Below are 230,686 nucleotides of genomic sequence, written 5' to 3'. Positions count from 1 at the left end.
TTTCCGGGAAATCTGTGAAGCTTCTCATTCTGTTCGTAGAGTTTCAAAAGGGAACGGCGGTTCTCAGACAGGATGGTGAGCAGCCAGTAAACGCCTGTACTGATGCATATGATCCTTCCCAAAGTGCTTCTGTGATAGGCCAGTGCGTAAATATAGATTCCGGCAAAAACCAGAAGCCCCGCATAGGAAGGGCGCACGAGCATACTCTCCCCGCTGCCTGCCCGCTCAAAAAAGTACAGAAGCACCAGAAAGACTCCGCATACTGTAAATGCGCCCCGCTCCCATATGGTTGAAGCTGAAAAATACAGCACTGCCAGACTTGCGGCGCCTGACACCGCAAATAGAAACAGACTTTTGAAACGGCGCACGATCCAGTATAAAAGCAGTATCGGGATAAACAATAGGAGACTCTTTGTAAACTGAAGGGGCGTGATATCCCCGCCGAAAGACAAAATCATTAAAGCCAGACTGTCAATCAGAAGAAATGTATGAAAGAAACGGTATATCACCAGCAAATCCGGTTTCATCTCGGCACCTCCCAGCGCATTATTTCCATATAGGGTGAGGACGGAAGTTTCCATTCCATATCCTTGTACAGGGTGGAAATCCACATGGCACTGCCTCCGGCTTTTGCAAGGCTTTCCATCCCGGCAAACAGGGGCCTGCCCTGGTTTTTGGAGATGAGAAGGGGGATTCCCCGGCCTTCTGCTAAAAGACGGCACTGCGCGCTTAAAAGTTCAGGGAATTTACCGGCAGGAAGGTCCAGATCCAGTCTGGCCAGGTTCTGGTACAGTTTTACAAGCTGCCCTCTTCCCGTGCCCGGCATCACTGCGATCGGCAGCTTTGTGATGTGGTCTCTGCCGTTGGTGATAAGGCCTGTGGCAACGCCTCTTTTCAAAAGTTGTTCTGCCAGAGAGACCGCCAGGGATATGCCTGCCTCGTGGATTTCCTCGTATTTCCATATGGTTTCATCCTCCACATCCAGGAATATAAGGACCTGGGCGCTGGAGCTGGAATCTAACAGGTTCACCATCATATCCCCTTCTTTTGCGGAGGCTTTCCAGTTAATCTTGTTCATGGGGTCCCCGGGCTGATATTCACGCAGGCCCCGGAAAGAAAAGGGGTCCTCATACATCCGCTGCCGCACCAAAACCTGTCCCATCAGCTTTTTAAAAGGAATCTCCATATTAGACACAGGGGTGGTTCTGGGATACACATACAAATGGGTGGAAAGAGGCACGGTCAGATACAGTTCACGGTTCATGAGCAGGCCTCTTGTGAGGATTTCTGCCTGCCCAATCTCGTAATATCCCCTTTTCTTCGCCAGAAATGGGATTTCCCTCTGGATCTTCTGATAAAAAAGCACGGAAAATATATCTCTTTTATAGGTATAGTCAGAGATGCTGGTATTTTCCTCCTCCTCAAAAAATAGATTTCTATGTACCCGGAACGCTGCCTGCAGCATGGGGAGAAGAAGCCACTTTCTGTTTTCAATGGTCTCTGTCAGATACGCGTGCTCACCCTCATGGACGGGATGATCCTGGAATTTAACATCCACTTCCAGATGCCTGTCCCAATGGTTCCGGTAGAACCATTCCGCCAAAAACTGCAGCAGGACAGCTCCCAGCAAAAGTAAAAAAATTGTCATGGTTTTCTCTTCCACTCCTCCGTGGGTACAGGGACCTGTTCCAGTATCCGTTTGACCGCCTGACTGCCGCTCTCCTCCTGCCCGTATCCAGAGGTCATGACCATCCGGTGCGCGAGTATGGGAACTGCCACGGTTTTTATATCCTCAGGCACCACGTAATCCCTGTTCTGTACATAGGCATAGGCTTTTGCCCCGTTAAATAATGCCAGGGTTCCTCTGGGACTGACACCTGCTATCACATCCCCGGCCGCTCTGGTAGCCTGTACCACCTCCACCAGATAGGATCTCAAATCCGGGTGTACATATACTTTCTTATACGCCTCCCTGGCATTTAACAGTTCCTCCCGTGTGCACACACAGGGAAGTTCCAAAAGTGGCTGCCTGTCCTCAAAACGGTCCAGGATTGCCAGCTCCTCCGCTTTGTCAGGAAGGCCCATGGAAAGGCGCATAAAAAAACGGTCCATCTGTGCTTCCGGAAGCGGAAATGTACCTGTGGTCTCCACCGGATTCTGGGTGGCGATCACGAAAAACGGTTCCTCCAATGTTCTGGTTTCCCCGTCAATGGTAATCTGATGCTCCTCCATACACTCCAGAAGGCTTGACTGGGTTCTGGGTGTAGCCCGGTTGATTTCATCGGCCAGAAGGATGTTGCAGAAGGCCGGACCTTCCTTGAAAAGGAATTCTCCTTCTTTCTGGTTATAATAATTCAGCCCCGTCACGTCTGAGGGCAGCAGATCCGGAGTGAACTGGATCCTGGAGAATTTTCCGTCCATGGAACGTGCCAGGGATTTTGCCATCATGGTCTTGCCTGTTCCCGGCACATCCTCCAAAAGGACATGGCCTCCTGCAGTCAGAGCCGTGAGCAAAAGCTCCAGTACCTTGTCTTTTCCCACAATGACCTGACTGATGTTCCCGCGTATTTTTTCCATACAGTTTTTCTCTTCCATCTCACACCTCTTTCGGCAGACATTCCAGCACGATCAGCTCTCTTGGATTGTTGATCCTAAGAGGCAGCGTATGCTCTCCAAGTCCTGCTCCTGTAATCATGATCTGTTCACTGCCTGTTATCCTCTGTCTTCTGCCCGCTTTTTTGGGCGAAGCGCCGTCTCTTTTCCTGTATTCCCCATATCCGTAGCGGGGAAACAGCCGCAGATCAGGGCTGATAATACTTCCCAAAAAGGGCAGCCGCACAATGCCCCCATGATAATGGCCTGACAGGATCAAATCCGCGCCCCAGGCAAAGTATGCATCCCCATACCTGGGCGTATGCGCCAGCAGGATTTCATATACCTGTTTATCCGGCCCGCCTATCAGTCCTTCAAGCTCCGTTCTGCCCGGTCCCTTGACAGGACCCCTTTCATAATATTCATAGGGCAGATCCAGTCCGGTGACTGCCACGGTTTCACCGTTTATCTTCAGAATCATACGCTCATTTTCCAGATAGGTGACTCCCATCTGTTTTATTTTTTTCTCAAACGCGGAGAACCTGCCACCATAATCCTTTGTAAATAATTTCATCCGCTGCTCGTGATTACCCGGTCCGTACAATACGGGAGCCAGTTTCACGGCCTCGCTCAAAAATGCCGCAGCCGGTTTCAGGGAAGCGTCGGTTTTCCCAAGCACCAAATCCCCGGCGATCAATATGGCATCTGGGGCAAGAGACTTTATTCTGTCAAAGACAGGTTCATTCTTCTTTCCCAACACCACGTTGTGGAGGTCGCTTATCATCACGAATTTCAGCGGATGTCTTTTTATCTTATCTGTTGTAATCTTGTAAGTTGTGGTCACAAATCTCTTCACAAATACTCCCTGCTTTTCTCTCTGTTTTTTTTCTATTTTAACTCAAAAAGAGAAAAAAGAAAAGGCAAGACTATCTGGTTTTTCCGAAAACTTTTTCCTGCTGCTTCATAACTACCCGGTACATGAAAAGCAGCAGCACACCTGCAAATACCCAGGCCACCGGGCTTGCCAGGCAGGCCAGAAGGTAACTCCTGTTTAATCCCGCGGCCAAAGCCACGATACCGCGGCCTAAAAGCTCCGCCACACCTGCCATCATAGGCAGGACACCGTATCCCATCCCCTGTATGCCGTTCCGGTAGACATTTACAATATTCAGGGCAATAAAAAACAGGGATGCACATTTCAGGTAAATATCCACCTGCCCCATCAGTGTCTGCACATCGCTGGACACAAAAAGATAAGTCAGATATTTTCCAAAAAAGGCGGTCAGAAGGCCAAAGACCAGGGAATAGGCCACACCGATCCAGGTTGTCGCCCGAAATCCCCTGCGTATCCTGTCAAGCTTTCCTGCCCCCATATTCTGGGCACAGAAGGTTGCCATAGTAGTCCCAAGTGCCACATAGGCCTGGGTAGCGATCTGCTCCACCTTGCTGGCTGCGGTAAAGGCTGCCACCGCCATGGACCCCAGCATGTTCAGCGCAGACTGTACCATCATGGTTCCAATGGCTGTGATGGAATACTGAAGCGCCATGGGGATGCCGATTCCCACCTGCATTTTCACAATATGGGCGGACAGGCGGAAATCCCCTTTCTCAAGGCGCAGTTCCGGCATTTTCTTTGCTATATACACCAGGCAGAGAATCCCGGAAACCCCCTGGGATATAACCGTGGCGTAGGCTGCTCCGGCGGCTCCCCAGTGAAATACAATGATAAACAAAAGATCCAGCACCACATTCAGCAGTGCCGACAAAATCAGAAAATACAGCGGCACCTGGCTGTTTCCCAGTGCTCTCAGCACACTGGCAAGCAGGTTATATAGCACGGTGGCAAAAATGCCGCCGCAGATGATCATAATATACCTGTATGCGTCACCAAAAATGTCCTCGGGGGTGTGCATAAACTGCAGAAGCCCACGCATTCCCAGCATACTCACCAATGTCATGACAAGGGTGACGATCAGGGACAGCACGGCCGCTGACCCCACAGTCCGCCTCATATTCTTCATGTCTCCCGCACCGTATCTCTGGGCTGTCAGCACGGTGAATCCCGCTGTCAGACCCAGCATAAAACCAATGATCAAAAAGTTAATGGTACCCACGCTCCCCACGGCTGCCAGTGCTTTGGTACCTACGAATTTTCCTACAATGATGGTGTCCACCATACTGTAAAACTGCTGAAAAATATTTCCGATGAATACCGGAATTGTAAATCCTACAATCGCTTTTGCCGGGCTGCCGGCTGTCATATCTTTCTGCATGCCTCTCCTCATTCTCTCTGTAAACAATGTGTCCACCGGCAGACAAAAAAGCGCGGGCGCGGCTTTCCTCTGCCATCAAGTCATTTTTTCACGAAAAAGGAAGGTGCCAGCGGGCACCCTCCGTCTTTTTGTTACCGGGCTATTATAATGCAAACATTTCTATCCTGCAATACCCAAATTTTATTTTTTAGAAAAAAGTTTTGAATACCTTTTTCACATAATCCATATACCCGGCCTTCTCCACCGTCTCGTTAAATAACAGGCTGACACTGCCTATTTTTTTTCCATTCAGATAATAATCCGCAGTCCCTGCCTTGCTGCCTTTCTTTACAGGGGCGTCTGTGCTTTTTTTCAGATTGATCTTCTTCTGTATATGGTCAAGAGCCTCCCCCTTTGTATCCAGATAGCGGAAATCCCCCTCGTAAGATACAGACGTCTTTTCCTGAATGGAACCCTTTACCGGAACCTTTGGCAGGCTGTCTTTATTTTCGTCCACATAAAGACTGCAGGCACCAAAGCCCAGGTTCAGCATTGCCGCTGCGTCCTTAAACCGCACTTTATAGTCAGGCGCTGTCATGACCACGCTTATGAGTGTGATCCCGTTTCTCTCGGCCACCTCGGAGACACAGTATTTTGCCAGACTGGTACTCCCTGTTTTAAGTCCTACACAGCCGTCATAGCTGCGCAGAAGCTTATTTGTATTGGTAAGGCCGAACTCACTGCTTCCCTTTGCTGTATTATGGGTGATATTCTCCATCCAGATGGAGGAGTAATCCAAAATCTTGGGGTATTTTGTCACCAGCTCCCTGGACATGAGGGCCACGTCATATGCCGTGGTATAGTGGTTGGTGGACTCCGTCAGTCCGCAGCAGTCCTCGAAATGCGTGCCTGTCATGTTAAGCCCTGCTGCCCTCTCATTCATACGTTTGACAAACTCCGCCTCACTTCCCGCTATGTGTTCCGCCATGGCCACACTGGCATCGTTACCGGAGGCAATGACAATACATTTTATCATAGTCTCCACAGTCTGCTTCTCGCCCTCCTCCAGATAGACCTGGGAACCGCCCATGGATTTGGCGTAGGCGCTTGTAGTCACTTCATCCTCCATATGTAGGGTGCCCTTGGCGATCTCATCAAATATCAGCACCAGAGTCATAATTTTTGTAATACTGGCTGGGTAGACCTTGGTGTCTTTGTCCTTCTCGTAGATTATGGTTCCTGTGGATGCCTCCATCAGAACCCCATGAGGTGCGGTGATCAAATCCTCCCCCTCCGCGTGCACCGTGACCGGCAGGGCTATATTGACAATAAGGGAAAATAAGACCAGAAAAACAGATGCTTTCCGAAACATACCGCTCTCCCGTAGAAATGCTCTTATAGAATTGTATTACACCGGGATAAAAAATAGAATACGGAAAGCCTGGCTCCATGACATTTTCGTTGCTATATTCAGGAAATCCAGGTATAATTCAGTTTGAATGTCCCTGCTCCCTCCTTAAAAGAAGCGTTGCAGTCATCATATCCATTTGCATTAAGACCGGAACACCATTTTTTAGCCGAAAAAGTAAAGCTGTTTTTTCTGTTTCTTACTGTCCTGCAAGGATCACATTCGGATTCGGGCACTTCACGGTACCCGGACTGCCGAGTCCAGTGCCATAACCCCCATTCCGTCATTTAGGGCGGAATCTCTGCCATAAATCTCCTTTATTATATCCAGATACAAACCTATGTAATCATTCCCCTGTTCCAGAACATGAACTTCCAGCGCACCACTGATCAACAAGGGATAACTCTCCATAACCGAACTGCCTTCTTGAAGTGACAATTGAATATACATTCCGGGTTTTAGTGCATCTGCTTTTATTTCCTGCTTTTTTTGACTATATATTTTGACATTTTTTATTTCTGCTTCCATGAGTCCTTCGTTCACATCTCCCTCGTGTAGCGTTCAAAGCGTCTTTGTATACAATCCTGACAGTAATTACACAGATGATATACTATACCAAATTGAAACGTTGACACAGTGATTTTATAAAATGAAAAGGCTGGGAACTTTCACTCTCAGCCTAAAACGATACAAAATCAATGACATATAATGGATTAAAACCATAATAGCAGGGGCAGCAGGACAGAGACTTGCCCCTTGTACTCCCGTATACATTTCTAATTGAGCTTTCTGCCCTGGTCCAAATTGCTTGATTTCGCCCATATATCCTGTATAAATAATAGTTCCGTTTTCATCTAATACATCAACACTACATCCGATATATTCATTGGCAAGAGGGACGCCCGCAGGCGCCCCTCTTTTTTTAAAATCTGCCGTAGATCAGGGAACGTATTCCCTCCCGCACCTCTCCGAAAGAGGAAGGCAGACTGTCCTTTTTCTTTTCGTATAAAGTATGTAAAAAATCTGCTGTGAACAAGAACAGAATCAGGGACCCTGCCCGGTATCCAACGGAAAACGGATAGCTGTCCACAAAACGTTCCACCCCTTCATGCAGAAACAGAAACAGGCCTAAAGTATAAAATCCCCATGCTATGGTGCTTTCCAGACAGAGAATTCCTTTGTAATTAAAAGGCTTCTCCGAATAATCCCACCACACCTCTCCGAACATGGAAAGCATAAGCCTGGCTGTCAGATACTCAAGCAGTGTGGGAAACACACAGCCCAGTATATATAACAGCAGAAGGTTATCGCAGAACGGTCTCAGCAGAAAAAACACAGATAAAGCCCCCACTCCGTAAATCGGGCAGAACGGCCCTCTTACAAACCCCCTGTTGGTAATCCGCCTGTTGCAGATTGACATGTAGATAGATTCCACGATCCATCCCAGAATGCTGTAAACTAAAAACCACTGGGTGACATGGTAGAGATCTATCCCAAACATACTCTTTGTCCAAATCATAACTAATCTCCCCTTATAATTGGCGCATCTCTTAACATGTGTCTTCATTGTAGGTTTTATGTAACAGTTCAGACAGGTCCGCGCATTCACTGCGCTGACCATACATACGTGTGGCAGCAGTAGGCATCCAGACCATCCCAAAGCGATTTTTAATGGCTGGATGCCTGTAGCAGTTCAGCTGTCTGAACTGTTACGGTTTTATGTGCCCATTCTATCATGGGAGCCCTGGCTTGTAAAGAAAAAAACTAAAGCATGGGTGCAAATAGCCTGAGAATACTCTGTGTCATACGCACAACAATATTCCGGCTGCGGCAGAACTTCATGCAGATTTCCCTGCATTTTGGAAATGTATCCTCCATATCGTCCTTTACCTGCATAACAGCCCGGCTTTTGTACATCCACACTGCACATTCAAAATGCAGATACAGGCTTCTGTAGTCCAGATTAATAGTGCCTACAGATGCGATCTCGTCATCACAGACAAAAGATTTGGAATGGATAAATCCCGGTGTGTACTGAAAAATTCTCACACCTGCCTCCAGAAGCTGTTCATAGTAGGACTGGGTCAGGAGGAACACCATTTTCTTATCAGGGATTCCCGGTGTCACGATCCGCACATCCACGCCCTTTTTGGAAGCCAGGCACAAGGCTGTCATCATCTCATTGTCAATGATCAGATACGGCGTACAGATATACACATACCGTTTTGCCTGGTTGATGATATTCAGGTAAACATTCTCCCCAACGATCTCGTTATCCAGAGGGCTGTCTCCGTAGGGCTGTACAAAACCGTCATTTTCAAATTCTTCCGGATGGTAAATATAAGGTCCGTAAGCCGGCAGATGGCTTCTAGTATGGGTGATCACTGCCCACATCTGCAGAAACATCACGGTCAGGTTCCAGACACCTTCCCCATGCAGCATGACACCGGTATCTTTCCAATGCCCAAACCGCACATCCTCGTTGATATATTCATCCGCCAGATTGATACCGCCTGTGAATCCTGTATGACCGTCAATCACCAGGATCTTTCTGTGGTCCCGGTTGTTGAGGATAATATTCAGCACAGGCCGGACCGGATTAAACGCGGCACATTTAATCCCCTTTTTCTGCAGTTCTTTATAATATCTGTGGGGCAGGGTAGTCACACACCCCATATCGTCATAGATCAGGCGCACATCCACGCCTTCCCTGACCTTCTCCTCCAGGACCTGAAGGATTTCCCGCCACATTCTTCCGTCATGTATGATAAAATATTCCAGAAAGATAAAATGCTCTGCCTTTTTGATCTCCTCCAGCATGTCCACAAACATGGTATCCCCCACCGGGTAATACTTGGTGGTGGTATTCTTGTGGAGAGGAAAACCAGCATAGTCCCTGATATAGGCGGATTGGATGGATACGCCCCGGTCCGTATCCTGAAGCTCTGACCTGGTTCTGGGATCTTCCTTGAAATAATTGCCGATTTCCGTGAGAACTGCCTCAGATTCCCTTGTCATTTTTTTCGCCACACGGGATTCACCGAACAGCAGGTACACAATTGCACCGAAGACAGGGATGACAAGGATCAAAATAGTCCAGGCAAGCTTGTAAGAAGGGTTGATTTTCTTATTGACCAGCCACAGTACCAGGAACAGGCTCAGGATGTTCATAACCCATCCCACCGTGGTGGAAATATTCCTCATCCCCCATGCCAGCGCCACCAGCCATACAAGCTGCAGCAGCACAGCCAGGGCAAATACAAAGATCCGGCTGGATACCAGGTCAATAATCTTTTTCATCTTCTCACCATCCTCTCTTTGCGTTTCTTTGGCTGCAGAGTCGTAAAAAAGCCTCTGGCTTTGTCCAGAGGCTTTTACTGCACATTAATTATATTTACGTTTTCTAGCTGCTTCAGATTTTTTCTTACGACGAACGCTTGGTTTCTCGTAATGCTCTCTTTTACGGATTTCCTGCTGAATGCCTGCTTTTGCACAGCTACGCTTGAAACGACGTAAAGCGCTATCCAAAGTTTCGTTTTCTTTTACGATTACATTTGACATAGTCTCACACCTAACCTCCCTCCAGTTGTAGATTGTGCATAATACAACTGTCTGGGTATTTTTACTGCACATCAAATATTATATCAGATTTTTGCCGTACGTCAACTATTTTGACTTATTTTCTTTAAAAAATTTTATATAAATTTTATTTTAACTGGCCTTCCAGCAATTCTGCCGCTTTTTCCAGGGCTTCCGGCACTTTTTCCGGATTTTTTCCGCCGGCCTGAGCCATGTTCGGACGTCCGCCGCCGCCGCCGCCGACCACTGCTGCCATGCCCTTCACCAGATTTCCTGCATGTGCTCCGCCCTTCATAGCGCTGTCCGTCACCATAGCCAGCAAGTTTACTTTGCCGCTGTTCACGCTGGCAAGAACTACTACACCTTCACCCAGTTTCTCTTTTAACTGGTCGCCTAAGTCGCGAAGCCCGTTCATATCCACATCTGCCACGGATACAGCCAGAAGTTTTGTGCCTTTTATCTCTTTTACCTGGTTCATCACATCACCCACTGCTTCCTGTGCCAGTTTGGCTTTCAGGGATTCGTTCTCACTATGGAGTTCTTTCACCTCTGCCTGCAGATGAGCGATCTTGTCTGCGGCCTCCGCCGGAGTGGTTTTCAAAAGGGACGCGATCTGAGCCAGCTTCTGTTCCATCTCTTTATAGTAACCAAACACACCGTCACCGGTCAGTGCCTCTATACGGCGCACACCGGCTGCAATGCCTGCCTCAGATACGATCTTAAAGGTAGTGATCACACCTGTATTGGATACATGGGTACCGCCGCACAATTCTTTGGAGAAATCTCCCATGGAAACCACGCGCACGCTGTCCCCGTACTTTTCTCCAAAGAGAGCCATTGCTCCTGTCTTCTTGGCATCCTCAATGCTCATAACCTCTGTCACAACAGGAAGTGCTGCCTGGATCTCCTCATTGACCATTGCCTCCACCCGGGCCAGTTCCTCCCGGGTCATAGCCTGGAAATGTGCAAAGTCAAAACGCAGCCTGTCCGGTGTTACCAGAGAACCCTTCTGTTCTACATGGGAGCCGAGAACTGTCTTCAGGGCTTTCTGCAGCAGATGTGTGGCACTGTGGTTCTTACAGGTATCTGCGCGGTCTTTTGCGCTGACTTTCAGTGTCACCACATCACCTGTCTTTAACATACCTTTTGTCAGTCTTCCCACATGGCCCACTTTGCCGCCGCGCAGCTTGATGGTGTCTTCTACAACAAACTGGGCATCCCCCAGAACAATAAGGCCTTTGTCACCTTCCTGTCCGCCCATGGTGGCATAGAAAGGAGTCTCTTCCACGAATACGGTCCCCTTCTCATCCTCTGTCAAAGCCTCCACAATCTCTGTCTCGGTTGTGAGAACTGTGATTTTGGACTGATGGGACAGATTGTCATAACCCACAAACTCTGTGGTGACTTTAGGGTCTATCTCATCGTATACCGTAGCGTCAGCGCCCATATAGTTGGTCACTTCGCGGGCTTTCCTGGCCTTCTCTCTCTGCTCTTCCATAGCGGCCTTGAAACCGGCCTCATCAATAGAGATCTCTTTTTCTTCCAGGATCTCTTTTGTCAGATCCAGAGGGAAGCCATAGGTATCGTATAATTTAAATGCATTCTCACCGGAAAGCTGTGTGCTTCCCGCTGCTTTCATCTCCGCTTCCATCTCTTCCAGAATATGAAGGCCCTGGTCAATGGTCTTGCTGAACTGTTCCTCTTCCTTTGTCAGCACATTGAAGATGAAATCTCTTTTCTCATCCAGCTCCGGATAGCCATCCTTAGAGCCTTCGATCACTGTGCTGCTGAGTTCTGCAAGGAAATTCCCTTTGACGCCCAAAAGACGGCCATGACGGGCAGCACGGCGGATCAGGCGGCGCAGCACGTATCCTCTTCCTTCGTTAGTCGGCATAATACCATCGGAAATCATAAACGTGGCGGAACGGATATGGTCCGTGATCAGACGGATGGAAATATCCACGTTCTCGTCTTTTTTATACTCTGTGTGTGTCAGCTCACAGACTTTATTCCGAAGGGCACAGATAGTATCAATATCAAAGATGGAATCCACGTCCTGCACAGCAACAGCCAGACGCTCCAGGCCCATGCCTGTGTCAATGTTCTTCTGCTGCAGTTCTTCGTAGTGTCCTTCCCCGTCATTTTCAAACTGGGTGAATACATTATTCCACACTTCCATGTAACGGTCGCACTCACAGCCTACCGTACAGCCCGGTTCCTTGCATCCGTACCTCTCGCCTCTGTCATAATATACCTCAGAGCATGGTCCGCAGGGGCCTGCACCGTGCTCCCAGAAGTTGTCCTCTTTTCCGAAACGGAAAATACGGTCAGCCGGAATACCAATTTCCTTATTCCAGATATCATACGCGTCGTCATCGTCAAGATAGACAGAAGGATACAGACGGTCCGCGTCAAGTCCCACAACCTCGGTCAAAAATTCCCAGGACCAGCGGATTGCCTCCTTCTTAAAATAATCTCCAAACGAGAAGTTTCCCAGCATCTCAAAAAAAGTGCCGTGACGGGCAGTCTTACCTACATTTTCAATATCACCGGTACGGATACACTTCTGACAGGTGGTCACCCTTTTTCTGGGCGGCACCTCAGCGCCTGTAAAATATGGCTTCAGCGGCGCCATACCGGAATTGATCAACAATAAACTCTTATCATTATGGGGAACAAGAGAAAAACTCTTCATAGCCAGATGGCCTTTTCCTTCAAAGAACTCCAAAAACATTTTCCGAAGTTCGTTCACTCCGTATTTTTGCACGGTTCATACCTCCTGATGGTTACTATCATAAATTACTGTTTTTAATAATAGCACAGGAATTGTCAGGTTTCAAGAAAGAAAAGCGGGAATTTTGCGGCCTTCCAGGAATGGTTCTGCCAAATTGGTGCGGAAATACTGGATAAGCGGACCCACTGTAAGGGCAATGATGACGGTTGCGATCCCGATCTCCCCACCTGCCAGGATCCCTGCGGTCAGGCAGGTAAGGTCAATGGCGATCCTGCAGTATTTAAATTTTCCGATCTTTCTGTCAGCCATGATGAGAGCAATGGCATCATAGGTGGAAACCCCTAAGTCTGCGGTATAATACATAGCACCCGAAAATGCCAGAAGGAATAGGGCGCCTGTAAGACATATGATTCTGACACTGAGAGCAGGGGTCTCGGAAACACTTTTCAGCGCTGCGAACACCCCATCTGCCACCACGCCGTATATGAGCAGATTTAAAAGCGTGGACACGCCCACCAGACTTTTTTTCATCCTCCAGGCAAATACCAGAAGCAGGGCACATATCACATTGGCTGTGATGGTAAAGCTGGTATAGAATATCCGAGCCAGTCCTGTCAGCAGAACACAGTAAGGGTCAACCCCAAAATCCGCATAACGAAAAATCCCCACACTGACCGCAGTCATAATAATACCTATGAATGCCATGCCTATCCTTTTATTTTTTCTTTCCATTTTCTGATCCTCCGTTTTATTTATTGGAATGTTATCCTTACTGTTCACAGACTAATGTCCACGGTTGCCCAGGGCAGAACTGTGCGCCGCGAAGCGTAATACTGTGCAAAGAGTTACATTTTCAGTATACTGTGAACAGTAATATGTACCAATTTCCGGCATTTTTTATTTTGGAATCATATTGTACTTCTTTCCGGTCTTTAGTATAATGACAAAAAGTATTATTTTCTATCAGGATTACGGCGGATTTTATAACAATATCATCATTTTCAATTTGGAGGCAGGATTCTATGAGATCATCGGTGGTGGCAGAGGATAAAAATTTAAAGGAGCAGATATCCCATGGAAATTACGCATTTCCTGTGGATGTGCACAGTGAATTTTTCCAGTCAGAGGGAATCGGCGCTCCCTCCTACTTTGTCTGTCATTGGCATCCCGAAACGGAGCTGATGATAGTTCTGGACGGTTCCATGCGGTATCAGGTCAATGAGACCATCCATGATATGAAGAAGGGAGAGGGTCTTTTTATCAATTCCAACTGTCTGCATATGGGCACAGCCGTAAGCGGCCAGGCCTCCACTATGCCGCGGCATTGAGCACAGGTGAATGGGGAAGAATCTGTAAACGGCTCCTGCACCAGACGCCCTTTGAGTACCTGAACGCTTACCGCGTGGTTATTGTCTATTCCACAAAACACAAGATGCGGACAGCCTGTGACCAGGAACTTTGAAAACCTTCCATTTTTTGTCACAATTTCATTACTGACGGCTGTAATTGAAAAAGGGAATGTCTGCGCTCTGAGATTCATTGCCCGGACATTCCCCATATAAATAACTATAAGATATACATGTTTCTTAACCACAGCTTTTGTGATCCGGCATCATACTTAACAGCATTTGTAGTAAGCGGCAGCCAACACGATACCGTATCATATTACGGTTTTACACCCCCGGATCCACCAGCAGATCATCCCCATCCGCTGCGCTGGTTGCCAGATAGTCACACCGTTCATTCATTTCGTGTCCGTCATGCCCTTTCACCCAGATAAAAGTAACACGGTGAGGCTCTTTTGCTTTTAACAGCCGCTTCCATAAATCCACATTCTTTACCGGCTCATTTTTCCCCCGTTTCCAGCCCTTTTTCAGCCAGCCGTCAATCCAGTGCTGGTTAAAAGCATCCACCAGATATTTGGAATCTGAGTACAGTTCCACCTCACAGGGTTTTGTCAGTGCCTCCATGCCCACAATAGCTGCCATCAGCTCCATGCGGTTGTTGGTGGTGCGCACGTATCCCTGGGAAAATTCACGCTCATGCAGCGTTCCTTTGGCATCTGTATAGTGGAGGACACAGCCGTATCCTCCCGGTCCGTCCGGGTTGCCCCTGGCAGAACCGTCTGTATATATTTTTACAAGCATATTAATTTCCTACCTTTTTCCAGATTCCGGTGGCCTCAAAATCCGCCACCGCGGCTTCCGATTCTTTTACAATATCCCGGTCATAACCCACCATAGAGAGCAGACGGATGGCATTTCTGGTGGTAACCCTGCCCTTTTTCAGCAGATAGTTAAATTCCACATCATCCTCCTTGACTTCCTCCTCAAAATGATAGTTGGTGTACGCCCCCTCCAGCATATATGAAAGTTCAATATCATGTGTTGCCGCAAAAGGAAGCACATGAGGCTTTTTCAGGTGCGCCAGAATATTGGAAGAAGCCGCAATTCGCTCTATGGTGTTAGTCCCCCGCAGCACCTCGTCAATGATACACAAAAGGGGGGCCTCATCCCCGGATTCCTCCAGGATCCTCTTCAGAGACTTGATCTCCACAATGTAATAGCTCTCCTTGCTCTCCAGGTCATCCCGCAGTGCCATGGAGGTTTGTATCTTAAAAAACGGCGCAGCATATTCCGTGGCCGTACAAGTATATACTGTCTGGGCGAGAATTGCATTCAGTGCCACATTCTTCAAAAATGTGGATTTACCCGAGGCATTGGAACCGGTCACCAGAATACCGCCGGACGCGTCAATACTGTTTGCCACAGGTTCGTGGATCAGCGGATGATAAAGATTCTCCACCTTCATCCGCACACCGCTTCCCTTTTTATATACCGTAAACTCCGGTACACAGTAATAAGGCATGGCCTCCCTGAACGATGCAATGGAAATGCAGGCATCCAGAAGTCCGAATATCTCCAGCATCTCCTCTGCTTCCGCCTTATGCTCCTTCATAGCTTTCATCATGGAGTTAAATTTGATCAGATCAATATGCGTCATCATCCTGATATAATCCAGAATGAAGGACTCCGGACCGCTGGCAAAACCGTCCCGGTCCAGAACCAGATTTGCTCCGTTTTTAAAGCTGGAAAATCCTTTTTTACAGGTATTCAGACGTTTTGTATAACGGAAAAGCGCCTCTATCTTCAGCTTGCTCAGGTCACCTGCGCTGTTAATGAGCTGCATCATACATTTAAACCCGGTCAGGTAAACATGGATGACCTCTTTGTCTTTCAGATACGTGCCCATATTGATACAGGTCACAAGCAGAAATACAAAGACGCCATACCTGGGAACCGCTATAAAGGCAGCTATGGACAGCAGAAAGGCCAGACACATGAGGACCTGCTTCCACGGCTTCCCGGCATCATACTCTTTCGTCACGTGGATGGCCTGATAGACAGACGCTGTGGGCGGCTTTTTGATATGTGTGAGTATTTCCTGGACCTTCTGCCGCTCCTCTTCATGTTCCCGGAAGAACATGTACAGCCGCTCTCTCTCCACAAGCTTTTCCTCATCAAATTCGGGGGTACGCAGAAGATAGTACAGATAATCCTCCCCCGGGGAAGATACGGTCTGGTTCATGAGCATGAACACTCTGTCCATGTCCAGATCGTTCCAGGTAATGTCATCAATGATAAAACGACCGTCTTTTCGCTCCCGGAAATACTCTGCGGTCTGTTCCAGCTTATCCCAGGTATACTCCCGGTCCGGAATCTGTCCCCAGCTTTTTTTGATCTTCTGAAGAAATTCTCTTCGTTTTCTCCTGTTTTCCCGAAACATGGTCACAAATACGACTGCCATAAAAATGACGATCAATCCTGTCCACAAAGTAGTCTCACTCATAGCTGTCCTCCGTTTTCCTTTCACCGGTCATGCATAAAAATATTCCTTTATCAGCTTCAGTGCTGCTTCTATATCCTCTTCTGTATGGGCATCTGACAGGAACATGGCTTCAAACTGGGAAGGTGCCAGATGTACGCCGTGGTTCAGCATATATTTAAAATATGCAGCAAAAGCATCTGTATCCGAAGTTTTTGCAGATGCATAGTCCGTCACCTTCTCTTCTGTAAAGAAAATACATCCAAGAGATGCCACGCTGTTCACCTGATATGGGATATTATTCTCCACGAAAATCCTGCGGATCCCCTCGAACATCATCTCCCCTTTCTGGTACAGCCTTGTATAAATCTCCGGATCCTCAAACAGGATTTGAAGCTGTGCCAGGCCTGCTGCCATGGCAATGGGGTTTCCGCTGAGTGTTCCCGCCTGGTACACCGGACCTGCGGGGGAGATTTTTTCCATGATCTCTTTTCTTCCGCCATAAGCACCCACGGGCATTCCCGCGCCGATGATCTTTCCATAGGTGACAAGGTCCGGTGTCACGCCGTAAAATCCTGCGGCACCGTCAAATTTCAGCCGGAAGCCTGTAATGACTTCATCAAAGATCAGCACTGCCCCGTGCTTATCACACAGCCTCCGGAGTCCCTCCAGAAATCCGTCAGCAGGTGGGACCACACCCATGTTGGCACCCACAGGCTCCACGATCACAGCAGCCACCCGGCCTCTGCTCTCCTCCAGAAGTTCTTCCACACTCCCCAGATCATTATACACAGCGATCATGGTATCCTGTGTGCAGCCCTTGGGCACACCGGCACTGTCCGGCACACCGCTGGTCATGACACCGCTTCCCGCACTCACCAGCATGGCATCTGTGTGGCCATGGTAGCATCCTGCAAACTTAATGATCTTATCCCTGCCGGTAAAACCTCTGGCGGCCCGGAGGGCACTCATCACGGCCTCTGTGCCGGAATTTACCATACGGATCATCTCCACATGGGGGATCCTTTCACAGATAAATTCGGCCATCTCCACCTCTTTGGCGGTGGCACAGCCAAAGCTTAACCCGTTTTCACTGGCCTTGATCACCGCTTCACGGATGGCAGGATGGTTATGTCCTAAGATCATAGGTCCCCAGGAGCCAATGTAATCCGTGTAGGAATTGCCGTCCACATCAAATATTTTACTTCCCACTGCCCCCTGTATAAAACGCGGAGTCTCCCCAATGGCGCCGTAAGCTCTCACAGGGCTGTTTACGCCTCCGGGAATCCGTTTTACGGCGCGCGCAAATAATTCCTCTGATCTTGTCATTATCCGATTCTCCCTTCATCCATAAATCCGGCCAGTTCTTTTGCAAAATAAGTCAGGTAGATATCTGCTCCGGCCCGGTAAGTGCTCACTGCCATCTCACAGATGATGTTTTCCTCATCAATATATCCAAGCTTTGCCGCTGCCTTCACCATAGCATACTCCCCACTGACCGAATAGGCCGCTACAGGCAGATTGATGCTGTTCTTTACCTCATGGATCACATCCAGATAGGAAAGCGCCGGTTTCACCATGATAATATCAGCACCCTCCTGCACATCCAGAAGCGCCTCCTTCAGGCCCTCCCGCTTATTGTGGAAATCCATCTGATAGCTCTTTCTGTCCCCAAAAGAAGGGGCAGAACCCGCTGCTTCCCGGAAAGGACCGTAAAATGCAGAGGCATATTTTACAGCATAGGACATGATGGGGATATCCTTATGCTGATTGGCATCCAGGACTTCACGGATGGCCCGGACTCTGCCGTCCATCATATCTGAAGGGGCAACCATATCAGCCCCCGCCTCCACATGGGATAGGGCCGTCTTAGCCAAAAGTTTAAGGGTTTCATCATTTTCCACATCATGGCCGCACAGTACGCCGCAGTGTCCGTGGGATGTATACTCACACATGCACACATCAGTGAGCAGATACATTTCCGGGAACTGTTTTCTGGCCTCCCGAAGCGCCCTCTGTACAATACCATTCTCTGCGTATGCCTGGCTTCCCACTTCGTCCTTCTCATCCGGGATACCAAAGAACATGACTTTATCCACCCCTGCCTTCCTAAGCCCTTCCAGGGCGTAAGGCAGTCTGTCTATGCTGTATCGGAACTGTCCTTCCATAGAGGGGATTTCCTCCTCCATATTCTCTCCCTCGCGGACAAAAATGGGGTAAATCAGGGAACTCTTATCCATCCTGGTTTCCCGCACCATTCTGCGCAGGGTATCGTTTTTCCGAAGCCTTCTCGGTCTGACTGTCATTTCCATGCTGCTACACTCCTTTTATCCTCTCTTATTGTAATTTTCAATTATTCGTATATTCGTAACGCTCCAGACAGGTCTGTGTATTCATTTGTTCCGTGTTTTCACAGTTACCTGTTGTTTTTCAAGTTTACAACCAAATCCACCACACTGTCAATGGTCGCCTGTTTTGCCATAAATGTCTTCATTCCGTATGCGTCCGCCGCAGCTTTCGTCTGCTTTCCAATGCAGGCAGCCGTCACTTTTGTATAATCAAGGCCTTCTACTGCCTCCGCAAATCCTTTTACGGTAGACGCACTTGTAAAGACAGCACAGTTGATCTCTCCGCTCTCAAAAGCCTTTTTCTCATTGATCATTTCCTGTTTTTCATAAAAGGTATCATAGGTCGGCACATCACAGATCAAAAGCCCTGGCTTTTTCTCCAGCTCCTGGATGATCTCTTTTCCTCCGATCTTTGCTCTCGGAAGAAGAATCTTTTCATTTCCGCTGCAGACTTCACACAGCACTCTTCCCAGGGATTCCCCGTCAAACACCTCAGGCATCAGATCCACAAACAGGCCTCTCTCTTCCAGTGCCTTTTTCGTACCTTTTCCAATGGCAGCGATCTTTGCTCCGCCCAGTTTTCTCACGTCTGTCCCTGCCTTTTTCATCTCCTCAAAAAATACATTCACACCGATAGGGCTTGTAAATGCCAGCCAGTCATAGCTGTCAAGCTGTCCGAATGCGCTGAAAAGCGCGCTCTGGTCTTTAAGCGGTGCTGTTTTGATAGCGGGAAGCTCCAGTACTTCCGCTCCCATCAGGCGCAGCTTTTGAGACATGGTGGAAACCGTCTCTCTGGGCCTTGTGACCAGCACTTTATATCCTGCCAGGGGCAGCTTCTCATACCATCCAAAGGTATCAGCAAGAGAACAAACCTGGCCAACCACAATGATAGCCGGCGTCTCGATCCCCTGGCGTTTTACCTCCTCCTCCAAAGTGGAGACGGTAGCCACGATCCGCTTCTGCCCTGCCGTAGTTCCTTTCTGCAGTATGGCGGCCGGCATCTCACCCGGCATACCTGCCCGCAGCAGGGAATTGCAGATATCAGCAAGTGCCGTGACACCCATGAGGAACACCAGTGTTCCCTTTGTGCGCACCAGTGCTTCAAAATCAATGTCATAGGCCTCCCCCTGCTTTTTATGTCCTGTGATAATATGCAGGGAGGAACAGAAATCCCTGTGTGTCACCGGAATACCGTTATATGCAGGAACGGCCAAAGAGGAGGTGACTCCGGGCACCACTTCATAGGGGATTCCCTCTTTTGTGAGAAGCTCCAGCTCCTCTCCGCCTCTTCCGAAGAGAAATGGGTCTCCGCCCTTTAACCGGACTACCCGGTATCCCTTTTTTGCCTCATCCACAAGTACCTGGTTGATCTGCTCCTGAGGCATAATATGGTGAGACGCACGTTTCCCCACATTGATCAGGCGCACACCAGCCGGAATCTGGGAAAGGACGCCCTGTCCCACAAGGCTGTCATACACAACCACCTGGGCATTTTTCAAAGTTTCCATACCTTTCAGGGTAAAAAGTCCGATATCTCCCGGGCCTGCGCCCACAAGCCAGACCTTTCCCTTACCGTATGCACGGTCTGTCTCCTGTCCACCTGCTGTCATGGATTCCGCTCTGCACTCCTCTCTCAGTTTTCTTGCAAGACGAACGCCCAGTTCCTCTGCCTCAGCCCTGGTCCCTTCCAGACTGCCCTTTTTATATGCACCGGTCTCCTCCTCATAATAGAGGCCGGTAAGCACGATTCTGTCCCGGTCCACCACCGCATGGGCCGCAACCGGTGAGGAACATCCGCCGTCCAGAACTCTTACAAAAGAGCGCTCCGCCAGGGCCGCACAGGTACTGTCCGCATCCCCGTAGCCATCCAGGTAAGAATAGTCTTTCCCTTTTCTGCCCTGTACAGTCAGAATCCCCTGTCCTGCCGCGGGCAGCATCTCCTCCGGCTCAAAATATCTGGATATCCTGTGGGTCAGCCCCAGCCTTTTAAGCCCTGCCGCAGCCAGAACCAGAGCACTGTATTCTCCTCTGTCAAGCTTTCCAAGCCTTGTCTGTACATTCCCCCTGACACTTTTACACTCCATCTCAGGAAACAATTCACCAAGCTGCAGGGTACGCCTGAGACTGGAACAGCCGATGGGCTTTGTCTTATCCAGTTCCGTCGCTCCCTCGGGAAGCACCAGCGCGTCCCTTGGGTCCTCCCTTTTTGAGAAAGCCAGAAGAGGCAGTTCCTCCGGGACTTCCATGGGCATATCCTTCAGACTGTGTACGGAAAGCTGGCTTCTTCCGTCCAGAAGCGCCCGGTCCAGCTCTTTTACAAACAGGCCCTTCCCCCCCACTTTGTCAAGGGTTCTGTCCAAAATAATATCCCCTGTTGTCTTCATAGTGAGAAGCTCAGCTTTCAGTCCTTCATTGTTCTTCTCTATGTAGTCTCTCACCATCTCACTCTGTATTACGGCAAGCCGGCTCTCCCGGCTCCCGATCACTACTGTTTTGCTGCTCATTTCCTACCTCCCGGCGTCTTTAAAAATTCTTCCACCTTTTCCCGCATCTGCCTTGTCTTCTTATGATCTTTTCCCGCTGCGTTGAACCCAATGACCACACCATCGTGGTTTATGATTCCAGGAAAATGAAAATCACATTTGTTTTGGTCACTGGCTGTGTTCACCAGTATGCCCAGACATTTACAGGCACTGTAGATATCTTCATTTACCTTCCTGTCATCTGTGGCCGCCAATGCCAGATCCGCATCATATAAATCTTCCCGTTCGTATTTTTTCTGTTTCCAGACCAGCTCACCGCTTTTTGCAAGCTCCTGGATTTCCGGCTGAACATCGGGGGCGATCACTATCAGTTCCCCCACAAATCCAAGAAGGCTTTTGATCCTTCTGGAAGCTATGTTTCCTCCGCCTATGACCACAGCTTTTTTCTCAGTCAGGTCTGTGTACAGGGGAAACCGTTTTTTCTCAGTCTTCATAAACCTTCTCCAATCCGGCCACACACTCCATGAACAAATCCTGCTCCAGAGAATCCCTCAGCCCGAAGATCATCTTGCCTACCACCTTCCCCGCAGCGGTGTCAATAGCCTTCAGAAGCCTTTCCCTGTCACTGTCCTCCATAGGGGTCTTTTTCAGGATCTTCAGGATCCGCGCATTCAAATCCTCCACAGCCTCTGTCTTGATGTCCTGGATTCTCGGAAATACATCACGACCAGAAAACCAGTCGTAAAACTCTGACATCTGTTCCTTTAAAATAGCCCCTGCCTTCTGCATACTGGCCTGAAGCCTGGGGGATGCAGCGTCGATCTTAAAGCTGTCAATATCATAGAGGGTCACATTCTGAAGTTCTCCCACCTCCTGGTCAATATCTCTCGGCACAGCCAGATCGATCAGGATCACATGATGGGGAACCTCCGCATTTTCAAAAAGTTCTTTTGTTATGGTACAGTTCGGGCTGGCCGTAGCTGACACCACCAGATCACACTTTGGCAGCAGTTCCATCCTGTCCCCATAATTGATACGCTCACATCCCTGGGGAATGGTCACCATACCGCTTCGGTACTGGCGGACCGTCACCGTCACATCCGCGCCTGCCTCTTTCAGTGCCAGAGCCGTCACTTTCCCCATCTCTCCGTTTCCGATGACCATACAGGTCTTGCCCTGGATGGAAAATCCCTGGTTTTCCAGCCTGTCAATTGCCTGATGGATGACAGAGGTATTGGCTCTTGAAAACGCCACTTCTGTTTTCACTTTTTTGGCTGCCGTCACTGCCATCCTGAAAAGCACTTCCAGCACACCGTCCGTACAGTAAGCATCCCTGGATAGTGTCAGCGCATCCTTCACCTGGGTGATGATCTGGTCCTCCGCCAGAATCTGGGATTTTAAACCGCTGGTCAGATAGAACAGGTGCTCCACTGCCTCACTGCCTTCTCTTGTGATGAAAAACTCCCGGTGTTCCTCCTCGCAAACATCTTTTTCCCTGCAAAGAAAACTGTAAAGGGAACCCTCCCAGTCATCCTGCACGCTGGCCCAGATCTCCATCCGGTTGCAGGTAGACAAAATAATACACCCTAAGATATCTTTGTCTTCTTTCAGCCGCTCCATAGCGCTCACCGCATTTTTTCTGGTGAAAGAAAATCTGGCCCTGATATCCACGGATGCTCTGCTGTGGTCAATTCCAATCATGGAAATACTCATAGTTCCTACACTCCATATCTTTCGTTTCCGTTTTTTAGATGCTAAGAAAGCCAGGACATTGCACTGTTTTATACGCACCTTTTGTTTTTTCATATTAGCACAGAATGTTACCAGGTGCAACATCTTGATTTTTTGTCGAATTCAATTGACAAAAAACTTCCAGGGCGATACAATAATCACAGAATTGAGTGTGTACAGGTGTCCGCTACGTCGGAATAATAGGAAAGTTGAGTTAAAAGCTCACACGGTCGCGCCGCTGTGAGGGAAGAGCTGCATTTTATGATGTCACTGGGAAACTGGGAAGGCAAAATGTGGTGATGAGGCCCGAGTCAGAAGACCTGCCTGTCACAAGCGATTTACACAATGGTTACGAACGATGGCCTTGTGTAAGAACAGGCGGTATAGGCGCTTATTAAAATAAGGTCTGCTGTCCGCATTTGTTCTTCTGATGGCCTGTCGGTGTTTTTACCGCCAGGTTTTTTTATACCCATTTGGGCATTATATTACTCAATCAGAAGGAGGAAAAGACAAAATGAGTAAGCAACAGAAAAGAATCATTGTATTGGCAAGCATGTTCGCACTGACCTTTGGTATTGTGCCGAATGTAAGTGCCATGCACATCATGGAAGGTTATCTTCCCGGAGGGTTCTGCATCGCATGGGGTGTGATCTGCGTCCCATTTTTGATCGCAGGTTTTATGTCCATCAAGAAAACCCTGAATGAACACAGAAACCTGATCACCCTGCTGGCTATGTCAGGAGCCTTTGTATTCGTGATCTCATCCCTTAAGATCCCGTCTGTGACAGGAAGCTGTTCCCATATGACAGGAACCGGGCTTGGCGCCATCCTTTTCGGCCCCAGCGCAGTTTCTATTCTGGGAATCATTGTGCTCCTCTTCCAGGCTATCCTGCTGGCCCACGGCGGACTTACCACCCTGGGTGCCAATACTTTTTCTATGGCGATCGCAGGACCTTTTGTATCTTACGGAATTTTCTTTATCTGTAAAAAATGCAAGGTGAACCGATATGTTTCTGTTTTCCTTGCAGCAACCCTGGGCGATTTATTTACATACTGTGTAACTGCCGTACAGATGGCACTGGCTCACCATGCAGACACTACCATCATGGGCGCTATGGGAAAATTCCTGCTGGTGTTCGCACCCACACAGTTACCTCTGGCAATTATCGAAGGCGTCATCACAGTTCTTATCATCATGGGTCTTGAGACCTATGCGAAACCGGAACTCCGTACCATCGGTTTTTTAAAGGAGGCAAAGTAATATGAAAAAAACAGTAATCGGATTATTAGTTGTGATCATTCTAATTGCGTTCATACCGCTCTTTGCTTTAAAGGACGCGGAATTCGGCGGCTCTGACGATGCCGGCAGCCAGGTGGTGGCGGAAGTGGACTCCGGTTTTCAGCCCATCGCAGAACCGATCCTTGAAAAAATACTTGGCCGCGAGCTTCCCGGCGAAGTGGAAAGTCTTTTATTCTGTGTACAGTCTTCCATCGGAGTTGGCATCCTGGCCTTCTTTATGGGACGCTTTGTAGAAAGAAAGAAGCTGGGAAAAGGCCAATGATACTTTGCATCCGGCGAAAGGAGTAACTTATGATAACCATTGATAAGCTTTGTTACAATTCTAAGCTTAGATATGAAAATGCCGGTGAAAAGTTTGCGTTCGCGATGATTACACTTCTTTTCTGTGTAATGAGTCGTTCCATCGTGGTCGCATGCATGGTTTTAGCAGTCACAGGGATTCTCACCGTTTATAAGGGGGGAATCCCTTTTTCCCGCTATATACATTTTATGACTGTGCCGCTGGCTTTCCTGATTCTGAGCACCATTGCCATTGTTCTGAATTTGAAACACGAGCCCCTGGATCTATTTGCTGTTTCTATGGGCAGTTGGTATCTCACAGGGAGCGTGGACGCGCTGCTTTATGCCCTGCAGTTGATTCTGACAGCCCTGTCCGCAGTCTCCTGCCTGTATTTTCTGTCCATGACAACCCCTATACCGGACATTCTGAATGTACTGGGAAAGCTGCACTGCCCCAAACTGATGATTGAGCTGATGCTGCTGATTTACCGTTTTATTTTTGTGCTGCTGGATACTGCCTATTATATTTCCACGTCACAGAACAGCCGCCTGGGAAATAGAAATTACAAGACAAGCTTAAAGTCCTTCGGTGCCCTGGGATCTGTCCTGATGATCCGGGCGGTTAAGCGTTCCAATGCCCTCTACAGCGCCATGGAGGCACGCTGCTATGACGGCACCATCCATGTTTTGAATGAAACCTATCCTCCCAAGAAAAAAGTGATCGTGTGGATCGTTTTATTTGAAATCATTTTATTTTCCATAACTATCTGGAGGAGGTTCTTCGCATGAACAATGACATCATATTAAAAGCAGAGAATTTATTTTTTTCATATGACGACGAGAATTCCCATTCGTTAAATGGTCTCAGCCTGGAAATCAAACGGGGACAGAAGGTTGCTTTCATGGGCTCCAACGGCTCAGGAAAATCCACTTTCTTTCTGTGCTGCAACGGCATACACCGCCCTTCCTCAGGCGCCCTGTATTTTAACGGCGAACCGTTCACCTATGACAAGAAAGGCCTCTTAAAACTGCGGAGCAAAATAGGGATCGTGTTTCAGGACCCTGACAACCAGCTTTTTTCAGCCAGTGTATACCAGGAGATTTCTTTTGGCATCCTCAATCTGGGTGTATCAGAGGAGGAGGCAAAAAAAGAGGTGGAGGAGGTCATCGAGCATCTGGAAATCACACCTTTCCGCCATAAGCCCACCCACTCTTTAAGCGGAGGCCAGAAAAAACAGGTGTCCATAGCTGACATTCTTGTCATGCATCCGGACATTATTATTTTAGATGAACCGGCTGCCGCCCTGGACCCCAAGCATACCACCATGGTGAACCAGATCGTAAACCGTCTGACAGAGGCCGGGATCACAGTCCTCATGGCAACCCATGATGTAAATTATGCCTATGAGTGGGCGGACGAAATTATGCTGTTTCACGAGGGAAAAGTTCTCATGCACGGCACCCCCGCTGATGTGTTCAGCAACAAAGCAGTGCTGGCCCAGACGAACCTGGAAGCGCCTGCCGTGCTGGAACTGTTTGACAGCCTGTGTATGAAAGGTATTTTAAAGCCTGCGCTGCCTGTTCCCAAAAATCTGCAGACCTTAGAGAAATACATAGCAGATGTCAATATCAATACTACACATTACGGAGGAATATCACCAGTGAACATGAAGACAAAGAAAGCGATCCTGGCAGTCAGCTTCGGCACCAGCCATGATGACACCAGAAAGGTTACCATTGATGCCATCGAAGATTCCATGAGACAGGCTTTCCCGGAGTATCCTGTCTATCGGGCATGGACCAGCAAAATGATCATCCGAAAGCTTAAAAACCGGGATAACCTGATCATTCCCACTGTAAAGGAAGCCATGGAGCAGATGATGTCAGACGGCATTACAGATGTACTGGTACAGCCCACTCATGTGATCAATGGCATTGAAAATGACCTGATGAAGGAGGATGCCCTTACCTACCGGGATTCCTTCCATTCGATTTCTTTCGGGGACCCGCTTCTTACCACGGAGGATGACAGCCATAAAGTTATTACTGCTATTGCGGACGAATTCTCTCATATTACAAAGGAACAGGCACTGGTATTCATGGGGCACGGCACGACCCATTTTGCCAACTCCATCTATGCTGCCCTGGATTACACCTTCAAAGATAAAGGATATCCCAACTTCTTTTTGGGCACTGTGGAGGCCTACCCTTCTATGGAGAGTCTGAAAAAAATGCTGAAAGCCTACCAGCCGAAGGAAGTGGTGCTGGCGCCCTTTATGATCGTGGCCGGTGACCACGCCAAAAATGATATGGCGGGGGATGACCCGGAATCCTGGTACAGCCAGTTTAAGGACGAAGGATATGAAGTGAAGGCTGTGTTAAAAGGTCTCGGAGAATACAAGGGCATACGCCGTCTCTTTATTGACCACATCCGTGCAGTTGACAAATAAGAATCACTGCTATACAGGTCTATGTATTCACTGGTCTGGCTGTAAGAAAGCCCCTTTTGGATGACCTTGACAGCAAACAAAAAGCCATGAAACAGAATTATAGCTTTCTGTTTCATGGCTTAATCATTTCTGCCCTGATCTTTTATTCATATAGTTCAATTTCTGAAATACAGTTGTCATTCCATCTGTCTCCCTCAAATCCGCTTTTAATATAAAGGGATACATAAGAGGCCTCCACCGGTTCATCAAAGGAAAGGCAGAACGCCTTCTTTTCATTGGAAAACTCCACATCCTTCTTCTGGGAATCTCCCACACTGATCGTCAGGGACGCCGGTCTGGCATTTGCCTTCCACATGTCCTCACTTCTCCAGTTCCCCAGGTAAAGTACCATGTAGCGCACTTTGTGAGCCTTGTCAAAATCCAGACGGATACCGGTACCCTCCCCCAGTCCGTCTTCCCCCTCCTGCCAGGAGGAAGCAGTATCCCCATCCGCAGCGCTGGCCGCGCTGTAATCATATTTATCGGAGGACTGCTGGGAATTCTGGTCCGTGGAAGCAATGGAGATTTTTTGGAATTTGGAAAAGTCTACGCTGTCCGCATCCACCGGTTTAAAATATTCCTGTTTCTTTTCTTCCTTTTTTTCTTCTTTGGATTTTTCTTCCTTTTTCTCCGCCGCTTTGTCTTTTTCTTCTTTTTCAGCCTCTGCGCCGCTGTTGTGCTTCTCTCCGGTTTCCGTCTCTTTTTTGGCATCCGCTTCCTTATCGGCTGACCCCTGCGTATTTTCAGAATCCTGCCCCTTGGCACCGGCTGTTTTGTCTTCCTGTTCTGCCTTGGCATAGTATGCCTTTTTTTCCTCATCCATCTGCTGCATGGCGTGTACACCCCACAGAATTCCAATGAGAAGGCAGACAATTAGAATACATCCGGATATGAGCCAGACCGGATTTCTCTTCTCCGGTTCTCCCTGCCGCTTTTCTTTTTTCGGCTTGTAGGAGGATTCTTCCCTGGGGTTCTCCTCCTTCTGCAGAAATGTTGGAGGCGTCTCCCTCTCACGCTCCGCCGCTTCTGCATCCGTATCCCCTAACGTATCCTGACTCAACTCCTCCGTCACTGTATCCCCGAGAACAATGCCTTCCCCATCCGTTTCTGTATGGTCTGTCCTTTCAGGTTTCGGAGGTTCTGCCCCTACTTTTTCTTCTTTTGGATCCGCTGCCGCATTTTCAGCTCTCTGTTCTTTAGGATCGCTTTCTTTTGCTGCGGCGGTTTCCTTTTTTATATCCTTCAGTTCTTCATCGCTTTTATAAAACTCCCAGATGTCGTCCTCATCCATGTATTCCTCGAACACCGCTTTTCCGCACTTTGAGCAGAACAGATCGTCGTTGTCCAGTTCATGGCCGCATCTTTCACACTTCATATTATACTTCCCCTTCCTGTTCTTTCCCTTTGTATTGAAGGTCTGTTTCCGTAACTGCTCAACGGTCTGAACAGTTCTCTATTTCCAGTAATCTCTCTCATTATCGATCATATAGAGAAGTGCATTGCAGATACAGGCTGCGATATTGCTGCCGCCTTTTCTTCCCCTTGCTACAATGTAGGGCACCCCTGTCTCCATGATCATTTCCTTAGATTGTACCACATTTACAAAGCCTACCGGAACACCAATTATAAGATATGGGGAAATTTTTTTCTCATTTATCAGTTCGTACAGGCGGACCAGGGCTGTGGGCGCATTGCCGATGGCAAAAATAAGAGGTTTTCCTATAGAGACAGCCTTATCCATACTTGCCACTGCCCGGGTGGATCCCTGACTTTTTGCCGCACAGGCAACATCCTCATCAGACATAAAACAAAAAACCTCCCCGCCGTACTTTTTAAGCGCTTTCTTGTTGATACCCGCTTTTGCCATCTGCGTATCTGTCACAATACAGGCACCGTTTTTAATGGCCTGGACCGCCTGTTCCACTGCATGGTCGGAAAAACAGAGATTATCTGCATAGTCAAAATCTGCACTTGTATGGATGCAGCGTTTTACGATCAGCTCTGTACCGGGCACCAGTATTTTGTCCCCCAGCTCCTCTGTGATAATCTCAAAACTTCTGGTTTCAATCTCTTTTGGTCTTACATTTTCTAATTCTGTCTTCATCTTATCCGCCCTTTCTATATGCCGGCTTCCAGGATTTCATATATCTTTTTCATATCCAGATGTTTTCTCAGCCCATCTGCCAGAATATCATACTGCGTTTCCTTGAATTCTGCAAACTCCACACCTGCCATCTGGCTTACATCCAGGCCTTTTACTTCCCCTATAGCTTCCACTATCTTCTTTGCCACTTCCTCTTTGTCAAAAATACCGTGGACATAGGAACCGTAAACATTTCCCGCATAAGCCCCGTCCTCTTTGGAACTGCCTTTCACGGTATCCGTGATCCTCACAAGGGGTCTGGCCCCTTCCCGCAGGGACGAAATACCCATATGGATTTCATACCCTGCAAGTGACACGCCGGAAAGCCCCTTCAAAGCGCCCTCCACTTCCGGGAAACTGCCCTCCACTCGGGTCCTTGTCTTTGCCCCCTGAAATACCGTATCCATAGGAAGAAGTCCCATGCCCTTTATCTGCCCTCCGGCCTCCACACCGTCAGGGTCCGACAGAGTTTCACCCAGCATCTGGTAACCGCCGCACACACCGAAAATGATCTTTCCCTCTGCTGCCTTCTTTAAAATCGCAGCCTCCAGACCGTTCTGCCGCATCCAGAGAAGGTCTTCCATGGTGTTTTTGGAACCCGGCAGCACGATCATATCCGGATTCTTCAGATCACCCACCGTTTTCACATAACGCACCGATACCCCCGGTATCACTTCCAGGGCATTGAAATCCGTAAAATTGGAGATGCGTGGAATACGGATGACGGCAATATCAATTACATCCACTTCCTGTTTTCCGTCAAAACGTTCGGTTAGGCTGTCCTCATCCTCCACCTCGATATTCAGGTAGGGTGCCACTCCCACTACGGGAATGCCGCTTTTTTCCTCCAGCATTGTGATCCCCGGGTCCAGAATGGTCTTATCTCCCCGGAATTTATTGATGATCATGCCCTTGACGATTTCCCGCTCGTCCTCCTCAAGGAGCATCACCGTGCCGATCAGCTGCGCGAACACACCGCCACGGTCAATATCCCCCACCAGCAGCACCGGTGCTTTCGCCATTTTAGCCATTCCCATATTTACAAGGTCTTCCTGCTTCAGGTTGATTTCCGCAGGACTCCCCGCGCCTTCAATCACTACAATATCATATTCTGATGCCAGTTTTTCATAAGCTTTCTTAACTTCCGGGATCAGGTTCCTTTTATATGCAAAATATTCTCTCGCACTCATGGTTCCCAGAACCTCTCCGTTTACGATCACCTGGCTGCCCGTCTCATTTGTAGGCTTTAACAAAATAGGATTCATGTACACAGACGGCGTAATGCCCGCGGCCTCAGCCTGCATCACCTGGGCGCGGCCCATCTCCAGCCCCTCCTCTGTGATGAAGGAATTAAGCGCCATATTCTGTGACTTAAAAGGCGCCACCTTGTATCCGTCCTGTTTGAAAATACGGCACAGACCTGCCGTCAAAAGACTTTTCCCCGCATTTGACATGGTGCCCTGCACCATAATTGCTTTTGCCATTTCCCGTTACCTGCCTTTCTCTTATGGTATCTGTCTATTCTTGCTGCCTGCCGCCGGTATCTCTCCAAGCACGCGCAGAAGTTTATCATTTTCTTCCCTGAGTCTCACCGCGATCCGGTAATACCCTTTGGAAAGCCCGTAGTAGTTGCTGCAGTCCCGAATTAAAATCCCCTTGTCAAGACAGCTCTTTTGAAGGTTTATCGGCCCTTTAAAAAAAATATAGTTGGCGCTTGAGGCAAACGTCTCATATCCCAGTCGCCCAAGGCCTTCCAAAAGATACGTGCGTTCCCTGTGTATCACGGCCATGGAATGCTCCACATATTCCTTCTCCGAAAGTGCGGCGATGCCGGCCTCCTGAGCCAGAATTGACACATTCCAGGGCTGGGTCACCATCTGCATATTTTCAAGGAGTTCCCTGTTCCCGCACAGCGCGTATCCCAGCCTGACACCGGCCATGGCATATCGTTTTGTAAATGCCTTCAGCAGAAAAAGGCTGTTATACTGCTCTAAAAAAGGTTTCATGGTGTGCGCTTCGGGATGTTCCACAAAGTCAACAAAACACTCATCCAGCATAAGGATACAGCCGCATTCCTGGCAGCGAAGCAGCACTTCTCTCAAAAATGTCTGCTCCATGAGCACACCTGTGGGGTTGTTGGGATTGCAGAGAAAAACCATATCCAAATCCTCTGTGATACGATCCAGAAATTCCCTTCCCACGGAAAATCCACGGCTCTCCTCCAGCACATACCGCTTAATCTCACAGTCTACCGTGGCAAGCGCCTGCTCATATTCCGCAAAGGTCGGGGCAGGAAGCAGCGCCTTTTTTGGCTTCAGCGCCAGTACCAGGGCAAAGATCAAATCCGCCGCACCATTTCCGCAGATAACCTGTTCTGCGGGAACCCCCTCATAATGACTGATGGCATCTCTGAGACGCTCACATTTTACATCCGGATAATGGCAGATCTGCTCCATGGCCCTGGCTACAGCCTGCTTTACAGACTCCGGGGTGCCGAAAGGATTACAGTTTGCGGAAAAATCCGTCACATTTTGATGGCGGTAGACATCACCGCCATGGGTGTGGTAACTTATCATTTATTTTCTCCTTACAGTAATAAAAAGAATCCTGCTCGCAGGATTCCCGCGCCGAAGCGCGGCCGCCTGCGGTCATCTACCTCTTGCGCGAAGTGCGCATCCCGCCCGGATGGCTTTTTGTTATATTAGGAAAGTTCAGATAACTTTCCTAATATAACAAAAAAATGCCCATGCGGATCAGTGCAAAAAGCAGGGTTCCCAGGGCTGCACTTACATACAGAAGGCGGTTTGCCCTTGGAATATCCTGTATCTCCACTTCCCTGACCGCATCTCCGATCGTTGGTTTTTCATATAATTTTCCGAAATAAAACGCATTTCCCGCAAGCTGGATATCCAGCGCACCTGCCATGACTGCCTCTGTCTGGGCAGAATTAGGGCTTGCATGATTGTAGCGGTCCCTCAAAAATATTTTCTTTGCATTTTTCCAGTCAAATCCCGCGCACAGGGAGGCCAGTATCATCAGCCAGGCACTGATCCTGGCCGGTATGTAATTGGCAATATCGTCCAGTCTGGCCGCATACCGTCCAAAATTCAGATATTTGTCATTTTTATATCCCACCATGGAGTCCATGGTATTGATCCCCTTATACAGGAACATAAGGGCAGGACCCCCTATCGCCATGTAAAACAGAGGGGCAATAATTCCATCGGATGTGTTTTCCGCAATAGTTTCCACTGCTGCCTTCGTCACACCTGCTTCAGACAGACTCTTGGTATCTCTTCCCACGATCATGGAAACCGCTGTTCTGGCTCCCGGCAGATCCAATTTTTTCAGTTCCTCATACACCCGCATACTCTCCGCCTTCAGGGATTTCACTGCCAGCATCTGATAACACATAAAGGTCTCCAGCACAATTCCCAGGACCGTATGGATATGATATGCCAGATACAGAAGTAAAAACGGAACCCCTCCGCTTCCGATACAAATCAGCAGTACAAGAAAAAGCCCGGCTGTTCTCTCCCCTTTGGCCGTTTTGGGGAAAATCCGCCTCAGCATTTTTTCCAGCAGCGTGATCCCGTTTCCGATCATGCGGACAGGATGGTACAGCCATCTGGGGTCTCCCAAAAGCAAATCTATCAAAAAGCCCAGTACCAGGGCCAGTGCTGTCCATTTCACCATATCTTGCCAAATCCTTCCTGTGTATATTTTCCGGTCACCTCTACCTTTTGACCCTCTTTCCATTTTTTTTCATCAACCAGTATCTCATAGCCCTGGGCATTCTTTACCTGCCAGTCAAAATAACTTCGGTCTGAGTCAGCAAGGATACTGAGGATACTCATAATGGTTCCGCCGTGCACCACGAAAGCCGCTGTAGAAATCCCGTCCTCCAGACACTGCCCCAGGCAGCGGACAAATCCCTCCACACAACGTTTCCTGAATCCCTCCTGACTTTCCCCCTCCGGAAAAGGCAGGGTTCCGTTACTGTCAATCCATGCCTGGTATCTGGGTTCCCCGGAAAGCTCCTTATAATTCCTGTTCTCAAATATTCCGAAATCGCACTCTTTCAATCGTTCTTCCGTCTCTTTTTCTATTCCCGGAAACAAAATTTCCGCAGTCTGGGTGCACCGGAGCATGGGGCTTACAAAAACCCGCTTTACAGGCGGGTAGGAGAATTTTTCAAGGAGACAGATCCCCTCCCTGCTAAGAGGCTCGTCTGTGCGGGATCCGATGTAACGTCCCAGCTTGTTTCCGGCTGTCATGGAATGGCGGATCAACATGATTTTAAGCATCTTTTATCACCGTCCCGATTCCGCAGGTCACCCGGACAACACGCTTAGCTCTGGCTGCTGTCCTGGTACAGATCCTGCCCACAGCCTCCCGGTATTTCCGGTCAAAGGCATCCACAGGAACTACGCCATAGCCCAATTCATTGGATATAAGCACGATCTCAGGGTTTTTCCCGGACAGTTCCTCCTCCAGATTGGACAAATCCCTGTTCTCCAAAAGCCTGGCACGTATCCACTCATGGAAATGGTACAGGCATCTGGTGGAAAAAATATCCTCATAGGAGGCTTTCGCACCGTCCTTCATATCCTTTTCCTCCAACCCCTGCACTGCCATAGCATATTCTTTTTTACCCTGAAATGCTCCGCCTATAATAAGCTGCATATGCCTTTCCTCCAATCATTTGTTATGTAATGGCTTTACAGATGACGCACGATCACCTCACCGGCCACTGCGAACAGGGCAATGGCAAGTTCACAGATCTGCATATGAAAACCAGCCAGATCCCCCGTGATCCCCCCGAACTGTTTCATGGACATGCGGTAGTAGTACAGGTATTCCAGCGCAGCGCCCAGAACGGCAGAACCGCCGATAACCGGCTGATGAAGGACCATCAGTACTGCTGCTGCCAGAGAGAATAATACGGAAACCACCCTGACCGCATGTTTTTGGGCACCATCTGAAAAAGCTGCCGCAAGCCCCGTATTTTTTGCCATGGGAAAAGACGCGATTGAAAAAGCCCCCATCCCTCTGGAGAGAACAAATCCCAAACACACCACCGGAAGCCCCGCACTCGTCAGCTCACTGTAGACACCAAAATACAGAAGAAAATAGCAGATACCCACAATAATAGCAAAAGCGCCTGCATTGGAATCTTTTAATATTTCCAGTTTCTTCTCCCTGGGCTGATAGGAATTCAGGGCATCCGAGGTATCCAGAAGGCCGTCCAAATGAATGCCGCCGCTTATGGCAACGGGAATCAGAAGCAGAACTATTGTGATAAAAACACGGCTGTCCAGAACTTTTGGGGCATATGCCCCCCAGAGCCAGGAGAGACCCCCGATCACCACGCCGATCAATGGGAAAAAGCACATGACATAGCGCATATTTTCCTTTGTCCATTCACTCTGTGGCATGGGAATCTTGGAATACATGGAAAACGCTATCTTAAAACTGTTCCAAAACTGTCCCGCTTTACTCTGTCTCATCACACATTTCCCCCATCCTGTCATTTTTATCTGTCCTGCTCTTGTATGTGAGGGGCAGGCCATACACGACCTCTGTGACCTGGCAGGCCCGGCGTGCAGTTTCCCGGTTGATCTCACCCAGATATTTCTGGTACTGCCTGGTCTCCTCATCATACTCGATCCCGTCTGAAAAAATCTCATTTGTTACAATCACCAGCTCCGCTGCCTGGGCATCCAGGGAGGCAATACCCTCCAGAACCGCCTTCACCGTACGGCTCCCGGCACCATCTTCCTGAAACATCTCATTGGCTGTCAGGTTGGACAGGCATTCCAGAAGTACACAGGCGCCTTTTGGCACCTGCACGTTTTTAAGCCCTGTGTAACACTCTATTGTTGTAAATTTTTTTTCCGCACGCATACGCCTGTGGCGTTCCACACGCTTCTTGCTCTCCTCATCAAAGGGGTACATGGTAGCTATATAAATCCTGTCGCCATCGCCGAATCCTGTCAGCATATCCTCCGCAAAGGCAGATTTTCCGCTCCCGCTTCCCCCTGTCACCAAAGTTATCATACTTTTGCTCCAACCTCCGGGTACAGTGGCCTGTGAACCGTTACATCGCAGCTTTCCCGCGAATCAATCTAAGGGCACGTAAGCATCCATGCCCATGCCGCCGAAATCGCTCATGCCGTAAAATACCGCTGTGGCAATATCCAGAAGCGGGAAGAACGCCACTGCTCCTGTACCCTCTCCCAGGCACATATCACAGTGAAGACAGGCTTCCTTTCCAAGAGCCTGGAGAAGCAGATGGCCCGCAGGCTCTTTGGATACATGGCTGGCAATCATATATTGTTTTGCAGTGGGACAGATTCCGGCCGCAACCAGTGCACCTGTAGCTGAAATGACACCGTCTATCACCACCGGAATTTTAAGGGCAGCGCCGCCCAAAAACAGTCCGGCAATTGCCGCGATATCAAATCCGCCCACTTTTGCAACCACATCAACCGCATCATTTTTATCCGGTTTGTTTACCTCAACAGCCTTTTTGATGGCATTGATCTTACGGTTCAGTCCCGCACTGGAAAGTCCCGCGCCGCGGCCTGTCATGTTCTCCACAGGCATATCAAGAAGCACAGAAGCCACTGCACTGCTGGTGGTGGTATTTCCGATCCCCATCTCACCGGTGGCGATCACACCATAGCCCTTTTCTTTCAGCATTTCCACCATCTCGATACCCGTCTCCATGGCCCGGATGGCCTGCTGCCTTGTCATGGCAGGCTCCTTTGTCATATTTTTTGTCCCGTAGGCGATCTTGCGGTTTAAGATACTTACCTCTTTTGCCACCCCTACATCTACAGGGAAGATTTCCGCACCAACGGTTTTACACATAATACTGGAGACCGCTTTTGTCTGCAGGAAGTTCTCTGCCACAAGGGCTGTGATCTCCTGTCCGGTCTGGGTCACGCCCTCCTCAACCACGCCATTGTCCGCACACATGGGGACAAGTGCTTTCTTTTCCAGATGGATATCCAGGCATCCCGTGATACCGGTGATCTGTACCAGCAGGTCCTCCAGCTTGCCCAGGCTGTGAAGGGGATGTGCGATACTGTCCCAGCGCTTCCTGCTCTCCTCCATCACTTCCTCATTGACCGGTTCAATCCTTTTTAAAGCCTCTTCCAGTTTCATGTTCCTTTCCTCTCTTCCTCTGTATATTTCTATTTCCTTTATTTTCCTGTTCTTCTGTACTCCAGGCACTTCTCCAGAAACGCCTGCGGCAGCTCGGGATTTCCATAGTAATAAAAATGCGGAAATCCTGCCAGCAGATGTTCGGAAGCGTGCAGGCAGTTCCAGGACCTGCTGCTCATAGGCTTCTCTGCCAGAAAGTCTTCTCCGCAGGAGGTGGAATCAAAGTAATGGAACTCATGGGCCGGACTCTTCCCAATCCTTTTTCCAAAAACGGTTCCCTCCCTCTGGGTGAGTGTCACATACCCGAACCGTCCCAGTTTTTCCGTCCTGTACGCATGGCCCGGTATGATGCCCACACCGTCACATGGATTTTTGTCCATATCCTCCATGGACTCATGGAGGTACATAAATCCCCCGCACTCTGCCAGAACAGGGATCCCTCTCTGATATTCTGCCAGAATGGCCCGGCGGACAGAATAATTATCCTCCAGCTCTTTGCCCAAAAGCTCCGGATACCCGCCGTAAAAGATCAGGCCGCAAAGCCCCTCGGGCAGCCGCTTGTCATGGATAGGAGAAAAATATACGATCTCTGCTCCCATCTGCTCCAAAAGCTTTAGATTGTCCTCATAGACAAAACAAAACGCCTCATCCCTGGCGATTCCGATCCTCACCTTCTCAGGCAGACAAAACGCATAGGCGCTGTCCTCCTTCCATGGTCTTCTGGGTGAGATCTCAGGGGCATTTCCGGCGATCTCAAGGATTTTATCCACACAGAGTGTCTGCTCCAAAATCCCGGCCAGCTTCATAAGCTTTTCCCGGAACCCCTCCACTTCCTCCGGCATTACAAGACCCAGGTGGCGGCTTTCAAGAACACAGTCCTCCACTTTGGGGACATATCCCAGGACAGGTATGGAAAGTTCCTCCTCAATCATTTTTTTCACTCTTGGATACAACATGGCTGTCATCTGGTTCAGGATCACACCTGCGATCCGGCTGTCTTTTTTGTATTCCGCAAATCCCTTTATGTAAGGGAGCACAGATACACTCATACCCCGGCAGTTCACGATCAGGACCGCAGGGGTCCCGGTCACATTCGCCAGTTCGTAGGCGCTGGCTTTGCTGGTGGTTCCGCCCACCCCGTCGTAATACCCCATGACGCCTTCCATGACCGCAATATCCATATCGCAGCTGTTCTTTGCAAGCAGGTACCGCACCACATCTCCGTCTGTAAAAAAGGTGTCCAGGTTCCTGGATTTGGTTCCAATGACTTTTGTATGGAACATGGGATCAATATAGTCAGGTCCGCACTTGAAGGAAGCAGTCCTAAGCCCACGGTTTTTTAAGACCTGCAGGATCCCGCAGGTGAGCAGAGTCTTGCCGCTGCCGCTGGCACCGGCACAAAGAAGTACACGCGGTATTTTCATATCATCTCTCCTATCTGATATCCCCTGTGCAGGAAATAATGGTGATTGGATTTTCCCCCATCATCATATGGTAAGGCCCTGCTTTTCTGGCTCTTCCCACACTGAGCTGCACCACCTCTGTGTCTGTGACCGGCAGTTCCTTCAGACACCGCAGGGCTTCCGCCACACTCTCCAAAGCAATGCAGTTCATCACGATTCTGACACGGGGATTTTTGTGGAGCAAAAGTTCCATGATTGCTTTCATGTTCCCTGATGAACCCCCGATAAACGCATGGGTTGGTGCCTCCAGGCCGCGAAGTACCTCCGGTGCCTCCCCTTCCACAATGATCAGGTTATCTGCCGCAAATTTCATTTTGTTTTTCAGAAGCAGTTCCGCTGCCAGAGATTTCTTCTCAATGGCATATACCCTTCCCTCTGCTGCCCGAAGAGCCATTTCCACAGAGACCGAACCGGTTCCGGCTCCCACATCCCAGCAGACAGAATCTTTTAAAAGACCTAGTTTTGCAAGGGAAACGGTCCGTATTTCCTCTTTTGTCATGGGTACCTTGTCCCTTACAAATTCCTCATCCCGAATCCCATGGGTGGCAGGCATTGGCATATATGTTTCATTTTCCACATACACTACGCTTAGGGCGTCCCCGGTATAAGAGACAAAATCCTCAGGATATCCGGTCAGGATTTTTTCCTGGGCATAGGAGAGCTGTTCCCCTACAAACAGACGCACCCGGCCCATATTGTATTCCTTCAGTTTTTTTGCCAAAGCCGACACACCGTCACTGCTGCCCAGAATGGAGAACACCTTCTCATGGGTACGGATCGCTGCCAGAAGATTTGCCTTTCTTCCATGGGCACTGGTGATAAACGCGTCATCCCAGGATTTCCCGATCTTTCCCATAAAATAAACCAGGGAGGAAATTCCGCAGATGATCTGTACATGATATCCGGAAAGCTTTTCCAGAAGTTTTCTGGCACCGCTGTAAAATCCCACATCCCCGGACAATACCACCGCAATCTTCTCATATTCCGGGTGTTCCTCTATATACCTGCTGATTTTATCACTGTCATACTCTATGCAGACATCCTGCCCCTCAAGGGCTGCTGCCTCCACCATACGTTTGGCGCCAATCACCAGCTCTGCCTTTTCAAGAACCTGCTGCGCCTCCACTGTCATGAGCAATGGGCTTCCCACACCGATCCCCACCAGAGAGATTTCTTTTGGCGGGCAAAGGGCAAACTGACTGCAGAGCATTTTTCTGCACTGGGAAAGGGAAATCCCTTCCTCCAGAAGAGGCCTTCCCACCACCACAGGCACACAGCCTGTCTCCCGGGCCGCATCCAGTTTTTCCTGATATCCTCCGGTTGTGCCCGACATTTTTGTGACCAGGTATTTACAGTCAAGCTGCCCGATCATGGCTCTGTTCATCTCTTTTGAAAAAGGCCCCTGCATACAGATCAGGTTTCTCCCTTCAAATCCGTGTGCCGCACACTGCTCTGCCACATTTGCCAAAGAGAGAACCCTGGCAAACACTCTTTCCTTATATCCCGGAATTACCGTATATTTTGCGATCTCCTTGCTCCCGGTGGTCACCAAAACATTTCCCTTGGTACCCTTCAGATACTCTGCTGCCTCATCCACACTGGACACGTAAACTGCCCGGTCATTCATTCCTCCACCGTCTTTACTGCTGCGAAGAAGCCGTACATAACGGCACCCTGCCTTCTGGCAGGCAGCGCGGATATTCTTTGTCACCTCAGCCGCATAGGGGTGGGTGGCGTCTATGACCGGGTTTGCCTGGATCTCCCCCATAAGCCTTTCCATATCCTCCCTGTGGAGGCGGGTATGGGAGACGGTCATCTGCCCGCTCTTTGGCAGCAGTTCTTCTCCGTATTCCGTGGCTACACAGATATGGGAAGGGATTGAATGGCTGTCCAGAAATTCCGCGATCTTACGTCCTTCCGTGGTGCCGGCAAACACAAGAACCTTACACATTTTTGTAACCTCTGGGCGTCACCATCCTGCCGCCGATCTCCTTTGTCTGGGAATTGCCAACGAAGACTGTGGTAAACATATCCACTGTTGTCTCCCTTAACTCTTTCAGGGTCATGACCTTCATCTCTTCCCCTTCCCTTCCGATATTGCCCACGATTCCGCAGACCGTGTCTTCTGCCTTATATTTCATCATCAGGTCACAGGCTTTCATCAGGTAATCATGGCGTTTTTTGCTGGACGGGTTATACAGGCAGACCACAAAATCCCCGTGTGCCGCATCAGTCAGCCTGCGCTCAATTTTCTCCCATGGTGTCAGCAGGTCGCTTAAGCTGATCAGACAGAAGTCGTGGATCAAGGGCGCACCAAGGACTGCTGCCCCTCCGGTGGCTGCCGTGACACCCGGAATGATGGAAAGCTCCACGTCAGGGTATCCTGTGCCCACCTCATACATAAGGCCTGCCATGCCGTATACACCTGCATCCCCGCTGCAGATCATAGCCACTGTCTTTCCTTTCATGGCCTCCACAAAGGCCATCACACAGCGCTCCACTTCCTTCTTCATGGGCGTTGTGAGAAACTCCTTTCCCGGAAAATGGTCCTTTACCAGGTCCACATACACGGTATATCCAATGATCACATCACTGTTCTTCAGGGCTTCTGCGGCCTCAATCGTCATCTTCTCATAGGCACCCGGACCGATGCCTACCACGTATAATTTATTCAAAATGCACACTCCATTTCCTTCTGGCAAGAGCAACGGTCACGCCGTCCTCCGCATATTTTCTTAAGATCAGCATACTCTTCACACCATCCTGGCTGCTGCCGAGGACTGCACTCCGTTCACAGACATTGTCAACACCTGTGACCTCTTCCACAAATCTTGACTCCGCAAAGGTACCTTCCACCAAAGCCAATTCTTCCTTTGTGTAAGTCACAAAAGGCAGATTTCTGTCCCGGCAGTAACCGATAATGCCCGCCTCCTCTTTTTTCAGATCAATGCTGGCCACCCGCTCCATGGATACAGAGGGGACCAGAAGTTCATCACAGGCTCTTCTAATGACCCGTTCCACCGTTTCTTTTGGGGTATCCTTTCTGCAGCCCACGCCCACGGTCACCACTCTGGGCACCAGATACAGCGTGTGGACAAAGGGATGTTTCTGGTAACTGTTTGTCACATAGATGCCGATTTCCGGCTTCTCTTTTTCCTCATCCAGGAGCACTAGTTCAGAGGGAATGTCCCCTATCCATGGAAAATCGCTGGCAAATCCCACTTCCTTTCCATCCACAAGCGCGGCGGAGATCTCTTTCGCCAAATCCATGTCAGAGATATAGCACCCGTTTTTTCTGGCAAACACATCCACTGCGAACTTTTTATTGATGTCCGTCGCTGTAGTTATGACCGGTGTGGCGTGAAGGATATCGGCGATCTCTTCCGTGAGTTCATTGGCTCCTCCGATATGACCGGAAAGCAGGGAAATGGCAAAACCGCCCTGCTCGTCCACCACAATGACAGCCGGGTCTATTTTCTTGCTGGTCACAAAAGGAGCAATGCTGCGCACAGCGATTCCGCAGGCCCCCACAAACACAATAGCGTCGGAATCCTGGAACCTCCTGCCTGCCCACTCTTTAATGGAGGCATCCACCGGCTTTGCAAACTGCTTCACATTACGGAATGATTTATCATCCACCTCTAGCTGTGACTCGTCCATGACTTTTTTCGTATATTTGCTCTTTGTATATGACTCCACCTCATACCCGCGCTCTTTCATCACCCAGTAGAGCATTTCGCTCAGACGGTATCCCGCACGGCTGAAGCTAATAATGGAAACTTTCATATGGAATCCGTACCCTTTCTGAATTCTGTTGTAAATCCGGGATCATATAATTTGGAACGGGCATACCCGTTGTGCGCCACCACATCGCCGATGATCATAAGTGCGGTCTTGGTGATATGGTTCTCTCTGGCAGTCTCAGCCAGGGTACCCACCGTACAGACAAAGGATTTCTCATCTTCCCAGGTAGCCTTGTATACAATGGCAGCCGGCGTATCCGCAGTATAACCGCCTGCGGTCAGCCGTTTGGAAAGCTCCTCTAAAAGGCCTGTGCTCAGGAATATCACCATAGTTGCATGGTGCGCGGCAAAGGACTCAATGCTCTCTTTTTCCGGCACAGGCGTTCTGCCTGCCATTCTTGTAATGACCACACTCTGAGACACATTCGGCAGGGTATATTCCAGATCCAGGGCTGCTGCAGCCCCGCTAAAGGAGCTTACACCGGGACAGTAGTCATAGGCAATATTCTCTTCATCCAATACATCCATCTGTTCTCTGATGGCACCGTACAGACAGGGATCTCCTGTGTGGAGGCGCACGGTCATTTTCTTCTCACGCTCCGCTCTGCGCATAACCTCCAGCACTTCCTCCAGTGTCATTTTGGCACTGTTGAAAATCTCACAGCCTTCTTTTGCATATTCCAGAAGCTGCGGATTCACCAGGGAACCTGCATAGATGATCACATCTGCTTCCTCCAGAAATTTTTTTCCTCTCAGGGTGATTAAATCCGGGGCACCGCTCCCCGCTCCAACAAAATGTATCATAATGTCTCCTTCTCTTTTGCAATGATCAGGGAATAATAACCGGACTGTTCCGGTATATCCTCTGCACACTCATAAATTTTCTCTGTGGGCATACCACAGTCCTCGATCATAACGGCTGCCTGTCCGCTTTCCAGTATGCTTTCCCGCACCTGTTTCAGTTTCTTTCCTGTCTTCATCAGCACCTTTGTGCCCGGAAGCTTCAGGATATCATCCATGGTGGCCGCATTATACGTGGCCGGGATCACATGAAGAGGCTCCGCCATTTCCACAAGCCCCATGTTCAGTCTGGCCGCCACCGCGCAGAAGGAAGTGATGCCGCTTACGATTTCCGCCTCATATCCGCGCTCCACAATTCTTTTATGTACATAGAGGTAGGTAGAATACACGGTGGGGTCTCCCAGGGTGAGAAAGGCTACGTTTTTTCCCTCTTTCAGCCAGGCCTCCACATCGTCCGCCGCTTTGTCGTGATTTGCCTCCAGAACCTTGGGGTCCTTTGTCATGGGCATGGCAACAGGAATGAGTTTTTTCTCATCCAGGCTGTCATAGGCGCCCTTTACGATTTTATATGCCACACTCTCCTTTACGTTATTACCGGGCACAGCAATCACTTCGCTTTCCCTTATCAGGCGGAGTGCTTTGAGTGTCAGCAGCTCCGGGTCTCCCGGTCCCACCCCTAATCCAAATAATATACCTTTCATCTGTACTATCTCCTTTATCTTTTAGTATCTTGTTGTAACGGTTCAGTACCCTCACAGTTACACGCAAAAATCCATGCAGAACCGCCTTTGGTGATGGGATTTCTGCCTGGCTCACAAAATGCCTTCTTACGGTCAGCGCAGTGAATGCGCAGACCTACTGATCCGTTACGTCTTGTTCTCTCAGAAGTTCCATCAGTTCCCCGGCTTTTTCTGTCTCCCCCAGATAACCGAATTCATTTGAAAAAATAACAGCACCCAGCATCATTCTGTCATATGCACGATGATGCAGATAATAAGAAATCCTGTCTGTTATCTCCTTTATGGTTTCCTGTAGTTTTCCTTCTCTTTCAATAAGCGCCAAAGCCTCATCCGTAGTGACTGTATTTAAAATTTCAAGCGCCGCAGGGGCAGAGATCCCTGCACGTATAGCATTGGAAGCCAAAACCTCCGCTCTGGCATCCGCACAGCGGGAATGGGTGTTCATGATCCCTGCTGCCACTTTAACGAATTTTCCGATATGGGATACAAAAAGAATGCCTTCCACTCCCATAGAAACTGCCATGTCGATTGTCTCACCCACGTAGTTGCTGCATTTCATGGCTTCCTCAAGGGGAAGGTCCATATGCTCCTTCAGATATGCGGAGCCATAATTGCCGGGGGTCACCAAAAGAAAACGGCTGCCGTTTTCCACCCGCTGGCGCATTTCCACTTCTATGGTTTTTATCAGTGCACTTTCACTCATAGGCTCCACAATACCGGAGGTCCCCAAAATAGAGATGCCTCCCTGAATGCCAAGTCTTGGGTTGAAGGTTTTTTTTGCCGCCTCCTCCCCTCCCGGAACGCTTATGATGATTTCCAGGCCGCCCTCATAATCATACTCTGAGCTGACATCCTCCACTGCTTTCAGGATCATACTGCGGGGTACTTTGTTGATTGCCGCATTTCCAACCGGCTGCTCCAGGCCCTTTTTTGTCACACGTCCCACCCCGGGTCCCCCGTCCAGCACGATTCTTGCTTCCCCGGTTTTCCTCACCCTGGAATAAATCTCCAGGCCATCCGTCATATCCGGATCATCTCCCGCATCCTTACGCACGGCGCAGGATACATGATCCTCCCCCTTTTCAATTTGCCCAACCTCCAGATTCAGCAGAATCCCTTTTGGCGTCAAAAAAGGGATCTCCCGGATCTCCTCTCCTGACAAAAGCATCTGGGCTGCAGCTTTAGAAGCCGCGGCTGCACATGTTCCGGTAGTGTAGCCAAAACGCATTTTCTTATTATTCCTGATAATGTAATAGTCTTCCAAACCAGTCTTATGTGTCATATGTACATGTCTCCGAATCGGCCAAAGTCTGCCGCTTTTCCTTCTAAAATAAAAACCGCTGCCAGAAAACTGACAACGGATTCCTTCTCTTTTGGGCTGCAGCAGAATAAAAATGATACACTTATCCTGTTGTCTTGAACTGTCCGGTTGCCGCAGACGTCCCCATCTCCGGCTCCGCACGTATCTGGCTGTACAGTAACGGACTTGCACAGGAATTTCACCTGCTTCCGTAACGTTTCCGGGTCATATAATCACTGTTGTAATTATATAATTTTCCCTAGGAAAAGTCAATGTAAAAAGAAGTTCTGTCAGATGATGATGCAGACCATCCCACCTTTGCTGTCATTGACAATTTTCTGCATGGTATCCTGAAGTTTTACCTGGCTCTCATCACTGATCTGCACCAGCTTGGTGTGAATGCCGTCCTCCACCAGCTGTCCGATGGATTTGCCAAAAATATTGGTCTGCCAGATGCTCTCCTGCCGTTCATCACTGTTCTTGATATATTCGATCAGATCTTTTGCCTGCTCCTCACTACCCACGATGGGTGCGATCTCTGTCTCAATATTGGCCCGTATCATATGGATGGACGGGCTGACTGATTTGATCTTCACGCCGTATTTGCTGCCCTGTTTGATAACCATGGGTTCTTCCAGCCTGATCTCCGATTTATCGGGAGTCACCACACCGTAGCCTTTACCCCTGACAGAGGAGATTGCTTCACGCACCTTCACATATTCTTCCTTCATCTTCGCCAGCTCCTGCATGGTGTGGATCAGCTCATACTCATCTGAAATAGAAACTCCGGTCATTTCGCTTAGAACTGCATAATACCAGTTCTCATCCATATCCACCCGTATCCGCACTTTGCCGGTGGACAGATCCAGGGCTTCCGGTACCAGATTGCGCACATACTGGGACTTGAGGACCATCTTATCCCTGGTGGCATCCTTCACATATTTCATGTTCCCCATAAGTTCCCGGATACAGCTTAGCAGTTCCGCTTTCAGGTAATGGTCTGTGGGAAGGATTTCCACCCATTTCGGAATAAAAAATTCCATCTGCACAATAGGGAACTCATATAACACCTTTTCCATGATCCTTGTCACGTCGTCCCTGCGGAGCTGCTCACAGTTTACACTCAGGACACCTGCCTGGTACTTCTGTTTCAGCTCCTCACACAAAGCAAGTGTCTCCTCCTTGTAGGGCTTCTGGGAATTTACCAGAATCAAAAACGGCTTTCCCGCTTTTTTTAGCTCGGCAACGGTTTTCTCCTCACTCTCTATGTAATTATTCCTGGGAATCTCTCCAAAAGAGCCGTCACATGTGATGACCAGGCCGATGTTGGAGTGTTCCTCGATCACCTTTTTTGTGCCTGTCTCCGCTGCCTGATGGAAAGGTATCTCATAGCCGAACCAGGGCGTCTTCACCATACGCTCCTTGCCGTCCTCCATATTTCCCGCCGCATCGGGCACCATATACCCCACACAGTCAATAAGACGTATTTTCGCAGTCATATCATCGCCGATCTTAATTTTAGCGGCATCTTTTGGAATGAATTTTGGCTCCACGGTGGTGATCAGTTTTCCGGAACCGCTCAAAGGAAGCTGGTCCCTTACCTCTTTCTGTGCTGTCTCTTCCATGTTGGGCAGTGCCGCCAGCTCCATAAAACGGCGGACGAACGTGGACTTTCCCGTCCGTACCGGTCCCACTACCCCTATGTAAATTTCTCCTCTGGTGCGGGCTTGTATGTCTTTATAAATGTTATATGTATCCATGAAAATACCCCCTTATCGTACTGCTAAATTATATGCTCCCGGCCCCTCAGATATTCCCTTTCTTTCAAAAAAACGTTACTATCACAGCCCTGAAAAACGTAGTGTCGTGAATAGGTTACTGTTGGCAGTATATTAAAAACGTAACTCTTTGCGCAGTAACACGCTTCGCGATGCACAGTTCTGCCCTTTAAGGTACAAAATGCAAGGAATTGCATTTAGGCGCTGCTTTTGGAAAACACCTCCCGGAACATTGCCTGTGAACCGTAACGTGAATAGTAACAAAAATGCCAATGCCGAACATTTGTTCTTGACACATTTTTGCCGCTGTGCTATTCTATAATCAGAACATACATTCGGAAGGATTTGATCACTATGTACTTATCATCATCCCTGACTCTGGAAGAAAAACTGAAAATATTATCCGACGCAGCCAAATACGATGTGGCCTGTACCTCCAGCGGCTCTGACCGCCGCGGGGAAAAGGGCAGTCTGGGCAATTCCGTAGCTGCCGGTATCTGCCACAGCTTTGCCTCCGACGGACGCTGTATCTCCCTTTTAAAAATACTATTATCCAATGAGTGCATCTATGACTGCAAATACTGTCTGAACCGCCGTTCCAACGATAAGGTACGCACCACCTTCACCCCGGACGAAATCTGCAGTCTCACCGTGGAATTTTATAAAAGAAACTATATAGAAGGCCTCTTCCTCAGCTCCGGCGTAGTAAAGAATCCCACCTATACTATGGAGCTTATGTACCGGAGCCTTTACCTGCTGCGCACCAAATACCATTTCCGCGGCTATATCCACGCCAAAGCTGTCCCCGGAGCCGCCCCGGAAATCATCGAACAGATAGGCTATCTGGCTGACCGCATGAGTGTCAACATGGAACTTCCCACCAGAGAATCCCTCCAGGCCCTGGCTCCCGGAAAAAGCCATGAAAACATACTAAAGCCTATCAAACAAATTCAGCACGGCATCACAGACTACCGCCTTTCCATCGGCAAGTCTGCCCAGATGGAACGAAGCAGCGCCAACCGCTACCTCCCCAATTCCATCTTCAAAACAAAAAAAGAAACGCAGGACACCATCACCGGCACTTCCCGCTCCGGATCTTTAAACGGTCCTCTGGCCTCTGCCGTTCCGCATTCCGCCACCCCTGCGCCTTCACTACCGTCAGGAAATACGGAAACCACGGTAACCTCCTCCGTCATCCGCCCTTCCGCCTCCCGGAACATGACTACGCCCTCTTCCTTTACGGGAAGTCCGTCCTTCTATTTCCGCCAGGATGCCCCCGCCCTGCCTGCGGCCCAAAGCCGCTCCTTTGTCCCTGCAGGCCAGAGCACCCAGATGATCATCGGCGCCACCCCGGAAAACGACTACCAGCTCTTACAGGTGACCCAATCCCTGTATCAGCAGTTTGATTTAAAACGTGTCTTCTTTTCCGCCTATGTTCCGCTGAACGAAGACTCCAGCCTTCCCTCCCTGGACACAGCCCCGCCCCTCCTAAGAGAACACCGTCTGTACCAGGCAGACTGGCTTCTGCGTTTTTACGGTTTCCATGCAGAGGACCTTTTAGACCCCGGCCGCCCTAACTTCAACATTCTCCTGGACCCCAAATGTGACTGGGCCCTGCGCCACCTGGAGCTGTTTCCCATTGAGATCCAGACTGCATCTTATGAAGACCTGCTGAAAGTCCCCGGCCTGGGCAACAAATCCGCCTATCGGATCGTCCAGGCCCGCCGGACCAACCGTCTGGATTTCCCAGCCCTAAAAAAACTGGGCGTCGTCCTAAAACGCGCCCAATACTTCATCACCTGCAGCGGTAAAATGCTCTACCGCACCCCCATCGAAGAGGACTTCATCACCCGCCAGCTCACCTCCACCGACCAAAAGACCAGCTGGTCCCTGGACCACCCCCAAACCTACCGCCAGCTCTCCCTCTTCGACGACCTGAACCTAACCACCCCCACCCCCGAAGACCCCCTAAAAACCCTAAGCGGCCAATTATAATTCAACCGCCAATACCCAGGGAAACTCGGGTGGGAGAGGCCAGGGGTTTCCCGTCCCCTTTATAAACATTTGAAAGGAGCCCACCCACATGGTAATATTCACCTGCCAAGACACCTTTGAATCCATGATGACCTGCATCTACGACGCCTGGTCCGCCCGTCTGGGCCACAGCAACATAAAACTCCGGACCGAACCCATCTGGTCCCCGGAACTTTTCTGTGACTACCGCCACATAGACCCCGATGAAGAAAAAGTCCAAAAAGTGATCCGTTCCATCCAGCAGAAAATCTCCGAAAAATCCTACCATGACATCTACCGTGCCGCCATGTCCGACCATCCCCACAAGCTGGACATCATCTACCGTTACATGATCCTGGGCTTTGTTTACAAAGAAAAAACTTCCCAGATGCTGGGGGATCCCGCCGTTTCCGCCCTCTTTGAACTAAACCGCAAAGTAGCCAATGAAGCACACCTGTTTCGGGAATTCGTCCGTTTCTCCCGGCTGAAAAACCAGATTCTGCTGTCCATTATTGAACCCAAATGTAATGTTCTAACCATCCTTGCCCCCAACTTTGAAGACCGTATGCCCTCAGAGCACTGGATGATCGTGGACAAAACGCGGATGCTGTCTGTTGTACATCCTGCCGACAGTGACTACTTCCTAACCCCCGTATCACCTGAAGAACTCTCCTACATGGAAGCCTCAAAAGACCGCTTCGACCCATATGTTGGCCTCTGGAAATCCTTTTTTCAGACGATTGGCATCGAACAACGCAAAAATCCCCGCTGCCAGCGCAATATGCTCCCTATCTGGTACCGAAAACATATGCCTGAATTCCAACAATAGAAAGCACCTTTGCTTACGTTCTATTGTTATGGACAGTAATCCCGCTGATGCCTACGAGGCAGGAGGCAATATACCCCTAACTCAGTCTACCCCCTCACAACCGTGCAGTTCCCTTCGTGTCCATGAACCAAAAACCCCCGGAAATCCAATTGAATATGAATTTCCAGGGGTAAAAAACATATGTATTTACTCGTAACTCCTCCGTAAACCTGCGCATTGACTGCACTGACCGCAAGAAAACATTCCGCAGCCACAAAAATCCTATGGCAAAAGGCCATTCTGCAAGGATTTTATATGTGACTGTGAAGGTACGGAACAGTTACTTTTACGCTGTCCTTATGCAAATTTGCGTTTTGCAGCTTCCACTACATGTCCAACCAGAACGGAAGTTGTTACACTTCCAACACCACCCGGAACCGGTGTGATGGCATCTACAACAGGCTCTGCCTTCTCAAAATCAACATCTCCGCAGAGTTTACCTTCTGCATTTACGTTGATTCCAACGTCGATTACGGTCTGACCTGCGCTTAAATAAGTATCATCAATAACGCCGGCACGGCCTGCCGCAACGATAACGATATCTGCCTCTCTTACTACAGAAGGCATATCCACAGTTCTGGTATGGCAGATTGTAACAGTTGCATTTTTCTTGATCAGCATCATAGCTGCCGGTTTACCTACTACCAGGCTTCGTCCCACAACTACTGCTTTTTTACCTGTACAGTCAATTCCGTAATGATCCAGAATCTCCATACATGCCTGGGGTGTACATGGCGGGAAACCTACATTCTTTCCTGTAAATACGCCTGACATGGAGCCATCTGTCATACAGTCAACATCTTTGGCCGGATCCAGTGCGTTTTCAATCACTGACTGATCCAGGTGTTTTGGCAGCGGACGGAATAAGAGAACACCATGAACCTTGTCATCTTTATTCACTTTATCAATGGCTGCCAAAAGCTCATCCTGACTTACATCTGCCGGAAGCAGAATTTTCTCACATGCAACACCCAGTGTTTCACAGCGCTTGGTTGCGCCTCTCTCATAGGAGATATCGCTTTCATTTTCACCCACACGGATAATGCAAAGAGTCGGTTTTACGCCTTTCTCCTCCAGTGCTGCCACATCCGCTTTGATTCTCTCATTTAATGCTGCTGTTACTTCCTTACCCAGTAATCTTTTCGCCATTCTCTATGAATCCTCCTGCATCTTTTTATCATACCCATCCGGGCATACCATAACTTATACCGCATTCGCCTGCGGTATAAGATTTCTCTGAAATGACACTCTGCAATATTTATCTTCCCTTGTGTCATTATAAGACAAAACTATGATACTATTATTTCAGTCTGGAAAGTACACTGTCAAAGGTCTCATCAGCGATTTTTGTATACTTCTCCAACATCGCGTCAGCCTTTTTATTCAGCTCTTCCGCATAAGCTTTATCAGCCATGGATTTTGTGTTGATATATACATTCAGGCTGGCACCTTTCAGCGCTGCTTTGCAGAATGCTGCTCCTACACCTGCATCACTGATGGCCAGTGTGGAACCTTTTGCTGCAAATTCTACGATCACTTCAATGGCTTCACAGCACTTTTCCATTATTTCCATGGGTACAGAGCAGGCGTCTTTCAGAACGATTTCCATCACTCTGGCTTTTTCCGCTTTCTCTTCCTCGGTTGCACGAGGCATACCATAGGCTTTTGACAGGGGTTCAAATACTTCTGCATCTCTCTCAATCAGACGTAAGAAATCTTTCTGCAGAGCATCACATTTCTTCTTCAGCTCCCACATCTCGTCTTCTACTTCTGCGTATTTCTTCTTGCCCACAGTCAGGCTGCCCACCATATTACCCAGGGCTGTTCCCACTGCGGCAACCAGAGCAGATGCTCCGCCGCCGCCCGGAACCGGTGCTTTTGATGCTAATACTTCCACAAATTCATTACATGGTACAGTTGAAAATCCCATCTCTCACATACCTCTCTTTCTTTGATCGCCGGATTTCTCCAGCTTTATATCAACTCCCTTTCGGGAATTATTTTGCGTGGTCAGATACATTTACAGACCCATTTTTCAGCATAGTGCTCTTATTTACCATAGCAGTCAAAGGGCTCTTGTAGAGGAAGAACACCAGCACCGTATTCAGAGTTGCCAGAAGAGGCGTCTGAACCAGTCTCTGGGCATACAAAACAGCCCACGGTGTTCCGTAGTACATATGAAGTCCCAGACATGTAAATCCAAGAGAACCTACGATTCCATGAACTACAATCACTGCAAGTACATGCCAGATTTCCAGTTTCTTTGCATAAAAATGCCGAAACAGTCCCGGCAGCACGCCAGCCAGAACAGCAGTGACAGAAATCATGGGATTTGGCGCATAACCCTGAAGAATCGCCCCAAGGAAATCAGATAAAAAGCCGCAGATTCCCCCAACCAAAGGGCCAAACCAAAAGCCGCAGAGGTATACCGGAGTCTGACCTACGGTAAGCCGAATACTGGTACCAATGGGAATCGCAACTACCCTGGTCAGGATAATACTCATTGCCACCAGAACACCCGTAAATGCCAAAACTTTCACATTATTCACTTTTTTCATCAGATATAAATCCTCCTTCATCTGTTGTCTCCAAGGAACAGCATAACTGTCCCTTCTCGTTGTATACTTATGGCATAGTAGTTTACTACACCAAAGAGAAGAATTCATATCTGTCTTTAATGTAGTAGCGGACGCAATATTACATCGTGGAGCCTTGCGGCTGCCTTCGTTCATGGACAACTTCCCATCCCATGACACTTAACGCGTAATACCTACTCTACTATAACAATCTTATTTAAGACAACTTTTTTTCCAATGCTTTCATCATGTTAATGCTGATATCGCCCACAACCGCCAAATCCTCCGCGGCAAATGAGACGGCAAAATTATCAGAAAATAATATCTGTGCAGAAGGCTGGAATTCGTCATCCCCTTCCCACAAGATAAATTTCACATACAAATTGTCCATAAATTCCAATTCATAGGAACAGTCTCCCTCTGAACATTTTTTTGCTCCCAAGTGCTCCATAATCTTCCGGAACACAGGCAGCTTATTTCCATAGCCAAATGCCAGACGGAACAGGCACCTGCCCTGAAACTGCCGGAAGTATACCTCACCCCAGGGAACATCATGATAGGTCACAAATTTTCCTGATGCTGGTGCTGCACTTCTCTCTGTCAAAAAACGGACAATGAGAATTTTAGCGTTCATGGCTTCCTCCAGAGGATATACTTTGGCCCAATCCTCCACGTGATGAATTTCATAATCCGGAAAAGATACCTGGTATGTACTTCCCATCAATTTCACGGTAAAAAGCCCCTTTTCCTCATCATAAGGAATTCCGGTCCGCCCGCTGATTTCTTTCGGGTCCATCTCTCTGTATGCGTTCAGATAATGCTCATAAGGACGCTGCTCTTTACTGTCCTTTGCGTATTCAAAATTCATCTTTTCACCTCAGTCAGTCTATTTATTCGTGACAATAAAAGTCCCCATCGCGCACTTCTATTCTTCTGTTACAGACGGAAACAAAGACGTATCCGTATGTGGTATAAAACAACATGCTACAAATTCATCCATATAACTGGGTACAGCGGAAAGCTCCAGGTATGTCATATTGGATGCGATTTCATAACACTTCTGCTCTGCTTCTTTTGAAAGGAGCATTGTATATGCACCGGACAGAGAAGAGTTTCCGATATAATGGAATTTCTCCAAAGGAATATCCGGGAACATTCCAATTCTCACGGCATTCTGCATATTGATGCCGCTGCCTATTCCTCCGGCCACATAGACATCATCAATCATGGAAATATCAAAATCAAGGGATAACAGCATGGTACGGATAGCTGAGAAAATAGCACCTTTAGCCCGTATGAAATTATCAATATCCACCTCATTGATCTCCACTTCCTTGACACTGCCCGACTCCTCCTCGAAGGCGAGCACATAGCTGCCCATGCCATACTCATCATGGCGGACACGTTTCCCCTCCCGGATAAACTTTCCTTTCGGATTAATGATACCGGTACGGAATAATTCGCTGATCACATCAATGATACCGGAACCGCAGAGACCGATCGGTTTCTCACCCTGATCCCCTATGACAGAAAAACTGGGTTCCATGGTTTCTGCATCAATGGTACAGGCCTCGATAGCGCCGTCCGTGGCGCGCATACCGCAGCTGATATCCCCGCCTTCAAAGGCAGGCCCTGCAGAGCAGGCACAACTCATCATAAAGTCTGAATTGCCAAATACAAGCTCGCCATTTGTACCTAAATCAATAAACAGGGAAAATTCAGGACGATTCCACAGCATACTGACCAACGTACCTGCTGTGATATCTCCACCCACATAACTTCCAATATTAGGCGCCAGTATAATATGGGCATCCGGATTTACCCTGATTCCAATATCAGAGGCAAAAAGTGAATTTGTTTTATAAAATGTAGGAATATATGGCTCCATACGGATCGGATCCCCATTCATTCCTGTCAGCAGATGGTTCATAGTAGTATTAGACGCAATACACATACGGTAAATATGCAGAGGTCTAAATCCACAGGACCGGCACATCTGCTCAATCATTGGATTGATGGTTTCCTCCACCACTGCACGCTGCAGTTTCACGCTACCACCCGGTTTCATAGATTCAATAATACGATTGATAACATCCGCACCATAACGAATCTGACCATTTCCGGCTGATGCTTTTCCCAGAATCTCACCTGTCTGCATATTGATCAGCAGTGCAGACACCGTAGTTGTACCAATATCAACAGCCAAACCGCCGATGACTACTTTTTCATCTCTGCCATAGACGTCATACACGAAAATATCATCTTCTGTTCTGCGCACAATGCATTTTACATCAAAATGATTCTCACGGAAAACAACAGATATTTTCCTAAGTGCAGAATAAGGCAGACGCACCCTTTCCACACCGGTCTCTCTTTTGATTGCCCGCATCAGACGCTCATTATCCGGCATGGTGTCATCCAGAGACGGTTCATCCATGGTCACATGGATAATATCCAGACTATTTTTCAAGACAATTCCTGCTGCTTCCACATCGGATTTTGCCTGTTCAAATATGGCAATCTCCTCCTTGGAACTCAAATCTGCGACTTTCATCCGGCTTCTGTAAGCGGATGCAATGTCGGGTACCTGTACCTCCACATCACCTGTCAGCTTGCTCACACATGCCAGTCTCCAGCCCTCTGCATACTCTTCATTGGAGATATGGCGGGTCTTTGGAGAATTCATTTCACCTGTCACCAGTTTTACTTTGCATTTACCGCAGGAGGCATTGCCGGAACAGGGGGCATCAATAGCCACATTCGTTTTTCTCGCTACTTCTAAAAGGATTTCTCCTTCCTGGGCGAAAGTTGTGACGTCTTCGCCATTTTCAAACATAAAAGTCACTTTGAACATAGGAATTTAGCCTTTCTGTATATTTTTATCTGCGCCGGCGATAAAAATATCCCCGGCGCTTTTTTTGTTACACGATTCTGCCTGCTATTAAATTTCCAGGTAAGAGTCAGCGTATAATGTGTTGTTTTTGAAAACATCACAGGATTTAATTGTTTCCATCAGTCTTAAATCACATGGATTTACGATAGCGGAGGTTAATCCCTGCATCATGCACATTGCAACCATTGCGGAATCCATGATCGGACGGATATGTTTCGGCATACCGTTAGAGTTATTTGACAGACCGCCTGTGGAATTCAGTCCCATATCGCTGAACATTTTGATCGCTTCCAGAACTTCCATCTGTTTGTCCTGCATTCCTTTTACAACCAGGAATAACGGGTCAAACCACAGGTCTGTAGGCTCCATCCCCAGCATCATACCTCTTTCCAGCATGTTCTGGCAGTGCATCATACGCTCATCGTTGTCTGCTGCAATACCTTCTGCAGAGCAAAGAGCGATTACGATAGCATCATTTGCTGCAGCCAGGTCGATATTCTCGATTCTTCCGCCTGCATCAGCAGAGTTTACAATCGGTTTTCCTTTGCTTCTGTTGTATACAGAGATACCTGCCTCGATTGCTTTTTTGTTGGCAGTATCCAGTGCCAGAGGAACATTGTCGAAGTTGGACTGGATCAGCTGAACCGCCCATTTCATTAAATCTTCTCCGTCGTTCTCAGCCGGTCCGATGTTTACGTCCAAATATGTAGCACCAGCCTCTAACTGCTCTTTTGCGCGTTTTAAGATTGGTTCCGGATCACGCTCTGCCATCGCTTTGCGGATAGACGGGGATATACAGTGAATTCTCTCACCAATTGTAACAAACTTTGCCATAATAGTTCTCCTTTTATATTATTCATTTTGGCTGGACAGAAAGGGGGAGAAAAAGCCTCCTTTCTGTCAGCCTGTATTTCTCATATTATGCAGTCAGGTCTTTTAAGAATTTTACTAACTGAACTGCTTCCAACGGAGCAACGATCACTTCCCAACCCGGAAGTTTTGCTTCGATATCACCCTTTAATACGGCAACTTTACCCGGAATGATCAGTTTTCTGCATTTCACTTTATCTTCTACATTTTCCTGAATATATTTGGATACAGAAGTGGAAGATAATTTGCCTGCAGCCCAAGCGGTCAATACAGAAAGTCCGCCTGCATCACTGATGATCAGGTTACATGGCACACCGGAACGCTCCAGCTCTCCGGATACCACGAAATATGTAAGAGCAAAGTCTACGGTTGTCAGACACAGAGAATTCTCGTCTGCACCATTTAAAGCATAAATACCCGGTTCCACTTTCATTGGTTTCTGCGGGTCTGTAAATACGTTCTGTCTAAGACCGAATAACGGCAGAGCTTCTGCGTACTCAAGCTGCTCCATAACCACAATGGAACCATATTTCATTGTGAACATGGAAGCCAGTGCCTGCTGCAGGTTTCTGTCGCCATGTGCCAGAACTGACAGGTTTACCAGTGTAGGATAACCAAAGGTTCTGTCCTGATCTTTTAAAGCTGCGCGGCGGATCTGTACAGCATTGCCGTAAGCTTCTTTGATGGATTTCGTTCCAACATCCAGAATCAGATTCTTATTGCCTGCTTTTTCCAGAGCTGCAACTGTATCATATAACTCATTCAGGTCAGCACCTGTAACGCCAAGTACAACACCTGCCTCTGTTGCAACTGCGCTCATGTCAGCGTAGTTAGAAGCATCCGCACCGTTTAATACCGGTTTGCCGTCTTTGCAAACAGCCAGAGCTGCTTTTGCAGCTTCGATATCTTTGCAGCCCAGAACTAAAGTTCTTCCAAGAGCTGCTGCTTTCTTTACGATTTCAACGTATCTGTCTTTGTCAGCGCCGTCTTCGTAGTTCACGTAAATCATTTCAACGAACATTCTCTCGCTGATACGCTCGTAGTCTACCTTCGGAATTGCTGCCAGTTTAGCGTCGATCGCAGCATCATCCATACATGTGCACAGGGAAACTGCATATCTTGTTTTGCTTACGAAAGTTTTTTCATGTCTGAATAAAACAGTCTCGCCGCCTAAAGTAAATTCATTGTCACCGCTTCCGACTTTGATCGTCTTCATCGGCGGAGCTGTTGCCTCAGATAACTGAGCCAGAGCATCCTCAGACATATGCGGGCATTTGGAAATTTCCAGAGCACCCTGAGCCACTTTCATGGAGAAAGCCATACATGTTGGGCAGCCGCACTCTTTACAGTTCTTTTTTGGTGTCAGTTTAAAAATTTGAATACCTGATAATCCCATTTGTTTTTATCCTCCTGTTCTACGATTACACTAATTCTTTAATCATTTTTGAGATTGTTGCAACAGATTTGGGATGTCTCAGAATGACAGCGTCAGAACCGGAAGCTAAAACTGCTGCTGCTGTCTGTACTTCCATACTGATACCTCTCTCTTCCAGCGGTCCCCATTCCGGCATATCTTCCTCAGAAGCCATAGCCTCTTTTACTCCCCATGTCTCATCGGCAACCGGAGTGATGATCGGCATCTGTAACATGTTATCATTCTGGGAAAGAGCTGCACCTTTAATACGGTCCATTGTGGATACCACGTACTCAAAACCATAGCCTACTGCTGCAGAACCAACGTTCATTACGATATCCTGAGCTTTTACGCCTAACTGAGTTGTAACAACGTTAAGCTGTTTTGCCAGGTTGATATCCACTGCGGATTCTGCTCCAACCTTCTGATTGTAAGCAAGGCCTGCTGCTGCACCAACTGCTTTGTAATCTTCTTCTCTTGCAGAAAGGACTAAAACATTTTTGCCCTGAAGTGCTTCTGCCACTTTCGGCAGTAATTCAGAATCTTTTTCCACATTCTTGCATCCTTCAACAACTAAAGGACAGGAAACAGCTTCGCCGACTTCTTTGACAACTGCGATCAGTTCATCAATAGATTTGTCTGCGCCGTTCGGATCCCCGCCTTCAAGACGTAAGCATACGAAGTCCGCACCTTCCATTGCTTCCGCTTTTTTTGCGATCTCGGCCATTGTGGCAGCACCTGCATAATATTCCTGGATTCCCGGAACATTGGTAAGTCCCATATCGGAAATTTCCACGCCTACTTTTGGTGCATTTTCCGTGGGAGCATCAAAGGAATAGAAAGGAAATGTACATTCCCCTCCTAATTTGATTGCTTTGTCCCCGCAGCCAATTTCAACTGTGTTTATGTTTGCATTGAATTTCTGTGGTTTTTGATTAAACGGCATTTCTCATTAGCCTCCTTAATATATTTTTTATAAACGGTGAACACGGTAAAACGCGCATTCACCGTTTACATGATACTACAATTAAGCGATTTTGTCTTCCAAAATCTTACATCATTGGATCCAGACCCAGAGCCGGATGTCCTTTTTCTGTTAAGAATGCAACTAATTCTTCCGGATCTGTTGCAATAGTCTCGTCACCAACCATGTCTGTGAAGTTGTCGATACCGTATAATTCTTTTGCTGTATTATTCAGTCTCTCAGCAACAAATTCTTTCAGCTCTTTCGGCATCCAAACGATTCTCTCGATACCGCCCTCTGCCTTCATGAACTTCTTAGAACCGATGAAGTGTTTTCCATGTCCCATGAAGCCTGGTGTCTGCACACCGCCGCCTGTCATGGAAGCCAGTTCCGGGAAGGTCATTCCAAGTGGTGTCATACCTGCATACTCACGGTTTGTAATAACTACACCATTGGAGAATGGCTCGATACCACAGATACACTCAAAGCATCCGCAGCTTGTCATCGGTTTTTCCATGATGGAATACAGAGATACCTCTTCCAGAGCACCCTGGGAGAATTTGCGTACGGCTTCGTTTACGTCCTCGTACTCACCGATTCTCTCATCAATACATTTCTCTTTTGTGATAACCTGGCATGGTCCGTTGGGATCCAGCTCGTTGGTTGCCTTTGCATCCAGCCATGAAACGGCACCGCACAGGCCCAGACGTTCCGGTGTTACCACACATACATGAGACGGGGAGAATGCCTGGCACAGGATACAGCTGTAGTATACTTCTACAGACTCATCTGTCAGGGATTTCAGACGGTCATCACGTTTGTTGAATGTAGGGATTGCCACTTCGTGACGGATTCTCTTACACTCTGCAGGATCTGTGTAGATAACAACTTCACATTTATCAACAACGGCATCAAATTCATTCTTAACAGATGCGTACAGAACCTCACCGATATGTTTCAGGCGGAAGCCTGCATTGAATGCATCCTTGCTGATACGGATACGCTGCATATCACGCTGTCCTGTGTGGTATACACCTTCGATACAGTTGATGTAGTTATGGAATTTACGCTCGATAACCGGCTCAAAGTCAGACTGCATGTTCTTGCCTGCAACTTTTACAACATAAGCAATGCTGTTCTTGCTGCCCAGTTCCATTTCATCTGCTTCCGGTCCGATCACGGTGATCTTGTGGTCTTCGATCTCTGTAGCCTCTGCTGACTGAACCAGCTCTGCACAGTCTACACGGGAACCGTCGAACTCTACCTGCATGTCGCCGCGGCGGATGATCTCACCCTCGAATGCGGATGCAAAAGCAACCGGAATATCAATATTGGTGATCTTGATCTTGATATCGCGTGCTTCCAGGGATGTAGCGTTGAATTTAGCAACATCCGGCTGTAAGATCAAGCTCTTCGGTACTGTGGATACGCCTTCCTGGTTTGTGATAACAGGGAAGCCAAGTGCAATGGCACCTGCACCGCAGGCAACGATCACATCATCCAGAGGAGCAAATGCGTTTACGAATGCCGGTACACGCTCGAAGGTGTACTTCATCAGATTCGCTGCATCTCCGGGTGTTACATTACCAAAGATAAGCGCTGCTCTTAATGCAACGGATACTACATGGATCACACTTGTCACGTCTTTACCCAGAGGGATAACACGTAAGTTTGCACCGGTCTTCATGCCGGCTTCAGCAACCTGGTCGATCACACCGCCAACCAGTGTTACCAGGATACCCTGTGCCTGATAGCTCTTAACCAGGGCAACTGCTTCCTCTTTTGTAGGAGCGCTTCCCAGAATAACAGCAACACCAGGGATATCACCTGTTACAAGGGGTACACCCAGTTCACGGATCACAGCATCTGCCAGATGTCCGTAGCAGGGCTCTGTGTACGGTTCTGCACCGTCAATATATTTCAGAACTTCGATAAACTCTGCGCAGAGAGCAGTTGCAACGCCAGACATAAATACGTCATTTAATCTCAGCTCTCTTGTCATCAAAGTTTTTACAACACCTAAAGCTTCTTTTAATTCTCCTAAAGTTTTAACCTTCACACCTGTCACTGCATAGTAGCACGGTAAGCAGTAAGCGGTGTTCGGGAAGCTGACAGCTTTGTCAGCACCATGCTGTTCGATAGCAGCATTAATAGCGCCTTCTGTTAATCCATAGACAGCGTCATTTCCACTAAATACGGTTTCAAATAATGTCAATGTTCTCTTCCTCCTGACCTTCTCATAATCCTTGCTCGATTATGTGTTTAATGTTTGTAATTTCCTCTTTTACAGTATTGCTGAAGTCGTATGGAGACTTGCCCTGACGGTCCGCGTCCATCACTTCGGTATTATAGTGAATGAATCCCAGCAGATCCTCCTGCGGTATGTGCCCTTTTACAAACGCCTCATCCTCTTCGTTCCGAACCTTATTAGCCACAACACGCACCTGTTTTACGCCCAGGTCCTTTGCCAGCCTTTTCACATTCTTATAGGTCTGCACGCTTCTGGCGCCCGGTTCTATGACCACGATAAACTGGTCCATGGATTCCGTAGTACCCCGGCCGAGGTGCTCTAATCCAGCTTCCATATCCATGATCACTACATCATCCCTGTGAAGCACCAAATTATTGATGATTCTGCGAAGCATAACGTGCTCCGGGCATACACAACCGCCGCCGCCGGTTTCCACAGTACCAAGCACAAGCAGCTTGACTCCGTTCACTTCTTTGGAACATGTATCCGGGATATCGTCCACCTTTGGATTGATCCGGTAGAACTGATTTTCTTCATTAGCTCCGGTACGTTCTTCCACCAGCTTCCGCATCTTTGTTATGGGGATGATAGCATCCAGGGTTTCATCATCAAACCCAAGTGCCAGCCCCAGATTCGCATCCGGATCCACATCCGCAGCAAGCACCTTTCTTCCCTCATCCGCATATAAACGCGCCAGCGTCGCAGCAAAAGTAGTCTTTCCAACGCCGCCTTTTCCTGTCACTGCAATTTTCATGTCATTCACCTTTCCTGATAAAGATTAGATTCCAAGAGCAGCTCTCTTCTCTTCGATTTTTGCGATCATAGCATCGCCCAGTTTTTCAATATCTTTTTCAACTGTAAATGCAGCTTCTACCCATTCTTTTGTTCCGTTGGTCAGGATTTCAACCATTTCACTGGAACCGCAGGCATATGGGTCAACACCTAAGAAGGTATCAATACCGGAACCAATTACATAGTTACCGATAGAAACTGCTTTTTCAGACATCCACTCAGGAGCACATCCAACAACCGGAAGCTGGGAAATATGCAGACCTGCGTCTTTTGCCAGGGTAGCTGCCAGAACCAGCATACGGCTGATATCTACGCAGGAGCCCATGTGCAGTACCGGCGGAATGTCAGCCAGTTCACAAACTCTCTTAAGTCCGGCGCCACAGACATCTTTCGCTCTCTTGTCCATCAGACCTGCTTTTGCAGCTGCCTGTGCAGAACATCCGGAAGCGATGATGATGATATCGTTAGCAACCAGTTTTTTCATAAGTTCAATATGAGCTAAGTCAGGACGAACCCTCGGGTTATTACATCCAACCATTGCGACAGCACCACGGAGAACACCGGAGGTGATACACTCTAATAACGGTTTTGTGGTTCCCAGCTCGTCTACCTGTGAGTTGGTTACGCCGTCCAGAGCCTTAACGATAGCTTCTGTAGAGTATCCGACAGTTGCTTTCTGCTTCAGCTGCGGAATATGTACCAGTTCAGGTTTTCTGTTCTTGAAGTTCTCAATAGCTGTCCTAACGATCAATTTTGCTTTCTCGCCTGCTGTGTGCGCATCGAATCTGATGAATTCAGAATCCGGCATCTGAGCGATCGGAGAAGTCGTGATGAATTTTGTGTGGAAACATTTGCTTAAAGGACCAAGTGCCGGGAAGATACACTGTACGTCTACGACGATCGCTTCACATGCACCTGTCAGAACAACGTTTTCCTGCTGCAGGAAGTTACCGGCCATGGGGATTCCGCGGCGCATTGCAACTTCGTTTGAAGTACAGCACACACCAGATACAGTGATGCCTTTTGCACCCTGCTCTTTTGCGTATGCTATCATTTCCGGATCATCTGCGAATTCACAGATCATCTCAGAAAGACTCGGATCATGTCCATGAACAACGATATTGACATTATCCTCAACCATAACTCCTAAGTTTGCTTCAGTCTCAATCGGCTTCGGAGTTCCAAATAATACATCTGAGAACTCTGTTCCCATCATGGAACCGCCCCATCCATCACTTAAGCCTGCACGGATGGCCTGTTTTACCAGCGCTTCCGGTTTGGAAGAGCATCCCATATGGCTCATATGTAAGGAACAGGAAACCTCGCGGTCGATTGCTCTTGGAGCAAGTTCATTCTTTTCCCACAGTTCCTGCTGTGACTCCGGCGCTCTCTTTAAGAATCTCTGTGTTCCGAATGGTTTACCATACTCCATCAGACCTGTCTCAGCAACTTCGTGTGCCAGATCATAAATATCTTTTCCTTCGGTCTCGATCCCCCACTCTTTTGCGATACGGATCAGTTTATCCGGATCTTTTACCTTATAACAGCCATCAGCTGCAGATTCATATAAGGTATGGCAGATTTCACGGCCATGGTCAGAGTGTGTTGCAGAACCGCCTGCAGTAAATTTCAGGTAGTTACGACCTACAATACCGTGTACATCACATCCGCAGATTCCTCTCGGAGCCTTTTTTGTGATACGGCATGGTCCCATTGTACAGATACGGCAGCAAACGCCTTCTTCACCAAATTTACAATGGGGTGTCTGATTTTTTACGCGGAACTGCCAAGCGTCAGCGCCGACTTTTGCACCTGTTTCCAGGAGACGTGCAGTAGCAGCTTCAAATTCTTCTACTGTGGTTAATTTGAATTCACTCATGAATATCCTCCTTGTTTTCGCCTCTTTTTGCTTTTTTATCCGGGTCCGCTTCCCCGGTTTTTATAACTCCAGCTTGCTCACAATATCCCTGACCGCTGTTCTCACCGGTGAATCTTCCGGGAGCTTCACGATCGGAGTACCGTCGCAGTCGAAGTCATATACAGTTTCATCCTGCGGTACGATTCCCAAAAGGGTGAGGCCTTGTTTCTCAATCTCCTCTTTTGTGCCCGCATTGAGTACCCCGCCCGGTGCACGGTTTATGATCAAACCAACCTGCTTCGGGTGCATGTCACATTCTTTGATCAGTTCCGCGATCCTGCCCACTGCCTGTACACCTCTTCTGGAACAGTCGCTGACCAGAATCGCTGTCTGCATATTGGGAAGAACGCCTCTGCTGATATGCTCCATACCGGCTTCATTGTCCACGATGATATATGGATAATTCTTTTGCAGCTTTGCAAGCTGAGCCTGCAGAAGTCCATTTACGAAGCAGTAGCAGCCTTTCCCCTGGGTACGTCCCATGACAAGCAGGTCATAATCATCATTTTCAATCAATGCATCATCAAACTTGAACTCCATATAATCCGCTTTTGTCATTCCGGCCGGAATGGGATTTTCTTTTGACATCTCCGCACGGGCCACTTCCTCACGGATATCGCCCAGAGTTGCCTCAAGTTCCATACCGAGAACTTCATTTAAGTTTGAATTGGCATCTGCATCTACTGCAAGAATCGGACCCTTGCCTTTTTCAGCCAGATACTGGATGATAAGTCCTGTCAGGGTTGTCTTGCCTACGCCGCCTTTGCCGGCAATTGCAATTACATGTGCCATGAAAAGGGCACCTCCTAAAATATAATTTTAATACGTGTTAAACAAGTGTACGAAGACCGCATCTGTCAATGATTTCAGATACATCTTTCCATTTGTTCAGAGCATACAGATGGATACCATTAACGCCCAGTGCGCGGTATTCATCAATCTGACTGATGGTGTATTCGATACCAGCCTCTTTGAATGCTGCTTTCTTTTCATCAGCAGCGGCGTCAAACGGATCTTTGTCGAACGGGTTCGGGAAAATCCAGTTTTTGGATATGATCTCGCAAAGTTTACGCGGCATTACACAACCATTACGCGAAAGTGCCATATTGATCGTAGCAGCCTGATCCAGAATCGGCATGATGCCCACATCAACCGGCATTGTGATGCCTGCAGTGCGGATTGCATCCAGCCAGCGTTTGAACTGCTCCATATCCCAGCAAAGCTGAGTCATGATGTAGTCAGCACCGTTATCCTGTTTCTGTTTCAGGACAGCGATGTCAGATTCCAGGCTGCGGCAAGTGATATGTCCTTCCGGAGAACCTGCTACAGCGATCTCGATCTTATCGCCGAATTCTTTGCGGACATAAGCCACCAGATCTGTTGCGTAAGCGAAATCCCCACCGGTCCCTGTCCATCCAAACGGAAGGTCACCGCGGAGCGCCAGCATATGATCTACGCCGTTGTCCAGGTAATTCTGAAGCTGCTCTTTGATCCCCTCTGCGGTATTGCCGATACATGTAAAATGCGTTACCGGAATCGTCCCGGCATTCTGGATCATTTTGCACACATCCATGTTCTTACCCACATTGGTTCCGCCCGCACCATATGTACAGGAAATGTACTCCGGCCGGTACTTGCAAAGATGCTCGATGGTTCCCGGAAGATTTTCCATTCCTTTGTCTGTCTTCGGCGGGAACAGCTCAAAAGAAACGAGCATTTTGTTCCTCATTGCCTCAGATAATTTCATAGTTACTACCTCCGCTTTGTTAATTTATTTTTAAGGCCGAAGCCTTAAAACCGTTGTTGATCCAGCAGAAAGTCCTCCAACTTTTCCGCTGCTTTACTGGCAGTCCAGCTTAACAAGACTGTTTCCAAGGTCTACCATCAATATTTTGCCAATAATGGTCCTCTCCTCGCCCATGATGTCCCGTATGATAAGCTTTTCGCCATCCACGTCGATTCTGCTTACATTTCTGCAGATGACTGTGTTGTCATCGCTTCTCTGTACCGTTGCAAGACACATAGCTTACGCCTCCTTCAAATGTTCTTTTACCAGTGTCAGGGCCAGGCCCAGGCGCATATTTCCTTTCTGGAAATCAGCAACGCCTTCTTTAATGGTCTTGGCTGCATCTTCCATTCCAAGCTTTGACAGATTCTCTGCCATCTGGTCAAGCTCCTGTGCGTGATGCTCATTGTGGGAAAGCATATAGTTCAAAAGTGCTGCCACTTCCTCCGTACAATTCCCGCCACATTCGCCCTCTGAACAACTGCTGCAGCCGTGGCTGTGTTCATGGCTGTGACCATGGTCATGCTCATGGTCATGTCCGTGAGGAACCATGTTGCCATTTTCGTCGTTGATTAAATGCATTTTTCCATCCTTTCCCTACTGCTTTTACCCCGTTTGGGCGCAGTAAATGACAATAATTTATCAATAAATTCATTATACATGCTTTCCGGTTTTTTATCAAGTTATTCTTATGTTTTTTTAGAGGTTCAAGAGGTAAAAAACACGGAGCTTCCACCTCTGTTTTTTTCCACTTCGATCCTGCATTCTATACGCTCCTTAAGCTCAGGAACATGGGAAATGATGCCCACCAGGCAGTCTTCCCTGGAAAGGGCCGACAAAGTCTCCACGGCAGACTCCAGGGACTGCTCATCCAGGCTGCCGAACCCCTCGTCGATAAATACGGTCTCCACCCGGATCCCACCTGCAAACTGGCCGATGACCCCGGAGACTCCGAGGGCCAGGCTCAAAGCTGCCTGAAAGCTCTCCCCTCCCGAAAGGGAACGGATGCCCCTGACCTTTCCGGTGTGGTAATCATAGACATCCAGATCCAGGCCAGACCTGGACTGAAGGTTTTCTTTTTCCTCCCGCACAAGCAGCTCATACCTGCCGGAGGACATACGCTCCAGCCGCCTGTTGGCTTCAAGGGCGATCATACGGAAATAGGCAGACTGTACATAACGCTCCAGGGAGATCTTAGGCTTACCCTTCAGCGTGCCGCACGCCGTATCCGAAAGACTCTGAAGCGACAGCCGGCGGTTTTTCGTCCTGCTGCTCTCCTCAAACAATACCTCCAGCTGCCTGCGCACTTCTTTTGTCCTGTCAAGAGCGCTGTACTCCTCCCGAAGCTGCATCCGCACAGTCCTCAGCTGCTGCTCTGCCCTCTGGATCTGCTCCCGCACGTCCTCCTCCGGGCACAGCTTCCTGCCACGCAGAGAAGGAGCCAGGCTTCTGATCCTGATCTGAAGTTCTCTCACATGGTCTTCATAAGCCTGCGTCTCTTTTTCCATACGGGCCATCTCTTCACTGTCCAGACATGCCTCCATAGCTTTTGCCCTGCTTTTGAATTTCTGCTGTTTCACTTCCAGAAGCAGCTTCCCTTCCGCCGCTTTTTGATCCTTTGCAATCTCTGTCACCCGTTTTTCACAAATCTGGATCTCTCTCCCGGCTGCTGCCCGGCGCTGCGCATTCTCCTCCAGGTTTTTTCTGATCGTCTCCACACAGAGAACTCCCGGAGTGCTTTTTGCCTTCTTCTTCTCCAGACGCCCGCCGGCCTCTTTGATCAGGGAAGCTGTTTTTTTACGCATAGCGGCTCCGCTTTTTTTGCCGGAAAGAGCCGCCTCCCTGCGCAGGTGTTCCATTCTGGTCTGCCATTCCTTTCCGTTCTCTGCCAGGGCTGTAAGGGTTTTCTGCAGTTTTGCGGAAGTTTTTTCCTTTTGATCCTCCATTTCCTTCAGTACGGCTTCACTCAACTCCTTTTTCCCGCAGGCAGCTTTTACCGGATGTACTGTGGAGCCGCAGACCGGGCATGGCTTTCCTTCCTCCAGTTTCCTGGCCAGCAGGCCGGCCTGGCTTCTGAAGAATTCTTCCCTGTAACTCTCATAGGCGATTCCCTGTTCTTTCTGTACCGTGATCTGGTTTTCCGCAGACTCAAGCAGCTTTTCCTTCTGCGTTTCCAGTTCCAGGAGTACCTCTGCCTCCCGCTGCCATTTTTCATAAACCAGAAGGCGTTCTGTCAATTCCTGTATCTCTGCCCCAAGCTTTTCTTCCCTTTTGGCTGCTGCCATTTGGACAAGCAGAGCTTTCTTCTCCTGTTCCAGTTCTCTGATCTCTTTTTTTATCTCTCCTGCATGGGCTTCTTCGTCAGCAAGCAAATTCTTTTTCTCTGTGCAGTCATCTGCCAGGGGCTTTATATAAATATTTGCCCTTTTTCCCTCCGAGATCCGCTTCTCCAGCTCCCTGACCTCACCGGCGCGCAGTTTTGTCCCCTCCAGTTCCTTCCTGAGGGCATACAGTGTTTTGAGTTCCCCGTTGTTCTTTTGGATACGCTCCAGATTTTTAAGCGCCCTGTCCTTTTCCTTCTCCAGGCGCTGTTCTTCTTTTCTGCCGCTTTTCTCCCTTTCCCGTGACTGGTGGATGCGGCTGTCCAGGATCTCAAAAATCTCCTCTCTGTCCCTGTCGGCCAGAGGACAGTCAGGATGCAGCGCATCCCAGGATTCCAGAACCTGCCTGCGGCGCTCCTCCCTTAGCTTCTCCTCCTCCCGCTCCTTGATACTCATGTTTTTCAGCCGGTCGGAAATCAGCTTATAGAATTCCGTGTCGAAAACTTTCCTGAAAATTTCGCTCCGCATGTCGCTTTTTGCCAGAAGAAGATTCATAAATTCCCCCTGGGCGATCATGGAAACCTGTTTGAACTGACGGTAGTCAAGCCCCAGAATATCCTGCAGCTTCTGGTTCACTGCCTTCCTTCCTGTCAGCGCACTTTTGTCCGGACACTCCAAAAGTGCTTCATGTTTCCTGTTTAAGTTAAACGTCCTGGTAACCTGATACACTTCTCCTTTGTGGGTAAAAAGCAGACGCACCTTGCTCATAGCTTTTTTCTCCACATAGTCACTGTGAAGATTTTCCGGCTTCCTGACTTCCGTGCTGGCGGCATCATACAGGGCAAAAGTAATGCCGTCAAAAATGGTGGTCTTGCCTGCTCCTGTGTCTCCGCAGACCAAAAACAAACCCGCCTTTTCACACTTTTCAAAAAAGATGAGTGTATTGTCTGCATAAGGCCCAAAAGCCTCCATCTCCAGTTCTACCGGTCTCATGATCCCACCTCTTCCATGCTTTCTATGATGTCTTGAAGCAGTTCCTGTTCCGCATCTGACATGGGAATCCCATTTTGTTTCTCATAAAACTCCCCAAACAAATCCCGAGGCGTTTTTTTCAGACACGTAAGCTTGGCGCTGCCCGAAATGCCCCCTGACCTGCTCCGGCGGTTTTCGACGGCAAATTCCAGCATACCGGGAAATATTTTTCTAAGCCGCTCCATGGGATGCTCCAGAATTTCCTCATCGGTCACCACAACCGACAGGTAATATCCCTCTCTGTATTTTTCATATTTATCTGAAACCAGCGCTTCCATGGTGTCTTTTAAGACCGCCATCCCTGTTTTAGGTTTAAGGGGAAGTTTCCTCACAGACAGCGTTCCTTTGTCCCCTAGCTCTGCCACAGTCACGGATTTTGTCTGTTTCCATTCAGAAAAAGAATATTTCAGGGGAGAACCTGCATACCGTATCTTTACATCCCCGATTTTCTGGGGTCTGTGGATATGTCCAAGCGCCACATAGTCAAACGCTTCAAAAACCGAAGCATCCACCTGGTCCATGCCTCCCAGAGAATGCTGTTCTGAATCCGATATCTCCGGCCTCTCCCCGCCGGCTGTCACAAACTGATGTGCCAGCAGCACATTCCGCTCTTCCTTGTGAAGCTTCGCACCCGGCAGTGCGGTTTTCACGGCCTCCTCATAAGTTTCCGGAATTTCTTCCGCAAAAGGGCGCAGCATGCCGGGCCGCAAAAATGGCAGCATCCACACATGCAGCGGACCGAATTGGTCTGTCAGCATGATGTGCTCTGCGCGGCCTTTAAAAGTACCCGCAATATGGATCCCCTCTTTTTTCAAAATCCCGCTGGCAAACTGAAGCCTCTGGGCTCCGTCATGGTTGCCGCTGATCAAAAATACCTGTATTCCACGGACGGACATTTCTTCCAGGAACCAGTCCAACAGGCCCACCGCCTCCTGGGAGGGAATAGACTTATCATAAATATCACCGCAGAGAAGAACGGCCCCGGGTTTCTCCTCATCCGCCATCCTTAGCACCTGGCTGAGTAAATCTTGCTGTTCTTTCCACAGCGGCTCTCCTAAAAGCTTTCTCCCCAGATGCAGGTCCGCCATATGAAAAAATTTCATTCTATATCCTCCATTGCCATATTTTGTCATTTCGTTGGATTTTAGCTTGCACTTCTTATAATAGTAGCATGGATTTATTAAAAAGTTAATAAATTCGGAGTAAATATTTCACATTTCTATGGTAAACTGTCTAAGTGTTTAAGGTTATAGTTAAAGGAGGGGCTGTTATGTCTTTCAATGAAAAAGTCATTCTGAACGATGGCCGCCAGATGCCGCTGCTGGGTTTAGGCGTCTACAAAGCCGTCGGCGAGAACGAAGTGGAACAGGCGATCGCAGATGCTGCAGATGCCGGCTATCGACTCATTGACACTGCTTCTGTTTATAAAAACGAAGACGGTGTGGGACGCGGGATCAAGGCACTTACCATACCAAGAGAGGAATTATTCGTAACAACGAAAATATGGAACACGGCACAGAGAATCGGCGATGTGGAGGATACCTTCAACAGAAGCCTGGAGCGCCTGGGACTGGATTATGTGGATTTATATCTGATCCACTGGCCGGTACCCGGATGTTACACAGACACCTGGAAGGCTCTGGAAAAACTACAGGCCCAGGGGCGGGTAAAATCCATCGGCGTATCAAATTTTCACGTTCACGACCTGGAAATGTTAAAAAATGTATCTGATGTGATACCTGCTGTCAATCAGGTGGAATTCCATCCCTTGTTCAACCAGCCGGAACTTCTGTCTTACTGCAGAGACAACAAAATTGCGGTACAGGCTTATGCTCCCCTTGCACGGGGCGCATATCTACACAGCCAGCTGCTTCTGGCGATTGGGAGAAAATACCAGAAGACCACCGCCCAAATCGGCCTTCGCTGGGCCATACAGCAGGGAATCTCTGTGATTCCCAAATCCGTGCACAAAGAACGTATCCTGGAAAATGCAGCAATCTTCGATTTTTCCCTGACGCAGGAAGAGATGGAGGCCATTACTGCTATGGACGCACACCAGCGCACTGCCAGTATCCCCGAGGATATGATTCCGTACTATAAGGACTGACTCTTTGGATCAGTCATACATATTGGGCATTCTCCCCAAACAATAAAAAGTATCGCAGGAGTATTTTGATATGATATGCCCCTTGTCAAGTAGACAAGGGGCATATCATTTCTTGCTCAGTGCGGTACTTTTTATTCCTAATCGCTTTGTTCTTTTCTTAATTTCTCCTGAGCGCTTCAATAGGGCTGAGTCTGGCAGCTTTTCTGGCCGGATATACACCGAACAGAATGCCGATTCCCGAAGAAAACAGGGTCGCAATAAGAATTGTGGACGCCTTGATCCCAGGTGCAAACCCCAGGGTAGGTATGGAGCAGACAGCATACGCCAGCAGCACACCGATAATGATTCCAATCACACCGCCAATACAGGCGATAATGGCGGATTCAGCAAGAAACTGCACCATGACAGAGGAGGTTCTGGCTCCCAGGGATTTTCTGATACCAATCTCTCTTGTTCTCTCTGTGACGGACACCAGCATAATATTCATGACACCGATGCCGCCTACCAGCAGGGATATTCCGGCTACCAGGGCAATGAATCCCGTGATCATATTCAGCATGGAGTTGATCTGCTGCATCTGGTCATTGAAGTCTTCCATATCAAAATATGTCTTTCCCTGGCTGTAGTGGCGCTGATTTAATAGCGCAATGGCTTTATTCGCCACATCACCAGTGTCTGCGCTGCCGTCTGTAGTAATATACAGATAACTGGTCTCCGAAGTATCATAGCCGAAGTTCTCCATTGCCGTGTAGGGAATATCTGCAGATATCCTCTTGACATCTCCATAAGCCATGGATACCATATTGCCCATATTCTCCTGCTCTACAATGCCAATAATGGTAAAGTCCGAAGTATTTTGATAGAGACTGAATTCCAGGCTCATTCCCAGAACATCATCTGTGCCAAAAAGGGAAATGGCATCTTTTTTGCTGATCACACAGACTTTATTCCCTGTATCAATATCACTCTGGTTAAAGTATCGTCCGCTCAGCACTTTCCATTTGGAAATTTCCTGCTGTGCGGTACCTCCTCCGGTGACAGACAGATCAAACTGGCCTTTTGAGGACTGGGTAGTCCCTGTATCGGAAAATATGGGTGAAGTTCCGGTAACTCCCGGGATTTCCTGCTCAATAGCCGCAAAATCCTCCGCATTCATGTATTCTTCCCGTTTGATTCCCTCTTCATTGGAATAAATACAAATCTGCCCTCCTGCAATGGAATTCAGCTGCCGGTTCATCTCCCCCTGGAACCCGGAACCGACAGACATAATGGTAATCACAGAGGAAATACCTATAATAATACCCAGCATGGTGAGAAGGGAGCGGCCTTTATTTGCCCTGATATTCTGCAGGGCCATTTTCAAGTATTCTGCTAACTGTGCCATAGGCTACTCCTTTACCGCATCTGCAGTCTGCGCACCGGATGTGCTGCCCGCAGCCGCCTCTTCCACTTTCATGCCCTCCGCTAATCCGTCCGGAAGCTCAGCGATCACGGAATCACCCAGCTTCAGGCCGCTTTTGATCTCTGTGTACTCGGAGGATGAGATTCCGGTCTCAACATCCTGTCTGGCGATCACGCCATCCTTTACTACATAACAGAAGGTACTGTCTTTTCCTGTATTCACAGCGTTGACAGGAACGCTTACAACGCCTTTTGCACTGCCTGTCTCAATGGAAACCTTTGCCTCCACACCCAGGAATATGTTGTCATCCGGGTTATCAATCTTAACTTCTGCCCAGATAACCGGTGCGCCTTTTTCGTTGGTGGTTGCCATTTTACTGATGCGTGAGACAGTTCCCTTGTATGTATGGTCCGCTATGGTGATAGATGCCTTCTGGCCTTCTTTCAGCTTGTCATAATCATATTTTGACACGGTCACGTTCACTGCCACCTCTTCGTTGCTGGCAATAGTGATCAGCTCCATGCCCTGTGAGGCTGCAGAACCCTGTGAGGCGTCGGCCTTGGATACAATACCGGAAAACTCTGCCTGCAGGCCCTGTTTTCCTTTTTCCAAAAGTTCTTCCAGGGACGCCGCTTCCAGCTCAGCAATGTTGTTGGTAGCCTGCATCTGGGCTTTGGCTGCCTCTGTAACCTTCGCTCCATCCGCACTGTTAGCCAGGCTTTTCTGCTCCGCAAGCTCTGACTGCATCTCCGAAAGTTCTGTGGCAGCACTCTCCAGTTCATTCTGCCACTCCACGATCTGTGCGTCGCTTGTGGGATCTTGGGCAGACTGGTTCTCAATCTGGTTGATCTGGAGCTGAGTCACCTCATCACTCTTATCATTCATCTGTGAGTTCAGGTCATCAATGGCCGGATCCATATTTTCCGCCTGAGCATTTAAATCCTTCCATTGTCTTTCCAGATCAGCAGTATCCTGATTATTTTTCTTTGCCTCTGCAATCGCCGCCTTCAGTTCCTCGGCCTGGGCATTTAACTGCTGCTGTTCCGCTTTCTGACCTTCAAGCTCCTGCTGCAGCTTTGTCAAATCCGCCTGAGCCTGGGTCAGGGCAACGCTGGCATCTGTGGTTTCCTGTTTTGCCCAGTCGGTCAGCTCTCTTGTCCTGTCCGCTATGGCAGTCTTCAAAGACGCCACGTATTCCTGATAGCTGTCCACATTGGCCTGGAGTGTGGGGACTTTTCCGGCAGCTTCATTGGCTTTCTGCTGTGTCTCCGCCGCTTTTGCCACACTGTCCTTTGAACCGTTGACCGTGGCACTCACATTTAACTGTGCCTTCTGGTTATCCTGCTCCAGTGTGGATACATCAAACGCAACCAGGGAGTCTCCCGGCTTCACCACTTCCCCCACTTTCAGAGGATACTGGGATATGGTGGCATTGACCGGAGAAAAATAGGTCTTTGTCTTAAGACTTTCCACCGTTCCGCTGGTATCCACATTTGCTGTCAGGTCCTCTTTTGTCACAGCGCTTACCGGTACCTGGGGCAGTGCCTTGGGTGTCAGTTTGGACGCTGCAAAGCTGACAACAATGATCGCCACCACAACGCCGCCGATGATCAGCGGCACTTTTATCTTTTTCTTTCCTGCTTTCACAGTGTCGGGAAGATTTTCCTTATTCTTTCTCAACATGATGTGCTCCTTCCTCATAATGCTCATTTAATCTGTCTGACTCAATTTTTCCATCCATAATACGGATGATACGGCGTGCCTGTGCGGCAATGCCGTCATCGTGGGTGATCAGGATCACTGTTCTGCCCTCATTGTGCAGCTCTTTTAAAATCTGCAGGATTTCCTTGCTGGATGCAGAATCCAGATTACCCGTGGGCTCATCTGCCAGAATCACCGGCGGCCTGGCCGCTATGGCCCTTGCTATGGCAACTCTCTGCTGCTGTCCACCGGACATCTCAGAAGGCTTGTGGTCCATACGGTTCTCCAACCCTACCATTTTAAGGGCCTCCTGGGAAAGCTGTCTTCTCTTCTGTCTGCCAAGACCTCTGTAAATAAGAGGAAGCTCAACATTCTCCAGCGCATTCAGATTGGCGATCAGATTAAACCCCTGAAAGATAAATCCAATCTCCCTGTTGCGGATTTCTGACAGCTGGTTATCTCTCAGGTGAGAGACATCCTGTCCGTGAAGGCAGTAAGACCCTTGTGAGGGCACATCCAGGCAGCCCAGCATATTCATGAGTGTGGATTTGCCCGAACCGGACTGCCCGATGATCGCCACAAATTCCCCCTCATCAATCTGCAGGTCCACATGATCCAGCGCACGCACTTCATTTTCACCCGGATTGTATATTTTGCAGATTCCGGAGAGCTGTATCAGATTCTGCACTGTTTCTTCTCTTTTCATTTCTGTATTGTTTTCCATACACACATCCTCCCCTGCATCTTCCAAATGCAGTGCAATTTTCGATTGTACTACATCATTAGTACAACCATACATCACAAATCTTAAATTGTCAATTTGGAAATCCGAAAACTTTTCTTAACGTTCTCTAAAGAATTCTTTAGAAAGGAAATGAGGGCATACTGCGCCCTCATTTCCAACTGCCGTCCCAGGATTCAATTTTCTTGTCTCTCACCATCAGGTCAGATACTGCTTCCGCCGGAGTCCTGCCTTCGAAAAGCACCCGGTTCACTTGTTCTATGATAGGCATTTCCACTTTGTATTTCTCTGCAAGCTCCCTTCCCGCCTTTGCGGAGAAGACACCTTCCACCACCATATTCACCTCATCCATTGCTTCCTCCATGGAACGCCCCTGCCCCATGAGAAATCCGGCCTTGCGGTTCCGGCTGTGAACACTGGCGCAGGTAACGATCAGATCGCCGATCCCGGAAAGTCCGTAAAAGGTATCCGGGCGCGCTCCCATGGCAATTCCCAGTCTTGCGATCTCTGCCATTCCTCGGGTGATCAGCGCTGCTTTTGTATTATCCCCGTATCCCAGACCATCCGCGGTTCCCGCAGCCAGAGCAATGACATTTTTCAGAGCTCCCCCCAATTCAATACCCAGCATATCCGGGCTGATATACACGCGGAACGCAGGGCTCATAAAAATATTCTGCAGATATTCCGCAGTCTCTTTCCGCTTTGCCCCCACCACGCAGGTTGTGGGCAGATTCCTGCTCACCTCCTCCGCGTGGCTTGGTCCTGAGAGAACACATGCCTGTGAATTGGGGATTTCCTCCTCTATCATATCCGTAAGGGTGGTGAGGGTATGCTCCTCAATCCCCTTTGCTACATTCACAATAAGCTGTCCGTAGCGGATAAAAGGGTTCATCTTTCTTGCGGTAGCCCGGACTGCCACGGAGGGCACGGCCAGGACGATCACATCTTTCCCCTCCAGCGCCTCTTTGAGACTGCTGGTTATACAAATCTCCTCCGGCAGCCTGACACCGGGCAGCTTTGTCTTATGCTCCCTTGTCCTTCGCAGTTCCTCTGCCTGTTCCTCCCTGTGAGACCACAAAACCGTGTCATGTCCGTTGCCGCAAAGCAGCATGGACAGGGCGGTTCCCCAGCTTCCTGCTCCAATCACACTTACTTTTGCCATGCTATCCTCCATAAAATAATCACTTAATGTTTCCCCAGAAAAATCTTATTCTCATTACCGCGGATCAGACGTACAATGTTCTGTCTGTGCCGCCAGAAAGCCAGCGCCATCAAAAGCAGTGCCAGTATGTACATCTCGTGGAGCACTCCCGGGTCCACATCATACCTGCCTATCTGTCCTGATACGATCACCCCCACAGCGAAAAAGAAATATGCCAGCAGAGACCCCAGAGACACATAGTGGCTCAGGAAAAATGCCGTAAAAAACACAACCGCACAGATCAGAAACAACCGCCAGTCAAAAGCCGCCACCAGCCCGACAGAAGCTGCAATCCCCTTCCCACCCTTAAAGCGCAGATAGAAGGGAAAGTTATGTCCCAGTATACATCCTGCGCCGGCATACAGCTCCAGCAGCCGAACCAATTGGGGGTGGCTGCTGCCGAAAAGCAGATAGACCGCCAGGATCGCCAGGGCACATTTCAGACAGTCCCCCAAAAGAGTAACAGCTCCTGCCTTCTTGCCCAGGGTGCGGAGCGCATTCGTTGTCCCCGCATTCCCGCTTCCGTGTTCCCGGATATCAATTCCGTTTTTTCTTCCGTAAATATAAGAGGTCTGGAACAGACCAAACGCATAACCAATCAGCAGACTCACAATTCGTACCAGCATTTGTCATCCTACTCCTTTTCTTTGCGTTCCCTTATGATGAATTTCAGGGATGTTCCCTTAAATCCAAAGGTATCTCTGATTTTATTCTCCAGGTATCTGGTGTAGGAGAAATGCATCAGCTCTTTGTCATTGACAAAAATAACGAAGGTAGGAGGCTTGACCGCCACCTGTGTAATATAAAACAATTTCAGGCGTTTTCCCTTGTCAGAGGGTGGCTGCTGCATAGCCACAGCTTCTGTCATGATTTCATTGAGCACACCTGTCTGGACTCTCAGTGTCTGATTTTCAAGCACCATATCAATGGTCTCAAACAACTTGGGGATTCTCTGTCCTGTCTCAGCGGATATGAAAATGATCTCCGCATAGGGCATGTAGGACAACACTTCCCTTACTTTATCTGTGAACTTGTAAATCGTTTTATCGTTTTTCTCGATGGCATCCCACTTATTCACGGCAATGATGACTCCCTTGCCCCTCTCGTGGGCAATGCCCGCGATCTTGGCGTCCTGCTCAGTCACGCCCTCTGTGGCATCAATCATCATAACAACCACATCCGCCCGCTCCACAGCCGTCACGGTACGGATAATACTGTACCGTTCCAGCTCCTCTTTAATTTTGCTCTTTCTTCTCAGTCCTGCCGTGTCAATGAAAATGTATTCTCTGTCCTTCCATTCCACCCTGGTATCAATGGCATCCCTTGTGGTTCCCGCAATGTCGGATACAATGACACGGGATTCTCCGATCATCTTGTTGATCAGAGAGGATTTTCCTACATTTGGTTTTCCCACCACCGCGATTTTGGGAATCTCTTCCTCATCGCCGTCCACTGCATCCTCATCAAAATACTCCACCACTTTTTCCAGCATATCACCAATGCCCAGCTTTCCTGTAGAGGAGATAGGCACCGGCTCTCCGATACCCAGATTGTAAAATTCGTAGGTATCCATAATAAATTTGTCAAAGTTGTCCACTTTATTTACCACCAAAACCACGGGTTTGCCGCTTCTTCTGAGCATATCTGCCACCTTGGCATCCGAATCCACCAGCCCTTGGCGCACATCGGTGATAAAAATGATCACATCCGCGGTATCAATGGCGATCTGTGCCTGCTCCCGCATCTGTGAAAGGATAATGTCCTTGCTGTCCGGTTCGATACCGCCGGTATCTATCAGGGTAAAGGATTTATCCAGCCAGTTCACATCCGCATATATACGGTCCCTGGTCACGCCCGGCGTATCCTTTACAATGGAGATCTTCTCTCCTGCCAGGGCGTTAAAAAGTGTGGATTTTCCCACATTAGGTCGTCCAACAATTGCTACGATCGGTTTGCTCATACATCTGTCTCCTTCTATGTGCTCTTCCCGCCTCTTTTTCCAGAAGTGCCGACACCAGAGAGGCGCCGTCCTCTTCCACTATTTTAACGGGAGTATTTAACTGTTTTTCCACCTGCTCTACGGTCACATCATCGAGAAACACATTCTCACCGCTTCTGAGCAGATTGCAGGGCAGCAGCAGGTATTCCCCGAGAGGCCTGCCCTGAAGCTGTTCCATGATATCCTGTCCGGTCAAAAGCCCTGACACCGTGATCTTCTCCCCAAAGAAACGGTTCTCCACACAGTAGCCATGGATCTTAACATGGGGATAGCACTTTTCCACCTGGTCCGCGTATCTGCGGATAAAGGGATATGCCAGTTGACCGGTTGCAAAAGATACCTCCAGCTTTCTTTCGTCCCCGGAAAGATTTTTCATGGCCTCCTGCACTTCACTCTCCAGCAGCCGCAGCATTCCCACACCATTATCAAGCTGCAGGTAGCCGTCATAATTTTCTTCAGGGGGCAGTTCTCTTTCGGCAGTCAGATACCACTCATCACTTGCGTGTATAAAATGTAAGCCATATTCTTCATATAACCGTTTCTGCCATGTTTCAATCAGGGAAATGACATTTTGTGCCTCTTCTTTACCAAATGGCTCCAAAGGATACAGGCCATCCCTGTATTTGCTTAATCCTACCGGCACCACAGAGACGCTTTTCAAATGAGGCAGATAGCCTGCCAGCTCCTCAATGCTTCTCTCTAGCTCTTTGCCGTCATTCAGACCTTTACACAGTACGATCTGCCCGTTCATCTCAATTCCAGCCTCATACAGCCTCTGTACCTTTGGGAAAATATCCCCGGCAAAACGGTTGTGGAGCATTTGGCAGCGAAGCTCTGGATTGGTTGTATGGAAAGAAATATTAATGGGTCCCAGATGATAATGGATAATCCTGTCAATATCATGGTCACTCATATTTGTGAGCGTTACATAGTTTCCCTGTAGAAATGACAAACGGGTATCATCATCTTTAAAATAGAGGGTTTCCCTCATACCCGGAGGCATTTGGTCAATAAAACAGAAGACGCATTTATTGCTGCAGGAACGGTAGTCATCCATGAGACTGCTCTCAAATACGATCCCCAGGTCCTCCTCGTACTCCTTTTCCACCTCCAGCTCCCATTCCTCGCCGTCAGCTTTCCGCACAAGAACCTCTATATACTCATCATTCACCAGGTAGTGATAGTCAAAGACATCCTCAATCTCCTGTCCGTTGATCGACAGAAGTTCATCCCCACAAGCCAGTTCCAGCTCCTCGGCAATGCTTCCGGCTTCCACTTCCCGGATGATATGTCTGCATTTTTTCACAATTTCTCCTCATTTCTAAACGGATCATTTTATGCCCGCTATTTATTATCATACCAATAAAGCATAAAAAAAGCAATAATTTCCTTGACGCTGCTCACTTTCGGATGTTATAACTTAATGTGTAATTATATGTCAAAAAAACTCTAACGGAGGTCATTATGGTCAATATCAGTTTACTGGAGAAGTCCATTCCGGTGGCTCCTATTAAAATAGCAGCCCTGGACAGCTGTGGCAGGCTGGCCCAGCAGGTGGATTCCCATCTGGTACAATTCAGAAAGGAATTAGATTCTCACAATCAGTCCGGACTTAATTTCCGCGGTTATACAGCAGATACTTTTTTACTTGACTGCAAGTGTCCGCGCTTTGGCTCAGGTGAAGCGAAGGGCATCATCAATGAATCCGTGCGCGGCACGGACCTCTTTATTATGGTGGATGTGTGCAATCACAGCCTGACTTATAAAGTCAGCGGGCATGTGAACCACATGTCCCCGGATGACCACTACCAGGATTTAAAGCGTATTATCGCCACTGCTACAGGGAAAGCGCACAGGATCAACGTTATCATGCCATTCCTCTACGAAAGCCGTCAGCACAAGAGAAGCAAGAGGGAATCCCTGGACTGTGCTCTGGCTCTGCAGGAACTGGTACAGATGGGTGTATCCAATATCATCACCTTTGACGCCCACGATCCCCGGGTACAGAACTCGATTCCCCTCTCCGGATTTGATAACTTTATGCCCACCTATCAATTCCTGAAGACACTGTGTGCTTCCATTGACGACTTTAAGATCGACAACGAGCACCTGATGATCATCAGCCCGGATGAGGGCGCCATGCAGCGCGCGGTGTACTTCTCCAATATTCTGGGTGTGGATATGGGTATGTTCTACAAACGCCGGGACTACTCTACCGTTATTAACGGCAGGAACCCCATCGTGGCCCATGAATTTTTAGGTGATTCCGTGGAAGGAAAAGACGTGATCGTCATTGATGACATGATCTCCTCGGGGGAAAGCATGCTGGATGTGGCGAAACAGTTAAAGGACAGGAAAGCAAGGCGCGTCATTGTCTGCACCACCTTCGGACTTTTCACCGACGGTCTGGAAAAATTTGATGACTACTTTGAAAAAGAGTATATTTACCGTGTCATCACCACCAACCTGAATTACAGGAATCCGGATCTGCTGAACCGTCCTTACTATCTGGAAGCTGATATGAGTAAATATCTGGCAAGCATTATGGACATTCTGAACCATGACCTGTCCGTAGAAAAGGTTCGCTCTACAACAAAGAAGATCAATAAGCTGCTGAACCGTTTTTCCTAAACATAAAATAATAGAAACCAATCTCCGAAAGTTTGGTATTCTGCCCAAAAAGCACAAAACTCAAAGCTGTACAATGCCCGTCAAACGGTTTTGTACAGCTTTTTTAACCTTTTCCAGGGAACTTAGGGAACTTTTCTCCTGCAATAAAAAATCTCCGTACAAAGCGATTTTAAACGCCTGTACGGAGATTTTAATTAATTCAACTGGTATACTTCCGCATATCCCACACCAAAGGAAAGTGCCTGGTCATGTGTATCATGGTAGATATCCACATTGCCGTAAGGTACACCTCTGTCTTCCACAACATAGACGCCTCCGTTGATCAGAAGCTTTGTTCCAAATGGAATACCGTTCATAGCCACGGTCCTTCCCGCCTGGGGAACCGTACCGCTGGCTGTGTATCCCTGTCCGTGGCAGAGAGCACAGTTACAATAACCTGTCAGTCTGAATCTGCCCAGGTATTTTCCCTGGGAATCGTCTGAGGATGTATCTTCCTGCTCTGTGCTTTCCTGTGAAGCTTCCGTATTGGAAGGAATCTCTTCCTGTACGTCGTCATAATCCCGGGAGGATCCCTCTGAGGCATTCTGCTGTGCAGCCTGCTGTTCTGCGGCTTCCTGCTCTGCCTTTCTTGCTGCTTCCTCCTGGGCTTTCTGCGCTGCAAGCGCTGCTGCCGCTTCCTCATCCTTCTGCTGTTTCATCAGGCTGTCTATCACGGCTTCCTGGGAATTTACTTTCTCCAGCAGCTCTTTTGCTGCGCTCTGCTCACTGTCAATCTGTGAGCTGTATGTATCAATCTGCTTGGATGTATTTCTGACCAGGTCGGATACCTCCGCCTGCTTGTCCATACTTTCCTGCTTCAGTTCTTCAAGCGCTTCCTGCTCTTTTTTCGCACCGGCTTCTTTATTTTCAATTTCCTGCTGTGTCTCCTTGTAGAGGTTCAGCATCTTCCGGTCGTACTTTGTGAGCTGCATAATGTTCTCTGCCTTGTTCAGGAAGTCTGTAAAGTCCTTTGCTTCTGTCAGCATAGTCATGTAGGAATCATTGCCATTCTCATACATGTACTGAATACGAAGCTTCATGCTCTCATACTGCTCTTCCCTGCGGGCTTTCGCATCATTCAGTTCCTCTTCGATCTGTTGTAACTCTGCCTGCTTAGCATCTGACTTTTCCTGTAGATCTGAGAGGTTCTTACTCAGGTCCGTAAGCTGCCGGTTCAACTCCGTAAGGTATCCCTCCAGATCACCTTTTTTGGCTTCCAGAGAGCTGATCTTATCCTGTGAGGCGTTCAAATTACTTTGTGTCTCAGTTTTCTGCTGTTCCGCTTCTGTAATCTTTTTCTGGGTTGCAGACGCGTATACCGGAGTTATGGTAAGACTCGCAATCAGGAATGTCAAAAATAAGCTTGTACATTTTTTATTTCTCATATTCTAAGCTCCTTTTTTCATTACGAACCTAATTATAACACACAGATTACTAAATGCAAAGCTTTTTTACATATTTTGTAACAACTATGTAATATTCACAAAAAAACAACCCTAAAATTTATGCATTAAGTCAATTGATTTCGCGCAATCCGAGGAATGCTCCCAGATTTCCCCTTTTTCCTTTACTGGCCCTGTGGGAAAATAAAAACCGGGGATTACAGCAGGTACAGATTCCCGGATAAGAGATATGAGCGGGAAGGATACCTGCCTCCCGGAAAATCAGCGCATTTGCTGCCCAAAGGTTTAAAAGATATTTGCCATGGCCTTTCTCCTTCAGGATCTTCCCGTGTTCCGAAACCGGAAATGCCTCTTGAAACTGCTCTGCCACATCCCTGCTGACCTCATAGCATTCCTGGCAGATAGAAGGGCCTATGGCAGCCAGGATATCCTCCGGCCTGCACCCATATTCCCTCTGCATTGTCTCCGCCGTCACTTTTCCTATCCTGCCCACAGTTCCCTTCCAACCGGAGTGTGATAAACCAATGACGCGCTTTTCAGGGTCCACAAAATATAACGGGACACAATCCGCATAAAAGGTGGCAAGCACCAGACCCGGAACATTCGTTACAAGTCCGTCCACATCTGTGTAATCCCTGGGGATGGAAATTCCTTTTCCCCTGTCCGCCTCTGTGACCACACGCACATTGGTGGTATGGGTCTGGTCAGAGCAGACGATCTGCTCCGGGGAAAATCCCACAGCAGCAGCAAGCCTTCTGTAATTCTCCCTGACATCTTCCTCACGGTCGCCTCTGGCAAAGCTCAGGTTCATGGATGTACAGTCCCCCCTGCTCACTCCCCCAAGCCTGGTGGAAAATCCATGTACAATTTCCGGAATTTCCTCAAAAACAGGGTATGTCAGGTACCAAACGCCGTTTGTTTTGTGGACATTCATGTGCTCATCTATGCCGGCCTTCCAATTAATTTCCATAGTACCGCCTATGCTGTTTTTCATGTCTTGCTCTCCCTTCTATGTATGGTAAGGAAACGCATCCTTAATAAGCGCAGTGTCATCTGGTGTGATCCCCACCACATCAAATCTGCAGGGTGTTTCCTCTGATAATCCTCTTCTCATAAGATAAAACAGCGCCGTCTGACATATCCGGCGCTGTTTTTTGTTATCCACTGCAAGAAACGGACCACCGCAGTCAGAGCTCTCTCTAAATTTCACCTCAACAAAACAGAGGTATTCCCCGTCCATGGCAATCAAATCAATCTCCCCTCTCTGACAACGGAAATTTTTCTCCAGGATCCGGTATCCATGCCGCTCCAAATACAGTGCAGCGCTCTCTTCATACAGCGTTCCTGTCTCTCTTGTGGATTTTCTCATACCCTTATATCCTCATGCAATAAAATTCCTGATAAAAGTGGCCCGGTGAATGGGAGACGGCCCGTATTTCCTTATGGCCTCTATATGGGAAGCCGCCCCATATCCCTTATGGGAGGCAAATCCGTATTCGGGCATTATTTTGTCGTACTCTCTCATAAGCCTGTCCCTGGTCACTTTTGCAATGATACTGGCAGCGGCAATGGAAATACTTTTTGCATCCCCCTTTATAATAGGAACCTGGGGAATCTCCATACCCGGGATGGTCACTGCGTCATTTAACAAAATCTGGGGGCGGACCGTGAGTTTGGACACTGCCTCCCGCATGGCTTCATAGGTCGCCTGCAGAATATTGATCTCATCAATTCTGGCAGGGCTGGCAAACCCAACACCCACACTGACCGCATTTTCCATGATCACATCATATAATTCCCCGCGTCTTTTCTCTGAAAGCTGTTTGGAATCATTGAGATAAAGGAGTCCGCAGTCCTTGGGAAGAATAACAGCACCGGCAGTCACAGGTCCCGCAAGAGGCCCCCTTCCGGCCTCGTCAATACCGCAGACATAGCCCAGATGCTCATACTGATACTCATAAACCTTCATCTTCTCAGTACGTGCCCGCTCCGCTTCCAGCCTTTCCTGGTACTTCTTCGCCTTCCCGATCAGGGCCTGTACACCTTTCCGCTCATCTTCTATATAGACTGCGCACAGAGCATCCAGCTCTGTCATCGCCGCAGCCTGAAATTCTGCGCGGATTTCCTGAATACTTTTCATCTTTTGTCTCATCCTTTGTCAAACTGTAATGATCCCGCGTGTTTCAGACTTGTTCCAGCGTGATCCTGCCAATCTTGCCGTTTCTAAACTCCTCCAGCAGAATATTGGATGCCTTGCCATAGTCAAGTTCACTGCCCTTCTGCAGGCAGTTTCTGTTTACCGCAATTGCCTCCAGCATTTTCAAACGGTCAACCGACTCTTCCACTTCATAGCGCTCCTTCAAAATACCTTCATAATACTTCTGGAGATATCCCAGCAGTTCCAGGGAAAGCTCCTCCAGATTCAGGATCTCATCCTTGATAGAGCCCACCATAGCAAGCTTAGCCCCCACACTCTGATCCTCAAATTTTGGCCAGAGGATTCCCGGTGTGTCAAGAAGCTCCACATTTTTGTTTATGCGGATCCACTGTTTTCCCTTAGTCACACCCGGCTTGTTTCCTGTTTTTGTACAGGCTTTTCCCGCAAAGGAATTGATAAACGTGGATTTTCCCACATTGGGGATTCCCACAACCATGGCCCTTATGGGGCGGTTTTTAATGCCTCTTCGTCTGTCTCTCTCGATTTTTTCCTTACAGGCCTCCATGATAACAGGGAGCACCTGACGGATGCCTGCTCCGCTTTTGGAATTGGCTTTGACCACACAGAACCCCTGATCCATAAAATACTGGGTCCATTTTTCATTCTGTCTCTCATCCGCCAAATCGGATTTGTTCAGCAGGATCAGCCGGACTTTATTTTTTCCCAGCTCATCAATATCAGGATTCCTGCTGGAAACAGGGATTCTGGCATCCACCACCTCAATGATCAGATCTATCAGCTTTATATTCTCCTGCATCATGCGCTTTGCTTTCGTCATGTGTCCAGGATACCATTGATAATTCATATTTGTTCCTCTCTGTCTGTCAGCTCTTGATAAGACCGAATTTTCCAAACGGGGAAACGCGCAGCCAGATTTTGCCTACAATATATTTCTGCTTCACATTTTCCACCTCTGCAAAACGGCTGTCCTCGCTGTTATTCCGGTTATCGCCAAGAACGAAATATTCATTTTTTCCCAGTGTGACCTGAGTCTCTGCCAGTCCCGGATTGCTGATTTTCGGAAAATCCTTCTTTTCCATATAAGTTTCCCCGTTGATCAGAATCAGTCCGTCCTTTATCTGCACAGTTTCCCCCGGCAGACCGATGATCCGCTTGATATGCATACTGGAATGTTCCTTGGCGTCCTTCTTAAAGGCAATGATATCGCCTCTCTCAGGGTCTCCCAGCTTATACGACACTTTATTGATCAGCACCTTATCCCCGGTAGCCAGGGTAGGTTCCATACCGCCCTCCTGCATGACAATGGTCTGGCAGAAGAAAATGGACACCACTGCAGCCAATACCAGAACCACCGCGATCTCAAATGCCCATATAAGCAGCGGACGCATTTTGCTGTCCTTGGAAAACTCCGGTCCCTTACTTTCTTTTTTCTTCATGGCAGCATCCTCTTATTCATTCAGAAACAGGGACATATACATAAGTATGTGTCCCTGTCTTCTAAAAAACATTATTATTTTACTAATTCTTTTACCTTAGCTGCTTTACCGACACGCTGTCTTAAGTAGTTCAGTTTTGCACGTCTTACTTTACCGCGTCTGATCACTTCCACTCTTTCCACATTAGGGGAATGCAGCGGCCACGTTTTCTCAACGCCGATTCCGTTGGAATTCTTTCTCACTGTAAAGGTCTCACGATTGCTTCCGCCCTGTTTTTTCAGCACAACGCCTTCAAAAATCTGGATTCTCTCGCGGTTACCCTCTTTGATCTTACCGTGTACTCTTACGGTATCTCCCACATTGAACTGCGGAACTTCTGCTTTCATCTGAGCAGCTTCGATGTTTTTAATGATGTCGTTCATGTTTTTTTCTCCTTATACTCTGGATGTTCTTAATGCAGTCAGCAGCAGAGGACCATCTCTTTTTTACAACGAGTATAATTATACTATGCGTACGGGGAGAATGCAAGCGTTTTTTACCATTTTTTGATCCATCGGCGGAATATAATGTAGAAAATGTACCCCAAAGCCGTCCCCAAAACGTTGGTGAGTACATCATCCAACTGTGCGTATCCTCTTCTTGTGAAATATTGACAAAATTCAATCAACAGGCTGGACGCACATCCCATACCCAGAACTTTCCAAAACCGCCTCATCTTTATGGACACTGACGGCAGCAATACGCCAAAGGGGAGGAACAGCAGTACATTTTCCAGGACAAAAGCATCACCCCGGGGGCCGCTGCCCAGCGTTCCAAAAGGTATCCAGTCAATTCCGTCCCTGCTCCCCGGTTCCCTGGATAAAAAAGTAATAAACAAAAGCATACAGAGATACCCTGCAAAGACGGCCGCCGCCAGAAAAAATCCGCGCGGTCTGCCTTTCTTTCCCCGCATTTTTGCCGCCAGCAAACCCATGGTGCCGACTGTCAAAAACGCCGACAATCCCGCAAAAAAATATTTCCCCACATCTGCAATATCTTGAATTACATAGTGTATCAGTTCCGCCGTATATTGTCCCATATCCAAGTGCTCCCATTCTGTCCTTACCGGCAAAGCCTCTCCCATTTCCATACCTATGCGGAAGCGCGGCTTTCCTTATTCCAAAAAAAGCATTCCCTGCCGTGTAAACTGCCGCGGCCTTGGGAATGCTTTCTATTTTACTATACCAGGTATTTCCCATCCAGTACATCTTTCAGGTAAGCACCATACTCATTCTTTTTCAGAACTTCATACGCTTCCATAACTTCTTCCCTGGAAATCCATTTGTTATGGTAAGCGATCTCCTCCAGGCAGGCGATCTTTCTGTGCTGATGGTCTTCCATGGTTTTTACAAAATTAGTTGCCTCCACTAAAGACTCATGTGTCCCTGTATCCAGCCAGGTAAAGCCCTGGCCCAGAAGTTCCACGTTCAGTTCATTCTGCTCCAGATAGATCCTGTTCAAATCTGTGATCTCCAGCTCCCCTCTTGCGGAAGGCTTCAGATTTTTGGCATATTCCACTACTTTATTGTCATAGAAATACAGACCTGTCACGCAGTAGTTGGATTTTGGCTGTGCCGGTTTCTCCTCAATGGAAACAGCCTTGCCGTCACTGTCAAATTCCACGATCCCAAACCGCTCCGGGTCATCCACGTAATAGCCGAATACTGTGGCCCCCTCTGTGCGTGAGGCGGCAGCACACAGTCGCTTTTTCAGGCCGTGTCCGTAGAAAATATTGTCACCCAGGATCATGGCAACGCCGTCATCACCGATAAAATCTTCACCGATGACAAAGGCCTGTGCCAGACCGTCCGGACTTGGCTGCACTGCGTATGACAGTTCCAGGCCGAACTGATGGCCGTCGCTTAATAGCGCCTCAAACCTGGGCGTATCCTCCGGTGTGGAGATGATCAAGATCTCTCGTATCCCCGCCTCCATAAGTACGGACAGGGGGTAATAAATCATGGGCTTGTCATATATTGGCAAAAGCTGTTTTGATGTTACCTTGGTCAGTGGATACAGCCTGGTTCCTGATCCACCTGCTAAAATAATTCCCTTCATAACTGGTACCTCTGTTTCTTCCTGTATTTTAGATTTCCAGTAACTGTTCCATCCCCTCACAGTTACAGGCAAAAATCCATGCAGAATCACTTTTGGCGATGAGATTTTTACCTGGCTGTGAAACACTTACTTACAGTCAGCGCAGGGAATGCGCAGACCTACTGAATCGTTTTGGTTTCCGGCTGCTGCTCTTATGCAGGGCCGGCACAGCATATGTGCTGACCTGAATATGCAGTCACGATCTCCGTTCAAAAAGCATGTGAACCCCGCATTTTTTAGTTTTCTTGAAGCAGTTTCTGCAGCTCTTCCGTCTGCAGATAACGCGCCAATGCATCCTGCCATGCAGGAAGACGGTTAAAGCCGTTTGCCTCCAGCTTATCCTTGCTCATCCGGCTGTTATGGGGCCTTTTTGCCTTTGCCGGAAATTCCTCAGAACTTACAGGATGTACATTTACACGCATCCCTGCCTGACGGAAAATTTCAGACGCGAAATCAAACCAACTGCAAAGTCCTTCATTTGTGGCATGATAGAAACCGTATTTCTCTGTCTCGATCATATCCACAAGGAGGACAGCCAGATCATAGGTATAAGTAGGAGAACCGATCTGGTCTTCCACCACATTGATATCTGTATGTTTCTTCCCCAGATTCAGCATGGTTTTAATGAAGTTCTTGCCGTTCACGCCAAATACCCAGGCGATCCTCACAATGAAAAATTTGTCCACATGGTCCGTAACTGCCACTTCACCTTCATATTTCGTCTGTCCGTACACGTTTAAAGGTTCTCTCTCATCATCCGGTTCCCATGGCCTTGTGCCCTCGCCGTCAAACACATAGTCTGTGCTGATGTACATCATTTTAAGGCCAAGCTCCTGACACACTTTTGCAATGTTTTCAGTGCCGTAGGCATTGACTTTCCGGCAGACTTCTATATTATCCTCCGCTGCATCCACGGCAGTGTAGGCTGCGCAGTGGACAACCGCTTCCACGTCCGCCTCCCCGATCACCTGTCTGCACGCCTGGGGATCTGTGATATCCATCTCCTCAACATCCACTCCGACGCCAATATGGCCTCTCTTAGCCAGCTCATTCATAACGTCATGTCCCAACTGTCCTTTTACACCTGTCACTAAAACTCTCATAACCTTCATCCTTTCTCTTCTCTGCCCCTATTATGCCCGGCAGAGCAAAATTATTTCCTGCAAATAAAAATCCCCGCTTCTTTGGTGATGGAGATACCACCGTTCTTTTGAATCTTCTCCTCCAAAAACTTCTTAAATTCTCTCTGTCTGGGATACAGAAGCTCACTCTGGTTCCCATGACAGGATAAAATATAATCAAGCAGCGGCTCCGGCTTGTCCACCCACAGGCCGTCCTCGTACATTCGTTTCTCCACGGAGGAAAAATAGGGTTCCAGCAGCTTCTGCCCGTTTTCCAGACCGAACAGTTTATACAGGGCCACCTCCGACAAGGAAATCCTGGGATCAAATTCCTGAACCAGTTCCGTGATCTCATGCATATGCCCTGTCCCATAGGTACTGCAGTAGAAAATCCCGTCTTTACTTAATACACGGCTGATCTCCTCCAAAGCCTTTGCCATATTCTGTACATAGAAAAGCACATGATTGGCAACTACCCGCTGAAAGTATCCGTCAGGAAAAGGAAGCTCCTGGCAGTCCAGCACTCGGAAATCAAAATATTTCTTTCTTTCCCTTCCGATATTTGCCGCTGCGTCCCGGACCATTCCTCCTGACGCATCGGAGAGACAGATATATCTGCCTTGAAGCACTGCATCGGGAGCATGTCTCCAGAGCTGGCCATTGCCGCATCCCACCTCCAGAAGATTTTGCACACGATCAAGATCAATCTGCTCATACAGCCATGCAAACCATCCTTTGGGATTGGAGGAATACCGTTCATGCAGAGAAATACGGATATTTAAGTTGGCTCCGTTTTTATACTGCTCCACCAAAGTCTTTTCCATATCCGTCAGATGGATCAGGTTCAGGATTTCGTTCCAGTCTATCTGGTTTGTCTGCTGAACGATCTGCATGGTATTCTGAAGGGCGTGCTCCATCTGGTTCATATTTTCGATTTTCTTCTGCACCAGGTCGATCTGCAGCTTTAGGGACTCCAGAATATCGGAACTGGTGTCATGTATGGTCATATTGGAGATTTCTTTTAAAGAAAATCCCAGATATTTCAGGGAAAGAATTTTCTGGAGCTTTAGAAAATCCTCATCAGAATACATACGGTAGCCTGATTCGTTGACAAAACTGGGTTTTAGCAATCCGTTCTTATCATAATACCGGATGGTCCGGATCGTCACGTGTGCCATCCGTGCAAACTCGCCGGTGGTATAATAGCGCCCCATAAAATCCCTCCCTTCCGCTTTTTTCTATTACGCTGCCCTGACATTTACAGCACCCGGTGCAGCGGCTCCCGGTGAAATACCCTGGGCAATAGCTGTGTATAAAAACTGCTGTTCTTATGACAGACGTTCTTTGTACATCTTGTCAAAATAATTGGAGTATTCACCGCTCAGGATGTGCTTCCACCAGTCTTCATGGTCCAGATACCACTGAATGGTCTGTGCAATTCCTGTATCAAAATTATATTTGGGCTTCCATCCAAGTTCTGTTTCCAGTTTTGTGGGGTCGATGGCATATCTCATGTCATGTCCCGGACGGTCTTTGACATATTTAATCAGACTTTCCGGTTTATTCAGGGCTTTGAGAATTGTCTGAACTACCTGGAGATTAGTCCTCTCATTATGGCCGCCCACGTTGTAAACCTGGCCGACTCTTCCCTTATGGATGATCCGGTCAATGGCTTCACAGTGGTCTTCTACATGCAGCCAGTCTCTTACATTCTCACCGTTTCCGTATACCGGAAGTTCTTCATCCGCCAGTGCACGGCTGATCATCAGCGGGATCAGTTTTTCCGGAAAATGATAGGGTCCATAGTTGTTGGAACATCTGGATATGGTCACCGGTAAACCAAAGGTCCTGTAATAAGCAAGTACAAATAAGTCTGCGCTGGCCTTTGAGGAGGAATACGGACTGGAGGTATGGATCGGTGTCTCCTCTGTGAAGAACAGGTCAGGCCTGTCAAGGGGCAGGTCACCGTAAACTTCATCTGTGGATACCTGATGGTAGCGCTTTACCCCATATTTTCTGGAGGCATCCAGAAGCACCCTTGTTCCCATGACATTGGTCTGGACAAAAATACCCGGGTCTTCAATGGAACGGTCCACATGGCTCTCTGCTGCAAAGTTCACTACAATGTCGAACTTTTCCTTCTCGAACAACTCCATAATAAACGGTTCGTCCGCAATATCGCCTTTGACAAATTTGTAATTCGGTTTATCTTCCACTGGTTTCAAAGTTTCCAGATTACCGGCATAGGTGAGCAGATCCAGATTTACAATTTCGTAGTCCGGGTATTTATTCACCATGTGATGGACAAAGTTTCCTCCGATAAAACCGGCACCGCCTGTTACTAATACTTTCATGTGGTATTCTCCTTTTCTTTTTCTCTGATACTGTTACTATAAGGGGTGACGTAAGGTCACTGTCAAGGGTTTTTTTAGAAAAAAAGGACCCGGGCTTCCGCCCGGGTCTCTAAGCATTATAAATTATGCTTCTCTTCTTTTTTTGTATGTAACAGCCATTCCGGCTACTGCAATAACAGCTACGATACCTGTCCACATCATGACATTTGTTTCGCCTGTCTTAGGAGATGTGGATGCTTTTGCTGCTGCATCTTTGTCAACAACAAATGCTACAGGAGACAGAGATGTGAAGGTAGCTGTGATCGTACCAGCACCAGCTTTTGCTTCTACTTTCTCCCAAGCGCTTCCATTGTAGTGCAGAACTGCAACAGAAGAACCTTCTGTAACACCAGCAACTTCAAATGTGATGGTCACAGGGAAAGTTGTTCCGTCCGGAACAGAGATGTCTTTGACATCTACTACCTGCATTCCTTCTTTGAAGTCTGCGCCGAGAACTTCTTTCAGAGTTTCCTCTTTCTTAACGTTCTCAACCGCTTCCTTGTACTCGTCAGGAACCGCTTTGATTTCTACAGTAACTGCGTTTCCGTCAGCATCTGTAGCGGCCTGAGCCTTGGTTACAACACCTGTAACCTGTACACTTGGCTGTGCGAATACTGCAACGGCTGAGCTAACAGTCATAACAGCAGCGCACACAAAAGCAATAAGTTTCTTCATGATAAAATCCTCCTTTTGTTTCTTCTTGCTTTATTACATTTAACAAGCTTGAAGTTATTATAACACTACTTCCGTAATTTGTAAAACATTTCTATCAATAATTTTTGTAATTTTTCATCATCTAAGTGAAATTTCTCTTATTCTGTCCACCCAGTCCCCTGCCCGGGGATATATTGTGTTCCCATAGTTCCTAAGCACTATATGTTTGGGTTCAGATTATATTTTTTCTTGTTTTTATGTTATTTATATACACCGTCATGAGGAAGGAGAAGCAATATAAAGTCCAACTCTTCACTCCTGTGATAAATTTCAGAAAAATTCTGGTTATTCGGCACCTGAAAAAACCTACAATGATGACCATGTATGTTTTGTTTAAGCGAATCGGTTCTTTGGGAAAAATAAACAAACCCGTAATCCCTTGATGCTCTTGGGATTACGGGTGTCAGGTTATATTACTCTCGTAATTTATAAAACATTTCTATCAATATTTTCTGCAATTCTTCATCATTCACATAAAACTCTTCATGTTCCGCGCCTGCTACCGCTTCTCCGGGAGCATACTGTGTTCCGCTGTCATCAAGCTGATAGCGTGCCAGATCATTGATCTGGTCAGCATTCAGATCCGTCACCAGATAAGGCTTGATCACCGGATAAAATGCCTCATAATAATCTCCCGCTGCGCCGACCCTATTCCTCAGCGATGAAATCAGAGCCGGAATATACTGTACCTGGCGCTGCATACGTCCGTTGTTGCTGCCCTGGACGTCCGTATCCCTGTAGCGAACATATTTCTCGGCCTGTTCCCCTGACAGCTTCACAGTCTCACCTTTTACAAATGCAGGGTCTATGGCAGTATAATCCTCCGGTATCGTGATCTCCACACCGCCCACCGCGTCGTTCATTGTGCTGATCGCGTCAATATTCAATGACACATAGCCATCTATGGGCAGATCAAAAAGCAGTTCCGATACTGTCTTTTTCATGGCCCAGCAGCTGCTCTGCTCCCCATTGCCGTAGGCATACTGGGTGGCAAGCTGTGCATTTACGGAAGTATAATAATTGCCGCTTGCATCATAGATATCTATGTCTGTCATGGAATCCCTGGAAACCTGCAGGATGCGTGCTGTCTGTGACTCTTTATCCAGAGATATGATCATAACACAGTCCGCCTGTCCTGCCACTCCCGGAGTATCCTTTAAGGTAACCGTCTCTTTCTTATCCACACCCATGAATAAAATATTCGTAAGATTTTTATTATACTCATATTTTTTACCATCATAGGTGATGGTATCATCACTGGCCTGGGAAACGGATGCGCCTGTGCTTTTCTTCATATTGTCTGCAACCGTCTTTGCTCTGCTGTTATTTTTCACAACATATACAAGGACTGCCCCAGCCAAAAGCAGAAGGAGGATCACAGAAAATATCACAACCAGTCTCTTTTTTTCTTTACTTTTCATCTATCAGTACCGCCTCTACAAGAAAACGCTGGTCATTATTTCCATTGCAGGTTGACATTGTGATAATTCGGTCAGATGTTGTGACCGGAATATCTGTGTTGATATAGGATGCCATATTTCTCACCTGACTGAGTGAGTCCAAATATGCCTGATATTGTTCATCCTGATCAAAATCAAAGGCTACCATAATGTGCCTGCTGTCATAAGTCACCGCAGCAAAAATCTTATAAGTAAAAATGTGTTCCGGTGTATAAATATACACTTCCGAATGCTCATCCATATAAGCGCTGTCCTTATAATCCTTCAGGCCGCCGAACATAGTGTTGTCTTTCATATTATGTCCGTATATCACTGTATTTTTGTCTGTAAAATCTTGTTTATTCAGGGATTCTGTATAGATAGAACCCGGAAGTCCCTCTTCGCCTTCAATTGTGTGGTCAAGATAATATGCGTCATCCTCGGGCCGCTGTACAATAGGATAATCCACTTCCGTACCGGGAATCTGTATCCACGCATAGATTTCAGGATTCATCTTCTGAAGCTCTGCAAAATCTATGGGAATGTCTACAGGCTCCGGTTCAGGTTCTGCCGCCTGCTCCGGTTCCTGTATCGGTTCTTCTTTGACCTTTGGTTCTTCCGTCTTCTTATTATTTTCTTTCAGCTTATCATAAACTTCCTCTTTTTTCTGCTGGCTTGTATAATAATATACAGCAAAAGCTGCAGCTGCAAGAAATATGAGCAAAAAAACCCAGAATAGTTTACTTCTTTTTTTCTTTTCCATTGTCTGCCTCTTTCAATTTGCGAAGCTCATCCTTCTTCTTATCTTTCCCCTTCACATAAGGAACAATAGCCAATGTGGAAAGTCCCAGATATTTTTCAACATCTTCTTCTGTCTTGATGTTGTCATTGATGATAAACCTCACACTAAGCACTCCGCATACTAGCAGGATACCCAGCAGAATACCGATCGCGGTATTTTTCAAAAGGCTGGGGCTGACCGGCTTTTCTGACACTTCAGCACTCTCCACAGTTGTGGGCGGGTCAGATTTCATAATGGATGCCATCCTGTCTGCCGTCTCCTCGGCAACTGCATTTGCGATGATGCAGGCATCTGCCGGGTTCTCGTCTATGGCCTTAACTTCCAGGATTCGCGTACCGGATTTGTTGACCACTGTAAGTACATCCAGTATCTCTTTTCTGGTAAAGGTTTTGTCTTCTTCTCCTTTGATCCGTTCTATGGCAGCATCAATGACCGGCTTACTGGTGGCGATCACCTCAAAGTCAGCCGTCAGCTCACTGCCGATCTGAATATCTGCCAGAGAGGTTACGCTGGTCGTCTTGTTCAAAATATAAAGCTGAGCTTTTGATTCATACTTAGGCGTGATGAGAAGCGCTGTACCGCCAAGCGCGATTACTCCGCCCATGATCGCACAAATACCAATCAGCCACCATTTACGCAGCAGGATATGGAATAGGGCACCTAAATCAATCTCAATATCGTCATCGTATTCTTTATTATTCATTTTGTTCCTCTTTCATTGCAAAATTTTTCTTACGGTGTCTTGTTGATCTTAATAGTATCCGCCGTATTTATTTCCATAATATCCGCCATACTTCTTGCCATAGTAGCTTCCTGTATGCACATCCACCTTGTTGAGCACAACTCCAAGAAGATTGCTGTTGGCTGCTTTTAGCTGGCCAACCACACCTTTTGCCTCTGCTCTGGAGGAATTGTCTGCCGCCAGTACAAGGATGGAACCATCACACACCTGGGCGATCACCGCTGCGTCGATAACGCTTCCAAGAGGCGGTGTATCTATGATTATGTAAGCAAACGTGTTCTTCAAGCCTGTGAGCAGCTTCTGAAGTCTCTCATTTCCAAGAAGCTCTGTCGGGTTGCTGGGGAAAATTCCGGTTGGAAGCAGGAAAAAATTTCTCTTATTTGTTCCATATACCACATCCCCTAATTCCTCCTGACCGGAAAGATAATGGCTGAGTCCTTTGATGGCTCCTTCAATTCTCAAACGGTGAACCAATACGGATTTTCTCATATCCGCATCAATCAGCAGTGTATTCCTGCCGCTCTCCGCCAGTGCCAGTGCCAGATTATAGGCCACTGTGCTCTTTCCATCATTGGGTGTACAGCTTGTAACTGCGATCACCCGGTTCTCCACACCTGTAAACTCCAGGTTGGTCCTCAAGGTACGGTAAACTTCTCGTTCCCGGCTTGATAATGAAATCTCTCCTTTGATCTCTAACTTATCCACTTATGTATTCTCCTCTGATAATTCTTGACGGATTTATTGTGCTGATCTCTTCCCGGTATGTCTTTCCGATTTTCTTATCTATATAAGAAAGGCAGTCCCTCATCTCCGGACGTCTGTGTGTCACCCCATGGGCATCCGTGCCCAGTACGTGAATGAGTCCATGCCTCATTAATTTCAATAAATACCATCTTGTGCTCCAGCCTGCTTTACCCATGACACTGGAAACATTGACCTGCATGCAGGCTCCCATATTGGCCAGCTCTGCAACCTGTTCTTCCTTCTTCATTCCCTGATAACGCTCAATATGGGCGATCACAGGCATATAACCGGCATACTGTAAATGCTGCACAGCGTGCCGTATATAACGAAATTCCGCATAGACGGGAAATTCTACCAAAACATATTTTGTTTCATTCAAAGTCAGCGCATCGCCTCTTTCAAGGGCATCCACCACTTCCTCGCTGTAAAACAGTTCATTTCCCAGATATATCCTGGACTTTGGATTCATTTCCTTCGCGTATTTGCAGGTACGCAGATAAGCTCCCATTCTTTTCTCCAGGACGGATGCATCCATGTCACAGTTAAAATGTGGTGTAGCAATAATCTCGTCGATGCCGTCCTTAAACGCCATTCGCAGCATCTTGCGTGTTTCGTCCGCATTCTTTGCTCCGTCATCTACACCGGGCAAAATGTGGCAGTGTGTGTCTATTATCAATGATCTTATCCACCTTTACCATAAATTCACCCACCATTATAAAGGAAAGTGCTCTGTTTGTCTACTGGATATTTACCTTTAAAATGGCAGTATTTGACTGATTTCCGTCGCTGTCGACAACAAAATATACAACTTCATAGGTTCCCGGTGTATTGGTATCCACCGGATTCTGCAGCTGGATCTGTCTGAAAAGAGTACTTCTGTCATCTTTATCATCGGTGATATCCTGAATATATGTACTGTAATCAAACTTGCTTCCCACAGGGAGCGTCACCTCATATTGGTTCAGTCTGAACTGGGGACTTCCTGGCGGAAGCTGTGCGATCGCCGCTTCCGCTGCCTCTGCACCGCCTGCGGTATCCTGAGGGGGCTGCTCTGCGGCAGCCGGATCGGCAGGAACATCTGCCGGTACGTCCGCCGGAACATCGCCCTCGCCGGTCCCCTCCCCTTCAGGGGCCGGGGCTTCTGTTCCAGCTTCACTATTTTCCGGATTCTCATCCGTTCCTTCCGGTGCCTGGCCGCTGTCTGCAGGAGCCGGCTCTCCGGAAGCCTGGTAGCTTACCATGATTTTCTTTTTTGCAACGTTGCGGCTGTTATCCATTGCCGTATAGGTAACTTCAGCCTGTGTGCCATCAGAAGTTGGTTTGACCGATTCCACCATAAGTGTATCTGATACATCTCCGTCCTTGTCATCCACTGCTGTGATGCCTTCCAACAGTAGCTTCTTATCCTGCCCCGCCACATAAGTCAGCGTATTGTCCGCAGGGACTTTTATCTCCGGTGCTGTCTTGTCCCGATTAAGTACCAGATATACGGTACCGGCTGTAATTCCGATGCATACTATAATTGCTGCAGCAATTAAACCTTTTTTCATCTTCTTTCCATTCCTCTCATATATATTTAAAATAAGAAAGTGCTGCTCACTTTTTTTCCCAAAAGAGCATTCTAAGGACCGCGCGGTAAATGCACGGGCCTGTTGAGTAGTTATACCATAATTTCTATTCTTTCCCATTTCAAACAACATTATTATATTAACATTACATAAATCATTAATCAATTACTTTTTTTAATTCTTTTGGATTGGCAATGGAGCGGATGTAATTGAGAAGATCCTTCTTATTAAAAACGGCAAGGTCATCGGCGGCTTTTTGTGGCATAATGAGGTAGGATTTTAGCTCTTCAAGGATTTCTGCCATATCAGCATAGCATACCTCTTCGATTCCGGGGTTTTTTATATTGATATCCAGTTGAAGGGGGAGTCTGTAATGGATCACCAGCCAGGTGTTCATGCGGGTGTAATCGCCGTAGTAATAGTCTTCGGAAAAGAAGTCGGCTGGTTTTATTTTTTTATTTGTTTTCTGGATCTCTGCCCAGACGATGTCGTCTTGCTTTGTGGTGCTTCTGCCGTATTTGTCCGTGAAGCGTACAATGCGGGGCATGTACTCGGTGAAAAAACGGTAGTCTGTGTATAGATGAAAAAGATAGCCCCGGACACTGGGGTCGGGGAGAAGACTGCGGTATTTGTCAAGAAATTTGGACAGTATGGGGGATTGGACTATATCCTGTAAGGTGTCGGTGCTCCGGAAATGGGATTGGAATTTGTCTTTTACGGTGTCGGGGAGTAAATTGCCTGCCAGGAAGGCGTTTTTGGCTTTTGGTTGGTTTAGGGGGTGGGTAAATGGCAGCGAATTTAGGAAGAAATTCGCTGCGGTCAGGTGGATGATATAGCCGGGCATGGTTTTTGTTACCTCACTTATGAATTTGTTGTTTTCAGATGAAATGTATTTTATGGTACAAGACTTTCTCTGTTATGGTTTGCAGATATCTGTTACTTTTGCCAGCACTGCCCATACATATGGCGCACCGTACATGTTTAGTGCCTTTGGACCGGTGATTTTGCCGGGATTATTTTTTATTTTTTTATATGCGTTTTCAAAGGTGCTTCTGGTGATGGAGCGTTCTCTGCGGTCGGTGAACATTTCGCCGCCTTTGATGGTATAGGTGAAGGGGAGTAATTTCTTTGTGTAGAAGGTTTCTCCTTGGTGGGATGTGATTACTCCCCATAAATTGTTAAGTGTTATAGTTTCAGTTGGGTTATCCATGTGGCAATCCTTTCTTTACTTTAGATAAAATTGGCTTATGTGGCGTTCTTTATAGTATTTTACTCTTAAATAAAATAAGGTGCAAGAAAAAGATAGTGCCAATACATATATTCATACACTGGGAGGGTGTAAAATAAGTAATCGTCAAATAATAACACGGTAAAGTTTAAAATTACCCCAGCTCTTTGCGAGTTGGAGTAATTCACATACGATTTTGGAGAGATTGGAATTTTCACTCCAAGGTGCCAGTTCGGCTAGCTGTTCGTCGCCCATATTCTGATCCGGCCGACGTTCCAGCAAAAATTTGAGGTATCTGTAAATATTCAGACCGTGTGCTTTTGCCATCTCGAGACGCAGCTGCTTGCGTTTTTCATAATCACCGGGATACTTTTTGTTAATGGAGTCCTCTATGGCAAACAAACGATTGCAGTACCGGATACTGTGCTGCAGGCTGGCTGTAATCATAACAGCCACATATATGACTGGGACTGGGCTTTGCGTCCTTCCTCATTCAGCACCTCTACTCTTGTCTCATCTGCCATTGCAAAGCCGCGCTTCAGCAGTTCCCGGTGGAAGTAATCATACATCCACTGGAAATAGTTCTGTGAGCAGTAGATTATCCAGTTGACAAGGGCGGTACGGCTGATCTGGGCACCATACTGTTTCCAGTCCTTTTCCTGGCGGTAAAGGGTAGCCCGTTGACATACTTCTGGTACATCGTCCACGCAACAGTGGATGCCGAGGCAGGACCTTTCCCTACCAGGGCCGCCGGAACGGGGGACTTTATGATCACAGGTTTTTCTGTATCTCCAAGACCTTCTTTGCGGGAAGGGCATCCATAATTCTGGCTGTAGTATTCGATGACTTTGCATGTGGCCGGAATGAATTCCAGTTCCCGGCGGACATACTCCTCGCCGATCAGGACCATCTGCGTACCGCAGACTGGACAGACCTGTTCTTCTACCGGAAGAGGGATGAATACTTTTTCCACTTTCAGATCTTTAAAGAGATCATCGTGAGCCTTTCGACTACTATTATAAGTTAATCTGAAGATTTAAGAATTCCGGCGGAATATTTGGCGCTTGCTTGGGAATTTCAAGGCACTGCAAAGCCTTGAACTCCTTATGAGTAACAGTATCCTCCTCTGATACCCTGATAGGTGAAAGCTGCTTTACCCAGCCGCTTAAGGTACTCCGATTTACACCATATTCACGTTCCAGTTGTGACATCCTGATGAATTATGCTCTATGTAACAATTTCACCTTGACCTTTTCGAGAATTTCAATCATAAAAGCATTTTTCATCATTAAGTTAACAGCTACATACACAATTGCACCGCACGCCACTTCCACCATAAGGCCAACCATATTGGGCAAGTTTATCTGCATAAGGAGACAAACACACGCAGCCATAATTACAGTGCTTAATAGCCCCTCTGCGAGTGCTTTTCCGTTAATGCTGAACCTCACTTTTTTCTTCATGTAAATAAACTGGATTGTATTTGTTGCAAGCTCACTAAATACTGATGCAATAACAGCACCATTCTGTAAAAGCGGAGGGATCAATGCCGAATTTGTGATAATATTAATTACAGAAGCGGATGCCGCCGCCGGGAGAATAATTTTCTCACTCTTGGTACTATAAACCAACTGATAGCAAAATAAGTCACCGAAGCCTTTAATTAGAATCAACGGACACATCAGCTGAATTGTTAAGGCCGCTGGTCCAAAAGCTTCTCCATACAAAAATTCAACAGTCTGAGAAGCCACCAGTGTCATTCCGACTGCCAACGGAAGCGTCATAAAACACAATATTTGAAATCCCTTGTCCAGCAAACGATAAAACCCACCTCTGTCGTTTTCATAATAGAAACTTAGTCTCGGAAGCAGAGCAGCCGTAACTGCATTTGCCATTGTTAGTACCATATTGACTGTCTTTAGAGCATACGCATAATATCCAACAGATTCATCTGTTGCCATCATATTCAACATGGTCACATCAATTTTGTTATAGATACTCGACAGGAATATAATACATGCAATAAAAAGTACCGGTTTTATGTGCTTTTTAAGATGAATGCCAGAAAACTCAATTCTAACAAACTTTTTTGCATGAATTACATTAAAAATGTAATTTCCACCTGTTGCAAGACTAGAAATCAATGCATAGAGCACATAATCCTGCCGCGTCTTGACAAATAGGAATAACGCTCCCAAAGAAAGTCCCTTTATAAGCAAACTTCTTCCTGTAATGTAGCCGTATTCCTCCAGCCCCTTATACATCCAATCGATATTAAGATAGTTAAAGAACACCGCAAGGCCACATGCGCCATAAAGAGCCCATTCCCCACTAAAGGCTGCATTTGCAAATACGAGGATAAAAAAGCCACCAACTGCTAATGTGGTTGATATGACATTAAGCAGCAAGAGTTCTGTAAATATCTTATTCTTTTCGTGCTCATTTTCTCTTACTTTTGCAAATTCCCGCACACCATAGGATGGCAAACCTAATGCCGCAATCGTCACAAAATATGAAGCGATATTCTGCGCTGAAGATACTTTTCCCACACCAACAGGGAGAAGAATTCGTGATACATATATTGATGTAACAAACGGGAACAAAATATTTACAACTGTATATATAATATTATATATTGAATTTTTAGCTAATGATTTTTGCATCGATATTTTATATGGCACTAGCCATCGTTCCTCCACTAGTAATACAGACTCGCTTGTAGTATCCTTTTTCTACAATCTACAAGCAAGGAATCCGATATGGGTAGATTTATTTAATACTGATTTTATACTCTATCGGGCTTGCCCCCCCCCCGAACGATTTTTAGCTTAACAAGCGTTTCTTTGAGCTTCTGCTTATAGTACACTTTCGGTGCACATTTTGAGATAGCCTTATTAAATCCCTTATTCATATTTGCGAAGAAAATCTTGCGTCCTTCCGGCGCAATGGAAGGATGCCTCAGTTGATGATTGGCTTCTATTGCCCTTTCCACATCAACATCTTTTAATTGCATTCCAGAATTCTGGACAAGATTGATTCCTTTATTGTTTTGGCATATCAACAGTGAAACGCCCTTTCTCTGCTCATAGCTGGGCAGGTCACTTCCCCAGGAATCTCCTATTGTCACATCAGATGTTCTACTCAAGGTGGCATACCTACAAAAGTAGCAATTTTCCGTATAATCTAAGGAAGTCAGAAACGCATAGGTATACATATCCTGAACACCCGATGGTGTTATGGTCTTGTACTCTTGAATCTTGTCGTGCGATGACAATCCAAAATTTGTTTTGTTTCTAAAGCGAATGCTCGTCAGGCTTTTTATATCAATGCCTTTCTCTCTCAACGCAAGATTCAATATCTGCGGGGACGGTGTTCCGTGGCAAATCAAGTCAATCGTATACAAAATCTGTTTTTTTTCTGCTGGCAACATCGCTGTAAAATTTTTCAGTGCCGCCACCTGACAAGGCAGCCCAACAAACAGAACTTTGCTGTCAACTTTTAATTTTTCGGCTACCTTGGTATAAATTCCGATTGGGTTACTCTTTACATACTTTGAACCCACAAAATTGACGATATCCTCAATTTTATTAGTTATGTCAAAGACAAATTCCCCGTTTTTGAATAAACATGCTGCTACATATCCCCCTTCTTCAACGAAATGCTTCATCATTGCAGAGGCCGCTCCACCCGATGAGGAATTCATTCTGATATCTTCCGCAGCCCAGCCTTCCTGCCAACTGATAGGCTCATGCAGTTCCACCTTCTGGTTGTTAGGACATACCCTCTCACAGGCACCACAACTGACACACTTAGCTTCATCGATAACGGCATTATAAGCCGCTAAGCCATCCTTAATTGTGATAGCATTCTTTTTGCATTTACCGAAACATGCCATACAGCCGGTGCAAAAGTTTATTGTACAAACTGTTTTCATCTTTTTATCATCCACACTAACTCCTACTCTTTTGACAAAGTTCCTTACAAAAGTTCTCGAGTTTCTTAACCTCTTCCTTATATGAGATTTTCTCAAAATCCAAGTTTTTCATCAATCTTGCATTGTTGGGGTTTTGAAGCAAATAATCAATCTTTTCTGCGATCTCATTTTCATCTATTGGATCATGGATCACATCGTGTTCCGTAACATCCAGCAATTCCAAAGCGCCTGCCACATTCGTTACCAAAATACTGCAGCCGCACAACAATGCATCAAAAACAGAAAGCGCGAAGGGCTCATAAATCGAATTCAAGACGTACAATTCACTACGCATCATTTCCTTGTAAAGCTGCTCTTGCGGGATTAATCCTTTGAACTCGATGTTATCACTTTTAGGCAAATCATCTGGATGATAAAAGTGACCATAAACGGTTAGAACTTTATTACCATCCAATTTTGCCATTGCTTTTGCAATAGTAATATTATTTTTAAGTTTTCTGTCACCACCTACCGCTACCACACGGCCTTTCTCACGCTTAATGCCATTATGAATCAAATCCACCTTATCTACACCATTATGCAGATAGGCTGTTTTTCCTTTGCAAAAAGGGTATTTTTCCTGAATCATTTCTCCATAACGTTTGGAAACAGGCAAAACCAAATCTACATTATGAAGAATGTACTGCTCCATTTGTAGGCTCCTCAAATCTGCATCCGCATCATTCAAGCCCGATTCGATTTCATAGCAGCCATGCATAATATAAATTGTTTTCTTATTCAGGAACTTGGCTAGTTGAATAGCATACAAGCCAACCTTTGACATTCCCGATACGATAATGACTTTACACCGAAATGTGTTAATTATTGCACTTAAGTATTTTACAAATTTATTTTTACTATCCGAAATGCAAAATTTTGCTGTTAAATTTGCAACAATGCCTTTATTGACATTTGCGGGTCCAGTATTCCCGTCTGTACCTCCAACAAATAAATATTCTATCATTCGTCCCCTCCACCATTTATATATTATCCTTCAGATACTGCCATGTTTTTATCTGTTCATCTTCGATGATGGTCCTAAACTTTCCCTGATTCTTTGAGATCTTATATTTCTCTACCATCTCTGTGATGTTATCCATCAGGTGATCTTGCATTCCAATCTTCTCAACTAAGTCTGCCAACTTATTTCTATTACTCTCCCTAACAAGAACAGCAAATCTACTGGCATATTTTGAAGCAAAAATCGTTCCATGGAATGTATCTGTAATTACAAAGTCGGCATTAGCAAAGATTTTCAAGCACTGAAACGGAGAACAAATGACATAGTCTTTTATCCAAAACTGTGGAGCCCCAATTGCAAGTGGAGTCAACTGATGTTTTTTGCAAAACTCATTGATAGCATCAATTTCATTGGCAGTATGAACCCGATTGTAATATGAATAGACCACGCAGGAACGTTCAGGCATTTTAGGCAAAGTTGCCTGTTTCACCTCTTGATCAAAATCATACACCAAAACAGGATCCAAATTATCGGTTATCTGCTTACCCGTCAGTTTTGCAACAAATTCATGGGTGTTTTTATCTCTCGTAGAAAATGCTGTGACTTTTTCAAAAGACTGTCTGATTCTATCTGCCACTCTGGTGGGCAGTTCTTCATATTTCGTAGAACCGCAGGATGCTGCATAAGTAATTACCTTATCCGCTTCTGGGACATTACCAAATAATTGAGACGTGAAGCCCCATGCACCTGAGTTTAAGCAGTTGAATACTTCATCACTGCCGATAACGCATACATCATATTCAGGACTTCTTTTCTCAATGCCTAGCTGACTTTTACGAAAATCCTCAAAAGCATTGCTCTGTTCGAGGTTTTTCTTTTTTATTTTTAATCGGTTCAATGTGAATCGGTCGATTTTTTTAATTTTACCAATCAGCCCGGTAGTTTCTCTTTCTTCATGGTACTCTTGCTTATAGCCTCTAAGCAATTCATTGTCTTCGTTTCTTTTAGTAATATCAATAAACTCTACTTCATTTCCAAGTTTTTCAATTATTGTCTTCAGCCCAAACGATTGAAGCAAGGACCCCATATTATCAACTCGGTGCATTGACAAAATACATACTTTCACTTTCACAATTCTCCTTCATTCGATATGCTCTTTTTATCATATATTCTTCAAAAAATCGCCCATATTTTCAAATTTCTTTTTATTTTTACTGAATTGCTCTATTGTGTTCTCGTAATTTCCACGAGTTTCATTATGCTTTCCCAGCACTCAGGGATTCCCTGCTGCCACACAGTTGTCTGGGATATCCTTGTTGACCAGAGAATTGGCTCCAATTACCACGCCCCTCCCAATCCGAGAATGTCTCCATAGACACCTTTCAGAACAGACCAATCGAACCCGTGAGTTAAAATCGTAACACCTTCTGTGATTTTTACATTTTTGCCGATTGTAATCAGCCACGGACGTGTGGTATCAATATGAGTTTTTGTTGGAACATATATTGTTGTTTCTTCACCGATCTTCATTCCAAGGCAGCGAAGATATTTGATGTAAGATTCTGATGAAGCCGTTACACCATATATAATTTTTCTAATCTGCGCTCGTATCCTTGCAACCTCCAAAATCTTTACTTTATAATTTTACTTTGCGAACCCACAATGTTCCAAGCTAAAACTGCAAAAATCATATATGCATAATTAGATCTTAGTGTCGAATTATACACTAACAATATTAGACAAACAAGCGGAAAAAATGTTCCAAGCAAGTTCCTATATGTTGTCTTCTTTTGATACTTTGTAATTGCGCTAACCTCTGCAACAACAAAAAATGAAGTGTAAGCTATTGTTCCTAAATATCCAGTTTCAACAAACAAATATCCTAGAGACAACCACGTATAGTGGATATACTCGTGCGCCTTAAAGAATGCACTATTTAAGAAACTCATTGCTGAAGAATAGTCTGCATTTCCGAGCCCAATTCCAATCCACAGTGCATCTTTTCCAGCCCAACTTGTTATGATAGGAGAGAGTTTTGGGAAAACAGAGGTTCTGCCAACATCAAACTGTGATGCATAAACTTCCTGAGTAGAAACTTGATCAAGAATATTATCAATATTCAAGAAATTAGCATATTCCGGGAAAACAGAATACAAAATTTGAACACTGATATAAAACAGCATAATAAAGGCCATTGCCATTATCATTCCTTGCCCTTTTCTTTTTGACATAAGCAAATACCAAACCAGCAAAATTACCGCAACAATAAATAAAAACTTCAGTTCTGATAATGCTGCATTAACTAAAATCAGCAGCAAATATAATATAAACTTTAATAACGATAGTTTTTTATACTCATATCTTGCCATAATAACACACAGCATTATGGATAGATATATCATCAATCCACCATTTCCACCTGCCGCATTTCCGAAAATTCCGCTTAGTCTATCTTGGTTCAATCCTTCCACAATGTACTGAAATGCTATAAGCACCATGTGCACGGGAAAAACGCGCACAACCGTATCTTCCATTTTGTCTACATCTTCAGCATCAAGAAGAATTGCACAAAAAATAAAATACAGAAAAAAACGTCCATAATTTCTTGTGGCCCATATTGCCATTGCAATTGGTACAGGATTGAACATCCAACCAATTATGGCAATTATAGCGAAGTAGAAAATCGGAATATACTCTGTTTGTCTTTTAATTTTTACACAATGCAATTTTTCAGATGACAATCTTGTTATCAATAGTAGAATCAATAAAAAGTCACATATATAATTTACCTGATTAAAACCCAGATAAGATGATATCGCTCCTTGAAAAAGACTAATCCATAAAATCCACTGTAAACAATCTTTATAACGTATTTTTAAGAATCTTCTATTCATCACCATCAACCATTCTTTATGCAAGCTGCTAACACCATTCCAAAGACAGCCAGGCTCCTCTTATTCTTCATGGTGTATATCAATGCTCGCTTCGATTTTGTTTCCTTTTTTAAATCAGTATTTATTATCACTTTATGCAAGTGTTCATCTCGCACAATATTCTGGATTTCCTTGAACTTTTCTCGGGGCTTAGAAGTAGACATAACAATCTGTTTCATGGCAGCTATTGTAAATGAAAAATATGTTAGTCCAATACGAGTTAGCACCTTTTCGTTATATCCATTCTGGATGCACATTTTTATACATTCATCATAATAATGTTTGATTTTCTCATAGCGATCTTTTCTATACATATGGGTTAAAGAATCTTCATTTCTGCAATAATTGTATAATGCCTTCGGAATAAAGCTCATCGTTTTTATTTCAGAAAATAGGTTTACAAGTGAATATACATCCTCTGCTATGATTGTCCTTTCCGAAACAAATCTCCAATGCTTTTTTCTTATCAACACCATTGAAAACAACATAATACACGCACTTAGCATGAAATTCGATTCTGTTGCTGATATCATATCGGGTAGTAAGTCTTCTTGTACTTCCGCTCCACTATAAATCCACTTAGGTGGTTTTGGAACAATAGAATGCCTTACATTTTTGTTTTGATCAACATCCGACAATCCAAATGCCACTACATCGGCATTTGTTTTTTGTGCTTCTGTAACAGCAAATTCAATTGTCTGCAAATCGATATAGTCATCACCATCGAAAAAGCAGATATAATCTCCTTCTGCTTTTTCGATTCCAGTGTTCCTTGCCATTCCTAATCCGGCATTTTTTTTATGTATCACCTTGATTCTTTGGTCTTGATTCTTCCATCCATCACAAATTTCGGGGCAACGATCCGGTGATCCATCATCTACAAGAATTATTTCCAAGTTTTTATATGTTTGGTTTACTACACTTTCCACACACCTATTCAAATATTTTTCAACATTATAAATTGGTATGACCACACTCACTAACTCTGTTTCCATATTTCTCCTCTATATATTTCATCACAGCCTAAATGTAAGATAGTCGATTTATTTAACTACTACATCAAAGCAGGCTTCAACCTCTTCTGCCATATTTCTTTCATTGCAAATTCTTTTCACAAAATCGTACGCATTTTCTTCAATGTCTTTTTTCTTTTCAACCTCATGACAAACTAATTTCATTTTACTTTTCAAATCTTTAACATTTGAAGCCTTGTATACCACTGCAGTACAATTATCTTCTACATAATCCAGAACACTTGGTGCATCAGATACAATTACACATTTTTTCAAAGCCATCTGTTGCAATAACCTCATCTGTCCAAAGGAGAACAGAACCGGCTCTAATGGTAAGATACAAAACTCAGCCCCTCGAACCTGCTCTATAAAATCATTAATTGGCAAATACGGAATCTCTACAACTCCATCTATATCTTCAAAACGCGTTTTTTTCCCACCTATTAGATGTAAATCAAAATCAATTTTACTTTCCCCATAAGCCTTAACTACCGTGTCCCAGTCACATTTATTTTTTCCAGCACACACAATATAGGGTTTGTTGACCGCTATCTGTTCTTCCTCGACTCCAAAGAAATCAAAATCCGCACCATACCTTATAAATTGTGCTTTTTCGACAATCCACGGAAAAAACTTTTCATAGTATGCTCTCTGACTACTCATGTGATGAATCAATCCATCAAGTGATTTACTTGCAAACTGCATCAACTTTAGTGCAAGTCCTGATTCAGATGCACTTGCAAAGGAACCAATGTCGAACACAATATGTTTTGCTTTGGTTTTAAAGAACTTTCTCCATAAACAAACCACCACAGCACTTGGCATTCCATGTGATACAATTAAATCATACTTATTTAACTTAGGAATCGCCTTAAATGCTTGCCAAATATAAAAGTGCAATCTATTCTTTTCAAAATTTTCCAGCCAAGGAAACGAACTTATATCAATCACATCAACTTCTGGATTGTTTTTGAAATATCTATAAAACCAGTAATCCTCGCCCTTAACTTTGTAATCAGGCGGCTGCTTGTTTTCTGGCTTCGTATCACAATATTCTATTTTCCAGTTAACAAGCATCAAAATCTTCATCTGTTCATTTTCTCCTGTGTGAATTAATTGATTTTCTTAATTACTTTTGCTGGACTCCCAACAGCAACAGAATAATCCGGCACGTCCTTAGTCACAACTGAATTAGCTCCAATGACACAGTGCTTTCCAATCTCCACATTTCCAACGATTACCGCATTAATACCAATATATGAGCCATCACCAATAGAAACTTTCTGGCCTTTCTGCACAATTCCTTGATCAATAACAGGAACAACTACATTACGATATTCATGATCGCAATCGGTAATATACACATTTGGTGAGAGAAGAACTTTTTTACCGATTTTCAAAGAGTTTGCAATGGAGATTCTGCAACGCTCCCCAACTTCAGAGCCTTCTCCAATTCTTACTGCCCCCCCCCCTGACCAGATTTGGACATAGGGACGTATTATTACAGAATCATCCAAAGTTATACGCTGTTTCCCTTTTAGGCTGCAATGCTTACCAATATAAACACCACTTCCAGCAGATACTCCAAAAATCCTTACTCGGATTCGACCGAGTGTCACTTTTACACTATCTTTAATTTTCATTTTTCACATTGCCTCTCCAAAGAACTTATTCGGATACAGAAAGAACTCTAGCCACCTTGTTCGTTTCATAATCCATGCCGCAACGACAGGTCCCACAAAACTGATACCCAGTCCTATTACCACATGAACTCCCGCATTCCGCATTCGTAATCCCCACTTTTAAAAGCACGGATCTCAGCGGTGCTGCAAACAGTGTGTGCATCAGGAAGATAGGCATCGTGTACTTTGCGAGAAAGCTCATACCTCTGCTACACTTATCTTCAAAGCCAGCAACCAGCAGAATCACAGCTGTACAAGCCAGCAGTCCCATTGCAAATGAAACTGCCGAGCTGTGGATATCTGTCACATATACGATAACGCTTAGTATCACAAACAGCAGGCCGCATACCATTCCTTGTAGCTTCTTACCTTTTAGCCGAATATCAAATGCACAAATACTTATGCCGAGCACAAACCAGATTTCATTCGAGAGAACTGTAGATACAGCGTAAACGCTGCCCCCCCCCCCATAAAATCAGGAGCTTTTCAACAATCGCAACAACTAATCCAACCACAGCCATCTTGACACTGCCAAAAGTCGGTGTCACAAGGAAAATAAAGAATAACGCATACAGATACCAGTATCGCTGCCTGTTCACTCATTACTTATTCTCCATTTCTTGCAATATCAGCATCCACGATTTCCTCGCCAGTCTTATGTTTCAGCTGCTCCTTAGAAGCCTCACTCAGACCATTGTTGATCACGCAGTTCATATCGCAGGTGCTGCACTTATCCAGTTCTTCCTTGGTAACCTTACCATCGCGATAATCACGGCAGACCTTCAGCTCATACATGCTATACGGATGCTTGGTGAACAGAGCCTTGAACTTGTGGACCAGGACCCAGGCAGCAGGCTTCCAGATATACTTATGCATTGCCGGAGAAACGCTACCTATCATCCAGCAGTCACGGTCACAGCAACGGACCTTTTTGCGGACTTCATCCGCCTGCGGGCTATTCCACAACTCGTCCCAGCTCTGAGCGTTCAGGTTGCCCATGACCTCTTTGTCCTTGGTGCCGTTGCAAGGCATAACATCGCCATACGGATCAATGAAGAAGGTATCAAAGCTCATGTCACAAGGCAAAAAACGTTTCTGGCAATAGATGTAGTTGATCAGACCGTGATTGAAGTACGCACGGAACCACTTCTTTGGGCTGTTGCTGCGGAGCAGTTCATTAACCAAATTTTCTAAGTTCTTAGCAACCATCGGGCGGTCCTGGATGATGTTCTTAGCTTCCACAAAGTAAAAGCTGTTGTGCAGAGAAGCAGTTGCAAATTCCATGCCCATCTCATCAGAGATCTTGTACAGAGGAACTAGATCGGGAGCATTCTTATCCTGTACGGTCATGCCGAAGCCAACGTCCTTCATACCCATTTCACGCAGTTTCTTAAGCGTACCGTAACCACGCTGGTAGCCGTTCTGCAGGCCGCGAATTTCATTGTTGGTCTGTTCCAGCCCCTCAATAGAAATACGGATACCAATCTCTGGGAACTCCTTGCAAAGGTCAATGATACGATTGGTGAAGAAGCCATTGGTGGAAATAACGATTCGATCAGACTTCTTGTACAGCTCACGCACCATGTCCTTCAGGTCGGTGCGGATGAACGGTTCACCACCAGTAATGTTAGTGAAATACATCCTCGGCAGCTTCTGGATGGTTTCAATACTGATTTCCTCTTCCGGTTTGGAAGGTGCTTTATAACGGTTGCACATGGAGCAACGAGCGTTACAGCGGTAAGTGACGATGACCGTACCATTTAACTTCTTTTCTTCAGACATGATAAACTCTCCTTCAATTTAATAACTTTCCAATCGCAGTACCCATTGCGTAAACGCTGAATTTGCTCTCATACTGTTTCCGTTCGGCGGTTGAAATTTTCTTATAATATGTTTCATCTTTCAACGACAAGATTGCATCGGCCAAAGCTTTTTCTGTTTTAGGGATTATCATTCCTGTTTTCCCGGTATCAATATAATCTTTAACCGTATCATTCTCTGTGACAATAACAGGTTTCCCATACATCATCGCTTGAATAATAACCAATTGTCCAGACGAAATGTGTGTATCCTCCAGTGTCACAATTACGGCTCGGCACTTTGCCAGTTCTTCAAAGAACTCATTATCATGACAGCTTGTAAGCACCCTTATGTTACTAGAATTACTTTTTAATGATAACGTATCACAGATAATTTCAAGCTGTTCCTCTCTTCCAGCCCACGCTGCCGTCAGGAATTTATAATCACGATTGCTTCGTCCGGCAGCAAGGTAAAAGTTTCCCGGCTCGCCGATTTCTATTTCCTGTGTCTTATCCTCATATCCTAATGTTTCAAAAACAAATTGTGACTCTGGGACATCAAAGTAATCCACATATCGCTTCTTTTCGTTTTCAGAAAAAACGACAAAAGATTTGATGTACCCAGAAGTCACAATATACCTTATAAATTTGTCGTAAACCTTTCCGATAACTGATTTCTTAGGTTTATAGATAAAGGTCAGCACTACAATTTCTGGTGCATTCTGGATATGGAAAATTCTGAAATAGAATGCCAAAATCAAACCGTAAAACTGCTGCCAAGCTAAAACCTTAATGTAACTTTTATGGTTTTTAGCAATTTTCATTGGAACCAGGAAGTACTTTGTATAACGTATAAGTTTTTGTAAAATTCCTCCGTGGTTTTCGTTGCTTATCGCTTTATATACTCTCCACTTTTTTCCTGTTGTTTTTTCGATTGCCTTATGAAACTCCCAATCATCAGGAGCATTATAGTCAATCAAAATCACATTTTCTTTGCTCATCTCTTTCTCCCCATGACTGCCTTACTGATACACCTTCATAATCTTCTCGTAATACTCATCGACGGTATCAAAGCTAATATTCTTGCAGTTCTCACTGTACTGCTCACACAGCTCCTTATCATCCCAGAGCTTCTGAATCTTCCCCTTCAGGTCCTCTGCGTTACCACTCTCAAACAGCTCACCAGTCTCACCAACCTGAATCAGCTCCGGGATACCACCGATGTCAGCACCCAGTACCGGCGTGCCGTACATCTGGGATTCCATCACTGAGAACGGGCAGTTTTCGTACCACTCAGACGGGTAGATGGAAAAACGTGCTTCCCGGATCAGCCATTCCAGCGCTTCACCCTTCTGGAACCCCACATTCTTAATGTTTACCGCATCGTTCACGTTCTCTTCTAACAGCCCATTACCAGCAAAGACGAACTGGATATCCGGCAGCTCCTTACAGACTTTAATCAGCGTGCCGATGCCCTTCTCTTCGGAGAACCGGCCAAAGTACAGGACATATTCCTTCTTCGAGGTCTCTTTCCACCCCTCCTTGTCGATGAAGTTATGCATCACCACGGTCTTTGTAGCAAACAACGGGTTCGTATCCATCTTTGACTTCATGAACTCGGAGCAGCAGATCATGGTGTCTATGTACTTGTAGGTTCCTTTCAGTTTCCAGAATTCAGCTTCCATTGTGCCTATGATACTCTTAGCCGTGGATCCATGGATGCACTTGCCCTTTGTGCAATTCATGAAATGCCCACCGAGGCACTTTTCGCAGTTCTCATGTTTTACAGGGTTGTTTAGCATGTGGTTCGGGCAGACCAGCTGATAGTCATGAGCCGTGAATACGATCTTACAATCCTTCTCAGTTTCCTGGCGCCACTTCACGATTTCCAGAATTATGGAAGGGGTCAGCTGGTAGTTAAAGTTGTTCAGATGGCAGACATCCGGCTGGAAATCGTCCAGCACCTTGCGTAGCTGCACCCGCGCTTCCTTGCTATAAATCGTCTTGATTGGGTAGGTTAATTTCGCCAGCTTGGAGCCGTCGTGGAAATCCATGTCGCTCGTATAAGCGTTGACCCGGTTACCAACACAGCGGCCTTTATGAACCATACCGAAGTACTGAACCTCATGGCCCATCTTCTGTAAATACTTTCCTAATTTGAATATGTACGTTTCCGAGCCACCATTTTCATGCAAAAATTTATTTATTTTGAGAATACGCATAATTTTTCCTTTTCTGTATTGTGATTTATACTATGTTTCAGCCTCTGTGTTAGGATAAAAACTTATTATGTATTAATGATAACGTCATCTGCTGATACCGATTAGAAGTGAAACAAAAATAGCGGAATTAGAGGCCTTTACTTATGTCCAAGCGCAGTTTTATGTGGTATTACCGCTATTTTATTTATTCTTCAATATGTATATTTCACTCCCTGCATTGGGTTAAAGACATGGTTTACCATCAAGACCTTTATCTGATTTCTCATCATCTTACTTTTATGAATTCAAGTACCTCTGTAATCCCTATCTACAGAATTACTGGACGGAACGGCGTAGCAAACAGTGTGTACATCACAAAAATCGGCATCGAGCAGAAGACCAAATACAAGTATCAAAACTGCAAATCCTTCATATAAGGAATTCATTAATGTAGAAATTGCAAAATCCAATAAAACAATTACTGCAAAAATGGGAGAATCTTCTGAAAACGTTTCTTATTGAAATCCGAAACTGAAATCCGATTTATCATAACCTTCTCATAATTACCGCAGCACATTCCAAATGCCGATACAGTCATAAACAGGAATACAAAATTTGTAAAAGAAGAAATTATCCTTTCGTAAATAAATCCTGACATATAGTAATCATTATTTGCAGCCATAAGCATCATTAGAATTCCAATCGCTGCAATTTTCCTTAAACCATCAATCGCCCCATAATACTTCTTTTCCATAATTCATCCCCGTTCTCACACCTATCTTAAGTTATTTACTTCCTATATAATTCCAATGTTCTATGAACCACATCATTCCAGCTATACTTACTGCAAATAAAGTCAGTTGCTCCATACTTGTACTTCTGTACCAATTTTTCATCATCACAGAGCATCTGTAATTTATCTTTCAAATCAGTAACATTACTTTTTGCAAATGTTACTGCCTTACCTTCAACAACATCTGTACACTCTGGAATATCACTCGTCACACAACAATTCCCATAACTCATAGCCTCCAGAAGGCTCAGTGGCATCCCCTCTAAATCAGAAGGGAGTGTGTATATGTAAGCATTGCTATAAAGCTCTTCCAACAGTTTTCCCTGAACAAATCCGGTGAATATGATTCGCTCATCATGGTCTGCAAGACTTTTTAGTTCATTTGCAAATACATCTGTGTCAGAGGAGCCGCCAGCGATCACCAACTTCTTATCTGTTTCCACTTCCCAGAATGCTTCAATCAGATAGCGCAAACCCTTTTCGGGAACCAGACGTCCCAAAAACAAAATATAGCTGTCTTTTATCAAATTAAACTTCTCAGTAATCAGCTCTGCATCCAAAATCTGTGGCCGGTTAACGCCATTGGGAATAAATATAGTTTCCCGACTGTATGTATCCCAGAAGTAATCCTGTACACCTTTGCTAAGTACAATAATCTCATTCGCATATTTCACAGCGACCTTTTCGCCAGTCATTATGTACCACTTAGCAAACCTACCCCACTTGGCTCTCTGGTGATCCAAACCATGAACAGTGGCAATACACCTCTTTCCAAACAGTTTAGGCAGCCACAGCATGGCGCACGGTCCTTCTGCGTGAAAATGAACCACATCATAACGTCCAAAGGCTACGCACACCGCTGCTGAAACGGATGCAGTCATAGCGGCAAGTCCTCTTTTATTGATTGTTGGCACCGTTTTCAGTTGGATTCCTTTATATTCTTTCAAACTGGATCTGTCGAACTCCTTACCACTTACATGATGTCCGCCTCGGTTGTAGCAGGTGACTTCGTTGCCAAGAGCAACCATCTGCGTGGATAACTCCTCAACCACAACTTCAATACCACCTTCACGGGAGGGAATTCGTTTATATCCCAGCATTGCAACTTTCATCTTTATATTCACCACAACCCGTTTCCTCCAGTATTTTATCTCTTCCTATGTTTTTCTCCATCACTATAAAGTCTTGTTTAACATCCTTATCGCTATACTTCTCTATTTCATAAAGAAATGATGTTTTTATTTAATTTCCACTCAAAATATTCAATTCAAAAAAATTTGCTTAGATAATTATCTTTGTTTCTTTTATATTATTACTTATCTAATTACAAATATTACATAGATCCCTCCCCTCTAAAAACAACCAATACTGTCTTCCACAGCAACTTCATATCCAGTCCCAAACTCCAATCTGTTATATACCCAGTATCCAACTCCACCACTTTCTCAAAATCCGTAATCCCACTTCTCCCACTAACCTGCCACATCCCAGTGATCCCCGGCTTGATCGCCAGTCTCTTCCTATGATGCACCTCATACTTCTCCCACTCATCCACAGTCGGAGGCCTTGTCCCAACCAGGCTCATATCCCCCTTCAGCACGTTCCAGAACTGCGGAAACTCATCCAGTGACGTCTTCCGAATAAAATTCCCAATCCCTTTAATGATCCTGGGATCATCATCCATCTTAAACATCAGTCCATCCTGGATCTTATTCTTCTCCATCAATTCCTTCTTCCGCGCCTCAGCATCCATATACATAGAGCGGAATTTATAAATTTTAAATTTCTTCCCATTCTTCCCAACCCGAATCTGCGAAAAAAACACCGGCCCCGGAGATTTTATCTTAATAATTGGCGCAATAAATACAGTCAGTATCCCTGTCATCAGCACGCCGACCAATCCCCCGGCAATATCCATAGCCCTTTTCAAAAACATATCCCTCGGAGAAGCCATTTTTATACTGCTGGAAAGCACAGTATATCCTGCCATCTTCTCCACGATCTGGTTATTCCCCAGCACTTCCAGCTTAGCCAGCTTCATATGTATCGTCACGCCCATACTGGCGCAGCTCTTTATCATCTCATTCGGTATAACTGTCTCTTCTGAGGGATTAAAAAACACTTCATCCACCCAGTTCTTCTGGATATAAGATACCATGCTGTCCTTATCCGCAACAACAGGAACCCCCAGAATCTTCTTGCCGGTCATCTGCACATCAATAATCGCAATTCCATCCAGGTATAAACTTTCAAAATTATTCCTCAGAATCGTCTTCACAACTTCAGAGGCCACATCCGCAGAGGTCACCAGAAGCAGAGAACGCTTGCCTTCCTGCCTGTCCACCCGCCTCTTAATATTCTGTTTCCATGCCAGCCTTGTGACATAAGACAGCACAATATAAATGCCCCACATGCTGATAAAAATAACCCGTGAATATGTAGATGACTGCTTCACAAAAAACAGATACACCAGCATGATAGCTACAATATAAGTCACATGCTTCAATACTGCCACGAACTCTCTAAAATACCCTCGTCTTAAAATACCGCTGTAGCTTTCATTAAAAAACACAACCACAAAAAAGATAAACAGCAGGATAATCTCCACATCACGATAATTATCATCGGATAACCGAAACATCTTTCCGTTTCTAAAGACATAACTCAGCAGAAATGAAACTTCCATACAGATTAAATCTAAAATGATAAAATCCAAATGCTTTAACCAACTACTTCCGTTTTTCTGATACATAACGAACTCCCAAATCCCTCAATGATTTTGCCGCATTTCTTCAGCATCCAGCAGAATTATTTTACATGATCATCCAAAAACTTTGTACATCTAATCCGGCCTTATAGGAAATGCTGCACACTCCACCCTGTAATAAAACGAAAACAGTCGCTTTCCACAAGGAGCGTCAGCCAATAATCGCTTATTTCATCCTTGGTTCCTGTACATTCTAACGTGTTTGACATATTATGTCAAGCTACGGCTCCATCTTTTCTTGTACATACCTCTTCAGATCAACCAAATAAAATCAAAGTTTCTTTATTCTTCACAATTCCAATAAACAAATTTATTTCTTACGTTTTTCGTCTTTCTATACTTTTTACCATATTTTTTAATCCTCCATTCGTAAAACAGTACAACAAACCATTTTTACTATTTCTATGCCGGAATACCCTTCTGCAATAAAATGCAGGATCAAACCAATTTTCCGGTATTTGACATCACATCCCATAAATACTTATCTTTCGCCGAACCATACGCATAAAAAACAGCACTTTCCGCATCTTACTATCATAACCCCATTAAAAAGTGCCTGTAAAAAAATTACATTTAATTGTTACTTAAATTTTATCTTCTTACAGCAGTAATGAAAACGAACCTAGAGCACATATTTTATCTCCTTGCAGTTCATTTTTAACCATTTTATTTCTGGTATCGTAATCAAAGGGATATTTCCCCATATAAAATATACGGAGGATATAAAGATGAAGAAACTAGATAAACTGAGTATAGGAAAAAGAATACTGCAGCAACGGGAATTACTGGGTTATACCAGGGAGGAGCTGGCGGAAAAGGCGGATATTACGCCCCGCTTCTGCTATGATCTGGAGTTGGGGCAAAAAGGAATGTCCGTGAACACTTTATGTAAACTTAAATCTGCTTTGCACATAAATATCGACTATTTATTGTTTGGTGAACAAAAAAATCTGAATGATTTAGACTCTATCAAAACATTAATAGAAACCTGCCCTCCGGATAAGCTCTCACATTTACTTGATATCATCACCTCATATTTAAAGGCAGTGAACTAAACGCCGCATTCTTATGGATACAGACGAAACCATCTTCTTTCACCGGTTCAAGAAAACTTATTGTAAATATAATTCCGCCTGATTATCTGTCTAATATTCCTATTACTGAATAAACATCCCATATTTGCAATATAATATATATTAGAACATTGTATTCACAAATATCATGAAAAGAAGGGCTGGGTTTATCCTATGATCGTTTTTATAGCTATCGCATTTTTAGTTGGCTCCATGTTCGGTATTCTGTTAATGTGTCTGGTCCAAATCAACCGGCTCCACGGGGACCCGGAACCTGGCAGCAGCCTTACGGAGGACTATTCTGATTCCAAACTGTAAAACTAATGGAAATAAGAGACAAGCTACATCAAAAAGCACTGGATGCAAAGTATAAATACTATGCCTCCAGTGCTTTTGCTGATTCAAAACTCTCTCTTTTAAAAACGCTCTATTTCCCGTCTCTCCATAAAATTGGATTCCAGATATTTCTGAACTTCCCCGCAGTCATAACTCCTTGCATCTGCCGGACATACCTTTGCACATCTCATACAGTTGATACACAAATTTTCATCCACCGCATAAGTCTCTTTATCAATAGCTGCAGCGGGGCATTTCTGTACACATGCCTGACACCCATTGCACTTTTCTGCATCCCAGAGTTTTGCCACAGGTTTCATCTGCTTTGGTTCCGGCTCTGCTTCGCCGGGAAGCTCTATATGTTCACGAAAATCCTCTTCCAGCCGTTTCTTCACTGTAACAGCAAATTTACGGAACTCCCGTATATCTGTCTCATCCGGCCGCCCATTCCCCAGCTTCCCGGAATATATGTGCGGAATGACCGGCGCAATGGCTCCAATACAATAAAAGCCTCTGTCCTCCAGTATTTTCTGCATCTGGGCAAGTGTATTGTCGTAATGCCTGTTTCCGTATGCAGCCATAAGAATACACGGTGTATTCTCTCCGTGCAGATTTCTATACAATTCCTCATGCAATCTCGGCAATTGACCGCCGTATACAGGCGCAGCCGCAAGCAGCAGATCCTTCTCTGTAAAATGGTGTTTCTGTTTTCTCAGCTTTCTTCTGGTCAGATCCAAATACTGTGGATTTTGTGACAGCATACCTGCCAGAATTTCCGCCGCGCCTTTTGTTCCTTCCGTGGGACTGAAATACGCCACAGTCAAAGTCTTGTTTTTCTCCATAAGATCCGGTCTCCTCTCTTTTGTGCGCCTCAGAGACTGCTCCCATCTCCAGGCCTCAATTTTATTATGGTCACCGGTCAGAAGAACCTTTGGCACTTTCTTGTCATGCCAGGTCTCAGGCCGCGTAAAATGAGGATATTCCAGCAGGTTATCCTGCATGGATTCAAACTGGGCGGATTCTTCATTGCTCAAAACTCCCGGTACAAACCGTGAAACAGCGTCGATCATGACCATGGAAGCAAGTTCTCCGCCGGTAAGCACATAATCTCCAATGGAGACATAATCCGTCACGACCTCTTCTAAAACCCGCTCATCTATCCCTTCATAATGACCGCAGAGGAAAATAAGCTCCTCCTCCTGGGCAAAATCTTCCACCATAGTCTGGTTAAATACCTTCCCCTGAGGCGTCAGATAAATGCAGCGGGGCTTCCTGCCCTTTCCCGCTGCCAGCGATTTTTCCGCAACAGAACAGTAGGCCCGGTACACAGGCTCTGCCTGCATCACCATTCCGGCTCCTCCTCCATATGGGTAATCATCCACTCTGTTATGTTTATTATCGGAAAAGTCCCGGATATTCACCGTTTCCAATGAAATACGTTTTTCTTTCATAGCCCGTCCGATTATGCTGGTATCCAGCCCCTGCCGCACCATATCCGGAAATAGGGTCAACACATGAAAATTCATAGCATTCTCCGTTCTGCTGCCGGTTGGCAGCATAAATAGTTACCAGTATATCATTGCAGATATTTTTCATCTGCTCCTCTGCCTGCACACAACCCCATAGCTTCTATACAGCCTGCCAATTGGAGCTTGCCCCACCTGTTACAAGTAAGTCTCCCACCGCCCCTTAAGTCTGTGCGGAATAGGCGAAGCCTGCCTGCCCGGTGCGGTTAAAACGCAGACACTGCCTTTTTCCCCGCCGCAAAACTGATCGGCTGCCTAATCCAGAAGCCCGTCCATCAGATGTATTTCCATCCGGTTCTCCTCAATATCAATATCTAATACACATTCATGGATCGCAGGGATCAGCACCTCTTTCCCTTCCTCCGTCTCCACAATGTAAACATCATTGGCTCCGGTTTCCATTACATCTTTCAGTATGCCAAACTTTTCCCCGTTTTCCAGGTATATGTCAAGTCCCATGAGGTCCGCAATATAATACTCATCCTCCTCCAAAGGAATGGCCTGGTCTCTGGTCACATAGAGGCTTCTGCCTTTGTATTTCTCTATATCATTGATATTGTCAATCCCTTTGAATTTCAGGATTGCATACTGTTTAAAATACTTGACATTCTCAATTTCCAGCTCCATATATTCCCTGCCTGTATCCAGCAATACACTGTCCAGGTCCTCAAATCTATGCACATCATCAGTGGTGGGAAACACCTTAACTTCCCCCCGGATCCCGTGGGTTGTGGTGATCACACCTGCCTGTAATAAGTCTTCCATCATCGAATTCCTTCCTATTATAAAGATATCACGTTATCAAAATAAAGCATCCATACAGCCAGACTCTCACGCCGGACACAGCCAGCTGCGGTCATTTTCCTTTGTAATGAAAAAAAGGGGGCTGGTGCAGTAAAATTTACCGCGACAGCTCCCGCTTACACAGAACGGATAAAATCCGCCGTATTCCTCACCTGCGCCGGACTTCCGCCTTTTGGCGGCCGGTTCAGTTATTGTAAAATATCTACGACTACTTTCTTGTCGCTTTTGGAAGATGCAGCTTTCACTACGGTACGGATTGCCTTGGCAATTCTACCCTGACGGCCGATGACTTTGCCCATGTCTGCCGGAGCCACTTTCAACTCTACCAGAACGGCATTATCCTCTTCTGTTTCCGTTACCGCAACTTCATCCGGATAATCTACAAGAGACTTTGCAATTACTTCTACTAATTCTTTCATCACAAGCTACCTCCCGGAATCCTATTTTTCGATACCAGCTGCTTTGAAGATTTTAGCAACAACTTCTGTAGGCTGTGCACCGCTAGCCAGCCATTTTTTTGCTGCTTCCTCGTCTACTTTGTAAACGCTGGGATCCTGGTTCGGATCGTATGTTCCAATCTCCTCGATGAATTTACCATCTCTCGGGGATCTGGAATCTGCAACGATGATTCTATAGAAAGGAGCTTTTTTCTGTCCCATTCTTCTTAATCTGATTTTTACTGCCATCTCTTTCACCTCCTGGCTTATTTTTCTTCTATATGTTAAAAGGGAAGTTTGAATTTTCCTCTTTTACCACCTTTACCGCCCATGAGTCCGGGCATCTGTTTCATCATTTTCTTGGCCTGTTCAAACTGTTTGACCAGACGGTTGACCTCCGTCATATCCACGCCTGCGCCTTTGGCGATTCTCGCCTTTCTGGATGGGTTCAGGATTTCCGGATGGGAGCGCTCTCTCGGTGTCATGGATAGGATCATGGCTTCTTTTCTTGCCATATCTTTCTCGTCCACCATGCTGTCAATATCTTTTATCTGACTGCCCATACCGGGTATCATATTCAATACGCTGGATATGCCGCCCATGTTCTTCATCTGGTTCATGCTTTCCAGATAGTCGTCAAAACCAAAAGAATTCTTGCGGAATTTCTGTTCCATCTCCTTGGCTTTTTCTTCGTCCAGGTTTGCCTGGGCCTTCTCGATCAGGCTCATAACATCGCCCATTCCCAGAATACGGGATGCCATACGGTCCGGATAGAACTGCTCCAAATCCGATAATTTTTCTCCCATACCCACAAATAAAATGGGTTTGCCTGTGACCGCCTTGATGGATAACGCTGCACCGCCTCTGGCATCGCCGTCTAATTTGGTGAGGATCACCCCATCAATGCCGACTTTCTCTCCAAAGGTTTCTGCCACATTTACCGCGTCCTGACCAGTCATGGCATCTACTACCAACACGGTCTGATCCACTTCAATGGCTTCCTTGATGTTTGCAAGCTCTTTCATCATGTCTTCATCTATATGAAGACGGCCTGCAGTATCCAAAATCAAAACATTGAATTTTTCTTTTTTTGCATGTTCGTAAGCTGCCTTGGCAATATCCACAGGGTTCTGTCTATCTCCCATGGAGAAAACATCCACGCCCTGTTTTTCCCCGTTCACCTGTAACTGGGTGATGGCTGCCGGACGGTACACGTCACATGCTGCGAGGAGAGGTTTGCGTCCTTTTGACTTCAGCTTTCCGGCCAGCTTCGCTGTTGTGGTGGTTTTACCTGCACCCTGGAGACCAGCCATCATAATGACTGATATCTCGCCGCCCGGCTTTAATGCCAGCTCTGCAGTCTCGCTGCCCATCAGATTGACCAGCTCTTCATTTACAATCTTGATCACCATCTGGCCCGGATTCAATCCTGACATGACATCAGCACCTACTGCCCGCTCCTGAACGGATTTCATAAATTGCTTTACCACCTTGAAGCTTACGTCAGCTTCCAGAAGCGCCATTTTTACTTCCTTCAGCGCTGCTTTAACATCAGCTTCGGTCAGACGGCCTTTTTTTCTCAAGTTTTTAAATACATTCTGAAGTTTATCGGTTAAGCTCTCAAATGCCATCTGCTATAACTCCTCTAATATTTCCTGGGAAATGTGTTCCACTTCTGTGACCAGTTCCTGTTTGCTCATGGCCTCACAGTGTCCGGTCAATTCCCGGATGCGGTGGATCTTTTCCTTGATACTCACAAACTTCTCCACCAGATGCAGTTTGTCCTCGTAATCCTGCAGGATTTTACCGCAGCGCTTCACATTGTCGTGAACACCCTGCCGGCTGATCTCCAAATCTTCGGCTACCTCGCTCAAAGAATAGTCATTCAGCACTACATCCTCGTATATTCTGCGCTGGTGCTCGGTTAGGAGCTCACCATAGAAATCGTATAGTAAAGTCTGTTCAACAATTTTTTCCACTCGTCATCACCTTGTGTATCATACAACATCTTTTTCATGGTGTCAAGTGTTTTTTCTTTACAGAGTTTTCCCTACTCCCGTCTACCTTCGCTTGACTTATCTTTAACTTGATTATATTATATTCTACCTTGATAGTGGTGCATGAGCACAATCTTTCTTTCCTCTGGATTCAAAATTTCCATTGCCCCAGTTAAAGCCTCATGTAATTCCCTTTGGTAAACACTCCCGATTACAGCTTCTTCCAAAATTTTATCATCTGGTATAAAATCCGCAAGTCTACGCTGTTTCCCTTCTCCATCTGACATATAGCTATCAAAGCTCATTTGGTTCATGGCGTTTTCAGCACTTTTCAAGATTTCATAGGCAGCAGGAGAAAGTCTGAGTGCATTCTTACACGTTTCATCATCAGGATATTTCCCATGCTCTAAAAAATATCTTTTCTGATATTCCATATGCTTCACATAATTATTTTTCAGATATTCCGGCACTCTCACCAGACCGCCGCAATTGGCATGATAGCGGTATAACGCTTTCCGGATATGGAACTTCGCATAGCTGAAGAACTTAACACCGACAGAAAAGTTGTAACTATCTACTACTTCTAGCAATCCGAAATATGCCTGCTGTTTTGCTTCTTCGAATCCTTCTTCACGGGATTGTAAACCCGTAAGTCTATGTACAATCGAATCAATCAAACCTTGATTATTTTCCCATAACAAACTTAGATTTTCTTTCCTGTTTGTACCTTCCCGAATCAGCTCCACTAATTTCTCGTTACTCATGTTTCTCACCACCTCCAGATTGACATTGCTTCAGCCCTATACTAAAATAGCTTTTACAGACATATTGAGGGGCTACCTGGTAGGGTGGCTCTTTTCTTTTGTATATTTTTCTTTTATCTTTATTGGTAATGGTACTGGTTATGGTGCTGGTACTGGTTACACCGGATTTTCCTACGGACTGTCCGGTGGATTGTCCACGGATTTTCCTACGGACTGTCCGGTGGATTGTCCACGGATTTTCCGCCGGACGTTTTTGTTCCTCTCTTTTTATGGAGTGACATTTCAAAAATCGGCTTTTGATTTTCACAACTTTATCTTCTCATCCATCTTTTGAGATATTTCTTCGAGTTCTTTCCACATCCGCTTATTTTCAGCCTTTACCTCCGATGTTTCTAAAATCTCATTCAAACATCGAAAAAGAGAATCCACAAGTTCCTCATATGGCTCATTTTGTTTAATTGCCTTGTCAATAGCTTCTGATATGCTTCTATATTTTGCTTTCAATTCCTCGTAATCACTCAATATTATCCCCCTCCTCTGGAAATGGTTTTTCTCTCACACTCTCTTTTCCGTGTGTATCTGTTATTATTTATTCTGTTAATTTTTATACTGTTATTATTTAGGGGTTGATTTTCAAGATATTGAAATTCAACCTCTCGAATTTCGAGACTATGAAAAATCAGCCCTATGAGTAATTTTATATACATTGTGTCCTGCAAGATTTCCAACCTTCTCACGTTCACGGACAACAACTCCGGAATCTATGAGAATAGACATATATTTATTAAATCGCTGTTTTCCCATGCAAAGCTCTTTCTGCATTGTTTCCACTCTTGGATAACACGTATCACCATTACCAGCGAAGCTACACAAGTAAGCATAAATTGCTTTAGATTCTGGCGGTATATCCGGATTTCTCATAATTTCACGGTACACAATTCCATACCCTCCTCTTGCCGTCTCTTTCATTCATTGCCGCCCCTCCTATTCACTGATCCCATCAAGATACTGCTGAATCTTTTTTACGTTCCAGAGAACTCGGCGGCCTATTGTAATTCTCGCATTGGCAGCAGTACCAATATCTGTAGCTGCTTTCCTGCCGACATGCAACATATTCATTAACTCCGGTGTATCGACAGAAATAACCTGTCCTTTGATTCCTTCTGTTGTTTTCCTCATATTATCCGCTCCTATCTTTTTTATCTGTTTTCAAATATCGTAACTAATCAGCTGATAGACAGAGAATAGCATATGCTTTAATTTTAATCAAATCGGTAAAACACCTTATTTTTGTGCATTTTATGTATATGCGCTTTTTACCATAAATCACAAAATTTACATCGTATCAACTGCTCGATTTACTTTTTATTTTGTCCCAGGATTGTCCGGCGGACAGTCCACCGGACGCACTGTCATAATGACGAAATTCCGCATATCTAAAAAAAATTAGAGCCTCCATACTTTTACAGTATAGAAAGCTCTATCCTAAAATCCTATTTCAATTCGAATTTGTCACAGTGTTGTCACAAAACCAAAATTTTGCACCTTGAAAGTACCATATTTACCACATTCCCGAACAAATCATATCAAGTGTTTTTTCTTGACATTCTTTTGTAATGAATATATCAGCAGGGTTTACACATGTCTCCCTATTTTATAAATATAAATCTTCCCTGAAATATCTGCACCATTTAAGTCTGTTATCTTATCTGGCACTTTTGCACAGAAATAACTTCTGTCAGGTTTACGATTTCCGGTTTTAATCAATTTCGTATGTCACTCACAATTGATAGCTTCATCACCTATATATTTTGTCAATTCTTTCTCTACTGTTTTTCTATTCTTTTCCGGAGAACAGGGAAAAAAGATGATACAATATTTCACCTTTTCTTTCCTGCAAACCGGCTTCCAGCGTCTTAAGTGATTTCTCTATTCCTTCATCAAAAATCAATGAGGTCTCATATCCATCTTATCCTCCTTTTCCGCACAGTCTCCTGTTTGTCTCTTTCCGGCTAATTTTGAATGAATTCTTTTTTATATAATATTCATTGTAACAGTTTTTCGTTGTAATGTCCACGTAATCTGTGATATTATGTAAAAAATAGATGTAAAAAGTTTCTGGTCACGGAGTGAAACGTTACGCAGAAAATAAGGGGGGATTTCATGCAGTATGCCAATGGGATTTTGACAAAGGAAATGATTTATCAGACTGCGCGGGAGCTGATGTACGAAAAAGGATACAAAAAGACCACTTATCAGATGATAGCCCAAAAAGCCGCTGTACCGGTAGGGCTGGTCAATTACCATTTTAAAAAACAGGAGTTGCTGAATCGAATATATATGGATTATCTCCGTCAAATAAAGGATTTCATTGCCAGTCAGGTAGAAGGGCTTCTGGACAATGAGCTGCAGGCGCACATGGTGCAGTCTAATATTATGATGATGCAGATTTTCAGTGATCCGCACATTCTCTCTTTCCATCTGGAAGTCAATGAGAGTGACTTGGTTCCCGGCGAATTCCATCAGGCAGTGAGAAAAAAACAGGTGGAGATCCTGAAATATTTCCATGTGGATATTACACCCGAATCTTATTATTGGTGTGCCACCGCAGAGTACGGTGCAAGACGTGAATTAATCTTACAAAATAAAGATGTGGATATAAGAAGCAGCGATTTCCAACGGCTTTTAGACTTGCTTCCCACCATAGCGGTCCGTATTGCAGGATTAAGTCCGGTAATCATTCAGCAGAATCAGAAAAAGGCCAATGAAATATTTGCCGGACTGGATTATTCCCATATTCTTATGCTGCCCTGACACGTAACTGCAGGACAGACGCACAACGAGGGTGCTGCGAAACTTTCCGGTTCCACAACGCCCTCATTTTGAGATCTTTTATATTTTCTTTTCCATAGGATATATCATATACCATTTTTTCCCTGTCTGCAAGCAGAACCGTATTTTATTTTTCGACTTTCCTTTCCTGCAGTGTCTCATCCATGCTGCCGCTGCGGAATCCTTCCATATCCAGGGTGATATAAGAAAAGCCCATCGCTTTTAGTTTCCCTGTAATTTCCTCCCGTTTTTCTAAAAAGGCAGCAAAATCTGATACGGGAATCTCAATTCTGGCAATATTTCCATGCAGGCGAAGCCTGACCACGGAAAACCCTGCCTCTTTCAGATAAGTTTCCCCACGCTCAAGCATTCTTAAAAGTTCCGGCTGCAAATCCGCCCCATAAGGAAGCCTGGTGGCCAGACAGGGGGCAGCCGGACGGTTTGCCACGGAGATTCCCAGTTTATGGGCAAGGCTTCTCACCTCCTGTTTTGTCAGGCCCGCCTCGGCAAGGGGACTTTTTACTCCCAGCTCCCGCACGGCCTTCAGCCCCGGGCGGTATACATGCAGGTCATCTTCATTGGTTCCCTCCAAAACCGTCGCTGCGTGGACCTTTTCAGCAAATGCAGTCAGATTTTTAAACAGCATTTTCTTGCACTGATAACATCTGTCCACCGGATTGTGTCTTATATCCGAATTCTCCAGCTCATTGATAAATATCACCTGATGGATGGCCCCCATCTCTTTCGCCACTTTTTTTGCAATTTCCAGGTCACAGGAAGGATGCAGGACTGTGTCAAAAGTCACTGCATATATCTTTGTGTCCTTTTTGGCACATTCCACAGCCACCTTGAGCAGAAGACTGCTGTCCGTGCCGCCGGAAAAGGCGATACATACGTCCTCGCCGATATATTTCTTCATAATAGAAAATAAGGTTTCTTCTTTCTCCGTAAATTTCTGCTCCATTCTCACTCTCCGTCTTTATTCCTGCCTGCCGCCTCTGCGGCTTCCCTGTACATCTCTGGGAAACTGCGGTCTGCTGCCCTGCTGACTGCTCTGATATCCTCGTACTCAGGATAGTAGAATTCCTGCCCGTGATGGCTGCATTTCTTGACCCTGGCCTGCTGCCCGTCCCTAAGTGTGACGGTTATGATCTCCCTTGGAAGTATACTCCGCTCCTCCCTGTATTTTCTCAGGCCGATACTTGTGGTCTCCCGGAAAAGAATCGTTTCCATTTTCTCCTCATCTTCGGGTCTGCATATAACCTGAAGCATGTAGGCCGGGCGGTTTTTTTTCATATATACCGGCATACAGCAGGTATCCAGCGCATCGGCGTCCAAAAGACATTCCATGGCATATCCCAGCTGTTCGCCGGAACAGTCATCCACATTTGTCTCTATCACGGATACCACGTTCTGTGTGATCCCGGTATTTTCTTTATCAGTATTCTCCGCCTGCCCCGAAAACCGGCCGGCAGCCTCTGCGTCAGCCCGGTCCATCACGCTCTCTGTGAATCCGGCCCTTGTCTCTGTATTCAATATCATAGCGCGCAGAATATTGGCATGGGGAAAGTCTTTCTTGCCCGCGCCGGTTCCCGTCTTTTCCACCACAAAGCGGTCAGGCAGTTTTCCTCTCCCAGACAGTGCCGCCACAATTCCGGCCCCGGTAGGCGTGATCATCTCTCCCTCCACAGGTGTGAATTTAACAGGAACCCTGTGTTCTGCCAGCATCTCCAGCACAGCGGGCGCCGGTACCGGGATCCTGCCGTGCTGACACCAGGTGGTACCCTTCCCCTCCCATAGCTCAGATGCCGTTATGCTGTCAAATCCCAGCCTGTAAAGGCATATGGCTGCTGCCGTAATATCCACAATGGAATCCACTGCTCCAACCTCATGAAAATGAACCTCCTCCACAGGCGTACCGTGGACTTTTGCTTCCGCCTCTGCAATGACGCGGAAAATCTTTAAAGTCATTTCCTTTACATGGGCATTTAAGTCTGAATGGCTGACCAGCCCGCAGATTTCCTTAAAGCTGTTGTGGGAATGACTGTGGACATGCCCTCCGTGATGGTGATGCCCTTCCCCCTCTTCTGTCAAGATCACGTCAAAATCCATTGCAGTGATCTGATTTTTCTTTGTCCGTGATATTTTTATTTCATAGCCGTCCAGATGCAGCTTCTCCAATTCCTGCCTCAGATAGGCTTCTTCCACACCCAGATCAAGAAGTGCGGCAACTGTCATATCACCGCTGATTCCCGAGTAACATTCCAGATATAATTCTCTGCTCATTTTTCTGCTCCTGTCTATGTATATTTTTATCAGCCGGATTTTTGCCGCAGCACCATCCGGTCCCATGAGTTCCTTCACATACGCTATCTATTTTATCACACTTTTACAGAACTGAAAATGTCAGAAATTGACATATATGCATAGAACTGTTCAAATATTGCTATTTTTCAGTTTTTCTCTTGTATCTCTTATAGTAAAATGCTAAAATTATCTCCAGAATACATAGATTGGAGGATGAAACAAATGACAGCATCTAAAGTATATTACTCAGACCTTCGTGTAAAAAATGGAGACAACCTGCTGACAAAGCTTCAGCGTTTAATTAAATCAGCCGGTATTGGTGAAATTGATTTTGAGGACAAGTACACTGCCATCAAAATGCATTTTGGAGAGCCCGGAAATCTGGCTTTTCTTCGCCCAAACTACGCAAAGGCCGTTGCTGACGTGGTAAAAGAATTAGGAGGAAAACCATTTCTTACGGACTGTAACACCCTGTATGTAGGCGGCAGGAAGAATGCCCTGGACCATCTGGACAGCGCAAATTTAAACGGCTTTAATCCTCTCACCACCGGCTGCCAGGTATTGATCGCCGATGGCCTGAAAGGAACCGATGAATCTTTGGTGCCTGTGGAGGGCGGCCAGTATGTGAAAGAGGCCAAAATCGGCCGCGCAGTTATGGATGCAGACGTTTTCATTTCCCTCACCCATTTTAAGGGCCATGAAGCCACCGGATTTGGCGGTACACTGAAAAATATCGGTATGGGATGCGGTTCCCGTGCAGGCAAAATGGAAATGCACAGTGCCGGAAAACCTCACATAGATCAGGATTTGTGTATTGGCTGTAAGCAGTGTGCTAAGGTCTGCGCCCATAATGCACCACAGTTTGAGAACAAAAAAGCCTTTATTGGCCATGACAAATGTGTAGGCTGCGGCAGATGTATCGGTGTCTGTCCCAAGGATGCCGTACAGCCGGCTTCGGATGAATCCAATGACATCTTAAACTGCAAGATTGCAGAGTATACAAAAGCTGTTGTGGATGGACGTCCCTGCTTCCATATCAGCCTTGTGATCGATGTATCTCCCTACTGTGACTGCCATGCGGAAAACGACGCAGCGATTGTTCCCAATGTGGGAATGTTTGCCTCTTTTGACCCCATTGCCCTGGACCTGGCGTGCGCAGACGCGGTAAATGCCCAGCCTGAGATTGCCAACAGCCGCCTGGGTGAATTGAAAAAAGAAGAAGCCCATCATGACCACTTCCACACCATTTTCCCTGAGACTAACTGGGAATCATCCATTGAGCATGGTGTAAAAATCGGTCTTGGCCAGAAAGAGTACGAACTTGTAGAAGTGAAATAAAAAAATGAGCATGGCGGGCCAAGACACCTCCGCTTTGGCGGTGAGATATTTTGACTCCGCCGGCTCACAGCCCTGCCTGATTGGCAGGGCTTTTTTAGACTTACCGGTCAATCCGCACCCTTATTCCTCTGTTTCTTACCTGTTTATTCTCTATTCTTTCTCTGCTCAATTTCAGCCGAGTATCCCTCCACTGCTTTTCCGGTCAGCCGGTATCCAAATACCATAACGGCTGCAAGATCACCATTGCTACTGCCGGGATCAATGTAAATCCCATGCTGATCCCCCTTGCCAGCTTCGCAGTCGTCTCCCCTGACTGTACAATGGCTGATGAAAATCCGGCCATTGCAAGACATGCATTAATCAATATCCCGCGGCTCACCACTCCTATTTTCAGCGGGATATTGCTCAGGCCCATGATCAGCCCGGTTGCATTGACACCTGTCTTATACTCACTATAGATAGCACAGTCAGCGTAGAGCGCAGGCGCACAGGCATTTGTCATGGTGCAGAAAAACTGCGCGATACTTACGAATACGAGCACTGCCCATGTACTGCTGTAGAAAACAAAACCTAATACCAATACCACTACCATGGCAATATAAGAATATATTACGGTATTTCTGGCTGATACCTTTCCCGCTGCACTTTTTGAAAGGTACGATGCCGCAACTCCCAGAAGATTGGAAACCAGGATAAATGTGGCTGTCAGTCCCGGCTGCTTTGCGACATAGGTAAAAAAGTAAACTGCGATCCTCCGCACCGGTCTCCTCATATCCTTCAAACATCTTAAAATGTGCAAAATAACCTGCTGCCATCAGCACGCCAAATACAAACGCTGCCGCACCGTAGGAATTTTCTGCACCCACTACAGATGCCAGGATCGCCACTGTTCCGGGACCTACATAGGAGTACAGTACCATTCCCAGTGTTGCCCAGACAGCTCTTGTGGAGGAAAGGGCCATTCTGTCTTCCGGTGTCTTTGCCGCAATATTGATCATGGAGATATTGGCCACAAAAGGTATGTTCCATGCAATATGGCTGGTGATCGTGGCAATGATGATAATGACAACCGCCGCCACTCCGTCATTCAGCTTTATAAACTGAAATGCATAGAGAAACGGAACAAGCCATGGGATCACCGCAAGCCATGACCTGTATCTGCCCCATTTCATGGGCTTCATAGTATTTAAAAACGCGCCGTACGCCCAGGACAGCGCTGCATCCACAAGACTGGACACTGTGGATATCAAAGTTACGATCGGAAGTGCAAACTTCGCAATATCCGTCAGGAAAAACTGGAAATAATAGGTTTCAATATTGGTCATCAAATTAAAACCCATATCTCCTACACCAAAAAACCGTCTCAATGATTTACTGATTCCGGAACTTCTCTTACTGTTTCCCTCTTTTTCCTTCATACATATCACACTCTCTTTGACAGCGGCCTTGTTTCCAAGGTATCTTCAGTGACATTAAACCGGTCAGTCTATTAAATATACAATAGCATTCTGTCATTGTTTTTACAATGTTTTACGTTTAATTTTTGAATATTTATCTAATTATACCAATTTTACAGTCTTATTTTTCGTCTATTTTACAACTGTGATATGTTAAATGATCAAATCATGATCTATCTGAAGATTTTTTTGCCACACCGAAGGGCTTCTTTATAACACAAAAAACGCCGGCATTCTGGTATCTTCCGTACCAAAATGCCGGCATCCTGCCTATCACATCATTTCACTTGTTTACAGATTGGCTGTTATCTGTTTCGGACGGTATCCCTCATCCTCCAGCGCTTTTATGATCTGGTTTTTATGGTCTGTGCCAAATGCCTCGATGGTGATCTTAAGCTCCACGGCAGCGGAACGGTTGGCGCTGATAAACTGGTTGTGGTCCAGTTTGACTACATTGCCCTGCTGCTGGGCAATGACAGATGCCACACGGACCAGCTCACCCGGCTTATCCGGCAGAAGAACCGATACGGTAAAGATCCTGTCCCGCGCGATCAGTCCCAACTGTACCACAGAGGCCATGGTGATCACATCCATATTTCCGCCGCTTAAAATAGATACCACTTTCTTGCCGGTAAACTTCAGATGTTTTAAAGCCGCCACAGTCAGAAGGCCTGAATTCTCCACGATCATCTTGTGATTTTCCACCATGTCCAAAAATGCCACGATCAGTTCCGAGTCCTCAACGGTTATGATCTCATCCACGTTTTTCTGGATGTAAGGGAAAATGTGATCTCCGGGGCGTTTCACTGCAGTACCGTCCGCAATGGTGTTTACGCCGTCCAGGGTCACAACTTCCCCTTCCTTTAAAGATGTCTGCATACAGTTGGCGCCCGCCGGCTCCACGCCGATCACCTTGATATTGGGATTCAAAAGCTTTACCAGGGTGGATACCCCTGTGATCAGGCCGCCTCCCCCGATGGGTGCCAGAATGTAATCCACCAATGGCAGCTCCTTGATGATCTCCATGGCAATGGTTCCCTGTCCCGTCGCCACAGCCGGGTCATCGAAGGGGTGAATAAAGGTGTATCCGTGCTCCTGTGCCAGCTTATAGGCATAGTCACAAGCTTCATCATAGACATTTCCATAGAGCACCACCTCTGCCCCGTAGCTCTTGGTACGTTCTACTTTGATCAGCGGTGTGGTGGTAGGCATGACGATGACAGCTTTTGCACCAAATGCTTTTGCCGCGTAGGCAACGCCCTGGGCGTGGTTGCCCGCTGAGGCTGTTATCAGGCCCTTACCGCGCTCCTCCTCAGACAGCGTGCTGATTTTATAGTAGGCGCCGCGGAGCTTATAAGCTCCTGTCACCTGCATATTTTCCGGTTTTAAGTAAACTTTGTTGCCGGTCTGCGCACTGAAATAGTCGCTGTAGGCCAGCTTGGTGTCCTGCGTCACTTTTTTTACGATTTCCGACGCTTCTTCAAATTTCTCCAGGGTCAGCATATTTTTCTCCTTTACTCCTTGATGTCGAAAAGCGCGTTTACGAATTCATCGGAATTAAATTTCTGCAAATCGTCAATGCTCTCTCCTACCCCTATATATTTCACCGGAATGTCTAGCTCAGATTCGATTGCCACTGCAATTCCGCCTTTTGCCGTTCCGTCCAGTTTCGTTAATATAATGCCTGTCACATTGGCAACTTCATTGAACTGTCTGGCCTGCAGAAGGGCATTCTGCCCTGTGGTGCCGTCCAGGACAACCAGAGTCTCCAGATAGGCCTCCGGATATTCCCGCTCAATGATGCGGTAAATCTTTCTCAGCTCCTCCATCAGGTTTTTCTTATTGTGAAGACGCCCTGCCGTGTCACACAGAAGCACATCCGCATCCCTGGCTTTTGCCGCCGCAATGGCGTCGTAGACCACACTTGCAGGGTCTGCGCCTGACTGACCGCCGATCAGCTCCACTCCGGCCCGGTTCGCCCACTGGGTAAGCTGTTCCCCTGCTGCTGCCCGGAAGGTGTCTGCTGCTGCCAGGATCACTTTTTTTCCTTGGTCTTTCAGCTTGCCTGCCAGCTTGCCCACCGATGTGGTCTTACCCACACCGTTTACCCCAATGACCAGTATCACGGACTTGCGGTGCTCAAACTCATACGCAGTCTCCCCCACAGCCATCTGGGATTTGATACTTTCCATTAGGAGCTGTTTGCACTCCTGGGGGTCTTTGATCTTCCTCTCCGCCACCTGGGCCTTTAGCTCCTCAACAATATGGGTGGTTGCATTGATCCCCAGATCACCCATAACAAGGATTTCTTCTATCTCTTCATAAAAATCGTCATCAATACTGGAATATCCGCTGAAAATGGAATCTATGCCGGATACAATATTTGCCCTGGTTTTGGAAAGTCCCGCCACCAGGCGTTGAAAAAAGCCTTTTTTTTCTTTCTCCTCTGCCATATGCCCTCCTATTTGTCCAAATCATTTTCTATAAGATTAACGGAAACAAGTGTGGACACACCTTTTTCCTGCATAGTGATACCATACAGACGATCCGCAGCCGTCATGGTACCTCTTCTATGTGTTATAATAATAAATTGTGTATTTTTTGTCAACTTGTGCAGATATTTTGCGTAGCGGGTAACATTGGAATCGTCCAGAGCCGCCTCAATCTCATCCAGCAGACAGAAAGGGGACGGCTTCAGGTTCTGGATGGCAAACAGCAGTGCTATGGCAGTCAGGGCTTTCTCACCACCGGAGAGCTGCATCATATTCTGCAGCTTTTTGCCCGGAGGCTGGGATATGATACGGATGCCTGCCTCAAGGATATCCGCATCCTCATCCAGTTCAAGTGTACCTTTTCCACCGCCGAACAGCTCTTTGAACGCTTTGTCAAATTCGATGCGTATCTGTGAAAATTTCTCCTCAAACTGATTGCGCATTCCTGTGTCCAGTTCCTCAATGATCCCAAGAAGCGTCTGTTCTGCCTGTACCAAATCCGCATGCTGGGTACTTAAAAAGGTGTGGCGCTCTGACAGCTCCTTGTACTCCTCAATGGCATTCACATTCACATTGCCCAGCTTTTTGATCTCTTCCCTGACAATTCCCAAAGCTTTTTTGATCTCCGAACGCTCCATCAGCTCCCTGAAGTCCTGCCCCATTGCCTGGCCGTAGGTCATCTCGTATTCCTCCCACATATAGTTGACCTGATTCTCCTGGCTTTCCTCCAGCTTTTCCTTCTGGCTGGTGAGGCGGTAACACTCCTTGTCTAAAAGATTCATTCTGGCTGACAGCTCGTCCCGCTTGTCAAAAAAGGATTTGTGGGTGCGGTTCATCTCTTCCTTGCGCTGAAGGTACTCCTGCATCTTTGCCTCGTCCTCCACCGCTTCCTTCTGGGCGCGCTCAATGGTCAGCCGTATTTCCTCAATATCCCTGACTTTTTTCTCCATATCGGCCTTGCCGTTTTTAAGACTTCCAAGCAGAGATCCCATCTGCTCCTTCAGACTGCCCGTCTCCTCTTTCAGTCTTGACAGGTTTTCCTCCAGGAATCCTCGCTTTGACGTCAGATTAGCCGTTTCCAAATGTGCCTGCTCCAGGCTTCTGGAATGTGCAGTCTCCAGCTTTTTCTTCTCATCCAGAGCTTCCTGGTTAATGGTGATGGCATCCTCCAGGGCTTTTTCCTGGGCTGCGCTTGTCTCCAGTTCCAGGCGGATGGAATCACTGTTCTCGGAGATCTCAGCCACCTGTTTTTCCAGCTCCGCATTCTCTTTTTTCAGGCTTTCATAGCCATCCGCGATCTCCTGCTTTTTGGCATCCATGGACTGCAGGTTCATGCGCACTGTGTTGTCCCGCAGGTACTGTTCCTGTAGAAGCTCTCCCAGACGTGCCACCTCCCCGCGGAAGTGGTTCCTCTTCTCCCGGTAACCGTCCAGTTCCGCCTGCTTCTCTTCCAAATCCTTTTTCAGCATTTCTACACTGTTTCTGAGTTCGTCGATTTCCCGCCGGCGTCCCAACAGGTTGCTGTTATTTTTAAAGGCACCGCCTGTCAGGGAACCGCCCGGATTCAGAGATTCCCCCTCAATGGTCACCATACGGATGGTATACTGATATTTCCTGGCAATGGCGATACCATGGTCAATATGGTCCACCACCAGGGTTCTGCCCAGCAGGTAATTGGTAAGCCCTTCATATTCCGCATCCACAGTCACCAGCTCACTGGCAACCCCGATGACACCCGGCTCTTTCAGGGCCGCGGCATTGGCAAAGGGCTTTTTATTTTTCATGCTGGTAAGAGGCAGGAACGTGGCACGGCCATATTTGTTCCGTTTCAGGAAGGTGATCAGCTCCTTGGCTGTGCCCTCATTGTCTGTAACTATGTTCTGGATACTGCCGCCCAGGGCAGTCTCGATGGCTGTCTCATAATTCTTCTGGACTTTGATCAAATCCGCCACAACACCGCGGATGCCCGGAACATTTTTTTTCTGCTCCATGACACGGCGGATGCTGTTGCCGTATCCGTCATAGCGCTCCGTAATGTTCTGCAGGGATTCCAGGCGGGATGCCTCCCTGTGATAAGCCGTCTGTCCAAGATCCAGCTCTCTGCCGGCTTTGGAGATCAGCGCCTGACAGCGTTTTATCTCATCCTCGCTGTGATTGCTCTGTCTGGTGAGCTTTTCTATGTTCTCCTCTATCTCCTGCTGCTCTTTTTCATAGCGCTCTTTGGCATCCCTCTGCTGGCTTGCCTCGCTTTTCAGGCGCAGGAGCTTTTGGTTTAACTCTGTCTTTCTGAGGGAAATCTGCTCCATCATAGCGTCATAGCGCTGCATCTTTCCCTTTGTGGAGGCCCGCATATTGAGGAGCTCTATGATTTCATTTTTGTCCTCCTCAATCTTTTCCTCCAGTTTGTGAATCTCAATAGCCAGGTCCCTGAACTGCTTCTTCGCCCCTTCCTGGGCTGCTTCCGCCTCCGCAAGTCTGGCGTCCAGCTCGCTCTTTTCCCTGGTGTATTTTTCTGCATCCTCCAGGCGTCTGGCGATCTCGCCTTCCAGGTGCTTTACCCGTTCCCGGTACTGCTCATCGCTTTGCCTTGCCGCGTGGATCTGCTCATTCAACACATTGATCTGACCTTCCAGCTGTTGTTTCAATAAGGCCTTTTGGGTGGATTCCTCCCTGAACTGCTGGATATTCTCCTCCAGCTCCTCCAGTTCTTTTTCCAGTTGTTCGTACTCTGTCTTTGTGGTTTCAAAGCTTTTGGTGGTCTCCTCCAGGTCGCTTTGGGCGATCCTGTATTTTCCTTCCACCTCACGGAGCTGCTCTTTGATCCGCTCCATTTCCGAGAGGAACATCTGGGTATCCAGGCCTTTTAATTCCTCTCTTTTCTTTAGATAGATCCTGGCTGTCTCAGACTGTCTCTCTAAAGGGGCGAGCTGTCTTGTGAGTTCTGACAGAATGTCGCTGACACGGGTCAGGTTCTGCTGTTCCTCCTCCAGTTTTTTAAGGGCTGAGGCTTTTCTCCGCTTAAATTTCACGATTCCGGCCGCCTCGTCAAAAAGCTCTCTTCTCTCCTCCGGCTTGCCGCTCAATATCTTGTCGATCTGGCCCTGTCCGATGATGGAATAGCCCTCTTTTCCGATACCGGTATCATAGAACAGCTCATTTACATCCTTCAACCGGCAGGAAGTGCCGTTCATGAGATATTCACTCTCACCGGAGCGGTACAGCCTTCTGGCTATGGTGACCTCCTCGTAGTCGATGGGGAGCTGGTGGTCGCTGTTGTCAAGGGTAATAGCAACATAAGCGAATCCCAGGGGTTTTCTCGTCTCCGTACCGGAGAAGATAACATCCTGCATATTACCCCCTCGAAGCTGTTTGGCGCTCTGCTCGCCCAGTACCCAGCGGACAGCATCGCCTACGTTGCTCTTGCCGCTGCCGTTTGGACCTACAATACCGGTGATGCCGTTATGAAATTCAAATGTTATCTTGTTGGCAAAGGATTTAAATCCCTGCACTTCAATGCTCTTTAGATACATAAATCACCTTTGTCGTTTTTCAGTTTTTTAATGGCGCAGTAAGCTGCCTGCTGCTCCGCTGCCTTCTTGGTGTGGCCGCAGCCCTCTCCCAGCACCTTTTCTCCCAAAAGTGCCTGCATATAAAAGGATTTGTTGTGGTCAGGCCCTTCCTCCCGAAGGAGCATATAGCGCACATCCTCCTCATACCTGCCCTGCACGATCTCCTGAAGTGTAGTCTTGCTATCATAAAAGAGCTGTTTATTCTCAATATCATTCAGGATAAATTTCTGAACGAACTCTTTTGCATTAGCAAAACCGCCATCCAGGTAAATGGCACCAAGCAGTGCTTCCATAGCGTCTGACACGATGGAATCTCTCCTGCGGCCTCCTGTGGCCTCCTCGCCTTTACCCAGAAGCAGATATTCCCCCAGCGACAGTTCTCTTGCACAGAGAGCCAGTGTAGGCTCACAGACCATGCTGGCACGCTTCTTCGTCAGTTCTCCTTCCGGCATCTGGGGATGTTTTTCAAATAAAAATTCACTGGATGTCAGTTCCAGCACCGCATCTCCCAAAAACTCCAAACGCTCATTATTTCCCACATAGGAAATTCTGTGTTCATTGGCATAGGAGCTGTGGGTCATGGCATTTATAAGCAGATCAAAATTCTGAAATTTATATCCTGTCTTTGCCTCCAGTTCCATGAGTTTTTTCAAGTTTTTCATAGTTTTCCTTTCCGGGACTTATCCCGCTTTTTTTATTGTTTTAGAAAAAGAGGATGTCACCAAATCCCCGGAAGATTCAGATGGAATCTGGCAGCCGGATTTGGGACATCCGATTTGTCATTAACCAATCAGTTTTTTAATCTCTTCCACCGCATCGCCTACGGATACGATTTTCTCCGCCTCCTCTGTGGGAATCTCGATATCGAACTCCTCCTCAATGCCCATGATGATTTGAAAAATATCCAGAGAATCGGCTCCCAGGTCTTCTACAAATGTGGTCTCCATGGTAACCTCATGGGCATCCACATTTAAAACCTCCGCAATAATCTTCTGTAATTTTTCCAGTTCCATCTCTTTTCCTCCTTATGCTTTTCCTTTTATCTGATGTTTCCCTCCACACACGGTCATTCACCGCGTGCAGCCATGGCCTATTTTGATGAAATAATATTCTTTCCGATCCGTTCACTGATGTTCTGTTCTTTGAACGAAATACACTGGATGATGGAGTTCTTCACCTCCGAAGACTTGGAACTTCCATGGCATTTCACCACAAGTCCCTTCAGGCCTAAAAGCGGCGCTCCGCCGTACTCGCTGGCATCAAAGCTTTTTAATGTGGATTTGAGTGCCGGTTTCACCAAAAGAGCGCCTATTTTGCTGCGCAGGGTTGTCATCATGCCCTGCTTCACCTTGGAGATCAAAGTGGCTCCCACACCCTCGTATAGCTTCAGGATCACATTTCCCACAAAGGCTTCTGTCACTATAACATCTGCCGCGCCGTTGGGAATTTCCCTGGCTTCAATGCTGCCGATAAAATTAATATCCTCACATTCTTTCAGCAGCGGATATGTCTCTTTTACCAAGGCATTTCCTTTCTCCTCCTCGACACCTATGTTCACGATTCCCACACGGGGCTTGCTGACACCCATGACATGCTCCATGTAGATAGATCCCATGCGGGCGAACTGCACCAGATGGGAGGAACGGGCATCTACATTAGCGCCGCAGTCTATTAAGAGAGACACACCGTCTCTTGTGGGGATCAGCGGGGCCAAAGGTGCTCTCTCCACACCTTTGATCCTGCCCACAATGGTAGTGCCTCCCACCAGGATGGCTCCGGAGCTTCCTGCGGATACGAAAGCGTCTGCTTCCCCTTTCTTCACCAGCTTCATCCCCACCACGATGGAGGAATCCTTTTTGCCCCGGATCGCGGCAACCGGCGGTTCTCCTGTCTCTATAACCTGGGATGCGGGAACAATTTCAATCCTCTCTAAAGAATTGCCGCAGGCCTCCAATTCTTTTTTTACAGCCTCTTCCCGGCCTACCAGAAGTACCTTCAGGTTTGCTTTTTCTTTCACAGCGTCTACTGCACCTTTGACAATTTCCGCCGGTGCATTGTCGCCTCCCATGGCATCCACTGCCACAATTGTCATATTCTCCATATTCTGCCTCCTGTATTCTGCAAATAATTTTACCAGACATCCTTTAAAACCGCAAGAGGGCTGCTGTAAAAGATATTCTTTTACAGCAGCCGCCTGCCATTTTTATACTATTTTCTTATTTACTGCATTTTTCCGTCACTGCCCAGATGATAGCCTTCCACATCGGTATCTGCTGCCATGGAACCGTCATCGTTCAGATAATACCAGGCGCTGCCTTCCTGATACCAGCCTTTTCTCATATAGCCATGGTCATCAAAGGTATACCACTTGCCCTCAATCTCCAACCACTGGCTCTTGGGATAGGTGCCGTCCCCGTAATCGTACCACCAGCCTTTATCAGATTCTGTCCAGGTTCCGGAAGTTTTCTCCTTCTTCTCTTTCTTTTCGTCCTTCTTTTCCTCTGATTTTTTCTTCTCGGCATCCTTGCTTTCCGCGTCATCAGACACGATGATCTCTGCCGTATCACTGGTTATGCCATTTGTGGAGGAACCGATGGTACTGGTCGCCACCACATAATAGAACATGGTCTTTGCCTCATTGGTAGGAGGGGTAAAGGTGTTCTTTGTCTCCCCTTCCACCGGAGTACCGCCTCCGTTGGTGTTCGTCTGGCTCTGGTACCACTGGTAAGTGATGACACCTTTGTCCGATGTCTTCACCTCCACTTTCAGGGCTTCTGCCTTATCTCCGGTCTTATAAGTAACGGAACCGCTGAGATTTGTAGTGAACTCCGGTTTTGCAACCGCAACCTCCGGTTCCTGCGTCTTATTCTCATCATCCTTCTCACTGCTTTTATCTGTATTCTCCGGCTTGGGGTCTGTCTTTTCCAGCACCTTGTCCATCACCTTTTCCCCGCTGCAGCCCGTCACGGCAAAAGTAAGGCATCCGACTGCAAGAAGCAGAATCCCTTTCTTTAACCATTTATTCATCCATCTTCCTCCTTTAATAGAAATGTGATTTTTGATTCATCGGTTGTAATTCCAGTTCTATATTAACTTGTTTTTACATAAACCGCAAGGTTTTTTATAGATTTATTACAAAAATATTACAAAAAAGCCTCCTGGTTGTCCAGAAGGCCTTTCTCATGCATGAATTATTCTTCACCCATTTTGATGATTTCTTTTTTGTTGTAACTTCCGCAAGCTTTGCATACTCTGTGTGGCATCATTAAGGCTCCACATTTGCTGCATTTTACTAAGTTCGGAGCGCTCATTTTCCAGTTAGCTCTTCTTTTATCTCTTCTTGCTTTTGAAGTTTTATTTTTTGGACAGATGGACATAGTTACACCTCCTTAAATTTGCTAAATATATCACGGATTGCTGCCATTCTCGGATCGAGGCTTTCCTGCTCGCAGGAACAGGGGCCGTCATTTAAATCTTTGCCGCAATGGCTGCAGATTCCCTTGCAGTCCTCTTTACACAGGACCCGTAAAGGCCAACGGATTAAAATCTCATTATGCACTAACTGCTCAACATCCAGGCTACAACCTGTGACATAATTAATTTCATCTAAGTCTTTTATCCTGTCTTCCTCCGAAACTTTCATATCCATATCTCTTTCCAGTGCAAAGGGAAAGTCCACCGGAACCCCTTTTAAACAGCGGTCACAGGGAATGGACAGAGTTACACTGCCTTTTGCTTCCAGGTGCAGAACCTTTTTGCCGGTATTCGTTATTGTAAGAACTACAGGCTCTTTTGCCTTCACAGGAAAGCTGCCTAGTTTCGATTGAAAGGAATCCATGGAAACAGGTGCTTCTATGACCTGTGTCTTTCCTTCCAGGGATAAAATTTCTGATAAATCAATTAGCATAATAGTCTCCTAATCACACCTAGTAAATTATACATAGGGATTTTCAATTTGTCAACTATTATTTCTCATTCTTGACTAATTCTGCTGTTTCCTGACAGATTGCAAGCTCTTCGTTGGTGGGAACCACGGCAACTTTCACTTTGGAATCTGCAGTGGAGATGATCATGTTCTCTCCGCGTTTCTGGTTTGCTTCCTCGTCCAGGGTGATTCCCAGGTAAGAAAGGCTGTTGACAACCGTCTCACGAACCGGGATGGCATTCTCACCGATGCCGCCTGTGAAAGCGATGGCGTCCACGCCGTTCATAGCTGCCACATAGGAACCAATGTATTTTACAATACGGTAGCACAGGCAGTCAACGGCTCTCTTGGCATCCGGGTTTCCCTGTTCTCTGGCTTCGTTTAAGTCACGGAAGTCACTGGACAGACCTTGGGACAGACCTAACAGTCCGGATTCTTTGTTCAGGATGCGCACCATCTCTTTTACGTCAATGTTTTCTTTTCCGCAGATGAATTCCAGAACAGCCGGATCCAAATCACCGGAACGTGTTCCCATTACAAGACCTTCCAGAGGAGTCAGTCCCATGCTGGTGTCCACACATTTGCCGTTCACAACCGCGCTGATAGAGGAACCGTTTCCTAAATGCGCTACGATCACTTTGGAGTTGTCCGGATCAAGTCCCAGGAATTTAATGGTCTCTTTGGATACGAAACGATGGGAAGTTCCGTGGAAACCGTATTTGCGGACTTTATATTTGTCATAATATTTGTACGGAATCGCATACATGTATGCTTTCTCCGGCATAGTCTGATGGAAAGCTGTGTCGAACACTGCCACGTTTGGCTTGCCGGGCATCAGTTCCATACATGCGCGGATACCCATTAAGTTAGCCGGGTTGTGCAGCGGTCCCAGGTCACAGCACTCTTCAATAACAGAGATAACTTCGTCATCAATGATACAGGAATCGGAAATCTTAGCACCTCCGTGCAGGACACGGTGTCCGATCGCTTCCACTTCGTCCAGGCTCTTTAATACACCTGTCTTCGGGTTTACTAAAGCGTCAAGAACCATTTTGATGGCCTCTGTATGGGTTGGCATTGCTGCTTCTGTTGTCTCTTTCTCACCGCCTGCCGGCTGATAAACCAGTCTTCCGTCAATGCCGATACGCTCGCATAAGCCTTTTGCAGCAACTTCTTCTGTGTCAGAATTGATCAACTGGAATTTCAGGGATGAACTTCCGCAGTTTACTACTAATACGTTCATGTTTTTTCCTCCGTTATCATACATCTTCGCGGCCAAAACAGCCACGTTTGGTATCATTATACATCTTTTCAAAAAATGGTACAAGGGCACTGTTTAAATTTACGGGCAAATTTTGTATTCTTTTAGGAACATGTAACGGGAAAATATAAATGGTTGTCTGAAGACAGAATATTTGTTATATTTAAACCAATAATAAAGGACAAGTGTAACAGACATTCATACAGAAGGGAATAGGGATCCTATGAGCAGAATCACCGGAATCATTGCCGAATACAATCCTTTTCATAAAGGCCACGCGTATCATCTAAAAAAAGCCAGAGAGCTTACAGACGCTGAGCACCTTGTAGTGATCATGAGCGGAGATTTCGTGCAGAGAGGAGCGCCTGCCCTGTTTGACAAATACCTCCGCACCCGCATGGCTCTTTTGAACGGTGCGGATCTGGTGCTGGAACTGCCTGTTTCAAGCGCCTGCGCAAGTGCGGAATATTTTGCTTCCGGTGCCGTCCATGTGCTGGACCGGCTTGGCTGCGTGGATGCGCTCTGTTTTGGAAGCGAATCCGGGGATACCACGGCACTGGCTGCATGCGCGGAAGCTCTTTTAACGGAACATACCGCTTATCAGCATACTCTTCGTTCCCTTTTAAAAAAGGGCTATTCTTTTCCTGCTGCCCGCAAAGAAGCTTTTGCAGCCCTTAACCGGTCCGAATCTCTGTCCGGGCTTCTGGATTCCCCCAACAATATCCTTGGCCTGGAATATATAAAGGCCCTGAAGCGGTCAAACAGTAAAATACAGCCCTCTGCCCTGAAGCGTGAAGGCGCGGGATATCATGACAAGGACCTGTCCGCTTCTTTTTCCAGTGCCACCGCCATCCGAAACTATTTAAAGGAAATCCCAGCAGGAGTTAAAAATGTACCATCCGTCTATGGCAAATTTCTCACAAAGACCATGCCTAGATCAGCTGCCCTGCTGGCAGCGGACAGGCTTTCCGGGGAATCTCCTGTTTGGGATGATGATTTTTCACTGCTGCTCCGCTACAAACTCATGCTGCATACCCCCCAAGAGCTCAGCATGTATTCTGATATGTCCCCGGAATTGGCCAGACGTATCCATGCCCGTTTAAATGAATACCAAAGCTTCTCTCAATTTTCGGCCCTGTTAAAAACACGGGAGCTGACGTACACCCGTATCAGCCGGGCGCTTCTCCATGTGCTTCTCAATATAAAAGCAGAGGAACGCCCTATTTCCGTGCCCCCTTATGCTCGAATACTGGGCTTTAAAAAGGCTGACAGGGGCCTTCTTCGGGAAATTAAAGCAAAGGCGGAGATTCCGCTCATCACCAAAGCAGCGGATCACCAAAAGCTGCTGGGTGAGACAGCCCGGGAAAAATTCCGGCAGGACTTGTTTGCCTCCAACCTGTATGAAACGGTCCGCACACAAAAAAACGGGACCGCTTTTGTAAATGATATACAAAAGCCTCCCGTTATCCTTTAGCATATGTCTGAAACTCCAGCCCGACACGCCCCAGCGTTCCATCCGGCTGCGTAAGATCACCTCTATTTTAACTTCTGTTCTGCTGCCCCAGAGCAGCAGCTGCAGTTACCGCCGCAGCTTCCACAGGTATTGCCGGCCTTCTTGTCTCTCACGATCTTTCTGACGATCAGCCCCACAACACAGAGTAAAACCAACAGCACTATAATTGTCCCAGCATTCATATCTATCCCACCTTTCCGGACAGGCCGGAAGGCATTTATGCCTTCGCCGCCTTACCTGTCTTGATTTTCACATCTAGTGTACCTTTTTCTTTGTATGGTCTGAACAGCAGATACAGGAAAACTGCCAATACAAGGATCGCCGCTACGGTGCCGAAACCAAACGCTCCGCCCTCCAGCAGATGTCCAATCTGGTAGACAACCAGAGAGGAGCAGTACGCCAGCAAGGTCTGATATCCAATGGCAAACCAGAACCAGCCTGCATTGTTCATTTCACGTTTGATGGCTCCCATAGCCGCAAAGCAGGGTGCACACAGAAGGTTGAACACCAGGAAGGAATATGCAGCAGCGGCTGTAAAGCTGCCTGCCAGTGTTCCCCAAATCTCTGCTCCGTTTTCCGCCACTTCCGCAAATCCGTAGAGGATACCAAAAGTACCAACCACATTTTCCTTTGCAACCAATCCGGAGACGGCTGCAACGGCTGCTTTCCAGTCTCCCCATCCAAGAGGAATGAACAGCCAGGAGATACCTTTGCCGATAGCTGCCAGCAGGGAATGATTCATATCGTCAACCATGCCAAAGGTACCGTTCTCGAAACCGAATCCCTGGGTAAACCAGATAAAGATCGTGGAAAGAAGAATAACCGTACCTGCTTTTTTAATGAAGGACCAGCCTCTCTCCCACATGCTCCTGAGTACATTTCCCACGGTTGGCATGTGATATGCCGGAAGCTCCATGACGAAGGGAGCCGGGTCGCCGGCGAATTTCCTGGTTTTCTTTAATATAATACCGGAACAAATGATTGCCAGAACCCCCACAATATATGCACTGGGTGCCACCCACCATGCACCGCCGAACAGGGCGCCTGCGATCAGGGCAATAATGGGAAGTTTTGCGCTGCACGGGATAAATGTGGTTGTCATGATGGTCATCTTACGGTCTCTGTCATTTTCAATGGTTCTGGATGCCATAATGCCCGGAACGCCGCATCCCGTACCGATCAGCATAGGGATGAAGGATTTTCCGGAAAGACCGAATTTACGGAAGATACGGTCCATAATGAATGCAACTCTGGCCATGTATCCGCAGCCTTCCAGGAATGCCAGGAATAAAAACAGTACCAGCATCTGAGGTACAAATCCAAGGACAGCACCTACACCAGCTACTATACCGTCCACGATCAGACTCTGCAGCCATGCCGCGCAGTTGATGGCCTCCAGGCCGTTCTTCAGCAGTTCAGGTATTGCGGGAACGTGCAGGGAAGAAATCCCCAGGAAGTTCCATCCATCCGCAAACACACCGTCATTTACCCAGTCAGTGGCCCATCCGCCCACTGTACTCACAGATATATAATAAACCAGCGCCATCACCGCAAAGAAAATGGGAAGGCCAAGGAAACGGTTTGTAACGATCCCGTCGATCTTATCTGAGGTTGTCATCTTCCCCTTGCTTTTTTTATTGTATGCCTTCTTGGCCACATTTCCTATGTACGTGTATCTCTCATTGGTGACAATACTCTCCGAATCATCATCCAGGTCTTTTTCCACGGCTGTGATGATGGATTCCACATCCGGCAGACCGGAAATGGTCTCACCGATCTTATTATCTCTCTCGAAAAGTTTTACCGCATAGAAACGCCTCTGTTCCTCCGGAATATTTCCACCCAGCAGAGCTTCAATCTCATCCAGTGCTTCCTCCACTCGTTTCTGGAATTTATGGACAGGCATCCCTGCGCTTTTTTTCCGGGCGACCCGCACTGCCTTGTCAGCTGCCTCCCGGATTCCGGTTCCTTTCAACGCGGAAATCTCCACCACTTCACAGCCCAGTTGTCTGGACAGCTCACTAATCTTAATGATATCTCCGTTTTTTGCTACCACATCCATCATGTTCACTGCCATGATGACAGGAATACCAAGCTCCATAAGCTGGGTGGACAGATACAGGTTCCTCTCCAGGTTCGTGCCGTCCACAATGTTTAATATGGCATCCGGACGCTCTGTGATCAGATAGTTTCTGGCTACCACTTCCTCCAGTGTGTAAGGTGACAGGGAATATATTCCCGGAAGGTCCATGATGATAACATCTTTGTTCCCTTTCAGCTTACCTTCCTTTTTTTCTACTGTAACACCGGGCCAGTTTCCCACAAACTGATTAGCCCCTGTCAATGCATTGAACAGTGTGGTCTTACCACAGTTAGGGTTGCCGGCAAGCGCAATTTTAACTGACATTTTCTCTTCCTCCTCTAAATTAGTTTCCACTAACTTCACTCCCAAAAAATATGGTTAGAATATTCTAACCATAAATCCCGAAAAATGCTGCGGCCTTCAATAGCCGGCAGCCTTTCTACTGAACTTCAATCATCTCTGCGTCTGCTTTTCTCAGGGAAAGCTCATAATCTCTCACCGTAACTTCTATGGGGTCGCCGAGGGGCGCTACTTTTCTTACATAGACATCTGTGCCTTTTGTGATTCCCATATCCATAATACGGCGTTTGACAGCGCCCTCTCCATGCAGCTTCACCACTCTGACGCTCTGTCCGCATTTTACATTCCGCAGTGTCTCCATTTCTGCATATCCTCCTCTTTCTATGTAACCATACCTGTTTCATAAGGCAGGCTTAAATCTATTTCATTTTAAATCCTGCTATACCATGATCCTGTTAGCCATCTCACTGCTGATGGCAATTCTGGAATCTTTCACATTGACGATCACATTGCCGCCCAACTGGGAAACAACGGTCACATCCGTTCCTGTCACAAAGCCAAGATTCTCCAGATGGCGCTTTACTTCTTCCTTACCGCCTACTTTTTTAATCTGCTTTGTTTCTCCTGCTGAAGCCATAGTTAAAGGCATTTTTCATCACTCCTTATTCATCACTCATCATCAAGGTTAGGTTTTTCTAACTACCTATAAGTTAGCACATCCTAACGCATCTTGTCAATAACTTTTTAACTATTTTGGCGCATTTTTCCAATTTGAGGACATTCGGGCTATGGAAAGCATAAAAATCTGGGACCGTGTTCCATATAATGAAACACAGTCCCAGTATGATTTTTTTACCTGCAAGTTCAATTATTTAATTCTTAAAGCTGTGTATAGGGGCCGGTATTCTTCCGCCTCTGTTTACAAAAGCTTCACAGGAATACTGGTTTACCGGCATGATGGGTGCATAGCCCAGAAGACCTCCAAACTCCACGGTCTCTCCCACGCTTTTTCCGATAACAGGAATCAGCCGGACAGCCGTTGTCTTCTGATTCACCATGCCGATCGCACATTCGTCTGCAATAATACCGGAGATTGTGCTGGCTTTGGTGTCTCCCGGAATGGCTATCATATCCAGTCCTACAGAGCATACGCAGGTCATGGCCTCCAGTTTTTCTATGGTCAGGGCATTGGCATTCACCGCGTCGATCATTCCCTGGTCCTCGCTGACCGGAATGAAAGCTCCGCTCAAGCCGCCCACATAGGAGGAAGCCATAACGCCGCCTTTTTTCACCTGGTCATTGAGAAGCGCAAGGGCCGCCGTTGTGCCCGGAGCACCGGCGTACTCCACGCCGATCTCATGGAGAATGTCCGCCACACTGTCTCCGATGGCCGGAGTGGGTGCAAGGGATAAGTCCACAATACCAAAAGGAATCCCAAGGCGTTTGGAGGCCTCCTGGGCAACCAGCTGGCCCACCCGTGTCACCTTGAAAGCAGTCTTCTTGATCGTCTCGCACAGAACCTCAAAATCTTTTCCGCGGACTTTTTCCAGCGCTGTCTTCACAACACCCGGACCGGATACACCTACATTGATGATGGCGTCCGCCTCCGTCACTCCGTGGAAGGCACCTGCCATGAAAGGATTGTCATCCGGCGCATTGCAGAACACAACCAGTTTGGCACATCCCAGGGAATCCTGCTCTCTGGTGGCCTGGGCTGTAGCCAGTACGATCTCTCCCATGAGCTTAACCGCATCCATGTTGATGCCTGTCTTGGAGGAACCGAGATTGATGGAGCTGCAGACCCTCTCTGTGGCAGCCAGGGCTTCCGGAATGGAACGAATCAGCATTTCATCTGCTTTTGTCATGCCTTTTGAAACCAGGGCAGAGTAACCTCCGATAAAGTTCACGCCAACCTCTTTTGCCGCCCGGTCCAGAGTCTCTGCCAGGGTCACAAAATCCTCCGGTGCTTTACAGGCTGCTCCGCCAACCAGTGCAATGGGGGTTACGGAGATCCTCTTGTTTACAACAGGGATGCCGTACTCTCCGGAGATCTCATCACCGGTCTCCACCAGATTTCTTGCCAGGGTAGTGATTTTATTGTAAATTTTTCTGTTTACCTGCTGCAGGTCAGAGTCAATACAGTCCAGAAGGCTGATACCCATGGTAATAGTACGCACATCCAGATTTTCCTGCTCGATCATCTTATTGGTTTCATTTACTTCAAAAATGTTAATCATATTCTTCTCTTGTCCTTTCCTGGGTTTCCAGATTAGATACGGTGCATCTTCGTAAAGATATCCTCATGCTGTGCGTGGATCACAACGCCGATTTCCTCACCCAGTTTTGACAGCTCTGCGGAAATCTGATCCAGCTTTTTCTCGGATTTGCTGGCATCTGTTATCATCATCATATTGAAATAACCGTCAATGATGGTCTGGGAAATATCCAGGATGTTAATATTATTCTCTGCCAGATAAGTGCAGACTCTGGCAATAATTCCTACGGTATCCTGTCCTACTACGCTGATGATTGTCTTCTTCATTTTTTTCTCCTCGTAAATGTATATTATAGTTACCGTCTATACGGTGATCAGCTCTGATGCACAATCCCTGTGCGCTACAGAAATCTTAAAGTCAGAGGAACACCATGGATTTTCCCCCATAGTCACCTCTGAGCATACGGTCTCATAAGCCAATGCCTCGTAATTGTTCTCACGGCTCAGATGGCCCAGCATGATCTGTTTCATTTTGCCGTGGAGCAGACGGCATAAAAGCCTGCCTGCTGACTCATTGGACAGATGGCCTCTCTCGCCCAGGATCCGCTGTTTTAAGTAATAGGGATAACTTCCCACCTGCAGCATGTTCACGTCGTGGTTTGCCTCCAGCAGCAGGGCATCCAATCCCTGGAGCTGTTCCACTATGTAATCATTATACTTGCCCAAATCCGTGGCGATCCCCACGGACTTGTTCTCATGATTCACCCGGTATCCCACCGGCTCTGCCGCATCGTGGGAAATGTTAAAGGGATGAATGTCCAGATCTCCGATAGAAAATGGTTCGTCTGCCCGTATGACCCGGTACAGCCCTTCCGGCATCTTGCCGAGAGTGGACATACGCTGCATCCCCTCCATGGTTCCCCGGGTACAGTAAATGGGAATCTTATACTTTCTGGAAATAACACCCAGACCCTTGATATGGTCAGAGTGCTCATGGGTGATCAGGATACCGTCGCAGTCCTTTGTGGTGCGGTCAATGGTATTGAGGCCTTCTTCAATCTTCTTGCCGCTGATACCCACATCCACCAGAATGCCTGCATGGTCACTGCCCACATAAATACAATTGCCGCTGCTACCGCTGGCAATACTACATAGGTTCATAATATGTTCTCATCCTTCGCTCAATCTGAAGATAGGTATGGGCCACATCTTCGTCGTTATATAATAAAAAGTCACATTTGGCTTCAAATTCATCCTCAGACAGTTGATTTTCCATCACTTTTCTGGCTTTTTCCTCAGAATAGCCCCTGTCACGGCGAAGCCTTTCCATGCGTACTTCTTTTTCGCAATAAATATACCACAATTCATCATAAATTTCATCATAATTATCTTCCAATAATAAAGCCGCCTCAATAAAGAAGAATTCTGTCTCCTCTTTTTTGGAGCGCTCAATCTCTCTGACAATATATTTTTTCACTGCAGGATGAATGATTTTATCCAGTTTTTCCAGCATGTCCTTCTTTTCAAATACGATCTGCGCGATCGTTTCCCTGTTAAGAGAACCATCCTCATTCACGATCCAGTCACCAAAAAGCCGGATGACCGGCTCATAGCAGACCTGGCCGGGCATCATCAGCAGATGCCCCACGTCATCTGCCTTGACCACCCGTGCATCAAAATGTTCCTCAATATAATTCAGTACAAAACTTTTTCCGGAGCCTACCCCTCCGGTCACACCTATGACTCTCATAACAGTTCCTCCTTTATCCCTTGTACTCCCCTGAATCCCTGTATCTTTACTTTGCCTCATACCAGTTGCTTCCTGTATGCATATCAATCTCCAGCGATACAGCCAGACTGGCGGCATTTTTCATCTCTTTTTCCAAAATGGCTGAAACCTGCGCGGTCTCGTCCTCTGCGGTCTCCACCAGCAGTTCATCGTGCACCTGCAGAAGCAGACGTGATTTTAAATTCTGTTCCTTCAGCGCTTTTCCCACCCGGATCATGGCGATTTTAATAATATCAGCCGCGGTTCCCTGAATCGGCGAATTCATGGCTACCCGTTCACCGAAGGAACGCTGCATGAAGTTGCTGGATTTCAATTCCGGAACCGGACGTCTTCTGCCGAACATGGTGGTCACATATCCCTTCTCTTTTGCCTCTGTCACCAGACCGTCCAGAAATCCCTTGATTTTTGGGTATGTCTCGAAATAATTTTCAATATACTGGGCAGCCTCTTTCCTGGTGATACTCAAATCTTGGGAAAGGCCAAAAGAACTGATGCCGTAGACAATGCCAAAATTGACTGCCTTGGCATTTCTCCTCTGTAAATCCGTCACCTCATCAAAGGGGACATGAAATACCTGGGAGGCTGTCATGCGGTGGATATCCTGAGCCTCCTGATAAGCCTGGATCAGTTTTTCATCCCCCGACATATGTGCCAGCACACGAAGCTCGATCTGGGAGTAGTCCGCATCCGTAAACACGTACCCGTCTCTTGGGATAAAGACCTTGCGTATAAGCCTCCCCAGCTCCATACGGATGGGAATATTCTGCAGATTCGGTTCTGTACTGCTGATACGCCCCGTGGCGGTGATCGTCTGGTTGAAGGTGGAATGGATCCTCTCATCCTCCCCGATATAGACTGCAAGGCCGTCCGCATAGGTGGATTTCAGCTTTGCCAGCTGTCTGTACTCCAGAATATCTGCCACCAGCTTATGGTCAGGGGCCAGTTTCTCAAGGACATCCGCTGCAGTGGAATAACCGGTCTTGGTCTTCTTTCCCCCCGGCAACTTCAGCTTTTCAAACAAGATCACACCGAGCTGTTTTGGGGAATTGATATTGAATTCCTCCCCTGCCTCCTGGTAGATCTCCTTTTCAAGCTCCAAAATCCTCACATAGAGCTGGTCCCCATACTCTTTTAAAGCCTGGGCATTTACCCGGATCCCCTCCTTCTCCATTTCGGAGAGGGTAAAGAGAAGAGGCATCTCAATGTTTGTGAAGAGATGCAGCATTTCTGTCCCCTCCAGAGCTTTTTTCAGGGGCTTCCTGCTTTTCAGGGCCACATATGCCATGTAGCAGACAGACAACGCTGCCTGTTCCTCCTGGTCTTTCATCCCTTTTGTATAGTTTAGTTTTCCCAGAAGGTCCTCCTTTGCGGGAAGCATCTCTCCTAAGTACTCTTTTGCGATATCATCGTAAGTGTAGGCAGATTTCAGCGGATTCATCAGATAGGCCGCGATCCCTGCATCAAACATTTTCGTGTGGTTCTCCAGGTCCATATGGCGCAGCATGGATTTTACATCCAGGGAGGATACCATGGCTGCCTCCTGACAGAGCACCTGCGCCTGTTCAAGCAGATAGGCCTCCGTCAAAAATCCCTGGGGAAGGAAACAGTAAGACAGCACTTTTTCCTCATCCAGAAAGGAAAGCCCCATTCCCAGAAACACACCGTTTTCCTTTAAAATGTGAAGTCCCAGCTCCGGTTTCTGCCTGGCCTTCCCAAAGATCTCCTCAGCCTGGTCAAGCTCTGTCACCGTTGAGAAGCTTTTCTCCACCTCAGCGGGGGCACTGGTGTCCTCAAACCGGGAGAGAAAGTTCTTGAATTCCAGCTCTTTAAAGAAATCATAGGCATCCTGAGTGTAATAATCTTTGATCCTGGCACTTTCCCAGTCATATTCCACAGGGCTGTCTATATTAATGGCAGCCAGCTTCTTGCTGAGGACTGCCAGATCGTAGTGCTCAAGAAACGCGTTTTTCGCCTTGTTCGGCTTGATGTCCTCCACATGCGCGTAGGCATTTTCCACATTTCCGTACTCCAGCAGGATTTTTGTGGCGGTCTTTTCTCCCACTCCCGGCAGTCCCGGAATGTTATCGGACGCATCGCCCATGAGTGCCTTCAGTTCAATGATCTGCTCCGGGCTTAACTGATATTTTTCTTTCACGTCATCAGCAAAATAATCCTCCACTGTGGTCTTGCCGAACCTGGTCTTGGGGATCCTGATACAGATATGGCTGCTGGCAAGCTGCAGAAGGTCCCTGTCTCCGGAGAGGACGGTAACTTCCATACCCTTCTCCTCGCTCTTCTTTGCAAGGGTGCCTAAAAGGTCGTCTGCCTCATACCCTTCCTTGGAGATCATGCACACACCCATGGCTGCAAGCACATCCTTCATCACAGGCACCTGCTCCCTTAACTCCTGAGGCATGGGTTTTCTGGTACCCTTGTAGGCCTCATACATCTGGTGCCGGAAGGTTGGTGCGTGCAGATCAAAGGCTACCGTCAGATAATCCGGCTTTTCCTCCTCTATGGTCTTGAACAGGATGTTTAAAAATCCATATATGGCATTGGTGTGAAGCCCCTCCGAGTTGGTTAGTTCAGGCAGGCCGTAATAAGCTCTGTTCAATATACTGTGTCCGTCTATCAGCAGGATTTTTTCGCTCATTTTAATCTCCTTTTAATCAATATCGTAACTGTTCAGTTCCCTGACAGTTACAGGCAAAAGTCCATGCAGAATCGCCTTTGGCGATGGGATTTTTGCTCAATATCCTTCTATTCGCCGCTGTTTACGCAAAGCATAGCGCTTCTCTCCGCCTTGCCACTCCGCTTTTTCTGCCTCTGTCTCCACAAGCAGTCCCGGCACTGGTTTTGGATGCTGGCAGTCATCCACTGCCACCATGACCACATAGGCGCGGTTGATGATCTTTCTGATCCCCCGGCGGCTCTCCACATAGGTGTCCACCCGCACTTCCATGGATGTACGTCCCACGTGGGTGATCTTTCCTCTCAGGACGATCACGTCATCCACAGAGGCGCTTTCTTTAAAATTTAAATTATCTATGGCAGCAGTCGTGATCTCGGATTCGCTGTGCCGCATGGCTACAATGCTGGCGATCTCGTCAATCCAGCCCATAAGCTGTCCGCCGAAAAGCTTTCCGTAGCCATTCAGATACTTTGGACGCATGAGATACGTCTGCTCTGTCTGGGAATCCGCTACCCTTTTTTCCTTCATACTTTGTACTCACACTCTCTTCTGTCTGTTTCACCGGCAATTCCGGCAGTATAGGTCCAGTATAGCATACCTTTAACAAAAAAGACAGGCACCCGACCTGTCTTTTTGTATCTTATTATATCCAAGAATTTATAATGTGGCAAGGAATTTTTTGAAAGCAGCCCTTCCCTCAGGGGTACATTTGTACACGCCGGCGTCCTCCAGCACCTTGACAAAGACCTGTCCCACCTCTTCCTGAAGAATATCCATCACATTCTTTTCATTGATATCCTGGTATTTCGGCAGGAATTCTTTTACCCAGTCTGCGTGTTTTTCCAGCATCTCATTTTCTGCCGGATCTCTGCCTTCCAGAATGTAGGAGGCCAGCAGTTCCAGCTCGTCTTTCAGCCTGGCCGGAAGCACCGCCAGTCCCATGACCTCGATCAGACCGATGTTCTCTTTCTTAATATGATGATATTCCGCATGGGGATGATAAACACCCAGGGGGTGCTCCTCTGTGGTGATATTATTTCTCAGTGTCAGATCCAGTTCAAAGGTATCCCCAATCTTTCTTGCAATAGGGGTGATGGTGTTGTGAGGCTCCCCGTCTGTCTCGGCAAAGACAAAAGCATCCTCATCCGTATAGCTTCTCCAGCTATCAAGCACATGCGCAGCAAGGTCAATCAGGCGTTTTTCATCCTTATGGCGGATACGAAGCACAGACAGCGGCCAATTTACGATACCGGCCTCCACATCTTCATATCCGGGTATGGTCACGCTCTCCTCTATGGGCGCTTTTGCCATGGCAAAAGTATAATGGCCTCCCTGGAAATGGTCATGGCTTAAAATAGAGCCTCCTACGATAGGCAGATCCGCATTGGAGCCAAGGAAATAGTGGGGAAACAGCTTTACAAAATCAAAGAGCTTTACAAAAGCATTCCTCTCGATTTTCATAGGTACATGCTGCCCGTTAAAAACAATGCAGTGTTCATTGTAATACACATAGGGGGAATACTGGAATCCCCAGGGGCTTTCATTGACCGTGATAGGAATGATCCTGTGGTTCTCTCTGGCCGGATGATTCAAACGGCCTGCGTATCCCTCGTTTTCCATACAGAGGAGACATTTGGGATAGCTGCTCTGTTTCGCATTCCTGGCTGCTGCAATGGCTTTGGGGTCTTTTTCCGGCTTTGAAAGGTTGATGGTAATATCAATGGTGCCGTAAGAGCTGTCCACAGTCCATTTTCTGTCCTTCTTAATGCGGTAACGGCGGATGTAGTCACTGTCCTGGCTCAGTTTGTAGAAATAATCCGTAGCAGTCTCCGGGGATTTTTCATATTCCTTCCAGAATTTTTCCTGCACCTGTGCCGGACGGGGCATAAGACAGTTCATGATCTTGGTGTCAAACAGGTCACGGTAGCCGATACTGTCCTCGATCAGGCCGCGTTTTACAGCTTCATCCAGCAGTTCGCCCAAAGTTTCCTCCAAATCCACGTCCCTGTACTCCTCACAAGGCTCCTCATAGTCGTCCTGACGGAATAAATCCAGAAGCAGGTTGATGGTATAATTTTTCTCACATGCAGGCACCAGGCCTGTCTCTGATCCGTACTGCACAAGTTTTTTAATACTGTTGTTTAACATAGTATTTCCCCTTCCTGTTATCCGATTCTTCTGGCCCCGTCACCGATCTCCACCCTGTAGAAATCCGCACCGTAACCGATTTTTTTCTTATAAACAGAGCCCACATTCCGAATAAATGCCTCCACAAAGCCATCCTCCACGATGCTGACTGTGCAGCCTCCAAAGCCTGCCCCCGTCATGCGGGAACCCAGGACGCCGGGCTGGTCCCAGGCTGCCTCTGCCAGGGTATCCAGCTCCCTTCCCGTGACCTCGTAGTCATCTCTCAGCGAGATGTGGGACTCATTCATAAGCATGCCAAATCTTTTTAAATCCTGCTCTTTCAGCGCTTTTACTGCCTGTATGGTCCGCTGATTCTCGCAGACCGCGTGGCGCGCGCGTTTCACATGCACCGGGTCTTTGATGATCTCTTTTACTTCCTCAAAGGCCTCCCCTGTCAATTCTCCCAGAGAACGGATATCCACTATGGACTGAAGCTCTTTGAGGGCTGCCTCGCATTCTCTTCTGCGTTCATTGTACTTGGAGTCCGTCAGTCTTCTTTTCTTATTGCTGACCGAAATGAGAAGGGACGCATTCCCCAGTCTGATGGGCGCATATTCATAACGCAGATTGCTGGTATCCAGGAAAATCGCATGACCTTTCTTACCCGTTGCCACAGTAAACTGGTCCATGATCCCGCAGTTCATGCCGCAGAACTTATTCTCCGCGTACTGTCCAAAAAGGGCCATTTCTGTTTTGGTCAAATCTGAAAAGCCATATAAATCTTTTAAAACCATAGCCATGAGAAGTTCTATGGAAGCGGAGGAGGAAAGACCTGAGCCATTGGGAATATTACCGCCGATTACCAGATCAAGCCCTTTTTTTATAGGATAACCTTTGGTCATGAATGTCCAGATAACACCTTTTAAATAGTTGGTCCATCCGGCTCTCTCATGATATCTAAGGTCATCCAGGCTTGTCTCAAAAACCCCCGCATTGCTGAAATTTTCGGAGTAAAGACGCAGTTTCCGGTCTTTCCGGATTCTCGCCGCTCCATATGTACCATTTGTGAGGGCACATGGAAATACATGTCCCCCGTTATAGTCTGTGTGCTCCCCGATGAGGTTCACACGGCCAGGTGAAAAATAGTATCGGATGTCGCCGTCTGCGCCGAACAGCTCGCAAAACCGGTTTTGCAGTTTTCGCTTCATCCTCCCACTCCTCCTATGTTCCAATATAGCCAATAGGTCTGCCGGCTTATTAGATATATTAATTTTGTTTTAAAACATTTTTCCTGTTCTTTTATTATAACACAGGAAATATTTTTTTCAATATTCAATCCGCATCAGAATATCCTGGGGATAGTCTCCAAAACTACAGCCAAAAATATTCACACCCCCCATATGCTCTGCATTCTCCTTGATGCCAATGCGTACGGAGATATAAGGCCTTTCTACCAGGTCATATCCGGATACCGGCACACTGCTCACTTTCACGCCGTCCAGATATGTCCCCTCTGTATCCATCACCCATTTTTTCAGATTGCCGTACTGGGAATTCTTATCCTCCCACCAGTCCGGGTTCAGTTTGCCTCTCCTGCCGCCAAAGTCGCTTGGACAGGTCCAGGTCCCCGCATCCACACCGTTGACCCACAGAGTAATGTCTGAGGGACAGTCCAGATCATAATCCGCAGTCTCAGAACACAGTTCCGCAGAGATCTCCAGACGCTTTACCCTGCTTCCCTGGATCCCTGCATTGGGAAAACGGTATTCCAGATAACCGGAGGAGAACCAGACCAGCTTGGCGGTTGTCCGCCTTGGGTCATAAAAACACCGGGGCTCGTCCTCCCCGTCAATATACTCCTCATCATTGACCATACCACAGGTGGGCGTGATCTTATAATCCACATAATTGCCTACCGGCATGGAGATGACTTCCTCATGCTTCGGTCCCCGCAGCTGCTGCAGATGGAGCACCAGCTCCTCATTCTGCCGGATACAGAGCTTCATGGCCCCCCTCACTCCGGGCTTCAGTTCGGTACGGATCAGCCCTGCTTCCTCCAGCACACGGACATTTAAGGCTGCCGAGGAGGCCGGAATCTGCAGGATCTCTGCAATTTCATTGACGCACAGGGGATTTTCATCCAGAAGCTTCAGGATACGAATCCGAATCTCTGAGGAGAGCGCTTTTCCCACCAGCACCAGTTCCTTTTCATTCTCAAAGGATAATTGTCTCTTCATGTTGTTTTCCTCTTCCTTCCGCCGGATATCACTGGGACCGGAATCATTGATAGTTATATTTTACCCTCTTTGTTCCTGCCTTGTCAACCACGACAAGGGGCCGCCGCACATTCATGCGGCAGCCCCTGTTTTTCTATCTGTCAGACGGTTCGTCAGTTTTCTGTTTTCAGCACCTTTTTCACACAGGACGGCAGGTCATTGCTCAGGTAAATCCCTTCTTTTGTCTCACCTGCCCCATCTTTCCAGTAGATGCGCAGACTCTTTGAATAATCCGGATAGAGATTTTTTGCAGGATTGCTGTACTGGTCAAAAACAAACTTTTCCAGTATCTCCATCCTATCCTCTTTATCCGAAAATGTAAATTCTTCTGTGTTTCCGTTATTATCACTGGAAACCACAACGATCTTCTCCATCTTATCCACATCCTCTTTTGTATAGACATGGCACCCCGCCTCTTCCAGCAGTTTTCTGGTATTCCGGAATCCCTCATACAGGGGCAGTGACAATGTCTGGGTAATATCTAAGGATGCAGTACCATTTTCAAATCTACTGCCCTGTTCAGCGCTGATACAATCAATGTTTAAAAAGCCTACTACCTGCTGATCCAGGCTCTCCTTAAATTCCAGGCTTTCCCACTCGCTTTTGTAGGTCTTGAAAATATTCTGCATTGCCGTCTCCGAGGTTGTGACCTGTCTGTTGGCAGAGAAAATATCATTTAAGGAAATCTCTGTTATCTTCTCCGCATCAATAAATTCCACAGGAAGGGTCTGCTGTTTATATTCCCAGCTGTCATAAATATTTCCCATCAGCTTCAGCGCGGCATCATCCTGCTTCACTTCATAGTACCGGTACACATTCCGGCCTGATTTCAGGTGATATTTTACATAATAGTACAACAGGTCTTCTCCGTCTTTCAGTTTTGGGAAACCATCATTTTCTTTCTGGGCTTCCACTCCCAGGGCAGCCAGGTCATAAATGCTGTCGAATTCTTCATATTTGGTATTTTCAAGATATGTTTTTATCTCACTGTCACCCTGATAATAAACGGAATTATATGGATAGCTGTACAGGCTGTTCATGCTGTTAATATAGACGGACATACTTTCTATCTTATTTTCTTTCGGAAGATAAGTATCCACTTGAAAAACATCAAATCGGTAGATAACGGTCATCGCCGCCAGCATGACCAGCACTGCCCCTGTGGAGATACGGGGACGCAGGCTTTCCCTGATATCCATCCGGTACAGAAAATCCATGGCGGTTGAGATGACCCAGGCCGAGAATACCAGAACCATTACAAACCATACAAACACATGCTGACCGATTCCCTGGCTGATATTAAGCGCGGTCAAAATGGAAAAAGGAAATACCACAGCAATTTTAATAATCGGTTCCAGTCTCCTAAACGCAATTGCCTTATGATAACTCTCCGAAGGCCGCAGATGATATACCAGAAGACAGAGTGCCAGAAGCAGAACTGCTGCCAACAGGCCGGCAGCGGCCAAAAGCCACGGTGCTTTTCTTGTATCATAGTTTACCGCTTCACGTATGATATTCATATAGCTATATAATGGCGAAAGCGTCCATCCTCCCGCATGGAAGGTAAACCGCAGAATACTGTAACTGCCGCCGCCTAACGTGTAGGGCGTTGCGGACTGGAAAAAGCGCCCCGCCATACTGATAAAGACTTCTTTTATAATAAATCCATAGCTCAGAAACGCAGCATATGCCATGGCGCCTGTAAACAGATTCCCGGTCAGCATCACCGCCAGTATCCCCACATGGTAAAAGACAAGGAAATATATCATATGTGTCAAAAATGCACCCAAAACCACTGAAAGCGTATGAGCAGGGAATGTGCCCTTCACAGCTCCGGCCAGTAGTGCCAGCAGCAGATTCAGTAGATAGGGGACCGCAAAGATCACTACGCCGCCCAGGTAGGAGACAAAATACATGCGTTCCCTTTTCATGGGAAGGCTGTGATAAAAATCCGTCTTCTCTCTGGAGTACAGATACATATACCCTGTCATTCCCAGACAAAACCCTGCGATGATCACCAAAAGTATAAGAGCCACATTATCATAACCCGTGGTATTCAAAAATACTTCCGCAGACTGCGCTGCCTGCTCCTTTAGTTTCAATCCGTATGCAGCCACATGATCCAGCCTCATCATAGTCTGAACCGGAAGTGCCATCAGCATAGCCAAAAATGAGACAAGGAACCACGCGCCTCTTTCTTTCACATTCTGCATCACCATTTTAGTAAAAGAGATCTTTGATGTCATATCCCGCTACCTCCGTTTCACTGATAAAGATTTCTTCCAGGGTCAGCGGAATCATCTCCGCAAATACCGGGAACTTGCTCTCCACAATCTCCATGATCTTGTCCTTCTCCCCCCGGACAACCAGGGTCATCAAAGAGAGCCGCTTCTCATGCTGGACCACATCCAGTTCACGGAGCAGTTCTTCCTCCAGCACCGGATTCTGGATCACACACTGAATCTTATGGATATGGAGCTTCATATCCTCCACTTCCCTTGACAATAGAACGCCCCCTTTGTGGAGAAGTCCCACATGATCACAGATATCCTCCAGTTCCCTTAAATTATGGGAGGCGATCACAGGGGTAAATTCCCTCTCTGTGACTTCATAGGCCAGTATGCTCTTGGCAGCCTGCCGCATTACCGGGTCTAAACCGTCAAAGGTCTCATCACAGAAGAGATATTTCGTGCCTGCGCAGATTCCCAGCAGCATGGAAACCTGGCGCTTCATTCCTTTGGAGAGCGTATGTATCTTCCTTTTGGTATCCAGGTCCAGTCTTTTTGAAAGCTCATCAAACCGCTTTTTGTCAAACTTCGGATAATAGGCACTGTACCAGTCAGCCATGGATTTCCCTGTTGCATTTGGAATAAAATAAGCACTGTCCGGCAGAAAAAAAATCTCTCTCTTGATCTCTTCCTGCTCATAGACCGACTTTTCATCTATCAGAATACTCCCCTGATCCGGTTTCAGAACACCGGATAAAAGACGCAGAAAAGTGCTCTTTCCCGCACCGTTGGTCCCTGCCAGCCCAAATATGCTGTTATCCGTTATCTCAATGCCGATATTGTCTACAGCCTGAATCTCCCCGAAGGCCTTAGACAGATGTTCCGTTTTAATCATGGTTTACCTCCTCGTACAGTGCCGCAGTCCGGCTCACACACTCCTCTTTTGTAACGCCCAGTTCAATCCCTTCTTTTATCACGATCCTCAGCTTCTGGAAAAAGTTCTCTTTCTTTTGCTCCACCAGATTTCTGCTGCCGGACACAAAATTCCCCCTGCCTTTTATGGGATAAATATATCCCTGCTGTTCCAGAATCGTATAGGCTTTCTGAATGGTATTGGGGTTAATGGACAACTCTGTCGCCAGAGAACGCACAGAAGGCATCTGTGCGTCAGCTTCCAGCACGCCTCTTACGATCAACATCTGAAAGCGCTCCACAATTTGTTCGTAAATGGGTTTTCGGTTCTGGTAATCAATCACAATCATAGAGTTTCCTCTTTTCTTCACGGTTCTGATTTGTGTGTATCTAGTGTACTATGTGTCTTAGTACACTTACAGTATAAAAATTTTCCGGTCTCCTGTCAAGAGAAACCGGAAATATATATTATTTTTTATTCTTTATATTCTTCCAGCATCCTGTGATACCCGGGGCTGCTCCGCTTCAGGGAAAGGATTCTGCCGTCCCTGTCCAGAAAACAGTGTTTTGTGGTGCCCACGGCCCGGACTTCTCCGGTATCCGCATTGCTGACCGTGTATTCCAGCTCCAGCCTGATGCCGTTGTACTTTGTCAGTACAATGGCGATCTCCACTGTCTCCCCAAAATAAGTCATAGTCTTGTACTGGCAGGATACAGATAGCACAGGGCTTATGATCCCCTCTGCCTCCATCCTGTCATATCCCATTCCCAGTTTCTCAAGGAAATCTGTCCTGGCTTCTTCAAACCAGCGGATATAATTGGAATGATGCACAATGCCCATCTGGTCCGTCTCATAATACTGGGTCTTATGTCTGTAAATTTCCATACTCTTCACGCTGTCTACTGGTTCTCAGCTTCTATATTCTGCTTGTTGCGGTAAGCACCGTACAGATACAGTCCGTGGATGACTACCCATAAAATGAAAGAGAGACTAAAGGAACTTCTCAGCATGACAATATTGATGATATTGGATGCCAGGATACATACGAGAAGAATAACACCCATGATAAACGGCAGCTTTTCTTTCCCTTTGATGCCGTTGAACATCATGGCGGCCAGACCTGCTCCCAGCATGGCGGCACCCAGCACAACGGTCACCACAACGGAGATTGTCATCTCCTGCATGGATACTGTAATATTATTGGTCTTCTGTATTTCATCCAGCACTTTCTGTCCCTGTGAAAACAGGACATACATGGATAACAAGCCGTTTGAAAGGTTCAGAGCGCCCATGATCAGCTCCACCAGGCCAACCCATTTCAGAGTTCCGTTTTTCCTGCCCATATTTTCCATATTCATATATTTGTTCAATTTGTTTCCTCCTGCTGTCTGCTGCCTAATCGCATTTCTTAAAGCTGTGTTGTCACGAAAATGTCATAGATCGCTTTCACAGCCCCTTCAAAATCTTCGTTCTTCACGCCGATGATCACATTCAGCTCACTGGACCCCTGGTCGATCATTTTAACATTGATGTTGGCATGTGCCAGTGCTGCAAAGATTCTGGCTGCAGTTCCTCTGTTGGAGCGCATGCCCCGGCCTACCACTGCGATCAGCGCCAGATCGGATTCCAGCTCCATATAATCCGGGTTCACCATACGGTGAATGCCTGCGATCACCTGCTGTTCTTTCTCCGCGAACTCATCCTGATGGATAAATACCGTCATGGTGTCAATACCGGAGGGCACATGCTCAAAGGAAATTCCCTGCTCTTCCAGTACCTGCAGCACTTTTCTGCCGAAACCAATCTCAGAATTCATCAGGGATTTTTCAATAAACAGAGAACAGAACCCTTTTTTGCCCGCAATACCGGTGATGGTGTACGCCGGCTTCTTGCAGGTATCCTCCACGATCATGGTTCCCGCGTCATCCGGAGCGTTGGTGTTGCGGATATTGATGGGGATTCCCGCTTTTCTTACCGGGAAGATAGCCTCCTCATGAAGCACGGTGGCCCCCATATAGGACAGCTCCCGCAGTTCCCGGTATGTGATGGTGTCAATGACTTCCGGATTCTTGATGATTCTGGGGTCTGTCACCAAAAATCCTGACACGTCTGTCCAGTTCTCATATAAGTCCACATCCAGAGCACCGGAGACAATGGACCCTGTAATGTCGGAACCGCCCCTTGAGAATGTCTTGACTGTGCCGTCCTCCATGGCGCCGTAAAAGCCAGGCACTACCACATACTCCATATTTTTCAGGTATTCCCTGGTCAGGCGGCCTGTCATCTCCGCATCAAACTGTCCCTCTCCGTCAAAACGGATAATACGGGCAGCATCCACAAATTCAAAGCCCAGATAATCTGCCATAACCTTACTGTTTAAGAATTCCCCGCGGGAAGCTGCGTACTCCTCCCCGATCTGGTTTTTAAAATTCTCCTCGATCACCTTAAAATCCTCTTCCAGAGAGATAGAGAGTTCAAGACCGTCAATAATTTCCTGATAACGGCTCTTGATCTCTGAAAGAAGCGCACCAAACTCTGCTCCGCCTTCTTTGGCTGCCCGGTAACACTGGTATAATAAATCGGTGACTTTCGTGTCTGCTGAAAAACGCTTTCCCGGTGCAGAGGGCACCACATATCTTCTGCTCTCATCGGCTTTGATAATACTGCCTACCTTCCGGAACTGTTCTGCGCTGGCAAGGGAGCTGCCGCCGAATTTTACTACTTTTCTCATTGCTTTCATATCCTCCTCATATCTTTCCATCCGCATTCTGATTTTCTATATTGGCACAGAATGACTCACAGCGCTGCCGCTGCTTTATCCCATTTCTGCGGGTAATACTGTCTTTTTGATCAGCAAAGCTATGTCCGCCGACGGGATTTTTGCCACTGTCCACTCCGTTCGCGGCCCGGCTGTCCGGGGTGTTTCCTGCGCTGTGCTGCGCAGACCTGCGGAACAGTAACATTCTTTTCTAAGTTAAAGTATAAAACTTATAATATAATCTGAACTGCCAATTGTCCAGTATTTTCTACTTTTTTTGACGTATTTTTTTCATAAACGCCTGGATCCGGGCCAGAGCGGCCTTCAGTTCTTCAATGGAATAGGCATACGATATCCTGATAAAGCCCTCGCCGCAGTTCCCGAAAGCGCTGCCCGGCACCACGGCAACCTTCTCCTCTTTCAGAAGCTCTGTGGCAAATTCCTCAGAGCTCATACCGGATTCCGTAATATCCGGGAATATGTAAAAAGCACCTCTTGGTTCAAAACAGGGAATTTCCAGCCTCTCCATCTCGTGGAGCAGAAAACGCCTTCTCTGGTCATAGGCCAGACGCATTTCCATCACGTCGGAATTGCCGTTTTTCAGCGCGCTTATGGCAGCATACTGGCTTGTGGTGGGGGATGACATGATGGCAAACTGGTGGAGCTTCACCATCTGTTCCATGATCTGCGCGGGAGCCAGCGCATAACCCAGACGCCATCCTGTCATGGCATAGGATTTTGAAAAACCATTGATCACCACACACCGCTTTTGCATTCCCGGAAGGGAAGCAATACTCACATGCTGGGAATTATAAGTCAGCTCACTGTAAATCTCATCGGAGATCACCAGAAGGTCATACTTTTCTATGATGTCAAGAAGTGCCTCCAGATCTTCTTTTTCCATGATGGCACCGGTTGGATTGTTTGGATATGATAAAAGCAGCACCTTTGTCTTAGGTGTGACGGCAGCCTCCAGCTCCTCCGGCTTCAGGCGGAACGCATTCTCAGCTTTCAGGGGAATGGTCACCGGCACGCCCCCTGCCAACTGCACACAGGGCACATAGGAGACAAATGCCGGTTCCGGGATGATCACCTCATCCCCCGGTTCCAGAACTGTCCGAAATGCAATGTCAATGGCCTCACTTCCGCCCACTGTGACCATGACCTCTGATTCCGGGTCATAGAAAAGCCGCAGCCTGTCCTCTATGTACCTGCTGATCTCCTGTCTGAGGGGCATGAGGCCTGCATTGGACGTATAAAAAGTTCTTCCGGCTTTCAGGGAACGGATTCCCTCCTCACGGATATGCCAGGGTGTATCAAAATCCGGCTCTCCCACACCCAGGGAGATGGCATCCGGCATTTCGCTGACAATATCGAAAAACTTCCGGATCCCGGATGGCTTGATCTCTTTTACTTTCTCTGTGACAAATTCTCTCATAAAGTGATCACCATTCTTCCGTCCTGCTTTTTCCTTGCAAGGTTGACTCCCTGCTCCTTATATTTGGTGAGGGTGAAATAAGTGGCCGTGCTCTGCACCTCCTCTATGGACGCCAGATTCCCGGAGACAAAAAGAGAGATATCCTTGATACTCTTCCCTCTCAGAAGCACCAGAAAATCATAGGCCCCTGACATGAGATACAGTGTCTCCACCTGGGGATACTGATAAATCTGCTCTGCTATCTTGTTGTATCCGTCGCCTCCCTGTGGTGTCACCTTCAGCTCGATAAGGGCTGTCACAGAGTCGTCATTCTCCTTATCCCAGTTGATCAGGGTGTGGTATCCGCAGATGATCCCCTCTTTTTCCAATTTGGAAATCATATCTGCCACACTTTTCTCATCGGTTCCTGTCATGACTGCGATCTCTGCGGCGGAAAGCCTGCTGTTCTTTTCCAGAATATTTAAAACCTGTTTTCTCAAATCCTGTTCCATATAATCCTCTCCTGTCCTGTCAGGCGGTCTTTTATCCGCCCGGTTCTGTGCGTCCAAATATAAAGAAACCTGCCCGGACATTCTGCCGTGCAGGTTTGTTTGGATTCGGCATAAATGTTTTTATTAGTTTACGCCGTAATCGGTCTGTTGTCAAATATCTTTAAAGTTCCCCTCCTGTTTTGTCCGTGAGAAGAAGCACATCCTCAGGGGAAACGTGGAGAAATTCCGGCAGGTTTCCATGCATTTTTGCCCAGTTCTCTTTTGCCATCTTCCACCAGATCTGTTCGCTTCTCTCCTTCCCTGTCATTCCCTTTTTTCGTATGACCACATTCATCTCAAAAGGGGATTCCACGGTCTCTACCAATTCAGCGGGAAACGTATTTTCCCGGCTGCCGTCATCGGAAGGGGTAAAATAATGTGCGCGGATTCCCACGGAGCAGACTGCGTCCGGCACCTTTTTCCCTGCGCTTAACACGATCCCCCAGTCCAAAGCCTCCACATGGGTGTCATCCAGCTTTCTGGCCCTGGAGAAATTTTTGCAGCCTGTGAGACGGGCAGCAGCCACACAGCCCGGATACCGAAAGATTTCTTTTGTGGGTCCCATGCTGATTTTTTCTCCCTCATCCATGATCAGCAGATTTCCGCACAGGCGGTACACCTCATCCCTGTTGTGTGTGACAAGGATCATATCCTTTTTGCAGCCTTTCAGAAAATCAAGCATCTGTACTTGAAGCTGTTCTTTTAAATAGTAATCGAGAGCGGAGAACGGTTCATCCAAAAGCAGGGCCTCCGGTCCATTTGCCATCATCCTGGCCAGGGCAGTCCTCTGCTTCTGTCCACCGGAAAGCTGGTGCGGGTACTGCTCCTCCAGTCCCTCTAACTGGAAATTATGTATCTGCTCCTCTGCCAGCTTCTCCTTCTCTTTTCCCCTGACCGCACAGCTTATGTTCTGCCGGACCGTCATATTGGGAAACAGGGCATAATCCTGGAAGAGATATCCCACTTTCCTGTCTCTTGGCTTTAAGTTTATTTTCTTCTCCGAGTCAAAAAGTGTCCTGCCGTTTAACAGGATCCTTCCCTCATCAGGTGTCACAATACCTGCTATACTTTTCAGAGTCATACTCTTTCCGCAGCCGGAGGCTCCCAGGATGCCCAGAAGTCCCTCCCCTGTTTCAAACCGGACCTGCAGGGAAAATCCCTTCCATCTTTTTTTAATATCCACCTGCAGACTCATGCCTTCTTCCCCCGTTTTCCGTATGTTCTCTCTTTTGCCGTAAAATAATCCATGAGGACTACCACCAGGAAGGAGACCAGCAGAATGATCATGACATATTTATATGCAGTATCCATATCCCCTGCTGCCACTGCGGAATAGACCGCCAAAGGCAGGGTCCGCGTCTTGCCTGCAATATTGCCCGCGATCATGGCGGTTGCCCCGAACTCCCCAAGTCCTCTGGCAAATGCAAGAATGCCGCCCCCTGCAATACCCGGCAGCGCGGCGGGAAACATAACCTTCCAGAAAATCCGCCACTCGGAAAAACCCAGGGTTCTGGCTGCAAATATTAGGTTTTCATCCACCTGCTCCAGAGCGCCCCTTGCGGAACGATACATGAGCGGAAAGGAGATCACCACTGCCGCCAGCACGGTTGCCCCCCAGGAAAACGCGATCTTAACTCCGAAATATTCCACAAAAAAAGCACCGATGGGGCGCCGGATCCCAAATAAATATAGGAGGAAGAATCCGGCCACAGTCGGCGGGAGGACCAAAGGCAGGGTAAAAATACCATCCAGCACCATCTTGAGCTTCTCGTTTTTAAGCCCTGCCACCAGCTTGGCTGCCGCCAAACCGATGAAGAAAACGATCACGATAGTTAGTGCCGCGGTCTTAACTGATATCCATATCGGTGAGTAATCCATATCTGCCTATCCCCCTGTAGATAAATGACACAGCCGGTTTATGGGGACCGGCCTTGCCTTTTTGCCGTTTATTATTTCACTGGTGTGAATCCATATTCTTCAAATACTGCCGAGGCCTCGTCCGAAGCCAGGAAATCCAGGAAGAGCTGTGCCGCATCCTTCTTGGTGGAGCCTGTCACAATACCTGCCGGATAAATTACCTTCTGTGCAAGGCTTCCCTCAGGCGCTTCCGCAATTACAGCCAAAGTATCCTTTTTGGTCGCCGCATCCGTAGCATACACAATACCTGCATCTGCGCTTCCCTCAGCTACCCAGTTGAGCACCTCCGTCACATTGGTCCCCAGGCTGGCTTTTGCTGATACCTGGTCCCAGAGTCCAAGGGTTGTGAGCGCTTCTTTGGCGTACTGCCCTGCGGGCACGCTCTCCGGGTCTCCCACTGCGACAGTCTCAGCGTTTGCCACATCCTCAAATCTTATGTAAGCGTCCTTCTTATCTGAAGGAACCACAAGAACGATCTTGTTTTCCAGCAGATTCCGGATAGAATCTCCATCAATCAAATTCTCGTCTTTCAGGGCTGTCATCTGTTTTTCCGCTGCGGAGAAGAATAAGTCCGCGTCAATTCCGGATTCAATCTGTGTCTGCAGCTTTCCTGAACTGTCATAAGTACCTTCCACAGTAATATTCGGATGCTGCTCCTGGAACATGGGGATCAGATCATCCTTCATGGAGTATTCCAGGCTGGCGGCGGCTGCCATTAAAATAGTAACCGGCTCCTCACTGTCCCCTTTGTCCGCGTTATCTGTCTTCTCATCTGCCGCACCCGCATCGCCTTTTGCCTCTGTCTTATCCTCTGCCTCAGAGGCATTATCCTCTGCCTTCTGCTCCGTGTCTTTTGCCGCTTCCTGGCTGCTGTCACTGCCGCATCCTGCAGTCATCATGGCTGCCGCCAAAAAAATGCCCAAAAGGCCTGCTGTTCTTTTTTTCATAGTGTGATCCTCCCTGACTTTTGTCAATATCTGTGTTATCTCCGGCTCAAACAAAGCGTGCCTCTGTTTTTGTATCCGTCAAATTTCCTGTGCACATCCCGCCCGGCGGACGCAGAACAGCAGGCAATTGTCAGAGCTTTTCAAACAACACTTTTACCTTTCCGCCGCAGACCATACCAAGAGTGGCTGCTTTGGAATTAGAGAGGTCATACTCCCGGATGGAAAAACCGCCTGCATCGGAAAAGCTCTGCGCTTCCCGAACAGCAGCGAATTCTATGGGGCCGCCTCCGATGGTACCATATATGCTCCCATCCCTGCATACCACCATCCTGGTGCCCTCTCCCCGGGGGGAAGAGCCCGATTTTTCCACAACGGTTACCATAGTTACAGCATTTTCATCCCTGATTCCCCTGAGCACTTCCTCCTCCAGGGTCTTGCGGGGATATTTGTTCTTCTCCCGAATGATCTCCGCGCAGATGCTCACGCCAATCTCCGCCGGTGTCTGCGCACCGATGGAAAGCCCGATGGGGGCGTGGATCTTCCGGATCTCCTCCTCGGGAAAACCGTCCTGCCGCAGCTTTTCAAAGGACATGGCAACCTTTCCCCTGCTGCCGATCATGCCCACATAATCGCTCTTCAGTTTCAGGACAGCACTTAGGCAGTTATAGTCATCTTTGTGCCCTCTGGTCACAATAATGTAATAGGCATGTTCTCCAAAGTTCCGCATATCCAGACCTTCCGGGAAATCCATGCACAGGATCTCATCCGCATCGGGAAACCGCTCCCGGTTGGCGAATTCCGCTCTTTGGTCGATCACCGTCACATGGAAATCCAGCATTTTCAGAAATCTTACAAGAGCCAGGGACACATGTCCCCCGCCGCAGATAACGGCCCGGCTTCTCCCGTAAAGTGTTTCCCTGTATACATGTTCCTCCGGAGGCAGCATACGCTCCTCCCCGGACAGGATTTTTTTCCTTCCGGCCTGTCCGCCCGAGAGCGTAGTCTCTATGGTGATCTCATCCCTCCGGGCAAACAGCTCTGCAATCTGCAGATACATTTTCCTGTCAGCCATATATTATCTTCCTTTTCCAAAACCGCAGTTGGGGAAGGTACAGACATCGCAGTTCAGACAGAGTCCGCCTTCGCCAAGAGCTGCCAGTTCTTCTTTTTTAATGGGGTCATCCGCCATGATTCTGGGCAGGACCAGATCAAATACGGTTCTCTTTGCATACATGACACATCCCGGAAGTCCCACGATGGGAATATTCTTCCCGTCTTTCTTATAGTAGGCCACCAAAAGCATAGCTCCAGGCAGCACCGGGGCCCCGTAAGAAATAATCTCAGCGCCTGTGTCCTTGATCGCCCCGGGCGTACGGTCATCCGGGTCCACACTCATTCCCCCTGTACAGACAACCATATCCGCGCCCTGGGCAATAAAGGTAAGTATCTCCTCTGTGATCTTCTCTTTGTCGTCACCGGGATACACCTGTCCCATCACTTTTGTGGGGAACTCCCCAAGCTTTTCCTCTATGACCGGACCGAATGTGTCCTGAATCAGTCCTTTGGAGAGTTCGCTGCCTGTAGTCACAATACCCACCTTCTTCTCCCTGTAGGGCAGAATCCGAAAAATCGGGGCCCCTTTGACAGCTTCTTTTGCCTGGTTCATCTTCTCTTCTTCGATCACCAGAGGAATGATCCGCATTCCGGCCAGCTTGTCGCCTTTTTTTACCGGAAAATCCCCATGGCGGGAGGCGATCATCATGTCCCCCAGAGAATTGACAGCAAGCAGTTTCTTCCTGTCTATTTTAAACAGCCCGTCTATCTGGGCTTTCAACTCTATTTTTCCTTCTTTTATCTCGGACTGGGACATATGATCATTCCTGCACATATCGCGCAGAATCAAAGCCCCCTCATTTTCATGAAGGATCCCCTCTGTCTTTTCCCAGACATACAGGTGCTCCTTGCCCACAGATAAGAGGACCGGAATATCCTCCTCCTTTACCACATGCCCTTTGCGGAATACAGGTCCTTTCTTTTCTCCCTTTATGATCTGTGTAATATCATGGCAGAGAATATGTCCTGCCGCTTTTGTTGTTTCTATCTCTCTCATTTCTGCTTATCCCCGTTTTCTCCAATATTGTAAAACCGTTCTCCGGAATTGTCCGAAAAACGGTCCTTCTTTATGACAATAGAAATTTCGTGGAACCTGCCTTCTATTGTTTTGTTTTTATTATTATACACGTTTCTTCTGATCAAAAAAGTTGTTTTGGCAACATTTTCTAATTATTTTTCCCTGCTGCCTTTCCTTTGTCCGACAAAACCAGTCCCATAAGCATCAGCACAGTGCCCAGGACCGAAACTGCCGATATCTTCTCATGTAGTATCAGCACAGAAGCTGCAATGGTCACCACAGGGACCAGATACAGATATACACTTGTCTTCACGCCAGATTCCAGGTGAGCGCTATGCTTCCTTCTCCAATTTCTTCATTCTCCACAGATAGGTGATCACAAGAGGCGCTGCAGCCGCCGCCCAGGCCAAAGGGTCTGCCCAGCAGATCCCCTCAAAGGAGCCAAAATGGCGGGCCGTAAAAGCTGCCGCTGTCCTGGCCGCCAGTTCAGCTGCTCCTGCCATCATGGGCACAAAACCAAATCCCATTCCCTGAAGAATGTTTCTGTATATAAAAATGGTACCCAGGATCAGCATAAACGGCGCAATGATGGAAAAATACATCTCGCAGTATTTAAGCACATCTGTCTGCCCGCTGTCAATAAACATACGCACCATATATTTGCCCCAGAAATGCAAAACCACTGTTATCACCAGTGCATACACAGCAGACATCCCTGTGGAAACCCTGGCCCCTTTTCTGATCCGGTCAAACCTTCCGGCACCGATATTCTGTGAGGAGTAGGTTGCCATGGTAACACCAATGGAGATCATGGCCTGATTGATCAGCTGCATCACCTTAGTGGACGCAGTGAATCCGGCCACTGCCCTTGCTCCGAAACCATTGAGCGCGCTCTGCAGGATCATGATGCCAAGAGCTGTGATAGAGAACTGAAGTCCCATGGGAATTCCCACCTTGATCTGAAAACGGACGGAGTTTTTCTCCAGGACCCTGTGCTCCTTTTTCATGTGCAGAAGCGGCACCTTCTTCACTATGTACACAAGACACAGAATACCGGAAACTCCCTGTGAGATCACAGTAGCCACTGCCGCGCCTTTTGTTCCCATCCGCAGCACCAGAATAAAGAACAAATCCAGGAAGATATTCAGCACTGCCGCCAGGATCAGAAAATACAGGGGTATCTTACTGTTTCCAAGAGCCCTCAGAAAACTGGCCAGCAGATTATAGAGCACCTGGGTCCAAATCCCCAAAAACACAACAAACAGATACTGGTAAGCATCCTGATATATTTCTTCCGGTGTATTCATCAGATGCAGCAGCCCTTTCAGCCCTGTCACACTGATGATCGTCAGGATCACCGTGACCACAACCGCCAGTACAGAGGAGGAGTACACGGATCTCTTCATCCCATCCAGATTCCCCGCCCCAAACGTTCTGGACGTCAGAACCGTGAATCCCGTTGTCAGTCCATTCAAAAATCCCAGGATCAAAAATACAATACTGCCCGACATCCCCACTGCCGCCAGCGCATTGACCCCAACCGTACGCCCTACAATAATGGCATCCACCATATTATAGAGCTGCTGAAACACATTGCCGATGATCAGGGGAACCGTAAAAGCCAGAATCAGCCGAAACGGACTTCCCTTCGTCATATCTTTTTCCATAGCTGCCATAGTCTCCTTTTCATATAAGATGTATAGTTCCGGCTGTCGGACAGGAAACGGACGGATGTTTCAACCCGCCTCCTGCATCCTGACAGGGTACGGCAAACGCATGAAACACGCCTTTTTCTGTCCTATGCGCTTTGAATACTCTTTCTCATAACTCCCGCAAAATTTACCAGAAACAGTCCGCCCGCAGTCAAAAGTGAAGCCCCAAGCCCTGTATAGAACACAGCAATAAACACCTCCGGACACCATCCGGAAACACGAAGCCCAATCCCGAAGGTCATCATAAACGCCATAATACAAAAGGCCTTCTTGTCAAAAAACTTCAGAAAAAACTGTCTCTCCTCCTCATACCCCACAATCCTCACGGTATGCTTACGCACCATCTTCCCAAACACAAAAATCTGGAACACCAGATAAACCCCAGCTGACAGCAGAACATGCAGCAATCCAAAGTAAGCCTCATATGCCTCCACACCAATACGCAGAATATTTCCTCCGGCCACAGCCCAGACAAGCGCTGCCATAAGCAGCAGATAATTCTTTCTCACTTTCATTTCAAATCCTCTCTTTCTAACCATAAACCACACGCAGGATCAGTTCTCTTAAAAACACGGACCTGTCCGTCCCCCTCATCAAATCCTCCACCATGAAGTCCACCACAAACCCTACAAAATCTTCCGCCAAAAATCCTTCATCCCAAACTTCCCTCCTCACGGCCTCATCCCCCAAAAGTACCGTCAGAAGCTCTCTTCTCATATGCCCCAGATACTCCTCCATCACCTGGTGTCCCTTCTCCTTATCCCCCACAACAAAGGCGTGCTCCGCCAAAAATCCCTGACTTCCCCCTCCAAATCTCCCAATCCGCTTCCCGATGCACTCCACGACCTCCAAAAAGCTCTCCCCCTCTATCTTACTCAAAGGCACAAAAAAAAGCTCCTTCCACAATTCCACCACCACTGCGATCATTAAATCATTCTTTGTAGGAAAATAATTATAAAGGGAACCCACCGCGATCCCACATGCCCCGGCAATCCCCCTCATACTGATCCGCTCTCCCTTTCCCTCCTTCACCATCTCCCCCGCAGCCCTCAAAATCTCCTCCCTGGACGTCACTACTGTATTCACGCTAAAACCTCCCGCTTTCCTTCCGCCAAACTTTCTGCCAGTGCTCTTTTATTTTTTTAAACTGAATATCGTTCATTATACTCACTTCCATTCTGCATGTCAATTTTATTTCTTCTTAAATATCCCCTGTGTATCCAGGGGAAGCTTAGACCTGCTTAGGCAAAAACAGACCCCCGGTCAGGGCGAAAATTCGGTTCCCTGACCGGGGGTCTGTTTTTTCTGATTCTGTGTGCCGAACCTTTCCTTACCGCGGTCCGTGAGCTGCTGCCTCCCGCTTCCGCATTTGAGCGATCACCTTTTTAAACTGCACCCCAAACAACACAGCCGTAGTTGTCACTGCCAGCATATCCGCCGCCGGTTCCGCCAAAAACACCGCCATGGTCTTATCCTCAAAGAATACAGGGAGTATATAGATAAGAGGGATCAACAGTATCACCTTCCGAAGCAGGGCCAGAAAAATCGACTCCTTCGCTTTCCCCAGCGCAATAAAGGTCTGCTGACAGGCAATCTGGATTCCAAAAATACAGGACACCGCCATATAAATCTTCATGGCCCATTTGGTAGTCCGCATAAGCTCCTCATTACTTGTGAAAATAGCCGCGAACACACCCGGCGCAAACATGGCCACAGCCCAGATAGCCACCGAATAGACCACGCAGGACCGCAGCAGCAGAAAAAAGGCCCGTTTCACACGGTCCGGGTTCCCTGCCCCGAAATTATAACTCACAATGGGCTGGGACCCCTGCGTCAGCCCCTGAAGCGGCAGCATAGAGAACTGCATCACACTGGACAAAATAGTCATGGCGCCTACAGCCATATCCCCGCCATATTTCAGCAGAGAAGAGTTGAAACAGATATTCAGAATACTCTCTGTGGACTGCATAATAAACGGCGACAACCCAAGTGCCATACAGGGAAAAAACACTTTTGGCTTTATCCGCATATTTTTCTTCCGAAGCCTGAGGGTGGTCTTCTTTCCGCATAAAAACCGGATGACCCACACAGCAGACACGCCCTGTGATATAATGGTTGCCAGAGCAGCGCCCTGCACACCCATATGCAGCCCGAAAATGAAAATAGGGTCCAGTACAATATTACACACAGCCCCGATGACCACACTGAGCATACTTACGGTCGCAAACCCCTGAGCCGTAATAAACGCATTCATCCCCAGGGCAGCCTGCACAAACAAAGTCCCCACTGCATAGATCTGCATATACGCCGTTGCGTACTCAATGGTATTCTCACTTGCCCCGAACAAAAGCAGCAGGTCCTTGGAAAATATAAGAAAAAACCCAGTCAGAAGAATACCTGCTATGAGAAGTCCCATGGCGCAGTTACCCATGATCTCCTCCGCCTCATCCTTCTTTCCTTTTCCCATCATAATAGAAGAACGGGGGGCGCCTCCCATACTCACCAGTGCCGCGAATGCCGAAATCAGCATGATCAGCGGAAACGTAACACCCACTCCGGTCAATGCCTGTGCCCCGTATCCGGGAATATGGCCGATATACATACGGTCAACCATGTTGTAGAGCACATTTACCACCTGCGCTGTAATTGCGGGAACCGACAGCCTGAATAACAGCCGGCCTATGGGTTCTCTGCCTAAATCTGTCTCTTTCTTTTGTTTCATTTCAATGCCTTCCTTACTTTTTATATATTTGTTGTACCTGTTCTGTACCTTCACAGTCACGGGCAGAATCCATGCAGTACCGCCTTTGGTGACGGGTTTTTGCTTGGCTGCTGATGCTTTCCCAAGGGGACCTATGTTAAGCGGTTTATTGCCAACCGTATTATATATTAACACATCTGTAACTCTTTTTCCATATCCATAATTTTCACCTTAAAAGATTCTCCTCTTTTGTTACTGTTCACACGCCACTGTCCCGCGAGGCAGCCAGCGTATCCCTATTTTGTTGCCTCTTGCAGAACCGGACATTTAAGGATAAAATAAACAGTAACGATCATATTTAGGAGGAGAGTATATGAAAGAGATCAAGACAGTTGCCCTGATCGGGCTTGGAGCCATAGGAAGTTTTCTGGCATCCCATTTAAAATATGCGCTGGAATACAGTAACCTGCGGATCATTGCAGGCGGAGAACGCAGGAAACGTCTGGAGAAAAACGGCATTCTTGTAAACGGGGAGCCTTTGTTTTTTCATGTCGTTTCCCCTGAAGAAGAGATGGAGCCTGCTGACCTGGTAATCCTGATCACAAAAATGGGAGGACTGAAGCAGGCTGTACAGGATGTAAAAAACCAGGTGGGGCCTGACACCATTTTAATGTGCCCCTTAAACGGCGTGGAGAGTGAAGAACTGGTGGCTGAAACTTACGGATGGGAACATCTGCTCTATTCCATCGCAAGGGTCAGTGTGGTGATGAAGGGGAATGAGGTCAGCTTTCAGCAGGAAACAGCACGTTTTGAAATGGGAGAAAAAGAGAATACCGTGATCTCCCCACAGGTGCAGGCAGTAAAAGATCTGTTTGACCGGGCAGGCATAAAATGTATTGTGCCAAAAGATATGGTGTTTGATATGTGGCATAAGTTTATGTGTAATGTGAGTGAAAATCAGAGTGCCGCCATTCTGGGTATCCCGTTCGGGGCATGGGTGGTCAGCGAACATGCCAATGCCATTCGGGAAGCAGCGATGCGGGAAGTTGTGGCCATTGCCAATAAAAAGGGGATTGGCCTGTCTGAGGAGGATATCGTGGCCCAGAGGCAGGTGTTTCCTAAAATACCATATGGGAATAAACCGTCTACTCTGCAGGATATTGAGGCCGGGAGGAAGACGGAGGTTGATATCTTTGCGGGGGCTGTGATCCGGATGGGGAAGGAAGTGGGAGTGGAGACGCCTTTAAATGAGTTTTTTTATCATGCGATACGGGTGTTGGAGGAGAAGAATGAGGGGATTGTATAGATAAGCGGACAGAGGAGCCGCGGCGGATGGGGCCTGGTTATTTATAGCACCACATATGAAGAGAAAAAAAGAAAAAAACCTGTCCAAGACCTATTCTTATTATGAGGGCCGGAGTCAGGTTTTTTCTTTAAAATGATTTATACGAAAAAAATTATTTATTGCGGTCGCCGCGGTATTTTTCTTCGCAGTATTTGCAGCGGTAGATTTCTTTTTCGGGGTCAGCCAGGATGAAGACTTGGTCTAATTCCTGTTCGATGGAGGTGATGCAGCGGGGGTTGCGGCATTGGATCACGTTGGTGATCTGTTTGGGGAGCTGGAGTTCTTTTTTCTGAACGATCTCTCCGTCTTTTATGATGTTGACGGTAATGGTATGGTCTATGAAGCCCAGGATGTCAAGGTCTAAGGTGTCGATGGGGCATTCTACTTTGATGATGTCTTTTCTGCCCATTTTCTGACTTCTGGCATTTTTGATGAGAGCAACACAGCAGTCCAGTTTGTCCAGCTTCAGGTCTTTGTAAATAGTCATGCATTTTCCGGCTTTGATGTGGTCAAGTACCACACCTTCGTTTAAACGGCCAACATTTAACATAAGTCCACCTCCTCGAATAATGTGAGAATCAGTGCCATCCTGACATAGACGCCGTACTGCGCCTGTTTGAAATAGGCAGCTCTGGGGTCGCTGTCCACCTCTGTGGAGATTTCGTTTACCCTTGGAAGGGGATGCAGCACCAGCATGTCCGGTCCGGCCTGATCCATTTTGGCTTTGTCCAGGATGTAGAAATCTTTCATACGGACGTAATCTTCCTCGTTGAAGAAACGCTCCTTCTGTACTCTTGTCATGTAGAGAAGGTCAAGATCCGGGAGGACTTCCTCCAGACGCTCTACTTCTTCAAATTCATGGCCGCTGGCTTTTAATACATCCTCTTTGATGTAGTCGGGAACCCGAAGCTCTTCCGGGGAGATGAGCACAAATTTGACACCTGTGTAGCGGACCAGGGCTTCAATCAAGGAGTGAACGGTACGGCCGAATTTCAGGTCTCCGCACAGACCGATGGTGATGTTATCAAGGCGTCCTTTTAAAGAACGGATGGTGAGCAGATCGGTTAAAGTCTGTGTTGGATGCTGGTGGCCGCCGTCTCCGGCATTGATGACTGGGATTTCAGATGCCATGGATGCCACAAGCGGCGCACCCTCTTTTGGATGACGCATGGCACAGATATCTGCGTAGCAGGAAACCACGCGGATGGTATCGGCAACGCTCTCACCTTTTGCTGCGGAACTGGAATCAGCACTGGAAAATCCCAGAACCTTGCCGCCCAGACGAAGCATAGCGGATTCAAAGCTCAAACGTGTTCTTGTACTTGGTTCATAAAACAAAGTCGCCATAATCTTGCCGTCGCAGGCATGAGCGTACTTTTCCGGATTCTTTTCAATATCATTGGCCAGATTTAAGACTTTATCCAGCTCTTCCACGGAAAAATCCAGCGGACTCATCAAGTGTCTCATAGATTACCTCCTGTGTATATAATTATCATGTTACAGTCACACAGGCGCGTTCTTCCTGCGTGATTACCATGTACTATCATATACCAGTTCAGGGGTAATTTCAAGAATTATCGGACAGTATCTTCTCAAAAAAAAGCCCCGTCACAAACCATACCGGAGCGTAGTCCAGCCGGATCAGTCCTTTGTAATTAAGCTTGGCCTTGCTGTAATCCCAGGGACACATATGAAAATGCTTCAGAAGCGCGCCGCTTGTAAGTTCCGCCGCAAAAATTCCCGTCATATAAATACTTCCCCGAAGGAAGGTAGAACATCCTTTCAGGCTTTTTGAAACCGGCCTGATACAGGCAGCCATCCCGTAAATAGGAAACATCCAGATTGAGGACTGTCCGATCAGCCGGAAATCCTTTTTCTGAATGGCATGGACTCCGGTCCACAAAATCTCCATACACCAGCCGGCAGTGCCGCAGAGCAGAAAGGTATGATTTTTCATGCTTTTATCTCCTGTTTTTTTCTTATTATTATGGATTCTAAAAGCTGAAATTATGTAACCGTTCAGATAACTGAATTATTATGGAATCATACAAAAAGCTTGCGTACTGTAAAGTGCCGGTGTATGATAAATAAAAGAAAGTCCGTCTGCCGTACTTTCTTTTCTCTTGAAACAACAGGGCGGATTTAATTCAGAAATGGAGAGGTTACAAAAGTATGTTGGATTTACAAAAAATGCGTAATGACATCGACGTGATTGACACCCAGATCGTAAAGCTCTTTGAGGAGCGGATGAAAATCTGCGAGGATGTGGCGCAGTTTAAGATTGAGACAGGAAAACCCGTCTTTGATAAAAGCAGGGAACAGGAAAAACTGGAGTCCCTTGGCTGCAAGGCCCATAATGATTTTAACCGCTGCGGCGTGCAGGAACTGTTTGAACAGATCATGTCCATCAGCCGCAAACGCCAGTACCAGCTTCTTCAGGAAAACGGTATGGAGGAAAAAACCGGCTTTGTCAAAATAGAGGATCTGAAAAAGGAACATGCCACGGTTGTCTTCCAGGGCGTGGAAGGCGCTTACAGTTTTGCTGCCATGCACACTTTCTTTGGTGAGAAGATCAAGAGCTTTCATGTGGATACCTGGAAGGATGCCATGAAAGCGATCAAAACAGGAAGGGCTGAATTTGCCGTACTTCCCATTGAGAATTCCACTGCGGGAATTGTCCAGGATATCTATGATCTGCTCACAGAGTATGACCATGTGATCGTGGGGGAGCAGATCATTCCCTGTGAGCATGTACTCATGGGACTTCCCTGCTCCTCCCTCTCAGATATCCGCACGGTCTATTCCCATCCGCAGGCTCTTATGCAGTGCAGCGAGTATCTGGAAGAGCACAGAGACTGGCAGCAGATGGAGTGGAGCAATACTGCAGCTGCCGCAAAAAAGGTGGCGGATGAAAAGGACCCTGCCCAGGCTGCCATTGGGAGCCGCCACGCGGCAAAACATTTTGGCCTCACTGTCCTTGAAGAAGGCATTTACTCCAATGTGAATAATTCCACACGTTTTATTATTGTGACCAGGGAGAAGATCTACTGCCGGGATGCCCGTAAGATCAGTGTCAGCTATGAACTTCCCCATGAGAGCGGAAGCCTGTACAACAGCCTCTCCCATTTTATTTACAATGGCCTCAATATGACCAAGATCGAATCACGCCCCATTATGGAGCGCAACTGGGAGTATCGCTTTTTTGTGGATTTCGAGGGGAATTTAAGTGACAGTGCTGTTAAAAATGCCCTGCGGGGCCTGAGATCCGAAGCCCAAAATCTTCGCGTACACGGAAACTACTAAAAACAAAAGAAGGAAGAACCATGAAAAACATCAAGGAATGTATCATATACCGAAACTTTGACCACGGCGAAACACTGGAAAATATGTTCTCCATATTTTCCGCCTCTGAGAAAGAGGTGGGGGCATTAAAAGAACGAAAGGAGCTGTTCTTTCAGAGCGTCAACCAGCTTGTGGAGATGGCCGGCTCCTTTGGGTTTGCCGGAAACCTCTGGCACAACTACCTGACCTTTCTGCTGGTCAACCACGAAAATGCCTTCAGTACAGCCTGTGAGATCGTAGGCCCTGTGAAAGGCAGCATCAATGACTTTGCCAGACATGATTTTACTATTTTTAAAGAGCTGTTCGACTTTGACCTGACTTCCCTTGACCATGCCTTTGGCACTTCCTGCTGTTCCCTGATCTGCGATTACACCAATGTGGACGAAAACAGCAAGCTGTTCAACAAGCGGATCCGCGACCGCATCTGCACCCTCAGCAGACGCCTGGGCCAGGCAGCGGACGTGGAAGAGTTCATGGATGACATGGTGGAATTCTACAAGGATTTCGGCGTTGGAAAGCTGGGCCTGCATAAAGCATTCCGTCTGGAGCACCTGCAGACAGAAGCCAATGTCCGTATTGTCCCCATTACCAAAATAGCTCATGTCCAGTTAGATGACCTGGTGGGATATGAAATCGCAAAGAAAAAGCTCATAGACAACACAGAGGCTTTTATAGAAGGAAAACGTGCCAACAACTGCCTTCTCTTCGGCGACGCAGGCACCGGAAAATCCTCCAGCATCAAAGCTATCCTGAATCAATACTACGGACAGGGTCTCCGCATTATCGAAGTCTACAAGCACCAGTTCCGGGACTTAAACGATGTGATCGCCCAGATCAAAAACCGCAACTACAAATTCATCATATACATGGATGACCTGTCTTTTGAGGACTTTGAGATTGAATACAAATACCTGAAGGCTGTAATTGAAGGAGGGCTGGAGAAAAAGCCGGATAATATCCTGATCTACGCCACCTCCAACCGCCGCCATCTGGTACGCGAGCGCTTCAGCGACAAAGAGGACAGAAACGATGATCTGCACACCAACGACACGGTCCAGGAAAAGCTCTCCCTGGTTTCCCGGTTTGGAGTGACCATCTATTTCGGTTCCCCGGACAAAAAAGAATTTCAGGAGATCGTCACTTCCCTGGCTGCCAGAAACGGCATCACCATGGACCGTGATGAGCTTCTTTTGAAGGCCAACGCCTGGGAACTCCAGCACGGCGGCTTCTCCGGCCGGACCGCCCAGCAGTTCATAGACTATCTCCTGGGCCAGCAGTAGGGACCCAACAGCCATAAACAAAAACATAAAACGCCTGGTATGCATATCCAAAAGGAACTCTTCCGAGTCCGGATTCCGATACGCATACCAGGCGTTTTACAACCGCAGTTGCGGTTTTCATATATCAAGCAGAACTATAAGCCGGGTTATGTCGTGAATAATCATCTATCTAGTTCTGCTGTCACCAGCAGATTCAAGCGACCCACCTAAAAGCGTGACGGGCAGCCACATTGCTTTTCATTCGGTCTTGCTTCGGATGGGGTTTACATATGCCCTCCCTGTTACCAGAGAGGCGGTAGTCTCTTACACTGCCCTTCCACCCTTACCAGTGGAACACTGGCGGTACATTTCTGTTGCACTATCCTTGGAGTCACCTCCACCGGACGTTATCCGGCATCCTGCCCTGCGAAGCCCGGACTTTCCTCACCTGGCCCCTTTCGGTCCTGCCAGCCGCGATTATCCATTCTACTTGACACAAACGTCATTTTAACACAGCACTCCGGATTTGTAAACAACAAAAACGAAGACTATGGGTCTTATACGTGACTATTCACGGCTGCTATCCCGCGAGGTGTTTTTATGCGCTTGCGCATGAAAATCCCGAGGCAGCCAGCACGATATGGGGCAGAACGCTCCATATCTGTGCATCGCGAAGCGTGTTACTGTTTACAGAACTGCATTTTTTGCAGGGCTGTAAATAGTAACTCTTATACGTCAAAACAGCCTCCTCCGATAAATTCCCTGAGAATGGAGTTATGCGGCACAGCGTCCGCCGGCATTCCCACAAAATAATCCAGGAATTTCAGGATCCTCTTCGCCTCATTGTACTCCGGTTCTTCTGGCGTAATTCCAAAGAGCAGAGGCTCTGCATACATTTTCAGCACAGCCAGCTCATAGATCAGTGCCGAGTTAAACATCACATCCGCAGACTCCTGATACGGGAAGATATACTGCTCCTCCCCCCTTCTCACGGAATTCCACATGGCAATGGTATGCTTTGCCGACGTTCCTCTGGTCCTGGCGTCCCTGACGATCCTTCGGATAAGCCTGCCGTCTGTAGTTGGTATCCTGTTGTGCTCGTCAATATTGATCTGCGTCAGCGCGCTCACATAGATCTTAAACTTACTCTCTTTTGGCAGTGTCTCGCTGAGTTTGTCATTCAGCCCATGGATTCCCTCTATGACCAGGATATCATCCGCGCCAAGCTGCAGATAATCCCCTTTGTATTCCCTCTGTCCGATCTTAAAATTAAAAGACGGCAGTTCCACCCGCTCTCCGCCAAGAAGGGCATTCATATCCTCATTAAACTGCTTGATGTCAATGGCCTCCAGACATTCAAAGTTGTAATTGCCGTGTTCATCCAGAGGTGTCTGGTCCCTGTTCAGGAAATAATTGTCCACAGCAATCGGATGGGGGTGCAGACCGTGGGCCGACAGCTGGATAGACAACCTGTGGGAAAATGTGGTCTTTCCCGATGAGGAGGGTCCGGCTATCATGATAAATTTCTTATCCCCTGCCATAACGATCTGGTCTGCTATTTTGGATATTTTCCCCTCCTGCAGTGCCTCGGCTATGAGGATCAGTTCATTGGCCCCCTGCTGTGTTACCTGGCCGTTCAAGTCTCCTACCGTGTCAGTCTGCATCATCTCACCCCAGCGCCCGGATTCTTTCTGTACCTGGAAGATTTTCGGCTGCGGACGGAAAGGCGGCACCGTCTCCGGGTCTTTCTGCTCCGGAAGCTGGAGTACAAATCCTTCGTCATAAGGATATAGATCAAAATATTTGAGATAGCCTGTGTGATTTACCATAAAACCATAAAAATAGTCCTCAAAGTCTCCCAGTCTGTATATGTTGACCCTGGATACCCTGCGGTACCGGAACAGCTTCTCTTTGTCATACATGCCGTGATTATGGAAAATCTCAATAGCCTCATCCGTACTCACACTCCGCTTCAGAATGGGTATCTTTTCCCCCACAAGCTGCAGCATATATGCTTTGACTTCAGCCAGGAATTTCTCATCCACCTTTACATTTCCGTCAATGGTGAAATAATACCCTGAGCTGACAGAATAATGAAGAACTGCCTTCTTTATATTCTCATGGCCGGCCACATGATAGACCGCCTTCAGAACCAGCAGCGACGCACTTCTCTTGTAGGTCTTATGCCCGATCTCATCCGCTGTGGTGATAAACTCCAGTGTGCCCGGTTTTTTCAGTTTCTTGTGAAGCTCGCAGAGCTTGCCGTTTTTCATTACCAGTACAATGGGATATCGGGTTGTCCCCTCATATTCCTCCACGATCTTTGCGTATGGAGTACCATAGGGATATTCTCTTGTCTTGCCCAAAATCTTCACCACTATATTTCTATCGCTCATAGATACCTCCTGTTCTCTTATATAAAAACGCACCGGCTCTGTTTCGCCGGTGCATCACAGATGAATTCCCTTATATCAGTCTATGGAACCGTTCAGATACCCGGACTGTTACAATATATGCACTTTACAGGGCAATTATTCTGCCTCTGTATCTGTTTGATACCCTCACAGTTACAGAACGGTACAAGGATGCAGAACCTCCATCTTGCCCACTTCCAGTCCGGGCAGCTTTTCAGCAAGCTCCTGCCTCATATATTCCATAAAAATATATTCCGTTCCATAGTGTCCCGCATCAATGATACTTACCCCTTGGGCCACCGCGTCAATGGCTGTGTGGTAATCCACATCCCCTGTTATATATACCTGAGCCTTCTTTTTAAGCACTTCCTTCATCAGACTCTTTCCGGAACCTGTGCAGACAGCGGCACGGTTCACACCGGCATCCAGACTGCCGTAAACGGTTACATGGGGAAGCTGAAACTGCGCTTTTACAAAGAGAGCGCACTCCCGCAGTGTCATTTCTCGGGGCAGAGATCCGATTCTTCCGATCCCCTCCCGCCTTTGTCCGTCCTCAAAGGTTACTTCCAGCACTTCACGCTCTGAAAGCTCAAGGAAATCCGCGCTCATATCCGCCATGCCCAGAATATCAAAATTTGTATGCATGGCATAATAGCTGATCTGATTTCCAATCAGGCCCATGATCCTGCGGCCGATAAAATCCTCCGCCACCACCCGCTTCATGCCTGAAAAGATCAGAGGGTGGTGGGTGATCATCATATCCGCTCCAAAATCAATGGCTGCCTGCAAAGTCTCATCCGTCACATCAAGAGCCAGGAAAATTTTTTTCACTTCCCGCTCCCGATCCCCGGCCAGAAGTCCTACATTGTCCCAGCTCTCCGCAAAAGAGGGGGCATATTTCTGTTCCAGGATCTCTATTATCTCTTTACATTTCATTTCTTGTCTCCTGTTTTGTAACACTATAGATACCTGAACGGTTACATAACGCTCCAGCGCTTTTCGGATATGGAAAAGCTCCTGTTCCAGTTCCAAAAGCCGCCGGCTGCCCGTCCTGGTATCTGCAGCCTGCAGATGTTCCATGATTTTTTCCACGGAGGATTGTTCCTTTAACAAAAACTGTTTCAGAACCGGATTTCTGCTGTCCAGAAGGCCGCTGCCGTAGAGATACTCGATCTCTTCCGTATAACTCTGCCCGCCCCTGGCAGCTTTCATCATCGGATAATACTTTCCGTCTTCAAAGACCATATCCTCCGCTGTGATCTTGTACCCATGTTCCAGCAGAAAATGCCGGAAACGGCCAATCTCAGACTGGGGCTGGAGGATCAGCTCTGATACAGTCTCCAGCACATGGCTGCCCTCTGTGAGGATTTTCTCCATGAGCGGGCCGCCCATGCCGGCTATAATAACAGTATCCGCCTCCCCGCAGGATAAGGCTTTTACACCATCAGAGAGGCGGGTTTCTATGTAGTTCCCCAGCCCGTATTCCCTGATATGTTCCTCTGCCCGAAGAAGAGGACCCCGGTTCACATCCATGGCAATGGCTCCCGGTATCCTTCCTTCCAGATACAGATAAATGGGAATATAGCCGTGGTCACACCCTACATCCGCAATCCTGCTGCCGGGTGTCACCAGGGATGCCACAGCGCGAAGCCTGTCCGAAAGCTGCACATTCTTCATACTGCTCATCCTTAATCCAGATAATCCTTTAATTTACGGCTGCGGCTGGGGTGGCGAAGCTTACGGAGAGCTTTGGCCTCAATCTGGCGGATACGCTCCCTGGTCACATTGAATTCCTTGCCCACTTCTTCCAAGGTTCTGGCTCTTCCGTCATCCAGGCCAAAACGTAGCCTGAGGACCTTCTGCTCCCTGTCTGTCAGTGTATTTAACACCTCCACAAGCTGTTCTTTTAAGAGTGTGAAGGCCGCCGCATCTGCGGGAACCGGCACATTGTCATCCTGGATAAAATCTCCCAGATGGCTGTCCTCCTCCTCACCGATCGGTGTCTCAAGGGATACCGGTTCCTGGGAAATTTTCAGGATTTCACGGACTCTGTCCACTGACATATCCATCTTCTCCGCAATCTCCTCCGGCTGCGGCTCTCTGCCCAGCTCCTGCAGAAGCTGACGTGACACACGGATCAGCTTATTGATAGTCTCCACCATATGCACAGGAATACGGATGGTACGTGCCTGGTCTGCAATGGCCCTTGTTATGGCCTGGCGGATCCACCAGGTAGCATATGTGGAAAATTTATAACCTTTTCTGTAGTCGAACTTTTCCACAGCCTTGATAAGACCCAGATTTCCCTCCTGGATCAAATCGAGAAACAGCATACCACGTCCCACATAACGCTTGGCGATGCTGACAACCAGACGCAGGTTGGCTTCTGCCAGACGCTTCTTGGCTGCCTCATCTCCCTCTTCCATACGTTTTGCCAGTTCAATTTCCTCCTCTGCGGACAGAAGGGGCACCTTGCCGATCTCCTTTAAATACATACGGACAGGGTCTTCGATACTGATGCCCTCCGGAACGGTGAGGTCAATATTCTCCACATCCACTTCTTCCTCTTCGTCCAGATTGATGCCGTCATCATCGTTGATTATAAAAACATCCTCATCACTTTCCGGAATGCGCAGCACATCAATACCACAGGATTCCAGATAGTCAAATACTTTGTCCAGGGCGTCAGGGTCCAGGGGCATTTCCTTGAAATGGTCATTGATCTCCTGGTATTCCAGGACATTTTTCTTTTTCTTTCCCAGCTCCACCAATTCCTGCAGTTTCTCGCTGAATTTCGCCATGTTCATTTCCATAAAATGTTCCATCCTCTCATTACTTAGTTATATCTTTGCCTCAATCAAAAGAAATATGCAGTGTTACCTTTCCACTTTCAATTTCTTCCAGATGTTTTTTTGCCTCCACAAGTCTCTGCAGGCCTGCAATGTCCGTCGGCGCAAGAGTCTGACTCTGATGCGCAATGCTGTCCCGTTTCATCCTGCAGACGGTTTCCTTGAGAGCGCGCATGCGCTCCTGGTCATTTTCCAGATGCAGGGTTGCGTGAAATAAGGATGTAACTTCCTTTTGTTCTTCGCTGTCAGTGAACCGGTTCAAAAGCTTAGCCGGATTGACCTTTCCTTGTTCGTGCTGTTCAAATAAAAGCTCTGCCACCTGCCGAAACAGGGGTGTTGTAAAATCATCGGGGCTTATATACCCCTCTATGGTGTCAAACATCTTAGGATAGGAAGTGAGCCAGGTCAGCAGCAGCTTCTGGGAAGCATCCCTGCCGTCCTCCTTTTTCTCCCGTCTCCGCTCTTTTACAGGCTGTTTGGGTTTTGCCGAGATGGCTGTACCCGAAAGGGCCAGGTTATTCACCATGCGCCGCAAATCTTCATAACGGATCTGATAGTTCCTGGAAATACTCTCCATGTAATTGTTACGCTCAAGTTCCTCAGGAAATTCCAGCAGTTTTTTTGCGATCGCCCTGTAAAACTCTGTTTTGTCCTCCGGGTCCGCCAGATTATACTGCCGTTCCATGACCTGGACTTCAAACAAAAAATAATTCATAGCCTCAGAAAGCCGCTTCTCAAATGCCTCCTGACCCTCTGCCTTGATGAACTCATCCGGGTCCTTGTAAGGCGCCAGATTTACCACTCTTGGCTTGATGCCTGCCTCCCGGAGAATGGGGATTCCCCGAAGGGCTGCCTTCTGCCCTGCCTCATCACTGTCATAGGTCAGCAGCACTTCCTTTGTATAGCGGCTCATAAGGCTGGCATGTCCGCTTGTGAGAGCTGTACCAAGGGAAGCCACCGCATTGGTAAATCCCGCCTGGTGCATGGAGATGACATCCATGTATCCCTCGCAGATGATCAGGTAATTCTTTCTGGACTTTCTGGCAATGTTCAGGCCGTAAAGGTTACGGCTCTTGTCAAAAATTTTCGTCTCCGGCGAGTTCAGATATTTGGGTTTTGCATCGCCCATAACACGTCCGCCGAATCCGATCACCCGGTTATTCACATCCATAATGGGAAACATGACACGGTTCCAGAACTTGTCGTGCATGCCATATCTCTCATCCGCGGAAAAAAGCCCGGATTCTTTCAAAATGGTATCCGAATATCCTTTTCCCTTCAGATACCGGTACAGGCTGTCTGCATATTTGCTGGAATAGCCCAGGCCAAAACCCTTGATGGTATCGTCTGACAATTCCCTGTTCTTCAGATACCCGTAAGCCTGCCTGCCACCTTCCTGCTTCAGGAGATAATAATAGTAGGCGGCAGCTTTTTTGTTTACCTCCAGAAGAACTGTCTTTAAGTCCGCGGCAGCTCTCTGTTCTTTGGAGTATTCCCCTTCCGGAAGTTTCACCCCGGCCCGCTCAGCCAGGTATTTCACAGCTTCTATAAAGGTAAAATTCTCATACTCCATGATAAAGGTAAACACATTCCCTCCCGCTCCGCACCCGAAGCAGTAATACATCTGCTTGCCGGGGCTTACGGAGAAGGACGGTGATTTTTCATTGTGGAAAGGGCACAGGCCAAAGTAGGAGCTGCCCTTTTTCTGAAGCCGCACATAACCGGAAATGACATCCACAATGTCATTTTTCATGCGGACTTCCTCAATTATGTCATCGGAATAAAACATCTAGTAAACACTCCATCCTTTCGGAACAAAAATATCCCTGAATTTTTCCATGGAATACTGATCCGTCATACCGGAAATATAGTCACAGACAACCCGGGTCATCTCCTCGCCGTCCTTAAGCAGCCGTTCGTACTCCTCAGACATTTTGTCCGGTTTGGTGCTGTAATAGCCGTACAGGGCTTCCACAAGGTTCTCTGCCTTTTCCTCTTCCTCTTTCGCAACGGGATTCAGATAGACATTCCGGAACATAATGTCCCGAAGGTCACGCAGTCCCTCCTCAATCTCAGGGGACATGTGTATGGCATCTTTCCCTCTGCTGTTGTCCACAATATCATGAATGAAGGTGTTGAGCCGTTCTTTTGTGTTCTCGCCAAGCAAAAGCCGCAGGGTGATGGGAATGTCATCTTCCGTGATGACCCCTGCTCTCTGGGCGTCATCCATATCGTGATGGATATAGGAAATCTTATCACAGAGCCGTACGATCTGTCCCTCCAGGGTATGGGGGGAACCGCTGGTCCTGTGATTCAGGATCCCGTCCCGCACCTCCCAGGTAAGATTCAGTCCCGCCCCGTTCTTCTCCAGACATTCCACCACCCGGATGCTCTGCCGGTAATGGGCAAATCCCAGGGGGCACACTCTGTCAAGAGCTCTCTCCCCGGCATGGCCAAAGGGGGTATGCCCCAAATCGTGACCCAGCGCAATAGCCTCCACCAGATCATCATTGAGCCTTAAAGCCTTGGCAATGGTCCTGGCAGTCTGGGACACCTCCAGGGTGTGGGTCAGACGGTTCCTGTAATGGTCCCCCTGGGGCGCCAGAAAGACCTGTGTCTTATCCTTCAGCCTCCGAAAGGACTTGCAGTGCAGGATCCTGTCCCGGTCCCTCTGATAGACCGTCCGGATATCGCACTCCTCCTCATAACGGTCCCTGCCCCTGCTGTCCCTGCTGTGGGCAGCGTAGGGGCTTAAAAGTTCCATCTCCCTTTGTTCCATCTCTTCACGGATATTCATTCGGCAGCTCACCTTCTCTCTTCAAAAGCAAAGCCAGTATAAAAAAACTTTCTCATATACATTATTACGCATAAAACAGGTATTTCCTTTTTCTCCGGCAAAAATTTCGCATTTTTTTTCTTTCCCCGCACATTCCCTCATAAACAGCAAAAATTTCCCGGCAGAGCAGTCAATCTTTTTCCTCTGCCGGGAAATTTATGCATACTTCCCGTAATTCTACTCCATATAGGCTTCTTTCAGCATAGCGATCTCTTTGGCGTATCCCTCTAAGTCATTGGGAGTTTCCAGATAAAATGGCAGTTTCCTGAGTTTCGGATGGTTGATAATGCGCTTCATGGCCTCAAACCCTATCTGGCCCTCCCCTATTTTTGCATGTCTGTCCTTGTGGCTGCCAAGCCCGAACATGCTGTCATTTAAATGTATGGCTTTCAGTCTGTCAAGACCGATCACCCGGTCAAATTCTGTCAGGACCCCATCCAGGTCATTCACAATGTCATAGCCACCGTCATATACATGGCAGGTGTCCAGGCAGACACCCATTTTATGGGAAAGCTCTGTCCGGTCAAGGATTTCCCGCAGTTCTTCAAAAGTCCTGCCTACCTCACTGCCTTTTCCGGCCATGGTCTCCAGAAGCACTGTGGTTTTCTGTTCCTCTGTCAGGATTTTATTCAGCATATCCGCAATGTAGGCGATCCCTGTTTCCACCCCCTGCTTCACATGGCTGCCCGGATGAAAGTTATAACAGTTTCCCGGTGTATACTCCATCCGTCTCAGATCATCCGCCATGGTATTTGTGGCAAATTCCCTGATACCCGCATCCGCGGAACAGCCGTTTAACGTATAGGGCGCATGGGCCAGAATACAGGGGAACCCCTGCTCCTCCCCAAGTTTTAAAAACTTCTCCACATCCTCCGGACTGATCTCCTTTGCTTTCCCTCCTCTGGGGTTCCTGGTAAAAAACTGAAAGGTATTGGCCTGTATTTTAACCGCTTCTTTCCCCATTGCCTCATAACCTTTGGCTGAGGATAAATGACATCCGATCGTAAGCATATTTTTTTCCTCCTGGCGGTTTTTCTTTTGTATACTAAAACCGTCTAAGATATTATACACGATAGAGGGCAAAAAGAAAAGCGCCCATACATTTTAGCTGCACAGACGCTCCTCCATATATTCCATTGATGCGTTTCTTATTTCCAGTGATCCTCAATCTCTTCCCTGATGATCTGTATGTAACGGCGGGCTTTCTCTATATTTCTGTCAATGGTATAGATATCCCTCTGGGTGATTTCCATCTTACATCCTCTTGCCGCGTGGAGGCTTTTCCTGATATAAGCCCTAAATGCCTCCTCATCCAGCTCTTTGCCGCTGATACCCAGGAAAGTGGCAGCCGGTTTTCTATGGTAGATCACATTACTGCCTCTCAGCCGTTCTCCCATGAACTCTTCGTCACACCAGGGAGAGATTGAAACCTTCCTCAGGTTTTTAAACTTGCTGATGCAGCTGTCCCACACCTTGTCAACCGGCTCGCAGCATCCATAGGATAACAGGCCGAACTGGGAACCGATTTTCTCATAGCAGGGGAAAATAATTTCTTCAAACATCTTCGGAGAGATGCTCAGTGTTTCCTGGGAGTCCATGTATCCCCACACATCCCTGCGGGTCAGCTTCCTTTCCTTCAGGATTTCGGGTCCGGGCAGTTCCCTGTTGAAAGCAAAGGTTCCCTGACCCACACTTTCATATTCCGTGGTGGGAAGGATTACCCCCTTTTCTTCCAGCAGATCATAATAGGCCAGGGTATCATCAGCCGCCTGGTCCATGATTTTTTTGAAAAGCTCCGGGTACTGGGCAATATTCAGCATCATGTTTTCCATACCCATCAGGTGGATGAGCATCTGGGTAGGTACGCTGTAGAGACAGTCCATTTTCCTTCTCACCGGCAGGATATCACCGATTGCCTCTGTCACAGCCTCCAGCTTCTTCCTGCTGCTGTCCAAGTCTACGGAAAACACACTTGCCCCTATTTTTTCAAGATCATCTTCCAAATCTTCAATTACAGGCAGAAAACGCACACTGATCCCCGCGCAGTCCTCCTCTTCTTTTCCCGTGGCAAACTCTTTCTTCATATCCAGCCCGTACAGCTTGAACTCCGTATCATAATTCATTTCAAAACAATCCGGTGTCACTCTGTCATCCTCAAACAGTTCCTGACCCACAAAGTCCTGATATAAATCAAACTCCACTTTTCTTGCAAAATCCCCGGTACATTTCAGTCTTGGGATGATCACCTCATTGTTAAATCCCCATGACTCCAGCACCACCATGGGTATCTCCCCCTGAAGGGCATTGTGCCTGTACCATTTTTCTTTCAGGACCGTATTTCTCTCCTGTGATGCAAATTCTTTATGTTTTTCTGCCAGTTCACGTAATATCCGCTTATCCTCATTGCTGATCCCGTATTCCATAAATATTCTCCTTTACTCTCTATATTGACTTCTGAGTGTTGATTCATTTTCTATATCATAACCGATGCAGAAGGGTTTTTCATTACAGCGAATTGACATTATATATAAAAAAATTGACTATTTTTTATGGCTATCCATTGACTCTCACAGGTAAATTCTATATCCTTATAGTAAAAGAAAACCTCAGGAGGCAAGCCTTATGGAAACATCAAGTTCAACACCTCTACCCGAATCCAGGATTTATTTCTGTACACCCACCGCTTTGATCCGCCGGGAATTTTTATATCCTATCTGTCTGGGGCATTTTTTCTGTGATTCCACTTACCATGTGGAGCGTTCAAGCTACGACAGCTTTCTTCTGCTCTATGTCAGGGCTGGTTCCGGTTATCTCACATACTCCGGAAAACAATTCCACCTGAAAGAAGGTGATTTCTGCTGTATTGACTGTTATCAGCCCCATATCTATGGGACAAATTCCACCTGGGAGATCCAGTGGATCCATTTTGACGGCGTCTCCGCAAAAAGCTATTATCAATGGGTCATAAAACAGAACGGGTATGTCTTCTCTCTGCCCAAAAGCCAGGCCATGCAGGTCCTGAGGCCTCTGCAGCACATGCAGGATATTTTTGCTATGCATGTGCCTTATAATGAAATCTGGCTCTCTAAATACATTACGGACATGCTCTCTTTCCTTCTGGATATGCCTGATTACACACTGTTAGCCTCCGCTGGCAATACGGTGAGCGAACGTGCCATTTCCTATATGCAGCAAAAATTTTCCTCCAACCTCACTATGGAGGAGCTTGCCTGCCACGTTTCCCTGAACTTATCTTACTTTATCCGATGCTTCAAAAAGGAAACCGGCATGACGCCCCACAGCTATCTGACCTCCATACGCCTTCAGCAGGCAGTCTATTACCTGAAGACTACAGACCGGACAGTAAAAGACGTAGGGTATGCCTGCGGGTTCCAAAGTGAGAACAGCTTCTGCATTACCTTCAAGAAACATACGGGGTATACCCCTTCGGAGTACCGGTGCCTTCCACATTAATAGCATTTTATTTCAGTACAGAAAAAAGCCCTGTATCTTCTCAGATACAGGGCCTGTAAAATGCGGGAGATGGGACTTGAACCCACACGATCTTGCGACCACTAGATCCTTAGTCTAGCCTGTCTGCCAGTTCCAGCACTCCCGCTTTTCTCTGTCGTTCTTTGTCATCACTTCCAAACGACAAGTGAAAGTATATCACCAAATTTTGTATTCGTCAATACCTTTTCCTAAAAAAATCTGAATTTATTTCTAATTTTTTCCTCTCCCTCAAAAATACGTGCTTTTAAGACATTTTCATCCTCCGCGCATTCCTGAAAGCATCTCCATTCATCCAGCAGGCCCTGACCATGAGGGACCAGATAAGCTCCCGCATCACTGCCCAAAGCCATATGCACTTTAAGCTCTAATGCCCTCCTGATGTTTTTCTTTCCCAACTCGTAAATCTCATGCAGCAGTTCATCTGAAAATCTGCCGCACCCAAACATATTTGCCACCACGGTAATCGTAGGTACCCAGACAATATCCGATTCGGCCATCATCAAAAGTGTCTCCTCTGATACATAATTCCCATGCTCAACGCTGTCCGCACCTGCTCTTACCAAATCAGCCACAGGACCGGCACCGTTCGTATGGCACATGACCGCAAACCCCTCTTCATGGGCAATATGCACCATCTCCTTTACTTCCGCATACGGCAGCGCTTCCCCTGTGATTCCCCCATCTGTATCAAAATCCATGATGCCCGTTGTCATGATCTTAATAAAATCCCCTTTATGGGCCTTAACTTCTCTTACAAGCTCTGCATACTCTTTCATATTCTCGTACGCCTTACCCACGATCCCGCCATAACAGCCCTTTCTGTGAATTGCAAAAATCGGCGTCCGGTAATCAATCCCATACTCCCCGGCAATCTCCCTGGCCCTCTCCGAGACTCCCAGGTCATCTCCTCCGTCCCTTACAAATGTGATCCCTTTCTCCTGGTACATTTCAAAATGACGCCGGATCACACGAGCATCCACGCCGTGCAGATGCCTCTGCACAGCCTCTCTATAGTTCACCCCGTCCATGAAGATATGCGCATGGCATTCTCCAAACATGTCCTCCTTTATCACCAGCCTCACCCTTTTCTCTGCCAGAGTGTATCTGAAAGTTGCTCTCGGCAAGCTGTGCGTCACAATTTGTGGGAAATGCAGATTGTTGGAATGAATTCTCTCATACCCTCTAGCTTCTAATATTTTATACTATATTTTTTTATGACTTGAAGGCTTTTTACTGTAATACATTTCTGCAGCGTACTCAACCAAAATATCCTACGCTATCTATACACCACCAACTGTTCCGTACCTTCATCGTTACTTTTCCGATTATACCACACACTTATAAAAAACGAAACATCAACCTTCTGCGCGAAGGACTAACTCCACACATTTTATATTACATGCAGTATTTTTCTGACTTATACCGGAACATACGCTGTCACTAAAACCAGATCCTAGCTGCAAACATAAAAAAACCTCCTAGCATCCCCATAATTATATACAAAACAATCCGCCCTCTGTAAACTCTCCTAAACGCTTTACCCGTCTTATCTAGTTGATATATGTACATGACAAAAGCTTTATACTCCTGTTTCCATAAACATCCCTGATAAAAAATCAGCATACTTCCACATATAAAAGACATAAGACACATAATTAATTGGTGCCGGATCTTCTCTTCTTTTTCCTCCCATTTGTGTGTATTTTTTTCTCCACTGTTCCCATATATTACTGTAATTCCCCAATCGGCTAACTTATTCTCAAGTTTATTCCATCTATACCCATCCTTAACTTCCACATAATAATTTTTTATTTCCGAAGCCTTTAATTCTCCCTCCTCTTCTATAAGTTCCGCTGTAAGAGCCTCATATCCCTCCAGTGTTGTCAGGATATAAAGGGATTCCTGATCTATCAGCTTATTTTCTTTGTTTGCCTCATTGTTTTCTTGTGAAACACCATAAATCCTGGCTTCATGCCCACTGACAAAAACGGTCTGGAATATCATATCTTCCCAGGAATCCTTCATTTTTTCCTTTTTTTCATTTTCCATAGCACCAAAAACAGAGGCATCCGCTATCAGGCAAGGCATACTATCAGTGAAAGGAGCCTGTAGTACCTGGGCATATGCGTGATATATATATACCTCCTCCATGCCCTTTAAGGTTACCTGAGCAGTATATCCTTGATATTCAATTACTTGTATACTCTCCTTGTATTCTGTGACGGCAGAAACCTCTTCTGCTTTCTTTATCATTTCTAAACTATTTTCCGGTATACTGCATTGTATTTCTACACTCTCAGACATTTCCGTATACAGTTTATATCCTGTCGTACAACTGCAATAAAGCCAATAAAAAGCAAGCATGAGAAACACACCCGAAATTATAGTATTTTTCCGCCGTAAAATCCGAAGACTGTATTTTATAGCCTCTCTCCTATTCATAGCTATCCCTTTTCTTCATTTTTTTTAGCACCATGGGGACTGTCACCCCAAGAATACCAAGAGACGCAAGGATACCCAGACCAATAGCCATCTGCTGTCCTATTACCTTCTTTTCCCCCTTATCATTGGATGTATTTACGGTCTTCAGTTCCAGAGGATTGATCGTTACCACAATTTCTTTGGAGTGCGTCTGTTCCACACCGTTTTCGTCTTCAAAAGTAAGAATAATATTTCCTGAAGTTTTTCCATATCTTTTATCTGCCGATTCTGCTTTTTCATCTACCATACCCGCAAACACATCAAGTTCTCCGGAGGCGGCTGTACCACCATCCAGATTGCCTAGAAACAAACTTTTTGAGGCATTCAACCCCTGTACATCCAGCGAACACCGGACATTATATATCTTTCCTCTCCCCAGGTTCATCGCCTGTACAGGAATTTTTATACTGTCTCCCGCGTTCACTTCTGATGCAAATTTGCCAACTTCAAGGGCCATATCAATTTTCTGGGATATCAGCAAGTCAATTTTTCCGGAGGAAGTAAGAGACGATGCATCAGGATTATCATAAGACATATCAAGTACGATCGAATATTTCCCTGCCGCTGTTTTTTCATCTATATGAAACTGCAGCGGAATCTCCAGTGTACTTTCTGTTCCCAGCTTTTCAAAATAAAAAATATTGCTGCTGTTTTTCAGTGTGATCCCTTCAGCCTCACATGTCACAGCAACCGTAATATTCTGCACATATTTTGTTTTATTTGTATTCTTTAAAACAGCTGTAAATTCCAGTTCGCTCCCTGATATAATCTGCTCCGGCATTCCTATACACTGCTCGATTATAACTTTGGGATCAGAAGTGGGTTTTTCCTCTTTTGGTGTCTCAGGAACCACTGGCGTTCCTGCATTTTCCTGATTCACCGGAATATTCTCCTCTGCCTGGGTTTCATCCTGCTGTTTCTCTTTATCTATCTCCCCCTCATTCCCCTCTTCTGTCTCCTTTTTGTCTTTTCCATCCGTAATTTGTACATAAATTGTAAAAACCTGTGATATCTCCTGCCCCTTTGCATGGTAATCAATTTGTATTTCTACAGGGTATACTCCATTATACCGATCCTTACTTAATTCCAGATCAAACCGAATCAGAAAAACCGCTTTTTCTTCTCCCGTACCGTTAATCCTTTCATTTGTCACTTGGAAAGTTTTCCGGTAATTGCGAAAAATAAAAGGTGCACTGGCAGTATCCCCTAAATCAGGCATAGCCGTCAATGCCTTAATGTCATTCTCCTCTGCTGCATATATAGGAAGAATAACACTGACCCAACCGTCTTTAACCAGGGGTTCATATCCCTCCTCATAAGCTTTTTCCATACCCTCATATGTATTTTTATCATCCAGCGTGAGATATCCGGTTTCTGATTCGCCTGTATGATTTTCATTTGCATTAAGAACAGAAGCTTCTGATACGTCTGATACGGATTTGTCGTTGTCTGATCCTATACCTGTCTCTTCCATTCCGGCTGCAAAAACCGAATGAGACAAAATCATTATGCCAATAGCCAATAGTAAACATATCCCTGCTTTTTTCATGCTTTTTTCTCCTGTCAGCCTATTTTATCCAAAGAATCGGTTTCTGTCTCCACTGCCCAGTGTCCATCACAAAGACGATATCTTTTTTTAAAAGGATATGGCACTTCATCAATACCTGAAAAACAAAGAAATGCAGGATGCAGTTCTTCCAGCCATATTCTTAATAATTTCCAAAATCTCATCTTTTCCTCTGTATCTAAAAACCTTGTACAATTTCCCATTATCAGAAAATCCGGTTTTCCTGCCAGCGCCATCACAGCCATAAGTACACATTGTTCATATTTCGTCAAAAATCCAGCCTTCAAATCCTTTTTTTCCATAAGACCGCTCTCAATCAAAAAAGATCTGACCTTATCCCATGCTGTCCTCTTCGACTCTCCTTTCATCACAAAAGGAAGAAGCGCATAATCTGTCACATCCATATATTCCATCTTCGGAAATATCTCAGGGATAACCCCGTAGTTCAGTGCTCTCTTAATACTCCCTTCATCCGGCCTGATAAAACCAGTGGACAAATCCATCCATTCTTTTAATTCTTCCCCCTGACAGCCAGTGATCAGTACACTTTCTCCCTTTTCAACTGAAAAAGAAATCCTGTCCGCGGTCATTTTTCCATAGCGATGCCACCTTGTGACATTCCGCATACTAAAACATAACTCACTCATCTGACTTCCCTCTCTCCGGATTGTTTTTTATGCATCTGAGCACCCCTGCATCCATCTCACAAACCGTATCACATAGAACGTCAATATCATTTTGGCTATGGCTTGATAAAATAATGGTCTTCTTCCCGGCCTTCAATCCAAGAAGCAGTTGGTGCATTTGCTTTATTCCTTTTTTATCCAGACCGTTAAAAGGCTCGTCAAGAATCATAAGAGATGGATTCTCCATGATTGCCTGGGCAATTCCCAGTCTCTGCCGCATACCCAGGGAATATTTCACCACATGTTTTTTCAGATCCGGATCCAGTCCTGTCATTTTGATAGATTCGCGGATTCTCTCCTTTCCTGCCTTTCCCCGCAGAGATGCCAGAATCTCCAAATTCTTATAACCTGTCAAATTAGGCAAAAATCCCGGTGTCTCAATAATTATCCCGATGTCCTCTGGAAAATCCACATCATGGCCAATCTCTTTATAATTCACAAAAATTCGGCCTCTTGTCGGCCGTAAAAATCCGCATATGCACTTCATCAAAACTGTCTTCCCGCTTCCGTTATTGCCGACAATTCCATATATCTTCCCCTCCTGAAACGAAAAAGTCACATCATGTAAAACCTCTTCATCCTGAAAGTTCATATAAACATGTTCCACATCTACAACAGTCCTCATTTGTTCACCTCACTTATCCCCTCAGTTCTCTGTTCCTTTAAATTGGAATGCATAACGCTTCATAGCCTTTATGCTCAGAAAGACCAGGAGCAAAAGAAGCCCTCCGAAAATCCCTCCGGTCTGCCTCAGTGTGGGCAAATCATCATATCCAAAGTTATGCATGTAGTATGTAGCATGATTCAAAGGCGATGCCCATCCTACCCATACCCTGGCCTTATAATACATAACATCCGGCAGCTGCAGTAGTTTCTGAATATTTTCAGGATTTAGCAGCATTCCATAAGCACTGAAGATCAAGACACTCACAACACCGGCAGCCTGCCCTTTCCATACAGTAACAAAAAGCAGAAGAAATACCATCACAAGGGTATACAGCATTATAAGCAAAAAAATATATCCCATAGTCTGATAAGGCCTTCCCATTTCCAATGTCTTAACCGCTGCCGGGAGGGCAATCTTCTTACCTTTATCAGAATAGGCTAAAATTGCTGCTGTCTGACTCCAAATATTTTTGGGAAAAGAATATTTAGCGCAAAGCAGACAAGTAGACAACAGAATAAACAGCAGGTAAATGGCTGCTGCAAAAATAATGTACACAACCTGCCCCATCACCCATGTTTTCCGGTTCTCCCGTATAAGAAAAAATGGAGTCGCGGTGGTTATGAATGGCACATCCCCGAAAAGCAGTAAAAGCAGAAGCGAAGTCAGTAAAATGGAATTACTGTCTCCAAAAGTCAAGACAAATGCCTCTACTGCCTGCATAGAAGTTTCTTGTTCAACGGCAAATCCGATCAATTTATCTGTAAGAAGGAAGCAGAGGATAAAGGCCAGTATAAAAGTAGATATAATCCGTACATTTCCTTTCCACAAACGGAAATTATATAATGCAGTCACAAATACCATTTTTATCTTTCTAAGCACGATCAAGCCTCCTTTTTCCTGTCTCTACGAATTCCCATCCCAGGAATAAGGTCATGCAAAGCAGCCACAGCAATACTCCCCAGGAATCCCCAGGCCAATGATCTGAGGGACTCAGCCATTCCTTTGGATATAAAATCCTGCACCACGAAAAATACCTTTCATAAAATATGATGAGTAAATACTCTGCCATGAAAGGTGCCATAAAGGACATATACCGGTTGTTGATCAGGGCTGAAATCCACAGTCCCACAGTGGAACCCAATGCCCCCAAACAAAAATACCGAAGGGCAAACTGGATATAGGTCCCAATGATTTTTGCTGTCAATGCGGACAGGCTCGCTCCTTCTTCAAGCGGAAGAAAAACCACATTGAAAGCGATCATAACAGCCAGTGCGCCTATAACGAGAATTACCCCTCCTGATAAGGATACTGTCCATACTTTTGACCAAAGATATTTTCTCCGGCTGACACGTGTCAGTGTGAACCGGGTAATACCCGATTTAAACTCATCCACAAAACTTGACGCATATGGAAATGTACATATGACCGGAAGATAAAACAACATAGAATCTCCGGTGAGAGACTCCTCCACGAAACGCAGGGTCCATCCTTGGGGCAGCGTTTCTTTGCTGCGAACTACTTCCGTAACTGCTTCTATACGGGTAAGCACTACGAATATTATTGTAACAAAAGCCCCCAGATATATCCATCTTGCCAAAAAAGCGCGTTTTCTGTCATATAAAAGCATTCTTCTTTTCCTCTGCTGTCATCCCCTGATCATATCAATACCCAAGAAATGTATCAATTGTACTCCCATCCACTGCGTTTATCATGGCAAATTCCGACTCTCCCCAATTATCTCCATTAACCATAACCTCTCCTGTAAAACACCAGACAGGCACTATGAGAAACTCTTCTTTATTATCCTTTTCTTTAATTCTGAAAAGCCCTTGTGTAATATGCGTGATGTTTACTTCAATGTCCGCCTCTTTGTTTTGGAACGTGGGGTCTGCAGGGTCTATGACTTTGTCTCTGGTATATTTTGATTTCATTTGATTCCGGAATGCCTCGTAAACTTTTTCAAAAGGCAGTGTTTCCACATCAGAACTTTCTGTTTTTACCTCCTCCAATGGGGAAATCCATTCAACTCCATATATGATCCCATTATAAATGTCTATCCTCAAACTCGAATAGTAATAATTAGATGCATAAATATCTTCTGATTTCACATCCACTCCAGGCCCCTGGATGACAGGTACATCTCCATATGCCGGCGTATAAATGAGCATATGGGAATCCTTCCCCTCATCTTCATTGGAGTTATTATCTGACGAATATAAAGCCCATCCCTCTATACCCAGCTTTTCCAAAACCTTATCCGCTATGGAAGCCGCTTCCTCCGCCGAAATTTTCTTATATGGAATATCGTTCATCTCATGCTCATCAAGATAATAAAAAGCCATCAAATTTAACCTGTAATCCTCCTCATCCCGGTTGGATACGACGATCTGCCCTGTATGGCCATTCAAATCATCTGTCACTGCTATAAGCTGCTGTGTTTTGTTCAAGCCCTCTTCATCCATACCTCCATCATAGCCGATCTCATTATAATAACCCATTGGATGAAACTCCCATCTGCACTCCTGCCGAAGTTCTGCGTCCGGCGCTGTTTCATAGGCCTTTTCAAAATCTGCTATACTTTCCTCATAGCTTTCAATCGTACTCTGAACGTTCTCCTCCCCCACATCAGCAGCCAAAGCCTCTTTATCACTGATTCTTTGTTTATACCATAGGATCTTTTCCTCAACTTCCTGTTTTGTCATGGTATGGGGTTCATATGCAGTTTTTCCTTCAAACAAAACCTCCGCCCATTTTTGGGCTTCCTCCGCAGTAATAACATGGGGTTTTACTCTTACCACAGGAAGAGGTGGATCCACCGGATGTACTTTTGCATCTACATTCACTTTGATTTCATCGGCATCCAATGAAAAACTATCGGTATAAGTTTCCGGTATATTTAAGTTTTCTTTGTCTGAAGCTTTTCCCTGTTGTATTATTTTCTCCATTGTCCCTTCATTTTTATTGACAACGATATCTTCCTCGGGACTTTGCCTGCAGCCGGAAACAAGCAGTGCATTTATAAAAATGATGGTAACTACCTTTGCTGCATATCTCATACTCATCTTCTTCCACACCTCCTGTCACTCTTGTACATAAAGCATTATAGTAATCAAATCATCACAATCCGTTCTAATTTTACTAGTTATACTTTTTTAATTACTATTACCGTTATCCGACATAGTACCAAGAACCAGCATAGTAACAATACCATGTTCCATCATAAGCATTTACCTGTCTCATATTATAATGATTACTATAATATGGAGAAAGGCCTTCATAATACTTATAGCTGCCTGTCGAGTTCAATCTAAGTGTGCTTCGGAATTTTTTCCATGTATCCCTTCCACATTGTCCGTCCACTCCAATACCACACGCAGACTGGAAAGTTCTTACTCCATCTGTAGTCCCGCCACCAAAACTTCCATCAGCACCACCACTGTTTAATATAAAATTTCTTGTTGCACTATTAAAGTTAAGCAACATAACTTGAATACCCCGAGTGTACGAGCTGGAGGCCGCCCCTTCTTGTTGTAACGGAAACTTGTCCATTTCATCAGCTTTTACAGTAACTGTGCTTCCTATCAGAAATATACCCATTGCTAACAAAACCATTGCTTTTTTGACAATTTTCTTCATTTGTCCTCCTCCTTTTCAAATTGTCACAGATTGTGATGACTTGTTACAAGCACTGACTTACATCTTGATTCTTGCTTTCTGCATATTATTCATAATAACAGGCTTTAGATCTTACATGTACATACCGCCTTTAATTGTAAGTTTTTGGCCTCAAATTTTATAAGAATACAAATTATAGCTTTCCGAATCATAATATAATAGCTTATTTCCGTAATCGATCACAATATCTGTGAAAAATCTTAATAATTTAGTATAGCTTAAAGTAATTAACTTAATGATACTTTATACAGTGATGCATTTAGTTTTTTACTTTAAGCTATACTAGATAAAAATTCTACAATTCACTTTTAAGCAATGTAATACATAATAAAGCTCCAATACCAGATATACCTGTCATCAGACCTGGATTATATAATTCCTGAGGCAATATATCTGTTTCCCTCTCCATAGTTTCCAGCAATTGAAGAAAAACTACATCCATAACTTTCTTTTCTTTGTCCGTTACTTCAAAGATATCTGCATATTTTCTCATGATCCTATAATTACCTGCCATACCATGGCATAAACATGCTCCTCGGCGACAGGCATTTTTAAATAAAGACTCCTTAGCTCTCTTGATGTCTCTCATAACAATGAAGTCTTCATGGAAATCTTTCAACTCAAAAAGTTTCATTCTACTCAAAAGTATACCTGGCGCACCATGACACCAAGCGTTTGCGCATGTATCACTTTTTTCTATTCTTCTTTCGTCCCTCAAGTCCTTCCAGTTACCCAACTTTTCCGAGAATAAGGAGTCTTCATACTTCAATAATTCCCGTATCCATAGTATATATTTGGGATCTTTTGTCGCTTCCAGTAAATATGCAAATGCCATTATATATCCACTGTTTCCGTGTGCCATACCGGCAAGTGGATTCTTCATTTTCGGTGGAAACCACCCACATATTTCATTTGTTTTAACAGCTATGTCCCATAAATCCTCACTAATCTTCCTTGCCAGCAGCAACCACTTCTGTCGGCCTGTAATCATATATAGTTTTATAAGTACGATAACAGCCCCGGCATTACCTGATAATAAATCGTTGTCTGAATCATTCCAAATCAAACTTTCCAAAATATCGCCATGTTCTTCAGCATAAGTCAAGAATTCTTTTTTATCAGTAAGCCCGTATAGCAATATATAGGTTAAGACTATGGACCCCTCTCCCACTAATGCACCCGTACAATGCATCTGAGGTTCTCTTCCGCCTGTGATAATCAAATCAGTATACGAAAAAAGCGTATATTTTAAGCGTTCAAAAATCTCCTTAAAGTATTTTTCTCCCCTTATCTTTATTGCAATAGCCATAAAGACGGCTATTCCTCCTATCCCGTCGTATAGATACATATTAACCGGTTCTATTTTCCAGCTATGCTCATTGAAAAAATGCAGACCGATCCAACTCACATCTTTTATAAATGTACCTCTCACCGAAGTATCGCAAATTCGATCCGCTATTTTATAAATCACCTTTAAAGTTCTCTCTTCTACCTCATCATCTCTTACTACTCTGTCCGGTATGAAATAACTGTTCATCATCTTTTCCTGTTCCGGAGACAATAATGCTAAGGATAACCTTATAAATGTTTTCTGACGCTCCAGATCTTCTGTTCCCATTTCACATACACGTTCTTCAAAACAGTCCAAAGCGGTATTTTTAAAGTAATCTTTATAGACATTCCCATAACCGTCATAGAAATCTCTCAGATTTCCTTTAAAAGTATAATATGGAATATCCATGTTCATTAAAGAACTTATTTCCGAAGCAAGGATATCTTCTTTGTAAGTAGGGTGGGTATCCATATTATTGCGTAACACCTGCAGCATTAAACTCCGCTTGATAGAATTCTGCATAAAATCCGAATAAAAAGAGGAGGACAAATACATAGAATACTGCTGTGTATGCCGAATCAAATATCTGCTTTCAAACGAAAAGAATAATCCAAGTTTTTTTGATAACTCCACTTTTTTATTCATAAACAACATATATGCATTGCTAAACCCCTCTATTATTTCATCCGCGTACTCCTCAGGATTTGCATATTTACCCTCAAAACATGGTAGAGAGCAGCTTGCCTTAATTTCTATTTTTCTATTGACAATTCTCATTTCAGATGTTTTTTTATTTATAAGAACAGGTACTTTAAAAGGCAATATCTGTTTTTTTTCGGTTCCAAGGGCACTTAGATTAATCCCCTGTCCTTTTTTTTCACTAATCCATATAACTAAAGGAAGAATTCCTGTATAAATAATGGAATTATTTAATATCCTTTTTACTGCTTTCTCTGCATTATCAGATTTCTCTATACTTCTAAGACCCGGAAGGCACTCTAAATCCAATAGGATTGGATTTTCCCCATCTGCAATTATATTTTCTCCGTGCATATCTGAAGCTGACATTAGCATACACAAAAACAAATGGATACCCATTTTCATGTAATATGTATTAATCTGTTTTTCTGATTTACAGGGCTTATTCTCCAGATTTTCCTCCCAGCCATGATCTATAAAATCCAGGCATCTAATATTTCTATTCTCCATTCCGCACTCTACACAAAACCATCCAAAAAGCTCATTGTAATATATGTCCTTTTTTAGTCCTCTGGGTTTAAAAATAATCATTTGCCCGTTATCCAAAAAACCTTAGCTACCATATTTCCCCCATTGTGGGAATCTGATAATCCTGTCTTTATCCATCTTATTTTTTTGTAATCCTTCCCCTGGCAAATTTCTCTGACTATCTCTGGTTTGTCTTCTGTCAAAGCAGTTGCAATCCAATTCACAAACTGACTAATCTGTTCAGCCTGTTTCAGGAGCAAGCGGTGCATTTCCGGATAACTTCTGCTCAATGCACGTACATGGCCCAAGTCTCCCAAAAAGCTATGATTATAAAACTCATATTCTTCCGAAGCGTTTTTTCCGCGTAAATTACCCTGTTTTTTCTGTGCATACATATCATGTAAAAGAACACGCAGAGGTATGTTTCGGATTTTATTAATGAATATCTTTGAGAGATTTTTTTCAGGCTGTTCCGACATCTGAAAAAAAGTATAGCATTTGGCACTTCCGTATTTAATCATCGTTTCCAGATATAGATAATAGAATTGTCCAAAAACTTCATCACCCAAAAACTCGTATGAATCAGAAAAGATAAATTCATCAACTTCTGCAAAAATCCCCTCTAGTTTTGCATTCCCCCAGGTTTCTGGTTGAATAGAAAATTTATTACTTACTGTCTGAGAACAAACTATTTCATTGTATAATTTGTTTCCAAATAACTTTTTCCAATACTCTCTTTCCTCTATCAACAAATTTTTTCCTCTATTATATACGCTCATTATTTTCACTATATCAGAAAGGAATACCCCAATCTATATACAAGGTATTCCTTAATCTGATAAACCTGCTTATCCATTTTTACGATCTACTTAACTGCATCAAAATCAACAAAAAGCCATCTAACAACATGCAATTGAAAAGATTGGACCACAATCCTGGGAAAAAGTAATAATTTCCTCTTTTTCTTCACACCATACTACCCTTGCTTCCTCAAGTTCCTCCAGAATATTTCCTTCCGGATTCATTTCTTCCTTCTTCATCCTTATCACCTCCTTCCTTTGAAACAACAACACTTACCTCAAATGAGCTTTCATCATAATTGATGTCTATAATTCCATCGTATTTCTGAATTACCTGTTTCACATTTTCTAGTCCCCAGCCGTGAATTTCTGTATTCTCTTTGTCTGAATTGAACCTTCCATTAATCCTCTTTGGAATCCTTTGGCTGCTATTTTTTACTCTTATTAATATCATTTGATTGACCGTCAGTAATTCTAGTGAGATCCATCTGTTTTTCATCTCGCACTTAACAGATGCCTCTATTGCATTATCCAATAAATTACCAGCTATAATATATAAGTCTGCGCTGTCTATTGGTATTTCATAGACATCTGTGTAAAGCTCAAATTGAATACCATTTTCATCCATTTTCTTTTGTTCATAACTTATCAAAAAATCAACATCTTCATTTCCTGTCCAGATTTTCATTTTCTGCTGGTTAATTGTAACATCTAATAAATTTTCAATATACCTTTTTCCCTCTTCAAATTCTTCATTTAAAAAACAATTTAAAAGAAATCGCAGCTCATGCTTACGCTCATGTAATTTTTTATTGCCATCTATATATTTTTCCTTCAGCATTATATATTGTTTTTCTTTCAAATTCTGCTGAACAACAAAATTTTGTTTTTCCTTTTTCAGCATTTGTAACTGGATTAAAAAAAATAAGAATAAGTTAGATACCACCAAAAAACAAATGAAGATGAAAAACGGAAATATTATTTTGTTATCCATTTTATATAAGCTTAACCTCATCAAATATACAATAATACACAATTCCAATACACCAACAAAAAGAAATAACAAGTTATACTCTTCAAAAACGATATGCAAAAATTCCCCTTTACTGCATTTAAGTAGTCTATAGCTAAGTAAAATCAAAAAAACCAACAAATAACATACAATTAAATCCGCCCAATTGTGGGTTCCGTAATTAACTTCTTTTATACCTCTGTCTGTATATAATCCATTTATAAGGAGATAAATAAACTTGACCAACTCCAGACCGAAGAAATAAAAACAGTTCCACGCCAGCGTTTTTATTAAACTACTTTGTGTAAACAACCACATGTATACAGAAAAGGCAACTATAAATACGGTAATTCCACCCGTAGAAACCAAAGCCTGACAAATATTCCATGCAGTAAGGCAGCAAAACACCACAAAAAACACATACTCCAGAATTCTCGCCCCTATCCCTTTAAAACGTCTTTCCTGATAAATTAGCCTGAACAACAAAACTCCCATACCATTCAATAATACCTGCTGCACAAAAAAAAGGCCGAATAATACCATTATCTGTTTTTCCTCCAATATTCTGTTATCTGATTCTTTACATCCCCCAGCCTTGGCCTGCTCACTGGAATTCTTTCTCCACTTCTAACAACTATCTCTCTCTGTTTTAGTGACATAACATGCAGGATATTTACCACAAACCCCTTATCTACAAAAATAAACATTTCAGAATTTAACTCTTCATATACTTCTTTTAAAGTTTTTCTTATTTTACATGCCCCCATTTTATTATGTATGACAACATACTTACCGTCTTTTTCCATATAATAAATATTCTGATATGGAATAGCTTCCATACGGGAACTTGTCTCCACATAGTATTTCTTTTCTTCTCTTATTAATAAATAAGAACACAGCTTATTGTAAGCCTGAGGCAATTTTTTTTCTAACACTCCCTTAGGAATATAGCGGAATGTATTTACTTCATATGCCTCTACTGCATATTCCAAATAGTCTGTAATATAGATAATAAATGGTTCCGGATAATTTACCCGGATTTTTTTTGCCACATCTAATCCCGACATTCCAGGCATTTCCACATCCAAAAGAAAAATATCATAATACTCCCCTTCCTCCAAATCCATCAAAAGAAGCTCTGATTTTTGATAAGCCTGGATCGTATATTCCGCACCTCTGCTTACAAAATAGGAATTAGTCGTTTCTTTGATTTTTTCAAGCCCTTCCTTATCGTCATCTAATATTGCAATATGTATCATAAAATTTTCCTCTCATTAAATCCCATATTACTGTCCTAATTCATCTTATCTAAACCACTGACATTATTTATTAAGAGGAACTTGTTTCCCCAGCTTAAAATCTATTACATGATATTTATTAGGCATATTTTACCATATTTCATTTTTTACCGCAATAGAATTGTCTATTTTGCACTAAATTGTGTTCTTAACGGAACCCATTTCGACCTAATCGATTTCAAAGTTTTTGAGTCGGACATCAAACGCCCAATATAAAACCGCTGCACTACCCTTATTTTAAGGGATTGCAACGGTTTTCTTTTCCACCAACTGTCAAAGCTGGGATTCTATTATACTCTTATAAAAACAATTATCAGCCCTCCACACGAAGCACCAAATCCACACATCTCCTCTCCCCCGCTCCAATCCTGCGAAGTGTACCATTCTCCTCTTCCCATTTCTGGCCGTCCACATGGCAGTTACAAGGTTCCAGCCCCACAACGTAGTCCCCCGAAGCCATGGACTTCCACTGTGTAAAATTCGGCAGTTCCTTCTCCGGAAATTCCACGCAGATTCCCATTCCCAGTTTGGGATTCTTCACCTTTACACATGCCTTGCCATTTTCATCAAACCGGATCTTATGGTAAAACACCTGTTCCGGGAGCAGATCCACCGTCTCTCCCACACAGTTCCATGGAAGTTCTGTCTGTTCTGTCTCCCCTTTCAGCACGGTTTCCAGTGCCGGTACTTCAACCACACTCCCCTCATCCAGCAGAGGATACCCCACATTGCAATGGTACAGAAGCATAAACGGCTCATCCCCGAATCCCTCATTCACATATTCATCATGTATCTTGACCTCACTGCTTCCAAGTTCCGCTGAAATCCTCCTTCTCAGCACAATATTCTCCCCAAACAGGGCCGCCTGGCGCATTTCCCCGGAGATCACGATGCGGTAAACATCCCCATCCCAAAAGGCATCCGCACACACATGCTCTGCCGGTGTTGAGCGCAGATAGCCGTGCATGGGAAGCGGTGCATCCGGCGTCAGGTCCGGTTTTCCCACATTACTGGTGCCGCAGGTAAAAAACATACCGCCCATTATACTCTTCTGTGCCTCAAACCCGCTGCTGTCAAACCTCTGCCGGTTCATAAGACCCGGTTTACTGAGAAAATTCAGGTTTACCCCTTTATAGGTCATCTCCACAATATCCAAACATTTGTCAATCGCCACAGTAAAAGCCAGTTCCCCGGCTTTCACCTCATAAGCCCTGAGTCCTGCTGCTGCCCCTTCCTCAAAAGTCACCTTTCTCACATAGGCAATCTGCTGTATACTGCCCGTTTTCTTCATGATCTCTCTTTTCATCCTGTATTTCCCTTCACTTTCTCTGACTTTCATGCTATCCGTATGCCGGAGCGCTGTATTCCTCTCACCGTTACGGTTTTCTTATATCACAGCAAAAATCCCCGTCACCCGGGGACTTCTGCCATATTTTCAATCTTCTTTTGCCCATCCGTAAGAACATTTTACGGCTCTCTCCCAGCCCTTCATTTTCTTATTCCGCTCTTCCATGGAGATAACCGGTTGAAAGGTTCTCTCAATCTCCCAGTTTTTCACGATCTCATTTTTATCCTTCCAGTACCCAACCGCCAGTCCTGCCAGATATGCCGCACCCATGGCAGTGGTTTCCACACACTGCGGCCTCTTTACCGGAACCTGTACCATATCGGCCTGGGTCTGCATAAGGAAATTGTTGGCGCTGGCCCCGCCGTCCACCTTCAAAGAAGTAAGAGGAATGCCGGAATCCGCTTCCATGGCCCGCACCACATCATGCACCTGATAAGCCAGAGACTCCAGCGTTGCACGGATAATATGATATTTGTTCACTCCCCTGGTAAGACCCACAATGATACCTCTTGCATACTGGTCCCAGTAGGGCGCTCCCAAACCTGTAAATGCAGGCACTACATAACAGCCATGGGTATCCTTCACCTTTTTTGCCATATATTCAGAATCCTCCGCACTGTCAATAATGCGGAGTTCGTCTCGAAGCCACTGGATAGCAGCTCCGGCTACGAACACAGAGCCTTCCAGCGCATAATTCACTTTGCCGTCCAGCCCCCATGCAATGGTGGTCACCAGGCCATTTTTTGAAAATACCGGCTTCTCCCCTGTATTCATAAGGAGAAAACATCCTGTCCCGTATGTATTCTTTGCCTCCCCCTCCGAAAAACAGGTCTGTCCGAACAGGGCGGACTGCTGGTCCCCGGCCGCGCCGGCAATGGGAATCTCTCCGCCGAAAAAGCTGGCATCCGCCATGCCGTAGACACAGCTTGAAGGCTTCACCTCAGGCAGCATACACCTGGGAATCTCCAGTTCTTTCAGAATCTCCTCATCCCACTCCAGCTTGTTTATATTATAGAGAAGGGTTCTGGAGGCATTGGAGTAGTCTGTTACATGTACCGCGCCCTTTGTCATCTTCCAGATCAACCAGGTCTCCACCGTTCCAAAAAGCAGTTCCCCTTTTTCCGCCCTCTCCCTTGCTCCCTCCACATGGTCCAGGATCCATTTTACCTTGGTACCGGAAAAGTAAGCGTCAATGATCAGTCCTGTCTTGGCTCTGAACACCTCAGTAAGCCCCTTATCCTTCAGGGAGTCGCAATACTCGGAAGTACGCCTGCACTGCCAAACAATGGCATGATAGACCGGCTCACCTGTATTTTTATCCCAGACAATGGCTGTCTCTCTCTGGTTTGTGATGCCAATGCCTGCAATGTCCTTAGCCTCCACGCCAACCTTCTGCATCGCCTCCACAGCCACACCAAGCTGCGTGGACCAGATCTCATTGGCATCGTGCTCCACCCAGCCCGGCTTCGGAAAATACTGGGTGAATTCCTTCTGGGCCACACTGACCATCTCACCCTTCTCATTAAAAAGAATACAGCGGTTGCTTGTGGTTCCTGCATCCAGTGCCATCATATATTTTGCCATATGTAAAAATCCTCCATTTTTCTCTCACCGGCACTTCCCCGGGTGCCGGCAGTCTGTATATCAGGGGTTATCACGAACAAAAGCTGTCCAGCCGGAAAGAATCCCTCTCTCTGGCCTGACAGCTCTTTGTCTCAATTCTCCTCGAGCTTTATTCTGCCTTCGGATATTCCGTACAGAGCAGACGGTACGGTGCCTCGTCCTCCTCTATCTCCGGAAATCTTCCGATGGGCTCATAAAAACGGTTATCATTTTCATCGTCATTGCACATGGAAACTTCACCTAAAAGCACAGGGCCTGTGCCTGGCTCTAACTCAAAATCATGATACATATACGGATAAACCGTTATGCTCTCACCCGGCTGCAGCTTCACCTGAGTACCAGCAGGCACTGTAAATTCCCTGCCGTCACAGTTTACCGTCACGTCTGTGTCCGCAAACTGGCCGTCCTCGGTGGAGTTATATACACGGATCAGGACATTGCCCCCTCCTCTGTTTATAATATCCTCCATCTTGTTCCAGTGGAAGTGCATGGGGGCCATCTGTCCCTCTTTTATGTACAGCAGCTTCTCTGCATAGGTCTTTGTATACTTGTCCATCTTCAGGTTGCCGTTTCTCAGGGTTATGAGGGAAAATCCCACCTCATCAAATCTGCCCAGACCGTAATCCGTAATATCCCATCCCAGCATATTGTCGCGAATCTCGTCGTACTCGGAACCCTTTTCCTTCCAGTCTTCCGGTGTAAAATGGCAGAATGGGGGAAGCTTAAAACAGCACTTATTGACCATCTCCTCCATCTCTTTCAGCGCTGCATTGATTTCTGAACGTTTCATATATTCTTTGTCCTTTCTGTCTCTTATCTGCTTCCTATTTTAGCGCTTCTAATGGTATTTTTCAACAAGAAAATAATCATTTTTTCCGCACTCTTTACTGCAGATTTATATCACTGCGGAAAGCAAACAGTTTCCACGTCTTGATCTCCAGTGCCTCTGCCACTTTCAGCAGCGTTTCCACAGAAATTTGTGTAGGCATCTTTGGTGCTTCAATGTTGCTGATATGCGTTCTGCTTATGCCTACCATCTGCGCAAGCTGTGCCTGTGTGATCCCCTTTAACTTTCTGTAATAGGCTATGTTAAGCCCCAGTTCCATTAATTGTGCATTTATATCTTCGCTCATGTCATTCACTCCTTTTCTACTATTTTGTAGAAAAATCAAGTGCTTATCTATACCTTATTTATGACTATTTTCATCATTTCTGCACAATTTTGTAGTTTGCACACTTCCCACGGCATTTTACCGTTCAAACCCGCCTGAGAGGACGGAGATTTTTCATCTTAATGAAGAGCGGAACATACTCCAGTATCAGAGCGGAATTCTCCAGGCCGTACCATCTGGCGGAGGAGCCGGCCACCCGGCGTATGGCATATTTCAGCGAGACCGCGGCCCGCCCGGCAGGGGTGATATCGCTTTCCGGTATGAGCAGTTTCCGGATCAGGCAGAACTGGAAGCTTCCCACCTCCCCGGACCCGTAGATGGAATATTTCGGCTCCTGGGACGGAAGTTCATCACTGTCAATAAGTTCCTCCACAATCTGCCGCAGATACACATTGATCCTCTGGTCCACCTTGAATCCCAGGCGGAGCTGGATCTTGAATATATAATCCGTGCCAAAATTCTCCACAGTATATTCCCTGGTATAGGGCTGGTCCGTGACCTGGATATTGATGAACCAATAGGCTCTTGCCCGTTTGGGACGATCCAGAACGGAATACAGAATATCACGGTCTAACTCCTCCACACGTGTTTCTTTTGTGATATACACAAGATTATCTGTCTGGACCGGGATACTGGTATCCTCCTTCAGCCTTCCCATCTGACCTACAAAATCCCGCACCTTCAGGTACACTGCCTGAGAATTTTCTATAGCGGTTCCACGGTACCACACCACCATGATCCCAAAGAGGACAGCAGCGATAAACAGCGCCACATAACCGCCCCTTTGGAATTTACTCAGGCTGGACAGGAAAAAGGTCCCCTCCAGTCCTCCGAAAAACACCAGAAACAGCCAGGAAAGCCAATATTTTCTCCTGATCTTATTCAGATAGATAAACAAAAGCAGCGTAGTCATCAACATGGTAAGCGTTATGGCCAGACCATATGCAGCCTCCATATGGGCACTGGTCCTGAAATAAAGCACCAGCAGAGAACAAGAGATCCACAGCACCAGATTGACCAGCGGAATAAAAATCTGCCCCTTGATCATGGATGGATACACAATCTGCATATGCGGCATTAAATCCAGCCTGCTGGCCTCTGAGACAAGGGTAAAAGACCCTGTCACCAACGCCTGTGAGGCTATGATAGCTGCTATCGTTCCCAGCACCACCCCTGCAGGCCGTATTTCCTCAGGCAGCATCTCGAAAAACGGGTTCATATCCGGCATATCCGCCAGGCTTTTGCTGCTGCGGTTGGAGAGCAGCCAGGCCCCCTGCCCCAGATAATTGAGGATCAGGCATATTTTCACAAAAGGCCAGCTTGCGTAAATATTCTGTCTGCCCACATGCCCCATATCCGAATACAGGGCTTCCGCCCCTGTGGTTGCCAGGAACACACTTCCCAGGATCATAAAACCCATGCGGTTGTCAGGACTTATGAGGATCCTGATGGCCCACAATGGGTTCAATGCCTGTATGATCCCCGGATTTCCCAAAATGTGAAAGCATCCGGCTGCTGCCAGAAAGAGAAACCACAGCGTCATAACCGGACCAAATGCCTTTCCTATCGAACTGGTCCCCGCCTTCTGCACCAGAAATAATCCGCTGATGATCACAAGGGTGATGACCACGATCTTATCCTGATCATTTCCCAGCACTGTATAGACCCCCGGAATGCTTCTGAGACCTTCAATGGCTGTGGTGACGGTCACTGCAGGTGTCAGGATCCCGTCTGCCAGCAAGGCAGCCCCTCCGATCATGGCCGGGAACACAAGCCATTTCCCGCATTTTTTCACCAGGCTGAACAGAGCAAAAATACCGCCCTCATTGTGATTGTCCGCCCGCATGGCAATCAGCACATATTTGACTGTTGTCAACAGGATAATGGTCCATATGACCAGGGAGAGCGCACCATATATGACATTCTCTCCCGTTTGAGCAATTCCGCCGTTTCCTGCTATAATAGATTTCATCACATACATGGGCGAGGTTCCGATATCCCCGTAAACCACGCCTACAGAGATCAGGACTGCGCCTGCACTGAAGGGTATCTCTGTCTCTCTTAGTGCTTCTTTCATCTCAAAACACCCTTTCCCTCTATTTCTTCTTACTCTGTTTATGCTCTTCCCAGCACACCCAAAGAGGGCCTGCAATACACACGGAAGAGTAACATCCGCTGATCATCCCTGCCAGAAGCGGGAGGGAAAATACCTGAATAGATTCTATGTGGTAAAAAACGGAGAACAGAAAAATGATAAATACACAGGCCACCACTGTTAGGGCTGTATTGACAGAACGCCCCAGCGTCTCCGTGATGCTCCTGTCTACCAATTTTGCCAGTGTCTCTCCTTTTCCTTTTTTCTTCTGGTTCTCCCTGATCCTGTCATAGAGGACAATGGTATCGTTAATGGAATATCCGATAATGGTCAGCGTCACCGCCACAAAGGCATCATTGACCGGGATCCTGCAGACACCGAATACAAACACCACGATCAGAATATCATGCAGCAGTGCCGCCACAGCGGAAATCCCTGCCGCAAGCCCGGACATGGAGGAAAACCGTATCCTTATATATATGACGATAAACAGGGCGGAAAGTACAATGGCAAGCACGGAATTTTTCAGAGCTTTGGCACCGATATAAGGCTCCACCGCGTAAGTCTCAGACAGCGTATATTCCTGTCCCCCCTCTTCATCCAGTGCCTTTGCCACCTCCTGCTGCTCCTGTGGTGAAAGTCCCTTGTTGCCTGCCAGGGTCACTGCCAGCTTCTGCTGCCCGCTTACCGGGTCTTCTGTTATCTGGATATTGGCGGGCCGTTTAAGCACAGCTTCCACACTCTCCTTGAGTTTTTCTGTATCCGCATCTCCTGTACAAGTATATTTCAGGATCACGCCTCCGGTAAACTGTGTATCCAGCTTCAGGCCGTTTGCCGCACTCAGTATAGCACCGGCCAGAAGCACACAGGCTGTAAAGAGAAAAATCCATCTCCGCTTTCCGGAAAAATCCAGAATTTTCTTTTCTCTTTTCCTGCGAAACATGGACGGGCGTTTAAAAAACTCATACTGTACCACAGAGGTGAGCATGGTCCTGGACATCCACACACCTGCAAAAAGGTTGATCACCACACCGGTAAACAGCGTATATCCAAAACTCAGCATAGTTCCCGATCCGAACAGCATGAGGATGACTGCCACGGCTGCTGTGGTGATGTTTCCGTCCAGCACAGAGGAAAAGGCTCTCTGGTATCCTGCCTTGACTGCAGCTTTTACCGATAAGCCATGCATCAGTTCCTCACTGATACGCTCACTTATGATGATATTGGCGTCCACAGCCATACCTGCGGAGAGGATCAGCCCTGCAATGCCGGGCAGTGTAATGGTATACTGGGGAATGGAGATAGCCAGTACCTGCAGCGCCATCTGGAACAGCAGTGTAATGCAGCTCAGCACCCCGGGCAGCTTGTAGTAAAGGCTCATGAACAGGCATACCAGGACCATGGCCGTCACTGCGGCAGCCACCATGGATTTTAACGCCTGGCTTCCCAGAGATGGACTGATGGTATTGTAGTTGCTGGTCTTCATGGAAAAAGGAAGGGAACCGGCATTTATTTTGTCGGAGAGCGCCTGGGCCTCCTCTCTGGACGCCATACCGTTGATGACTGCCTCCCCTCCCTCTATCTTCTGCTGGACTACAGGGTTGGAGATCAGCGTGTCATCCATATAGATACCGATATGTTTTCCCAGATTCTCTTCTGTTGCGCCTGCAAATTCCGCTGTGCCGCTCTTATCAAAATGAAGTTCTACCTCATACGCCCTTGTATCCCTGTTCTGCACCACAGAACTGCTGGCAACATCCTGTCCCTCCACCAGCACCTTGTGGTCTTCATCCTGAAATGTCAGCTTTGCCGTCTCTCCCAGCTCCGCTATGGCCTCTTCCGGGTTAAAATCTTTTTCATCGGATTTCCAGGGGAACCTGACAAGGATCCTGCCCTCCTGTTTCTCTATGGTTACCTCCCGGTCAAGTATATTTCTGGAATCCAGCCGCTCCTCCATAATATTTCTGGCGGATTCCAGCTCTTTGGCAGTAGGCTTTTGGGTGATTCCCACAGGCTCGAACACAGCCTCCACGCCGCCCTTGATATCTATGCCGAACCTCATATGACGGATTCCCTTAATATCACTTCCACAGCCAAAAAAGGCAATGAAAAGAAAGACAGCAATGGTTCCCAGCGCTATCCAGATATGTGTTTTTTTATTTTTCATGATTTCCCTGCTTTCTGTTTCATGATTTATAGAATCAGATGAAAGGGGGAAATCTCTTTTTTCCGTCCTTATACTGGACAATGGAAATTAATTTAATGGGGTGGTCGTTCAGTAAGAAACTGCGCCTGGAAAAGGCATAGAGTGCAGCCTTTGTCTCTCCTGAAAACAGAAAAACAAGGGCACAGGAAAAAAGAACAGCAAAAAAAGGAAGAGGCCCGAGAAAATCATTCCCTTCTTCCTTGCTTTTACTGGCACAGAGACGTGAGGGTGTTTCTTCCTTCTGGAAATTCACAAGCTGTTCCGCATGGCCTGCCTGTGTGATAGCGGCCTGACCGGGCAGGTGTGAAAATCCGTTTCCCGCGCCTGCGTTTTCCTGCCTCTGTGAAAAAAGGAAAAAGAGACACAGTACACAAAAAATGAATGCGATACCATAACAAATACCCTGCATCTTTTTCATGATACTCTGTCCTCCCGTCTATAAAGCCATATATGTTATGTGGAATCTTAGCACAAAGGAATGCTTCTGTCAATGATTCTGTCACATTTTTCTTTTTCCTGCATATCCTAAACCAACGAACTGCCATGAGGTTTTACCTATGAATTATGATCCCATAAAAGCCATGCAGGCGGACCACCCGGATGAAGGCCGCCTGCGGATTTCTGTGCTCTCCTCCATCAGAAACACGCCCATTGAAAATGCCACCATAGACATTACCTATACAGGAGACCCCACCTCTGTCATCGAGGAGCTGAAGACAGATGCCAACGGGCAGACACCGGAGATCACACTTCCTGCCCCTCCCCTGGAATACAGCATGGAGCCTTCCGAGTACCAGCCCTACGCAGAATACACCTTCCACATTGAAGCCCCGGACTTTGAGCCTCTTGATATCGCCGGTGCGGAAATCCTGCCGGAGGTGACTGCGCTGCAGACTGCAAGGCTCCAGGCCCAGACGCCGCAGAACACCTTCCAGAACATTGTTATTCCAGCCCATACCCTCTTTGGCATATACCCGGAGAAGATACCGGAGGATGAGATCAAACCCATGGATGAATCCGGGGAGATCGTTCTGAGCCGCGTGGTAGTACCGGAGTTTGTAGTGGTACATGACGGTGCCCCCACAGACCCCACAGCCGAGAACTTTTATGTGCGTTACCGGGATTACATCAAAAATGTGGCATCCAGTGAAATCTATGCCACATGGCCCATAGAGACCATCCGGGCTAATGTGCTGGCGATCATGTCCTTTACCCTGAACCGTGTCTATACAGAATGGTACCGGAACAAAGGCTATGACTTTACCATCACCTCCTCCACTGCCTTTGACCACAAGTGGATGAACGGCAGAAATATATTTGACAGCATCTCTTTGGTAGTGGATGAACTGTTCTCTAACTATCTCTCAAGACCCGGGGTCCGGCAGCCCATTCTGACACAATACTGCGACGGGCAGCGGGTGACCTGTCCGAACTGGATGACACAGTGGGGTTCTAAATACCTGGGCGACCAGGGCTACACCGCCATCGAGATTCTGCGGAACTTCTACGGCGACAACATGTACATCAATACCGCGGAGGAGATTTCCGGCATTCCCATCTCCTGGCCCGGGTATAATCTGGATATCGGCTCTTCAGGGGACAAAGTAGAACAGCTTCAGGAGCAGCTTAATGCCATCCGTCAGGGATACCCGGCACTCCCCGCCGTAACCGTAGACGGCATTTACGGAGAAGGGACGCAGCGGGCCGTCAGGGATTTTCAGCGGATCTTCAACCTGCCTGTCACTGGTATCGTGGATTATCCGACCTGGTACAAAATACAGGAAATATATGTTGGTGTCACAAGAATAGCGGAGTTAGTGTAAAACTACAGGCTCCCTGCCCAGGAATAAAAGATCCGGAAAGACCGGGTACACTCTATTTTGTACCCCATCCTTCCGGATTTTTTATTCTGCATCCATGCCTTTTACAGCCTTTTGATATCATTAAACAGGACAAACACCATGAGCAGCATCAGCAGTACAAACCCTGCAAAATGTATCATGCCCTCCACATTCCTGTTCACCTCTTTGCCCCGTATGGCCTCTATGAGGAGGAACACCAGACGTCCTCCGTCCAGCGCCGGTATGGGCAGCAGGTTCATAACGCCCAGGTTGGCGGACAGAAGGATCACCCAGTAGAGCATCTGCATACCCACTATGACAGAGCCCTCCGATTTTGCCTCCTGGACGGAATCTCCGATGGCATCCACGATTCCCACGGGACCGGACAAATCGTTCACGGAAAAGGTTCCCTTGATGAGAAGCCCCAGGCTCTGCACCGTACTGGAGATCCAGTAGCGGACTTCCACGGCGCTGTATCTGAGCACTCCTAAAAATCCTGTCTTTTCTCTGTATAAATTATAGTCAAACCCGCTGCTGACAACGGTACGCATCTGAGGCTTTGCCGTAACTTCCCGTTCCTTGCCGTTACGATCCACCGTCAGGGTGATCTCCTCCCCGGACAGCGGATGTTCCTCCATATAAGCCTGAAGCGCTTCTCCGTCAGCTATCTGGGTGCCCCCAATGGCTGTGATCACATCTCCGGCCTGAAGCCCGGCTTTCATCATCGGACTGTCAATATAGATTTCCATGATCTGTGCAGGTCCTTCGCTGCTGTAAGTGAATCCCAGCATTTTCTTCTCTATACTGTCAGCAGTAAAGGAAATGACTATGGTCTCCCCATCCCGCTTTACTTTCATATCAATGTTTTTATCCTGATACCCGTGCAGCGTCTGGTAAAGGCTCAAATCCCTGCCAATGGAAATATGTTTTCCATTGAATTCTGTGATCAGGTCCCCTTCCTGAAGGCCTGCCGCTTCGGCTGCGGACCCCTCCTGTACCACGGTCACCTTTGCAGGGTCGTATCCCACCACGCTGGTAATGATCATAGCACAGACAAATGCCATAATAAAGTTAAACACAGGACCTGCCGCCACCACGGAAATCCTGGACCACACAGAGGCATTGTTGAATGACCCTGCGCTGTTGTCATCATCATCCTCTCCCACCATCAGGCAGGAACCACCGATGGGGAACAGTTTCAGGGAATACCTGGTGCCGCCTTTCTCCGTGGATATGATCCTCGGCCCCATGCCGAGAGAGAATTCTGTCACTGCAATGCCGTTTCTCTTTGCCAGCAGAAAATGTCCCAGCTCATGAAAAATGACAATCAGGGAAAAGATAATGACTGCGATTAAAATATTAATAATTCCGGAAAAACTCAATCTACCACCTGCCTTCAATCCATCTGTAAGTCTCCTGTTCGATGCCTGTAATCTCATCTACGTCCGGATTCTCAATCACTTTATGTCTTTTCATAGCGTCTTCAATTATTGCATAAATATCCAGGAAACCGATTTTTCTGTTCAAAAACATACCTACTGCCTTTTCATTGGCAGCATTGAATACTGTGGGCATGGAACCGCCCCTTCTGGATGCCTCCATTGCCAGCGGCAGCCCTTTAAAGGTCTCCATATCCGGCTCCTCAAATGTGATGGAGCCAAGTTTTGCAAAATCCAGGCGCCCGCCGGGCAGAAAACGTCTCCTGCCGCCGTACAGGGCGTACTGAATGGGAAGCCGCATATCCGGAGTCCCGAGCTGGGCAATGATGCCCCCGTCCACAAATTCCACCATGGAATGGATCACGCTCTGGGGCTGCACCACTACCTGTATCTGCTCCAGATCCATATGGAACAGCCACTTTGCCTCCATGACCTCAAGCCCTTTGTTCACCAAAGTTGCGGAGTCAATAGTAATCTTCTGCCCCATAGCCCAGTTTGGATGCTTCAGCGCATCCTCCACCTTGATATTGGTAAGCTCCTCCCGCTTCTTTCCACGGAAGGGACCGCCTGATGCAGTTATGAGCAGCTTGTGGATCCTGGAGGGTTCTTCCCCGCACAGAGCTTGGAATATGGCGCTGTGCTCACTGTCTACCGGCAGAATACGCACGCCGTATTCTTTTGCAAGGGGCATGATGATATGCCCCGCAGTAACCAGTGTCTCCTTATTGGCAAGGGCAATGTCCTTTCCTGCACGGATGCCTTCCACAGTGGGCCGGATCCCGATCATGCCCACAATGGCTGTGACGAGAATATCCGACTCCGGCATAGCAGCCAGCATCAGAAGACCTTCCATTCCTCCTACTACCCTGCAGTCTGTATCTGCAACCCTGCTCTTCAGCTCAGCGGCCTTTTTTTCATCACCCACAGCTGCCAGCCTGGGATGGAAACGCCGGATCTGTTCTTCCAGCCTAACAATATTGCTGCCTGCGGCAATCCCCACCACCTGCAGGTCTTCATTTCTCTCCACCACATCTAAAGTCTGGGTGCCGATGGAGCCTGTGGAACCTAATATCGCAATTTTTATCATATCCTCAAAACCTCATTTACAGCAGCACATTTGCCAGGAAATAGATGAACGGTGCCGTGAATATAACACTGTCAAAGCGGTCCAGAATACCGCCGTGGCCCGGGATCAGTCTGCCGTAATCCTTTATCTCTTTGTTTCTCTTGATCGCAGATGCCGCCAAATCCCCAACCATGGAGATCAGAGCACCCACAGCACAGATCAGGGCGTACATAAGAGCCGTATGGCCGGAAGCAGGATTCCACTTTGCGATCACCACTGCGTAAAGGGCACCCAGCAGCGCTGCCCCCAGAACACCGCCCACGCCGCCTTCCACCGATTTTTTGGGACTCAGTACAGGAGCCATCTTGTGCTTTCCGATCAGCATTCCCACACAGTAAGCACAGGTGTCGCTGCCCCAGGAACTTAAAAAGATAAGTCCCACAAGCCATGCGCCCCCTTCCAGATTCCTGGTCTTATAGATATAAGAAAGCATGACCGCCACATATAGGACGCCGAACATGGCAGCCATGATCTGGTCCGCATGGTATTTGGGGTATGTAAATACATACACGGCCATAATGAGAACCAGTGCGAACAAAACAGCAATGAGGGAGAACTCCTCCTTCTCAAACAGAAGGGTCAGGTAGTAGATCACCGCCCCTGCATACCCCACAAGCTCCAGGCTTCCCACTCCATTTTCCTGCACCTTCATGGCCTTGTAGAGTTCCTGCATACCAATCATGGAGATGGCAACAAGCGTGGCAAAGAGCACGATCCCTCCCGGTATAATGGCGGCAAGGGCAATGATGACCAGCACAATTCCGCTTAACAGTCTTGTCTTGAACATGCTCACGCCTCCTTCACGCCGCCGTATCTGCGGTCTCTCTGATTAAATTTCTGTATAGCCTTTTCAAACTCTGCCTTATTAAAATCCGGCCATGCCACATCTGTAAAATAAAACTCCGTGTAAGCAAGCTGCCACATGAGAAAATTGGAGAGGCGTTCCTCCCCGCTGGTGCGGATCAGCAGATCCGGGTCCGGCAGGCCTTTTGTATCCAGATATGCGGATATGGTGTCCTCTGTGATCATTTCCGGGTCCAGCACACCCTTTTTTACATCCCTGGCTAAATCCTGCACCGCTCTCTTGATCTCATCCCTGCTGCCGTAATTCAGCGCGATCTGGAAATGCAGTTCGTCAAACTGGCTGGAATACTCCTCCAGTTCTTGGATCCTTGCCTGCAGATCCTCATCAAAAACGGATGGTTCCCCGATCACACGGACCCGCATCTTGTTGTCCCTTGCTATTTTCAGACATTTTTTCATATAATTGCGGAACAGCTTCATCAGACCGTCCACTTCATCTTTTGAACGCTTCCAGTTTTCAGTGGAAAAGGCAAAGACTGTAAGATATTTCACTCCCAGTTCCTTGGCTATGGAACATATTTTTTCCAGATTCTCGCAGCCTTTCACATGCCCGTATGTTCTTGGCATTCCTTTGGCTTTGGCCCAGCGGCCATTTCCATCCAGAATGATCGCCACATGATTTGGAATCACCATGTTTTTCTCCTCCTACGCATAAAAGAGGCACAATACCTTTTTCTTGTATGTGCCCCTCTTGATTCTAATTTATACTGTTAAAATTTCTTTGGATTTTTCTTCCACTGTTTTATCTATGTTCTTGCCGAATTTATCTGTCAGTTTCTGGATATTCTCCTCCAGCTCTTTGATCTCATCCTCAGATACATCCTGTTTTGCCAGTTTTTTAAATGCCTCGTTGGCATCGCGGCGGATATTACGGATAGCTACTTTTGCAGCTTCCCCTTTTTTCTTCACGTCCTTAACCAGCTCTTTCCTGCGCTCTTCTGTTAGCTCAGGCAGCACCAGACGGATAGACTTTCCGTCATTATTCGGGTTGATCCCCAGATCAGATGTCAGGATAGCTTTCTGGATGTCTTTGATCAGGGAAGACTCCCACGGCTGGATCTGAATCATTCTGGGTTCCGGTACCGTTACATTTGCCACCTGCTGCAGAGGTGTAGGTGCCCCATAATAGTCTACGGTGATTTTATCCAGAATATGCGGATTTGCACGTCCGGCACGGATCGTTCCCAGTTCTTTTACCAGGGCCTCCATTGTTTTGTTCATCTTATCTTCATATTTTGCGATTCTTTCATCTGTTGCCATTCTCATTTCCTCCCAGATTATACTAATACTTTTGTTCCCGTGAATTTACCGTGTGCGGTATTCACAATACTGTCTTTCTCATTCAGTCCGAACACCAGCATGGGCATTTTGTTTTCCATACAGAGTATGGACGCAGTCATATCCACAACAGCCAGCTTCTTGTCAATAACTTCCTGGATGCCCACCTCATCATACTTCCTGGCATCCGGATCGCTCTTGGGATCGCTGTCATACACGCCGTCCACAGCCTTTGCCAGAAAGATCATGTCAGCTTCAATCTCAACTGCCCGCAGTACCGTGGCCGTATCTGTTGAAAAATAAGGGTGGCCTGTACCGCCTGCCATAAAGACAACCATGCCGCGGTCGAAATATTTATTGACACGGTCCTTAGAGAATAATTTTGTAAAGGAGCCGCATTCAAACGGGGTCAGGACGCTGGTCCTCATGCCAGCCGTGCGGAATATCTCAGACACATAGATACAGTTCATGACTGTGGCAAGCATCCCGATCTGGTCTGCTTTGGTCCTGTCAATGTTCTCGCTGGTACGGCCTCTCCAGAAGTTGCCGCCTCCGATGACAATGCCCACCTGGATGCCCTCATCCACCAGAACTTTTACCTGGCGGGCAACCTCCATGACGGTCGCCTCATCAAACCCTGTTTTTTTAGGGCCTGCCAGTGCCTCTCCGCTCAGTTTCAGTAAAATTCTCTTCATCTGTCATTCCTCTTCACTCTTCATTTTCTCTGATGATCTTTATTATCTCATGATACTGCTTTTCAATTATGTCCATATCCTCTTTTGAGGGCAGTTCGCCTCTTCTGCTCTTCTCCACTGCGGGCTGCATCTCATTATAGAGGCTGCTAAGCCCCAGATTTCCGGAAACACCTTTCATGGTATGGGCTGCTTTAAAAAATTCCTCGGCATCCCCCTGGGCGAAAGCATTCTTCATTTCCATGAAAGTTTCATCCTGAGGAAACTTTTTCAAAAACTTCATGCACAGCATTTCATTGTTCATAAAACGCTCCAGTGTGCCATTCATGTCACATCCCGCGTCACGCAGTTTTGTCAACATTATATGTTCCATATACATTCTCCTATTATATACCGAAAATCAGCCTTATCCGGTACAGCATCTGCAGCTGCGGCATTTACCTGTCTGTCAGATTTGCTACAGTCCACCCGATAGCGCGTGAACAATAACTCAGATTTTTATTCTATCCCTAGTATACCTGTAAAATTTACTGATTTCAAGGGAATTTTCTATAAACTCTGAAAGAGGCTCCAATATCCCTGAATAAAGATAAAAAGCACAATGACCGGCAGGATAAATGTAAGATAAGCTTTTATTTTCCTTGGAAAAGCAACGCCTTCTCCTGTGTTGGCTTCTTTCAGGAAGTTTTTCCAGCCCCATCCGTATCTGGTCACACAGAACAGAAGATACACGAGGGAACCTAAGGGAAGCAGATTATTGCTGACCAGGAAATCTTCAAATCCCATGATATCTTTGCCTAAAATAGTGAAATCACTCCAGATCGTCATTCCGAAAATACAGGGCAGGGACAGCAGGAATAAGGCAATGCCGTTTATAAGAGCTGCCTTTTTTACACTCCAGTCCCACATATCCTGTGCAAAGGAAATAATATTCTGGAACACGGCAATAATAGTGGACAGCGCCGCAAAGGACATAAATAAGAAGAACAGGGAACCCCAGAGCCTTCCGCCTTTCATGGCATTAAACACATTCGGCAAAGTGACAAACACAAGGCCAGGACCTTCCCCCGGATTTACCCGGAAGGCAGAACATGCCGGAAAAATGATAAGACCGGCAATAAGCGCTACCATGGTATCCAGGATCGTAATGCTGACAGCCTCACCGGTAAGCTTATGGTCTTTGCCTATGTAGCTTCCGAAGATAGCCAGAGCGCCGATCCCAAGACTCAGGGTAAAAAAGGCCTGTCCCATGGCCGCGAAAATAACTTCCTGGATCTTATACTCAGCCAGCTTGCCGAAATCAGGCAGCAGATAGAATTTAAGTCCCTCCGACGCGCCCTCCAGTGTGCAGGAACGCACAGCCAGCAGCACCATCAAAGCCAGCAGCACCACCATCATCATTTTTGTGATCTTCTCCACACCCTTCTGAAGACCCATGGAACAAACCGCAAAACCGATGATAACGATCAAAATCATCCAGAAGATCATTTGTGGCATATCTGTAGAAAGGCTTCCGAATGCAGCGCTGACACCCTCCGTGTCAAGTCCCGCAAAGTCGCCCTTCACCATTTTAATAAAATAGGCCAGCATCCAGCCGCCAATGGTTGTGTAGAACATCATAAGCAGATAGTTGCCTGCCATACCGAAATACCGGTAAACATGCCATTTACTGCCTTTTTTCTCAAGCACATTGAAAGATGTGGCAATACTTTTCTGACTGGCTCTGCCCACTGCAAATTCCATGACCATGATGGGCAGTCCTAAAACGATCAGAAAGAACAAATAGATCAGCACGAACGCCGCACCGCCGTACTTTCCCGTTATATAGGGAAAACGCCATACATTTCCAAGGCCGATGGCACATCCTGCGGATATCAGGATAAAACCCAGCCTGGAAGAAAATTTTTCTCTTTCCATTTCCTCAACCTCTTTATTTTTTTACCGGATTCGTCCTTCTCGGCTGAAATATTGTATCATAATGTCTGATAAAATGCCACAATTTTATTTCCGCGGGCAACGAGCCAAGCAGCCATGCTTGCATGGGTATTTGGCGACTGCCGCGAGGGTCAAAGACCCCGCAGCTCGCTGTGCTGCAAATTTGATGCCCCGATGCTTGCGGCGGGGTCTTTGACTAACGACTCTCAATACTTCCTATGTTTTTTATGAGAACTGAGATCGTACCGTCCGGATTGGTGATAAATTCCACTTTATCCTTATTATTGTACTCCTCCATAGGAATTTTAAGCTCAATTCCCGTGTCTGTAAGCAGGTGTTGTTTTGTGAACTTTTTGGTGGTAGTCGGGTTCTGGGGTTCCACACGGGTCTCTGCCAGATTGTATTTCTCCAGCTTCTCCTGTACTTCCTCCCGCATCTGGGGATGCTCTTTAAAAATCTTGTCCATCACCACAGGCACATCCAGAATACCCTCGCTGGAAAGCTCCTGGTTGATGATACTCTTAGTCTCCATCTGCACCTCAAACTGCTCGGACTCATTGTAATACTTCTTCTGCACATCTGTCACCGCTTTATTTACAATAGAAAGCCGGGTCTTGGCTGACAGGGAGCCCTGACATTTTAAAAACAGTTTAGAAAAATAGTTAGTCTTCACACCGCTCACGTCATACTTTTTTTCCACCAGACGCACATACCGGGGCGCACCCAGATCAAGCAGGGCGGCCTCGGAGAGCTTTTGTGTCTCCCCCGGAAGGATGGCCTTCTGCATGATAATGTCATTGTTGTTGCCCCAGGGGTCCGCATTGGTCAGGTGTGTATAAGAGGTACGGTAGTTCATCTTCAAGAGCGCCAGATAGTTATGCCTGTCCACCTGGTACTCTGCTACCAGAAGGTCCGCCGGGGGAATTTCAATATTCTGGTTCATGATGGTAAAAAGTTCCTGGGCAATTTTCTTGGAGATCTCAACAAAATTTTCAGTATCATATTCTTCCACATATTTATAAAGGGTGGATTCTTCCTCCGAAAAGCTGCAGCTTCGTATCTCGTCACTGGTATCAATCCTGAAAATATGGGCTTTTAAAAAGTCCGCAAAATCAGAACCATAATCAAGTACCTTGTCAGACAGAACCGGCATCCCCACTGTGGAGTCCAGAATATGTACGATCGCCTGTCCAATATGGATTTCTTCTTTGTCTGCTATCATATGTGTTTCACTCCATGCAGCTATTTTTCATCTCCATAGCTGCCACTCCTTTTCTGATCTTTTGCACCTGTATACGGAAAACGGATACAGGTTTCCTGTAAAGTATACAGCAAACTGCAAATTTTATCTACATTTTTCGGGCTATTTATACTTGCGGCAAAATATAGGACTATGCTATAATTGTCCCTGATGAAGGCGTGATACACAGGCGTTACTATTCACAGCCCTGCAAAAACGCAGTTCTGTGAATAGTAACGCGTTTTGCGATGCACAGATATGGAACATTCTGCTCCATATCGCGCTGGCTGTCCCGGGATTTTCATGCGCAGGCGCATAAAAACACCTCGCGGGATAGTGGCTGTGAATGGTAAAACACAGGCCTTCTTTATCATGTTCCGCCAAATTTCCATGGCGGATTATAAAGCACAAAGAAAAATGGAGGATAGCTATGCCAAAGAGAAATGACATTCACAAAATTCTGATCATCGGTTCCGGCCCTATCATCATCGGACAGGCCTGCGAATTTGATTATTCAGGAACACAGGCATGTAAAGCATTGAAAAGCCTGGGCTATGAGATTGTACTGGTCAATTCCAACCCGGCAACCATTATGACAGACCCGGCAACAGCTGACGTTACTTACATCGAACCGCTGAACGTGGACCGTCTCACAGAGATCATTGACAAGGAAAGACCGGATGCCCTGCTCCCTAACCTGGGCGGACAGTCCGGACTGAACCTCTGTGAAGAACTGTACAACGCAGGCGTTTTAGAAAAATATAAAGTAGAAGTCATCGGCGTACAGGTTGACGCCATCAACCGCGGCGAGGACCGTATCGCTTTCAAAGAGGCTATGAGTGAACTGGGAATCGAGATGGCCAAAAGTGCACCGGCCTATACGGTTGAGGAAGCAGTGAAAATCGCTTCCGAACTGGGATATCCCTGTGTCATCCGTCCTGCCTACACCATGGGCGGTACCGGCGGCGGCATTGTATATAATGAGGAAGAACTCCGCAAAGTGGCAGCCCGCGGTATTGCGGCATCTATGGTGAACCAGATCCTCATAGAGGAGTCCGTCATCGGCTGGGAAGAGCTGGAAGTGGAAGTTGTCCGCGACGCAACAGGCAAGAAAATCTCCATTTGCTTCATAGAAAATATTGACCCCATGGGCGTGCACACAGGTGACTCTTTCTGTTCCGCTCCTATGCTGACCATTTCCCAGGAAGTACAGGACCGTCTGGAAAAACAGGCACACGCCATCGTGGAATCTATCGGTGTCATAGGCGGAACCAATGTGCAGTTTGCACATGATCCTAAGACTGACCGTATCATCATCATTGAGATCAACCCCAGGACTTCCCGCTCCTCAGCACTGGCATCCAAGGCTACGGGCTTTCCCATTGCCTATGTATCCGCACTGCTGGCTGCAGGGCTTACGCTCTCAGAGATTCCTTATTATAAGGGAGGCTCTCTGGCAGATTATAAACCGTGCGGCGACTATGTGGTTGTAAAATTTGCACGCTGGGCATTTGAAAAATTCAAAAAAGCGGAGGATAAACTGGGCACCCAGATGAAAGCTGTGGGTGAGGTGATGTCCATCGGCAAGAATTATAAGGAAGCACTCCAGAAAGCCATCCGCTCCCTGGAAAAAGGCCGCTATGGTCTTGGATTCGCAAAAGACTTCCATGAGCTTTCCCTGGACGAGCTGTACCTGAAACTGAGCGAGCCTACCAGCGAGAGACAGTTTATTCTCTACGAAGCGATCCGAAAGGGTGCACCTCTTACCAAACTTCATGAGATGACCCGTATCAAAATGTGGTTCCTGGAGCAGATGAAAGAACTGGTTGACCTGGAGGAAAAAATCCTTGCCTGCCGCGGCAGCAATCTGACTGACGAACTGTTGATCCAGGCTAAGAAAGACGGCTTCTCAGACAAATACCTGACACAGCTCCTGGATGTGGATGAATGGGAACTGTTCCGAAGAAGAGAGTCCCTGGGTATGAACGAACGCTGGGATGCGGTTCCCGTAAGCGGTGTGGAAGAACCCGCTGCCTACTACTACTCCACCTACAACGGGGAGGACAAAGCACCTGTATCAGACGGCCGCAAGGTCATGGTCCTGGGCGGTGGTCCAAACAGGATCGGACAGGGTATTGAGTTTGACTACTGCTGCGTACACGCTGCCTTCACACTGCGCGACCTGGGCTTTGAGACCATAATGGTCAACTGTAACCCTGAGACAGTATCCACAGATTATGACACCTCAGACAAGCTGTACTTTGAGCCGCTGACCGTGGAAGATGTTATGTCCATTTACAATAAAGAAAAACCACTGGGTGTCATCGTGCAGTTCGGCGGCCAGACACCGCTCAACATCGCGGCGGAACTGGAGAGACGCGGCGCTCACATTCTGGGTACTTCCCCGGCTGTCATTGATATGGCTGAGGACCGTGACCTGTTCAACGCAATGATGAAAAAGCTGGATATCCCCATGCCGGAATCGGGAATGGCAGTCAATGTGGATGAGGCCCTGGAAATCGCCCACCGCATCGGTTATCCCATGATGGTTCGTCCTTCCTATGTACTGGGCGGCCGCGGAATGGAAGTGGTCTACGATGACAATATGCTCCGCGACTACATGGCAGCCGCCATTGATGTGACGCCGGAACGCCCCATCCTTATGGACAGATTCCTGCAGAACGCGCTGGAGTGTGAGACAGACGCCATCTCTGACGGTTCCAACGCATTTGTTCCTACCGTGATGCAGCATATCGAACAGGCCGGTGTCCACTCCGGTGACTCTGCCTGCGTGATCCCGTCTGTGGAAATCTCTGAGGAGAACAAAAAGCTCATCCGCCAGTACACCACAGCCATTGCCTGCGAGATGGGTGTAGTCGGTCTGATGAACATGCAGTACGCAATCTGTGAAGGCAAGGTTTACGTTCTGGAAGCCAACCCACGCGCATCCCGTACGGTACCTCTGGTATCCAAGGTGTGCAATATCAACATGGCGAATATTGCCACAAAGCTCATGACATACGAGCTGACCGGGGAGTGTCCTGACGTGACTTCTTTCTCTGAAAAAGCACATCCGTACTACGGTGTGAAGGAAGCGGTGTTCCCATTCAACATGTTCCCTGAGGTTGACCCACTTCTGGGACCGGAAATGCGTTCCACAGGCGAGGTTCTGGGACTGAGTGAATCCTTTGGTCTTGCATACTATAAAGCACAGGAGGCAGCAGGTGCCAAACTTCCGCTGTCAGGCAATGCACTGGTAAGTGTGAACAAAGGCGACCGTGTGCAGGCTCTGGAAGTTGCGAAACAGCTTCACGAGCTGGGCTTCACCATTGTATCCACAGAAGGCTGCGGCCAGTATTTCACAGAAAACGGGGTTCCCTGCAGGATTCTCAAAAAACTGCAGGAAGGCCGTCCAAATATCTACGACGCTATGGTAAACGGGGAAGTGGACCTGATTGTAAACTCTCCTGCCGGAAAGCAGAGCAAATACGATGATTCATACCTGAGAAAGACCGCCATCAATAAGAAAATCCCTTACCTGACCACCATGTCCGCAGCGCTTGCAAGCGCCAAAGGCATTGCAGCGGTCATCCGTAAGGAACACGGCTCTTTGAAATCCCTGCAGGAATACCATAAGAGTCTGGAAGCATAAAAAAAGCTGCTGCTGCTTTGCCTGCAGCTGTGAAGGTACCAAACAGCCAAAGAAGGAGTTTATATACATGACAGCCAAACAATCTAAGAATTTTATACTGCTGTTCACCGCCGCAGTCATCTGGGGAGTGGCCTTTGTGGCGCAGAGCGTGGGCATGGACTATGTAGGTCCCTATACATTCAATATGGTAAGAACTCTGCTTGGCGGTCTTGTCCTCATCCCCTGCATTTTCCTTCTGGGCAGAAAAAATGCCCGGAAGGACCGTGAGAAGAACCAGCCCTCCCAGGCACTTGACCGTCCCCGTGACCTGATCATAGGCGGCGGACTGTGCGGCCTGATGCTATTTATATCCACCTCTCTTCAACAGGTGGGCATTCAGTATACTACCGTGGGCAAAGCGGGATTTATCACTGCATTATATATTATCATTGTGCCTATTCTCGGTATTTTCCTGAAAAGGAAACCGGGACTGCGTATCTGGATCAGTGTGGTGACCGCACTGGTAGGACTGTATCTTCTGTGTATGACAGGAAGCCTTTCCCTGAGCAAAGGAGACTTTCTCATATTAATCTGCTCTTTCTGTTTTTCCATCCATATTATGGTGGTGGATCATTATTCAGCGAAGGTGAGCGGAACCAAACTCTCCTGTATCCAGTTTTTCGTGACGGCTGTTCTGTCGGCGATTCCCATGTTTCTTCTGGAAACGCCGAAGATGAGCAATATTCTGCAGGCATGGCTGCCCATCCTCTATGCGGGAATCCTTTCCTGCGGTGTAGCCTATACTTTCCAGATCATCGGTCAAAAGGGTTGTGATCCTACCATTGCTTCCCTGATCTTAAGCCTGGAATCTGTCGTTTCCGTTCTGGCGGGGTGGGTCATTCTTCACCAGCACCTGTCTGTCAAAGAGATGATCGGCTGTGTTCTCATGTTCGCTGCCATTATCCTGGCACAGGTCAATCCCAAAAGAGAGGGTGCAGACACAAACTCCCTGGAAAGGGAAACGGTATCCTGAATCTATAGAACCATGGTGCAGATAAAAAATGGTGCCGGCTTGTATGCCGACACCATTTTTTTACATTTCCATAAGAACCGGGCGCACAGGTGAGCCGTCCAAATCCGCCATTTTCATTGGCTGAGCTGCCAGAAAATACTCTCCTTTTGGAACCTCTCCCAATACAAGCCCCTCTACAATGACAATCTCCGCCCCCAAAAGGATCTGATGTATCTCCTTCTGGGTATCCTGATCTCCTACCGTCTGGTCCTCCACACCGATCAGATCCAGTTCTGCCCCCGCACAAACACATGCAGCTTGGGGTGTCAGCAGAATATGGCCTTTTAAAAGCAGCTTTTTCGTGCCGTCCGCAAGCATCCGCTCCATATCTTCTGCCTGTATTGTACCTGTAAAATCTGCAACTTTGCATGTTCCCATACATTTTTCCAGGGGGATCCTGTCCACTCCGTGCTTTCCTGCGCAAAAGTGCTTTGGCGCGTCTAAATGTGTACCGTTATGGCTTCCCATGGTGAGCACTGTGAGATTACAGGCATCTCCTCTTTCTATCTCATAGTAAGGTGTTTTTCCCGGCACCGGGTCTCCCGGATACGCCGGGGTTGAAAACAGCTCTTTTCCTATATCATACATTTTCTTTACTTTCATGTGTAATTCCTCTTTCCCTGTATCCGTTTCAGGCTTCTGTGCTATTCCCTGCCTTTCACTGACCTTTCAGCAGGTATTCTTCCAGTTCTTTCACACTTTTCACGATCTTGTCCGCACCGGC

General features: G+C 46.7%; 217 protein-coding genes, 1 tRNA gene, 1 other RNA gene, 6 pseudogenes and 2 riboswitches (2 of these 227 only partly in view). Of the genes and pseudogenes, 22 read left to right on the top strand and 203 right to left on the bottom strand.

Going from position 1 to position 230,686, the window contains the following annotated elements:
* From A4V09_RS05815 to A4V09_RS05760, 12 genes are all read right to left on the bottom strand, one after another.
* On the bottom strand, positions 1–527 hold the 5' portion of the coding sequence (locus tag A4V09_RS05815; RefSeq protein WP_065541512.1) for a hypothetical protein. The gene continues 691 nt to the left of window position 1, outside the view; the window shows 527 of its 1,218 coding nt (coding positions 1–527); it begins with the start codon at positions 525–527; its stop codon lies beyond the left edge, outside the window.
* Positions 524–1,648, bottom strand: coding sequence for a DUF58 domain-containing protein (locus A4V09_RS05810; protein WP_065541511.1), 1,125 nt, complete (start codon positions 1,646–1,648; stop codon positions 524–526). Before A4V09_RS05810 ends, A4V09_RS05815 begins: the two co-directional genes overlap by 4 nt.
* Positions 1,645–2,595, bottom strand: a complete 951-nt coding sequence (locus tag A4V09_RS05805) for an AAA family ATPase (protein ID WP_065541510.1) — start codon at positions 2,593–2,595, stop codon at positions 1,645–1,647. The genes A4V09_RS05810 and A4V09_RS05805 overlap by 4 nt, the downstream gene beginning before the upstream one ends.
* A gap of 1 nt (position 2,596) precedes the next feature.
* Positions 2,597–3,448 (bottom strand): metallophosphoesterase, encoded by an 852-nt coding sequence (locus A4V09_RS05800; RefSeq protein WP_065541509.1) that lies wholly within the window; start codon positions 3,446–3,448, stop codon positions 2,597–2,599.
* 70 nt (positions 3,449–3,518) lie between these two features.
* Entirely contained in the window at positions 3,519–4,865 is a 1,347-nt protein-coding gene (locus A4V09_RS05795; protein WP_065541508.1) for an MATE family efflux transporter, read from the bottom strand.
* Positions 4,866–5,052: 187 nt separating this feature from the next.
* Positions 5,053–6,216: a D-alanyl-D-alanine carboxypeptidase family protein gene (locus A4V09_RS05790; RefSeq protein WP_065541507.1), complete on the bottom strand. Its 1,164-nt coding sequence runs from the start codon at positions 6,214–6,216 to the stop codon at positions 5,053–5,055.
* Between the two features lie 273 nt (positions 6,217–6,489).
* Entirely contained in the window at positions 6,490–6,663 is a 174-nt protein-coding gene (locus A4V09_RS24220) for a hypothetical protein (RefSeq protein WP_157123457.1), read from the bottom strand.
* Between the two features lie 511 nt (positions 6,664–7,174).
* Complete coding sequence (locus A4V09_RS05780) at positions 7,175–7,771, bottom strand: putative ABC transporter permease (RefSeq protein ID WP_289071379.1); 597 nt, start codon at positions 7,769–7,771, stop codon at positions 7,175–7,177.
* A gap of 245 nt (positions 7,772–8,016) precedes the next feature.
* Positions 8,017–9,552 (bottom strand): cardiolipin synthase, encoded by a 1,536-nt coding sequence (gene cls, locus A4V09_RS05775; protein WP_065541505.1) that lies wholly within the window; start codon positions 9,550–9,552, stop codon positions 8,017–8,019.
* A gap of 84 nt (positions 9,553–9,636) precedes the next feature.
* Complete coding sequence (gene rpsU, locus A4V09_RS05770; RefSeq protein WP_004222305.1) at positions 9,637–9,813, bottom strand: 30S ribosomal protein S21; 177 nt, start codon at positions 9,811–9,813, stop codon at positions 9,637–9,639.
* 145 nt (positions 9,814–9,958) lie between these two features.
* The gene (gene alaS, locus A4V09_RS05765; RefSeq protein ID WP_065541504.1) at positions 9,959–12,598 is read right to left on the bottom strand and encodes an alanine--tRNA ligase; all 2,640 of its coding nucleotides are present in this window, start codon (positions 12,596–12,598) and stop codon (positions 9,959–9,961) included.
* A gap of 69 nt (positions 12,599–12,667) precedes the next feature.
* The gene (locus A4V09_RS05760; RefSeq protein WP_065541503.1) at positions 12,668–13,297 is read right to left on the bottom strand and encodes a YczE/YyaS/YitT family protein; all 630 of its coding nucleotides are present in this window, start codon (positions 13,295–13,297) and stop codon (positions 12,668–12,670) included.
* Between the two features lie 290 nt (positions 13,298–13,587).
* Between A4V09_RS05760 and A4V09_RS05755 the strand changes: the two genes are divergently transcribed.
* Positions 13,588–13,893 (top strand): cupin domain-containing protein, encoded by a 306-nt coding sequence (locus A4V09_RS05755; RefSeq protein WP_084043445.1) that lies wholly within the window; start codon positions 13,588–13,590, stop codon positions 13,891–13,893.
* Positions 13,894–14,238: 345 nt separating this feature from the next.
* Here the strand turns inward: A4V09_RS05755 and rnhA are convergent, their stop codons facing one another.
* From rnhA to hemA, 8 genes and pseudogenes are all read right to left on the bottom strand, one after another.
* A complete protein-coding gene (gene rnhA / locus A4V09_RS05750; protein WP_065541501.1) occupies positions 14,239–14,712 on the bottom strand; it encodes a ribonuclease HI in 474 nt (157 codons plus the stop codon).
* Position 14,713: 1 nt separating this feature from the next.
* Positions 14,714–16,414: a MutS-related protein gene (locus A4V09_RS05745; RefSeq protein ID WP_065541500.1), complete on the bottom strand. Its 1,701-nt coding sequence runs from the start codon at positions 16,412–16,414 to the stop codon at positions 14,714–14,716.
* A 27-nt stretch (positions 16,415–16,441) separates the two neighbouring features.
* Positions 16,442–17,719: a glutamate-1-semialdehyde 2,1-aminomutase gene (hemL, locus tag A4V09_RS05740; RefSeq protein ID WP_065541499.1), complete on the bottom strand. Its 1,278-nt coding sequence runs from the start codon at positions 17,717–17,719 to the stop codon at positions 16,442–16,444.
* On the bottom strand, positions 17,719–18,702 hold the full coding sequence (gene hemB, locus A4V09_RS05735) for a porphobilinogen synthase (protein WP_084043444.1): 984 nt from the start codon (positions 18,700–18,702) through the stop codon (positions 17,719–17,721). Before hemB ends, hemL begins: the two co-directional genes overlap by 1 nt.
* 104 nt (positions 18,703–18,806) lie before the next feature.
* Positions 18,807–20,348 carry a uroporphyrinogen-III C-methyltransferase gene (gene cobA / locus A4V09_RS26350; RefSeq protein ID WP_242964102.1) on the bottom strand — a complete coding sequence of 514 codons (1,542 nt, stop codon included), beginning with the start codon at positions 20,346–20,348 and terminating at the stop codon, positions 18,807–18,809.
* Positions 20,349–20,426: 78 nt separating this feature from the next.
* Positions 20,427–21,179 (bottom strand): annotated as a pseudogene (gene hemC / locus A4V09_RS26345) (hydroxymethylbilane synthase); the annotation flags it as partial.
* A 59-nt stretch (positions 21,180–21,238) separates the two neighbouring features.
* Positions 21,239–21,715 (bottom strand): precorrin-2 dehydrogenase/sirohydrochlorin ferrochelatase family protein, encoded by a 477-nt coding sequence (locus tag A4V09_RS05725; protein ID WP_065541497.1) that lies wholly within the window; start codon positions 21,713–21,715, stop codon positions 21,239–21,241.
* Positions 21,705–22,934: a glutamyl-tRNA reductase gene (gene hemA / locus A4V09_RS05720; protein WP_065544653.1), complete on the bottom strand. Its 1,230-nt coding sequence runs from the start codon at positions 22,932–22,934 to the stop codon at positions 21,705–21,707. Before hemA ends, A4V09_RS05725 begins: the two co-directional genes overlap by 11 nt.
* A gap of 179 nt (positions 22,935–23,113) precedes the next feature.
* Positions 23,114–23,294, top strand: a riboswitch (cobalamin riboswitch).
* Positions 23,295–23,466: 172 nt separating this feature from the next.
* Here hemA and A4V09_RS05715 point away from each other — a divergent pair.
* From A4V09_RS05715 to A4V09_RS26335, 5 genes and pseudogenes are all read left to right on the top strand, one after another.
* On the top strand, positions 23,467–24,213 hold the full coding sequence (locus A4V09_RS05715) for an energy-coupling factor ABC transporter permease (RefSeq protein WP_065541496.1): 747 nt from the start codon (positions 23,467–23,469) through the stop codon (positions 24,211–24,213).
* Position 24,214: 1 nt separating this feature from the next.
* Positions 24,215–24,514 (top strand): cobalt ECF transporter S component CbiN, encoded by a 300-nt coding sequence (locus A4V09_RS05710; RefSeq protein ID WP_065541495.1) that lies wholly within the window; start codon positions 24,215–24,217, stop codon positions 24,512–24,514.
* Between the two features lie 29 nt (positions 24,515–24,543).
* Positions 24,544–25,320, top strand: coding sequence for a cobalt ECF transporter T component CbiQ (gene cbiQ / locus A4V09_RS05705; RefSeq protein ID WP_065541494.1), 777 nt, complete (start codon positions 24,544–24,546; stop codon positions 25,318–25,320).
* A pseudogene (locus tag A4V09_RS26340) lies at positions 25,317–25,919 on the top strand (energy-coupling factor ABC transporter ATP-binding protein); the annotation flags it as partial. The gene cbiQ and the pseudogene A4V09_RS26340, both read left to right, overlap by 4 nt.
* 279 nt (positions 25,920–26,198) lie before the next feature.
* Positions 26,199–26,981, top strand: a complete 783-nt coding sequence (locus tag A4V09_RS26335; RefSeq protein WP_440132448.1) for a sirohydrochlorin cobaltochelatase — start codon at positions 26,199–26,201, stop codon at positions 26,979–26,981.
* Between the two features lie 142 nt (positions 26,982–27,123).
* On the opposite strand, the gene A4V09_RS05695 is transcribed toward A4V09_RS26335, so the two are convergent.
* The 18 genes from A4V09_RS05695 to spoIVA form a co-directional block, all read right to left on the bottom strand.
* Complete coding sequence (locus A4V09_RS05695; RefSeq protein ID WP_065541492.1) at positions 27,124–28,395, bottom strand: NADase-type glycan-binding domain-containing protein; 1,272 nt, start codon at positions 28,393–28,395, stop codon at positions 27,124–27,126.
* A 78-nt stretch (positions 28,396–28,473) separates the two neighbouring features.
* Entirely contained in the window at positions 28,474–29,124 is a 651-nt protein-coding gene (locus A4V09_RS05690) for a precorrin-8X methylmutase (RefSeq protein WP_065541491.1), read from the bottom strand.
* 14 nt (positions 29,125–29,138) lie between these two features.
* A complete protein-coding gene (locus tag A4V09_RS05685; protein ID WP_065541490.1) occupies positions 29,139–30,647 on the bottom strand; it encodes a cobyric acid synthase in 1,509 nt (502 codons plus the stop codon).
* Between the two features lie 21 nt (positions 30,648–30,668).
* Positions 30,669–31,739, bottom strand: coding sequence for a pyridoxal phosphate-dependent aminotransferase (locus A4V09_RS05680; RefSeq protein WP_065541489.1), 1,071 nt, complete (start codon positions 31,737–31,739; stop codon positions 30,669–30,671).
* A 148-nt stretch (positions 31,740–31,887) separates the two neighbouring features.
* On the bottom strand, positions 31,888–32,859 hold the full coding sequence (gene cbiB, locus A4V09_RS05675) for an adenosylcobinamide-phosphate synthase CbiB (protein WP_065541488.1): 972 nt from the start codon (positions 32,857–32,859) through the stop codon (positions 31,888–31,890).
* The gene (locus A4V09_RS05670) at positions 32,853–33,470 is read right to left on the bottom strand and encodes a histidine phosphatase family protein (RefSeq protein WP_065541487.1); all 618 of its coding nucleotides are present in this window, start codon (positions 33,468–33,470) and stop codon (positions 32,853–32,855) included. The genes cbiB and A4V09_RS05670 overlap by 7 nt, the downstream gene beginning before the upstream one ends.
* A complete protein-coding gene (locus A4V09_RS05665) occupies positions 33,463–33,849 on the bottom strand; it encodes a bifunctional adenosylcobinamide kinase/adenosylcobinamide-phosphate guanylyltransferase (RefSeq protein WP_065541486.1) in 387 nt (128 codons plus the stop codon). Before A4V09_RS05665 ends, A4V09_RS05670 begins: the two co-directional genes overlap by 8 nt.
* Positions 33,850–33,884: 35 nt before the next feature.
* Complete coding sequence (cobS, locus tag A4V09_RS05660) at positions 33,885–34,673, bottom strand: adenosylcobinamide-GDP ribazoletransferase (RefSeq protein ID WP_065541485.1); 789 nt, start codon at positions 34,671–34,673, stop codon at positions 33,885–33,887.
* On the bottom strand, positions 34,660–35,223 hold the full coding sequence (locus A4V09_RS05655) for a bifunctional adenosylcobinamide kinase/adenosylcobinamide-phosphate guanylyltransferase (RefSeq protein WP_065541484.1): 564 nt from the start codon (positions 35,221–35,223) through the stop codon (positions 34,660–34,662). Before A4V09_RS05655 ends, cobS begins: the two co-directional genes overlap by 14 nt.
* Positions 35,224–35,286: 63 nt before the next feature.
* Positions 35,287–36,336 (bottom strand): nicotinate-nucleotide--dimethylbenzimidazole phosphoribosyltransferase, encoded by a 1,050-nt coding sequence (gene cobT / locus A4V09_RS05650; RefSeq protein ID WP_065544652.1) that lies wholly within the window; start codon positions 36,334–36,336, stop codon positions 35,287–35,289.
* Between the two features lie 38 nt (positions 36,337–36,374).
* Positions 36,375–37,760, bottom strand: coding sequence for a cobyrinic acid a,c-diamide synthase CobB (locus A4V09_RS05645; RefSeq protein WP_065541483.1), 1,386 nt, complete (start codon positions 37,758–37,760; stop codon positions 36,375–36,377).
* 10 nt (positions 37,761–37,770) lie between these two features.
* Complete coding sequence (cobK, locus tag A4V09_RS05640) at positions 37,771–39,750, bottom strand: precorrin-6A reductase (RefSeq protein ID WP_065541482.1); 1,980 nt, start codon at positions 39,748–39,750, stop codon at positions 37,771–37,773.
* Complete coding sequence (gene cobJ / locus A4V09_RS05635) at positions 39,743–40,474, bottom strand: precorrin-3B C(17)-methyltransferase (RefSeq protein ID WP_065541481.1); 732 nt, start codon at positions 40,472–40,474, stop codon at positions 39,743–39,745. Before cobJ ends, cobK begins: the two co-directional genes overlap by 8 nt.
* A complete protein-coding gene (locus tag A4V09_RS05630; protein WP_065541480.1) occupies positions 40,467–41,585 on the bottom strand; it encodes a cobalt-precorrin 5A hydrolase in 1,119 nt (372 codons plus the stop codon). Before A4V09_RS05630 ends, cobJ begins: the two co-directional genes overlap by 8 nt.
* Positions 41,582–42,346 (bottom strand): precorrin-4 C(11)-methyltransferase, encoded by a 765-nt coding sequence (gene cobM / locus A4V09_RS05625; RefSeq protein ID WP_065541479.1) that lies wholly within the window; start codon positions 42,344–42,346, stop codon positions 41,582–41,584. The genes A4V09_RS05630 and cobM overlap by 4 nt, the downstream gene beginning before the upstream one ends.
* Complete coding sequence (cobI, locus tag A4V09_RS05620; RefSeq protein ID WP_065541478.1) at positions 42,343–43,044, bottom strand: precorrin-2 C(20)-methyltransferase; 702 nt, start codon at positions 43,042–43,044, stop codon at positions 42,343–42,345. The genes cobM and cobI overlap by 4 nt, the downstream gene beginning before the upstream one ends.
* 154 nt (positions 43,045–43,198) lie before the next feature.
* Positions 43,199–44,365, bottom strand: a complete 1,167-nt coding sequence (gene cbiD / locus A4V09_RS05615) for a cobalt-precorrin-5B (C(1))-methyltransferase CbiD (RefSeq protein WP_065541477.1) — start codon at positions 44,363–44,365, stop codon at positions 43,199–43,201.
* A 308-nt stretch (positions 44,366–44,673) separates the two neighbouring features.
* Positions 44,674–46,143, bottom strand: a complete 1,470-nt coding sequence (spoIVA, locus tag A4V09_RS05605; RefSeq protein WP_065541475.1) for a stage IV sporulation protein A — start codon at positions 46,141–46,143, stop codon at positions 44,674–44,676.
* Positions 46,144–46,515: 372 nt separating this feature from the next.
* Between spoIVA and A4V09_RS05600 the strand changes: the two genes are divergently transcribed.
* Both A4V09_RS05600 and A4V09_RS05595 read left to right on the top strand, forming a co-directional pair.
* Positions 46,516–48,156 (top strand): putative DNA modification/repair radical SAM protein, encoded by a 1,641-nt coding sequence (locus tag A4V09_RS05600; RefSeq protein WP_065541474.1) that lies wholly within the window; start codon positions 46,516–46,518, stop codon positions 48,154–48,156.
* An 88-nt stretch (positions 48,157–48,244) separates the two neighbouring features.
* On the top strand, positions 48,245–49,003 hold the full coding sequence (locus A4V09_RS05595; protein WP_065541473.1) for a TIGR03915 family putative DNA repair protein: 759 nt from the start codon (positions 48,245–48,247) through the stop codon (positions 49,001–49,003).
* A gap of 336 nt (positions 49,004–49,339) precedes the next feature.
* Here A4V09_RS05595 and A4V09_RS05590 read toward each other — a convergent pair whose 3' ends face one another.
* From A4V09_RS05590 to A4V09_RS05510, 17 genes are all read right to left on the bottom strand, one after another.
* A complete protein-coding gene (locus tag A4V09_RS05590; RefSeq protein WP_065541472.1) occupies positions 49,340–50,191 on the bottom strand; it encodes a bifunctional 5,10-methylenetetrahydrofolate dehydrogenase/5,10-methenyltetrahydrofolate cyclohydrolase in 852 nt (283 codons plus the stop codon).
* 151 nt (positions 50,192–50,342) lie between these two features.
* Positions 50,343–50,972: a cyclodeaminase/cyclohydrolase family protein gene (locus A4V09_RS05585; RefSeq protein ID WP_065541471.1), complete on the bottom strand. Its 630-nt coding sequence runs from the start codon at positions 50,970–50,972 to the stop codon at positions 50,343–50,345.
* 67 nt (positions 50,973–51,039) lie between these two features.
* Positions 51,040–51,621 carry a folate family ECF transporter S component gene (locus A4V09_RS05580; protein WP_162291101.1) on the bottom strand — a complete coding sequence of 194 codons (582 nt, stop codon included), beginning with the start codon at positions 51,619–51,621 and terminating at the stop codon, positions 51,040–51,042.
* A gap of 102 nt (positions 51,622–51,723) precedes the next feature.
* Positions 51,724–51,822: riboswitch (THF riboswitch) on the bottom strand.
* Positions 51,823–51,835: 13 nt separating this feature from the next.
* A complete protein-coding gene (locus tag A4V09_RS05575) occupies positions 51,836–52,486 on the bottom strand; it encodes a DUF3786 domain-containing protein (RefSeq protein ID WP_065541470.1) in 651 nt (216 codons plus the stop codon).
* A gap of 57 nt (positions 52,487–52,543) precedes the next feature.
* Positions 52,544–54,472 carry a corrinoid activation/regeneration protein AcsV gene (gene acsV, locus A4V09_RS05570; RefSeq protein ID WP_065541469.1) on the bottom strand — a complete coding sequence of 643 codons (1,929 nt, stop codon included), beginning with the start codon at positions 54,470–54,472 and terminating at the stop codon, positions 52,544–52,546.
* A gap of 87 nt (positions 54,473–54,559) precedes the next feature.
* Complete coding sequence (gene acsE / locus A4V09_RS05565) at positions 54,560–55,345, bottom strand: carbon monoxide dehydrogenase/acetyl-CoA synthase methytransferase subunit (RefSeq protein ID WP_018597554.1); 786 nt, start codon at positions 55,343–55,345, stop codon at positions 54,560–54,562.
* Between the two features lie 85 nt (positions 55,346–55,430).
* Positions 55,431–56,777 (bottom strand): acetyl-CoA decarbonylase/synthase complex subunit gamma, encoded by a 1,347-nt coding sequence (acsC, locus tag A4V09_RS05560; RefSeq protein WP_065541468.1) that lies wholly within the window; start codon positions 56,775–56,777, stop codon positions 55,431–55,433.
* A gap of 25 nt (positions 56,778–56,802) precedes the next feature.
* Positions 56,803–57,741, bottom strand: a complete 939-nt coding sequence (gene acsD, locus A4V09_RS05555) for an acetyl-CoA decarbonylase/synthase complex subunit delta (protein WP_065541467.1) — start codon at positions 57,739–57,741, stop codon at positions 56,803–56,805.
* A 106-nt stretch (positions 57,742–57,847) separates the two neighbouring features.
* Positions 57,848–59,974, bottom strand: a complete 2,127-nt coding sequence (gene acsB, locus A4V09_RS05550) for an acetyl-CoA decarbonylase/synthase complex subunit alpha/beta (RefSeq protein ID WP_065541466.1) — start codon at positions 59,972–59,974, stop codon at positions 57,848–57,850.
* A 22-nt stretch (positions 59,975–59,996) separates the two neighbouring features.
* Positions 59,997–60,764 (bottom strand): ATP-binding protein, encoded by a 768-nt coding sequence (locus A4V09_RS05545; protein WP_065541465.1) that lies wholly within the window; start codon positions 60,762–60,764, stop codon positions 59,997–59,999.
* Between the two features lie 24 nt (positions 60,765–60,788).
* Entirely contained in the window at positions 60,789–62,681 is a 1,893-nt protein-coding gene (gene cooS, locus A4V09_RS05540) for an anaerobic carbon-monoxide dehydrogenase catalytic subunit (RefSeq protein WP_065541464.1), read from the bottom strand.
* Between the two features lie 60 nt (positions 62,682–62,741).
* On the bottom strand, positions 62,742–63,512 hold the full coding sequence (locus A4V09_RS05535; RefSeq protein WP_065541463.1) for an ATP-binding protein: 771 nt from the start codon (positions 63,510–63,512) through the stop codon (positions 62,742–62,744).
* Positions 63,513–63,549: 37 nt separating this feature from the next.
* On the bottom strand, positions 63,550–64,467 hold the full coding sequence (locus tag A4V09_RS05530; RefSeq protein WP_065541462.1) for a methylenetetrahydrofolate reductase: 918 nt from the start codon (positions 64,465–64,467) through the stop codon (positions 63,550–63,552).
* 93 nt (positions 64,468–64,560) lie between these two features.
* Positions 64,561–64,743: a CooT family nickel-binding protein gene (locus A4V09_RS05525; RefSeq protein ID WP_065541461.1), complete on the bottom strand. Its 183-nt coding sequence runs from the start codon at positions 64,741–64,743 to the stop codon at positions 64,561–64,563.
* 3 nt (positions 64,744–64,746) lie between these two features.
* Positions 64,747–65,088: a DUF8180 domain-containing protein gene (locus tag A4V09_RS05520; RefSeq protein WP_065541460.1), complete on the bottom strand. Its 342-nt coding sequence runs from the start codon at positions 65,086–65,088 to the stop codon at positions 64,747–64,749.
* A 125-nt stretch (positions 65,089–65,213) separates the two neighbouring features.
* Positions 65,214–67,820, bottom strand: coding sequence for an AAA family ATPase (locus tag A4V09_RS05515; RefSeq protein WP_065541459.1), 2,607 nt, complete (start codon positions 67,818–67,820; stop codon positions 65,214–65,216).
* Positions 67,817–68,962 (bottom strand): exonuclease SbcCD subunit D, encoded by a 1,146-nt coding sequence (locus A4V09_RS05510; RefSeq protein WP_065541458.1) that lies wholly within the window; start codon positions 68,960–68,962, stop codon positions 67,817–67,819. The genes A4V09_RS05515 and A4V09_RS05510 overlap by 4 nt, the downstream gene beginning before the upstream one ends.
* A gap of 167 nt (positions 68,963–69,129) precedes the next feature.
* On the opposite strand from A4V09_RS05510, the gene A4V09_RS05505 reads away from it, so the two are divergent.
* Positions 69,130–69,966 (top strand): aldo/keto reductase, encoded by an 837-nt coding sequence (locus A4V09_RS05505; RefSeq protein ID WP_065541457.1) that lies wholly within the window; start codon positions 69,130–69,132, stop codon positions 69,964–69,966.
* A gap of 157 nt (positions 69,967–70,123) precedes the next feature.
* Here A4V09_RS05505 and A4V09_RS05500 read toward each other — a convergent pair whose 3' ends face one another.
* From A4V09_RS05500 to A4V09_RS05470, 7 genes are all read right to left on the bottom strand, one after another.
* Positions 70,124–71,350 (bottom strand): ABC transporter permease, encoded by a 1,227-nt coding sequence (locus tag A4V09_RS05500; RefSeq protein WP_065541456.1) that lies wholly within the window; start codon positions 71,348–71,350, stop codon positions 70,124–70,126.
* Between the two features lie 3 nt (positions 71,351–71,353).
* Positions 71,354–73,051, bottom strand: coding sequence for an efflux RND transporter periplasmic adaptor subunit (locus A4V09_RS05495; protein ID WP_065541455.1), 1,698 nt, complete (start codon positions 73,049–73,051; stop codon positions 71,354–71,356).
* Positions 73,035–73,775, bottom strand: a complete 741-nt coding sequence (locus A4V09_RS05490) for an ABC transporter ATP-binding protein (protein WP_369858121.1) — start codon at positions 73,773–73,775, stop codon at positions 73,035–73,037. Before A4V09_RS05490 ends, A4V09_RS05495 begins: the two co-directional genes overlap by 17 nt.
* A gap of 187 nt (positions 73,776–73,962) precedes the next feature.
* Positions 73,963–74,973, bottom strand: a complete 1,011-nt coding sequence (locus A4V09_RS05485; protein WP_065541454.1) for an NAD(P)H-dependent glycerol-3-phosphate dehydrogenase — start codon at positions 74,971–74,973, stop codon at positions 73,963–73,965.
* Positions 74,974–74,996: 23 nt separating this feature from the next.
* Positions 74,997–75,638: a glycerol-3-phosphate 1-O-acyltransferase PlsY gene (gene plsY, locus A4V09_RS05480; RefSeq protein ID WP_065541453.1), complete on the bottom strand. Its 642-nt coding sequence runs from the start codon at positions 75,636–75,638 to the stop codon at positions 74,997–74,999.
* A gap of 8 nt (positions 75,639–75,646) precedes the next feature.
* Positions 75,647–76,972 carry a ribosome biogenesis GTPase Der gene (gene der / locus A4V09_RS05475; RefSeq protein ID WP_065541452.1) on the bottom strand — a complete coding sequence of 442 codons (1,326 nt, stop codon included), beginning with the start codon at positions 76,970–76,972 and terminating at the stop codon, positions 75,647–75,649.
* On the bottom strand, positions 76,935–78,317 hold the full coding sequence (locus A4V09_RS05470; protein WP_065541451.1) for a DUF512 domain-containing protein: 1,383 nt from the start codon (positions 78,315–78,317) through the stop codon (positions 76,935–76,937). The genes der and A4V09_RS05470 overlap by 38 nt, the downstream gene beginning before the upstream one ends.
* Positions 78,318–78,475: 158 nt before the next feature.
* On the opposite strand from A4V09_RS05470, the gene A4V09_RS05465 reads away from it, so the two are divergent.
* Positions 78,476–79,642 carry a ribose-phosphate pyrophosphokinase gene (locus tag A4V09_RS05465; RefSeq protein WP_065541450.1) on the top strand — a complete coding sequence of 389 codons (1,167 nt, stop codon included), beginning with the start codon at positions 78,476–78,478 and terminating at the stop codon, positions 79,640–79,642.
* A 194-nt stretch (positions 79,643–79,836) separates the two neighbouring features.
* On the opposite strand, the gene A4V09_RS05460 is transcribed toward A4V09_RS05465, so the two are convergent.
* The 39 genes from A4V09_RS05460 to A4V09_RS05265 form a co-directional block, all read right to left on the bottom strand.
* Positions 79,837–81,066 (bottom strand): PcsB-like coiled-coil domain-containing protein, encoded by a 1,230-nt coding sequence (locus tag A4V09_RS05460; protein WP_065541449.1) that lies wholly within the window; start codon positions 81,064–81,066, stop codon positions 79,837–79,839.
* Positions 81,067–81,196: 130 nt separating this feature from the next.
* Positions 81,197–82,078 (bottom strand): peptidoglycan editing factor PgeF, encoded by an 882-nt coding sequence (pgeF, locus tag A4V09_RS05455; protein ID WP_084043440.1) that lies wholly within the window; start codon positions 82,076–82,078, stop codon positions 81,197–81,199.
* Positions 82,079–82,093: 15 nt separating this feature from the next.
* Entirely contained in the window at positions 82,094–82,453 is a 360-nt protein-coding gene (locus A4V09_RS05450; protein WP_065541448.1) for a YraN family protein, read from the bottom strand.
* 12 nt (positions 82,454–82,465) lie between these two features.
* Complete coding sequence (gene rnhB / locus A4V09_RS05445; protein ID WP_065541447.1) at positions 82,466–83,224, bottom strand: ribonuclease HII; 759 nt, start codon at positions 83,222–83,224, stop codon at positions 82,466–82,468.
* Between the two features lie 43 nt (positions 83,225–83,267).
* Positions 83,268–84,107 (bottom strand): ribosome biogenesis GTPase YlqF, encoded by an 840-nt coding sequence (gene ylqF / locus A4V09_RS05440; protein ID WP_065541446.1) that lies wholly within the window; start codon positions 84,105–84,107, stop codon positions 83,268–83,270.
* A 19-nt stretch (positions 84,108–84,126) separates the two neighbouring features.
* The gene (gene lepB / locus A4V09_RS05435; protein ID WP_065541445.1) at positions 84,127–84,699 is read right to left on the bottom strand and encodes a signal peptidase I; all 573 of its coding nucleotides are present in this window, start codon (positions 84,697–84,699) and stop codon (positions 84,127–84,129) included.
* Between the two features lie 74 nt (positions 84,700–84,773).
* The gene (rplS, locus tag A4V09_RS05430) at positions 84,774–85,121 is read right to left on the bottom strand and encodes a 50S ribosomal protein L19 (RefSeq protein ID WP_065541444.1); all 348 of its coding nucleotides are present in this window, start codon (positions 85,119–85,121) and stop codon (positions 84,774–84,776) included.
* A 113-nt stretch (positions 85,122–85,234) separates the two neighbouring features.
* Positions 85,235–85,777, bottom strand: a complete 543-nt coding sequence (locus A4V09_RS05425) for a VanZ family protein (RefSeq protein WP_157766904.1) — start codon at positions 85,775–85,777, stop codon at positions 85,235–85,237.
* A gap of 140 nt (positions 85,778–85,917) precedes the next feature.
* Entirely contained in the window at positions 85,918–86,796 is an 879-nt protein-coding gene (gene rfbA / locus A4V09_RS05420; RefSeq protein WP_065541442.1) for a glucose-1-phosphate thymidylyltransferase RfbA, read from the bottom strand.
* A gap of 275 nt (positions 86,797–87,071) precedes the next feature.
* Positions 87,072–87,938 (bottom strand): dTDP-4-dehydrorhamnose reductase, encoded by an 867-nt coding sequence (rfbD, locus tag A4V09_RS05415; RefSeq protein WP_065541441.1) that lies wholly within the window; start codon positions 87,936–87,938, stop codon positions 87,072–87,074.
* Positions 87,939–87,988: 50 nt separating this feature from the next.
* Entirely contained in the window at positions 87,989–89,170 is a 1,182-nt protein-coding gene (locus A4V09_RS05410; RefSeq protein WP_065541440.1) for a MerR family transcriptional regulator, read from the bottom strand.
* Positions 89,171–89,284: 114 nt separating this feature from the next.
* Positions 89,285–90,310, bottom strand: a complete 1,026-nt coding sequence (gene rfbB, locus A4V09_RS05405; RefSeq protein WP_065541439.1) for a dTDP-glucose 4,6-dehydratase — start codon at positions 90,308–90,310, stop codon at positions 89,285–89,287.
* Positions 90,311–90,433: 123 nt separating this feature from the next.
* On the bottom strand, positions 90,434–91,024 hold the full coding sequence (locus A4V09_RS05400) for an LPXTG cell wall anchor domain-containing protein (RefSeq protein WP_084043439.1): 591 nt from the start codon (positions 91,022–91,024) through the stop codon (positions 90,434–90,436).
* Between the two features lie 452 nt (positions 91,025–91,476).
* A complete protein-coding gene (locus A4V09_RS05395) occupies positions 91,477–92,484 on the bottom strand; it encodes an LCP family protein (RefSeq protein ID WP_065541437.1) in 1,008 nt (335 codons plus the stop codon).
* On the bottom strand, positions 92,474–93,265 hold the full coding sequence (gene srtB, locus A4V09_RS05390) for a class B sortase (RefSeq protein ID WP_065541436.1): 792 nt from the start codon (positions 93,263–93,265) through the stop codon (positions 92,474–92,476). The genes A4V09_RS05395 and srtB overlap by 11 nt, the downstream gene beginning before the upstream one ends.
* Positions 93,243–94,007: a YveK family protein gene (locus A4V09_RS05385; RefSeq protein WP_065541435.1), complete on the bottom strand. Its 765-nt coding sequence runs from the start codon at positions 94,005–94,007 to the stop codon at positions 93,243–93,245. The genes srtB and A4V09_RS05385 overlap by 23 nt, the downstream gene beginning before the upstream one ends.
* 48 nt (positions 94,008–94,055) lie before the next feature.
* On the bottom strand, positions 94,056–94,751 hold the full coding sequence (locus A4V09_RS05380) for a CpsD/CapB family tyrosine-protein kinase (protein ID WP_065541434.1): 696 nt from the start codon (positions 94,749–94,751) through the stop codon (positions 94,056–94,058).
* Positions 94,744–95,466, bottom strand: a complete 723-nt coding sequence (locus tag A4V09_RS05375; protein ID WP_084043438.1) for a CpsB/CapC family capsule biosynthesis tyrosine phosphatase — start codon at positions 95,464–95,466, stop codon at positions 94,744–94,746. The genes A4V09_RS05380 and A4V09_RS05375 overlap by 8 nt, the downstream gene beginning before the upstream one ends.
* 61 nt (positions 95,467–95,527) lie before the next feature.
* Entirely contained in the window at positions 95,528–96,340 is an 813-nt protein-coding gene (locus A4V09_RS05370) for an immunoglobulin-like domain-containing protein (protein WP_065541432.1), read from the bottom strand.
* A 175-nt stretch (positions 96,341–96,515) separates the two neighbouring features.
* Positions 96,516–97,202 (bottom strand): hypothetical protein, encoded by a 687-nt coding sequence (locus A4V09_RS05365; protein WP_065541431.1) that lies wholly within the window; start codon positions 97,200–97,202, stop codon positions 96,516–96,518.
* Between the two features lie 72 nt (positions 97,203–97,274).
* Positions 97,275–97,568 (bottom strand): hypothetical protein, encoded by a 294-nt coding sequence (locus tag A4V09_RS24850; RefSeq protein ID WP_065541430.1) that lies wholly within the window; start codon positions 97,566–97,568, stop codon positions 97,275–97,277.
* Between the two features lie 144 nt (positions 97,569–97,712).
* Positions 97,713–98,033, bottom strand: a complete 321-nt coding sequence (locus tag A4V09_RS26700) for a transposase domain-containing protein (RefSeq protein ID WP_065541429.1) — start codon at positions 98,031–98,033, stop codon at positions 97,713–97,715.
* Entirely contained in the window at positions 98,030–98,293 is a 264-nt protein-coding gene (locus A4V09_RS25165) for an IS66 family transposase (protein ID WP_242963972.1), read from the bottom strand. The genes A4V09_RS26700 and A4V09_RS25165 overlap by 4 nt, the downstream gene beginning before the upstream one ends.
* The gene (locus A4V09_RS26325; protein WP_065541428.1) at positions 98,185–98,559 is read right to left on the bottom strand and encodes an IS66 family transposase zinc-finger binding domain-containing protein; all 375 of its coding nucleotides are present in this window, start codon (positions 98,557–98,559) and stop codon (positions 98,185–98,187) included. The genes A4V09_RS25165 and A4V09_RS26325 overlap by 109 nt, the downstream gene beginning before the upstream one ends.
* Before the next feature lie 247 nt (positions 98,560–98,806).
* Complete coding sequence (locus A4V09_RS05340; RefSeq protein WP_157123456.1) at positions 98,807–100,267, bottom strand: oligosaccharide flippase family protein; 1,461 nt, start codon at positions 100,265–100,267, stop codon at positions 98,807–98,809.
* A 104-nt stretch (positions 100,268–100,371) separates the two neighbouring features.
* Positions 100,372–101,535 carry a Coenzyme F420 hydrogenase/dehydrogenase, beta subunit C-terminal domain gene (locus tag A4V09_RS05335; RefSeq protein ID WP_242963970.1) on the bottom strand — a complete coding sequence of 388 codons (1,164 nt, stop codon included), beginning with the start codon at positions 101,533–101,535 and terminating at the stop codon, positions 100,372–100,374.
* 1 nt (position 101,536) lies between these two features.
* A complete protein-coding gene (locus A4V09_RS05330) occupies positions 101,537–102,523 on the bottom strand; it encodes a glycosyltransferase family 4 protein (protein WP_065541427.1) in 987 nt (328 codons plus the stop codon).
* 16 nt (positions 102,524–102,539) lie between these two features.
* Positions 102,540–103,646, bottom strand: coding sequence for a polysaccharide pyruvyl transferase family protein (locus A4V09_RS05325; RefSeq protein WP_242963968.1), 1,107 nt, complete (start codon positions 103,644–103,646; stop codon positions 102,540–102,542).
* A 505-nt stretch (positions 103,647–104,151) separates the two neighbouring features.
* On the bottom strand, positions 104,152–105,438 hold the full coding sequence (locus tag A4V09_RS05320; protein ID WP_065541425.1) for a hypothetical protein: 1,287 nt from the start codon (positions 105,436–105,438) through the stop codon (positions 104,152–104,154).
* Complete coding sequence (locus A4V09_RS05315; protein ID WP_065541424.1) at positions 105,420–106,448, bottom strand: glycosyltransferase family 2 protein; 1,029 nt, start codon at positions 106,446–106,448, stop codon at positions 105,420–105,422. The genes A4V09_RS05320 and A4V09_RS05315 overlap by 19 nt, the downstream gene beginning before the upstream one ends.
* A gap of 48 nt (positions 106,449–106,496) precedes the next feature.
* Positions 106,497–107,555, bottom strand: coding sequence for a glycosyltransferase family 4 protein (locus tag A4V09_RS05310; RefSeq protein ID WP_065541423.1), 1,059 nt, complete (start codon positions 107,553–107,555; stop codon positions 106,497–106,499).
* 23 nt (positions 107,556–107,578) lie between these two features.
* Positions 107,579–108,109, bottom strand: coding sequence for an acyltransferase (locus tag A4V09_RS25155; protein ID WP_065541422.1), 531 nt, complete (start codon positions 108,107–108,109; stop codon positions 107,579–107,581).
* Between the two features lie 25 nt (positions 108,110–108,134).
* Entirely contained in the window at positions 108,135–108,560 is a 426-nt protein-coding gene (locus A4V09_RS05300; RefSeq protein ID WP_242963966.1) for a hypothetical protein, read from the bottom strand.
* A gap of 194 nt (positions 108,561–108,754) precedes the next feature.
* The gene (locus A4V09_RS05295) at positions 108,755–109,930 is read right to left on the bottom strand and encodes a radical SAM protein (RefSeq protein WP_065541421.1); all 1,176 of its coding nucleotides are present in this window, start codon (positions 109,928–109,930) and stop codon (positions 108,755–108,757) included.
* Positions 109,931–109,943: 13 nt separating this feature from the next.
* On the bottom strand, positions 109,944–110,948 hold the full coding sequence (locus tag A4V09_RS05290) for a glycosyltransferase (RefSeq protein ID WP_065541420.1): 1,005 nt from the start codon (positions 110,946–110,948) through the stop codon (positions 109,944–109,946).
* 21 nt (positions 110,949–110,969) lie between these two features.
* Entirely contained in the window at positions 110,970–112,169 is a 1,200-nt protein-coding gene (locus A4V09_RS05285) for a glycosyltransferase (RefSeq protein WP_065541419.1), read from the bottom strand.
* Positions 112,170–112,626: 457 nt separating this feature from the next.
* Positions 112,627–112,902: an acyltransferase gene (locus A4V09_RS05275; RefSeq protein WP_065541417.1), complete on the bottom strand. Its 276-nt coding sequence runs from the start codon at positions 112,900–112,902 to the stop codon at positions 112,627–112,629.
* A 35-nt stretch (positions 112,903–112,937) separates the two neighbouring features.
* Positions 112,938–114,041 (bottom strand): glycosyltransferase family 4 protein, encoded by a 1,104-nt coding sequence (locus tag A4V09_RS05270; protein ID WP_065544646.1) that lies wholly within the window; start codon positions 114,039–114,041, stop codon positions 112,938–112,940.
* A 233-nt stretch (positions 114,042–114,274) separates the two neighbouring features.
* Positions 114,275–115,693, bottom strand: a complete 1,419-nt coding sequence (locus A4V09_RS05265; protein ID WP_065541416.1) for a sugar transferase — start codon at positions 115,691–115,693, stop codon at positions 114,275–114,277.
* Between the two features lie 743 nt (positions 115,694–116,436).
* Here A4V09_RS05265 and A4V09_RS05260 point away from each other — a divergent pair.
* Both A4V09_RS05260 and A4V09_RS24195 read left to right on the top strand, forming a co-directional pair.
* Positions 116,437–116,763 (top strand): helix-turn-helix domain-containing protein, encoded by a 327-nt coding sequence (locus A4V09_RS05260; RefSeq protein WP_065541415.1) that lies wholly within the window; start codon positions 116,437–116,439, stop codon positions 116,761–116,763.
* A gap of 192 nt (positions 116,764–116,955) precedes the next feature.
* Positions 116,956–117,099 (top strand): DUF3789 domain-containing protein, encoded by a 144-nt coding sequence (locus A4V09_RS24195; protein WP_157123454.1) that lies wholly within the window; start codon positions 116,956–116,958, stop codon positions 117,097–117,099.
* A 98-nt stretch (positions 117,100–117,197) separates the two neighbouring features.
* Here the strand turns inward: A4V09_RS24195 and A4V09_RS26695 are convergent, their stop codons facing one another.
* The 11 genes and pseudogenes from A4V09_RS26695 to A4V09_RS05205 all read right to left on the bottom strand — a co-directional run bounded on the left by A4V09_RS26695 (position 117,198) and on the right by A4V09_RS05205 (position 123,824).
* A complete protein-coding gene (locus A4V09_RS26695) occupies positions 117,198–117,437 on the bottom strand; it encodes a 4Fe-4S binding protein (protein ID WP_408606832.1) in 240 nt (79 codons plus the stop codon).
* A 513-nt stretch (positions 117,438–117,950) separates the two neighbouring features.
* A pseudogene (gene trmD / locus A4V09_RS26690) lies at positions 117,951–118,643 on the bottom strand (tRNA (guanosine(37)-N1)-methyltransferase TrmD); the annotation flags it as partial.
* A gap of 255 nt (positions 118,644–118,898) precedes the next feature.
* Entirely contained in the window at positions 118,899–119,408 is a 510-nt protein-coding gene (gene rimM / locus A4V09_RS05250; RefSeq protein WP_065544645.1) for a ribosome maturation factor RimM, read from the bottom strand.
* A 227-nt stretch (positions 119,409–119,635) separates the two neighbouring features.
* Positions 119,636–119,866 (bottom strand): KH domain-containing protein, encoded by a 231-nt coding sequence (locus A4V09_RS05245; RefSeq protein WP_018597481.1) that lies wholly within the window; start codon positions 119,864–119,866, stop codon positions 119,636–119,638.
* A gap of 21 nt (positions 119,867–119,887) precedes the next feature.
* Positions 119,888–120,133 (bottom strand): 30S ribosomal protein S16, encoded by a 246-nt coding sequence (gene rpsP, locus A4V09_RS05240; protein ID WP_065541413.1) that lies wholly within the window; start codon positions 120,131–120,133, stop codon positions 119,888–119,890.
* A 35-nt stretch (positions 120,134–120,168) separates the two neighbouring features.
* Complete coding sequence (ffh, locus tag A4V09_RS05235) at positions 120,169–121,515, bottom strand: signal recognition particle protein (RefSeq protein ID WP_065541412.1); 1,347 nt, start codon at positions 121,513–121,515, stop codon at positions 120,169–120,171.
* Between the two features lie 3 nt (positions 121,516–121,518).
* Positions 121,519–121,863 carry a YlxM family DNA-binding protein gene (gene ylxM / locus A4V09_RS05230; protein WP_065541411.1) on the bottom strand — a complete coding sequence of 115 codons (345 nt, stop codon included), beginning with the start codon at positions 121,861–121,863 and terminating at the stop codon, positions 121,519–121,521.
* Positions 121,864–121,979: 116 nt separating this feature from the next.
* Entirely contained in the window at positions 121,980–122,645 is a 666-nt protein-coding gene (locus tag A4V09_RS05225; RefSeq protein ID WP_065541410.1) for a sigma-70 family RNA polymerase sigma factor, read from the bottom strand.
* A gap of 303 nt (positions 122,646–122,948) precedes the next feature.
* Positions 122,949–123,167 (bottom strand): hypothetical protein, encoded by a 219-nt coding sequence (locus tag A4V09_RS05215; RefSeq protein WP_065541408.1) that lies wholly within the window; start codon positions 123,165–123,167, stop codon positions 122,949–122,951.
* A 147-nt stretch (positions 123,168–123,314) separates the two neighbouring features.
* Positions 123,315–123,614 carry a helix-turn-helix domain-containing protein gene (locus A4V09_RS05210; RefSeq protein WP_065541407.1) on the bottom strand — a complete coding sequence of 100 codons (300 nt, stop codon included), beginning with the start codon at positions 123,612–123,614 and terminating at the stop codon, positions 123,315–123,317.
* A gap of 15 nt (positions 123,615–123,629) precedes the next feature.
* Complete coding sequence (locus A4V09_RS05205) at positions 123,630–123,824, bottom strand: hypothetical protein (protein WP_065541406.1); 195 nt, start codon at positions 123,822–123,824, stop codon at positions 123,630–123,632.
* Between the two features lie 984 nt (positions 123,825–124,808).
* Between A4V09_RS05205 and A4V09_RS05200 the strand changes: the two genes are divergently transcribed.
* Positions 124,809–125,459, top strand: coding sequence for a TetR/AcrR family transcriptional regulator (locus A4V09_RS05200; RefSeq protein ID WP_065541405.1), 651 nt, complete (start codon positions 124,809–124,811; stop codon positions 125,457–125,459).
* Between the two features lie 145 nt (positions 125,460–125,604).
* Here the strand turns inward: A4V09_RS05200 and larE are convergent, their stop codons facing one another.
* Both larE and larC read right to left on the bottom strand, forming a co-directional pair.
* On the bottom strand, positions 125,605–126,441 hold the full coding sequence (larE, locus tag A4V09_RS05195; RefSeq protein ID WP_065541404.1) for an ATP-dependent sacrificial sulfur transferase LarE: 837 nt from the start codon (positions 126,439–126,441) through the stop codon (positions 125,605–125,607).
* A 2-nt stretch (positions 126,442–126,443) separates the two neighbouring features.
* On the bottom strand, positions 126,444–127,763 hold the full coding sequence (gene larC / locus A4V09_RS05190; protein ID WP_065544644.1) for a nickel pincer cofactor biosynthesis protein LarC: 1,320 nt from the start codon (positions 127,761–127,763) through the stop codon (positions 126,444–126,446).
* 243 nt (positions 127,764–128,006) lie between these two features.
* On the opposite strand from larC, the gene A4V09_RS05185 reads away from it, so the two are divergent.
* Positions 128,007–129,122 (top strand): DUF362 domain-containing protein, encoded by a 1,116-nt coding sequence (locus A4V09_RS05185; protein WP_065541403.1) that lies wholly within the window; start codon positions 128,007–128,009, stop codon positions 129,120–129,122.
* A 202-nt stretch (positions 129,123–129,324) separates the two neighbouring features.
* Here A4V09_RS05185 and A4V09_RS25150 read toward each other — a convergent pair whose 3' ends face one another.
* From A4V09_RS25150 to A4V09_RS05130, 12 genes and pseudogenes are all read right to left on the bottom strand, one after another.
* Complete coding sequence (locus A4V09_RS25150) at positions 129,325–129,894, bottom strand: MFS transporter (RefSeq protein WP_242963964.1); 570 nt, start codon at positions 129,892–129,894, stop codon at positions 129,325–129,327.
* 16 nt (positions 129,895–129,910) lie between these two features.
* Positions 129,911–130,540: pseudogene (locus A4V09_RS25145) on the bottom strand (MFS transporter); the annotation flags it as partial.
* A gap of 330 nt (positions 130,541–130,870) precedes the next feature.
* Complete coding sequence (gene ilvA, locus A4V09_RS05175) at positions 130,871–132,082, bottom strand: threonine ammonia-lyase (RefSeq protein WP_065541402.1); 1,212 nt, start codon at positions 132,080–132,082, stop codon at positions 130,871–130,873.
* Positions 132,083–132,093: 11 nt separating this feature from the next.
* Complete coding sequence (gene ftsY, locus A4V09_RS05170) at positions 132,094–133,032, bottom strand: signal recognition particle-docking protein FtsY (protein WP_065541401.1); 939 nt, start codon at positions 133,030–133,032, stop codon at positions 132,094–132,096.
* Positions 133,033–133,040: 8 nt separating this feature from the next.
* Positions 133,041–136,601 carry a chromosome segregation protein SMC gene (smc, locus tag A4V09_RS05165; protein ID WP_065541400.1) on the bottom strand — a complete coding sequence of 1,187 codons (3,561 nt, stop codon included), beginning with the start codon at positions 136,599–136,601 and terminating at the stop codon, positions 133,041–133,043.
* Positions 136,592–137,302 (bottom strand): ribonuclease III, encoded by a 711-nt coding sequence (rnc, locus tag A4V09_RS05160; protein WP_065541399.1) that lies wholly within the window; start codon positions 137,300–137,302, stop codon positions 136,592–136,594. Before rnc ends, smc begins: the two co-directional genes overlap by 10 nt.
* A 120-nt stretch (positions 137,303–137,422) precedes the next feature.
* On the bottom strand, positions 137,423–137,653 hold the full coding sequence (gene acpP, locus A4V09_RS05155) for an acyl carrier protein (protein ID WP_065541398.1): 231 nt from the start codon (positions 137,651–137,653) through the stop codon (positions 137,423–137,425).
* Positions 137,654–137,730: 77 nt separating this feature from the next.
* On the bottom strand, positions 137,731–138,741 hold the full coding sequence (gene plsX / locus A4V09_RS05150) for a phosphate acyltransferase PlsX (RefSeq protein ID WP_065541397.1): 1,011 nt from the start codon (positions 138,739–138,741) through the stop codon (positions 137,731–137,733).
* 119 nt (positions 138,742–138,860) lie between these two features.
* Entirely contained in the window at positions 138,861–139,667 is an 807-nt protein-coding gene (locus tag A4V09_RS25140; protein WP_065541396.1) for a hypothetical protein, read from the bottom strand.
* 164 nt (positions 139,668–139,831) lie between these two features.
* Entirely contained in the window at positions 139,832–140,017 is a 186-nt protein-coding gene (gene rpmF, locus A4V09_RS05140) for a 50S ribosomal protein L32 (protein WP_018597460.1), read from the bottom strand.
* Positions 140,018–140,019: 2 nt separating this feature from the next.
* Entirely contained in the window at positions 140,020–140,547 is a 528-nt protein-coding gene (locus tag A4V09_RS05135; protein ID WP_065541395.1) for a YceD family protein, read from the bottom strand.
* A 58-nt stretch (positions 140,548–140,605) separates the two neighbouring features.
* Entirely contained in the window at positions 140,606–141,808 is a 1,203-nt protein-coding gene (locus A4V09_RS05130; RefSeq protein ID WP_065541394.1) for an acetate/propionate family kinase, read from the bottom strand.
* Positions 141,809–142,049: 241 nt separating this feature from the next.
* Between A4V09_RS05130 and A4V09_RS05125 the strand changes: the two genes are divergently transcribed.
* Complete coding sequence (locus A4V09_RS05125; protein ID WP_065541393.1) at positions 142,050–143,300, top strand: nucleotidyltransferase; 1,251 nt, start codon at positions 142,050–142,052, stop codon at positions 143,298–143,300.
* Between the two features lie 62 nt (positions 143,301–143,362).
* Here the strand turns inward: A4V09_RS05125 and A4V09_RS05120 are convergent, their stop codons facing one another.
* The 31 genes from A4V09_RS05120 to A4V09_RS04965 form a co-directional block, all read right to left on the bottom strand.
* Positions 143,363–143,521: a FeoB-associated Cys-rich membrane protein gene (locus A4V09_RS05120; RefSeq protein ID WP_084043434.1), complete on the bottom strand. Its 159-nt coding sequence runs from the start codon at positions 143,519–143,521 to the stop codon at positions 143,363–143,365.
* A 35-nt stretch (positions 143,522–143,556) separates the two neighbouring features.
* Positions 143,557–145,746 (bottom strand): ferrous iron transport protein B, encoded by a 2,190-nt coding sequence (gene feoB / locus A4V09_RS05115; RefSeq protein WP_065541392.1) that lies wholly within the window; start codon positions 145,744–145,746, stop codon positions 143,557–143,559.
* 115 nt (positions 145,747–145,861) lie between these two features.
* Positions 145,862–146,083, bottom strand: coding sequence for a FeoA family protein (locus A4V09_RS05110; protein ID WP_065541391.1), 222 nt, complete (start codon positions 146,081–146,083; stop codon positions 145,862–145,864).
* 78 nt (positions 146,084–146,161) lie between these two features.
* Positions 146,162–146,371, bottom strand: a complete 210-nt coding sequence (locus A4V09_RS05105) for a FeoA family protein (protein WP_065541390.1) — start codon at positions 146,369–146,371, stop codon at positions 146,162–146,164.
* A gap of 223 nt (positions 146,372–146,594) precedes the next feature.
* Entirely contained in the window at positions 146,595–147,959 is a 1,365-nt protein-coding gene (locus A4V09_RS05100) for a PFL family protein (RefSeq protein WP_065541389.1), read from the bottom strand.
* Between the two features lie 32 nt (positions 147,960–147,991).
* Positions 147,992–148,264 (bottom strand): ACT domain-containing protein, encoded by a 273-nt coding sequence (locus A4V09_RS05095; RefSeq protein ID WP_065541388.1) that lies wholly within the window; start codon positions 148,262–148,264, stop codon positions 147,992–147,994.
* A gap of 36 nt (positions 148,265–148,300) precedes the next feature.
* Positions 148,301–149,098, bottom strand: a complete 798-nt coding sequence (locus A4V09_RS05090; protein ID WP_065541387.1) for an MBL fold metallo-hydrolase — start codon at positions 149,096–149,098, stop codon at positions 148,301–148,303.
* Positions 149,085–149,687: a dephospho-CoA kinase gene (coaE, locus tag A4V09_RS05085; RefSeq protein ID WP_065544643.1), complete on the bottom strand. Its 603-nt coding sequence runs from the start codon at positions 149,685–149,687 to the stop codon at positions 149,085–149,087. The genes A4V09_RS05090 and coaE overlap by 14 nt, the downstream gene beginning before the upstream one ends.
* A gap of 46 nt (positions 149,688–149,733) precedes the next feature.
* On the bottom strand, positions 149,734–152,379 hold the full coding sequence (gene polA / locus A4V09_RS05080) for a DNA polymerase I (protein ID WP_065541386.1): 2,646 nt from the start codon (positions 152,377–152,379) through the stop codon (positions 149,734–149,736).
* A gap of 96 nt (positions 152,380–152,475) precedes the next feature.
* The gene (locus A4V09_RS05075) at positions 152,476–152,946 is read right to left on the bottom strand and encodes an acyl-CoA thioesterase (protein WP_065541385.1); all 471 of its coding nucleotides are present in this window, start codon (positions 152,944–152,946) and stop codon (positions 152,476–152,478) included.
* Positions 152,947–153,075: 129 nt separating this feature from the next.
* Positions 153,076–154,566 carry a UDP-glucose--hexose-1-phosphate uridylyltransferase gene (galT, locus tag A4V09_RS05070; RefSeq protein ID WP_065541384.1) on the bottom strand — a complete coding sequence of 497 codons (1,491 nt, stop codon included), beginning with the start codon at positions 154,564–154,566 and terminating at the stop codon, positions 153,076–153,078.
* Between the two features lie 17 nt (positions 154,567–154,583).
* Entirely contained in the window at positions 154,584–155,753 is a 1,170-nt protein-coding gene (locus tag A4V09_RS05065) for a galactokinase (RefSeq protein ID WP_065541383.1), read from the bottom strand.
* Between the two features lie 117 nt (positions 155,754–155,870).
* Positions 155,871–156,782 carry an ArsR/SmtB family transcription factor gene (locus tag A4V09_RS05060; RefSeq protein ID WP_065541382.1) on the bottom strand — a complete coding sequence of 304 codons (912 nt, stop codon included), beginning with the start codon at positions 156,780–156,782 and terminating at the stop codon, positions 155,871–155,873.
* A gap of 152 nt (positions 156,783–156,934) precedes the next feature.
* The gene (locus A4V09_RS05055; RefSeq protein WP_065541381.1) at positions 156,935–159,067 is read right to left on the bottom strand and encodes a DUF6449 domain-containing protein; all 2,133 of its coding nucleotides are present in this window, start codon (positions 159,065–159,067) and stop codon (positions 156,935–156,937) included.
* On the bottom strand, positions 159,042–159,944 hold the full coding sequence (locus A4V09_RS05050; protein WP_065541380.1) for an ABC transporter ATP-binding protein: 903 nt from the start codon (positions 159,942–159,944) through the stop codon (positions 159,042–159,044). The genes A4V09_RS05055 and A4V09_RS05050 overlap by 26 nt, the downstream gene beginning before the upstream one ends.
* A complete protein-coding gene (locus tag A4V09_RS05045; protein ID WP_065541379.1) occupies positions 159,937–160,311 on the bottom strand; it encodes a GntR family transcriptional regulator in 375 nt (124 codons plus the stop codon). Before A4V09_RS05045 ends, A4V09_RS05050 begins: the two co-directional genes overlap by 8 nt.
* 125 nt (positions 160,312–160,436) lie before the next feature.
* Positions 160,437–160,847, bottom strand: a complete 411-nt coding sequence (locus A4V09_RS05040; protein ID WP_065541378.1) for an acyl-CoA thioesterase — start codon at positions 160,845–160,847, stop codon at positions 160,437–160,439.
* 14 nt (positions 160,848–160,861) lie between these two features.
* Positions 160,862–161,332, bottom strand: a complete 471-nt coding sequence (locus A4V09_RS05035; RefSeq protein ID WP_065541377.1) for a hypothetical protein — start codon at positions 161,330–161,332, stop codon at positions 160,862–160,864.
* Positions 161,333–161,370: 38 nt separating this feature from the next.
* Complete coding sequence (locus A4V09_RS05030; protein ID WP_065544642.1) at positions 161,371–162,693, bottom strand: aspartate kinase; 1,323 nt, start codon at positions 162,691–162,693, stop codon at positions 161,371–161,373.
* Between the two features lie 295 nt (positions 162,694–162,988).
* Positions 162,989–164,158 (bottom strand): aminotransferase class I/II-fold pyridoxal phosphate-dependent enzyme, encoded by a 1,170-nt coding sequence (locus A4V09_RS05020; RefSeq protein ID WP_065541375.1) that lies wholly within the window; start codon positions 164,156–164,158, stop codon positions 162,989–162,991.
* Positions 164,155–164,649 carry an Lrp/AsnC family transcriptional regulator gene (locus A4V09_RS05015; RefSeq protein WP_065544641.1) on the bottom strand — a complete coding sequence of 165 codons (495 nt, stop codon included), beginning with the start codon at positions 164,647–164,649 and terminating at the stop codon, positions 164,155–164,157. Before A4V09_RS05015 ends, A4V09_RS05020 begins: the two co-directional genes overlap by 4 nt.
* A gap of 160 nt (positions 164,650–164,809) precedes the next feature.
* Positions 164,810–165,883: a sulfate/molybdate ABC transporter ATP-binding protein gene (locus A4V09_RS05010; protein ID WP_065541374.1), complete on the bottom strand. Its 1,074-nt coding sequence runs from the start codon at positions 165,881–165,883 to the stop codon at positions 164,810–164,812.
* Positions 165,880–166,566, bottom strand: a complete 687-nt coding sequence (gene modB, locus A4V09_RS05005; protein WP_065541373.1) for a molybdate ABC transporter permease subunit — start codon at positions 166,564–166,566, stop codon at positions 165,880–165,882. Before modB ends, A4V09_RS05010 begins: the two co-directional genes overlap by 4 nt.
* 71 nt (positions 166,567–166,637) lie before the next feature.
* The gene (gene modA, locus A4V09_RS05000; RefSeq protein WP_065541372.1) at positions 166,638–167,552 is read right to left on the bottom strand and encodes a molybdate ABC transporter substrate-binding protein; all 915 of its coding nucleotides are present in this window, start codon (positions 167,550–167,552) and stop codon (positions 166,638–166,640) included.
* Positions 167,553–167,682: 130 nt separating this feature from the next.
* Positions 167,683–168,624, bottom strand: coding sequence for an XdhC family protein (locus A4V09_RS04995; protein ID WP_065541371.1), 942 nt, complete (start codon positions 168,622–168,624; stop codon positions 167,683–167,685).
* 3 nt (positions 168,625–168,627) lie between these two features.
* Positions 168,628–169,662 (bottom strand): molybdopterin-binding protein, encoded by a 1,035-nt coding sequence (locus A4V09_RS04990; protein WP_065541370.1) that lies wholly within the window; start codon positions 169,660–169,662, stop codon positions 168,628–168,630.
* 169 nt (positions 169,663–169,831) lie between these two features.
* Positions 169,832–169,996, bottom strand: coding sequence for an EamA family transporter (locus A4V09_RS04985; RefSeq protein ID WP_242963962.1), 165 nt, complete (start codon positions 169,994–169,996; stop codon positions 169,832–169,834).
* A 19-nt stretch (positions 169,997–170,015) separates the two neighbouring features.
* On the bottom strand, positions 170,016–171,350 hold the full coding sequence (locus A4V09_RS04980) for an MATE family efflux transporter (RefSeq protein ID WP_065544640.1): 1,335 nt from the start codon (positions 171,348–171,350) through the stop codon (positions 170,016–170,018).
* 131 nt (positions 171,351–171,481) lie between these two features.
* Positions 171,482–171,910 carry a hypothetical protein gene (locus tag A4V09_RS04975; RefSeq protein WP_065541369.1) on the bottom strand — a complete coding sequence of 143 codons (429 nt, stop codon included), beginning with the start codon at positions 171,908–171,910 and terminating at the stop codon, positions 171,482–171,484.
* A 16-nt stretch (positions 171,911–171,926) separates the two neighbouring features.
* The gene (locus A4V09_RS04970) at positions 171,927–172,481 is read right to left on the bottom strand and encodes a TetR/AcrR family transcriptional regulator (protein WP_065541368.1); all 555 of its coding nucleotides are present in this window, start codon (positions 172,479–172,481) and stop codon (positions 171,927–171,929) included.
* Between the two features lie 244 nt (positions 172,482–172,725).
* Positions 172,726–174,117 carry an MATE family efflux transporter gene (locus tag A4V09_RS04965; protein ID WP_369858123.1) on the bottom strand — a complete coding sequence of 464 codons (1,392 nt, stop codon included), beginning with the start codon at positions 174,115–174,117 and terminating at the stop codon, positions 172,726–172,728.
* A gap of 352 nt (positions 174,118–174,469) precedes the next feature.
* Here A4V09_RS04965 and A4V09_RS04960 point away from each other — a divergent pair, with 352 nt between their 5' ends.
* Positions 174,470–175,402, top strand: coding sequence for a ketopantoate reductase family protein (locus A4V09_RS04960; protein ID WP_065541367.1), 933 nt, complete (start codon positions 174,470–174,472; stop codon positions 175,400–175,402).
* 151 nt (positions 175,403–175,553) lie between these two features.
* On the opposite strand, the gene A4V09_RS04955 is transcribed toward A4V09_RS04960, so the two are convergent.
* From A4V09_RS04955 to A4V09_RS04945, 3 genes are all read right to left on the bottom strand, one after another.
* Positions 175,554–175,991, bottom strand: a complete 438-nt coding sequence (locus A4V09_RS04955) for an aspartate carbamoyltransferase regulatory subunit (RefSeq protein ID WP_065541366.1) — start codon at positions 175,989–175,991, stop codon at positions 175,554–175,556.
* Positions 175,985–176,908, bottom strand: a complete 924-nt coding sequence (pyrB, locus tag A4V09_RS04950; RefSeq protein ID WP_065541365.1) for an aspartate carbamoyltransferase — start codon at positions 176,906–176,908, stop codon at positions 175,985–175,987. Before pyrB ends, A4V09_RS04955 begins: the two co-directional genes overlap by 7 nt.
* 100 nt (positions 176,909–177,008) lie before the next feature.
* Positions 177,009–177,398 (bottom strand): putative ABC transporter permease, encoded by a 390-nt coding sequence (locus A4V09_RS04945; protein ID WP_065541364.1) that lies wholly within the window; start codon positions 177,396–177,398, stop codon positions 177,009–177,011.
* A gap of 215 nt (positions 177,399–177,613) precedes the next feature.
* On the opposite strand from A4V09_RS04945, the gene pheA reads away from it, so the two are divergent.
* Together pheA and A4V09_RS04935 are read left to right on the top strand one after the other, a co-directional pair.
* Positions 177,614–178,744 (top strand): prephenate dehydratase, encoded by a 1,131-nt coding sequence (gene pheA, locus A4V09_RS04940; protein ID WP_065541363.1) that lies wholly within the window; start codon positions 177,614–177,616, stop codon positions 178,742–178,744.
* 20 nt (positions 178,745–178,764) lie between these two features.
* Entirely contained in the window at positions 178,765–180,063 is a 1,299-nt protein-coding gene (locus A4V09_RS04935) for an ATP-binding protein (protein WP_065541362.1), read from the top strand.
* 121 nt (positions 180,064–180,184) lie between these two features.
* Here the strand turns inward: A4V09_RS04935 and rnpB are convergent.
* The 9 genes and pseudogenes from rnpB to A4V09_RS04890 form a co-directional block, all read right to left on the bottom strand.
* An RNA gene (rnpB, locus tag A4V09_RS04930) (RNase P RNA component class A) lies at positions 180,185–180,535 on the bottom strand.
* Between the two features lie 235 nt (positions 180,536–180,770).
* A complete protein-coding gene (locus tag A4V09_RS04925) occupies positions 180,771–182,438 on the bottom strand; it encodes a nucleoside kinase (RefSeq protein ID WP_065541361.1) in 1,668 nt (555 codons plus the stop codon).
* A 171-nt stretch (positions 182,439–182,609) separates the two neighbouring features.
* Entirely contained in the window at positions 182,610–183,392 is a 783-nt protein-coding gene (locus tag A4V09_RS26320; protein ID WP_065544638.1) for a Nif3-like dinuclear metal center hexameric protein, read from the bottom strand.
* A gap of 108 nt (positions 183,393–183,500) precedes the next feature.
* Positions 183,501–184,133: pseudogene (locus A4V09_RS26315) on the bottom strand (tRNA (adenine(22)-N(1))-methyltransferase); the annotation flags it as partial.
* An 11-nt stretch (positions 184,134–184,144) separates the two neighbouring features.
* A complete protein-coding gene (gene rpoD, locus A4V09_RS04910) occupies positions 184,145–185,269 on the bottom strand; it encodes an RNA polymerase sigma factor RpoD (RefSeq protein ID WP_065541360.1) in 1,125 nt (374 codons plus the stop codon).
* A 40-nt stretch (positions 185,270–185,309) separates the two neighbouring features.
* Positions 185,310–187,094 (bottom strand): DNA primase, encoded by a 1,785-nt coding sequence (gene dnaG, locus A4V09_RS04905; protein WP_065541359.1) that lies wholly within the window; start codon positions 187,092–187,094, stop codon positions 185,310–185,312.
* Positions 187,095–188,102: a deoxyguanosinetriphosphate triphosphohydrolase gene (locus tag A4V09_RS04900; RefSeq protein WP_065541358.1), complete on the bottom strand. Its 1,008-nt coding sequence runs from the start codon at positions 188,100–188,102 to the stop codon at positions 187,095–187,097.
* A 216-nt stretch (positions 188,103–188,318) separates the two neighbouring features.
* Positions 188,319–189,152: a deoxyribonuclease IV gene (locus A4V09_RS04895; protein ID WP_065541357.1), complete on the bottom strand. Its 834-nt coding sequence runs from the start codon at positions 189,150–189,152 to the stop codon at positions 188,319–188,321.
* A gap of 137 nt (positions 189,153–189,289) precedes the next feature.
* The gene (locus A4V09_RS04890; protein ID WP_065541356.1) at positions 189,290–190,564 is read right to left on the bottom strand and encodes a uroporphyrinogen decarboxylase/cobalamine-independent methonine synthase family protein; all 1,275 of its coding nucleotides are present in this window, start codon (positions 190,562–190,564) and stop codon (positions 189,290–189,292) included.
* Between the two features lie 199 nt (positions 190,565–190,763).
* Between A4V09_RS04890 and A4V09_RS04885 the strand changes: the two genes are divergently transcribed.
* The gene (locus tag A4V09_RS04885) at positions 190,764–191,615 is read left to right on the top strand and encodes a helix-turn-helix domain-containing protein (protein WP_065541355.1); all 852 of its coding nucleotides are present in this window, start codon (positions 190,764–190,766) and stop codon (positions 191,613–191,615) included.
* 61 nt (positions 191,616–191,676) lie between these two features.
* On the opposite strand, the gene A4V09_RS04880 is transcribed toward A4V09_RS04885, so the two are convergent.
* The 23 genes and pseudogenes from A4V09_RS04880 to A4V09_RS04780 all read right to left on the bottom strand — a co-directional run bounded on the left by A4V09_RS04880 (position 191,677) and on the right by A4V09_RS04780 (position 215,262).
* A tRNA-Leu gene (locus tag A4V09_RS04880) sits at positions 191,677–191,760 on the bottom strand.
* 82 nt (positions 191,761–191,842) lie between these two features.
* Positions 191,843–192,682, bottom strand: coding sequence for an amidohydrolase family protein (locus A4V09_RS04875; protein ID WP_456297844.1), 840 nt, complete (start codon positions 192,680–192,682; stop codon positions 191,843–191,845).
* Positions 192,663–192,773, bottom strand: a pseudogene (locus tag A4V09_RS26685) (hypothetical protein); the annotation flags it as partial. The pseudogene A4V09_RS26685 and the gene A4V09_RS04875, both read right to left, overlap by 20 nt.
* Positions 192,774–193,094: 321 nt before the next feature.
* Positions 193,095–194,096: a hypothetical protein gene (locus tag A4V09_RS04870; RefSeq protein ID WP_157123453.1), complete on the bottom strand. Its 1,002-nt coding sequence runs from the start codon at positions 194,094–194,096 to the stop codon at positions 193,095–193,097.
* Positions 194,089–195,684 (bottom strand): COG1361 family protein, encoded by a 1,596-nt coding sequence (locus A4V09_RS04865; RefSeq protein WP_065541352.1) that lies wholly within the window; start codon positions 195,682–195,684, stop codon positions 194,089–194,091. The genes A4V09_RS04870 and A4V09_RS04865 overlap by 8 nt, the downstream gene beginning before the upstream one ends.
* A 14-nt stretch (positions 195,685–195,698) precedes the next feature.
* Positions 195,699–196,349 carry a P-loop NTPase family protein gene (locus tag A4V09_RS04860; protein ID WP_065541351.1) on the bottom strand — a complete coding sequence of 217 codons (651 nt, stop codon included), beginning with the start codon at positions 196,347–196,349 and terminating at the stop codon, positions 195,699–195,701.
* Positions 196,342–197,013, bottom strand: coding sequence for an ABC transporter ATP-binding protein (locus A4V09_RS04855; protein ID WP_065541350.1), 672 nt, complete (start codon positions 197,011–197,013; stop codon positions 196,342–196,344). The genes A4V09_RS04860 and A4V09_RS04855 overlap by 8 nt, the downstream gene beginning before the upstream one ends.
* Before the next feature lie 21 nt (positions 197,014–197,034).
* Positions 197,035–197,934, bottom strand: a complete 900-nt coding sequence (locus A4V09_RS04850) for a hypothetical protein (RefSeq protein ID WP_198168572.1) — start codon at positions 197,932–197,934, stop codon at positions 197,035–197,037.
* The gene (locus A4V09_RS04845; RefSeq protein ID WP_065541349.1) at positions 197,927–198,682 is read right to left on the bottom strand and encodes an ABC transporter permease; all 756 of its coding nucleotides are present in this window, start codon (positions 198,680–198,682) and stop codon (positions 197,927–197,929) included. The genes A4V09_RS04850 and A4V09_RS04845 overlap by 8 nt, the downstream gene beginning before the upstream one ends.
* 34 nt (positions 198,683–198,716) lie before the next feature.
* Positions 198,717–200,117, bottom strand: a complete 1,401-nt coding sequence (locus A4V09_RS04840; protein WP_065541348.1) for a DUF6034 family protein — start codon at positions 200,115–200,117, stop codon at positions 198,717–198,719.
* A gap of 106 nt (positions 200,118–200,223) precedes the next feature.
* Positions 200,224–200,691, bottom strand: a complete 468-nt coding sequence (locus A4V09_RS04835) for a peptidoglycan-binding domain-containing protein (RefSeq protein ID WP_065541347.1) — start codon at positions 200,689–200,691, stop codon at positions 200,224–200,226.
* A 334-nt stretch (positions 200,692–201,025) separates the two neighbouring features.
* Complete coding sequence (gene lanM / locus A4V09_RS04830; RefSeq protein WP_065541346.1) at positions 201,026–203,353, bottom strand: type 2 lanthipeptide synthetase LanM; 2,328 nt, start codon at positions 203,351–203,353, stop codon at positions 201,026–201,028.
* Complete coding sequence (locus A4V09_RS25705; RefSeq protein ID WP_065541345.1) at positions 203,350–204,039, bottom strand: DUF4135 domain-containing protein; 690 nt, start codon at positions 204,037–204,039, stop codon at positions 203,350–203,352. Before A4V09_RS25705 ends, lanM begins: the two co-directional genes overlap by 4 nt.
* Before the next feature lie 150 nt (positions 204,040–204,189).
* The gene (locus A4V09_RS24190) at positions 204,190–204,330 is read right to left on the bottom strand and encodes a hypothetical protein (RefSeq protein ID WP_157123451.1); all 141 of its coding nucleotides are present in this window, start codon (positions 204,328–204,330) and stop codon (positions 204,190–204,192) included.
* Positions 204,281–205,645 (bottom strand): sensor histidine kinase, encoded by a 1,365-nt coding sequence (locus A4V09_RS04820; RefSeq protein ID WP_065541344.1) that lies wholly within the window; start codon positions 205,643–205,645, stop codon positions 204,281–204,283. The genes A4V09_RS24190 and A4V09_RS04820 overlap by 50 nt, the downstream gene beginning before the upstream one ends.
* Positions 205,645–206,361 carry a LytR/AlgR family response regulator transcription factor gene (locus A4V09_RS04815; protein WP_065541343.1) on the bottom strand — a complete coding sequence of 239 codons (717 nt, stop codon included), beginning with the start codon at positions 206,359–206,361 and terminating at the stop codon, positions 205,645–205,647. The genes A4V09_RS04820 and A4V09_RS04815 overlap by 1 nt, the downstream gene beginning before the upstream one ends.
* 352 nt (positions 206,362–206,713) lie before the next feature.
* Entirely contained in the window at positions 206,714–207,739 is a 1,026-nt protein-coding gene (locus A4V09_RS04810) for an aldose 1-epimerase family protein (RefSeq protein ID WP_242963961.1), read from the bottom strand.
* Positions 207,740–207,835: 96 nt separating this feature from the next.
* Positions 207,836–209,332: a glycerol kinase GlpK gene (gene glpK / locus A4V09_RS04805; protein ID WP_065541342.1), complete on the bottom strand. Its 1,497-nt coding sequence runs from the start codon at positions 209,330–209,332 to the stop codon at positions 207,836–207,838.
* 148 nt (positions 209,333–209,480) lie between these two features.
* Complete coding sequence (locus A4V09_RS04800) at positions 209,481–210,161, bottom strand: D-lyxose/D-mannose family sugar isomerase (RefSeq protein WP_065541341.1); 681 nt, start codon at positions 210,159–210,161, stop codon at positions 209,481–209,483.
* Between the two features lie 94 nt (positions 210,162–210,255).
* Positions 210,256–210,504, bottom strand: a complete 249-nt coding sequence (locus A4V09_RS04795) for a helix-turn-helix domain-containing protein (RefSeq protein ID WP_065541340.1) — start codon at positions 210,502–210,504, stop codon at positions 210,256–210,258.
* Between the two features lie 124 nt (positions 210,505–210,628).
* The gene (locus A4V09_RS04790; protein ID WP_065541339.1) at positions 210,629–212,620 is read right to left on the bottom strand and encodes a KUP/HAK/KT family potassium transporter; all 1,992 of its coding nucleotides are present in this window, start codon (positions 212,618–212,620) and stop codon (positions 210,629–210,631) included.
* 19 nt (positions 212,621–212,639) lie between these two features.
* Positions 212,640–214,805 carry a protein translocase subunit SecDF gene (locus A4V09_RS04785; RefSeq protein WP_065541338.1) on the bottom strand — a complete coding sequence of 722 codons (2,166 nt, stop codon included), beginning with the start codon at positions 214,803–214,805 and terminating at the stop codon, positions 212,640–212,642.
* A 34-nt stretch (positions 214,806–214,839) separates the two neighbouring features.
* Entirely contained in the window at positions 214,840–215,262 is a 423-nt protein-coding gene (locus A4V09_RS04780; RefSeq protein WP_065541337.1) for a hypothetical protein, read from the bottom strand.
* Positions 215,263–215,401: 139 nt separating this feature from the next.
* On the opposite strand from A4V09_RS04780, the gene A4V09_RS04775 reads away from it, so the two are divergent.
* Positions 215,402–216,667 (top strand): peptidoglycan-binding domain-containing protein, encoded by a 1,266-nt coding sequence (locus A4V09_RS04775; RefSeq protein WP_065541336.1) that lies wholly within the window; start codon positions 215,402–215,404, stop codon positions 216,665–216,667.
* 101 nt (positions 216,668–216,768) lie between these two features.
* Here A4V09_RS04775 and rseP read toward each other — a convergent pair whose 3' ends face one another.
* The 9 genes from rseP to A4V09_RS04730 form a co-directional block, all read right to left on the bottom strand.
* The gene (rseP, locus tag A4V09_RS04770) at positions 216,769–218,067 is read right to left on the bottom strand and encodes an RIP metalloprotease RseP (RefSeq protein WP_084043432.1); all 1,299 of its coding nucleotides are present in this window, start codon (positions 218,065–218,067) and stop codon (positions 216,769–216,771) included.
* 1 nt (position 218,068) lies between these two features.
* Positions 218,069–219,211 (bottom strand): 1-deoxy-D-xylulose-5-phosphate reductoisomerase, encoded by a 1,143-nt coding sequence (gene dxr / locus A4V09_RS04765; RefSeq protein WP_065541335.1) that lies wholly within the window; start codon positions 219,209–219,211, stop codon positions 218,069–218,071.
* A gap of 16 nt (positions 219,212–219,227) precedes the next feature.
* Positions 219,228–220,037: a phosphatidate cytidylyltransferase gene (locus A4V09_RS04760; protein WP_065541334.1), complete on the bottom strand. Its 810-nt coding sequence runs from the start codon at positions 220,035–220,037 to the stop codon at positions 219,228–219,230.
* A 2-nt stretch (positions 220,038–220,039) separates the two neighbouring features.
* On the bottom strand, positions 220,040–220,747 hold the full coding sequence (uppS, locus tag A4V09_RS04755) for an undecaprenyl pyrophosphate synthase (RefSeq protein ID WP_065541333.1): 708 nt from the start codon (positions 220,745–220,747) through the stop codon (positions 220,040–220,042).
* Positions 220,748–220,816: 69 nt separating this feature from the next.
* A complete protein-coding gene (gene frr, locus A4V09_RS04750; protein WP_065541332.1) occupies positions 220,817–221,374 on the bottom strand; it encodes a ribosome recycling factor in 558 nt (185 codons plus the stop codon).
* 17 nt (positions 221,375–221,391) lie between these two features.
* On the bottom strand, positions 221,392–222,087 hold the full coding sequence (pyrH, locus tag A4V09_RS04745; protein ID WP_065541331.1) for a UMP kinase: 696 nt from the start codon (positions 222,085–222,087) through the stop codon (positions 221,392–221,394).
* Positions 222,088–222,100: 13 nt separating this feature from the next.
* On the bottom strand, positions 222,101–222,457 hold the full coding sequence (locus A4V09_RS04740) for an Hpt domain-containing protein (RefSeq protein ID WP_065541330.1): 357 nt from the start codon (positions 222,455–222,457) through the stop codon (positions 222,101–222,103).
* Between the two features lie 176 nt (positions 222,458–222,633).
* Positions 222,634–224,001 (bottom strand): sodium-dependent transporter, encoded by a 1,368-nt coding sequence (locus A4V09_RS04735; protein WP_065541329.1) that lies wholly within the window; start codon positions 223,999–224,001, stop codon positions 222,634–222,636.
* A gap of 214 nt (positions 224,002–224,215) precedes the next feature.
* On the bottom strand, positions 224,216–225,241 hold the full coding sequence (locus tag A4V09_RS04730) for a nucleoid-associated protein (protein WP_065541328.1): 1,026 nt from the start codon (positions 225,239–225,241) through the stop codon (positions 224,216–224,218).
* 448 nt (positions 225,242–225,689) lie between these two features.
* Here A4V09_RS04730 and carB point away from each other — a divergent pair, with 448 nt between their 5' ends.
* Together carB and A4V09_RS04720 are read left to right on the top strand one after the other, a co-directional pair.
* Positions 225,690–228,911: a carbamoyl-phosphate synthase large subunit gene (gene carB / locus A4V09_RS04725; protein WP_065541327.1), complete on the top strand. Its 3,222-nt coding sequence runs from the start codon at positions 225,690–225,692 to the stop codon at positions 228,909–228,911.
* Positions 228,912–228,978: 67 nt separating this feature from the next.
* Entirely contained in the window at positions 228,979–229,923 is a 945-nt protein-coding gene (locus tag A4V09_RS04720; RefSeq protein WP_065541326.1) for a DMT family transporter, read from the top strand.
* A 60-nt stretch (positions 229,924–229,983) separates the two neighbouring features.
* Here A4V09_RS04720 and A4V09_RS04715 read toward each other — a convergent pair whose 3' ends face one another.
* Positions 229,984–230,565, bottom strand: coding sequence for a cyclase family protein (locus A4V09_RS04715; RefSeq protein WP_065541325.1), 582 nt, complete (start codon positions 230,563–230,565; stop codon positions 229,984–229,986).
* A gap of 55 nt (positions 230,566–230,620) precedes the next feature.
* A protein-coding gene (locus A4V09_RS04710) for an HAD-IA family hydrolase (RefSeq protein ID WP_065541324.1) crosses the window boundary here: on the bottom strand, positions 230,621–230,686 show its 3' end. It continues 591 nt past the right edge of the window; 66 of the gene's 657 nt are visible here — the last part of the coding sequence; its start codon lies beyond the right edge, outside the window; it ends in the stop codon at positions 230,621–230,623.

Origin of the sequence: Blautia pseudococcoides (genome assembly GCF_001689125.2) — a bacterium.
In the GTDB taxonomy this organism is placed as follows: domain Bacteria; phylum Bacillota; class Clostridia; order Lachnospirales; family Lachnospiraceae; genus Blautia; species Blautia pseudococcoides.
The sequence above is the reverse complement of the archived record's forward strand: the minus strand, read 5'-3'. Positions and strand labels throughout refer to the sequence as shown.

Bases quoted from the DNA above. Each gene is read 5' to 3' on its own strand.
- A4V09_RS05810 (WP_065541511.1), bottom strand. From the start codon at position 1,648: ATGACAATTTTTTTACTTTTGCTGGGAGCTGTCCTGCTGCAGTTTTTG.
- A4V09_RS05805 (WP_065541510.1), bottom strand. From the start codon at position 2,595: ATGGAAGAGAAAAACTGTATGGAAAAAATACGCGGGAACATCAGTCAG.
- A4V09_RS05795 (WP_065541508.1), bottom strand. From the start codon at position 4,865: ATGCAGAAAGATATGACAGCCGGCAGCCCGGCAAAAGCGATTGTAGGA.
- A4V09_RS05790 (WP_065541507.1), bottom strand. From the start codon at position 6,216: ATGTTTCGGAAAGCATCTGTTTTTCTGGTCTTATTTTCCCTTATTGTC.
- A4V09_RS24220 (WP_157123457.1), bottom strand. From the start codon at position 6,663: ATGGAGAGTTATCCCTTGTTGATCAGTGGTGCGCTGGAAGTTCATGTT.
- A4V09_RS05780 (WP_289071379.1), bottom strand. From the start codon at position 7,771: ATGATTTGGACAAAGAGTATGTTTGGGATAGATCTCTACCATGTCACC.
- cls (WP_065541505.1), bottom strand. From the start codon at position 9,552: ATGAAAAAGATTATTGACCTGGTATCCAGCCGGATCTTTGTATTTGCC.
- rpsU (WP_004222305.1), bottom strand. From the start codon at position 9,813: ATGTCAAATGTAATCGTAAAAGAAAACGAAACTTTGGATAGCGCTTTA.
- A4V09_RS05760 (WP_065541503.1), bottom strand. From the start codon at position 13,297: ATGGAAAGAAAAAATAAAAGGATAGGCATGGCATTCATAGGTATTATT.
- A4V09_RS05755 (WP_084043445.1), top strand. From the start codon at position 13,588: ATGAGATCATCGGTGGTGGCAGAGGATAAAAATTTAAAGGAGCAGATA.
- rnhA (WP_065541501.1), bottom strand. From the start codon at position 14,712: ATGCTTGTAAAAATATATACAGACGGTTCTGCCAGGGGCAACCCGGAC.
- A4V09_RS05745 (WP_065541500.1), bottom strand. From the start codon at position 16,414: ATGAGTGAGACTACTTTGTGGACAGGATTGATCGTCATTTTTATGGCA.
- hemL (WP_065541499.1), bottom strand. From the start codon at position 17,719: ATGACAAGATCAGAGGAATTATTTGCGCGCGCCGTAAAACGGATTCCC.
- hemB (WP_084043444.1), bottom strand. From the start codon at position 18,702: ATGGAAATGACAGTCAGACCGAGAAGGCTTCGGAAAAACGATACCCTG.
- cobA (WP_242964102.1), bottom strand. From the start codon at position 20,348: ATGACAGCAGGTGGACAGGAGACAGACCGTGCATACGGTAAGGGAAAG.
- A4V09_RS05725 (WP_065541497.1), bottom strand. From the start codon at position 21,715: ATGAAGACTGAGAAAAAACGGTTTCCCCTGTACACAGACCTGACTGAG.
- hemA (WP_065544653.1), bottom strand. From the start codon at position 22,934: ATGAGTATTTCCATGATTGGAATTGACCACAGCAGAGCATCCGTGGAT.
- A4V09_RS05715 (WP_065541496.1), top strand. From the start codon at position 23,467: ATGAGTAAGCAACAGAAAAGAATCATTGTATTGGCAAGCATGTTCGCA.
- A4V09_RS05710 (WP_065541495.1), top strand. From the start codon at position 24,215: ATGAAAAAAACAGTAATCGGATTATTAGTTGTGATCATTCTAATTGCG.
- cbiQ (WP_065541494.1), top strand. From the start codon at position 24,544: ATGATAACCATTGATAAGCTTTGTTACAATTCTAAGCTTAGATATGAA.
- A4V09_RS26335 (WP_440132448.1), top strand. From the start codon at position 26,199: ATGAAGACAAAGAAAGCGATCCTGGCAGTCAGCTTCGGCACCAGCCAT.
- A4V09_RS05695 (WP_065541492.1), bottom strand. From the start codon at position 28,395: ATGAAGTGTGAAAGATGCGGCCATGAACTGGACAACGACGATCTGTTC.
- A4V09_RS05690 (WP_065541491.1), bottom strand. From the start codon at position 29,124: ATGAAGACAGAATTAGAAAATGTAAGACCAAAAGAGATTGAAACCAGA.
- A4V09_RS05685 (WP_065541490.1), bottom strand. From the start codon at position 30,647: ATGGCAAAAGCAATTATGGTGCAGGGCACCATGTCAAATGCGGGGAAA.
- A4V09_RS05680 (WP_065541489.1), bottom strand. From the start codon at position 31,739: ATGATAAGTTACCACACCCATGGCGGTGATGTCTACCGCCATCAAAAT.
- cbiB (WP_065541488.1), bottom strand. From the start codon at position 32,859: ATGGTGAAATGGACAGCACTGGCCCTGGTACTGGGCTTTTTGATAGAT.
- A4V09_RS05670 (WP_065541487.1), bottom strand. From the start codon at position 33,470: ATGCTTAAAATCATGTTGATCCGCCATTCCATGACAGCCGGAAACAAG.
- A4V09_RS05665 (WP_065541486.1), bottom strand. From the start codon at position 33,849: ATGCAGCTTATTATAGGCGGAGCATTTCAGGGTAAAAAAGAATATGCT.
- cobS (WP_065541485.1), bottom strand. From the start codon at position 34,673: ATGAGACAGAGTAAAGCGGGACAGTTTTGGAACAGTTTTAAGATAGCG.
- A4V09_RS05655 (WP_065541484.1), bottom strand. From the start codon at position 35,223: ATGATAACTTTGGTGACAGGGGGAAGCGGGAGCGGAAAATCTGCCTTT.
- cobT (WP_065544652.1), bottom strand. From the start codon at position 36,336: ATGAAACTGGAAGAGGCTTTAAAAAGGATTGAACCGGTCAATGAGGAA.
- A4V09_RS05645 (WP_065541483.1), bottom strand. From the start codon at position 37,760: ATGAAAATACCGCGTGTACTTCTTTGTGCCGGTGCCAGCGGCAGCGGC.
- cobK (WP_065541482.1), bottom strand. From the start codon at position 39,750: ATGTGTAAGGTTCTTGTGTTTGCCGGCACCACGGAAGGACGTAAGATC.
- A4V09_RS05630 (WP_065541480.1), bottom strand. From the start codon at position 41,585: ATGAAAGTTTCCATTATTAGCTTCAGCCGTGCGGGATACCGTCTGAGC.
- cobM (WP_065541479.1), bottom strand. From the start codon at position 42,346: ATGATACATTTTGTTGGAGCGGGGAGCGGTGCCCCGGATTTAATCACC.
- cobI (WP_065541478.1), bottom strand. From the start codon at position 43,044: ATGAAAGGTATATTATTTGGATTAGGGGTGGGACCGGGAGACCCGGAG.
- cbiD (WP_065541477.1), bottom strand. From the start codon at position 44,365: ATGACACATAAGACTGGTTTGGAAGACTATTACATTATCAGGAATAAT.
- spoIVA (WP_065541475.1), bottom strand. From the start codon at position 46,143: ATGGATACATATAACATTTATAAAGACATACAAGCCCGCACCAGAGGA.
- A4V09_RS05600 (WP_065541474.1), top strand. From the start codon at position 46,516: ATGTACTTATCATCATCCCTGACTCTGGAAGAAAAACTGAAAATATTA.
- A4V09_RS05595 (WP_065541473.1), top strand. From the start codon at position 48,245: ATGGTAATATTCACCTGCCAAGACACCTTTGAATCCATGATGACCTGC.
- A4V09_RS05590 (WP_065541472.1), bottom strand. From the start codon at position 50,191: ATGGCGAAAAGATTACTGGGTAAGGAAGTAACAGCAGCATTAAATGAG.
- A4V09_RS05585 (WP_065541471.1), bottom strand. From the start codon at position 50,972: ATGGGATTTTCAACTGTACCATGTAATGAATTTGTGGAAGTATTAGCA.
- A4V09_RS05580 (WP_162291101.1), bottom strand. From the start codon at position 51,621: ATGAAGGAGGATTTATATCTGATGAAAAAAGTGAATAATGTGAAAGTT.
- A4V09_RS05575 (WP_065541470.1), bottom strand. From the start codon at position 52,486: ATGAATTTTGAATACGCAAAGGACAGTAAAGAGCAGCGTCCTTATGAG.
- acsV (WP_065541469.1), bottom strand. From the start codon at position 54,472: ATGTTCAAAGTGACTTTTATGTTTGAAAATGGCGAAGACGTCACAACT.
- acsE (WP_018597554.1), bottom strand. From the start codon at position 55,345: ATGGCAAAGTTTGTTACAATTGGTGAGAGAATTCACTGTATATCCCCG.
- acsC (WP_065541468.1), bottom strand. From the start codon at position 56,777: ATGGGATTATCAGGTATTCAAATTTTTAAACTGACACCAAAAAAGAAC.
- acsD (WP_065541467.1), bottom strand. From the start codon at position 57,741: ATGCCGTTTAATCAAAAACCACAGAAATTCAATGCAAACATAAACACA.
- A4V09_RS05545 (WP_065541465.1), bottom strand. From the start codon at position 60,764: ATGAAAATTGCAGTGACAGGAAAAGGCGGCGTTGGAAAGACTACTTTT.
- cooS (WP_065541464.1), bottom strand. From the start codon at position 62,681: ATGAGTGAATTCAAATTAACCACAGTAGAAGAATTTGAAGCTGCTACT.
- A4V09_RS05535 (WP_065541463.1), bottom strand. From the start codon at position 63,512: ATGGCACATGTAATTGCAATTGCCGGCAAAGGCGGCGTAGGCAAGACA.
- A4V09_RS05530 (WP_065541462.1), bottom strand. From the start codon at position 64,467: ATGAAATTATCTGAGGCAATGAGGAACAAAATGCTCGTTTCTTTTGAG.
- A4V09_RS05525 (WP_065541461.1), bottom strand. From the start codon at position 64,743: ATGTGTCTTGCAACGGTACAGAGAAGCGATGACAACACAGTCATCTGC.
- A4V09_RS05520 (WP_065541460.1), bottom strand. From the start codon at position 65,088: ATGCATTTAATCAACGACGAAAATGGCAACATGGTTCCTCACGGACAT.
- A4V09_RS05515 (WP_065541459.1), bottom strand. From the start codon at position 67,820: ATGAGACCGGTAGAACTGGAGATGGAGGCTTTTGGGCCTTATGCAGAC.
- A4V09_RS05510 (WP_065541458.1), bottom strand. From the start codon at position 68,962: ATGAAATTTTTTCATATGGCGGACCTGCATCTGGGGAGAAAGCTTTTA.
- A4V09_RS05505 (WP_065541457.1), top strand. From the start codon at position 69,130: ATGTCTTTCAATGAAAAAGTCATTCTGAACGATGGCCGCCAGATGCCG.
- A4V09_RS05500 (WP_065541456.1), bottom strand. From the start codon at position 71,350: ATGGCACAGTTAGCAGAATACTTGAAAATGGCCCTGCAGAATATCAGG.
- A4V09_RS05495 (WP_065541455.1), bottom strand. From the start codon at position 73,051: ATGTTGAGAAAGAATAAGGAAAATCTTCCCGACACTGTGAAAGCAGGA.
- A4V09_RS05490 (WP_369858121.1), bottom strand. From the start codon at position 73,775: ATGAAAAGAGAAGAAACAGTGCAGAATCTGATACAGCTCTCCGGAATC.
- A4V09_RS05485 (WP_065541454.1), bottom strand. From the start codon at position 74,973: ATGGCAAAAGTAAGTGTGATTGGAGCAGGAAGCTGGGGAACCGCCCTG.
- plsY (WP_065541453.1), bottom strand. From the start codon at position 75,638: ATGCTGGTACGAATTGTGAGTCTGCTGATTGGTTATGCGTTTGGTCTG.
- der (WP_065541452.1), bottom strand. From the start codon at position 76,972: ATGAGCAAACCGATCGTAGCAATTGTTGGACGACCTAATGTGGGAAAA.
- A4V09_RS05465 (WP_065541450.1), top strand. From the start codon at position 78,476: ATGGTCAATATCAGTTTACTGGAGAAGTCCATTCCGGTGGCTCCTATT.
- A4V09_RS05460 (WP_065541449.1), bottom strand. From the start codon at position 81,066: ATGAGAAATAAAAAATGTACAAGCTTATTTTTGACATTCCTGATTGCG.
- pgeF (WP_084043440.1), bottom strand. From the start codon at position 82,078: ATGAAAAACAGCATAGGCGGTACTATGGAAATTAATTGGAAGGCCGGC.
- A4V09_RS05450 (WP_065541448.1), bottom strand. From the start codon at position 82,453: ATGAGAAAATCCACAAGAGAGACAGGAACGCTGTATGAAGAGAGCGCT.
- rnhB (WP_065541447.1), bottom strand. From the start codon at position 83,224: ATGAAAAGTATTCAGGAAATCCGCGCAGAATTTCAGGCTGCGGCGATG.
- ylqF (WP_065541446.1), bottom strand. From the start codon at position 84,107: ATGAATTATCAATGGTATCCTGGACACATGACGAAAGCAAAGCGCATG.
- lepB (WP_065541445.1), bottom strand. From the start codon at position 84,699: ATGAAGAAAAAAGAAAGTAAGGGACCGGAGTTTTCCAAGGACAGCAAA.
- rplS (WP_065541444.1), bottom strand. From the start codon at position 85,121: ATGAACGACATCATTAAAAACATCGAAGCTGCTCAGATGAAAGCAGAA.
- A4V09_RS05425 (WP_157766904.1), bottom strand. From the start codon at position 85,777: ATGGGACAATATACGGCGGAACTGATACACTATGTAATTCAAGATATT.
- rfbA (WP_065541442.1), bottom strand. From the start codon at position 86,796: ATGAAGGGAATTATTTTAGCAGGTGGATCAGGAACCAGGCTGTATCCA.
- rfbD (WP_065541441.1), bottom strand. From the start codon at position 87,938: ATGAGAGTTTTAGTGACAGGTGTAAAAGGACAGTTGGGACATGACGTT.
- A4V09_RS05410 (WP_065541440.1), bottom strand. From the start codon at position 89,170: ATGGGGCGCTATTATACCACCGGCGAGTTTGCACGGATGGCACACGTG.
- rfbB (WP_065541439.1), bottom strand. From the start codon at position 90,310: ATGAAAGTATTAGTAACAGGCGGTGCCGGTTTTATCGGAGGAAACTTT.
- A4V09_RS05400 (WP_084043439.1), bottom strand. From the start codon at position 91,024: ATGAAGAAACTTATTGCTTTTGTGTGCGCTGCTGTTATGACTGTTAGC.
- A4V09_RS05395 (WP_065541437.1), bottom strand. From the start codon at position 92,484: ATGAAAAGTAAAGAAAAAAAGAGACTGGTTGTGATATTTTCTGTGATC.
- srtB (WP_065541436.1), bottom strand. From the start codon at position 93,265: ATGGAAAAGAAAAAAAGAAGTAAACTATTCTGGGTTTTTTTGCTCATA.
- A4V09_RS05385 (WP_065541435.1), bottom strand. From the start codon at position 94,007: ATGAATAATAAAGAATACGATGACGATATTGAGATTGATTTAGGTGCC.
- A4V09_RS05370 (WP_065541432.1), bottom strand. From the start codon at position 96,340: ATGAAAAAAGGTTTAATTGCTGCAGCAATTATAGTATGCATCGGAATT.
- A4V09_RS05365 (WP_065541431.1), bottom strand. From the start codon at position 97,202: ATGCCCGGCTATATCATCCACCTGACCGCAGCGAATTTCTTCCTAAAT.
- A4V09_RS24850 (WP_065541430.1), bottom strand. From the start codon at position 97,568: ATGGATAACCCAACTGAAACTATAACACTTAACAATTTATGGGGAGTA.
- A4V09_RS26700 (WP_065541429.1), bottom strand. From the start codon at position 98,033: ATGATTACAGCCAGCCTGCAGCACAGTATCCGGTACTGCAATCGTTTG.
- A4V09_RS05330 (WP_065541427.1), bottom strand. From the start codon at position 102,523: ATGATAGAATATTTATTTGTTGGAGGTACAGACGGGAATACTGGACCC.
- A4V09_RS05315 (WP_065541424.1), bottom strand. From the start codon at position 106,448: ATGGAAACAGAGTTAGTGAGTGTGGTCATACCAATTTATAATGTTGAA.
- A4V09_RS05310 (WP_065541423.1), bottom strand. From the start codon at position 107,555: ATGAAGATTTTGATGCTTGTTAACTGGAAAATAGAATATTGTGATACG.
- A4V09_RS25155 (WP_065541422.1), bottom strand. From the start codon at position 108,109: ATGAAAATTAAAGATAGTGTAAAAGTGACACTCGGTCGAATCCGAGTA.
- A4V09_RS05295 (WP_065541421.1), bottom strand. From the start codon at position 109,930: ATGTCTGAAGAAAAGAAGTTAAATGGTACGGTCATCGTCACTTACCGC.
- A4V09_RS05290 (WP_065541420.1), bottom strand. From the start codon at position 110,948: ATGAGCAAAGAAAATGTGATTTTGATTGACTATAATGCTCCTGATGAT.
- A4V09_RS05285 (WP_065541419.1), bottom strand. From the start codon at position 112,169: ATGCGTATTCTCAAAATAAATAAATTTTTGCATGAAAATGGTGGCTCG.
- A4V09_RS05275 (WP_065541417.1), bottom strand. From the start codon at position 112,902: ATGGAAAAGAAGTATTATGGGGCGATTGATGGTTTAAGGAAAATTGCA.
- A4V09_RS05270 (WP_065544646.1), bottom strand. From the start codon at position 114,041: ATGCTGGGATATAAACGAATTCCCTCCCGTGAAGGTGGTATTGAAGTT.
- A4V09_RS05265 (WP_065541416.1), bottom strand. From the start codon at position 115,693: ATGTATCAGAAAAACGGAAGTAGTTGGTTAAAGCATTTGGATTTTATC.
- A4V09_RS05260 (WP_065541415.1), top strand. From the start codon at position 116,437: ATGAAGAAACTAGATAAACTGAGTATAGGAAAAAGAATACTGCAGCAA.
- A4V09_RS24195 (WP_157123454.1), top strand. From the start codon at position 116,956: ATGATCGTTTTTATAGCTATCGCATTTTTAGTTGGCTCCATGTTCGGT.
- A4V09_RS26695 (WP_408606832.1), bottom strand. From the start codon at position 117,437: ATGAAACCTGTGGCAAAACTCTGGGATGCAGAAAAGTGCAATGGGTGT.
- rimM (WP_065544645.1), bottom strand. From the start codon at position 119,408: ATGGAAGACTTATTACAGGCAGGTGTGATCACCACAACCCACGGGATC.
- A4V09_RS05245 (WP_018597481.1), bottom strand. From the start codon at position 119,866: ATGAAAGAATTAGTAGAAGTAATTGCAAAGTCTCTTGTAGATTATCCG.
- rpsP (WP_065541413.1), bottom strand. From the start codon at position 120,133: ATGGCAGTAAAAATCAGATTAAGAAGAATGGGACAGAAAAAAGCTCCT.
- ffh (WP_065541412.1), bottom strand. From the start codon at position 121,515: ATGGCATTTGAGAGCTTAACCGATAAACTTCAGAATGTATTTAAAAAC.
- A4V09_RS05225 (WP_065541410.1), bottom strand. From the start codon at position 122,645: ATGAGTAACGAGAAATTAGTGGAGCTGATTCGGGAAGGTACAAACAGG.
- A4V09_RS05210 (WP_065541407.1), bottom strand. From the start codon at position 123,614: ATGAAAGAGACGGCAAGAGGAGGGTATGGAATTGTGTACCGTGAAATT.
- A4V09_RS05205 (WP_065541406.1), bottom strand. From the start codon at position 123,824: ATGAGGAAAACAACAGAAGGAATCAAAGGACAGGTTATTTCTGTCGAT.
- A4V09_RS05200 (WP_065541405.1), top strand. From the start codon at position 124,809: ATGCAGTATGCCAATGGGATTTTGACAAAGGAAATGATTTATCAGACT.
- larE (WP_065541404.1), bottom strand. From the start codon at position 126,441: ATGGAGCAGAAATTTACGGAGAAAGAAGAAACCTTATTTTCTATTATG.
- larC (WP_065544644.1), bottom strand. From the start codon at position 127,763: ATGAGCAGAGAATTATATCTGGAATGTTACTCGGGAATCAGCGGTGAT.
- A4V09_RS05185 (WP_065541403.1), top strand. From the start codon at position 128,007: ATGACAGCATCTAAAGTATATTACTCAGACCTTCGTGTAAAAAATGGA.
- A4V09_RS25150 (WP_242963964.1), bottom strand. From the start codon at position 129,894: ATGAGGAGACCGGTGCGGAGGATCGCAGTTTACTTTTTTACCTATGTC.
- ilvA (WP_065541402.1), bottom strand. From the start codon at position 132,082: ATGCTGACCCTGGAGAAATTTGAAGAAGCGTCGGAAATCGTAAAAAAA.
- ftsY (WP_065541401.1), bottom strand. From the start codon at position 133,032: ATGGCAGAGGAGAAAGAAAAAAAAGGCTTTTTTCAACGCCTGGTGGCG.
- smc (WP_065541400.1), bottom strand. From the start codon at position 136,601: ATGTATCTAAAGAGCATTGAAGTGCAGGGATTTAAATCCTTTGCCAAC.
- rnc (WP_065541399.1), bottom strand. From the start codon at position 137,302: ATGAAAAACTTGAAAAAACTCATGGAACTGGAGGCAAAGACAGGATAT.
- acpP (WP_065541398.1), bottom strand. From the start codon at position 137,653: ATGGAACTGGAAAAATTACAGAAGATTATTGCGGAGGTTTTAAATGTG.
- plsX (WP_065541397.1), bottom strand. From the start codon at position 138,741: ATGGAGAATATGACAATTGTGGCAGTGGATGCCATGGGAGGCGACAAT.
- A4V09_RS25140 (WP_065541396.1), bottom strand. From the start codon at position 139,667: ATGAATAAATGGTTAAAGAAAGGGATTCTGCTTCTTGCAGTCGGATGC.
- rpmF (WP_018597460.1), bottom strand. From the start codon at position 140,017: ATGTCCATCTGTCCAAAAAATAAAACTTCAAAAGCAAGAAGAGATAAA.
- A4V09_RS05135 (WP_065541395.1), bottom strand. From the start codon at position 140,547: ATGCTAATTGATTTATCAGAAATTTTATCCCTGGAAGGAAAGACACAG.
- A4V09_RS05130 (WP_065541394.1), bottom strand. From the start codon at position 141,808: ATGAACGTATTAGTAGTAAACTGCGGAAGTTCATCCCTGAAATTCCAG.
- A4V09_RS05125 (WP_065541393.1), top strand. From the start codon at position 142,050: ATGAGCAGAATCACCGGAATCATTGCCGAATACAATCCTTTTCATAAA.
- A4V09_RS05120 (WP_084043434.1), bottom strand. From the start codon at position 143,521: ATGAATGCTGGGACAATTATAGTGCTGTTGGTTTTACTCTGTGTTGTG.
- feoB (WP_065541392.1), bottom strand. From the start codon at position 145,746: ATGTCAGTTAAAATTGCGCTTGCCGGCAACCCTAACTGTGGTAAGACC.
- A4V09_RS05110 (WP_065541391.1), bottom strand. From the start codon at position 146,083: ATGGAGACACTGCGGAATGTAAAATGCGGACAGAGCGTCAGAGTGGTG.
- A4V09_RS05105 (WP_065541390.1), bottom strand. From the start codon at position 146,371: ATGCCTTTAACTATGGCTTCAGCAGGAGAAACAAAGCAGATTAAAAAA.
- A4V09_RS05100 (WP_065541389.1), bottom strand. From the start codon at position 147,959: ATGATTAACATTTTTGAAGTAAATGAAACCAATAAGATGATCGAGCAG.
- A4V09_RS05095 (WP_065541388.1), bottom strand. From the start codon at position 148,264: ATGAAGAAGACAATCATCAGCGTAGTAGGACAGGATACCGTAGGAATT.
- A4V09_RS05090 (WP_065541387.1), bottom strand. From the start codon at position 149,098: ATGAACCTATGTAGTATTGCCAGCGGTAGCAGCGGCAATTGTATTTAT.
- coaE (WP_065544643.1), bottom strand. From the start codon at position 149,687: ATGAGAGTCATAGGTGTGACCGGAGGGGTAGGCTCCGGAAAAAGTTTT.
- polA (WP_065541386.1), bottom strand. From the start codon at position 152,379: ATGAGCGAAAAAATCCTGCTGATAGACGGACACAGTATATTGAACAGA.
- A4V09_RS05075 (WP_065541385.1), bottom strand. From the start codon at position 152,946: ATGAAGGAAAAAAGGGTAGCGGATTCCCAGACAGAGCAGACGTATCTC.
- galT (WP_065541384.1), bottom strand. From the start codon at position 154,566: ATGTTAAACAACAGTATTAAAAAACTTGTGCAGTACGGATCAGAGACA.
- A4V09_RS05065 (WP_065541383.1), bottom strand. From the start codon at position 155,753: ATGAAGCGAAAACTGCAAAACCGGTTTTGCGAGCTGTTCGGCGCAGAC.
- A4V09_RS05060 (WP_065541382.1), bottom strand. From the start codon at position 156,782: ATGAAGAGACAATTATCCTTTGAGAATGAAAAGGAACTGGTGCTGGTG.
- A4V09_RS05055 (WP_065541381.1), bottom strand. From the start codon at position 159,067: ATGACATCAAAGATCTCTTTTACTAAAATGGTGATGCAGAATGTGAAA.
- A4V09_RS05050 (WP_065541380.1), bottom strand. From the start codon at position 159,944: ATGATTAAAACGGAACATCTGTCTAAGGCCTTCGGGGAGATTCAGGCT.
- A4V09_RS05045 (WP_065541379.1), bottom strand. From the start codon at position 160,311: ATGATTGTGATTGATTACCAGAACCGAAAACCCATTTACGAACAAATT.
- A4V09_RS05040 (WP_065541378.1), bottom strand. From the start codon at position 160,847: ATGGAAATTTACAGACATAAGACCCAGTATTATGAGACGGACCAGATG.
- A4V09_RS05030 (WP_065544642.1), bottom strand. From the start codon at position 162,693: ATGAGAAAAGTAGTAAAATTCGGCGGCAGCTCCCTTGCCAGCGCAGAA.
- A4V09_RS05020 (WP_065541375.1), bottom strand. From the start codon at position 164,158: ATGAGAGAATTTGTCACAGAGAAAGTAAAAGAGATCAAGCCATCCGGG.
- A4V09_RS05015 (WP_065544641.1), bottom strand. From the start codon at position 164,649: ATGGAACAGGATTTGAGAAAACAGGTTTTAAATATTCTGGAAAAGAAC.
- A4V09_RS05010 (WP_065541374.1), bottom strand. From the start codon at position 165,883: ATGAGTCTGCAGGTGGATATTAAAAAAAGATGGAAGGGATTTTCCCTG.
- modB (WP_065541373.1), bottom strand. From the start codon at position 166,566: ATGGATTACTCACCGATATGGATATCAGTTAAGACCGCGGCACTAACT.
- modA (WP_065541372.1), bottom strand. From the start codon at position 167,552: ATGAAAAAAAGAACAGCAGGCCTTTTGGGCATTTTTTTGGCGGCAGCC.
- A4V09_RS04995 (WP_065541371.1), bottom strand. From the start codon at position 168,624: ATGGCTGACAGGAAAATGTATCTGCAGATTGCAGAGCTGTTTGCCCGG.
- A4V09_RS04990 (WP_065541370.1), bottom strand. From the start codon at position 169,662: ATGAGAGAGATAGAAACAACAAAAGCGGCAGGACATATTCTCTGCCAT.
- A4V09_RS04980 (WP_065544640.1), bottom strand. From the start codon at position 171,350: ATGGAAAAAGATATGACGAAGGGAAGTCCGTTTCGGCTGATTCTGGCT.
- A4V09_RS04975 (WP_065541369.1), bottom strand. From the start codon at position 171,910: ATGAAAGTGAGAAAGAATTATCTGCTGCTTATGGCAGCGCTTGTCTGG.
- A4V09_RS04965 (WP_369858123.1), bottom strand. From the start codon at position 174,117: ATGAAACAAAAGAAAGAGACAGATTTAGGCAGAGAACCCATAGGCCGG.
- A4V09_RS04960 (WP_065541367.1), top strand. From the start codon at position 174,470: ATGAAAGAGATCAAGACAGTTGCCCTGATCGGGCTTGGAGCCATAGGA.
- A4V09_RS04955 (WP_065541366.1), bottom strand. From the start codon at position 175,991: ATGTTAAATGTTGGCCGTTTAAACGAAGGTGTGGTACTTGACCACATC.
- pyrB (WP_065541365.1), bottom strand. From the start codon at position 176,908: ATGAGACACTTGATGAGTCCGCTGGATTTTTCCGTGGAAGAGCTGGAT.
- A4V09_RS04945 (WP_065541364.1), bottom strand. From the start codon at position 177,398: ATGAAAAATCATACCTTTCTGCTCTGCGGCACTGCCGGCTGGTGTATG.
- pheA (WP_065541363.1), top strand. From the start codon at position 177,614: ATGTTGGATTTACAAAAAATGCGTAATGACATCGACGTGATTGACACC.
- A4V09_RS04935 (WP_065541362.1), top strand. From the start codon at position 178,765: ATGAAAAACATCAAGGAATGTATCATATACCGAAACTTTGACCACGGC.
- A4V09_RS04925 (WP_065541361.1), bottom strand. From the start codon at position 182,438: ATGAGCGATAGAAATATAGTGGTGAAGATTTTGGGCAAGACAAGAGAA.
- A4V09_RS26320 (WP_065544638.1), bottom strand. From the start codon at position 183,392: ATGAAATGTAAAGAGATAATAGAGATCCTGGAACAGAAATATGCCCCC.
- rpoD (WP_065541360.1), bottom strand. From the start codon at position 185,269: ATGGAAATGAACATGGCGAAATTCAGCGAGAAACTGCAGGAATTGGTG.
- dnaG (WP_065541359.1), bottom strand. From the start codon at position 187,094: ATGTTTTATTCCGATGACATAATTGAGGAAGTCCGCATGAAAAATGAC.
- A4V09_RS04900 (WP_065541358.1), bottom strand. From the start codon at position 188,102: ATGAATATCCGTGAAGAGATGGAACAAAGGGAGATGGAACTTTTAAGC.
- A4V09_RS04895 (WP_065541357.1), bottom strand. From the start codon at position 189,152: ATGCTTACGATCGGATGTCATTTATCCTCAGCCAAAGGTTATGAGGCA.
- A4V09_RS04890 (WP_065541356.1), bottom strand. From the start codon at position 190,564: ATGGAATACGGGATCAGCAATGAGGATAAGCGGATATTACGTGAACTG.
- A4V09_RS04885 (WP_065541355.1), top strand. From the start codon at position 190,764: ATGGAAACATCAAGTTCAACACCTCTACCCGAATCCAGGATTTATTTC.
- A4V09_RS04875 (WP_456297844.1), bottom strand. From the start codon at position 192,682: ATGGACGGGGTGAACTATAGAGAGGCTGTGCAGAGGCATCTGCACGGC.
- A4V09_RS04870 (WP_157123453.1), bottom strand. From the start codon at position 194,096: ATGAATAGGAGAGAGGCTATAAAATACAGTCTTCGGATTTTACGGCGG.
- A4V09_RS04865 (WP_065541352.1), bottom strand. From the start codon at position 195,684: ATGAAAAAAGCAGGGATATGTTTACTATTGGCTATTGGCATAATGATT.
- A4V09_RS04860 (WP_065541351.1), bottom strand. From the start codon at position 196,349: ATGAGTGAGTTATGTTTTAGTATGCGGAATGTCACAAGGTGGCATCGC.
- A4V09_RS04855 (WP_065541350.1), bottom strand. From the start codon at position 197,013: ATGAGGACTGTTGTAGATGTGGAACATGTTTATATGAACTTTCAGGAT.
- A4V09_RS04845 (WP_065541349.1), bottom strand. From the start codon at position 198,682: ATGCTTTTATATGACAGAAAACGCGCTTTTTTGGCAAGATGGATATAT.
- A4V09_RS04840 (WP_065541348.1), bottom strand. From the start codon at position 200,117: ATGAGTATGAGATATGCAGCAAAGGTAGTTACCATCATTTTTATAAAT.
- A4V09_RS04835 (WP_065541347.1), bottom strand. From the start codon at position 200,691: ATGAAGAAAATTGTCAAAAAAGCAATGGTTTTGTTAGCAATGGGTATA.
- lanM (WP_065541346.1), bottom strand. From the start codon at position 203,353: ATGATTATTTTTAAACCCAGAGGACTAAAAAAGGACATATATTACAAT.
- A4V09_RS24190 (WP_157123451.1), bottom strand. From the start codon at position 204,330: ATGAAGAAGGAAGAAATGAATCCGGAAGGAAATATTCTGGAGGAACTT.
- A4V09_RS04820 (WP_065541344.1), bottom strand. From the start codon at position 205,645: ATGGTATTATTCGGCCTTTTTTTTGTGCAGCAGGTATTATTGAATGGT.
- A4V09_RS04815 (WP_065541343.1), bottom strand. From the start codon at position 206,361: ATGATACATATTGCAATATTAGATGACGATAAGGAAGGGCTTGAAAAA.
- A4V09_RS04810 (WP_242963961.1), bottom strand. From the start codon at position 207,739: ATGAAAGTCAGAGAAAGTGAAGGGAAATACAGGATGAAAAGAGAGATC.
- glpK (WP_065541342.1), bottom strand. From the start codon at position 209,332: ATGGCAAAATATATGATGGCACTGGATGCAGGAACCACAAGCAACCGC.
- A4V09_RS04800 (WP_065541341.1), bottom strand. From the start codon at position 210,161: ATGAAACGTTCAGAAATCAATGCAGCGCTGAAAGAGATGGAGGAGATG.
- A4V09_RS04795 (WP_065541340.1), bottom strand. From the start codon at position 210,504: ATGAGCGAAGATATAAATGCACAATTAATGGAACTGGGGCTTAACATA.
- A4V09_RS04790 (WP_065541339.1), bottom strand. From the start codon at position 212,620: ATGAAAGAAGCACTAAGAGAGACAGAGATACCCTTCAGTGCAGGCGCA.
- A4V09_RS04785 (WP_065541338.1), bottom strand. From the start codon at position 214,805: ATGAAAAATAAAAAAACACATATCTGGATAGCGCTGGGAACCATTGCT.
- A4V09_RS04780 (WP_065541337.1), bottom strand. From the start codon at position 215,262: ATGAAAAAGATGCAGGGTATTTGTTATGGTATCGCATTCATTTTTTGT.
- A4V09_RS04775 (WP_065541336.1), top strand. From the start codon at position 215,402: ATGAATTATGATCCCATAAAAGCCATGCAGGCGGACCACCCGGATGAA.
- dxr (WP_065541335.1), bottom strand. From the start codon at position 219,211: ATGATAAAAATTGCGATATTAGGTTCCACAGGCTCCATCGGCACCCAG.
- A4V09_RS04760 (WP_065541334.1), bottom strand. From the start codon at position 220,037: ATGTTCAAGACAAGACTGTTAAGCGGAATTGTGCTGGTCATCATTGCC.
- uppS (WP_065541333.1), bottom strand. From the start codon at position 220,747: ATGGTGATTCCAAATCATGTGGCGATCATTCTGGATGGAAATGGCCGC.
- frr (WP_065541332.1), bottom strand. From the start codon at position 221,374: ATGGCAACAGATGAAAGAATCGCAAAATATGAAGATAAGATGAACAAA.
- pyrH (WP_065541331.1), bottom strand. From the start codon at position 222,087: ATGAAGAGAATTTTACTGAAACTGAGCGGAGAGGCACTGGCAGGCCCT.
- A4V09_RS04740 (WP_065541330.1), bottom strand. From the start codon at position 222,457: ATGGAACATATAATGTTGACAAAACTGCGTGACGCGGGATGTGACATG.
- A4V09_RS04735 (WP_065541329.1), bottom strand. From the start codon at position 224,001: ATGGAAAGAGAAAAATTTTCTTCCAGGCTGGGTTTTATCCTGATATCC.
- A4V09_RS04730 (WP_065541328.1), bottom strand. From the start codon at position 225,241: ATGATAGCAGACAAAGAAGAAATCCATATTGGACAGGCGATCGTACAT.
- carB (WP_065541327.1), top strand. From the start codon at position 225,690: ATGCCAAAGAGAAATGACATTCACAAAATTCTGATCATCGGTTCCGGC.
- A4V09_RS04720 (WP_065541326.1), top strand. From the start codon at position 228,979: ATGACAGCCAAACAATCTAAGAATTTTATACTGCTGTTCACCGCCGCA.
- A4V09_RS04715 (WP_065541325.1), bottom strand. From the start codon at position 230,565: ATGAAAGTAAAGAAAATGTATGATATAGGAAAAGAGCTGTTTTCAACC.